At 64.9% G+C, this 224,245-nt stretch carries 216 protein-coding genes, 2 tRNA genes and 1 pseudogene (2 of these 219 only partly in view); 134 read left to right on the plus strand and 85 right to left on the minus strand.

What is annotated here, in order from left to right:
- From WKW80_RS00505 to WKW80_RS00550, 10 genes are all read right to left on the minus strand, one after another.
- Positions 1 to 520: the 5' portion of an alpha/beta fold hydrolase gene (locus tag WKW80_RS00505; RefSeq protein ID WP_340361574.1), read on the minus strand. It extends 350 nt beyond the left edge of the window; the window shows 520 of its 870 coding nt (coding positions 1-520); it begins with the start codon at positions 518 to 520; its stop codon lies off the left edge, out of view.
- Between the two features lie 79 nt (positions 521 to 599).
- Complete coding sequence (locus tag WKW80_RS00510) at positions 600 to 1,403, minus strand: serine aminopeptidase domain-containing protein (protein WP_340361575.1); 804 nt, start codon at positions 1,401 to 1,403, stop codon at positions 600 to 602.
- Positions 1,400 to 2,104 (minus strand): 4'-phosphopantetheinyl transferase family protein, encoded by a 705-nt coding sequence (locus tag WKW80_RS00515; RefSeq protein WP_340361576.1) that lies wholly within the window; start codon positions 2,102 to 2,104, stop codon positions 1,400 to 1,402. Before WKW80_RS00515 ends, WKW80_RS00510 begins: the two co-directional genes overlap by 4 nt.
- A 6-nt stretch (positions 2,105 to 2,110) precedes the next feature.
- Positions 2,111 to 5,512: a non-ribosomal peptide synthetase gene (locus tag WKW80_RS00520; RefSeq protein WP_340361577.1), complete on the minus strand. Its 3,402-nt coding sequence runs from the start codon at positions 5,510 to 5,512 to the stop codon at positions 2,111 to 2,113.
- Entirely contained in the window at positions 5,457 to 5,915 is a 459-nt protein-coding gene (locus tag WKW80_RS00525; protein WP_340361578.1) for an acyl carrier protein, read from the minus strand. The genes WKW80_RS00520 and WKW80_RS00525 overlap by 56 nt, the downstream gene beginning before the upstream one ends.
- A 212-nt stretch (positions 5,916 to 6,127) precedes the next feature.
- Positions 6,128 to 6,766: a histidine phosphatase family protein gene (locus WKW80_RS00530; protein WP_340361579.1), complete on the minus strand. Its 639-nt coding sequence runs from the start codon at positions 6,764 to 6,766 to the stop codon at positions 6,128 to 6,130.
- A 23-nt stretch (positions 6,767 to 6,789) separates the two neighbouring features.
- Positions 6,790 to 7,452 carry a DUF4136 domain-containing protein gene (locus WKW80_RS00535; RefSeq protein WP_340361580.1) on the minus strand — a complete coding sequence of 221 codons (663 nt, stop codon included), beginning with the start codon at positions 7,450 to 7,452 and terminating at the stop codon, positions 6,790 to 6,792.
- 15 nt (positions 7,453 to 7,467) lie between these two features.
- On the minus strand, positions 7,468 to 8,373 hold the full coding sequence (ttcA, locus tag WKW80_RS00540) for a tRNA 2-thiocytidine(32) synthetase TtcA (protein ID WP_340361581.1): 906 nt from the start codon (positions 8,371 to 8,373) through the stop codon (positions 7,468 to 7,470).
- Position 8,374: 1 nt separating this feature from the next.
- Complete coding sequence (locus tag WKW80_RS00545) at positions 8,375 to 8,764, minus strand: dihydroneopterin aldolase (RefSeq protein WP_340361582.1); 390 nt, start codon at positions 8,762 to 8,764, stop codon at positions 8,375 to 8,377.
- Positions 8,761 to 9,543 carry an SDR family oxidoreductase gene (locus tag WKW80_RS00550; protein WP_340361583.1) on the minus strand — a complete coding sequence of 261 codons (783 nt, stop codon included), beginning with the start codon at positions 9,541 to 9,543 and terminating at the stop codon, positions 8,761 to 8,763. The genes WKW80_RS00545 and WKW80_RS00550 overlap by 4 nt, the downstream gene beginning before the upstream one ends.
- 19 nt (positions 9,544 to 9,562) lie before the next feature.
- Between WKW80_RS00550 and WKW80_RS00555 the strand changes: the two genes are divergently transcribed.
- Positions 9,563 to 10,669, plus strand: a complete 1,107-nt coding sequence (locus WKW80_RS00555) for a class I SAM-dependent methyltransferase (protein ID WP_340361584.1) — start codon at positions 9,563 to 9,565, stop codon at positions 10,667 to 10,669.
- 185 nt (positions 10,670 to 10,854) lie between these two features.
- On the opposite strand, the gene WKW80_RS00560 is transcribed toward WKW80_RS00555, so the two are convergent.
- On the minus strand, positions 10,855 to 11,241 hold the full coding sequence (locus tag WKW80_RS00560) for a DUF5329 family protein (protein ID WP_340361585.1): 387 nt from the start codon (positions 11,239 to 11,241) through the stop codon (positions 10,855 to 10,857).
- Between the two features lie 128 nt (positions 11,242 to 11,369).
- Here WKW80_RS00560 and WKW80_RS00565 point away from each other — a divergent pair, with 128 nt between their 5' ends.
- The 5 genes from WKW80_RS00565 (at position 11,370) to WKW80_RS00585 (ending at position 20,652) form a co-directional block, all read left to right on the plus strand.
- Positions 11,370 to 12,149, plus strand: a complete 780-nt coding sequence (locus WKW80_RS00565; protein WP_340361586.1) for an inositol monophosphatase family protein — start codon at positions 11,370 to 11,372, stop codon at positions 12,147 to 12,149.
- Positions 12,146 to 12,340 (plus strand): DUF2905 domain-containing protein, encoded by a 195-nt coding sequence (locus WKW80_RS00570; RefSeq protein WP_340361587.1) that lies wholly within the window; start codon positions 12,146 to 12,148, stop codon positions 12,338 to 12,340. Before WKW80_RS00565 ends, WKW80_RS00570 begins: the two co-directional genes overlap by 4 nt.
- A 19-nt stretch (positions 12,341 to 12,359) precedes the next feature.
- Positions 12,360 to 13,304: an ROK family protein gene (locus tag WKW80_RS00575; protein ID WP_340361588.1), complete on the plus strand. Its 945-nt coding sequence runs from the start codon at positions 12,360 to 12,362 to the stop codon at positions 13,302 to 13,304.
- Positions 13,305 to 13,566: 262 nt separating this feature from the next.
- A complete protein-coding gene (locus tag WKW80_RS00580) occupies positions 13,567 to 19,722 on the plus strand; it encodes a non-ribosomal peptide synthetase/type I polyketide synthase (protein ID WP_340361589.1) in 6,156 nt (2,051 codons plus the stop codon).
- A 24-nt stretch (positions 19,723 to 19,746) separates the two neighbouring features.
- Positions 19,747 to 20,652 carry a hypothetical protein gene (locus tag WKW80_RS00585; RefSeq protein ID WP_340361590.1) on the plus strand — a complete coding sequence of 302 codons (906 nt, stop codon included), beginning with the start codon at positions 19,747 to 19,749 and terminating at the stop codon, positions 20,650 to 20,652.
- A 175-nt stretch (positions 20,653 to 20,827) separates the two neighbouring features.
- On the opposite strand, the gene WKW80_RS00590 is transcribed toward WKW80_RS00585, so the two are convergent.
- The 5 genes from WKW80_RS00590 to WKW80_RS00610 form a co-directional block, all read right to left on the minus strand.
- A complete protein-coding gene (locus tag WKW80_RS00590; RefSeq protein ID WP_340361591.1) occupies positions 20,828 to 22,213 on the minus strand; it encodes an alpha,alpha-trehalose-phosphate synthase (UDP-forming) in 1,386 nt (461 codons plus the stop codon).
- Complete coding sequence (gene otsB / locus WKW80_RS00595; RefSeq protein ID WP_340361592.1) at positions 22,210 to 22,983, minus strand: trehalose-phosphatase; 774 nt, start codon at positions 22,981 to 22,983, stop codon at positions 22,210 to 22,212. The genes WKW80_RS00590 and otsB overlap by 4 nt, the downstream gene beginning before the upstream one ends.
- A 228-nt stretch (positions 22,984 to 23,211) precedes the next feature.
- A complete protein-coding gene (locus WKW80_RS00600) occupies positions 23,212 to 24,336 on the minus strand; it encodes a tRNA nucleotidyltransferase/poly(A) polymerase-related protein (protein WP_340362174.1) in 1,125 nt (374 codons plus the stop codon).
- Positions 24,337 to 24,411: 75 nt separating this feature from the next.
- Positions 24,412 to 25,107 carry a glutathione S-transferase family protein gene (locus tag WKW80_RS00605; RefSeq protein WP_340361593.1) on the minus strand — a complete coding sequence of 232 codons (696 nt, stop codon included), beginning with the start codon at positions 25,105 to 25,107 and terminating at the stop codon, positions 24,412 to 24,414.
- Positions 25,108 to 25,200: 93 nt separating this feature from the next.
- Positions 25,201 to 27,201 (minus strand): lytic transglycosylase domain-containing protein, encoded by a 2,001-nt coding sequence (locus WKW80_RS00610; RefSeq protein WP_340361594.1) that lies wholly within the window; start codon positions 27,199 to 27,201, stop codon positions 25,201 to 25,203.
- Positions 27,202 to 27,210: 9 nt separating this feature from the next.
- Between WKW80_RS00610 and WKW80_RS00615 the strand changes: the two genes are divergently transcribed.
- Positions 27,211 to 27,828: a 5-formyltetrahydrofolate cyclo-ligase gene (locus tag WKW80_RS00615; RefSeq protein ID WP_340361595.1), complete on the plus strand. Its 618-nt coding sequence runs from the start codon at positions 27,211 to 27,213 to the stop codon at positions 27,826 to 27,828.
- Positions 27,829 to 27,853: 25 nt separating this feature from the next.
- Here WKW80_RS00615 and WKW80_RS00620 read toward each other — a convergent pair whose 3' ends face one another.
- A complete protein-coding gene (locus WKW80_RS00620) occupies positions 27,854 to 28,837 on the minus strand; it encodes a LysR substrate-binding domain-containing protein (RefSeq protein ID WP_340361596.1) in 984 nt (327 codons plus the stop codon).
- Positions 28,838 to 28,963: 126 nt separating this feature from the next.
- On the opposite strand from WKW80_RS00620, the gene WKW80_RS00625 reads away from it, so the two are divergent.
- Complete coding sequence (locus WKW80_RS00625) at positions 28,964 to 29,275, plus strand: DUF2917 domain-containing protein (protein WP_340361597.1); 312 nt, start codon at positions 28,964 to 28,966, stop codon at positions 29,273 to 29,275.
- Between the two features lie 10 nt (positions 29,276 to 29,285).
- On the opposite strand, the gene WKW80_RS00630 is transcribed toward WKW80_RS00625, so the two are convergent.
- Entirely contained in the window at positions 29,286 to 29,684 is a 399-nt protein-coding gene (locus WKW80_RS00630) for a BLUF domain-containing protein (RefSeq protein WP_340361598.1), read from the minus strand.
- Positions 29,685 to 29,829: 145 nt separating this feature from the next.
- Between WKW80_RS00630 and WKW80_RS00635 the strand changes: the two genes are divergently transcribed.
- A complete protein-coding gene (locus WKW80_RS00635) occupies positions 29,830 to 30,600 on the plus strand; it encodes a Crp/Fnr family transcriptional regulator (protein ID WP_340361599.1) in 771 nt (256 codons plus the stop codon).
- Positions 30,601 to 30,796: 196 nt separating this feature from the next.
- Positions 30,797 to 32,209 carry a bifunctional UDP-N-acetylglucosamine diphosphorylase/glucosamine-1-phosphate N-acetyltransferase GlmU gene (gene glmU / locus WKW80_RS00640; protein WP_340361600.1) on the plus strand — a complete coding sequence of 471 codons (1,413 nt, stop codon included), beginning with the start codon at positions 30,797 to 30,799 and terminating at the stop codon, positions 32,207 to 32,209.
- 32 nt (positions 32,210 to 32,241) lie between these two features.
- Here glmU and WKW80_RS00645 read toward each other — a convergent pair whose 3' ends face one another.
- Positions 32,242 to 33,240: an exostosin domain-containing protein gene (locus WKW80_RS00645; RefSeq protein WP_340361601.1), complete on the minus strand. Its 999-nt coding sequence runs from the start codon at positions 33,238 to 33,240 to the stop codon at positions 32,242 to 32,244.
- Positions 33,241 to 33,302: 62 nt separating this feature from the next.
- Entirely contained in the window at positions 33,303 to 33,791 is a 489-nt protein-coding gene (locus tag WKW80_RS00650; protein WP_340361602.1) for an Lrp/AsnC family transcriptional regulator, read from the minus strand.
- Positions 33,792 to 33,958: 167 nt separating this feature from the next.
- Here WKW80_RS00650 and glmS point away from each other — a divergent pair, with 167 nt between their 5' ends.
- Both glmS and WKW80_RS00660 read left to right on the plus strand, forming a co-directional pair.
- Positions 33,959 to 35,839, plus strand: a complete 1,881-nt coding sequence (gene glmS / locus WKW80_RS00655) for a glutamine--fructose-6-phosphate transaminase (isomerizing) (RefSeq protein ID WP_340361603.1) — start codon at positions 33,959 to 33,961, stop codon at positions 35,837 to 35,839.
- 441 nt (positions 35,840 to 36,280) lie between these two features.
- A complete protein-coding gene (locus WKW80_RS00660) occupies positions 36,281 to 36,625 on the plus strand; it encodes a hypothetical protein (RefSeq protein WP_340361604.1) in 345 nt (114 codons plus the stop codon).
- Here WKW80_RS00660 and WKW80_RS00665 read toward each other — a convergent pair.
- The gene (locus tag WKW80_RS00665) at positions 36,545 to 37,777 is read right to left on the minus strand and encodes a helix-turn-helix transcriptional regulator (protein WP_340361605.1); all 1,233 of its coding nucleotides are present in this window, start codon (positions 37,775 to 37,777) and stop codon (positions 36,545 to 36,547) included. The genes WKW80_RS00660 and WKW80_RS00665 overlap by 81 nt on opposite strands.
- A gap of 336 nt (positions 37,778 to 38,113) precedes the next feature.
- Between WKW80_RS00665 and WKW80_RS00670 the strand changes: the two genes are divergently transcribed.
- The 15 genes from WKW80_RS00670 (at position 38,114) to WKW80_RS00740 (ending at position 53,895) form a co-directional block, all read left to right on the plus strand.
- Positions 38,114 to 40,279, plus strand: coding sequence for a glycoside hydrolase family 19 protein (locus tag WKW80_RS00670; RefSeq protein WP_340361606.1), 2,166 nt, complete (start codon positions 38,114 to 38,116; stop codon positions 40,277 to 40,279).
- Positions 40,280 to 40,407: 128 nt separating this feature from the next.
- Positions 40,408 to 42,384, plus strand: coding sequence for a glycosyl hydrolase family 18 protein (locus WKW80_RS00675; protein ID WP_340361607.1), 1,977 nt, complete (start codon positions 40,408 to 40,410; stop codon positions 42,382 to 42,384).
- A gap of 372 nt (positions 42,385 to 42,756) precedes the next feature.
- Positions 42,757 to 43,176 (plus strand): type II secretion system major pseudopilin GspG, encoded by a 420-nt coding sequence (gene gspG / locus WKW80_RS00680; RefSeq protein ID WP_340361608.1) that lies wholly within the window; start codon positions 42,757 to 42,759, stop codon positions 43,174 to 43,176.
- Positions 43,177 to 43,190: 14 nt separating this feature from the next.
- Positions 43,191 to 44,360: a type II secretion system F family protein gene (locus WKW80_RS00685; protein WP_340361609.1), complete on the plus strand. Its 1,170-nt coding sequence runs from the start codon at positions 43,191 to 43,193 to the stop codon at positions 44,358 to 44,360.
- A gap of 2 nt (positions 44,361 to 44,362) precedes the next feature.
- On the plus strand, positions 44,363 to 46,036 hold the full coding sequence (locus WKW80_RS00690; protein ID WP_340361610.1) for a GspE/PulE family protein: 1,674 nt from the start codon (positions 44,363 to 44,365) through the stop codon (positions 46,034 to 46,036).
- Entirely contained in the window at positions 46,017 to 46,829 is an 813-nt protein-coding gene (locus WKW80_RS00695) for a hypothetical protein (protein ID WP_340361611.1), read from the plus strand. Before WKW80_RS00690 ends, WKW80_RS00695 begins: the two co-directional genes overlap by 20 nt.
- Positions 46,826 to 47,359, plus strand: a complete 534-nt coding sequence (locus WKW80_RS00700) for a hypothetical protein (RefSeq protein ID WP_340361612.1) — start codon at positions 46,826 to 46,828, stop codon at positions 47,357 to 47,359. The genes WKW80_RS00695 and WKW80_RS00700 overlap by 4 nt, the downstream gene beginning before the upstream one ends.
- Positions 47,356 to 47,916, plus strand: coding sequence for a hypothetical protein (locus WKW80_RS00705; protein WP_340361613.1), 561 nt, complete (start codon positions 47,356 to 47,358; stop codon positions 47,914 to 47,916). The genes WKW80_RS00700 and WKW80_RS00705 overlap by 4 nt, the downstream gene beginning before the upstream one ends.
- Positions 47,913 to 48,446, plus strand: a complete 534-nt coding sequence (locus tag WKW80_RS00710; protein WP_340361614.1) for a hypothetical protein — start codon at positions 47,913 to 47,915, stop codon at positions 48,444 to 48,446. The genes WKW80_RS00705 and WKW80_RS00710 overlap by 4 nt, the downstream gene beginning before the upstream one ends.
- The gene (locus tag WKW80_RS00715; RefSeq protein WP_340361615.1) at positions 48,443 to 50,320 is read left to right on the plus strand and encodes a secretin N-terminal domain-containing protein; all 1,878 of its coding nucleotides are present in this window, start codon (positions 48,443 to 48,445) and stop codon (positions 50,318 to 50,320) included. The genes WKW80_RS00710 and WKW80_RS00715 overlap by 4 nt, the downstream gene beginning before the upstream one ends.
- Before the next feature lie 2 nt (positions 50,321 to 50,322).
- On the plus strand, positions 50,323 to 50,838 hold the full coding sequence (locus WKW80_RS00720; RefSeq protein WP_340361616.1) for a type II secretion system protein: 516 nt from the start codon (positions 50,323 to 50,325) through the stop codon (positions 50,836 to 50,838).
- A gap of 6 nt (positions 50,839 to 50,844) precedes the next feature.
- The gene (locus WKW80_RS00725) at positions 50,845 to 51,222 is read left to right on the plus strand and encodes a type II secretion system protein (protein ID WP_340361617.1); all 378 of its coding nucleotides are present in this window, start codon (positions 50,845 to 50,847) and stop codon (positions 51,220 to 51,222) included.
- Positions 51,194 to 51,697: a type II secretion system protein gene (locus WKW80_RS00730; RefSeq protein ID WP_340361618.1), complete on the plus strand. Its 504-nt coding sequence runs from the start codon at positions 51,194 to 51,196 to the stop codon at positions 51,695 to 51,697. Before WKW80_RS00725 ends, WKW80_RS00730 begins: the two co-directional genes overlap by 29 nt.
- 49 nt (positions 51,698 to 51,746) lie before the next feature.
- Positions 51,747 to 52,625: a 2OG-Fe(II) oxygenase gene (locus WKW80_RS00735; protein WP_340361619.1), complete on the plus strand. Its 879-nt coding sequence runs from the start codon at positions 51,747 to 51,749 to the stop codon at positions 52,623 to 52,625.
- A 262-nt stretch (positions 52,626 to 52,887) separates the two neighbouring features.
- Positions 52,888 to 53,895, plus strand: coding sequence for a chitinase N-terminal domain-containing protein (locus tag WKW80_RS00740; protein ID WP_340361620.1), 1,008 nt, complete (start codon positions 52,888 to 52,890; stop codon positions 53,893 to 53,895).
- A 136-nt stretch (positions 53,896 to 54,031) separates the two neighbouring features.
- Here WKW80_RS00740 and WKW80_RS00745 read toward each other — a convergent pair whose 3' ends face one another.
- The 4 genes from WKW80_RS00745 to WKW80_RS00760 form a co-directional block, all read right to left on the minus strand.
- Positions 54,032 to 55,027 carry a tripartite tricarboxylate transporter substrate binding protein gene (locus WKW80_RS00745; RefSeq protein ID WP_340361621.1) on the minus strand — a complete coding sequence of 332 codons (996 nt, stop codon included), beginning with the start codon at positions 55,025 to 55,027 and terminating at the stop codon, positions 54,032 to 54,034.
- A gap of 48 nt (positions 55,028 to 55,075) precedes the next feature.
- Positions 55,076 to 56,269: a M20 aminoacylase family protein gene (locus WKW80_RS00750; RefSeq protein WP_340361622.1), complete on the minus strand. Its 1,194-nt coding sequence runs from the start codon at positions 56,267 to 56,269 to the stop codon at positions 55,076 to 55,078.
- A gap of 99 nt (positions 56,270 to 56,368) precedes the next feature.
- The gene (locus tag WKW80_RS00755; RefSeq protein WP_422822833.1) at positions 56,369 to 57,325 is read right to left on the minus strand and encodes a LysR family transcriptional regulator; all 957 of its coding nucleotides are present in this window, start codon (positions 57,323 to 57,325) and stop codon (positions 56,369 to 56,371) included.
- A gap of 145 nt (positions 57,326 to 57,470) precedes the next feature.
- A complete protein-coding gene (locus tag WKW80_RS00760) occupies positions 57,471 to 57,623 on the minus strand; it encodes a hypothetical protein (RefSeq protein ID WP_340361623.1) in 153 nt (50 codons plus the stop codon).
- 309 nt (positions 57,624 to 57,932) lie between these two features.
- Between WKW80_RS00760 and WKW80_RS00765 the strand changes: the two genes are divergently transcribed.
- Complete coding sequence (locus WKW80_RS00765; protein ID WP_340361624.1) at positions 57,933 to 58,370, plus strand: acyl-CoA thioesterase; 438 nt, start codon at positions 57,933 to 57,935, stop codon at positions 58,368 to 58,370.
- Positions 58,371 to 58,400: 30 nt separating this feature from the next.
- Here the strand turns inward: WKW80_RS00765 and WKW80_RS00770 are convergent, their stop codons facing one another.
- The 4 genes from WKW80_RS00770 to WKW80_RS00785 all read right to left on the minus strand — a co-directional run bounded on the left by WKW80_RS00770 (position 58,401) and on the right by WKW80_RS00785 (position 60,996).
- Positions 58,401 to 59,462, minus strand: a complete 1,062-nt coding sequence (locus WKW80_RS00770) for an MBL fold metallo-hydrolase (RefSeq protein WP_340361625.1) — start codon at positions 59,460 to 59,462, stop codon at positions 58,401 to 58,403.
- 129 nt (positions 59,463 to 59,591) lie between these two features.
- A complete protein-coding gene (locus WKW80_RS00775; protein ID WP_340361626.1) occupies positions 59,592 to 59,972 on the minus strand; it encodes a hypothetical protein in 381 nt (126 codons plus the stop codon).
- Between the two features lie 93 nt (positions 59,973 to 60,065).
- Positions 60,066 to 60,353 (minus strand): acylphosphatase, encoded by a 288-nt coding sequence (locus WKW80_RS00780; RefSeq protein ID WP_340361627.1) that lies wholly within the window; start codon positions 60,351 to 60,353, stop codon positions 60,066 to 60,068.
- A 187-nt stretch (positions 60,354 to 60,540) separates the two neighbouring features.
- Positions 60,541 to 60,996, minus strand: coding sequence for a hypothetical protein (locus tag WKW80_RS00785; protein WP_340361628.1), 456 nt, complete (start codon positions 60,994 to 60,996; stop codon positions 60,541 to 60,543).
- A 501-nt stretch (positions 60,997 to 61,497) separates the two neighbouring features.
- Between WKW80_RS00785 and WKW80_RS00790 the strand changes: the two genes are divergently transcribed.
- The 4 genes from WKW80_RS00790 to greB all read left to right on the plus strand — a co-directional run bounded on the left by WKW80_RS00790 (position 61,498) and on the right by greB (position 65,980).
- Positions 61,498 to 63,489: a hybrid sensor histidine kinase/response regulator gene (locus tag WKW80_RS00790; protein ID WP_340361629.1), complete on the plus strand. Its 1,992-nt coding sequence runs from the start codon at positions 61,498 to 61,500 to the stop codon at positions 63,487 to 63,489.
- A 167-nt stretch (positions 63,490 to 63,656) separates the two neighbouring features.
- The gene (locus tag WKW80_RS00795) at positions 63,657 to 65,159 is read left to right on the plus strand and encodes a patatin-like phospholipase family protein (protein ID WP_340361630.1); all 1,503 of its coding nucleotides are present in this window, start codon (positions 63,657 to 63,659) and stop codon (positions 65,157 to 65,159) included.
- Between the two features lie 103 nt (positions 65,160 to 65,262).
- Positions 65,263 to 65,339: transfer RNA gene (locus WKW80_RS00800), tRNA-Arg, on the plus strand.
- 59 nt (positions 65,340 to 65,398) lie between these two features.
- A complete protein-coding gene (greB, locus tag WKW80_RS00805; RefSeq protein WP_340361631.1) occupies positions 65,399 to 65,980 on the plus strand; it encodes a transcription elongation factor GreB in 582 nt (193 codons plus the stop codon).
- Here greB and WKW80_RS00810 read toward each other — a convergent pair.
- The 4 genes from WKW80_RS00810 to WKW80_RS00825 all read right to left on the minus strand — a co-directional run bounded on the left by WKW80_RS00810 (position 65,944) and on the right by WKW80_RS00825 (position 70,104).
- The gene (locus WKW80_RS00810; RefSeq protein WP_340361632.1) at positions 65,944 to 68,232 is read right to left on the minus strand and encodes a RelA/SpoT family protein; all 2,289 of its coding nucleotides are present in this window, start codon (positions 68,230 to 68,232) and stop codon (positions 65,944 to 65,946) included. The genes greB and WKW80_RS00810 overlap by 37 nt on opposite strands.
- A gap of 93 nt (positions 68,233 to 68,325) precedes the next feature.
- Positions 68,326 to 68,529 carry a DNA-directed RNA polymerase subunit omega gene (rpoZ, locus tag WKW80_RS00815; RefSeq protein ID WP_213955086.1) on the minus strand — a complete coding sequence of 68 codons (204 nt, stop codon included), beginning with the start codon at positions 68,527 to 68,529 and terminating at the stop codon, positions 68,326 to 68,328.
- Between the two features lie 22 nt (positions 68,530 to 68,551).
- Complete coding sequence (gene gmk / locus WKW80_RS00820; RefSeq protein ID WP_340361633.1) at positions 68,552 to 69,172, minus strand: guanylate kinase; 621 nt, start codon at positions 69,170 to 69,172, stop codon at positions 68,552 to 68,554.
- A gap of 17 nt (positions 69,173 to 69,189) precedes the next feature.
- On the minus strand, positions 69,190 to 70,104 hold the full coding sequence (locus tag WKW80_RS00825; RefSeq protein WP_340361634.1) for a YicC/YloC family endoribonuclease: 915 nt from the start codon (positions 70,102 to 70,104) through the stop codon (positions 69,190 to 69,192).
- Positions 70,105 to 70,195: 91 nt separating this feature from the next.
- On the opposite strand from WKW80_RS00825, the gene WKW80_RS00830 reads away from it, so the two are divergent.
- The 7 genes from WKW80_RS00830 (at position 70,196) to WKW80_RS00860 (ending at position 75,619) form a co-directional block, all read left to right on the plus strand.
- Positions 70,196 to 71,203 carry a serine/threonine protein kinase gene (locus tag WKW80_RS00830; RefSeq protein ID WP_340361635.1) on the plus strand — a complete coding sequence of 336 codons (1,008 nt, stop codon included), beginning with the start codon at positions 70,196 to 70,198 and terminating at the stop codon, positions 71,201 to 71,203.
- Positions 71,200 to 72,102 carry a PP2C family protein-serine/threonine phosphatase gene (locus tag WKW80_RS00835; protein WP_340361636.1) on the plus strand — a complete coding sequence of 301 codons (903 nt, stop codon included), beginning with the start codon at positions 71,200 to 71,202 and terminating at the stop codon, positions 72,100 to 72,102. Before WKW80_RS00830 ends, WKW80_RS00835 begins: the two co-directional genes overlap by 4 nt.
- A gap of 51 nt (positions 72,103 to 72,153) precedes the next feature.
- Positions 72,154 to 72,882, plus strand: a complete 729-nt coding sequence (rph, locus tag WKW80_RS00840; protein ID WP_340361637.1) for a ribonuclease PH — start codon at positions 72,154 to 72,156, stop codon at positions 72,880 to 72,882.
- A gap of 22 nt (positions 72,883 to 72,904) precedes the next feature.
- Positions 72,905 to 73,507, plus strand: a complete 603-nt coding sequence (rdgB, locus tag WKW80_RS00845) for an RdgB/HAM1 family non-canonical purine NTP pyrophosphatase (protein WP_340361638.1) — start codon at positions 72,905 to 72,907, stop codon at positions 73,505 to 73,507.
- Positions 73,504 to 74,754 carry a radical SAM family heme chaperone HemW gene (gene hemW / locus WKW80_RS00850; protein WP_340361639.1) on the plus strand — a complete coding sequence of 417 codons (1,251 nt, stop codon included), beginning with the start codon at positions 73,504 to 73,506 and terminating at the stop codon, positions 74,752 to 74,754. The genes rdgB and hemW overlap by 4 nt, the downstream gene beginning before the upstream one ends.
- The gene (locus WKW80_RS00855) at positions 74,751 to 75,482 is read left to right on the plus strand and encodes a TetR/AcrR family transcriptional regulator (RefSeq protein WP_340361640.1); all 732 of its coding nucleotides are present in this window, start codon (positions 74,751 to 74,753) and stop codon (positions 75,480 to 75,482) included. The genes hemW and WKW80_RS00855 overlap by 4 nt, the downstream gene beginning before the upstream one ends.
- A gap of 52 nt (positions 75,483 to 75,534) precedes the next feature.
- Positions 75,535 to 75,619 (plus strand) — tRNA-Ser (locus WKW80_RS00860).
- 1,312 nt (positions 75,620 to 76,931) lie between these two features.
- Here the strand turns inward: WKW80_RS00860 and WKW80_RS00865 are convergent.
- Positions 76,932 to 77,249 carry a hypothetical protein gene (locus WKW80_RS00865; protein ID WP_340361641.1) on the minus strand — a complete coding sequence of 106 codons (318 nt, stop codon included), beginning with the start codon at positions 77,247 to 77,249 and terminating at the stop codon, positions 76,932 to 76,934.
- Positions 77,250 to 77,559: 310 nt separating this feature from the next.
- Positions 77,560 to 77,904 carry an XRE family transcriptional regulator gene (locus WKW80_RS00870; RefSeq protein ID WP_340361642.1) on the minus strand — a complete coding sequence of 115 codons (345 nt, stop codon included), beginning with the start codon at positions 77,902 to 77,904 and terminating at the stop codon, positions 77,560 to 77,562.
- 371 nt (positions 77,905 to 78,275) lie between these two features.
- On the opposite strand from WKW80_RS00870, the gene WKW80_RS00875 reads away from it, so the two are divergent.
- From WKW80_RS00875 to WKW80_RS00885, 3 genes are all read left to right on the plus strand, one after another.
- A complete protein-coding gene (locus WKW80_RS00875) occupies positions 78,276 to 79,208 on the plus strand; it encodes a phytanoyl-CoA dioxygenase family protein (RefSeq protein ID WP_340361643.1) in 933 nt (310 codons plus the stop codon).
- A 1,048-nt stretch (positions 79,209 to 80,256) separates the two neighbouring features.
- The gene (locus WKW80_RS00880) at positions 80,257 to 80,640 is read left to right on the plus strand and encodes a lysozyme inhibitor LprI family protein (RefSeq protein WP_340361644.1); all 384 of its coding nucleotides are present in this window, start codon (positions 80,257 to 80,259) and stop codon (positions 80,638 to 80,640) included.
- 13 nt (positions 80,641 to 80,653) lie between these two features.
- Positions 80,654 to 81,196: a DUF1643 domain-containing protein gene (locus WKW80_RS00885; RefSeq protein WP_340361645.1), complete on the plus strand. Its 543-nt coding sequence runs from the start codon at positions 80,654 to 80,656 to the stop codon at positions 81,194 to 81,196.
- 59 nt (positions 81,197 to 81,255) lie between these two features.
- Here the strand turns inward: WKW80_RS00885 and WKW80_RS00890 are convergent, their stop codons facing one another.
- Complete coding sequence (locus WKW80_RS00890; protein WP_340361646.1) at positions 81,256 to 81,675, minus strand: hypothetical protein; 420 nt, start codon at positions 81,673 to 81,675, stop codon at positions 81,256 to 81,258.
- A 128-nt stretch (positions 81,676 to 81,803) separates the two neighbouring features.
- Between WKW80_RS00890 and WKW80_RS00895 the strand changes: the two genes are divergently transcribed.
- Positions 81,804 to 81,947 (plus strand): hypothetical protein, encoded by a 144-nt coding sequence (locus WKW80_RS00895; RefSeq protein WP_340361647.1) that lies wholly within the window; start codon positions 81,804 to 81,806, stop codon positions 81,945 to 81,947.
- Positions 81,948 to 82,018: 71 nt separating this feature from the next.
- Positions 82,019 to 82,270, plus strand: a complete 252-nt coding sequence (locus WKW80_RS00900; RefSeq protein ID WP_340361648.1) for a hypothetical protein — start codon at positions 82,019 to 82,021, stop codon at positions 82,268 to 82,270.
- Positions 82,271 to 82,303: 33 nt separating this feature from the next.
- Here WKW80_RS00900 and WKW80_RS00905 read toward each other — a convergent pair whose 3' ends face one another.
- Complete coding sequence (locus WKW80_RS00905) at positions 82,304 to 83,098, minus strand: helix-turn-helix transcriptional regulator (RefSeq protein WP_340361649.1); 795 nt, start codon at positions 83,096 to 83,098, stop codon at positions 82,304 to 82,306.
- A 163-nt stretch (positions 83,099 to 83,261) separates the two neighbouring features.
- Between WKW80_RS00905 and iaaH the strand changes: the two genes are divergently transcribed.
- The 3 genes and pseudogenes from iaaH to WKW80_RS00920 form a co-directional block, all read left to right on the plus strand.
- On the plus strand, positions 83,262 to 84,665 hold the full coding sequence (iaaH, locus tag WKW80_RS00910; RefSeq protein WP_340361650.1) for an indoleacetamide hydrolase: 1,404 nt from the start codon (positions 83,262 to 83,264) through the stop codon (positions 84,663 to 84,665).
- 167 nt (positions 84,666 to 84,832) lie between these two features.
- Positions 84,833 to 85,162 carry an NIPSNAP family protein gene (locus WKW80_RS00915; RefSeq protein WP_340361651.1) on the plus strand — a complete coding sequence of 110 codons (330 nt, stop codon included), beginning with the start codon at positions 84,833 to 84,835 and terminating at the stop codon, positions 85,160 to 85,162.
- A 121-nt stretch (positions 85,163 to 85,283) separates the two neighbouring features.
- A pseudogene (locus WKW80_RS00920) lies at positions 85,284 to 86,009 on the plus strand (serine/threonine-protein kinase); the annotation flags it as partial.
- A gap of 23 nt (positions 86,010 to 86,032) precedes the next feature.
- On the opposite strand, the gene WKW80_RS00925 reads toward WKW80_RS00920, so the two are convergent.
- Entirely contained in the window at positions 86,033 to 86,365 is a 333-nt protein-coding gene (locus tag WKW80_RS00925) for a hypothetical protein (RefSeq protein ID WP_340362212.1), read from the minus strand.
- Positions 86,366 to 86,406: 41 nt separating this feature from the next.
- On the minus strand, positions 86,407 to 86,964 hold the full coding sequence (locus tag WKW80_RS00930) for a hypothetical protein (protein WP_340362213.1): 558 nt from the start codon (positions 86,962 to 86,964) through the stop codon (positions 86,407 to 86,409).
- 178 nt (positions 86,965 to 87,142) lie between these two features.
- On the opposite strand from WKW80_RS00930, the gene WKW80_RS00935 reads away from it, so the two are divergent.
- The gene (locus WKW80_RS00935) at positions 87,143 to 88,342 is read left to right on the plus strand and encodes an OmpA family protein (RefSeq protein WP_340361652.1); all 1,200 of its coding nucleotides are present in this window, start codon (positions 87,143 to 87,145) and stop codon (positions 88,340 to 88,342) included.
- A gap of 22 nt (positions 88,343 to 88,364) precedes the next feature.
- Here WKW80_RS00935 and WKW80_RS00940 read toward each other — a convergent pair whose 3' ends face one another.
- Complete coding sequence (locus tag WKW80_RS00940; protein WP_340361653.1) at positions 88,365 to 88,847, minus strand: MarR family winged helix-turn-helix transcriptional regulator; 483 nt, start codon at positions 88,845 to 88,847, stop codon at positions 88,365 to 88,367.
- Positions 88,848 to 88,960: 113 nt separating this feature from the next.
- Between WKW80_RS00940 and WKW80_RS00945 the strand changes: the two genes are divergently transcribed.
- Genes WKW80_RS00945 through WKW80_RS00960 form a run of 4 tightly spaced genes read left to right on the plus strand, consistent with a single transcriptional unit; the run spans position 88,961 to position 93,340 of the window.
- Positions 88,961 to 90,160, plus strand: a complete 1,200-nt coding sequence (locus WKW80_RS00945; RefSeq protein WP_340361654.1) for a 3-hydroxybenzoate 6-monooxygenase — start codon at positions 88,961 to 88,963, stop codon at positions 90,158 to 90,160.
- Positions 90,161 to 90,178: 18 nt separating this feature from the next.
- Positions 90,179 to 91,219: a cupin domain-containing protein gene (locus WKW80_RS00950; RefSeq protein ID WP_340361655.1), complete on the plus strand. Its 1,041-nt coding sequence runs from the start codon at positions 90,179 to 90,181 to the stop codon at positions 91,217 to 91,219.
- 33 nt (positions 91,220 to 91,252) lie between these two features.
- Positions 91,253 to 91,954: a fumarylacetoacetate hydrolase family protein gene (locus tag WKW80_RS00955; protein WP_340361656.1), complete on the plus strand. Its 702-nt coding sequence runs from the start codon at positions 91,253 to 91,255 to the stop codon at positions 91,952 to 91,954.
- Between the two features lie 24 nt (positions 91,955 to 91,978).
- Positions 91,979 to 93,340: an MFS transporter gene (locus tag WKW80_RS00960; RefSeq protein WP_340361657.1), complete on the plus strand. Its 1,362-nt coding sequence runs from the start codon at positions 91,979 to 91,981 to the stop codon at positions 93,338 to 93,340.
- 22 nt (positions 93,341 to 93,362) lie between these two features.
- Here the strand turns inward: WKW80_RS00960 and WKW80_RS00965 are convergent, their stop codons facing one another.
- From WKW80_RS00965 to WKW80_RS00980, 4 genes are all read right to left on the minus strand, one after another.
- The gene (locus WKW80_RS00965) at positions 93,363 to 93,875 is read right to left on the minus strand and encodes a hypothetical protein (protein WP_340361658.1); all 513 of its coding nucleotides are present in this window, start codon (positions 93,873 to 93,875) and stop codon (positions 93,363 to 93,365) included.
- Positions 93,876 to 94,060: 185 nt separating this feature from the next.
- Positions 94,061 to 94,456, minus strand: a complete 396-nt coding sequence (locus tag WKW80_RS00970; RefSeq protein ID WP_340361659.1) for a hypothetical protein — start codon at positions 94,454 to 94,456, stop codon at positions 94,061 to 94,063.
- Positions 94,457 to 94,724: 268 nt separating this feature from the next.
- A complete protein-coding gene (cphA, locus tag WKW80_RS00975; RefSeq protein WP_340361660.1) occupies positions 94,725 to 97,292 on the minus strand; it encodes a cyanophycin synthetase in 2,568 nt (855 codons plus the stop codon).
- Between the two features lie 3 nt (positions 97,293 to 97,295).
- Complete coding sequence (locus WKW80_RS00980; protein ID WP_340361661.1) at positions 97,296 to 99,536, minus strand: cyanophycin synthetase; 2,241 nt, start codon at positions 99,534 to 99,536, stop codon at positions 97,296 to 97,298.
- Positions 99,537 to 99,662: 126 nt separating this feature from the next.
- On the opposite strand from WKW80_RS00980, the gene WKW80_RS00985 reads away from it, so the two are divergent.
- Both WKW80_RS00985 and WKW80_RS00990 read left to right on the plus strand, forming a co-directional pair.
- Complete coding sequence (locus tag WKW80_RS00985; protein ID WP_340361662.1) at positions 99,663 to 101,936, plus strand: cyanophycin metabolism-associated ABC transporter; 2,274 nt, start codon at positions 99,663 to 99,665, stop codon at positions 101,934 to 101,936.
- A 2-nt stretch (positions 101,937 to 101,938) separates the two neighbouring features.
- Complete coding sequence (locus tag WKW80_RS00990) at positions 101,939 to 102,400, plus strand: cyanophycin metabolism-associated DUF1854 family protein (RefSeq protein ID WP_340361663.1); 462 nt, start codon at positions 101,939 to 101,941, stop codon at positions 102,398 to 102,400.
- A 24-nt stretch (positions 102,401 to 102,424) separates the two neighbouring features.
- On the opposite strand, the gene WKW80_RS00995 is transcribed toward WKW80_RS00990, so the two are convergent.
- Positions 102,425 to 103,633: an AGE family epimerase/isomerase gene (locus WKW80_RS00995; RefSeq protein ID WP_340361664.1), complete on the minus strand. Its 1,209-nt coding sequence runs from the start codon at positions 103,631 to 103,633 to the stop codon at positions 102,425 to 102,427.
- A 93-nt stretch (positions 103,634 to 103,726) separates the two neighbouring features.
- Between WKW80_RS00995 and queC the strand changes: the two genes are divergently transcribed.
- Positions 103,727 to 104,446: a 7-cyano-7-deazaguanine synthase QueC gene (queC, locus tag WKW80_RS01000; protein WP_340361665.1), complete on the plus strand. Its 720-nt coding sequence runs from the start codon at positions 103,727 to 103,729 to the stop codon at positions 104,444 to 104,446.
- Positions 104,447 to 104,468: 22 nt separating this feature from the next.
- Here queC and WKW80_RS01005 read toward each other — a convergent pair whose 3' ends face one another.
- Positions 104,469 to 106,256: an ABC transporter ATP-binding protein/permease gene (locus WKW80_RS01005; RefSeq protein WP_340361666.1), complete on the minus strand. Its 1,788-nt coding sequence runs from the start codon at positions 106,254 to 106,256 to the stop codon at positions 104,469 to 104,471.
- A 615-nt stretch (positions 106,257 to 106,871) separates the two neighbouring features.
- Here WKW80_RS01005 and WKW80_RS01010 point away from each other — a divergent pair.
- A complete protein-coding gene (locus WKW80_RS01010; RefSeq protein ID WP_422822834.1) occupies positions 106,872 to 107,147 on the plus strand; it encodes a M35 family metalloendopeptidase in 276 nt (91 codons plus the stop codon).
- Positions 107,148 to 107,220: 73 nt separating this feature from the next.
- Positions 107,221 to 107,574: a hypothetical protein gene (locus tag WKW80_RS01015; protein ID WP_340361667.1), complete on the plus strand. Its 354-nt coding sequence runs from the start codon at positions 107,221 to 107,223 to the stop codon at positions 107,572 to 107,574.
- Positions 107,575 to 107,609: 35 nt separating this feature from the next.
- Here the strand turns inward: WKW80_RS01015 and argG are convergent, their stop codons facing one another.
- From argG to gspF, 3 genes are all read right to left on the minus strand, one after another.
- Positions 107,610 to 108,950 (minus strand): argininosuccinate synthase, encoded by a 1,341-nt coding sequence (gene argG / locus WKW80_RS01020; RefSeq protein ID WP_340361668.1) that lies wholly within the window; start codon positions 108,948 to 108,950, stop codon positions 107,610 to 107,612.
- A gap of 133 nt (positions 108,951 to 109,083) precedes the next feature.
- Complete coding sequence (locus WKW80_RS01025) at positions 109,084 to 109,983, minus strand: 5'-nucleotidase (RefSeq protein ID WP_340361669.1); 900 nt, start codon at positions 109,981 to 109,983, stop codon at positions 109,084 to 109,086.
- Positions 109,984 to 110,121: 138 nt separating this feature from the next.
- The gene (gene gspF / locus WKW80_RS01030) at positions 110,122 to 111,354 is read right to left on the minus strand and encodes a type II secretion system inner membrane protein GspF (RefSeq protein ID WP_340361670.1); all 1,233 of its coding nucleotides are present in this window, start codon (positions 111,352 to 111,354) and stop codon (positions 110,122 to 110,124) included.
- A gap of 101 nt (positions 111,355 to 111,455) precedes the next feature.
- On the opposite strand from gspF, the gene WKW80_RS01035 reads away from it, so the two are divergent.
- The gene (locus tag WKW80_RS01035; protein ID WP_340361671.1) at positions 111,456 to 112,022 is read left to right on the plus strand and encodes a hypothetical protein; all 567 of its coding nucleotides are present in this window, start codon (positions 111,456 to 111,458) and stop codon (positions 112,020 to 112,022) included.
- Positions 112,023 to 112,039: 17 nt separating this feature from the next.
- Here WKW80_RS01035 and WKW80_RS01040 read toward each other — a convergent pair whose 3' ends face one another.
- The 10 genes from WKW80_RS01040 to gspG (WKW80_RS01085) all read right to left on the minus strand — a co-directional run bounded on the left by WKW80_RS01040 (position 112,040) and on the right by gspG (WKW80_RS01085) (position 121,607).
- On the minus strand, positions 112,040 to 113,434 hold the full coding sequence (locus WKW80_RS01040; protein WP_340361672.1) for a GspE/PulE family protein: 1,395 nt from the start codon (positions 113,432 to 113,434) through the stop codon (positions 112,040 to 112,042).
- A 9-nt stretch (positions 113,435 to 113,443) separates the two neighbouring features.
- Complete coding sequence (gene gspD / locus WKW80_RS01045) at positions 113,444 to 115,750, minus strand: type II secretion system secretin GspD (protein WP_340361673.1); 2,307 nt, start codon at positions 115,748 to 115,750, stop codon at positions 113,444 to 113,446.
- Between the two features lie 7 nt (positions 115,751 to 115,757).
- Entirely contained in the window at positions 115,758 to 116,558 is an 801-nt protein-coding gene (gene gspN / locus WKW80_RS01050) for a type II secretion system protein N (protein WP_340362177.1), read from the minus strand.
- Between the two features lie 8 nt (positions 116,559 to 116,566).
- On the minus strand, positions 116,567 to 117,181 hold the full coding sequence (gspM, locus tag WKW80_RS01055; protein WP_340361674.1) for a type II secretion system protein GspM: 615 nt from the start codon (positions 117,179 to 117,181) through the stop codon (positions 116,567 to 116,569).
- On the minus strand, positions 117,178 to 118,389 hold the full coding sequence (gene gspL, locus WKW80_RS01060; protein WP_340361675.1) for a type II secretion system protein GspL: 1,212 nt from the start codon (positions 118,387 to 118,389) through the stop codon (positions 117,178 to 117,180). The genes gspM and gspL overlap by 4 nt, the downstream gene beginning before the upstream one ends.
- A 100-nt stretch (positions 118,390 to 118,489) precedes the next feature.
- Positions 118,490 to 119,608, minus strand: a complete 1,119-nt coding sequence (gene gspK, locus WKW80_RS01065; RefSeq protein WP_340361676.1) for a type II secretion system minor pseudopilin GspK — start codon at positions 119,606 to 119,608, stop codon at positions 118,490 to 118,492.
- Positions 119,605 to 120,255 (minus strand): PulJ/GspJ family protein, encoded by a 651-nt coding sequence (locus WKW80_RS01070; protein ID WP_340361677.1) that lies wholly within the window; start codon positions 120,253 to 120,255, stop codon positions 119,605 to 119,607. The genes gspK and WKW80_RS01070 overlap by 4 nt, the downstream gene beginning before the upstream one ends.
- A 2-nt stretch (positions 120,256 to 120,257) precedes the next feature.
- On the minus strand, positions 120,258 to 120,623 hold the full coding sequence (gspI, locus tag WKW80_RS01075) for a type II secretion system minor pseudopilin GspI (protein WP_340362178.1): 366 nt from the start codon (positions 120,621 to 120,623) through the stop codon (positions 120,258 to 120,260).
- A gap of 80 nt (positions 120,624 to 120,703) precedes the next feature.
- Entirely contained in the window at positions 120,704 to 121,192 is a 489-nt protein-coding gene (locus tag WKW80_RS01080; RefSeq protein ID WP_340361678.1) for a prepilin-type N-terminal cleavage/methylation domain-containing protein, read from the minus strand.
- Positions 121,167 to 121,607 (minus strand): type II secretion system major pseudopilin GspG, encoded by a 441-nt coding sequence (gspG, locus tag WKW80_RS01085; RefSeq protein ID WP_340361679.1) that lies wholly within the window; start codon positions 121,605 to 121,607, stop codon positions 121,167 to 121,169. The genes WKW80_RS01080 and gspG (WKW80_RS01085) overlap by 26 nt, the downstream gene beginning before the upstream one ends.
- Positions 121,608 to 121,654: 47 nt before the next feature.
- Here gspG (WKW80_RS01085) and WKW80_RS01090 point away from each other — a divergent pair, with 47 nt between their 5' ends.
- Positions 121,655 to 122,161 carry a type II secretion system protein N gene (locus WKW80_RS01090; protein ID WP_340361680.1) on the plus strand — a complete coding sequence of 169 codons (507 nt, stop codon included), beginning with the start codon at positions 121,655 to 121,657 and terminating at the stop codon, positions 122,159 to 122,161.
- 7 nt (positions 122,162 to 122,168) lie between these two features.
- On the opposite strand, the gene ilvA is transcribed toward WKW80_RS01090, so the two are convergent.
- Positions 122,169 to 123,713: a threonine ammonia-lyase, biosynthetic gene (ilvA, locus tag WKW80_RS01095; RefSeq protein ID WP_340361681.1), complete on the minus strand. Its 1,545-nt coding sequence runs from the start codon at positions 123,711 to 123,713 to the stop codon at positions 122,169 to 122,171.
- Between the two features lie 252 nt (positions 123,714 to 123,965).
- Between ilvA and WKW80_RS01100 the strand changes: the two genes are divergently transcribed.
- The gene (locus WKW80_RS01100; RefSeq protein WP_340361682.1) at positions 123,966 to 124,415 is read left to right on the plus strand and encodes an OsmC family protein; all 450 of its coding nucleotides are present in this window, start codon (positions 123,966 to 123,968) and stop codon (positions 124,413 to 124,415) included.
- 8 nt (positions 124,416 to 124,423) lie between these two features.
- Here the strand turns inward: WKW80_RS01100 and coq7 are convergent, their stop codons facing one another.
- On the minus strand, positions 124,424 to 125,053 hold the full coding sequence (coq7, locus tag WKW80_RS01105; RefSeq protein ID WP_340361683.1) for a 2-polyprenyl-3-methyl-6-methoxy-1,4-benzoquinone monooxygenase: 630 nt from the start codon (positions 125,051 to 125,053) through the stop codon (positions 124,424 to 124,426).
- A gap of 295 nt (positions 125,054 to 125,348) precedes the next feature.
- On the opposite strand from coq7, the gene WKW80_RS01110 reads away from it, so the two are divergent.
- The 7 genes from WKW80_RS01110 to WKW80_RS01140 all read left to right on the plus strand — a co-directional run bounded on the left by WKW80_RS01110 (position 125,349) and on the right by WKW80_RS01140 (position 133,876).
- On the plus strand, positions 125,349 to 126,656 hold the full coding sequence (locus WKW80_RS01110) for a porin (RefSeq protein ID WP_340361684.1): 1,308 nt from the start codon (positions 125,349 to 125,351) through the stop codon (positions 126,654 to 126,656).
- A 137-nt stretch (positions 126,657 to 126,793) separates the two neighbouring features.
- Positions 126,794 to 127,774 carry an ABC transporter permease gene (locus WKW80_RS01115; RefSeq protein ID WP_340361685.1) on the plus strand — a complete coding sequence of 327 codons (981 nt, stop codon included), beginning with the start codon at positions 126,794 to 126,796 and terminating at the stop codon, positions 127,772 to 127,774.
- Positions 127,774 to 129,027 (plus strand): M20 aminoacylase family protein, encoded by a 1,254-nt coding sequence (locus WKW80_RS01120; RefSeq protein WP_340361686.1) that lies wholly within the window; start codon positions 127,774 to 127,776, stop codon positions 129,025 to 129,027. The genes WKW80_RS01115 and WKW80_RS01120 overlap by 1 nt, the downstream gene beginning before the upstream one ends.
- 92 nt (positions 129,028 to 129,119) lie before the next feature.
- A complete protein-coding gene (locus WKW80_RS01125) occupies positions 129,120 to 130,703 on the plus strand; it encodes an ABC transporter substrate-binding protein (protein WP_340361687.1) in 1,584 nt (527 codons plus the stop codon).
- 166 nt (positions 130,704 to 130,869) lie between these two features.
- Positions 130,870 to 131,781, plus strand: a complete 912-nt coding sequence (locus WKW80_RS01130) for an ABC transporter permease (protein WP_340361688.1) — start codon at positions 130,870 to 130,872, stop codon at positions 131,779 to 131,781.
- Positions 131,778 to 132,773, plus strand: coding sequence for an ABC transporter ATP-binding protein (locus tag WKW80_RS01135; protein WP_340361689.1), 996 nt, complete (start codon positions 131,778 to 131,780; stop codon positions 132,771 to 132,773). Before WKW80_RS01130 ends, WKW80_RS01135 begins: the two co-directional genes overlap by 4 nt.
- Entirely contained in the window at positions 132,770 to 133,876 is a 1,107-nt protein-coding gene (locus tag WKW80_RS01140) for an ABC transporter ATP-binding protein (protein WP_340361690.1), read from the plus strand. The genes WKW80_RS01135 and WKW80_RS01140 overlap by 4 nt, the downstream gene beginning before the upstream one ends.
- Positions 133,877 to 133,902: 26 nt before the next feature.
- Here the strand turns inward: WKW80_RS01140 and zwf are convergent, their stop codons facing one another.
- The gene (gene zwf, locus WKW80_RS01145) at positions 133,903 to 135,378 is read right to left on the minus strand and encodes a glucose-6-phosphate dehydrogenase (protein ID WP_340361691.1); all 1,476 of its coding nucleotides are present in this window, start codon (positions 135,376 to 135,378) and stop codon (positions 133,903 to 133,905) included.
- 137 nt (positions 135,379 to 135,515) lie between these two features.
- Here zwf and WKW80_RS01150 point away from each other — a divergent pair, with 137 nt between their 5' ends.
- Genes WKW80_RS01150 through WKW80_RS01160 form a run of 3 tightly spaced genes read left to right on the plus strand, consistent with a single transcriptional unit; the run spans position 135,516 to position 139,806 of the window.
- Positions 135,516 to 136,526 (plus strand): ABC transporter substrate-binding protein, encoded by a 1,011-nt coding sequence (locus WKW80_RS01150; protein WP_340361692.1) that lies wholly within the window; start codon positions 135,516 to 135,518, stop codon positions 136,524 to 136,526.
- Complete coding sequence (locus tag WKW80_RS01155) at positions 136,527 to 138,746, plus strand: ABC transporter permease (RefSeq protein WP_340361693.1); 2,220 nt, start codon at positions 136,527 to 136,529, stop codon at positions 138,744 to 138,746. It begins immediately after the preceding gene.
- 13 nt (positions 138,747 to 138,759) lie between these two features.
- Entirely contained in the window at positions 138,760 to 139,806 is a 1,047-nt protein-coding gene (locus tag WKW80_RS01160) for an ABC transporter ATP-binding protein (RefSeq protein ID WP_340361694.1), read from the plus strand.
- 16 nt (positions 139,807 to 139,822) lie between these two features.
- On the opposite strand, the gene WKW80_RS01165 is transcribed toward WKW80_RS01160, so the two are convergent.
- On the minus strand, positions 139,823 to 140,527 hold the full coding sequence (locus WKW80_RS01165; protein WP_340361695.1) for a lipocalin family protein: 705 nt from the start codon (positions 140,525 to 140,527) through the stop codon (positions 139,823 to 139,825).
- Positions 140,528 to 140,727: 200 nt separating this feature from the next.
- Here WKW80_RS01165 and tal point away from each other — a divergent pair, with 200 nt between their 5' ends.
- The 10 genes from tal (at position 140,728) to xylB (ending at position 152,595) form a co-directional block, all read left to right on the plus strand.
- Positions 140,728 to 141,678 carry a transaldolase gene (gene tal, locus WKW80_RS01170; protein WP_340361696.1) on the plus strand — a complete coding sequence of 317 codons (951 nt, stop codon included), beginning with the start codon at positions 140,728 to 140,730 and terminating at the stop codon, positions 141,676 to 141,678.
- On the plus strand, positions 141,675 to 143,222 hold the full coding sequence (gene pgi / locus WKW80_RS01175) for a glucose-6-phosphate isomerase (protein ID WP_340361697.1): 1,548 nt from the start codon (positions 141,675 to 141,677) through the stop codon (positions 143,220 to 143,222). The genes tal and pgi overlap by 4 nt, the downstream gene beginning before the upstream one ends.
- A 237-nt stretch (positions 143,223 to 143,459) precedes the next feature.
- Positions 143,460 to 144,767 carry an ABC transporter substrate-binding protein gene (locus tag WKW80_RS01180; RefSeq protein ID WP_340361698.1) on the plus strand — a complete coding sequence of 436 codons (1,308 nt, stop codon included), beginning with the start codon at positions 143,460 to 143,462 and terminating at the stop codon, positions 144,765 to 144,767.
- A 136-nt stretch (positions 144,768 to 144,903) separates the two neighbouring features.
- The gene (locus WKW80_RS01185) at positions 144,904 to 145,761 is read left to right on the plus strand and encodes a carbohydrate ABC transporter permease (RefSeq protein ID WP_340361699.1); all 858 of its coding nucleotides are present in this window, start codon (positions 144,904 to 144,906) and stop codon (positions 145,759 to 145,761) included.
- Positions 145,762 to 145,776: 15 nt separating this feature from the next.
- Positions 145,777 to 146,598, plus strand: a complete 822-nt coding sequence (locus WKW80_RS01190; RefSeq protein ID WP_340361700.1) for a carbohydrate ABC transporter permease — start codon at positions 145,777 to 145,779, stop codon at positions 146,596 to 146,598.
- Between the two features lie 21 nt (positions 146,599 to 146,619).
- The gene (locus WKW80_RS01195; protein WP_340361701.1) at positions 146,620 to 147,651 is read left to right on the plus strand and encodes an ABC transporter ATP-binding protein; all 1,032 of its coding nucleotides are present in this window, start codon (positions 146,620 to 146,622) and stop codon (positions 147,649 to 147,651) included.
- Entirely contained in the window at positions 147,651 to 149,075 is a 1,425-nt protein-coding gene (dalD, locus tag WKW80_RS01200) for a D-arabinitol 4-dehydrogenase (RefSeq protein ID WP_340361702.1), read from the plus strand. The genes WKW80_RS01195 and dalD overlap by 1 nt, the downstream gene beginning before the upstream one ends.
- Positions 149,076 to 149,081: 6 nt before the next feature.
- The gene (locus WKW80_RS01205) at positions 149,082 to 150,035 is read left to right on the plus strand and encodes a carbohydrate kinase family protein (protein WP_340361703.1); all 954 of its coding nucleotides are present in this window, start codon (positions 149,082 to 149,084) and stop codon (positions 150,033 to 150,035) included.
- Positions 150,036 to 150,144: 109 nt separating this feature from the next.
- Entirely contained in the window at positions 150,145 to 151,083 is a 939-nt protein-coding gene (locus WKW80_RS01210; protein WP_340361704.1) for an AraC family transcriptional regulator, read from the plus strand.
- A 57-nt stretch (positions 151,084 to 151,140) separates the two neighbouring features.
- Positions 151,141 to 152,595: a xylulokinase gene (gene xylB, locus WKW80_RS01215; RefSeq protein WP_340361705.1), complete on the plus strand. Its 1,455-nt coding sequence runs from the start codon at positions 151,141 to 151,143 to the stop codon at positions 152,593 to 152,595.
- A gap of 155 nt (positions 152,596 to 152,750) precedes the next feature.
- Here the strand turns inward: xylB and msrA are convergent, their stop codons facing one another.
- The 11 genes from msrA to WKW80_RS01270 all read right to left on the minus strand — a co-directional run bounded on the left by msrA (position 152,751) and on the right by WKW80_RS01270 (position 163,819).
- Entirely contained in the window at positions 152,751 to 153,473 is a 723-nt protein-coding gene (msrA, locus tag WKW80_RS01220) for a peptide-methionine (S)-S-oxide reductase MsrA (RefSeq protein ID WP_422822835.1), read from the minus strand.
- A 173-nt stretch (positions 153,474 to 153,646) separates the two neighbouring features.
- On the minus strand, positions 153,647 to 155,299 hold the full coding sequence (gene groL, locus WKW80_RS01225; RefSeq protein WP_340361706.1) for a chaperonin GroEL: 1,653 nt from the start codon (positions 155,297 to 155,299) through the stop codon (positions 153,647 to 153,649).
- Positions 155,300 to 155,328: 29 nt separating this feature from the next.
- Complete coding sequence (gene groES / locus WKW80_RS01230) at positions 155,329 to 155,619, minus strand: co-chaperone GroES (RefSeq protein WP_093109638.1); 291 nt, start codon at positions 155,617 to 155,619, stop codon at positions 155,329 to 155,331.
- Between the two features lie 454 nt (positions 155,620 to 156,073).
- Positions 156,074 to 156,976, minus strand: coding sequence for a polysaccharide deacetylase family protein (locus tag WKW80_RS01235; RefSeq protein ID WP_340361707.1), 903 nt, complete (start codon positions 156,974 to 156,976; stop codon positions 156,074 to 156,076).
- Positions 156,977 to 156,984: 8 nt separating this feature from the next.
- Positions 156,985 to 158,028 (minus strand): bifunctional UDP-4-keto-pentose/UDP-xylose synthase, encoded by a 1,044-nt coding sequence (locus WKW80_RS01240; protein ID WP_340361708.1) that lies wholly within the window; start codon positions 158,026 to 158,028, stop codon positions 156,985 to 156,987.
- A 26-nt stretch (positions 158,029 to 158,054) separates the two neighbouring features.
- Complete coding sequence (locus WKW80_RS01245) at positions 158,055 to 159,002, minus strand: formyltransferase (RefSeq protein WP_422822836.1); 948 nt, start codon at positions 159,000 to 159,002, stop codon at positions 158,055 to 158,057.
- Positions 158,999 to 159,973, minus strand: coding sequence for a glycosyltransferase (locus WKW80_RS01250; RefSeq protein WP_340362181.1), 975 nt, complete (start codon positions 159,971 to 159,973; stop codon positions 158,999 to 159,001). The genes WKW80_RS01245 and WKW80_RS01250 overlap by 4 nt, the downstream gene beginning before the upstream one ends.
- Before the next feature lie 14 nt (positions 159,974 to 159,987).
- On the minus strand, positions 159,988 to 161,145 hold the full coding sequence (locus WKW80_RS01255) for a DegT/DnrJ/EryC1/StrS family aminotransferase (protein ID WP_340361709.1): 1,158 nt from the start codon (positions 161,143 to 161,145) through the stop codon (positions 159,988 to 159,990).
- A gap of 166 nt (positions 161,146 to 161,311) precedes the next feature.
- Entirely contained in the window at positions 161,312 to 161,701 is a 390-nt protein-coding gene (locus WKW80_RS01260) for an SMR family transporter (RefSeq protein ID WP_340361710.1), read from the minus strand.
- Entirely contained in the window at positions 161,698 to 163,347 is a 1,650-nt protein-coding gene (locus WKW80_RS01265) for a glycosyltransferase family 39 protein (RefSeq protein WP_340361711.1), read from the minus strand. The genes WKW80_RS01260 and WKW80_RS01265 overlap by 4 nt, the downstream gene beginning before the upstream one ends.
- An 88-nt stretch (positions 163,348 to 163,435) precedes the next feature.
- Positions 163,436 to 163,819 (minus strand): hypothetical protein, encoded by a 384-nt coding sequence (locus WKW80_RS01270; protein WP_340361712.1) that lies wholly within the window; start codon positions 163,817 to 163,819, stop codon positions 163,436 to 163,438.
- Positions 163,820 to 164,045: 226 nt separating this feature from the next.
- On the opposite strand from WKW80_RS01270, the gene WKW80_RS01275 reads away from it, so the two are divergent.
- Positions 164,046 to 164,441 carry a hypothetical protein gene (locus WKW80_RS01275; protein WP_340361713.1) on the plus strand — a complete coding sequence of 132 codons (396 nt, stop codon included), beginning with the start codon at positions 164,046 to 164,048 and terminating at the stop codon, positions 164,439 to 164,441.
- A gap of 32 nt (positions 164,442 to 164,473) precedes the next feature.
- Here the strand turns inward: WKW80_RS01275 and WKW80_RS01280 are convergent, their stop codons facing one another.
- Both WKW80_RS01280 and metK read right to left on the minus strand, forming a co-directional pair.
- Entirely contained in the window at positions 164,474 to 164,950 is a 477-nt protein-coding gene (locus WKW80_RS01280; protein ID WP_340361714.1) for a hypothetical protein, read from the minus strand.
- 107 nt (positions 164,951 to 165,057) lie between these two features.
- Positions 165,058 to 166,284 (minus strand): methionine adenosyltransferase, encoded by a 1,227-nt coding sequence (gene metK / locus WKW80_RS01285; RefSeq protein WP_340361715.1) that lies wholly within the window; start codon positions 166,282 to 166,284, stop codon positions 165,058 to 165,060.
- 179 nt (positions 166,285 to 166,463) lie between these two features.
- Between metK and WKW80_RS01290 the strand changes: the two genes are divergently transcribed.
- Together WKW80_RS01290 and WKW80_RS01295 are read left to right on the plus strand one after the other, a co-directional pair.
- Complete coding sequence (locus tag WKW80_RS01290) at positions 166,464 to 167,339, plus strand: lysophospholipid acyltransferase family protein (protein WP_340361716.1); 876 nt, start codon at positions 166,464 to 166,466, stop codon at positions 167,337 to 167,339.
- Positions 167,336 to 168,220 carry a lysophospholipid acyltransferase family protein gene (locus WKW80_RS01295; protein WP_340361717.1) on the plus strand — a complete coding sequence of 295 codons (885 nt, stop codon included), beginning with the start codon at positions 167,336 to 167,338 and terminating at the stop codon, positions 168,218 to 168,220. Before WKW80_RS01290 ends, WKW80_RS01295 begins: the two co-directional genes overlap by 4 nt.
- Before the next feature lie 10 nt (positions 168,221 to 168,230).
- Here the strand turns inward: WKW80_RS01295 and WKW80_RS01300 are convergent, their stop codons facing one another.
- Together WKW80_RS01300 and yihA are read right to left on the minus strand one after the other, a co-directional pair.
- Entirely contained in the window at positions 168,231 to 169,142 is a 912-nt protein-coding gene (locus WKW80_RS01300) for an alpha/beta fold hydrolase (RefSeq protein ID WP_340361718.1), read from the minus strand.
- Positions 169,143 to 169,208: 66 nt separating this feature from the next.
- Complete coding sequence (yihA, locus tag WKW80_RS01305) at positions 169,209 to 169,922, minus strand: ribosome biogenesis GTP-binding protein YihA/YsxC (RefSeq protein WP_340362182.1); 714 nt, start codon at positions 169,920 to 169,922, stop codon at positions 169,209 to 169,211.
- 77 nt (positions 169,923 to 169,999) lie between these two features.
- On the opposite strand from yihA, the gene WKW80_RS01310 reads away from it, so the two are divergent.
- The 5 genes from WKW80_RS01310 (at position 170,000) to WKW80_RS01330 (ending at position 176,022) form a co-directional block, all read left to right on the plus strand.
- Entirely contained in the window at positions 170,000 to 170,671 is a 672-nt protein-coding gene (locus tag WKW80_RS01310; RefSeq protein WP_340361719.1) for a c-type cytochrome, read from the plus strand.
- 109 nt (positions 170,672 to 170,780) lie between these two features.
- Positions 170,781 to 172,937 (plus strand): cytochrome c biogenesis protein ResB, encoded by a 2,157-nt coding sequence (locus WKW80_RS01315; RefSeq protein ID WP_340361720.1) that lies wholly within the window; start codon positions 170,781 to 170,783, stop codon positions 172,935 to 172,937.
- Positions 172,934 to 174,250 (plus strand): c-type cytochrome biogenesis protein CcsB, encoded by a 1,317-nt coding sequence (gene ccsB, locus WKW80_RS01320; RefSeq protein WP_340361721.1) that lies wholly within the window; start codon positions 172,934 to 172,936, stop codon positions 174,248 to 174,250. Before WKW80_RS01315 ends, ccsB begins: the two co-directional genes overlap by 4 nt.
- Before the next feature lie 123 nt (positions 174,251 to 174,373).
- Positions 174,374 to 175,372, plus strand: a complete 999-nt coding sequence (msrP, locus tag WKW80_RS01325) for a protein-methionine-sulfoxide reductase catalytic subunit MsrP (protein ID WP_340361722.1) — start codon at positions 174,374 to 174,376, stop codon at positions 175,370 to 175,372.
- Positions 175,373 to 175,380: 8 nt separating this feature from the next.
- Positions 175,381 to 176,022, plus strand: coding sequence for a protein-methionine-sulfoxide reductase heme-binding subunit MsrQ (locus WKW80_RS01330; RefSeq protein WP_340361723.1), 642 nt, complete (start codon positions 175,381 to 175,383; stop codon positions 176,020 to 176,022).
- Positions 176,023 to 176,040: 18 nt separating this feature from the next.
- On the opposite strand, the gene lysA is transcribed toward WKW80_RS01330, so the two are convergent.
- Both lysA and lptM read right to left on the minus strand, forming a co-directional pair.
- A complete protein-coding gene (lysA, locus tag WKW80_RS01335; protein ID WP_340362183.1) occupies positions 176,041 to 177,297 on the minus strand; it encodes a diaminopimelate decarboxylase in 1,257 nt (418 codons plus the stop codon).
- Positions 177,298 to 177,308: 11 nt separating this feature from the next.
- Entirely contained in the window at positions 177,309 to 177,584 is a 276-nt protein-coding gene (gene lptM / locus WKW80_RS01340; protein ID WP_340361724.1) for an LPS translocon maturation chaperone LptM, read from the minus strand.
- A 12-nt stretch (positions 177,585 to 177,596) separates the two neighbouring features.
- Here lptM and cyaY point away from each other — a divergent pair, with 12 nt between their 5' ends.
- Positions 177,597 to 177,929 carry an iron donor protein CyaY gene (gene cyaY / locus WKW80_RS01345; protein WP_340361725.1) on the plus strand — a complete coding sequence of 111 codons (333 nt, stop codon included), beginning with the start codon at positions 177,597 to 177,599 and terminating at the stop codon, positions 177,927 to 177,929.
- Positions 177,930 to 177,940: 11 nt separating this feature from the next.
- Here cyaY and WKW80_RS01350 read toward each other — a convergent pair whose 3' ends face one another.
- Positions 177,941 to 180,355 carry a penicillin-binding protein 1A gene (locus WKW80_RS01350; RefSeq protein ID WP_340361726.1) on the minus strand — a complete coding sequence of 805 codons (2,415 nt, stop codon included), beginning with the start codon at positions 180,353 to 180,355 and terminating at the stop codon, positions 177,941 to 177,943.
- Positions 180,356 to 180,596: 241 nt separating this feature from the next.
- Here WKW80_RS01350 and WKW80_RS01355 point away from each other — a divergent pair, with 241 nt between their 5' ends.
- The 32 genes from WKW80_RS01355 (at position 180,597) to hisA (ending at position 212,214) form a co-directional block, all read left to right on the plus strand.
- Complete coding sequence (locus WKW80_RS01355; RefSeq protein WP_340362184.1) at positions 180,597 to 181,676, plus strand: pilus assembly protein PilM; 1,080 nt, start codon at positions 180,597 to 180,599, stop codon at positions 181,674 to 181,676.
- A complete protein-coding gene (locus tag WKW80_RS01360) occupies positions 181,673 to 182,305 on the plus strand; it encodes a PilN domain-containing protein (protein WP_340361727.1) in 633 nt (210 codons plus the stop codon). The genes WKW80_RS01355 and WKW80_RS01360 overlap by 4 nt, the downstream gene beginning before the upstream one ends.
- A 5-nt stretch (positions 182,306 to 182,310) precedes the next feature.
- A complete protein-coding gene (locus tag WKW80_RS01365) occupies positions 182,311 to 182,991 on the plus strand; it encodes a type IV pilus inner membrane component PilO (RefSeq protein WP_340361728.1) in 681 nt (226 codons plus the stop codon).
- Positions 182,988 to 183,530 (plus strand): pilus assembly protein PilP, encoded by a 543-nt coding sequence (locus tag WKW80_RS01370; RefSeq protein WP_340361729.1) that lies wholly within the window; start codon positions 182,988 to 182,990, stop codon positions 183,528 to 183,530. The genes WKW80_RS01365 and WKW80_RS01370 overlap by 4 nt, the downstream gene beginning before the upstream one ends.
- Positions 183,527 to 185,740, plus strand: a complete 2,214-nt coding sequence (locus WKW80_RS01375; protein ID WP_340361730.1) for a type IV pilus secretin PilQ — start codon at positions 183,527 to 183,529, stop codon at positions 185,738 to 185,740. The genes WKW80_RS01370 and WKW80_RS01375 overlap by 4 nt, the downstream gene beginning before the upstream one ends.
- Positions 185,741 to 185,764: 24 nt before the next feature.
- A complete protein-coding gene (locus tag WKW80_RS01380) occupies positions 185,765 to 186,325 on the plus strand; it encodes a shikimate kinase (RefSeq protein ID WP_340362185.1) in 561 nt (186 codons plus the stop codon).
- A 31-nt stretch (positions 186,326 to 186,356) separates the two neighbouring features.
- The gene (gene aroB / locus WKW80_RS01385; protein ID WP_340361731.1) at positions 186,357 to 187,457 is read left to right on the plus strand and encodes a 3-dehydroquinate synthase; all 1,101 of its coding nucleotides are present in this window, start codon (positions 186,357 to 186,359) and stop codon (positions 187,455 to 187,457) included.
- A 33-nt stretch (positions 187,458 to 187,490) separates the two neighbouring features.
- Positions 187,491 to 188,627 carry a deoxyguanosinetriphosphate triphosphohydrolase gene (locus WKW80_RS01390; protein ID WP_340361732.1) on the plus strand — a complete coding sequence of 379 codons (1,137 nt, stop codon included), beginning with the start codon at positions 187,491 to 187,493 and terminating at the stop codon, positions 188,625 to 188,627.
- A gap of 204 nt (positions 188,628 to 188,831) precedes the next feature.
- Positions 188,832 to 190,061: an MFS transporter gene (locus tag WKW80_RS01395; RefSeq protein WP_340361733.1), complete on the plus strand. Its 1,230-nt coding sequence runs from the start codon at positions 188,832 to 188,834 to the stop codon at positions 190,059 to 190,061.
- A gap of 84 nt (positions 190,062 to 190,145) precedes the next feature.
- Positions 190,146 to 190,706 (plus strand): DUF1415 domain-containing protein, encoded by a 561-nt coding sequence (locus WKW80_RS01400; protein WP_340361734.1) that lies wholly within the window; start codon positions 190,146 to 190,148, stop codon positions 190,704 to 190,706.
- Complete coding sequence (locus tag WKW80_RS01405) at positions 190,703 to 191,602, plus strand: class I SAM-dependent methyltransferase (protein ID WP_340361735.1); 900 nt, start codon at positions 190,703 to 190,705, stop codon at positions 191,600 to 191,602. Before WKW80_RS01400 ends, WKW80_RS01405 begins: the two co-directional genes overlap by 4 nt.
- An 11-nt stretch (positions 191,603 to 191,613) precedes the next feature.
- Entirely contained in the window at positions 191,614 to 192,315 is a 702-nt protein-coding gene (locus WKW80_RS01410) for a transposase (RefSeq protein WP_340361736.1), read from the plus strand.
- A gap of 185 nt (positions 192,316 to 192,500) precedes the next feature.
- Positions 192,501 to 197,240 carry a glutamate synthase-related protein gene (locus WKW80_RS01415; protein WP_340361737.1) on the plus strand — a complete coding sequence of 1,580 codons (4,740 nt, stop codon included), beginning with the start codon at positions 192,501 to 192,503 and terminating at the stop codon, positions 197,238 to 197,240.
- Between the two features lie 35 nt (positions 197,241 to 197,275).
- Entirely contained in the window at positions 197,276 to 198,754 is a 1,479-nt protein-coding gene (locus WKW80_RS01420; protein ID WP_340361738.1) for a glutamate synthase subunit beta, read from the plus strand.
- 89 nt (positions 198,755 to 198,843) lie between these two features.
- Positions 198,844 to 199,665 carry an ABC transporter ATP-binding protein gene (locus WKW80_RS01425; RefSeq protein ID WP_340361739.1) on the plus strand — a complete coding sequence of 274 codons (822 nt, stop codon included), beginning with the start codon at positions 198,844 to 198,846 and terminating at the stop codon, positions 199,663 to 199,665.
- On the plus strand, positions 199,662 to 199,979 hold the full coding sequence (locus WKW80_RS01430; protein WP_340361740.1) for a hypothetical protein: 318 nt from the start codon (positions 199,662 to 199,664) through the stop codon (positions 199,977 to 199,979). Before WKW80_RS01425 ends, WKW80_RS01430 begins: the two co-directional genes overlap by 4 nt.
- Positions 199,976 to 200,758 carry a lipid asymmetry maintenance ABC transporter permease subunit MlaE gene (gene mlaE, locus WKW80_RS01435; RefSeq protein ID WP_340361741.1) on the plus strand — a complete coding sequence of 261 codons (783 nt, stop codon included), beginning with the start codon at positions 199,976 to 199,978 and terminating at the stop codon, positions 200,756 to 200,758. Before WKW80_RS01430 ends, mlaE begins: the two co-directional genes overlap by 4 nt.
- 143 nt (positions 200,759 to 200,901) lie before the next feature.
- Complete coding sequence (mlaD, locus tag WKW80_RS01440; protein WP_340361742.1) at positions 200,902 to 201,390, plus strand: outer membrane lipid asymmetry maintenance protein MlaD; 489 nt, start codon at positions 200,902 to 200,904, stop codon at positions 201,388 to 201,390.
- The gene (locus WKW80_RS01445) at positions 201,387 to 202,142 is read left to right on the plus strand and encodes an MlaA family lipoprotein (protein ID WP_340361743.1); all 756 of its coding nucleotides are present in this window, start codon (positions 201,387 to 201,389) and stop codon (positions 202,140 to 202,142) included. Before mlaD ends, WKW80_RS01445 begins: the two co-directional genes overlap by 4 nt.
- Positions 202,143 to 202,264: 122 nt before the next feature.
- Positions 202,265 to 202,924, plus strand: a complete 660-nt coding sequence (locus WKW80_RS01450; protein ID WP_340361744.1) for an MlaC/ttg2D family ABC transporter substrate-binding protein — start codon at positions 202,265 to 202,267, stop codon at positions 202,922 to 202,924.
- Positions 202,925 to 202,929: 5 nt separating this feature from the next.
- The gene (locus tag WKW80_RS01455; RefSeq protein WP_340361745.1) at positions 202,930 to 203,202 is read left to right on the plus strand and encodes an STAS domain-containing protein; all 273 of its coding nucleotides are present in this window, start codon (positions 202,930 to 202,932) and stop codon (positions 203,200 to 203,202) included.
- Between the two features lie 34 nt (positions 203,203 to 203,236).
- The gene (locus WKW80_RS01460) at positions 203,237 to 204,184 is read left to right on the plus strand and encodes an ABC transporter ATP-binding protein (RefSeq protein ID WP_340361746.1); all 948 of its coding nucleotides are present in this window, start codon (positions 203,237 to 203,239) and stop codon (positions 204,182 to 204,184) included.
- Between the two features lie 22 nt (positions 204,185 to 204,206).
- Positions 204,207 to 204,971, plus strand: a complete 765-nt coding sequence (locus tag WKW80_RS01465) for an ABC transporter permease (protein WP_340361747.1) — start codon at positions 204,207 to 204,209, stop codon at positions 204,969 to 204,971.
- 118 nt (positions 204,972 to 205,089) lie between these two features.
- Entirely contained in the window at positions 205,090 to 205,329 is a 240-nt protein-coding gene (locus tag WKW80_RS01470; protein ID WP_340361748.1) for a BolA family protein, read from the plus strand.
- Positions 205,330 to 205,368: 39 nt separating this feature from the next.
- On the plus strand, positions 205,369 to 206,649 hold the full coding sequence (murA, locus tag WKW80_RS01475; protein ID WP_340361749.1) for a UDP-N-acetylglucosamine 1-carboxyvinyltransferase: 1,281 nt from the start codon (positions 205,369 to 205,371) through the stop codon (positions 206,647 to 206,649).
- Entirely contained in the window at positions 206,646 to 207,290 is a 645-nt protein-coding gene (gene hisG / locus WKW80_RS01480) for an ATP phosphoribosyltransferase (protein WP_340361750.1), read from the plus strand. The genes murA and hisG overlap by 4 nt, the downstream gene beginning before the upstream one ends.
- A gap of 4 nt (positions 207,291 to 207,294) precedes the next feature.
- Positions 207,295 to 208,665, plus strand: a complete 1,371-nt coding sequence (gene hisD / locus WKW80_RS01485) for a histidinol dehydrogenase (RefSeq protein ID WP_340361751.1) — start codon at positions 207,295 to 207,297, stop codon at positions 208,663 to 208,665.
- The gene (locus tag WKW80_RS01490; protein ID WP_340361752.1) at positions 208,662 to 209,012 is read left to right on the plus strand and encodes a hypothetical protein; all 351 of its coding nucleotides are present in this window, start codon (positions 208,662 to 208,664) and stop codon (positions 209,010 to 209,012) included. Before hisD ends, WKW80_RS01490 begins: the two co-directional genes overlap by 4 nt.
- 5 nt (positions 209,013 to 209,017) lie before the next feature.
- A complete protein-coding gene (gene hisC, locus WKW80_RS01495; protein ID WP_340361753.1) occupies positions 209,018 to 210,109 on the plus strand; it encodes a histidinol-phosphate transaminase in 1,092 nt (363 codons plus the stop codon).
- Complete coding sequence (gene hisB / locus WKW80_RS01500; RefSeq protein WP_340361754.1) at positions 210,106 to 210,735, plus strand: imidazoleglycerol-phosphate dehydratase HisB; 630 nt, start codon at positions 210,106 to 210,108, stop codon at positions 210,733 to 210,735. Before hisC ends, hisB begins: the two co-directional genes overlap by 4 nt.
- 52 nt (positions 210,736 to 210,787) lie before the next feature.
- A complete protein-coding gene (gene hisH / locus WKW80_RS01505; RefSeq protein WP_340361755.1) occupies positions 210,788 to 211,444 on the plus strand; it encodes an imidazole glycerol phosphate synthase subunit HisH in 657 nt (218 codons plus the stop codon).
- Positions 211,445 to 211,467: 23 nt separating this feature from the next.
- The gene (gene hisA, locus WKW80_RS01510; RefSeq protein WP_340361756.1) at positions 211,468 to 212,214 is read left to right on the plus strand and encodes a 1-(5-phosphoribosyl)-5-[(5-phosphoribosylamino)methylideneamino]imidazole-4-carboxamide isomerase; all 747 of its coding nucleotides are present in this window, start codon (positions 211,468 to 211,470) and stop codon (positions 212,212 to 212,214) included.
- Positions 212,215 to 212,298: 84 nt separating this feature from the next.
- Here hisA and WKW80_RS01515 read toward each other — a convergent pair whose 3' ends face one another.
- Positions 212,299 to 213,216: an amino acid ABC transporter substrate-binding protein gene (locus WKW80_RS01515; RefSeq protein ID WP_422822837.1), complete on the minus strand. Its 918-nt coding sequence runs from the start codon at positions 213,214 to 213,216 to the stop codon at positions 212,299 to 212,301.
- Positions 213,217 to 213,222: 6 nt separating this feature from the next.
- Complete coding sequence (locus WKW80_RS01520) at positions 213,223 to 214,530, minus strand: dicarboxylate/amino acid:cation symporter (RefSeq protein WP_340361757.1); 1,308 nt, start codon at positions 214,528 to 214,530, stop codon at positions 213,223 to 213,225.
- Here WKW80_RS01520 and WKW80_RS01525 point away from each other — a divergent pair.
- From WKW80_RS01525 to tatC, 9 genes are all read left to right on the plus strand, one after another.
- Positions 214,475 to 215,518, plus strand: coding sequence for a D-hexose-6-phosphate mutarotase (locus WKW80_RS01525; RefSeq protein WP_340361758.1), 1,044 nt, complete (start codon positions 214,475 to 214,477; stop codon positions 215,516 to 215,518). The two genes, WKW80_RS01520 and WKW80_RS01525, sit on opposite strands and share 56 nt — an antisense overlap.
- A gap of 14 nt (positions 215,519 to 215,532) precedes the next feature.
- Positions 215,533 to 216,333: an imidazole glycerol phosphate synthase subunit HisF gene (gene hisF, locus WKW80_RS01530; protein ID WP_340361759.1), complete on the plus strand. Its 801-nt coding sequence runs from the start codon at positions 215,533 to 215,535 to the stop codon at positions 216,331 to 216,333.
- 95 nt (positions 216,334 to 216,428) lie between these two features.
- Positions 216,429 to 216,818, plus strand: coding sequence for a phosphoribosyl-AMP cyclohydrolase (hisI, locus tag WKW80_RS01535; protein WP_340361760.1), 390 nt, complete (start codon positions 216,429 to 216,431; stop codon positions 216,816 to 216,818).
- Entirely contained in the window at positions 216,818 to 217,192 is a 375-nt protein-coding gene (locus tag WKW80_RS01540) for a phosphoribosyl-ATP diphosphatase (protein WP_340362187.1), read from the plus strand. The genes hisI and WKW80_RS01540 overlap by 1 nt, the downstream gene beginning before the upstream one ends.
- Before the next feature lie 14 nt (positions 217,193 to 217,206).
- Complete coding sequence (locus WKW80_RS01545; RefSeq protein WP_340361761.1) at positions 217,207 to 217,596, plus strand: DUF4870 family protein; 390 nt, start codon at positions 217,207 to 217,209, stop codon at positions 217,594 to 217,596.
- Entirely contained in the window at positions 217,586 to 217,945 is a 360-nt protein-coding gene (locus WKW80_RS01550) for a histidine triad nucleotide-binding protein (RefSeq protein ID WP_340361762.1), read from the plus strand. The genes WKW80_RS01545 and WKW80_RS01550 overlap by 11 nt, the downstream gene beginning before the upstream one ends.
- 45 nt (positions 217,946 to 217,990) lie before the next feature.
- A complete protein-coding gene (gene tatA / locus WKW80_RS01555) occupies positions 217,991 to 218,227 on the plus strand; it encodes a Sec-independent protein translocase subunit TatA (RefSeq protein ID WP_340361763.1) in 237 nt (78 codons plus the stop codon).
- Between the two features lie 6 nt (positions 218,228 to 218,233).
- Positions 218,234 to 218,689: a Sec-independent protein translocase protein TatB gene (gene tatB / locus WKW80_RS01560; protein ID WP_340361764.1), complete on the plus strand. Its 456-nt coding sequence runs from the start codon at positions 218,234 to 218,236 to the stop codon at positions 218,687 to 218,689.
- A 55-nt stretch (positions 218,690 to 218,744) separates the two neighbouring features.
- A complete protein-coding gene (gene tatC / locus WKW80_RS01565; protein ID WP_340361765.1) occupies positions 218,745 to 219,545 on the plus strand; it encodes a twin-arginine translocase subunit TatC in 801 nt (266 codons plus the stop codon).
- 1 nt (position 219,546) lies between these two features.
- Here tatC and WKW80_RS01570 read toward each other — a convergent pair whose 3' ends face one another.
- Positions 219,547 to 220,710: a Do family serine endopeptidase gene (locus tag WKW80_RS01570; RefSeq protein WP_340361766.1), complete on the minus strand. Its 1,164-nt coding sequence runs from the start codon at positions 220,708 to 220,710 to the stop codon at positions 219,547 to 219,549.
- Between the two features lie 140 nt (positions 220,711 to 220,850).
- Here WKW80_RS01570 and WKW80_RS01575 point away from each other — a divergent pair, with 140 nt between their 5' ends.
- Positions 220,851 to 221,624, plus strand: a complete 774-nt coding sequence (locus WKW80_RS01575) for a Nif3-like dinuclear metal center hexameric protein (protein ID WP_340361767.1) — start codon at positions 220,851 to 220,853, stop codon at positions 221,622 to 221,624.
- Positions 221,621 to 222,637 (plus strand): 4-hydroxythreonine-4-phosphate dehydrogenase PdxA, encoded by a 1,017-nt coding sequence (gene pdxA / locus WKW80_RS01580; protein WP_340361768.1) that lies wholly within the window; start codon positions 221,621 to 221,623, stop codon positions 222,635 to 222,637. The genes WKW80_RS01575 and pdxA overlap by 4 nt, the downstream gene beginning before the upstream one ends.
- On the opposite strand, the gene mscL is transcribed toward pdxA, so the two are convergent.
- Positions 222,638 to 223,060: a large conductance mechanosensitive channel protein MscL gene (mscL, locus tag WKW80_RS01585; protein ID WP_340361769.1), complete on the minus strand. Its 423-nt coding sequence runs from the start codon at positions 223,058 to 223,060 to the stop codon at positions 222,638 to 222,640.
- 161 nt (positions 223,061 to 223,221) lie between these two features.
- Between mscL and petA the strand changes: the two genes are divergently transcribed.
- The gene (gene petA, locus WKW80_RS01590; RefSeq protein ID WP_340361770.1) at positions 223,222 to 223,836 is read left to right on the plus strand and encodes a ubiquinol-cytochrome c reductase iron-sulfur subunit; all 615 of its coding nucleotides are present in this window, start codon (positions 223,222 to 223,224) and stop codon (positions 223,834 to 223,836) included.
- Positions 223,837 to 223,847: 11 nt separating this feature from the next.
- A protein-coding gene (locus WKW80_RS01595; protein ID WP_340361771.1) for a cytochrome b crosses the window boundary here: on the plus strand, positions 223,848 to 224,245 show its 5' end (the start). Its footprint extends 1,039 nt past the window's final position; the window shows 398 of its 1,437 coding nt (coding positions 1-398); its start codon is at positions 223,848 to 223,850; its stop codon lies beyond the right edge, outside the window.

Raw genomic sequence — 224,245 nt, forward strand, 5'->3', positions numbered from 1 at the left:
TTTTCTCCGCCACCTCGACAGGCACTGGCTCGAACAGATTGGCCGGTGCAGCCGCGGCGGCCGCGCTGGCGGAGAACTTGCGATGCAGCCAACGCACCGTCTTGCCGATGACCGCGGGATTGGTGGGTACGGCGAGCGCGCGGCGCAGGCTCAGTTCCCAGCGAGCGCGCCACCCAGGAAATGCGTAGCCGTCGAAGAGCAGGATTCCGACGATGCGGTGGTCCACCATCGCCGCCGCCATTCCGTTGGCTGCGCCTGAACAGAGGCCGATCACCACGAAGCGCCGAATGCCGAGCATCGTTTCGACGAGATTCATTGCGGCCTGGATGTCGAGCACGGCCTGGGTGGTGAAATGATTGCCGCCGCTAGGCGAGCCGCTGTCGCCAAGACCCGCAAGGTCGAACCGGATACCGCTGACGCCCTGATCCGCCAGTTGCCGCGCCAGTTTGACATTGACGCGATGCGGTCCGACCCGGTAATTGGCGCCCATATTGAGCATCAGGCAGGCGACCGGCGCCAATTTGCCTTCCTCGCTGGGCGTGCTGACGACGCCGACGAGTGAGTTGTTGCTGCCGAATGAGACCGGGATTTCTTTCATCTCAGTTTCCTATTTCTGCCAATAGGCGTTGCAATGCCTCGGCGGGAACCATTGCATTGTTCGGGTGGGGATCCGAGGTCCAGACCATCGGGTGCTTGAACGGTAGCAGTTGCAGCGGCAGTTGGCGAGCCAACTGTGCGCTGGTCCACTGCTTGAGCGCGAGGTCGTCCGCATCCGCCAGCACCGTCGTCTCGTAGCGCGCCGTGAGCGGCAGGGATTCCGCGTTGAGCGCGCGCAACTGGCTGTAGAGCTTGGGCGAAATCTCGTAGCCGAGCAATTCGTTCGTGGTCTCGGACTCCCGCGCGAGCCGACGTCGCAGGCCGGGGTCGGGTACCGCAAACGAGCGTTCCAGCGCGTCGACATGGCGCTCGCGCAAGTGGGCCAGGTAGCGCGCGCCGTCGATGACCGGATCCCACAGCAGCAGCCTTGCCGGGTCGCAGACGCCGGAAGCGGCGGCCATTATTGCCAGGCTGGCACCCAGTCGCGCGCCCAGCCACACGATGTGCGACGCATTGCTCAGGCGCTCCAGTTCTTCATGGGCCACGCACACGTCGCGGCGCCAGCCGTCGAATTCGCCCTCGACATCGTCGCCGGGAGAATCTCCACTGCCGTAGTAGTCGAAGCGCAGCACCGCGACGCCGGAACGCGCGAGCCGGTCGGCCAGCACCCGCAGGAAGCGGTGCGCACGGATTTCCTCGCGTCCCAGGGGCGGGCAGATCAGGACCGCCATTCCGCCGGCGCGCTCGGCCTGATGGAACAGGCCAAACAACTGGCGCCGCGGCGGACCGAACAGCAGCGGCGTCATGCGCAAACCTCGGCTTCCAGTCGGGCGTCAGGATGCATCGCCATGACCTTGGCGATCGCCGCCACTTCGCCCGGCCCGATCTCGATGGGCGCGAGCGCCACCCGCACGGCGCCTTCCTCGAGCGCCAGCGTCACTTCGCACGGCGTGGCGTCGATGCCCACGTGAAAGCGGCGCGTGTCGAAACCGAGGCCTGTGCCCACCGCCTTCAGGCAGGCTTCCTTGCGCGTCCAGCAGCGCAGGAAGGCCAGGTCGCGCGCCGGGCCAGGTTCCAACGCCGCGAGCGCCGCGCGTTCCGCCGCGTCGAACTGCTGCTCGGCCAGCAGGATGGCGTCATTCATTGGGCGCACGATCTCGACATCCACGCCGATTGCCGCGTCTTCGCCAAGCCCGATCAGGCCGACACCGAGACTGTGGCTCAGGTTGAAATGCAGCTTCGGTGACGCTGACAACGCAGGCTTCCCGAAGCGGCCGGTCGTGAAGGCCAGCTCGGCGGCATGCCGGTGCGCGGGCCCGGCCAAGGTCTGGCGCAAGGCCGCGTGCGCGGCGATGTAGCGGGCGCGATCACGGGCGAATACGAAGCGTTGCGCGCGCGCGGTTTCTTCGGCCGACAAGGCGGCGACTGCATGGGCACCCGGTGCGCTGTCGAGGTCAACCCGCCAGAGCGCGCTGTGCAGTACGGCAGGGAGGGCGGTGATCGACATACGCGCTCAAGCCCTTCTGCCCCAGTTCAGCACGCGGCCCAACAGCCCCCGCTTGGCCGGCTGCTCGGCTTGCGTACGCTGAATCGCATCGGCACTGGCGCCGGGTCGGGGCGTGGCGAGTTGGCCAAGGTTTTCGAACACATAGCGGCGGGGCTCGACCCTGAAGCCGAACATCGACTCGGCCTGCTGGATGATGCGCATGGCCTGCATCGAATCGCCACCCAGGTCGAACAAGTTGTCGGTGGCGCGGATGTCGTTCACGTCGATGCCGAGGGTACTGGCCCAGATCTGGGCCAACTGCGCCTGCTCGGGCAAGAGCAGCATCGGCTGCGGCGCCGTCGCCGCCTCGGCGGAACCGGCCTTTGCGATGGCGGCGTCTTCGGGCTCGACCTTCGCGGCTTTCGCGCGTGGTGCCGGGAGTGCCTTGCGGTCGACCTTGCCGTTGGGCAGCAGCGGCAGCGCATCCAGCTCGACGACGTGCTGCGGCACCATGTACTGCGGCAGGCTGGCGCGCAAGTGGCCACCAAGCACTGTGCGATCGAAGGTGGCGCCGGGAGTCATCGCTACATAGGCCACCAGGCGAACGTCACCGGGGCGATCCTCGCGGGTGACGACGACGCTGCGCGCAACGCCCGGTGTTTCGTTGCAGCGTGCCTCGATCTCGCCGAGCTCGATGCGGTAGCCGCGGACCTTGACCTGGAAGTCCATGCGACCCAAGTGTTCGAGCAAGCCGTCGCCCCGCCAGCGGCCGAGATCGCCGGTCCGGTAGAGCCGCGTGCGCTGGCCCTCGACATCCGCCATGACAAAACGTTCGGCGGTCAGCTCCGGCCGGTTCAGGTAGCCGAGGGCGACGCCCTTGCCGCCGATGCAGATTTCGCCCCGGACACCCACCGGCACGGGCTGGAGGCGCTCGTCGAGAATCCACACCGTCGTGTTGTCGATCGGCTTGCCGATGGAGACGCCACCGCTGTCGATACGGGAAGCATCTACATGGTGGAGCGTTGACCAGATCGTGGTCTCGGTCGGCCCATACATGTTCCAGACTTCGCCGGTCAGACGGCACATGTCGCGCGCCAGGTCCGGCGGCAGGCTTTCGCCGCCGACCAAGGCCTTGAATCCAGCCTGGCCGACCCATCCCGCGTCGATCAGCAGGCGCCAGGTGCCGGGGGTCGCCTGCATGACGTTGGCGCCGCTTTCGCGCAGCAAATCGATCAGGTCGCTGCCGATGAGCGACACCTCGCGCGGCGCAATGATCACTTCGGCGCCGACCGTGAGCGGCAGCATGAGTTCGAGTACGGCGATGTCGAACGACAGGGTGGTGACGGCCAGCAGCTTGTCATCCGGTGTCATGCCGGGTTCACGCCGCATGCTTTGCAGGAAGTTGGCTACGGCGCCATGCGGCACGGCGACGCCTTTGGGCTTGCCCGTGGAGCCGGAGGTGTAGATCACGTACGCCGCGTCTTCGCCCTGGGCATCCATGTCCGAGGCCCCCAGAGACGCATCCGACGCACGCTGCCAGCCGGGGTCCGTGTCGAGCTCGATCACGCGCGCAGCCGCATCGGCCCGCCAGCGGCGGGGTGCCGCGTCGACGTCGGATCGCGTGAGCAGTGCCGAGAGTGCCGCGTCTTGGGCGTAGTAGTCGAGCCTCGCCTGTGGGAAGTCCGGGTCAAGCGGGACATAGGCGGCGCCCGCCTTGAGGACGGCCAGCAGCGCTATCACCATCTCTGTGCCGCGCGACAGGCACAGACCCACGAGTTGCCCGCGTCCCACGCCGCGCGCGCGCAGCGTGCGCGCCAGGCGATTGGACTGCGCATCGAGTTCGGCGTAGCTCAGATGCGTACTGCCCAGGCGCAACGCGGCCCGCGCCGGCTGCGCTGCCGCCTGCGCCGCGAAGCCCGCGTGCATGAGTGGCGCGCCCTGCAGCGGCGTTGCGGCAGGTTGCCGCGCGCGCAGAAGGCCGAGTTCTGCCTCGGACATCATGCCAAGGTGCCCAACCGCAACGTCCGGCGTCTGGACGGCATTGCGAAGCAGGAGTTCGAGCATGCCGAGCCAGCGGCGGACAGTGCCGCCGTCGAACAAGGCGGTGCTGTACTGGCATTCGAGCACCAGCGACTTGCCCATCTGCGTGACATTGCAGAACAGCTCGAAATTCTCGAACTGCCGCGGGTTCAGCGCCATGTGAACCTTCAGCGCCGGGTCGGACAGTTCCTTGTCGTCGACGTTCGTGCTCATGTTGAACACCACCGAAACGAAAGGCAGGCGGCCGGCCTCTCGCTGGATCCGCAGCGGTTTCAACAGGCTGCCGAACGAACACAGCGGATGCTCGCACGCGTCCAGGATAGTCGAGCCGACTGCCCGCGCGAATTCGTTCGCCGGTTGCGCCGGGTCGATCTTGACGCGAACCGGAAGCATGTTGGCGCAATGCCCGACGACCCCGGCAAAATCTTCGACCGACTGTGCAGCCAAAGGGACGCCGACCACGAGATCCTGGGCGCCGCTGAGGCGCGACATCAGCGTCGCAAAGCCAGAGAACAGCACCGAAAAGAGGCTGACACCCTGTTCGGCCGAGAATTGGCGCAGGGTCGCCGACAAGGTTTCTCCGAGGGCGAGATCCTCGCGTCTCGATGCGTAGTCGCGAGGGCCTGCGCCGCGCGGATGATCCAGCGGCAGTTCGAGCGCTGGCACCGTGTCTGCGTACATTCCGAGCCAGAATTTCTCGTCGGCGTGGCGGCGAGCAACCGCCTCGGGCTCGTTCAGCCAGATGGCGAAGTCGCCGTAACGCGCCACCGGCAGGGGCGTTACGGAGCGCCCTTGAACGCGGGCACGGTAGAGCCTGAGGACATCGCGCACGAGGAGGCTGATCGACCAACCGTCGCAGATCGTGTGGTGCGCCGACATGATCAGTTCGCTGCGCACCGCGTCCAGGGTGACCAGCTCGGCCCGAATCAACGGACCCTTCTCCAGGTCGAATGGCTGATTGACGGCGGCGCCTCTTCGCTCTTGCAGCGCTCCCAGCGCCTCATTCGCCGGCAGCGCAGAAAGATCGGTTCGCGCCAGCGTGAAAGGTTGTGCAGTTGCCACCCACAGATCAGTGCCCTCCGGCCCAATGGTGGAACGCAGGGCCTCGTGTCGTACGAGCAAGTCCGAGAGTGCGGCTTCCAGCACGGAGGCGTCGAACAGGCCCTCGGCCCGGAGCGACCAGGACAAGTTATAGGCAAGAGATGCCTGCGCCTCGATCTTGCTGGCCAGCCAGATCTCGCGCTGGCCTTCGGTCGTCGCCACCACGCGCTCGATCTCGACAGTGCCGAATGGATCGTAGTCCGTCATGTTTGCTAAGGCATGCATTCCGCGGCTACCCGGCGGGCTGAAGCAACACGTACTTGCCGGGCACTTCGGGGTTGGGAACAAACCACGCCGGCCTTCCGTCGGTGCCTCGCCCCAGACGGGCATCCGGGCGGGGTGGATGGCTCATGTCGAGCGCCGGCGCAGCGGCGGGGCGGCGTTCGGCGGCAGTGGTCGCCTGCGCGGCCATATCCGCCGCCGGCATGGCGTCGTTCAAAAAGGTGGCCAGCGCATCGAAATTCCGGTGCGTTTCCATGAGTTGGCGGAAGGTTGGCGCGACACCGAAGGCGCGCTTGATTTGCGTGGCCGCCAGCGTTAGCGTCAGCGAGTCCAGTCCGAGCGCGATGAAGCTGGAATGAGCATCGACGGTGCCCAGGTCCAGCCCGGCGATCTCGCCGAGCATGCTGCGCAGACGGGTCTCGATCTCGATACGGCGTTGCGCACTCGACGGGGCGGAAGTGGTAGACATGGGACTCGGAGAACCTAAGGGCGATTCGACAATAACATCCGACTGCGCTCCAACGTCGTTCACCAAGTTTCACTCATCAAGCATGCTAGTGAAACCAACAGCTCCAGGACGCGTAATGCACTCGTTCTGTAAATATTAATACCAAAGGTGACAAGAAACTCGCTATTTATTTGGCATACGCCCATCGGTGTAAAGGCTCGTGCGTTCGCCTGTCAGAAGCCCGACTCTTCGCGGGAAGGATCTCCCAAGTGGGCGATATCGCTCCAGCCGACCAGCGACAGTCCCTGCGGCGTCCAGAGCAGGCGGTTGATGGCCGCGTTGCCCAGCTGCCATGTGCGCGGCGCTTGCAGCTCCTGGCGGGTCGCTGCGCGGTAGAGGACGTCCATCACCCCGCCATGGGCCACCAGCACCACCAGTTCGCCGAGATGGCTCGCCGCGATGGCCGAGGCGGTGGCAATGACACGGTCGCGAAAGACGATCAGCGATTCGCCGCCTGTGGGCGCGAACGTCGTATCCCGGGTGCGCCACAAGCGTGCCTGCTCTGGCAGCTCGGCTTCGATGTGGGCGAAGGTCTTGCCCTCGAAATGGCCGAAGTTGCGCTCCCGCAGGCCGACGTCCGCCACGATCTCGATCCGATGCGGAGCGGCAATCGCTTGCGCCGTCTGCCAGGCGCGGCTGAGGTCGCTGGCATATACCGCGGCGATGGGTTCGTCGGCCAGGGCCTCGCCAAGTCGTTCAGCCTGCCAGGTTCCGGTCGCGTTCAGCGGGATGTCGAGTTGGCCTTGCAGCCGCGTATCGACGTTCCAGGCGGTTTCGCCGTGGCGTACGGCAATAAGGCGGGTGACATCCATTCGGGGAGCTCAGGCGAGGCGCGTCAAGGCTGCGGCTGGACAGGAAGATTGACTTGCCGCTCGCCCGGCGGCGGATTCGGGAAGCCTTGCAAGGCGGCGTCGAACATGACGGCCAGCACCACACCGCTCGATGCGTAGGGGCCGTCGTTTCGGGCCCTCGTTTCGTAGACCACCTGGCCCGACTTGAGATCGCGCAGCACGACGCCGACCTCGCGCTCGTACCACGGGTTGGCAGCCGGTGGGAAAAACGGTGAGCCATACCATCCCCCGCCATACCACCCGGCGCCATACCACCCGCCGCCGTACCACCCGCGGCCGTAGCGCATGCCATAGCCGTAGCCGTAGCCCGGCCCCCAGCCTGGGCCCCAGCCCGGCGGATAGAGCCACGGATCGGCCCAGGGCGAGAGCGTTGCCGCCACCCGGGCCGTGATCTGCGCGCTGTAGACCGCACGCGCGTCGTCGCGTTGCAGTCCGACGCGTGCCAGCGCCGCGCCGGCCATGCTCTCGAGTTGCTCCTGCCGCGGTTCGGTCGCCTGCTGCGACGGCAGGCGCTCGAAACGGTAGGTGGTGCCCGCAGGCACGGCATCCAGTCTGGAGAAGCTCATCACGTTGCTGTCGACCACCCACGTGGATGCACAGCCGGTCAGGCTTGCAATCAGGAAGATCGCTGCCAGCGCGCGTCGCATGAGGCCTCCAGGTGCTCAAGCCATCCTCAGGACTCCGATGCCGGGGGACGGGAACTCGGGCGGGTCGAACGCCTTGTCGCCGTCCTCGTCCGCCATGCCCGTGGCCTTGAGACCCTTGAAGTCGTGCAGCGTTCCGTCGAGCAGGTGCGACGGCACCGCGTTTTGCAGCGAGGTGAACATGTTCTGGACGCGGCCGGGGTATTTCTTGTCCCATTCGCGAAGCATTTCGGCCACCTGCTTGCGCTGCAGGTTCTCCTGGCTGCCGCAGAGCGTGCACGGGATGATCGGGAATTCGCGGTGCTGGGCCCAGCGGACGAGGTCTTTTTCGGCCACGTAGGCCAGCGGGCGAATGACGATGTGCTTGCCGTCGTCGCTCACCAGCTTGGGCGGCATGCTTTTCAGCTTGCCGGCGAAGAACATGTTGAGGAAGAAGGTCTGCAGCATGTCGTCGCGGTGATGGCCCAGTGCCAACTTGGTCGCGCCCAGTTCGTCCGCCACGCGGTACAGGATGCCGCGGCGCAGGCGGCTGCACAGGCCGCAGGTGGTCTTGCCCTCGGGAATGACGCGCTTGACGATGCTGTAGGTGTCCTGGTTCTCGATGTGGAACTCCACGCCGAGTTCGCCCAGGTACTTGGGCAGCACTTCCTCGGGGAAGCCCGGCTGCTTCTGGTCGAGGTTGACCGCGACGATGTCGAAGCGGATCGGTGCGCGGGCCTTCAGCTTGAGCAGGATGTCGAGCATCGCGTAGCTGTCCTTCCCGCCCGAGACGCAGACCATGACCTTGTCGCCGTCCTCGATCATGTTGTAGTCGACGATGGCTTGGCCGACCTGGCGGCACAGGCGCTTTTCGAGCTTGTGGGTTTCTCGTTCGATCTTCAAGGCGGTCGACGGTGCGACTTCTTCGATCCAGATGGCGCTCATTTCATTTGCTCCGGAAGACTTCGACGCCGACCGCATCGCAGTCGGGATACACATCGGGTTTGGCGGTCGACACCCGCGCGGCCTGCACCTTCGGGTGGGCCAGCACCTGCGTCAGGATGTCGTCGCACAGCGTTTCCTGCAAGTGGATGTGGCCCTTGCCCACGCGCGCGGCGACGGTGCGGCGGATGAAGTCGTAGTCGACCACTTCATCGAGTTCGTCGGCTTGCGGCGTCGACACGGCCAGCGGCACATACAGGTCGACGTTGATGATCACGCGCTGCTCGGCCTTCTTCTCGAATTCGTGCACGCCGATGTTGATCCACACCTCGTAGTCGCGCAGGAACACGCGCCGGCACGACAGCAACAGGGGGTCGAGGGCGGCAAGCGTCATGGGGTGGCTTTCAGGAGATCGTCGACCACGAACATGATGTCGCGCTCGGTCGGCACCAGATGCTGCCCGTTGTCGACACTCAGGGTGGTGCCGGTCACGCTGGGCGTGCCGGCCAGGAAGACGCAGCTCTTGGCCACGTCGGCGGGGTCGATCGGGCGGCGCAGGAGGTTGGCGCGCGCGGCCCTGTCGAAGTTGGACTGGTTCTGCGGGCCGCTGGTGAACAGGATGCCGGGCGCCACGCCGCACACCCGCACGGCCGGCGCGAGCGCCTGCGCCTGCAAGGCGACGGCGCGCTCCAGCGCAAGCTTGGACACGGTGTAGGAGAAGTAGTCGGGATTCAGGTTGTAGACCTTCTGGTCGAGGATGTGGATGGCACAGCGGTCCGAACCGTCGCCCGGCTGCCGGGCCAGCAAGCGCGCCAGCGACAGAGGCGCGATCAGGTTCACGCCGAGCTGCTTCATCGCCGCATCGGGCTCGAAGTCGAGTGCCGTGTCGGGGTCGAAGGCCGAGGCGTTGTTGACGATGCAGTGCAGTGGCGCCGCCGCGGTGATGCGCGCGATGAGCGCCTCGCGCGCCGCTTCGCCCGTGATGTCGGCCTCCACGGCATCGGCCTGGTGGCCCGCCTGCCGCAGTCCTGCGCACAGCGCTTCGGCTGCGTCGCGCGAGGACTTGTACTGGCACCACACCCGCCAGCCGGCGCGCGCAAAGGCCGTGCAGACGGCGGCGCCGAGCCGCTGTCCGCCCCCCGTCACGAGCACGCCCGGAGTCGTGTTTGCCATGCTGATAGATTTCCGTTCCATGAAATTGGAGCCAGGCGCAGAACGCGCCCATCCGCTGACCCGGATTATCGACGCCACGCTTTCCCGCTCGGGCGGCTGGCTGCCCTTCGACCGGTTCATGGCGCTCGCCCTGTATGCGCCGGGCCTCGGCTATTACGCCAACGACAGCCGCAAGTTCGGCCAGATGCCGTCGTCCGGCAGCGACTTCGTCACCGCGCCGGAACTGACGCCGCTGTTCGGCCAGGCGCTGGCCGTGCAGATCGCCGAGGCGCTGGAGAAAACCGGCACCGACACGGTGTGGGAGTTCGGCGCCGGCTCGGGCGCGCTGGCGGCCCAACTGCTCGATGCGCTCGACGCCCTGGGCCCGCGCGTCAAGCGCTACCGAATCGTCGACCTCTCCGGCAGCCTCCGCGCGCGCCAGCGCCTCACCCTGGACCGATTCGGCGACCGGATCGAATGGCTCAGCGCCTTGCCCGACACCATGCAGGGCGTCGTGGTAGGCAACGAGGTGCTCGACGCGATGCCGGTGCAGCTGCTGGCGCGCGTGAAGGGCCGGTGGTTCGAGCGCGGCGTGGTGGCGCAGGGCGACGGCTGGTCTTGGCAAGACCGTCCTACCGAGCTGCGGCCGCCCGTCGAGCCCGAAGGCCCGCAGGACTACCTGACCGAGATCCACCCGCAGGCCGAGGCCTTCGTCGCCACCTTGGCGGACCGGCTCACGCAAGGCGCGGCTTTCTTCCTCGACTACGGTTTTCCCGAAGCCGAGTACTACCACCCGCAGCGCCACATGGGAACGTTGATGTGCCACAAGGCGCACCAGGCCGATGGCGACCCGCTGGTGGACGTGGGCGCCAAGGACATCACCGCGCACGTCAACTTCACCGGCATCGCGCTCGCCGGGCAGAACGCGGGTTTGCAAGTGCTCGGCTACAGCAGCCAGGCGCGCTTTCTGATCAATTGCGGCCTGGTTTCGAAGATGGAACAGGCCACGTTGGCGCAGCGCGCACTCGCGGCCCGACTCATCAACGAGCATGAGATGGGAGAGCTGTTCAAGGTAATCGGCCTTGCGGTCGGCGAGCCGTGGGAGGCGATCGGATTCGCGCAGGGAGATCGCTCGCACGCCTTGTGAGCGGCAGCCAGCGCCTGCTTCTGTGAGGACCTCAAATCAGTTTTCCACCACGCGACCGCGTGACCCGCAACGCATGAAACCCAGGACGAGCACGGCGAAGTCTGTTCGTGGGCACCCGCGGAACCGGCTTTGCCGGGCCGCTAGGTGCGCCCCCTCGCCCGCAGGCGCATCGGGGGTGTTTCATACTAGTGCTGGCGCAGCGCACGCAATTCCTCGCGCAAGAAATCGCCGGCGTCGCGTACGCCGCTGCCGTCCGCAGCCTTGACCTTGTAGGCGATCCGGGTGAGTTCCGAGCGCGAGCCGCAGCGCTCGATGAAGTCTTCCGCGTCGATGAGCTCGACCTTGAAGTACTTGTATTTGGTGCGCAGGTGGGTCGCGGCTTCCGCGGCATTGTGGTCGCTGCCGTTGCGCACGAACACCAGGTCGGTCCGCGCTTCCACGCGCTGGATCAGGGCCAGGATGATCTTGTCTTCGCTCGGCGGCGGCGTGGCTCCGGCAAGGCCGGCGACCCCGCCCAGCAGCACCAGCGCGCAAAGCACGTTGCGCAGGAAGGTGCGAACAATCAGTCTCATGCCGACTCCGTGCCGCGGGCCGTGTTTCGGCGCTGGGCGAGTGCGTCTGCATGCTAGGGGCCGCCTGCAAACCCTGTCAATTCGGGTCGGCTCGGTTCTAATCTCGTCTTGTCCACTTTCGAGAAAACATGAGTTCCAGATCCCCCGAGGAATCGCTGCGCATTGCGCAGGCGCTGGCCGACGCGGCAGCGGTCGAGTCGATGCGCTGGTTTCGCACGCCGCTCGACATCATCACCAAGGCCGACGAGAGCCCGGTGACGCTGGCCGACCGCGCGGCCGAAACCGCCATGCGCGAGATCCTCGGCACACTGCGCGCGGGCGATGGCATCTATGGCGAGGAGCACGGGCTCGAGCGGCTGGACGCCGAAAGCATCTGGGTGCTCGACCCCATCGACGGCACGCGCAGCTTCATCACAGGCTCGCCGTTGTGGGGCACGCTGATCGGCTTGCTCGAAGGTGGGCGCATCGCCCTGGGCATGGTCGACATGCCGGTGCTGGGCGAGCGATGGGTCGGGCAGGCCGGTATCGGCGCCGAGCGCAACGGGCAGCCAGTGCGCGTCAGTACCGTCGTCGAGGTCGCCAAGGCCCGGATCGTCACCACCTCGCCGGACATCTTCGGGCCGGCCGACTGGCAGGCTTTCGACCGGCTCAGCCGCGCGTGCGCGATGCGGCGTTTCGGTGGCGACTGCTACGGCTATGCGCAGCTTGCCGGCGGCACCATCGACCTGGTGGTCGAGGCCGGGTTGCAACCCTACGACTACCTCGGTCCCGCAGGCCTGATCGAGGCTGCGGGCGGCGTCATCACCGACTGGCAAGGGCGGCGGCTCGGCTTGAAGTCCGATGGCCGCGTGATCGCCGCCGCAACGCCGGCATTGCATGGTGCGGCACTGGCGCTGTTGAACGCATGATCCGCTGGCTCATCGTCGTGGTGCTCGCATTGCTGCTGATGAGCGGACTGACCGACTGGTTGCGCCGACATGGCTTCGGGCGCCTGCCCGGCGATTTTGAATTCAGGATTTTCGGGCGAAACTGGCAACTGCCGATCGCGAGCACCGTGGTGCTCAGCATGATTGCCGCGCTGATCGCACGCTGGATATGACCACAAGGACAGAGACTTCATGAGAGCCTGTGTAGATATCGGCGGCACCAAGCTCGCCGTGAGCATCGCCGCCGATGGTGAATCGCTGAACGGCAGCCCGAGACCCTTGCTTGGCCGTCGCAGCGAACCCACCGTCAAGACCGGCGACAACCTTGCCGTCTCGCGCCAGATCCTGCGCATGGTGGACGAGGTGTGCGCCGAGCAGGGCATCGCACCCGAAGCGGTGCGGCGTGCCGGCGTGTCGGCAGCTGGGCCGTTCGTGATCGACGCGGGCGGCATCGCGCTGTCCACCCCCAACATCTGCGGCGGCATGGCCGGCCCCGCGCGCGGTTTGCCCAACGACTGGAAGACGGCGCCCGTCGAGGGCCCGCTGCGGCATCGCTTCGACGTGGTGCGCGTGGAAAACGACGCTGTCGGCGCACTCGAGGCGGAACGGCGCTGGGGCGCGCTCAAGGGCGCCCACCACTGCGCCTATGTCACATGGAGTACGGGCATCGGCGTCGGTCTCTGTGTCGATGGGCGCGTACTGCGCGGCAAGAACGGCAACGCCGGCCATTCCGGCCACGGCTTCGTGGTCGACGACGACACCAACGCGTTGTGCGGCTGCGGCAACGTTGGCGACGTCGAAGGGCTCGTCGCGGGCAATTCGATCGCACGCCGCTACGGCCAGCCGGCAAAGGAACTGTTCGCCGCGGCGGCGGGTGGCGATGCCGCGGCGCTGGCCCGTGTCGAATCCCTGTGCCGCGTGATGGGTCGCATGCTCTTCAACCTGATCGCCACGCTCGATCTGGAGCGAATCAGCCTGGGCGGCAGCGTGTTCTGGAACAACCGGGCATTTCTGCTGCCACGCCTCCAGGCCGAGATCGCGGGCAAGTTGCCAGCGTTGACGGAAGGTGTCACGCTATTGACCGCGGGCCTGGCCGACAAGGTTGGTGACTATGCGGCGCTGGCGCTGCTGGACTGAAGCGAATCGATCGCAGGCGCTGACGGCTCGAGTTTGCCGACATTCCGGCCCCGGCACAGGACCGGAATCGGGGGCTTCCTCCGTCAATGGAACTATGCCGAAATGCCGCTTTTTGTGTCACCTTTTGTTTTAATATTTACAGAAGTCGCGCACTATGTGGAAACGGTTGTTTCCTGATTTTCGGACTTAGTGGGCAACCATCTGCTTCAGCGGAGAGACGTGACTCGCCGAGGCATCCCTATTTGGTCTCGAGTAAATCCACATGAATTCCAGCACCTACCAACGATTCACGCGTCTCTTCGAAGCTCGTGCAGCGGCGCATCCGGACCGGGTGGCGGTCATGTTCCGGGGCACTCCCATGACGTACGGCGAGCTGGACGCTCGCGCAGAAGGCATCGCTCGCCAGTTGCGTAGCCTTGGAGTGGTACGCAACGACTTGGTGGGCCTGCATGTGGAGCGATCTGTCGGCATGCTCGCCGCGATGCTCGGCATTCACAAGGCGGGCGGCGCCTATGTGCCGCTGGACACCGCGTTTCCGAGGGAACGGCTCGACCACATCGTGGAAGACGCGCAGCTACGCTACCTGATTCACCATGGGGCGATCAAGCTGTCGGTGCCGCCAGTGCATTGCATTGACCTGGCGATCGAACCGGCCACCGCCGCAGTCGCGGCGGCAGTGGTCGAAGCGGGCGAGGACGACCCCCGCGACCTGGCCTATGTCATGTACACCTCGGGCTCCACGGGCAAGCCCAAGGGCGTGAAGGTACACCACGGGGCGGTACTCAATTTCCTGCGCAGCATGCAGCAGACGCCGGGCCTGGACGAGTCGGACGTGCTGGTCGCGGTGACCACGCCATCCTTCGACATTTCCGTGCTCGAGCTGTTCCTGCCGCTGGTCACTGGGGCGCGTATCGCGCTCGCCTCGAAGGAAGAAACGATGGATGGCCAGCAACTCGCGGAGCTGATCCGTGCCAGCGGCGCCACTGTCATGCAGGCAACGCCAGCGACCTGGCGCATGCTGTTCCTGGCCGACTGGAAAGGTGCGCCCAAGCTCAAGGTGCTGTGCGGCGGGGAGATGCTGGACAACCCGCTGGCGCAGAAGATCTGCGGCGTGACGGCCAGCCTCTGGAACATGTACGGACCGACCGAGACCACGGTCTGGTCGACCTGCTGCCAGATCAAGGACCCGGCGGCTCCGATTTCGGTGGGCTACCCGATCCTCAACACGACTGTCCACGTCCTCGACGAGGCCATGCGACCGCTGCCAGCCGGCAGTTCCGGCGAGCTCTACATCGGCGGCGACGGCGTGACCTTGGGCTACACGCAAGAGGCGCTGACCACGGCGCGATTCGTGCGCGATGTGTTCTCGGACGATCCGCAGGCGCGGCTCTACCGCACCGGAGACGTCGCAAGCTTCAATACCGACGGTTCGCTGCAGATCGTTGGCCGCATGGACGAGCAGGTGAAGGTGCGTGGCTTCCGCATCGAGCTCAACGACGTGCAGAAGCACATGCTGGAATGCCCTGGCGTCGAGCAGGGCGCCGTCGTATGCCGCAGGGACCCGCTCGGCGAGAACCAACTGGTGGCGTTCATCGTGACGCAGGCCCCCGGCAGCGCCGACCAGCGCAGCATCAAGGCGTTCCTGACCACGCGCTTGCCCGAGTACATGGTGCCGTCGAGCGTGTTCACGCTCGATTCGCTGCCGCTTACGCCGAACGGCAAGGTCGACAAGAAGGTACTTGCCACCGCGGCCTTCGAGGACGACGGCGACAGTGGGGACGTTTCGCAGACCGAGGCGGACGCGACCGACCTGCGCGCGATGCTGACGGCGATCGTGGCGCGGCTGGTCAAGCTGCACGACGTCGATCCCGATGCCAACCTGTTCGACCTCGGCATAGATTCGCTGCAGGCCAACTACATCGCCGCGACCTTGTCCAAGCGCGCGCGCTGCCGCGTCAGCGTCGGCGACCTTTTCGAACATCCGACCGTCAATTCCTTCCTCGCCCACCAGGACGACAAGCTCTACCTCGAGAAAGTACGCGAGAGTGCCCGTGCCCGCATGGCGCTGCGCCAGCGCAAGGGGGCAGCCGGCGCCGACGGCGAGGCGATCGCGATCATCGGCATGGCCGGCCGGTTCCCCGGTGCCAACACGATCGATGAGTTCTGGACGGTGCTGTCCGAAGGCCTCGACACGGTCACGCGCTTCACGCCCGAGGAAGACGATCCCGCGGTGGACGTGCAAGACCGCGAGAACCCGAACTACATACGCGCGCGGGGGATGATCAAGAACCCGGAGATGTTCGACGCGTCCTTCTTCGGCGTGAGCCCGAACGAAGCGGCCGTGATGGATCCGCAGCAGCGCGTGTTCCTCGAGATCGCGTGGGAGGCGATGGAAAACGCCGGCTACGACCCGGACCGCTTCGAGGGCCTGTTCGGCGTGTACGCCGGCATGGGCAACAACTTCTACTACTACCACAACGTTTCCACCCGACCGAACCTGATCCGCATGGTCGGCGAGGTGCAGGTCGAGATCGGCCGCGAGAAGGACCACATTGCCACGCTGGTATCGCACAAGCTCAACCTGACCGGACCCAGCGTGAGCGTGCACACGGCCTGCTCGACCGGCCTGGTCTGCATCGACAACGCCTGCCAGAGCCTGCTCAGCTACCAGTGCGACGCCGCCGTGGCCGGCGCGATCGAGTTGCGCACGCCGCAGATGAGCGGCCAGATGCACGAGCCGTCGGGCATCTTCACCGGCGACGGGCGTTGCCGGCCGTTCTCCGACAACGCCAGCGGCACCATGTTCTCGGACAGCGCCGGCGTGGTGGTGCTCAAGCGCCTGAGCGATGCGATCGCCGACCACGACAACATCCTCGCGGTGATCCGCGGCTCCGCCGTGAACCACGACGGACTGGGCAAGAAGAGCTATCTCGCGCCCAGCGTGAAGGGCCAGATGGAAGTGATTGCCACCGCGCAGGCGCGGGCACGCATCCTGCCGTCCTCGGTGACCTACATGGAAGCGCACGGCACGGCGACGCCGGTGGGCGACCCGATCGAGTTCCAGGCGCTGCGAAACGTGTTCGAGCTGGACAGCAAGCAGAAGAACTACTGCGCGCTCGGCTCGGTCAAGGGCAATCTCGGCCATCCGACCACCGCCGCCGGCGCGATCGGCGTGATCAAGACCGCGCTGGCGCTGCAACACAAGAAGATCCCGCCGCTGGTCAACTTCAATGCGATCAACCCGAACATCGACATCGAGAACAGCCCGTTCTACATCAACACCCAGTTGATCGACTGGGCGCCGGGCAACAACGCGCGGCGCGCGGGCATCAGCTCCTTCGGCTTCTGCGGCACCAACGCACACGTCGTGATCGAGGAGAGCCCCGAGGTGCCGCGAGCCGCTGGCAGGCCTGCCCGGCCGTGGCTGCCGGTGCTGTTGTCGGCAGCGACCGAGACGGCCCTGAAGGAACTGACCGAACGCGTCGGCGCAGCCTTTGCGGCCGACGCGGCGCCGCGCCCGGTCGACGCTGCGTTCACGCTGGCAGTCGGCCGCAAGCGCCTGAAGCAGCGCCGCTTCGCCTTGTGCGACATCACGCGCCCAGGGCAGTTCGAGGAGATCTCGGCGCCACGCAAGGCCGCGAGCAATGCCACGCCCGAACTCAGCTTCCTGTTCCCGGGCCAGGGCGCGCAGTACCTCGGCATGGGGCATGACCTGTACCAGACCGAGCCAGCCTTCAAGGCCGCATTCGACCGCTGTGCCGACCTGCTGCTGCCGCATCTGGGAGAAGACCTGCGGCGCCTCGTCATGGGCATTGGCGCGGAGGCCGACGACAAGGCCGAGCGTGAGGCCAAGCTCAACAGCACCCACATCACGCAGCCGGCGATGTTCTGTATCGAGTATTCGCTCGCGACGCTCTGGATGAGCTGGGGCGTGCAGCCGGCGGTGTTGTGCGGCCACAGCATCGGCGAGTACGTCTGCGCCGTGCTGGCGGGCGTGTTCTCGCTCGAGGACGGTATTCGGATCATTGCCGCGCGCGGCCGCCTCATGGGCGCATTGCCGCGCGGCGTGATGTTGTCGGTACGGCTGGCGCAACAGGATCTCGCGGCCGATCTCGAAGGCACGCGGCTCTCGGTCGCGGCCATCAACAGTCCCAGCCTCTGCGTCGTCGCCGGCCCGGCCGAGGAGATCGACGCGCTCATGGCCAAGCTCGATGCCCGGGCGGTGCGCTGCCAGAAACTGCATACGTCGCATGCGTTCCACTCCTGGATGATGGAACCCGCGGTGCAGCCGTTCCTGGACATCGTGCGCGAGGTGCGCCTGAGCGCGCCGCGAATCCAGATCGTCTCGACGGTGACCGGCCTGGAACTCACTGCCGCGCAGGCGCAGGACCCGAACTACTGGGCCTCGCACATCACGCGCCCGGTGAACTTCTCCGCTGCGATCAAGACGTTGTGGGATCAGGAGAACCGGGTGATCCTGGAGATCGGCCCGCGTGGCTCGATGTCGTCGCTCGCGATGACGCAGGCAGTGCACAAGGGCAAGCAGGTCGCGATTCCCTCGCTGGCCGATTCGAGCGAGGACCATGCGGAATGCCGCGCGCTCGCACGCGCCATCGGGCAGTTGTGGGTGAACCGGGTCGAGGTCGATTGGAACGCGTATTTCCAGGACGACGTGGCGTATCGCGTGCCGCTGCCGACTTATCCGTTTGAACGCAAGCGCTACTGGGTCGAGCCGGCCAACGTGCGCACCGCCACGCCCACGGCCACCGACACGACCAGCCAGCCGATGGGCGACACGGAGGAAGCGGCCGCCGCCGACCCGGACACTGCGAGCCAGCGCATAGTCAAGGAGCTGCGCACCATCCTCGAAGAGGTGTCTGGCGAGAACATGCAGGAAGCCGACCTCAGTGCGACGTTCTTCGAACTCGGGCTCGATTCTCTGCTCCTGACGCCGATCACCTACATGGTGAAGGAACGCTTCGCGGTGACCATCACGTTCCGCCAACTGCTGAGGGACCTGTCCTCGCTTGGCGCGTTGTCAGCGCACCTGCTGGCGCAGATGCCGGCACGCTCGGGCGCGGCCGCATCGCCTGCAGCGACCGCCGCGCAAACCGAAGCGCCTGCCTCGCCGGTCGCGACGCTGCGCGCAATCCCGACCACGGTCGCGCAGCGCGCCATGCTGGCGGCCGAAGCGGCCGATGCGCAAGCCGGTCTGGCGCATCTGGAGTCCGTCGCCATCGAGTTCGCCGGCGTGCCGCGCAAGGAATCGCTGGAAGCCGCGATCGAGAGTCTTTGCGATGCGCACGACATGTTGCGCGCTTCATTCGTCGCGGACGGCAGCGCGGCGCATGCCGAGGCCCGGAGCCGTCCCGAGATCCGATGGGTCGACACCGATGCCAACGGCGTGCAGGCCACGATCGACGCGGAGATGCGGCGTCCCTTCGACCTTGCGTCGGCGCCGTTGGTGCGCTTCTCGGTGCTGCGCATCGACGCGCAGCGGCAGATGCTTGTCATGACCGCGCATTCAGCCGTGTGCGACCGCTGGTCGATCGACGTGCTTATCGAGGAACTGGCGCACGCGTATAGCCAGCATGTGGAGACGGGCAGTGTCGCGCCGCCGGTGGCCGAGCAGTTCGTGGACTATGCAGCGCGGGAGGCGGCGTTCCTCGCAAGCCCGCGCGCACAGGCCCAGCAAGCCCATTGGGCGCTGGAGCTCGCAGGTGCGCCGCGCGCCCCGGAATTCAAGGGCGCGGCCGCGTCGTCGCAAGACGCCGGAGGCGAACTGGCCCATGCGGCGTTCGTCGTCGACGCACCGACATTGGCGGCGCTCAAGGACGCGAGCGCGAACTGGCGCTGCAGCCTCTTCAACACCTTGTTCGGAGCGCTGCACGTCGTATTGCACCGGCACGTGGCCGGCGGCTCCGTGGTCGTGGCCACGCCCTTTGCGGGCCAGTCCGCGGCCAACATGCCGAGGCTGATCGGTGCCTGCACCAATTTGCTGCCGATCCGCACCGCCAATGCGGGTGCTCGCCCGTTCACCGAATTGCTGCAGGAGGTTCAGGGCAAGCTGATCGCCGCCTACGAAAACCAGGACACGCTGGTCGAGCCGGTCGCGATGGCGTTCGTCCACACCCAGCGGCTGCGGGCCATCACCCACATCTTCAAGGGGCTGGAGGCGGACTACCGGTTCAACGCGCGCGCCGACCAGGACTCCGGCGTGGTGTTCGACGTGCTCGAATACGACGACAAGCTCATGGTCGACTGCACCTGGAAGGCCGGACTGTTCAGCAGCGTCCAGATGGCGCAGGTCTTTGCGGACTACCGCGATCAACTTTTCGAGCTGGCGGCGACGGCGCGCATCGCGGCCCCGGTCGCGGTGCCGTCACCTGCCCTTGTTTCCGAACTCAGCGACGGCTGAAATAGGCGTTCATCGCTGCCATACATGCAAGTTTCCAAGAACAACATCCTCCACGGTCTCGCATACGCTCTTGGTGAAGACGCCCTCGAATACGGCAGCGCGAACGGCTTCGAAGCACTCAAGCTTCCCAACCGTCCGGCCCTTTGGGGCTGGGGACAGTATCGGCGCGCAACCAGCCTCGTCCTCGATCTGCAGCTGGCGGCGGCGCGCGGCGCGCTGGCGAACGCGGGACTGGACCCGCTGGAGATCGACGGCGTGCTGTTCTGCCATGCGATCTCGCCGGTGCACGAACGTGACGCAACGGCATCGGCGTGCCGCTTCCTGGTCGAGCTGGGCCTGGACAACGCGTTCCCGATCACGCTCGGCTTCAATGGTTGCGCCGCGATGCTGTCGGGCGTGACCACGGCTGACGGCCTGCTGCGAAGCGGCCGCTTTCGCAATCTGCTGGTGGTGGCGGGCGATGTGCATCCTGAGGCCGAGGCACGCTTCCTGCGCTACGCGATCTTCAGCGACGCGGCATGCGCCTGCGTGATGTCTGCCAATTCGGCGAGCGGCTATGAATTGATCGGATCAGCGATGGCCGCCGATAACAAGACCATGAGCGCGGACGCGACCTTCAGCTCCGAGCTCGCGATGCAGACCAACCAGGCGTTGCTCGGCATGGGCCAACTTCAGGCCCCCGGCGTGGCAAGGGTCTTCTGCAACAACGTGTTCTTGCCGATCACGATGCTGAAGGAGACCGAGGGCGGGTTCGAGCCCGACCAGATCTATACCGGGAATGTCAATCGCATCGCGCATTGCTATTCCGCCGATGCCTTGATCAACCTCTGCGACTACGCCGCAGCAGGTGCCGTGGAGCCCGGCGATTACTTCGTCGCGGCCTCGGACTCGCCGGGGCTGCGCGCCTCGCTGCTGCTCCGCGCGATATAGCGATATCGCTTCGGCTCGCCTCACGCCATCGCGTGACCCCTGACGCATGAAACCAGGACGAGCACTGCGAGGTCTGTTCGTGGGCACCCGCGGAATCGGCTTTGCCGGGCCGCCGGGTGCGCCGCCCCGTGGAGGCCCTGGAGGAGGGCGGCGCCGCAGGCGCTTCGGAGGTGTTTCATCCTACTGGAATCGCCTCGCTGAGCGCCTTCAGGAATGTGCTGCGCCACCAGTGCACGTCCCGTTCCCGGATGCCCTGCAGCAGCTTCTGGTGCCGGTGCCGCCGTTCTTCCAGCGGCATGTGCAGCGCCTGCTGCATGACCTCGGCCGTGCCGTGCGTGTCGTAGGGGTTCACCAGCAACGCTTCCTTCATCTGTTCGGCTGCGCCCGCGAAGCGCGATAGCACCAGCACGCCGGGATCGGCCGGGTCTTGCGCCGCGACGAACTCCTTGGCGACCAGGTTCATGCCATCGCGCAAAGGCGTGACCAGCCCCACGGCCGCCGCGCGGCACAGCCCGGGCACGCGCTTGCGCGCCACCATGCGGTGGATGTAGCGCACCGGCATCCAGTCGAGTTCGCCGTAGTCGCCGTTGATGGCCCCGCACAGCGACTCCAGTTCGCGCCGGATGTCGCCATAGGCGTCGACCGTCTCGCGCGTGGGCGAGGCAATCTGTATCAGGGTGGCGCTGCGGCGGTTCTCGGGGTAGTGCGCCAACAACTCGCGAAATGCGCGTACGCGGTGCGGGATGCCCTTGGAATAATCGAGCCGGTCGATGCCGAGCATCAGTCGCCGCTTCGAATACTCGCCTTTCATGGTCATGTACATGTCCTGCGCCTCTTTCGCATGCGTGAGCACCATGAATTCGTCGACGTCGATGCCGATCGGAAACGCGCTGCTGCGCACCGTTTGTCCGTACGCCTGGTACGTATCTCCGCCCAGCGCATTCCCGCGTGCCTCGTTCAGGACGTAGCGCTCGAAGTGCTCCTGGTCCTGGTGCGATTGCAGGCCGATCAGGTCATAGGCGAACAGCGAGCGCATGAGCCACTCGTGCTGCGGTATCGCGGCCATGATGATCTGCGGCGGCAGCGGAATGTGCAGGAAGAAGCCGATGCGCTGCCGGCAACCCATCGCGCGCAGTTCGGCTGCCAGCGGGATCAGGTGGTAGTCGTGCACCCAGAGGATGTCGTCGCGTTGCAGCAGCGGCAGCAGCTTGCGCGCGAACAACTGGTTCACGCGCCGGTAGCCGCCGATGAAGCCAGCGTCGAAATGGGCAAGGTCGAGCCTGTTATGGAATACCGGCCACAGCACGTCGTTGCTGTAGCCCAGGTAGTAGCTGTCATGGTCTTCGCGGCTCAGGTCGATGGTGGCCAGCGTGACCTTGCCGGCCTGCTGGCGATGCAACTCGCCTTCACCCGAAGGGCCGCCTTCGACGACCGTTCCGCTCCAGCCGAACCACAGGCCACCGCTCTGCTGAAGCGATTCGCCGATCGCCACGGCCAGCCCGCCGGCGGCCGGCTTGCGCGGGTCGGCCACGCGATTGGAGATGACGACGAGCCGGCTCATGTGTTCCGGTCTGCGTTCGTGGCAGCTGGCTGTTGCGGCGTTGCCGCGAAAAGGTTGCGCGCGTCGACCAGCCACTCGAACACCGCGCGCGTGGACTCGAGCCGGTGCGTCGCCAGACTCGGTCCGCCGCCCACCTTGATCGCAATGCCCCCGTGTGGCTGGACGACGGCGAAGCCGCTCTCGTCGGTGGTGTCGTCGCCGGCGAACACCGGCACGCGACCGGCAAAGGGAGGCTCGTGCATGAAGGCATCGATTGCGACTCCCTTGTTGATGCCGGCCGGCTTCACCTCGAACACGAACTTGCCGTGCAGCATCTCCAATTGGGGCTGGTGGGCGATGATGGCCCACATGGCTTCGCGGCAAACGGCTTCGAGGTCCGGCGCCATCCGGTAGTGCAGGGCGACGGCTGCATGCTTGCGCTCGACCAGCAGGCCGGGGTGGGCGCCGGCCAGCTTGTTGGCCACGTCGAGCACGGCTTCGAGGTCCGGCGGGCGCTGCTCCTGCATGTTGCCCCTGGCATCGCGCCGCTGGACACCATGTTCGCCGGCCGCCGGCAATCGAAGCGGCGCCAGGAAACGGTCGATGACGTCGATCTGCCGCCCCGACACCACTGCCAGCGCACCGCCGAGCAGGTCGTGCAAATCACCGAGAAGCCCGATGAGTGCGGGCGGTACTTCAATGGCTTCGGGCGTTTCGGCGAGCGCCACCAGCGTGCCGTCGAAGTCCAGGAACAACGCGGCGTCGGGGGTCAGGCGGGGAGGTTGGTGCATGAGCGGGCCACCTTAGCAGCGCGGCGCCGCCTTGCGCGTCGGTCAATGTCTCAAAATGAACGACAGTCCGTTCATATCGGTTCTCCACCGCGCTTCGCGCGACCCGCGACGCATGAAAAACCAGGACGAGCACCGCGAAGTCTGTTCGTCGGCACCCGCGGAACCGGCTTGTATCGTCAGGGTCGCAGGGTCGCAGGGTGTCGGGGTGGAGGGCCTGACGAGCGGTCCTCACGCCAGCGCCTGCGCAACCGCCGCAATGCGCGCGCGCCGAATCGCATCACCGATCCTGGGCCCCGCCTCCCCCGCCAACTGCGCGTGGCGCGCAATGGCATCCGTGGCGACAGCCTGGACGGCCGAGAGTGCAGCCTCCAGGCGTTTGCCGGCCGCCGCCGCATCGCCGACCCCACAGCACTCGCATGCCAGCAAGAGCTGCGCAAAACGCGCCGGCTTGCGAATGGCATCGCAGCGCTCGAGCAGCGCAACGATGTCGGCGGCGCACAGCGCGGCGCTCGCCCCGATGGCCTGGCCCTCGCGCTCGAACACCACCGCCAGGTCACGTTCGTCCGTGGGCGCCCGCAAACGATCGCAGACGCCGGGCACCGACGGTCCGATACCCCACGTGAGGCAACTGAAGCGAACCGGCAATGGCGCAAGCCTCCGCGCCGCGCGGTCGATGGACTGAAGCCGATCGGCGCGGGCCTCGATCTCCGGCAGCAGCCTTTGCATCGCACCGCATTCCTGCAACACGGCGAACATGCGCGACGGCATGGTTTCCATCAAGCCGCGCGCCAACTCCTGCCATACACGCTCGGGCACCAGCGCATCGACCTCGCCCGCCTCGACCATGCCGCGCATCAGCGCCATGGTTTCGGGCGCGACGCTGAAGTCATGAAAACGTGCGGCAAAGCGCGCCACGCGAAGGATGCGCACCGGGTCTTCGCGGAAGGCGTCGGTCACATGGCGCAGCACCTTGTCCTGCAGGTCGCGCTGGCCGTGGAAAGGGTCGACCAATGCAGCCGCATCGGTCACCGCGGCGTCAGCCAGTTCGGACGGCAGCGCGATCGCATTGATGGTGAGGTCGCGCCGGGCCAGGTCTTCCTCGATGGTGACGTCAGGCGAGGCGTAGATCGTGAAGCCACGGTAGCCCGGCGCGCTCTTGCGCTCGGTGCGGGCCAGCGCATGTTCCTCGCGCGTCTTCGGATGCAGAAACACCGGGAAGTCGCGGCCCACCGGAAGGTAGCCGCGCGCCGTCATCTCCTCGGGCGTGGCGCCGACCACCAGCCAGTCGCGATCGGAAACGGGCAGGCCGAGCAGGCGGTCGCGCAGCGCGCCGCCCACGAGATAAGTCTTGATGCCAGTGGCCATCGGGCGAGTGTAGGGGCGGGCCCGCCTGGTCTTGACCGGGGCCGCTTCGACGCGGCAGAAGACTCAGCGCTTGAGCCGGTACGGCTCGTCGAATGCGACGAAGTCGTGCTCTGCCAGCGCTCCCTCCACCCAGGCCTTGACGCCCGGCAACGCTTCCACGCGCCGCATGTAGCCGGCCACGTCGACCGGCACCGGCAAGGCGTAGCGCGTCAGCCGCATGACCACCGGCGCGTAGTACGCGTCGGCAATGCTGAAGCGGCCGAACAACATGCCATCGGCGTGGCTCGGAGCATGGTCCGCGAGCAACTCGCTCCACATGGAAATGATGCGCGCCACGTCGCCGCGCGCGGCCGCGTTGTCGCGCCAGATCAAGGCGCCCTGTTGCGCCAGGTCGGCCTCGATGTTCATGACGCAGGCCGAACGCAGCGCCTGGAAACCGCCGTGCATCTCGGCGCAGATGCTCCGGGCGCGGGCGCGTTGCGCCTTGTCGGCCGGCCAGAGTTGCGCCTCGGGGCAGGTCTCGGCCAGGTACTCGGCGATGGCCAGCGTGTCCCATACGGCCAGCCCGTCTTCGACGAGCACCGGCACCAGGCCGGTCGGATTCAGCGGGCCGATGATGCGCTTGAACTCGGAGTCGGGACCGAACGAATCGAAGCGCACGAAGATCTCGTCGAACGGGATGCCGGCCTGCTTCATCAGCACCCACGGCCGCATCGACCACGACGAATAGTTCTTGTTGCCCACGTACAGCTGGCGCATGACTAGTCCCCTTCTTTGTAGAGCCGTCGATGCTAGCGTTCCGCGCGCCTGCCGTGATGCTGAAAACGCGCCGGATTGATGCGCGGCCCTGCGCTACGGAAGGTCCTTGTTGATTTCAGGCACGGCCGCATCGCGCGGGCCGATCAAGCCCAGCCGCGCCTTCAGCGACTGCGGCTTGCCGGTGATGATGGCGGCGTAGTTGGTGGTGTTGGCCAGCACCTTCTTCACGTAGTCGCGGGTTTCGGCAAAGGGCACGTTCTCGGCCCAGATCGCGGCTTCGACGACCGGGCCGTTGCGCCAGTTGCGCGGCCGGCCCGGCCCGGCGTTGTAGGCGGCAGCCGCCATCGGCATCGAGCCATCGAAATCGTCGAGGGCGAGCTTCAGGTAGCTGGTGCCGATGACGATGTTGGTCTCGCGGTCGTTGATCTGATTCGGCGTGAAGCCGGCCAGGCCGATCTTGTTGGCGGTCCACTTGGCCGTGGCTGGCATCACCTGCATCAGGCCCGAGGCGCCAACGCCCGAACGCGCATCCATGATGAAGCGGCTCTCCTGGCGGATCAGGCCATAGACGTAGGCCGGGTCGAGGCCTATGTCGGCGCTCTTGCGGAGCACCGTGTCGTGGAAGGGCATCGGAAAGCGTTGCTCGGGATCGATCACGCTCTTGGTGCGCTCGCTGGTGTTGATGCAGCGGTCCCACACCTCGCGCTGGCAGGCGAAGTCGGCGGCGGCCAGCAGCGCGCGGTCGTTCATGCCGCCCTTGTCGTGCAGGTTTGTGGCGTAGTTCCATTCGCGTGTGCCTTCGGCGCGCAGGCCCATCGAGATGGCATAGAGCGCACGGTTCAGCGCGGGATTGCTCGTGGCGGCGCGCTTTTCCTCGGCGGTGAGCGGCGCGGGCCGGGTCGGCATGGTGGTGCGCTGGCCGAGTTCCTCCAGTGCCAGCATTTCGTAGAAGCCGCGCGTGCCGGCGATGCTTTCATAGAGGCGGCGCGCTTCGGCGCGGCGATCGTCGCCGCCGAAGGCCTGCAGCGAGCGGGCCCGCCAATAGATCCATGTCGGGTCTTGCAGCGCGTCGGGGCTCATGGCCGCGGTCGCCGCCTGGACCTCTTTCCAGTTGCCCATGCGCAGTGCGGCGCGGGTCTTCCAGCCGAGCATGTCGTCGCTCAGGTCGCCGTTTTTCGTGACATTGCCAAAGTAGCCCATGGCCTGCGGCGACAGCTTGAGCGCAGCCTGCTTGCCGATCGTGCCCCAGAGCCAGTTGCGCTCTTCGGGCGAGAGCAACGCGCTCCACCTGTCGTCGAGTTGCGCAGCCGCCTGGTCGGGATCGGCCACCGCGATCCGGATCAACGCCAGCACCACGATTTCCCTGCGCGCCTTGCCAGCGACCGGGCCGCTTTTGGCCAGGTACCTGGCCGCGCCTGCGTTCATTTCGTCGAACTGGGGCACGGCATCCGGTGACGCGATGAGTACGGCGCCACGCGCGGCTCCCGGCCGGTTGGCATCGACAGAGAGCCGGGCCTTCTTCCAGACGTCGTTCGGCGAGAGCATGCGGGCCGAGACGAGGCGGTCGGCCGCCGTCATGCAGCCGTCGTCGGATTCGCGTTGCGCAAACCAGGTGCGCCGGACTTCGTCGGCCTGTGCCGCGGTCGGATTGCCGTTGCGCAGCATGTCGACCAGCACGGCGTAGCAGCGCACCTGTGCATCGTCACGCATGCGGTAGCCGTCATGCATCGTGGCAAAACCGTCCCAGTCCCGGCGCTGGCCGAGCAACAAGAGCCAGTCGTTGCGCAGGCGGTCTTCCTGATAAGTGCCGGCGTAGCGCGTCAAGAAGTCCTGCACTTCCTGCGGGCTGGCTTCCTGCAACCGCGCCTTGAGCTCCCAGTAGGCGGCCCAAGGCTCCAGGATGTGGCCGCGTGCCTGCGGCAGCAGCGCGGCCAGCCGGGCCCTGTCGCTGCGCTGGGAGGCCTGCTTCATCTGCAGCAGGACGTCGTCGTTCTGGTTGCCTTGCGCGCGGGCCGGCAGCGACAGGGCCACTGCAGCCAGAACAAGAATGGAGAGGAGGGTGCTCTTGGGTGCCAAAATGCTTCGAAACTGCATCGGGGGATTATGGACAAGTCAAAGGGCGCCGACACCTCGGCCACTGCCAGTTTTCTCAAGACTCAGCTGCGCAATGCACTGATCGAGCAGCGCCTTGCGTTGCCCGACCGGCAGGAGCGCGCCGACCTGCTCCAGCGTGTGATGCGAATATGGCTGGTCGGTCGTCCCGACACCGTGATCGGCGCGTACTGGCCGATCAAGGGCGAATTCGACCCGTTGCCGGCGCTGCACCGCTGGAAGGAGGACGGCGAATTGCAGGGCGCGCCGCAGCCGCGGCAGATCGGCTTGCCGGTGATGAACCGCCAGCACAAGACCCTGACCTTTCATTCCTGGTATCCCGGCTGCCCGATGGAGCACGATGCCTTCGACATCCCCAAGCCCAAGGACACGATGCTGATCGTGCCGACGCTGCTGTTCGTGCCTTGCCTGGGCTACAGCGCGGGCGGCTACCGGCTCGGCTACGGCGGCGGCTTCTACGACCGTACGCTGGCGACGCTGCAGCCCAGGCCGTTCACGGTAGGTCTAGGCTTCACGCAGGGATTTCTGGACGACTTCGAGCCGGAGGCGCACGACGTGCCGCTCGACGCAATCCTCAACGACAACGGCGTGGTCTGGCCGATCGGGTGATCGATCGGCCAACGGCCGCGGAGGGTCAATCGATGAAGTCCACGGTGTCCGGGTCGGGCACCTCGCCGATCGTGTCGCGCGTGGTCGCGGCCTGGTCCTGCAGCCACTCGCAGAACGCCTTGATCTCTGGGCGCTGCTCGCTGCGTGGTCCGATCAACAACCAGTAGGCCATCGGCGAATCCATGCGGTGCTGCGGCAGTACCTCCACCAAATCGCCGTTCGCCAGGCTTTCGGCAATGAGCGAACTGCGTGCCAACACCAGGCCTTGGCCCGTCAGGGCCGCCTGCACCATCTGGTAGGCGTAGTTGAAGTAGATCCAGCGCCGCGGCTGCACGCGCGTCTGGCCGGTGGTTTCGAACCATCGCCGCCAGGTGAGCCATTCGAGGTGCGTACGGTGCGCATCGCCGGCTTCGATGAGCGTGAACTGCACGATATCGGCGGGCGTCTTGATTGGCGGGCTGCTCTTGATGAGCCAGGGGCTGGCCACCGGCGTCAGGGTTTCGCCGAAGAGTCGCAGCGCGCCCGCCGGCATCCCGCCTGCAGGGCCGTAGCGCAGCGCAACGTCGACGTCGGCCATGTCGAGGTCGACCGCCACGTCGCTGGCATCGATGCGGATGTCGATGTCGGGGTTCTCGCGCTGGAAGGCCTCCAGCCGCGGAATGAGCCACATCGATGCGAACGACGCAAAGGTCGTGAGCGACACGCTCTTGCGCCCCGCGCTTTGGCGAATCTGCCGGACTGCGCCATCGATACGTGGCAGCGACTGCTGCACTGCCAGCAACAGTTGCGCGCCCGCGCTGGTGAGCTCCACGGCGCGCGTGTGCCGCAGGAACAGGCCCACGCCAACCTCTTCCTCGAGCGACTGGATCTGGCGGCTCACGGCCGATTGCGTGAGCGCCATTTCCTCCGCTGCCGCACGAAAGTTGAGATGGCGGGCCACCGCCTCGAAAGCGCGCAAGTGGCCGGCCGAGATCGGCCGGGAACGCAAGTGGGTCTGGGAATGCTGCACGTTGATTGATGCGAGAACGGAATCAGTAGCCTACCTCGTATTCATTGGACTGCCAATGGCGGCAGGTAGATCATTCATTCCCGAATCGCGATTTTGCGATATCTGGAACTTACTCAGGAGTCCGTCATGTCTACCGCCGTTTGCGTCTCGTCGTCGTCCGTTTCGTTGCCCGCACGCCCGGCTACCGTTCCGGCCGCGACGCGTCGCGGCGCCTGGCAGATATCTGCTGGCCAGGCCATCAGCCTGAAGGCGTCGTCCGACAGCATCATGCGCGTCAAGCAAGGCCGTGTCTGGGTCACGCTCGACGCGAACCGCGCGCATGCCAGCGAAGACCTCGTCTTGGCGCCCGGCGAATCGCTTCGCGTTGGCGCTGGCGAGCGCCTCGTGATGGAGCCGTGGGACGGCTACGGCGCCAGCTATACCTGGGACGCCGCCTGAGCCGCCGGCCTCAGGAAATGTCGTAGCGAGGGCGCAGTTGCAGGAAGCGCGCGAGCGCTTCGCTGCCGTCGAGTCGGTCCAGATCAGGGAATCCGTCCTCGGCGTCGGCCAGGCCCATGTCAAAGCGGGGATAGCGCCGCTTGTCGAGCGGGCCTTCGTAGACCACGCGAATGTCCGTGTGGCGCGGGTCTTCGGCGATGCGGTCCATGAGCCTTACCGTCGCGTCGCGTGGCCCCTCGAAGTGCTGGCAGAAACGGTAGCCGTCGAAGACCAGCAATCCCGTGATTCCGCGTTGCGCATTCCGCGCACGTGCGTGAGCAACGATGGCGCCGACCAAGGCTGGCGAAAGTCCGTCGGCGAGGTTGCTGCAATAAAGTATCTCGTGAAGATCCGCGTTCTGGGGGTTCATGCGGTCACGGAGTCTAGGGAGCAATTCACGATTCGAAAATGTGAAAAGACACAGCGTGGCGCCCGGGCCCCACTTCGGTTGCATGTGCCCAGAGCCGGCTTCGGGCCGATACGCCCGGACCCGACTTCCGACCTATAGTCCCAAGGTGAAACTCGAGGACTACTCAGCACCTGTCTATCCGCCGCATTGCCCCCACCCGTGCGAGTCGTGCGAGTTGCGTGGCAGCCCTGCCTTCAATCCGGTGTCTCTGGATGAACTGCGGGCGATTCAATCATTCCGCGACGGTTCGCGCGTGGTGGAGGCAGGACGGCCTGTCATCGAGGAACACAGGGCGAGCTCGCAACTGTTCACGTTGTATTCAGGTTGGGCATTCCGCTTCAAGACACTGAGTGACGGCCGGCGACAGATCCTCAGCTTCCTGTTGCCGGGCGATTTCATCGGTGTGCAGGACGAATTTTCCGACGGCCGGACGCACGGCGTGGAAGCGGCAACGCTTGTGACGCTGTGCGTGTTTCCGCGGGACAAGCTCTGGCCCTTGTTTCGCAGCCAGCCACGGCTTGGCTATGACATCACCTGGCTTGCCGCCCGCGAAGAAAAGATGGTCGACGACAACCTGGTGACCACCGGCCGGCGCAACGCCATGGAGCGCGTCGCGATGTTGCTCATGCACCTGTATCGTCGCGCCCAGCGTGCGGGCCTGGAGCGCGACGGCTGGGTCGAGTTTCCGTTCAACCAGCAGCACATTGCCGACGCAATCGGCCTGTCCCTCGTTCACACCAACAAGACGTTGAGGCGTCTGCAGCGACTCGGCCTGCACAAGCTCGATGGCGGCTGGCTGCGTATCCTCGAACCGAAAGCGCTCGAGACCCTGGGTGATTATTTCGAACGGCCCTTCCGGCCCACTCCACTCATCTGAAGGCGATCCCGCCGTCTTTCGCATTTGCGGTTGGATCAGGAAGCTGCAAGCTGACGCGCGCCGCTCTCGTGTTCGCACGCTCGCCAGTTCGTTGCAGGCCAGCTTGACCGCGCTCCAGGCGCCGAACAGCGCGCACGCGAGGGCGACGACGATAATTCGCGCCAATTCCACGCATTGAATTCGAGAGCACGCACGCATGACAGATTTACCAAGAAATGACGAGGATCCCGTCGATATCGTCGTCATGGCGGCCGGCAAGGGCACACGCATGAAGAGCAGTTGGCCCAAGGTCTTGCATCGTCTGGCCGGCCGCGCGCTGGCACTGCACGTGCTGGACACTGCCTCGCGCCTGCATGCCCGACGCGTGGTGGTGGTGACCGGCCACGGCGCCAACGAAGTCGAGGCCGCGCTGGCGGACGCACCATGCGCGCCAGTCTTTGCACGCCAGATGCCGCAACTCGGCACCGGACACGCTGTGCAGCAGGCGGCGCCGCTGCTGCCCGACGACGGCATCGTCGTGATTCTGTCGGGCGACGTGCCGCTGATTCGCGAGGACACGTTGCGCGCGCTCATCGCGGCCTGCGCCGGACGCCGGCTGGCACTGTTGACCATCGACTTCGAAGACCCCACAGGCTATGGCCGCATCCTTCGCGATGGCGATTTGGTGCAAGCCATCGTCGAGCAGAAAGACGCGAGCGAGGCGCAGCGCGCCATCAAGGAGGTCTATAGCGGCGTGATGGCGGTGCCCGCGCGGCTGCTCAAGCCCTGGCTTGCGCGGCTCGACAACCGCAACGCGCAAGGCGAGTTCTACCTGACCGACATCGTGCGCATGGCCACGCTCGACGGCGTGCCGGTGGTTGCGCATCGCACCGATGATCGCTTGCAGGTCACGGGCATCAACGATCCGGCCCAGCTCGCGGGACTGGAACGCGCGTGGCAGCGCCGCCTGGCCGATGCGCTGATGGCGCAAGGGGTGCGGCTGGCCGACCCGGCGCGATTCGACGTGCGCGGCTCGCTGGTGTGCGAGTCGGATGTCGAGATCGACGTCAACTGCGTGTTCGAAGGCGCGGTGTCATTGGGGGCCGGCGTCACGATCGGTGCCAATTGCGTGATTGCCAATGCGCGCATCGAGACTGGCGCAGTGATCCATCCATTCACTCACATCGATGGGGAGAAGGCCGGTGTGACGGTCGGCGAGGGATCGCGCATCGGCCCGTTCGCCCGCCTGCGGCCGGGCGCGCGGCTGGGCGCCGAAGTGCACATCGGCAACTTCGTCGAGGTCAAGAATTCGACGCTGGATGCGGGTGCAAAGGCCAACCATCTCGCCTACCTTGGCGATGCCACCGTGGGTGCGCGCGTGAACTATGGCGCGGGCAGCATCACCGCCAACTACGACGGCGCCAACAAGCACCGCACCATCATCGGCGACGACGTGCATGTGGGGAGCAACTGCGTGCTCGTGGCGCCGGTGACCATCGGCGCGGGTGGCACGGTGGGTGGTGGTTCGACCGTAAGCAAGTCGACCGAGCCCGGTGCGCTGACCATCGGGCGCAGCAAGCAGGTGAGCTTCGCGGGCTGGAAGCGTCCGGTGAAGCAGCCGAAGTCCTGAGGTCGGTGGCGGCAGTCGAAGAATCCGCGCCTTCAAGGCACGGGGCGCGCAAAGAAGAGATTGCGCACCTTGACCTTCACGCGTTGAGGCAAGGTCCAGCGGTTGGTCCAGTACATCTGCCAGGAACGCCAGCGCGCGACTTCCTTCTCGGCCGAGTCGGACGCCGAACGGGCCTGGATACATGAGAGCAGCGCGTCGGCGTAGTACGACATCATGTGTTCAGGGCTGAAGTACCGGAGCCAGGCCTTGCGGGCCTCGCCCCCCAGGTCGGCCGCTTTCGGCAAATGCGCCTGCAGCGTCTGTTCCAGGCGGGGCAGGTCTTTTTCGGCGACCCGCACTGAACACCTGTCCCAATCCGGGCCTTGCGGTGGCACAAATTCATCGGCGATGAGTACCGGCGGAACGCCGAGCGCCATGCTTTCATAGATTCTGAAAGTTGCCGGAGCCCATCCCGCCGGGCAGAGCGAGAAATGTCCCGCCAGCAGCAAGTCGACATAGTGCCGCTTTTCGCCGGGGGCATGGTTGAGCCAACTGTCGGTTGTTTCCATCTTCGTCAGTGGCGAGTCGGCATACAAGGACAGGAGGCCGTACCTGAGCGCGTGATTCGACTTCGGATTGCCGCGCCACGTCGCGAGATAGCTCGGCGCCGGGCGCAGGCCCTCCGGGCCGGCCAGCACGAACTCGTTCGGTGGTTTCGGGAACGGTACGGTTCTGTGCAGCGCGCGCTGCATGCGGCTGTGCGGCAGGCACGCATAGATGCCGCGCAGGAGCCCCGTGGCCGCGTCGTCCAGGTTGATCGTGTAGACCTTGTGCGGATACTTGCTCGCGACCGGGTCGGCCAACAGGGTCTCGATGTACCGCCATTCCTTGAACGACCAGAGTTCGTTCAGCACGATAGCGTCGGCATCCCCCGGCGTCGCGCTTTCTTCGATGCCACTGCGGGCCAGCAAGCTCTTGCGGATGTCGTTGATCAGCGTCGGGTCGCGGTCGGCCAGCGTGCATCTGTCCGGGGTCAGGAAGTAGATACGCATTCCGATTCCCTCTTGTCTATTCTTGCGATGGACTTCCTTGTCGACATTCTTGCCGCACGTTATCAGGGCGTGCTCAGCGGCACCATGGGTGCGAACTTGGCGCGCTTCAGGCTGAAGTACGCCTTCACGTTGCGCACATTCGCGTCGGTCGTGAAGAGGCGCTGCTGGAGCGCGAGGTAGTCGGGCATGTCGCGCGCCGCGACGATGAGCACGAAGTCGGGGCCGGGTGACACGCGGTAGCACTGCTGCACCGCGTCGTCGGGGGCGACGCGCGCTTCGAACAAATCCAGCGCTTCGCTGTCTTGACGGTCCAGTGAAATCTCCACCACCGCCTGCAGGCCGTGGCCCAGCAAGGGCGCGAGCTTGTCGGGTGAGAGCAGGGCGACTTCGCGCTCGATCAGCCCGGCCGCGCGAAGCCGCTGCACGCGGCGCAGGCAGGTTGGCGGCGAGACATGGGTATCGGCAGCCAATCGCTGATTGGTCCGCGACGCGTCGCGTTGCAAAGCGTCGAGCAGGCGCAGGTCGGTGCTGTCGAGCAGGATCGGTTCCATCGGTTCGTTGATCGATTATTTCATAAACATTTGATATTCGGAACAAATAACCATTTTGACCGAATCAAGAAATAATAAACCAATAATAAAAGAGTATTGGAAGCAATATTCAATTCTGCTCGCCTACCATTCGCCCCTGACAACACACTCATCAAGGCAGGTCTCTCATGTGCGGCATCGTCGGCGCGGCATCCCATCGCAACATCGTTCCGGTCCTGGTCCAGGGCCTCCAGCGGCTCGAATACCGCGGCTATGACTCCTGCGGCGTGGCTGTGCACGCAGGCGGCCTGACGCGCGCCCGCACCACGTCGCGCGTGGCCGAGCTGCTGACCCAGGTTCACGACGACCGCGTCGTGGGCCTCACCGGCATTGCGCATACGCGCTGGGCCACGCACGGTGCCCCGGCCGTGCACAACGCGCACCCGCATTTCAGCCACGGCGCAGGCGAGGACGCGGAAACGACGCGCCCCGCGCGCATTGCGCTGGTGCACAACGGCATCATCGAGAACCACGAGCCCCTTCGCGCTGCGTTGCAGGCCAGGGGCTACGTGTTCCACAGCCAGACCGACACCGAAGTCATCGCGCACTTGATCGACAGTCTCTACGACGGCGACCTGTTCGAAGCCGTCAAGGCCGCGGTGCTTCAACTGCACGGCGCCTATGCGATTGCCGTGATCTGCCGTGACGAGCCGCATCGCGTGATCGGCGCGCGGCAGGGCTCGCCGCTGATCCTCGGCGTGGGCAAGGACGGCACCGAAAACTTCCTGGCCAGCGACGCGATGGCGCTTGCTGGCGTGACCGACCAGATCGTGTACCTCGACGAAGGCGATGTGATCGACCTGCAGCCGGGCAAGTACTGGATCGTCGATCGCGCCCACAAGCCGGTGGCGCGCACCGTGCGGACCGTGCAGGCGCACAGCGGCGCGGCCGAACTCGGCCCATACCGCCACTACATGCAAAAGGAAATCTTCGAGCAGCCGCGCGCCATTGCGGACACGCTCGAAGGCGTGGTCGGCGTCGCGCCGGAACTGTTCGACGGCGTGACGCACGATGGAGCCACCGGCGCCAGCGCCCATCGGGTGTTCAAGGAAATCGACACGATCCTGATCCTGGCTTGCGGCACCAGTTTCTACAGCGGCCTCGCGGCCAAGTACTGGCTCGAAAGCATCGCGAAGATCCCGACGCAGGTCGAGATCGCGAGCGAATACCGCTACCGCGACTCCGTACCCGACCCGAAGACGCTGGTCGTGACGATCACGCAGTCCGGCGAAACCGCGGACACGCTGGCGGCGCTGAAGCATGCCCGCAGCCTTGGAATGACGCAGACGCTGACCATCTGCAACGTGGCGACCAGCGCGATGGTGCGCGAGTGCAAGCTGGCCTACATCACGCGAGCAGGCGTCGAGATCGGCGTGGCCTCGACCAAGGCGTTCACGACGCAGTTGGCGGGCCTGTTCCTGCTGACGCTGGCGCTGGCGCAAGCCAAGGGCCGGCTCAGCGACGCGGACGAAGCCCGCTATCTGCATGAGATGCGGCACCTGCCTGTTGCGCTGCAATCGGTGCTGGCGCTGGAGCCGCAGATCATCAGCTGGTCGGAGGACTTCGCGCGCAAGGAGAACGCGCTGTTCCTTGGCCGCGGGCTGCACTATCCGATCGCGCTGGAAGGCGCGCTCAAGCTCAAGGAAGTGACCTACATCCATGCCGAGGCCTACGCGGCGGGCGAGTTGAAGCATGGTCCGCTCGCGCTCGTGACCAGCGAGATGCCGGTCGTGACCGTCGCGCCGAACGACGCGCTGCTCGAAAAGCTCAAGAGCAACCTGCAGGAAGTGCGCGCGCGCGGCGGTGTGTTGTATGTGCTGGCGGACGGCGACACGAAGATCGAAAGCAGCGAAGGCCTGCACGTCATCCGCATGCCCGAGCACTACGGCGCGCTGTCGCCGCTGCTGCACGTGGTGCCGTTGCAATTGCTGGCGTATCACACGGCATGCGCGCGGGGCACGGACGTGGACAAGCCGCGCAATCTGGCCAAGAGCGTAACGGTGGAGTGAGGGGCGCGGCGGCGGGCTCTCTTCTTCTCCTGGAGTATCTTGCGCGCGCTGCATCCCGGCATCGACGTCGGCCCGAACCATGTTCTCGATCGGCACGCTCGCCTGTTTGAGCCCGATCACCGCGACCACGCGCCGGTCACCACCGGGGGCATCCACCGGTCGAGCCGGTTCACTGCCAGATCGGCGCGGATGGCAGACGCCGGGGGCTTTCAATCCGTCCCGCGAGGGGGCACTGACGCTGTCAAGCGCCGATCGTCAAGCGGGGAGAAGACCTCCCAGCAGACTGGTGACGGCAAGCTTCCCCGCAAACCAGGTGGCTGCCGCAGCGACAACGGTGGCGGCTAGCCCATCTTTCTCCAATGTCCAATATGGATTTGGCATCGAGCGATTGGCTGCGAATATCGTCGAGAAGCCAGAAGTGTTTCGCAAATCGCCGAGATCATGAAGTACATCAATGTGCTCGGCGGCCCGGACATCCATGAGCACTTCCCCGCCGGATGGACGGCCGCGCTCTCCACGCTGTTCCAGATGTTCAAGCACTATGCGGAGTATTCGGGCGGCACCTCCGATCCGCTCGTGGTCTCATGGCCCAAGGGCATCAAGGCACGCAGCGAGATCTGCAACCAGTCCCCTACTCGACTGACATCTGCCGACGATTCCTCGATGCGGCCGACAACGGTGCATCCGACAAACCCGTTGGCACCGTCAGCGTCCGGCGCTGCGAGCCAGCGTCATGGACGGCGTCTCCCCGAAGAGTTGCCGGTATCGCTGGGAGAAGCGGCCTAGTTCGAAGAAGCCGAGCGACATGGCGATCGTGGTGACGGAGGCGGTTTCGCCCGCGCCCTGCAGCATCTGCCTTGCGATCCCCAGTCGCCGGCCCATGATGAACGCTTGCGGCGTGCAGCCGCGCACTCGCTTGAAGCTCTTCTCGAGCGATCGGATGCCTACCTCGATCGCCGATGCCACCTCTTCCACGCCGATGGGCTCGCCCAGGTTGGCAGTGATCCACTCCTCGGCTCTGCGTACCTGCGCGAGGCTGATGTCCTCGACTGCTTCGCTGGCCTCCGGGGCGCTCTCCGCGAGGCATTCCGCGAACAGGGTGAGCAGCAGGCGTTTGGCATGCCCGCGCGCCGGCCCGGCCATGCAAAGAGGCGAGTTCGGGTTGTCGAGCTCGAGGACCAGCCAGGCGGTGTACGAACGCAGCGACCTCAGATCCGCGGTCGGGGGCAGCACGCCAAGCCAGTCCTGGTATCGGGAGATGGTGTGGAAGCGCTGTTCCATCGCGTCGCGGACGCACTTTCCGTCGAAGCTGACGAGGAGGAACTTGGACGGGCCCAGAATCGACTTCAGCTCCATGCCCGGGCTGTGGACGACGACGTTGTGCGGATCGGAGACAAAAGGGTGCTTGCCGGTCCGGTGCTCCATCGCACCGCTCTGGTGGAGAAAGAGCCTGAACCGGTCGGACAGCGGTCCCTGGGCCCTCAGGTCGACCGTGCATTCGTGCTGGACGTACGAGAAAGCCACCTTGCCCGCGTCCAGATGGTTCCAGCGAAGGCCGTAGTCGCCGTGGAGGATGGTCGTGCGATTTCGTTCCCAGATCCGGCTTGCGAACTGTGAGGATTCGTCGACGTCCATGCTGGAAAAAATGCGGTAGCTAGACAGCGGTTCCAAAGCTCGTCCCGGATGCTTGTTGTGAGTCGATGCTAGCGCACTGGCGCGCGTTCCTTGCCTCCGCCAGCATCGACGGGAGAACAGGGGAGTGGCCCGGAAGGGAAAGGACGGGTCCGGACACACCCAGTCGACCACAGCCGTCGCGCCCCTCGCGGTGATCGCCTGCAGGACGGGTGCGGAGCACTCGGCGACCGCCGTCCGCGCGAGTTCGATGGCTTCGTCGCACGCCGCATCGTCGGCGAAATCCGCCGGCACGCAGAGCGCCAAGTCGCGCCCCTCTACACCCCAGCCCGCTGGCCGATCTCATGAAGCAAGCAGCCTGGTCCACGGCGGGGATTTGTCTTCAGCGCACACGCTCGCCTCTTGGCAAGCCAGAGCGCTACTCGACCTGGGAGCGTCCCACCTGGCCTCGTCGAGCAGCACCCGGAAATCTCGATCGACCATTCGATCCTTCAAGCAGCCAAGCCGGATTCCGGGTGCCGCGGCGCGTTGGGCGCCATGCAGATTGCGACGCGCGTCTACGGTCGCTCTTTGCATAGCTGCGGGCTCCTACTGGCACAAAGATGCGCCCTACGCTTTCGCCGGGAAAGCGGAGGGAACACGATGAAAAGATTCTCCAGGATGGTGGCGCCGCGGCTGCCGCTCGAGTCGGTTGCTTCCGCTCACGACATCCTTCCAAGGCCGGAGGCCGCCTTCCAAGGGAAGCTTGTGCCCACGATGAAGGATTCCAAATCCGGCTTCTCGACGGCGGTCCGGGCGGCCTCCAAAGGTGCGCCCAACGCGCCATTAGTTCACATGCTGGCCCTTGCCAGACGCAGCGCTTCTCTACGTCATGACTCAAGTCAGGAGCCGTATGCGTTAGCTCTGCACGAGCGCTTCGGTGCCCTGCTCTCATTCCATGTGAGATCGGTAAGTGCGGTGGCGTTGATACTCACTGCAGCTTCAGCGTGGGCCGCGACTGCCTGGCACGAAGGCGCTAGTTATCGGGTCGGAGATGTCGTGACTTATGACGGTCGCGACTACGCGGCACTCCAGGCACACACGGCATACGTCGGCGCGAACTGGACGCCTGCAAGTACGCCGACATTGTGGCGGGAGGTGAGTGGGGCACCTCAACCCGTGCCTGCGCCGGTACCTGCTCCAGCGCCTGCACCTGCACCTGCACCAACGCCAACGCCGACGCCGACGCCGACGCCGACGCCGACGCCGAGTGGCTGCCATTCGCAATGGTCCGCATCGCAGACCTACGCGCAACCTGGTGCGCGCGTGACCTATCAGGGTCGCAACTACCAGAACAAGTGGTGGACCGCGAACGACATTCCTTCACAAAGTGGGCCTTATGGCGTATGGGCCGATCTAGGGATCTGCAGCGCAGGCACGCCGACCCCAACTCCAACCCCGGTCCCGGCGCCGACACCCGTTCCGGCACCACCGCCGGTGCCAGCACCGACACCGACACCGACACCGACACCAAGCTCATCGAACAAGCCCCAGGTCACATTCATCGCTGCATCTGCGGGGTATCCGACCTCGGGTCAATTCGCGGCGGCCGAAAAGGAACTCGGCAAGAACGTGTCTGCCACGGATCCCGCGGTGCTGGACCGGAGCCGGGCGGCGTTGAAGACCTTGCCTGATGAACAGACGGATGCGATTGCGACTGGCGCCGCGACCAATCCGGAGAACGTCAAGCGTGTCGAGCGAATCATGACCGCGGCGAAATTCGATGAAATGTTTCCCGTCAGGCATATCAAATACAGCTATATCAATCTGTTGAAGGGCGCGGGCAAATTTCCCGCTTATTGCGCGACCTATACAGACGGGCGCGATTCGGATGCCATTTGCCGCAAGCTGCTAGCAACCTCTTTCGCGCATTTTGTTCAGGAGACCGGCGCCAATTGGCCTTCTCTGACACCGGCCACTGCCCGTGGCTACGCTGAGCACAACAACTTCGTCTTGGCGGCAATGCCACAGGGCACCGCCATACCGACCTATCACCAGGGGCTCTGGTACTTGCGTGAATCGGGCTACGAGGAGGGCTCGGCGGTCGGGGCGTATCAGGACTGCTTCCGTGGCGCAGGCAGCACGATATTTTCAATATTCTATGCGTGCGGTAGAAACTCCAAGGGCGAGATGCTCGATTATTTCGGCCGTGGTTCCAAGCAACTCTCCTGGAATTACAACTTCGGCCCCTTCAGCAAGGCTGTTTATGGAGATGGCAACGTATTGCTCGACGACCCGGGGAGGGTCGCAGATACGTGGCTGAATTTCGCATCGGCTGTATGGTTTGCTGTCACACCTCAATCCCCCAAGCCATCGATGATATGGGTCGTGGATGGAACATGGAAACCCAATGCAGTGGATCTGGCCAATGGTATGACACCCGGATTCGGCGCGACGGTCCATATCATTAATGGTGGAATTGAATGCGGTGGCGGTTCCGAGAAGCCGCAGGTGCTTAATCGCATCGATGCCTATCGCCACATTGCGGCCGATCTGGGCGTGTCGATTCCCGTCGACGAACAATTGGGTTGCGCCAATATGAAGGGTTTTCAACCGGGTTCGTCGGCGGTCACCAAGGTCTATCTGGACAAGGCATGGAACTACAACGCTGCCAATCCGGGTGGTGTCAGTTGGGCTTGCCAGTTGGTCGACTATCAAATGCCGTTTTCGCTGCTGAATGCAGGCGACTATGAGATTTGTGTCAATTATTTTTTTCGAGGTCAGGTGTACTGGCAAGGCACCAAGGTCATCGACAACACCGTGCAGTAGCCTGAGACCCGGGGTGAGGGCAGTTAAACAATTACTGTTTTGTTTGCGGCCCAAAGAGACGTACAGAGAGATCGGCACTATTTTGAATAACGCAGCAATGCGATCCTAATTAACAAAAGGGACAAATCATGCATTCGTTCACACTCAGATCGACATCGGTGGTTGCATTGATAGCGGCTGCCGCTTCTTCGTGGGCTGCAACTCCCTGGCAGGAGGGAGCGACTTACCGGGTTGGAGATGTCGTAACCTACAGCGGCCGCGACTACGCCGCAATCCAGGCACACACCGCGTATGTTGGCGCGGGCTGGAACCCGGCGAGTACGCCGACACTGTGGCGCGAGGTGAGTGGGGCACCTGCACCCGCACCTGCACCTGCGCCGGTCCCGGCGCCAGCACCTACACCCACACCGACACCTACCCCCACGCCAACACCGGCTGGATGCTATTCCCCATGGTCATCTACGCAGATCTATTCACAATCTGGTTCCCGCGTGACGTATCAGGGCCGCAACTACCAGAGCAAGTGGTGGACGCAGGGTGACGATCCGTCAAAGAGTGGTGTGTATGGCGCATGGCAGGATATGGGGGCATGCACGGGCGGCACGCCGTCACCCACGCCGACTCCAGCGCCTGTTCCAGCCCCAGCGCCAGCACCAGCACCAGCACCAGCACCAGCACCTACGCCTGTTCCGGCACCTGCGCCTGTACCAGCGCCTGCGCCGGTTCCAGCCCCAGTTCCAACGCCCGCTCCTGCGCCAGCCCCCGCGCCGACGCCATCGGGCGGCAGACAAGTAGGCGCCTATTTCGCCCAATGGGGAATTTATGGGCGCGGCTACCAGGTCAAAAACATCGACACCAGCGGGTCGGCCGCCAAGATGACTTTCCTCAATTACGCCTTCGGCAATATCTACAAGGATGCCGATGGATCCTATCGCTGCAAGGCGGGCGTCAATCAGCTTGAGGCTGGAGCAACGGATGCCAACGCGCCAAACGCGGGCAATGGTGGCGATGCCTGGGCGGATTATCAAAAGGGCTTTACTGGCGCGGAATCTGTAGACGGCACCGCGGATGCATGGGGATGGCCGGCTTGGGACGACCCGCGCAGTGGCAAGTCTGGTCCGCTCAAAGGCAATTTCAATCAGCTGAAAAAACTGAAAGCCAAGCATCCAAATATCAAGATGATCATTTCCCTCGGAGGATGGACATGGTCCAAGTATTTCGGCGCCGTAGCGACAACGGACGCACTACGCAAGACGCTGGTGTCTTCCTGCATAGACATTTATATTGACGGTAACCTTCCATTTGACACCGGATCCAATGCCGGTGGTCCGGGAGTTGCGGCCGGGGTGTTCGATGGCATTGATATCGATTGGGAATTCCCTGGCGGGGGCGGCCAGCCCTACAATATCGTCAATCCGAACGATAAGCAGAACTACACGCTCTTGCTACAGGAATTTCGTAGGCAACTGGATACCAAGGGTGTCCAAACCGGCAAGAAGTATCTGCTGACTGTCGCGATCGGCAGCGGTAAAGACAAGATTGACCATACCGATCCGGGCGAATACAGCAAGCCGCTCGACTGGATCAACGTCATGTCCTACGATTTCCACGGCGGCTGGGAATCCGCCGGTCCGACAAACTTTCAGGCCAATCTGTTTGGAGACCCCGCCAGTCCGAACTTCAAGGACCCGGTTGTGGGCACGTACAACACTGACTCCGCCGTAAACGCGCTCAAGGCGGCCGGCGTGCCACCGCAAAAGCTTTTAGTTGGAATCCCGTTCTACGGGCGAGGCTGGACTGGCGTCACCAACGCCAACGGTGGCCTGTACCAAAAAGCTACCGGACCCGCGCCCGGCACCAACGAAGCCGGTATTGAAGACTACAGGGTGCTCAAGAATATTTCGGGTACCGTGTACACGAACCAGGTTTCCAAGCAGACCTGGAAATTCGACGGCAAGACTTTCTGGAGCTATGACACGCCCACCGATGTTCAAACCAAGGTGGACTACGTCAAATCCAATGGATTGGGAGGCGTGTTCTCCTGGTCACTGGACGGCGACCTGGATGGTGAACTCATGAACGTAATGGACAACGTCAAAAAGTAGCCAGCCATCGCCCTCGGCACCCGGTGGATTCCAGCAGGAAGCCAGTGCATTGGCCAGACGGACTGCCGTGTGCCGCTCCGGATCTTCCTCCGGTTCTGATCGACGAGAGTTTGCCGATGGTTTCACGGAGTTGGCACGCGAGGCCGATGACAGCTTGTTCGCAATCGGACCTGGATTGACGACATCTGAAGCGACCATCGGGGCACTTCGGTGGATGGATCAGCTTTGGCAACTCCGTATTGCGGTGTGCCATTGGCGCCGCTTCCGACCGTGTTCCCTACCCGGTGGCTCGCAAGCCGGTGTGCAATTTCTTATGCGCCGTCATAGCGTGCTTTTCGGCAAGAGCCGTCACTATTTCATTGGGGTGCAGCGATGATCTATCGTCAATACAGGTCCGGATTTACACTTCTCGAATTACTGGTCGTACTCCTGATCATTGCCTTGCTTGCAGGCTATGTCGGTCCCAAGCTGTTCGGGGAAGTCGACAAGGCAAAAATCAAATCAGCCGCAGCCCAAATGAAAACGCTGGGCGACGCGCTGGACCATTACCGGCTGGATTTGGGCAACTATCCCACAACCGATCAGGGACTGAGGGGGCTGGTCATCAAGCCTGATGGTGCCAGCAGTAAGTGGCAAGGTCCCTATCTGGCCAAGGAAATCCCCCGCGATCCCTGGGACCATGCTTATGTCTACCGCAAGCCCGGTACCGGCGGCAAAGACTACGACCTCCTCAGCTACGGCGCCGATGGCAAGGAAGGCGGCAGCGGCATTGACGCGGACATTGCGTTCTGAAATTGACGCCTGCCATGCGCTACAAAGTCAAGATTCTTGTTCAAGGGCAATTGCAGGAGCGTGATATTGACGCCCCGGATGAAAACGAACTACGACGCGCCATTCGGGTCCAGGGTGTGCAACTGGTTGGCTGGAAGGCACAAAAAAATCTTCCATTCAAAAAATCGGGATTTGGAATTTCTCTTTTCACACAGGAACTGATCGCGTTGCTGGACGCCGGATTGACCCTGGTGGAGGCCGTGGAAACGCTCAAGGAAAAAAGCGCGCACGACACCAATCGAATTGTCTTGGGCCGTATCGAAGAGGGACTCTATCAGGGCCTGACTTTATCGAAGGTATTGTCGCAAATGCCGGAGTATTTCCCTCCGCTCTACGTGGCGACCGTCAATTCTGCCGAACAGACGGGACATCTGGCTGACGCGCTGCGCCGGTATCACGCCTATGACAGCCGCTTGGATATCGTTAGGAAGAAAATAGCGTCGGCCATGATTTATCCCGTGGTCATTATTTCGACGGGACTGGGCATTGTGCTGTTTCTGCTGTTTTACGTCATTCCAAAGTTCAGCCAGATCTATGCCACGATGAAGAACATTCCTTTCTCCGCGCAGGTCATGCTGTGGTGGGGGGAGTTGGTCAAGGCACATGGCCTGGTTATCTTCATTGGAATTGTTTCAGCCTTCGTCGGCGCCATCGCGCTGCTTCGCACGACTGGCGTGCGGGAAAAAATCAGGGAAGCGTTCTGGCGTCTGCCGCGTCTAGGCGAATACCAGCGGCTGTTTGCGCTGACGCGCTTTTACCGCACCGTAGGCCTGCTGCTGGCAGGAGGGGTGCCCGTGGTGGGGTCGATGGAAATGGCCGAGCAATTGCTCCCGTCGGCCATGCGCACCGCAGTTGGAAACGCCCTGAACGACATCAAGTCCGGTCAATCCGTTTCGGCGACGTTGCCCCGTTACGGCATGACCACCTCTGTGTCAGAGCGCCTGTTGCGCGTGGGCGAAGAAGGCGGCGACCTGGCCGCCATGTTCGAACGCTCTGCGCAGTTTTGCGATGAAGAAGTCGACCGGGCCATCGAAATGCTGACCAAGCTGATCGAACCGGTGCTGATGCTGGTTGTCGGCGTTCTGGTCGGCGTCATTGTGTTTCTGCTCTACATGCCGATCTTTGAATTGGCCGGGAATATCTGACGATGGAAGAAACGACCACGGTGCCGCTGACGTTGGACCTGATCCAGCGACTGCGAGAAGGCAAGCTCGCAGGTGACTCCCTGTCCGAGCGCCTGCAGCAAAGCCTCGGCCTGGATGACGCGGAGTACGTCGATTCGGTGGGCCGCTTTCTTGGACTGCCGGTCATCGATCGCGGCCAACTGGACATCGGCAAGCCGCGCTATGACGTGCTCCCCTATGCGGACTCCATGTCGCGCCAATGCGTGCTGCTCGAATACAGCGAAGGCGACCGGGTGCTGGTGTATGGCGAGCCCTTCGATGTATTGACTCGCAAATGGGTCACGCAGCGCATCGGCATCGAATACAGCCGTGCAATTGCGCACCACAACGACGTCAAAGGCTATCTGCAGCAGTTCGAGTCCTCGCACCGCACGATGGAGCAGATCTCCGTGACGGGCGACTCGGAGGCTGGCGAAATCAATGCCATTGAGATTTCGCTGGCCAGCATCTCGCAGGATGCGAATCCCGTGGTCAAGCTCATCAACTCGACGCTGTACGACGCGCTCAAGTACAAGGCCTCCGACATACACATGGAGAGCACGCCCACCGGAATGGACATCAAGTACCGCATCGATGGCGTGCTGATGCATGTCGGCGGGGCCACCGGCACCGACATGGCAGAGCAGGCCATCTCGCGCATCAAGGTGCTGTCGGATCTGGACATTTCCGAACGGCGCATCCCGCAGGACGGCCGTTTCAGGGTGCTGATGAATCAGCGCGAGATCGACTTTCGCATCTCGATCATGCCCTCCATCCATGGCGAGGACGCCGTGCTGCGCGTGCTGGACAAGCAGGCCGGTGGCTCTTCGTCGCAGTTGCGGCTCGACGGCTTGGGGCTCGAGGGCGACACGGTCGAAGCCATTCGCCGGCTCGCCACCGAACCCTACGGTTTGCTGCTGGTCACCGGACCCACGGGCTCTGGAAAGTCCACCACCCTCTATGCCACCTTGTCCGAGATCAACACAGGCGAAGAGAAGATCATCACCATCGAAGATCCAGTCGAATACCAGTTGGGTGGCGTTCTGCAGATCCCGGTCAATGACAAGAAGGGCCTGACTTTCGCGCGCGGGTTGCGGTCGATTCTCCGGCACGACCCCGACAAGATTCTGGTCGGCGAGATACGCGACGGCGAGACCGCCGGCATTGCGGTGCAAGCCGCGCAGACAGGTCACCTGGTGCTCACCAGCGTGCACGCCAACGACAGCTTTTCGGTGCTCGACCGCTTCCTGCACATGGGCGTGGAGCCCCACAGCTTCGTGGACGCACTGATCGGCGTGGTGGCGCAGCGTCTCATCCGGAAGATATGCACTCGCTGCATCGTCGCGGACGATCCGGACGATGCACTGCTCAAGGCTTCCGGCCTGACGCGAGACAACGTTGCGGCCTGGATATTTCGCAGAGGCGCGGGCTGCAACGCGTGCCGAAACACCGGCTACCTGGGACGTCGCGCCATCGCTGAGGTGCTTCGCCTGAACGACGAATTGAAACAGGGCCTGATACGGCGCGCGCCCTCCAGTGAAATGAAGATGCTGGCGAGGTCCAGTGGCTATGTGTCCATGCGCCAGATGGCATTGCGTCAGGTTGCCCGCGGCGAGACCACATTGCAGGAGGTCAACCGTGCCACCTTTGTGGATTGATCACTCGCTCTGGATACTCAATGGCAGCCTTCGCCTGCTCAGCAAGGAGCGCAGCCTTTCGCCCCGCAATGGCGGTGCCGAAGGTCAGGAGCAGTCCATCGTCGTCAGCAACACGGTCGACGATATTTTTCTGAGGTTGCAGGAGGCACTGGCCCTGGCGCCGCATGGAAACCTGCGCATGGACGGCCTGCACATTCACGTCGGCTCTCCATGGGTCCGCTACGGCATCGTGCCCTGGCAGGACGGCCTCAAGAACAATGCGGACTGGTCCGCGTACGCCAGGATCGTCCTGGGCCAGCAGTTCGATACCGATGCCCAAGGGTGGCATGTCTGCGTTGCGGCCGGTGGCTATGGCGCACCGCGAGTGGCCGCTTCGATCGACGAAGTGCTCTACCAGACCACGGTGTCTTTCGCAAAGTCACAGCGCCTTCAGATCCGCCAGTTCGACACGGCGCTGGCCTCGACGGTCGATATGTTTTCGGGCCGCCTCAGTGCTGCCGAATTTGCCCTGCTGGTGCTGGAGTCGAAATACGCCAGCTACGCCATCTACCGTGACGCCGAGTGGCAAGGGGTGGGCTCCTTCCCCATTGCGCATGAGCGCCCAAATGGAGTGCAACTCGCGGCGGTGCTGCGCGATGCCGCCATGCTCAGCAGCAGCGCGTTGCCATCGCAGGTCTATCTGAGCAGCTATGGCCAGTTGCCCGTCGATCTCCAGGGCATGACCGGTTTCACACTCCACTGGCTGGGACTGAGTTTTCCAATGAACAAGGTCCCCGGGCAGGCCGCATCATGAAAGCGAAACCGCTGCAGCTCGATTTTCACAAGCAGGCCAGGGCCTTTCCGTGGCTTGGCATTGTGTTGCTGCTGAGCGGTGGATTGGCACTGGTCTGGCAGGCCGACATGCAGGAAGGTATCGACCTTCGCAAGGACCAAGTCGAGAGGCGCGCGGAAAACGTTTCGGAACGCGGCAGAGCGCTGGACGCCAAGGACAGCCGCGTCACTTCAACAGAACCGGCATCGGCCGAGTTCGCTGCCATCGTGTCCCAGCAGATGAAGGCGCCCACGGAAGGTCTGCGTTTGCTCGAAAAAACCTGGATCAAGGACATTGCGTATCTACGCATCGACGTGGAGACCATCGAGCGGCTGGTCAAGATCGACTTCGAAGCGCGTGATCGCGAAACGGTCCTTGCGTTGGTCGACGGGATCTCGAAGGAATCATTGGTGGAGCGCGTCACGCTGCTCCGACAGACCGCCAAGCAGGGCGATCCATTCCAGCCCACGCAGGCCCAGGTGGAGTTCTGGTGGAAGGACGCGCCCCGATGAAGCTTCTCCCCACCACGCCGATGCTGACCTGGTGGCTGTCGCGACTGCCCGCTCAGGTTGGGCTCTACGGTGCGGTGGGCATGGTCATGTTGGCACTGGCACTGGTGTCGCTTTTTCAAAGGCAAATGCCTCTCGAGCGCGATCTCGATGACCGCGAAGTCGAACTGGATGAAAAAGAAAGGGTGCTGGAAATGCGGGCCGAAGAACTGGCCGCACCGGCAGAGGGCGGCGTGCCGGTTGTCGGCAATGCGGTACGCGCGGATGAAACCTACACGACCTTCGTGCGTGAAGGGATTCGCCTGGCAACGGCGAACAAGCTGCGGGGCTCGCAGATCGAATACCGAACGCTGTCAGAGGCCGGTGGGCGCCTGGTTCGCTATGGCTTGCAGTTCCCGCTGACTGGCACCTACCCCGACATGCGGAATTTCATCATCCAGATCAGCGGGATTCCTGGCGTAAGGGTGGAAAGCACCGTCTTCAGCCGTTCACAGATCAATGAAACGGAAGTCTCCGCGCAGGTGCAGTTGAGTTACCTGACCGAGGTCAAGCGGCCATGAAGATGTCCCGGCCAATTCTCATCCTGGCTGTGTTGACCGTGCTGGCGGTGCTCTACCTTTTCTGGCGCGACCACAACGCAGAGAAGCCTGCCCGGGTCTCGGCTCGCCGCCAGGTGGCGACTTCAATCGTGCCGGTCATGGGGCCGGCCATCGCGGAGGCTGTCGAAGGTGCCGCGCAGGCCCCAGCCGCGACGAATCTCTTTGGTGCGCAGACCTGGGCGCCGCCACCTCCGCCACCGCCTACACCGGAGCAATTGGCTGAGGAGGCTCGAAAGAATCCCCCTCGCGCGCCTCCGCTGCCCTTTGCGATCGTGTCGACCTGGCGCGAATCCGGAACCACGTACATCGGAATGTCAGCCAACGGACAGGACGTGATCGTCTGTCGAAGCTGTTCGCTGCCTGGCAGCATTCGGCAAGGCCAAACCCTGCTCGGCATATATCGGCTCGACAGTGTCACGGACCGGACCCTGGTGTTTACTTTCTTACCGTTGAAGCAAAAGCAGGAACTGCCACTAGGGGAAATTCCGTGAACCAGAAATTGCAGGCGGCGGTGTGGATCTCCATCCTGTTGGCGGGTTGTTCCAACTATGGCATGAAGACGACCAGCGACTGGGCCCAGGCGCAGGTCAGCCCGCAGGAGGCGCTCGTCAAGTTGCGCGATGACCTGAGCATCCACCCCCTGGATGTGGACAAGCGCACGGCCTACAACATGCTGCTGCGCAACTACATGGGCCAACTGCTGGACGAGGCTGCGGCATTCTTGCAGTCGGGAGACGTCGCCAACGCAACACTGCGCTACGAGCAGGTCCTGTATTGGGATTCCGGCAATGCCCGTGCGCTGGAGGGACTTCGCCTGGCAAGCATGGACCGGCGTCATGAAATGATGAACCGCTTTGCGGAGAGTGTTCAGAATCCCCGGCCGGAAGATGCGCTCAAGGTCTTGCGCGACCTGCTCAACGAGAACCCGCGCAACGTCGTAGCCATTCAACTCAAGACGACCATCGAAGGCAGGTTGACCCGCGAAATCAATCTACGGCCATCGCTCGGTACGGAAATGAAAAGGACGGTCGCCCTTCAGTTCCGGGACATGCCCCTCGTTGGAATGGTCGATCTGATTTCCCAGATCACCGGCGTCAACTTCATCTTTGACCGCGATGTGCAGAAGCAGGCGCCCACGACCATCTTTGCGCGCGGCACGACGGCGGAAGATGCGTTGAATCTCATCTTGCTGACGAACCAGCTGGACAAGAAAGTACTGAATGAAAACACGATCCTGATCTACCCGAGGCGCCCCGACAAGGACCGCGACTACAAGGACCTGGTCATGCGCACGTTCTACCTGAACAACGCCGACCCCAAGCAGGTTCTGGCAATGCTCAAGCAAATGGTCAAGACCAAGGACGTGTACATCGACGAGCGCCTGGGCATGCTGGTCATGCGCGATTCGCCTGACGTGATCGCAGTGGCGGAACGCCTCATCCTGGCGCAGGACCTGCCTCAGTCCGAAGTTCAGTTCGACGCCCAGATTCTCGAAGTCAATGGCTCCGACATTTTCAACCTCGGCGTCCGCTATCCGGGCAACGTCGGGTTCACTGTCGCGGGTAGTTCGGCCAACGGATTGCTGACGCCGGGCGTCATCACGCTGAGCCAATTGAACCAGATCAACAAGGGCAACGTCCTGGTCAACCTGGGCGACCCGACCATCTCGTTGAATGCCCTGCACAGCACGACCGTCGGGAACATTCTGGCGAGCCCCAACATTCGTGTGAAGAACCGGGAAAAAGCCAAGATCATGATTGGCGACCGCCTGCCGGTGGTCACGACGACCAATGCCAATGGCGTGGTCAGCGAGACCATCAACTACCAGGACGTGGGCTTGACGCTGAATGTGGAGCCTTCCATCGGGCAAGACGGAAACGTCGGCATCAAGGTGCAGTTGGAGGTGTCCAACGTAACCAGCACGTTGAGAACCCAGACGGGCCTGATCGCCTATCAGATTGGCACGCGCCGTGCCGAGACCAACATGAACGTCAATGACGGGCAGACCCAGGTTCTGGCAGGCCTGCTGACTCGCACGACCCAGCGCAACAGCGATGCGATTCCAGGGTTCGGCGATCTGCCTGTGCTCGATCGCATCTTCGGCACCAAGGGCGAAACGGCCAAGAAGACGGAACTGGTGCTGCTGATCACGCCCCGCATCTTGCGCAACACGCCAATTCCCGGGTCCGACATCACCAATTTCGCAAGCGGCACGGAAGGCAGCGTGACGATCACACCCACGGTTCTGCGCACCACGGGCCGCCTGGCCGTGAGCGGGCCGGCAGGCGCGCCGGGCCAGCCCCCTCCGCCCCCGCTCCCTCCAACGGCCCCATCGCTTCCCGAGCCGCTTTCACGCACAAGGTGACCATGCGCAGCACGGGTACATCGCTGAAGCCAGGCAAGCGCGCCATGCGCAAGGCCGCCGGGTTTACGCTGATCGAACTGATCGTCACGTTGACGATCCTGGCGCTGCTGGCGACCGTCGCATTGCCCATGACGCAGATCGCTGCCGTTCGCAGCGACGAGCAGGATCTGCGCCGCGCTGTCTTCCAGATTCGCGCGGGCATCGATGCCTACAAGAAGGCGTATGACGATGGCAAGTTGCAAAAAGCAGTCGATGCGACTGGCTATCCGCCGTCGCTGAGCGTTCTGGTCGATGGTGTTCGCGACGTCACGGACCAGACGGGGCGACGAATGTTTTTTCTGCGTCGCATTCCTCGCGATCCATTTTGCGACTGCCCCAGTCGCAGCAACGAACAGACCTGGGGGCTGCGCAGCTACGCAAGTCCGCCCGATGCGCCGCAGGAAGGCCGCGATGTCTATGACGTCTACTCTTTGTCCAAGAGAACGGCGGTGGACGGTACCCACTATGCGGACTGGTAGTTGCCCATGAAATCCAGCCGGCGCCAGCGCGCCTTTACCTTGATCGAGTTGCTGGTCGTTCTGGCGATCATGGCGACCCTGCTGACGTTGGTCGTTCCGCGGTATTTCCAGCATACCGATCGCGCCGCTGAAACCGTGCTCAAACACAACCTCGTGGCGATGCGCGATTCGATCGACAAGTTCTATGCCGACAACAAGCGGTATCCGGCCAAGCTGGATGAACTGGTGTCAAAGCGATATTTGCGCGACGTGCCGACGGATCCGGTCGTGGGCACGCGCGATTGGGTCATCAGCGCGCCACCCGAAGGTGGAACGGGCGTGTTTGATGTCAAGAGCTCCTCCAAGGACAAAGACCATGATGGCAAGCCGTTCGCGGACTATTAGGGCAAGCGCCCAACGCGGCTTTGCCTACATGTGGGTGCTGCTGGCCATCGCGGCGATGGGCGTCTATCTGACGCAGGTGGGAAAGCTGTGGGGAACGGAAGTTGCGCGCGCCAACGAAGAAATTCTTTTGCAGCAAGGCGACGAGATCCGCAATGCCATCAAAGGCTACGTCGAAGCCGGTGGTGCTGGATCCATGCAGTTTCCACGCACCCTCAACGATCTGGTGCGCGATCCGCGCGTGCCTTATGAGCGCCGATTCTTGCGCAAACCCTACAGAGACCCGATGTCCGGGCGAGACTGGGCATTCATCGGTGCGCCAGGCGGCGGGTTCATGGGTGTGTACAGCAACGCCAGAGGCGCGCCATTCAAGGTCGACAATTTCCCCCAAATCTATAGCTCCTTCATGGGACAGACGAGCTACGAGGGATGGAGGTTTGCGCACTACCCCACCATGGGAGGCGGCTGGCGCCGGTGATTCAGCCGTGTAGCGCCAAGCTGCGAGTTTTTATCTGGAGCGGACGTCAATGGACATCACGAGAGATTTGTTGCCGACCTGGCGCGACTGGATTGTGGAGAACCTTCAGCGTGGTTGCGCGCCCGACTCGTTGATCGAGGCGATGCGCGAATCAGACTTCGATGCGCCCCATGCTTCGGCGCTCGTGCATGAGTTTCGGCAAAGGCTCGAGTCGGGCGAAATCAGCAAGCGACATGGCGTGCAATCCTTGGTGCCTGCACGTACCGCATTCGAATATGGAGTGCCGCGCCTTCCTGGCGGAAACACCATTGAAACCGAGGATGGCGGCGTCTGTGTGGCCATGCGAATCGCCCGTCCGGTGGTTGCCGTGCTCAACGGCGTTCTGTCCGCGGCTGAATGTGATGCATTGATCAACCTTTCTCGTGCGCGCCTCGAGCGTTCGACGATCGTGGATCCTGGGACTGGTGAACATGGCGTCATCAAGGAGCGCACCAGCGAAGGCACTTTCTTCATGCCTGCGGAGAATGAGCTCGTCTCGGCGCTGGACCGGCGCATCGCGCAGATCATGAACTGCCCACTCGAAAACGGAGAGGGATTGCAGATCCTGCATTACGGCGTCGGCGCCCAGTACACCCCTCATTTCGACTACTTTCCGCCGGATCAGACGGGGAGCACAGTTCATCTGGCACGTGGCGGCCAGAGGGTGTCCACATTGATCATCTACCTGAACGAGGTCACACAGGGCGGGGGCACCATTTTTCCGGAGCTGAACCTCACCGTCGTGCCGAAGAAGGGATCGGCGGTCTATTTCGAGTACTTGAACGATCGGGGGCAGGTCGATCCGATGACTCTTCATGGTGGTGCTCCGGTGATTCAAGGGGAGAAGTGGATTGCAACCAAGTGGATGCGGGTTGGCCGGTTCGAATGAATCCACGGTTGCGCAAACCAAGCGCGACGTCCCCCTTGTGAAAGCAGCTATTTGCGCCGCGCTGATGGCCACGTCGTTCTGCCTGAATGCGCAGACACGCCTGACTCACGATGACGCCGAGCAGGCAAGCGATGTCTCGTGCCTGCCTGAAAAGGACGGATTGCTCGCATGCACGGTCCTGCCGCAACCGCCACTTCCCATTCGCAATGACCCGTCTATCCAGCCACTCTTGGGTGCCCCGCCGGCCGGAGAGCGTTATTCGATGGTCACCATCGATCGGCCCAATGTGCCGTCCTTTGACGCGATTCCGCCGACCCTGCCGGGGGACTCCCTCGAGATCGGCTGGGACTTGAACTACGGACTTCCGGTGACGGACTGGGAAGTCTGGGACAACGGCCAGCTGCGCTACCGGGGGCGTCAGTTCACGGTGCGCCCGATCGCGCCGCCACCCAGTGCGCTGGAAGGCCCAGCATTCAGTGCGGCCGTGATGTCGATGCAAAGCGGCCAATACCAGCTCAGGGCGCTGTCGCCGGGCAGGCATGAGTTGGACATCAACCTGTGCATCGTCAGTGATCGGAGCGAGCGGCTGTGTGTCAAGCACGAAGCGGTGACCTGGGTGGGCGGGCAGCAGGACGTGGCCACGCCCGGCAAGCCGCAGGTGGACTGGTTGCCTTCGGTCATCACGGGCGAGCCGCTGGAATTGAGATGGAACCTGTGGTGGGGTGGCCTGGGGCAGTACTGGCGATTGCTGGACAACGACCGCGCAATTTTCGAATCGCGCAAATTCGCGGCTTCCGACCGTGCAATCCAGGCCGGGAGCGTGCGCATCGACTCACCCAGCCTGAATGCGCACAGCCTGCGCGTCGAACTGTGCAATGCGATCTCATGTTCGCAAAGCGCTCCCACCGTGGTGAATGTGGTGGCAGCTGCGGCGCAGGCGCCGGCTGTCACGCTGCACGCCAGCATGACGGCGCAAAGCGAATGGCTCATTCGGTGGCGCCTGCCCCATGTCGCTGGAACAAGTCCACCAGACAGGTGGCGACTGCGCAATCCTGCGTCCGGACAGGCTCTCCTGGAGAAGCAGGGTGTCAGTCAATGCCCGGCGGTCAGCAGCGACGATCAGGCGGAGGTGTTCTCCGGCTACTGCGGCAGCGCGCTTTTGCCCTTGAGCAACGCGCCGTTGTCCGCGACAGTTCAGGTCTGTGCGGGCGCGCAATGCCTTGAAAGTGCTGCGCTTGTCCTGCACGCTTCAACGTCGAAAGGACGCTGAAACGGGTGATGGTCCTTCGGTGTCCGAGAACCGGTGCCGAGATTGGGACGCCTTCGGCCGGCGCAACTTGCATGAGTCCGGCATGCGTCCGGCCGGCAGATTGCGCGGGTTGAGTCTTGCAGGTCCAGTGTGTGGTCTAACGTGCGGCCTGGCGGCCGGCTTCCTTCAAGAGCTTCGTGTAGTGCGTCAGCTCGGCCACCTGGTACTCGTCCGCGGCTGCCTGCGTGGCAAAGGGCTGGAGTACGGTCCGCCCTTCATTCTCGAGCCTGGAACGCACCTCCGGCTGGCGCAGCGCGTGGCCCACCGCGGCACGCAGGCGATCGACCATTTCCACTGGTACATCCTTTCGCACCAGGTAGCCGGCGCCGATCGAATACTCGAAGTCCGGCAGCAGCTTGCTCGCGTCGATCTTCGGAACGTTCTTGAGCGTGGGCGACAGGTTGCGCGAGAAGCTGGTCAGGATCTTCAGGCGACCCTGCCGGGCCATGCCTTCCATGATGACCTGGAAGGGCAGGATGGCGAAGTCCACCTGGCCGCCGGCCACGTCCTGAACTGCCGGGGCCGAGCCTTTGTAGGGCACGTGCAGCAAGTCCGCGCCGGTGCGCTTGGCCATCGCATCGCCCATGAGGTGATAGAGCGAATCGATGCCCACGGTCGCGTAACTGAGCGGGGCCTTGTTCTTGCGCGAAAGCTCGATGAGTTCGTCCAGGTTCTTCGCCTCGAGGCCGTTGCGTGCCAGGAGGACGATCGTGGCCTCGGTGGTCGGCTGCACGTACTTGAAGTCGGTCGGCTTGTACCTGGCCGACGGGTTGAGCAGGGGCGCCAGGATCACTTCGTTGGGCGAGCCGTGCAGGAACGTGTAGCCGTCCGCGGGCGCCGAGAGCACCTTGTTGGCGCCCAGCAGGCCGGTGCCGCCGCTGATGTTGTCGACGATGACTGGCTGCGTCACGTCCTTGCCGATCGCCTCGGCGAAGATGCGCGCAGCCGCGTCGCTCGGGCCGCCGGCGGGGTACGGCACCACCAGCGACAAGGGCCTGTTCGGATAAGGCCCCGACTGCGCCCTGCCGGTCGACGTGACGGCTGCGGCCGCGGCAGCCGTGATGAGAGAACGCCTCGAAAGCAACATGGACATGTGTCTCCTTTTTGAAATGAATGCGGATTCGCCGCCTGAAGCGGCGGTTCAGGCCAGGACGGCTTGCGCCAAACGGATCCAGTAGGCGGCGCCCAGGGGCAGGGCCTCGTCGTTGAAGTCGTAGCCGGGGTTGTGGACCATGCAACCGCCGTCCTTGCCCACGCCGTTGCCCAGGCGCACGTAAGCGCCGGGCACCACCTGCAGCATGTAGGCGAAGTCCTCGCTGCCCATGGTGGGCTCGCGCTCCAGGACCTGTTCCGTGCCCAGCAGGCCGATCGCGACCTGGCGCGCCAGCTCGGTGTTGTCGGGCCGATTGACCAAGACCGGATAGCGTTGGTCGTACTCGACGCTGCTGCTCAGGCCGTAGCTCTGGGCTTGCGCCTCCACGAAGACCCGGATGCGGCGCTCGAGTTGCGTCCGCACCGAAGGCTCCAGGCAGCGCACCCCGAGCTTGAGAATGGCGCGCTCCGGCACGATGTTGAAGACCTCGCCGCATTGCACGGAGCCCACCGTGACGACGGCGGCGCGCTGCGCATCGACTTCCCGCGAGACCAGGCTCTGCAGGCCCAGCACGATGCTGGCCGCGCATTGCATCGGATCGACACCGTGATGCGGCATGGCACCGTGCGCGCCCACGCCCTGCAACTCGATCGTGACGCGGTCGAAGGAGGCCATGATCGCGCCGGCGCTCATCGCCATCTGGCCGACCGGCAGGCCCGGCGTGTTGTGCAGCGCGTAGATGCCGTCGCAGGGGTACTTGTCGAAGAGACCGTCTTCGATCATGCGCAGGGCGCCGCCTTCGTTCTCTTCGGCGGGCTGGAACACGAGGTTGAGCGTGCCGTTGAAGCGGCCGTGCTCGGCCAGGTACTTCGCCGCGCACAGCAGGATCGCGGTATGTCCGTCGTGGCCGCAGGCATGCATCTTTCCGTGCACGGTGCTGGCGTAGGGCAGGCCGGTGCGCTCGACGATGGGCAATGCGTCCATGTCGGCGCGGATGCCCAGGCGCGCCGGCCCGTCACCGCGGCGCAACTGTCCGACCACGCCGGTCCCGCCGATGCCGCGCTCGACCTTGTAGCCCCATTCGGCCAGCTTGCGCGCGACCAGTTCGCTGGTGCGCGTTTCCTCGAAGGCGAGTTCCGGATGGGCATGGATCTGCCGGCGGATCTCCACCATCTCCGGCGCGATGCGCCGGATGTCGGCGAGCAGTTCTTCCGAGTTCATGGTGGGCAAGGTGATCGACATGCGCCGGAATTCTCGTCAGCCATGCGGGCGCGAACAATGCCGCGCGCTGGGGAGAATCGTTGCCCAAATCGCAACACTCCCGCAGCGTTCGCCGTGCGGCTACAGCGCGCCGGGAATGCCCTGCAGCAGGTGCGCCAGCAAGGCGTTGGCCGCCGGCGAAAGATGGCGGCCGGCATGGGTCATCACATGCATGTGGCCGCGGTTGAGGATGGGATTGGCCATCGGCAGCGCGACCACGTCCGGCATGTGGATGCGCGCGGCGAACGGCGCGCTGGCGGTGGTCAGCGCGTAGCCCAGGCCTGCATTCGCGAATTGCCACAGCACCTTGAACGAGGAGGCAATGAGCACGTTGTGCAGTTGCACCTGCTCGCTGATCTCCGCGGCGCGCACATGCTGGCGCACGCCGAAGGACTCCAGCATGGCGGCGCCCGGATACGCCAGCAGGTCACTGAGCAGCAGCGGCCGGTCGATGTGCGTGAGCGGATGGGAGCGGTGGACGATGGCCTGGATCGGCGTCGATGCGGTGAGATGGTGCGAGCGCAGCCGCACGTCCGGCGGCGGCTGGAAGACCACGCCGATCTGCACCTTGTCCTCCAGCAGCAGTGCGACGCTCTCGGCCGTGCTGGCAACGTTCAGCGTCAGGGTGACCTGCGGATGCGCGCGCAAGTAGTCGGCGACCAGCGGATCGAAGAAAAGATCCAACATGCCTTCGCCCAGCACCAGGTCGACATGGCCGCGACTGGCATTGCGCAGGTTGTCGATCTCGGCGAAGAAGGTGGCCTGCACGTCGAGCTGCCGCCGTGCGTAGGTGGCCAGCAGCAGGCCGGCATCGGTCGGCACCACGCCGCGGCCGCGGCGCTCGAGCAGGACCATGCCGCATTCCTTCTCCAGCTGCGACGCCGCCCGGCTCACGGCCGATGCCTCCACCCCCAGTTGTTCCGCAGCCGCGCGCACCGAGCCGCTGGCGACCACCTGCCGGAAGTAGTGCACGCGGCGCCAGTCGAGCGGCTCCGGCACACCGCGTGGCGCGGGAGAGGGCGGGCCCTTGATGCTCACCTCCACGGGCCTCGCCCTGGTTCGAGACTTGTTCGAGATCGGGCAGCGCGCAGCTGCGGCTGAAGTCGCCCTCGGTTGGCCCGTAGAAGGGGAAGTAGGCGAACCAGGCCTTGCCCGCCAGAAACTCGATCTTGCTGCCGTCGAATCAGCGGTCGTTCCCGTCCTTGTAGGCGCCCAGGCAGGCGGAGCCCACGCCGGGCGTGGTGCGCATCACCATGCCCGCGATATTGCCCACCGGCATCTCGATGACCACTGGCGACGGCGGCTGCCTGCACTGCAGCCGCCGGTCGGGTCGCAAGGTGGAGGGGATGGTTCATGGCGCGTCTCTTCGTCGAACGAGTATCGCAGCCGTGGCCCGTGTTGCGGCTTGGTCGGCCGGCGCTGGCCAGGTCAGCGAAATGCGCCGTCCGACTCGGGGCACGGGCGTCTCGAAGGTATCCCCCTCTTTCTGCGTGGTGCGAACGCGGGCACAGTCGTGTTCTCATTGCCAGAATCGCAAATCCGCCGCCGCCCTCCTGGCTGCGCCGAACCCGCATGACAAACGACCTGCTTCTCTCCCGACCCCACCTCGACTTCCCGCTCTTCGACACGGGGGAGGCCTGATCAGATGGACACGCCCTTGCGCCACCGCCGCGCCGCCTATCGGCACTTCCACGACATCACGACGCGCTGGATGGACAACGACGCCTATGCCCACGTCAACAACGTCGTCTACTACAGCTGGTTCGACACGGTGGTCAACGCCTACCTGCTGGAGCGGCGGGTGCTCGATTTCAAGGCCAGCCCCGCTGTCGGGCTCGTGGTCGAAAGCGGCTGCAAGTACTTCGCTTCGATCGCCTTCCCGGACATCGTGCGCGCCGGGCTGCGCGTTGCGCACATCGGGCGATCCAGCGTGCGCTACGAGGTGGGAGTGTTCGCGAACGACGATGACGAAGCGGCCGCGCAAGGCCATTTCGTGCATGTCTACGTCGATCGCCTCACGCGCCGACCGATGGCCCTGCCAACCGATCTGCATGAAGCGGTCGCGGCCATCGCCGTGCAGTGACCGTGCCGCGGCGGTCGACGCAACCGTGGTTCACGCCCGCCGATACCACGCCCGCCCGTCGGCATCCAGTTCCTTGAAAGCGCGTCCTGCGTGCACGAGGTAGTTGAGGCAAGCGATGCCTTCGCCCGTCGCCATGCCGAACACGGGCATCTGGCTTTCGTCGATAGGTCGGCCGAAGAGCGTGGTGAAGACGTCCACCGCGCGCTGGGGCGACACGAGGGTCGCCTCGAGCTTGTCGAGCGCACGGTGTTGCGACGACGCCAGGTAGTCGAGGCGCGCATGCAGCCCGTGGAAGCATTCGTTGTGCGCGGGCAGCACAAGGACGTCGTCGGGCACTTCCCGGCGGATCTTCGCGAGCGACGCAAGCCAGTCGGCCATCGGATTGGCGTTGGGTTCCGTCGGAATGACGGACACGTTGGACGAGATGCGCGGCAGCACCTGGTCGCCCGAGATGAACAACTTGAGCGCCGGGCAATAGAGGCATGCGTGCTCGGGCGAATGCCCATTGCCGGTGACGACACGCCAGACGTTGCCGTTGATGCGCAATTCCATCCCGTCGCTCAGGCGTTCGAACGCGTCGGGCAGCGTGTGGATCTGGTGGCCGAACCTGCCGAACCGCGCACGATACGACTCGATGGCGTGCTCGCTCCAGCCCGCCTCGCGGTAGAACGCCAGCGCTTCGGGTGGCGCCTCGCGTCCGCTGTCCGATGACATCACGCGGCAGGTGAGGTATTCGAGCCGCGTCATCCACAGGCGCGCACCGAGCTTGCGCGTGAGCCAGCCCGCCATGCCGATGTGGTCAGGGTGCATGTGCGTGACGACGATCCGCTTCAGCGCGCCGCGCTCCGGATGGTTGGCAAACAGCTCGCGCCAGACGGCGGCTGTCTCATCGTCGCGGATGCCCGTGTCCACCAGCGTCCAGCCGTCGCCGTCGTCCAGCGCCCACAGGTTGATGTGGTCCAGTTTGAAGGGCAGCGGCATGCGGATCCAGCGCACGCCCGGCGCCACTTCGATCACGCTGCCGCGTTCGGGCGCGGACTTGAAGGGATATTTCAGGACGGGCTTTTCATCGCTTGAGACGGTCGCGTTCATGGGTTCTCCGTGGGATCGGGATCGAGTTTCTCAAAACAATCCCGATGCGGGTGACCCATGGCCCAAAAGGGCGATCGGTGCTTCGATGCGCCGTCGCGACGCCGCCTCACCGGCGTCGCGTGTCTTCCATCAGCGGCTCGGCGCCGGCGCCGGGACCGGCGTCACGGTCTCCCTGACAACACCGCCGCCCATCACGCTGCCACTGGTCGTCGTGGTGCCGCTGGCGCCACTGCCGGTGCCGCGCACGCGTGCCTCGCAGTCGGCACGCTCATCGGCAGGCAGCGCCTGGCATCGTGCCGACGCATTCACGTCGGCGGTTGCGCCGGGTTGCGTCAGGCCGCCACGGGCCGCCTCCTGGCGTGCTGCACCGGCCTCCCGGCGACAGGCCGCCGGGTCCTGGCGTGGATCGCAACCCGCGCCCGTGGTCGACTGCGACCACGCGGCGCCGCAAGTCGCGAGGCCCGCAACCGCCAACAACAGGGAACCGGCCGATGCGCGAAAAGTTTTCACCTGAATCTCCTTGTGTGCGGATGCAGCATGCCTCCGTCCTCATGACGGGCTGTAGGCACAAGCCGCTTCTTCGGCGAAGGGTTCGGCATGTCGCTACAGCGTCTCGCGCGGCTCGAATCCTTCCAACATCTTCGCCGGCCCAGGCGCCTCCATCACTTCCACGCGGTCGACGCGTGCGTCCGGCGGACCGCGCCGAGCCCAGGCAATCAGTGCATTCACGGCAGCAGCGTCGCCAGAGGCGAAGGCCTCCACCGTGCCGTCGCGCCGATTGCGCACCCACCCGCGCACGCCCAGTTGCTCGGCGGCCTGGACCATGGACCAGCGATAACCCACGCCCTGAACCTGGCCGTGGACGCTGAGTTGCTTGTGAATGGCTGCCATGCGCCGCTCCTATGAAAGCGCAGCGTCTATCGTACGCGTCAAGTCCGGCGATGGCTTCGAACCGATAACGCCGGCCAGCGCCGCCGATCAGGACGCGGCGCGATCGACAGATCTTGATCATGGGATTGACTCCCAACGCGGCCAACCAGCGAACGGCTCGGCGGCAACGCCCGCAGACAAGTCGGGCTCAGTCGTCGTAGCCTCGATAACGGGTGCCGCTGCGCGCTGCTGTGATCACGAGTGCGGTCAGCAGTGAACTCGCAATCGACGCGATCCAGACGGCCTTGACAGGTTCGTCGGCGATGAGCTTCGAGCAGTACTCGCCGGTGCGACTGAACTGCGTTCTCCAGTCGATGATCTTCCTGCCGGTTGCGTTGACGGCGTCCTTCGCATACGCGCGTCCCGTCTCGGCCGCATCGTCCGACACCTTCCTGGCCTGGTGCGCGATGCCTGCGGCCTTGGCCAGGGCATCGCGTCCCAGCGCCTTTGCGTCGTGCCCCGCTGCCTCCAACGAGGTGAATGCTTCGCGCCCGATCGCCGCGGCGTCGCTCGTGACTCCCTGCGCTGCGTCAACGGCATCTCGGCCGGTTTGCCTTGCATCCTCTGCAAGCTGTTCGGGGGATTTGGTGTAGTCGTGTTCCATGTCGATTCCTTTTGAGGTTGCCAATCGGGGTCGCCTATCGCCGCCAAACCCGTAATCTCGCGCCCCCGCAAACATGGGGCGTGTGAGACTGCAGCAGCGACCGGCGTAGGCGGGGACCGGACCTGGTTGCACATCTTGCCGGCTTGCGGCGAACTCGGCGAGCCCAGACTCGCTTTTTCCCTCTCGACATTGGGCCATGTAGGAGAAACGCCTGTTTCGGCGTCTCTGGTTCAATCCCGGCATGCGGATTGCGTGCGGTGCGGCAATGAACGTGTCCGCGGTTGCGGTCGCCCGGATACGTGCACCGTTGTCTCCTCCACCTTCTTGGTGGCCTTGTCCCCGGGGCCTTGTGCCTCGGGGACTTCTTTTTTGCCAAGTGGGAATGCAGGCCGCGCCCGTGTCGGACAACCCCGATAGTGAAAAGCTCCTTCATCACGCAGAATCAAGCATCCAGGAACAGCCTGACGCCCCCTTCCCGCGCATCGGCAATAACGAGTCACCATGGACGCCCCATCGAAGCCAGACGGCGAGGAATCGAGCGTGGCGCTTCCCAGCGAACATCGCTTCCAACTGCTGGTCAATGCGATCAAGGACTATGCGATCTACCTGCTGGATGCGCAGGGACGCGTCAGCAGCTGGAACACAGGTGCGGAGCGCCTCAAGGGCTATACAGCCGAGGAGATCGTCGGCGAGCACTTCTCTCGTTTCTATACGCCCGAGGACATCGAAACCGGACTTCCCGCGCGCGCCTTGAGGCTTGCCCGCGAGCAGGGAAAGTTCGAGGCAGAGGGTTGGCGGGTCCGCAAGGATGGCACGCGGTTCTGGACCAGCGTGCATATCGAGCCTGTCCTGGGGGAAGGCGGCGAGTTGATCGGATATGCAAAGATCACGCGCGATCTGTCGCAGGCAAGGTATTCCGAACAGGCGCTCTATGCGAGCGAGCAAAGGTTTCGCCTTCTCGTCGAAGGTGTGCGCGACTACGCCATCTACCTGCTCGATCCCGCTGGTCGGGTGACCAACTGGAACGCCGGCGCGCAATTGATCAAGGGCTATACCGCGCACGAAATCCTGGGCCAGCATTTTTCACGCTTCTACACGCAGGAGGACCAGCGCAACGGCGTACCCGCCCGGGCATTGCAAACGGCGCTGGCCGAAAAGCGTTATGAAGCCGAGGCCTGGCGCGTGCGCAAGGATGGATCGCGTTTCTGGGCCAACGTCGTGATCGACGCCATATTCGACGAGGCAGGCCAGCATGTCGGCTTTGCCAAGATCACGCGGGACTTCACCGAGCGCAAGAAGGTGCAAGAGGAGATTGACCGTGCGCGCGAGGCACTCGCACATGCGCAGAAGCTCGAAGCCGTCGGCAGGCTTACCGGAGGCGTTGCGCATGACTTCAACAACTTTCTGACGATCATCCGTTCCTCTGTGGAACTGCTTCGAAGAAGTGGCGCCGATGAAGAACGCCGCGAGCGATACATCCGTGCGATCGCGGAAACGGCGGATCGCGCCGCGCTCTTGACGAAGCAGCTTCTTGCTTTCGCACGGCAGCAGCCGCTGCGACCGGAGGCTTTCGGAATTGCCCAGCGCGTGCGCGCGATGGAGCAGGTCGTCGAGACGATGTTGGGATCTGCGGTGAAAGTGGAGTTCGACGTGGGCGCGCCGCTCGACGCTGCCCTGGCCGACCCCACCCAGTTCGACACGGCCCTGTTGAACATCGTCATCAATGCGAAAGACGCCATGCCCACGGGCGGAAGACTGAAGATCACCGTGCGCAGCGTGGAAGAAGTGCCCGCGGTCCGGCGCCATGCACCTGTCAAGGGCGCCTTCGTGGCCATTTCGATAGAGGACAGCGGCTCCGGGATCGAGCCGCTCACGCTCAGCCGGATCTTCGAGCCCTTTTTCACGACCAAGCCCGCGACCAAGGGCACGGGGCTTGGCTTGAGCCAGGTCTACGGATTCGCCAAACAGTCCGGAGGCGAGATCGACGTGCGCAGCCGCGTGGGTGAGGGCACGTGCTTCACCCTCTACCTTCCTCGGGCGGCCGGCTTTGGCGATCCCGCGGTGCAGAGCAGCACACCGGATGCGCCTCGGCAAACGCTCAAGCTCACCGTCCTCCTGGTCGAGGACAACGATGACGTCGGCCAGTTCGCCTCAGGGCTCCTGTCCGCCGTGGGCCATGCAGTCGCGCGCGCGTCGAGCGCGAAGGACGCCTTGAAGATCCTTGAGGAAGACTGCCAGAAATTCGATCTGGTGTTCTCCGACGTCGTGATGCCGGGGATGGATGGCGTCGATCTCGCAAAGGAAATACGCTCTCGATGGCCCGACCTTCCTGTCGTCTTGACGAGTGGCTACAGCCACGTCCTCGCCCTCGAGGGCAACCACGACTTCGCCCTGTTGCAAAAGCCGTACTCCATCCAGGAGCTCGAGGCGTTCCTGGATCGCGCCGTTCCGAACTCCAATCGGCGCTCAAGCCCACATGGGCACGTTGGGTGAGAAAGCGGGAAGCGGTCCGATCAAGATGCCCGTCGATGTCATTGCGCTACGGGGTGTCGCCGTTCACCCGCGGCGGTGCAATGTTGCATAGACGCGTTTGTCCGTAAGCTCGCGCGGGGGCTGCCGTGAGCACGGCAGCGCAACGGCAGCTTCTTGAGGTATTTTTCATGAACTCGTTTGCAGCACGGTCCTGGCGTCGTAGGGGTGGGTTGGGATGTGGGTGGGCGGCGGCTTGCGCCGTTGTGCTGCTGGCCGGCTGCAACTCGATGGCGCCGATCAATCCGCCGATCGAGCACGTGGACAAGGCCCGGGGCTACCGCGTCAGCAACCTGCTCAAGCACAGGAAGGCGAGGTCCAATGACATCCCGACGCTCTTCGTCCTGACTTTCTCCGGAGGTGGAACGCGCGCCGCCGCTTTCTCCTATGGCGTGCTGGAAGAACTGCGGCGGACGAATGTGCTGGTCCATGGCACGCCGCGCAATCTGCTCTCGGAGGTGGACCTGATGACGGGTGTATCGGGTGGCAGCTTCACTGCGCTGGCCTATGCCCTCTACGGCGACCGGCTCTTCTCGGAGTACGAGTCGCGCTTCCTCAAGCGCGATGTGCAAGGAGCGCTCACCTCCCGCACACTGAACCCCGCCAACTGGTTCAAGCTGGCCAGCGCGGACTACGGCCGGTCCGAGCTGGCGGCCGACTACTACGACGAGATCCTCTTTGGGGGCGCCACCTTCGACGACTTGCTCACCAAGCCGACGCCAGTGGCAGCCGTCACCGGCACCGATCTTTCGACCGGCGCGCGCTTCCAGTTCTCGCAGGACCACTTTGACCTGCTGTGCTCGGATCTCGGCAAGGTGCGGCTGGCGCGAGCGGCCGCCACCTCGTCGGCGGTGCCCGTGGTGCTTTCGCCAGTGACCTATCGAAACTATGGCGGCCACTGCGGTGCCGTCATGCCGGCGTGGGTCAGGGATGTCACCGATCCGGTCAGCCGGGCTCGCCCGTCGGGTCGGGCATTGCTGCGCTACCAGGATATGCAGGCCTTCGAGGACAGCGCGAATCGGCCGTACCTTCACGTCGTGGATGGTGGCGTCGCGGACAACCTCGGCCTGCGCGGCGTGATCGAGGCGCTCGAAGAGGTCGAGGCGAGCCAGGCCTACCAGAAGGAAATCGACTTCAGGATCATCCGGCGCATCGTCGTGATAGTCGTGAATTCCCGATCGGCGCCGGCCACCAACTGGGATCGCAGCCCCCGGGCCCCGGGCATCATCTCCCAGGCGTTGCAATCGTCGAGCGTCCCGATCGACCACTTCTCCTACGAGTCGGTAGAACTGCTGAACGACATCGCCCAGCGCTGGGCCGACGCGAGGCGCTTGGAGATTGCCGAAAAGCGCTTGGCCGGCATGTCCAGGGCGCAGGCCGAAGCCGAAGTGCCCGACCTTCGCTTCGACGCGATCGACGTGAGCTTCGATTCCATCTCCGACGCGCAGGAGCGCCGCTACTTCATGGAGCTGCCGACCAGCTTCGTGCTGTCCGAAGAAGCGGTCGACAAGCTTCGCGCGCTCGCAGGGCGGCTGCTGCGCGAGTCACCTGGATATCGTGACCTGATCGACACTGTGGAGCGCTCAACCGCACCTGCATCCGCACCTGCGCAGCGCGCGGCACGGGAGCGATAGCCCCGGAGTCGGGCGGCAGACATTCGCGATTCTTCTGGCCCAATCTTTTTCCAGATCACGAATCGGGAAAGCACAAAAAGTGCATGCTATAATCGCAAGCTGTGCGGCTGTAGCTCAGTTGGATAGAGTACTTGGCTACGAACCAAGGGGTCGTGGGTTCAATTCCTGCCAGCCGCACCACTCTTCAAAGGCCCGCAACGAAAGTTGCGGGCCTTTTCCTTTTGGAGCAGCGTTGCATCATGAGCAAAGCATTCACCAAAGAATCCGACGCCGATGAAGATGACGACGGCGCAGACGGTGGTCTACCGGCGCTTCCACCGGGCAGCAAGAACTACATCACGCCGCAGGGCTATGCACGGCTGCGCGATGAACTTCTCAACCTGATGGACGATGAGCGGCCGAAGGTGGTCGAGGCGGTGCACTGGGCAGCGAAGAACGGCGACCGCTCCGAGAACGGCGACTACCTCTATGGCAAGAAGCGGCTGCGTGAAATCGACCGGCGCATCCGCTTCCTGACCAAGCGGCTCGAGGTGGCCGAGGTAACGGATCCCTCTGTTCATCATGGCAACGATCAGGTTTTCTTTGGTGCGACGGTGGAGTACGTCGACAACTCGGGCGAAGAGCGCTGCGTCACCATCCTCGGCATCGATGAGGCCCAGAGCCAGCACGCGCAGGTGAGCTGGATTTCGCCGATCGCCCGAGCACTGCTCAAGGCGCGTGAAGGCGACGTGGTCAAACTCGTCACGCCGCGCGGCGCGCAGGAAATCGAAGTGAGGTCGGTGCGTTACCCGGCGCCTGGCGTCGTCGGGTCGACCGAATAGGGCGCCGGCACCACGCGGTTCGCGGCCAGCACCGAGGGCGTGCGCTTCACGGCGCGCAGCACCGCGTCGAGATGCGCGCGGTCTCGCACCGCGATAACGAAGCGCAGGTCGGTCGAGTCCTGCGGCGTTTCATCTGCCATCTCGACGTGCGTGATGTCGGCTTCGGCTTCGGCAAGCGTGGCGGCAACGCGCGCGAGAACGCCCTTGTCGTTGCGTACCGTGATGACCACGCCAGTCTCGAAGGTGCGGACGGGCTCCTCGGCCCATTCGACCGCGAAGAAGCGTTCGCTGTCGCGATGTCGAAGGCGCTGCCCGACGCCGCATTCATCGGTGTGCACGACCAGACCTTCGCCGTGGCCCAGGTAGCCGACGATGGAGTCGCCCGGAATGGGTCGGCAACACAACGCAAATCGCACCGACGAGTTCTCGCTGCCGTCGAGCGTGACGCCGCCTTGCGAGAGAGTCTCGTGCGCCGTGAAGCGTTCGCGCGTGAGCAGCAAGGCGTCGGGCTTCTCGCCGCCCTCGACCAGCAGGAACATGAGGCGCTTGGCAACGATGCTCGCGATGCGGCGGCCCAGGCCGATGTCGGTCATCAACTCGGAGCGTGATCGGTTGGCGGTGAAGCGCAGCAGCTTTTCCCAGATGGCCTGGTATTCGCCATCTTCCGGCGGCACCTTGTTGCGGCCTTCGGCCCGCAGCGCCTGCGCCAGCAACTTCTCGCCGAGTCCTTCGGATTCGGCGTGGGCCAATGTCTTGAGATAGTGGCGGATCTTCGAACGCGCGCGGCCGGTGCGAACGAAGCCAAGCCATGCCGGGTTCGGCGTCGACACGGGCGCCGTGATGACTTCCACCACGTCGCCGTTCTTGAGTTCGGTGCGCAGCGGCACCTGGTCGCCGTTGATGCGGGCGGCCGACGTGTGGTCGCCGATGTTGCTGTGGATGGCATAGGCAAAGTCCACCACCGTGGCACCGCGCGGCAAGGCGAGGATCTGGCTCTTGGGCGTGAACACATAGACCGCGTCGGGGAACAGGTCGACCTTGACGTGGTCCCAGAACTCGGCGGCGTCGCGCGTCTCGTCCTGGATGTCGAGCAGCGACTGCAGCCACTTGGCGCCCAACCGCTCGCGCGAGGGCGAGGAGTTGTCGGTCGCCTTGTAGAGCCAGTGTGCGGCCACGCCCGATTCGGCGACCACGTGCATGGCCTCCGTGCGCAACTGGAACTCGACGTTGACGCCCGACGGACCGACCAGCGTGGTGTGCAGCGACTGGTAGCCATTGAGCTTGGCAATCGCGATGTGATCCTTGAACTTGCCCGGCAGCGGCTTGTACAACTGGTGCAGGATACCCAGGCCGGTGTAGCAGGCGATGACGTTGGGCACGATCAGGCGAAAGCCGTAGATGTCGGTGACCTGGGCAAAGCTCAGGTGCTTCTCATCCATCTTGCGATAGATCGAATAGAGCGTCTTCTCGCGGCCGGCAATGCGCACGCCAATGCCGGCGGCGGCGAACGCGGTTTCAAGCTCGCGCTGGACCTTCTGGATCAAATCGCGGCGGCGGCCGCGGGCCTTGGCAACGGCCTTCGACAGGATGGCGTAGCGCCATGGCCGCAGGTGCCGGAACGAGAGCTCCTGCAGTTCGCGATATGTCTGGTTCAAGCCCAGCCGATGCGCGATCGGCGCGTAGATTTCGAGCGTCTCTCCCGCAATGCGCGCCCATTTTTCGCGCGGCGCGTCGTCCAGCGTGCGCATGTTGTGGGTGCGGTCGGCCAGCTTGATGAGGATCACGCGCACGTCGCGCGCCATCGCCAGCAGCATCTTGCGAAAGGACTCGGCCTGGTTCTCCTCGCGGGTGTTGAACTGCAGCTTGTCGAGCTTGGTGAGGCCGTCGACCAGTTCGGCCACCGGTGCGCCGAAGCGCTCGATCAACTCGGGCTTGGTGACGCCGCAGTCTTCGATCGCGTCGTGCAGCAGCGCCGCCATGAGGGCTTGCGCATCGAGCTTCCACTCGGCGCATTGCGCGGCGACCGCAATCGGATGGGTGATGTAGGGCTCGCCGCTGTTGCGCAACTGTCCGAGGTGGGCCTCGTCGGCGAAGCGGTAGGCGCGGCGGACCAGTTCGGTGTCTTCCGCACCGAGGTAGTCGAGCCGGGCGGTCAGGGCGGCGAAGCTCGCCGCGGCGGCGTTGAGGGCAGCCGGGCTCGGCCGAGCGGTACCCGGCGGGGTGTTTGGCTCGGGTTTGGCGACTGCGCTCATAGCCCTAACTTTAGCGTGCCATTCGAGGGCGGGTCACTGCCCACAAAAAAGGCACCGCAAGCGGTGCCTCTATGCGAGAGCGGGGCAAGAAGATCAGCCCGGCACCTTCTTCAGCATCTCGAGGCCGATCTTGCCTTCGGCGATCTCGCGCAGTGCGGTCACGCCCGGCTTGTTCTTGCTCTCGATCTTGGGTGCGTGGCCCTGGCTCAGCATGCGGGCGCGATACGTTGCGGCCAGCACGAGCTGGAAGCGGTTCGGGATCTGAAGCAGGCAGTCTTCGACGGTAATGCGGGCCATGATGAACTTTCGGTGGTCGGTGTCAGGGGATGTTCAGTGCGGCGAAGGTATCGGCCCGCGCGCGGCGCTGGGCGGAATAACGCAGCCGCTGGGCGTGAACAATGGCTTTCAGGTCGAAAAGCGCACGCTCGAATAACTCGTTGATTATAACGAAATCGAATTCCCCGGCGCGGGCCATTTCGGTTGCGGCGTTTCGCAGGCGCAATTCGATGACGTCGGGCCGGTCTTCGCCGCGGCGCTCCAGCCGTGAGCGCAGTTCCTCCCAGCTCGGGGGCAGGATGAAGATGAGCACGGCATTGGCGAAGGTCTTGCGGATCTGGATGGCGCCCTGAAAGTCGATCTCCAGGACGACATCCGCGCCTTGTGCCACGCGGTCTTCAATGGCCTTTTTCGACGTGCCATAGCGGCATCCGTGTACATGCGCCCACTCGACGAAGGCCTCGCCGGAGACCATCGCGTCGAACTCGCCGTCGGACGTGAAGAAATACTCGCGACCGTGTTTTTCCTGGCCGCGCGGGGGGCGGGTGGTGTGCGACACCGAAGGCTGCACCGCTGAATCCAACTCCATTAGCGCTTTCACGAGGCTCGACTTGCCGGCGCCGCTGGGCGCGGCCACCACAAAAATATTGCCGGGGTAATCCATCAGGCGTCGTCTTCTCTCTATTCGATGTTCTGCACTTGTTCGCGCATCTGCTCGATCAGCACCTTCATGTCGACCCCGATGCGCGTAAGTTCGAGCGCGGCAGACTTGGAGCCCAGCGTGTTGGCCTCGCGGTGGAGTTCCTGGATAAGGAAATCAAGGCGCTTGCCGATTTCGCCGCCCTTGGCGATCAGGCGCTCGATTTCGTCCAGGTGGGAGGTAAGGCGCGTGAGTTCCTCGGCCACGTCGATCCGGATGGCGAAGGCCGTGGCCTCGGTCAGTGCACGGTCCTGCGCGGCTTCAGGCAGCGTGCCGCCGACCAGGCCCATGGCGTCCTGCCAGCGTTCGAGGAAGCGGAGCCGTTGTTGCTCGACCAATTGAGGGACCAGCGGGCCGGCCTGGTTCGCGAGCTTGCGCAACTCGCCGAGATTGTCGCTGAGCATCGTGGCGAGGCGGGCGCCTTCGCGGGCACGGGCCTCCATCATGGCGGCGAGCGTCTTGCCGCTGACCTCCAGCAGGTCCGGGCCCCAGTCGCCGCGCTGGCTGCCGTCGCCGCCCGCCAACCGCAGCACATCGGCCACGCTCAGTTCACGTGCGCCGGGCAGCCAGGCCTTGATGCTGTCCTGCACGCCGTTCAGGCGCTGGAGCAGCTTGGTGGAAGGCTCGACCACGCCCGTTGCGGCACTGTTTTCGAAGTTGGCCCGCAACTCGACCTTGCCGCGCTTGAGGCTGTGGGTGAGCAGCTCGCGCAGGGCGGGTTCATGCTGGCGAAGCTCTTCCGGCAGCTTGAAGGTCAGGTCGAGAAAGCGGCTGTTGACGGAGCGGATTTCGACGCCCAGACGCCCCGCGGCTGCAGGGCGCGACTCCGCATCGGCGTGGCCTCCACCGGGGGTGTTTTGGCCACTGGCATAGCCGGTCATGCTGTAAACTGGCATTGCGCCTCACTGTGAATTTGTTTGCTCGCACCGAGGCAACGGCACAGCGTTCGCTTGTCGCACACTCGCCTTCGGGTGAAACTCCCGGATTATGTCAAAGGTCAAACCTTCGCCCCTGCTGCCCGATACGGTGATCGGCGGATACCGCGTTATTCGCCGGATCTCTGCTGGCGGCTTCGGTGTCGTCTATCTTGCGGTCGACCCTTCTGGCCAGCAGGTCGCGATCAAGGAATACCTGCCTTCCTCATTGGCGACGCGAGGGGTCGGGGAGCTGGCGCCGCAGGTGGCGCCGGAGAAGCTTTCGCTGTATCGACTCGGCCTCAAGAGCTTTTTCGAAGAGGGGCGCTCGCTCGCGCAGATCTCGCACGCTTCCGTGGTGAGCGTGCTCAATTTCTTCCGCGAGAACGAAACCGTCTACATGGTGATGAACAACCTGGAGGGTGCGACCCTGCAGGATTTCATCGTCACCGCCCGCGATCTCAAGAAGCAGAAAGTATTCAGGGAGTCGACGATCCGGTCGCTCTTCGACGAGATCCTGCGCGGCCTGCGCATCGTGCACCAGCACAAGATGCTGCACCTGGACATCAAGCCGGCCAACATCTTCGTGACCGATGACGACCGCGCGGTGATGATCGACTTCGGCGCGGCCCGGGAGGTCTTGTCGAAGGAAGGCAACTTCATTCGTCCGATGTACACGCCGGGGTTTGCGGCCCCCGAGATGTACCGGCGCGATTCGTCGATGGGCCCCTGGACCGACATCTACGCCATCGGCGCGTGCATCTACGCCTGCATGCAGGGCTATCCGCCCAACGACGCGCCACAGCGCATCGAGAAAGACCGGCTCAGCCTCTCGCTGTCGCGCCTGCGTGGCATCTACTCCGATAACCTGATCGAAGTGGTCGAGTGGTGCATGTCGCTCGACCCGTTGTCGCGGCCGCAGTCGGTGTTCGCGCTGCAGAAGGAGCTCAGCCGTGAGGGCGAGCGGCGCTACACGAAGCTCAGCGTCGGCGAGAAGGTGCGCTTGTCCATCGACAACATGCGCTCGCCCGAAAAAAAGGGGTTGCCTAAAGCCGCAGCCCCCACTACCAGACCGGCATGAAGTTCTCCGTATTCCAGGTCAGCCGCAAAGGCGGGCGTCTCAAGAACGAAGACCGCATGGGCTACTGCTATACGCGGGAGTCCGGTCTTTTCGTGTTGGCCGACGGCATGGGTGGCCACCCAGAGGGCGAGGTCGCGGCGCAGATGGCGCTGCAGACCATCGCTGCGCTCTACCAGCGCGAAGCCCGCCCGGTCGTGAAGGACGTGCGCGCGTTTCTCACTTCGTCGGCGCTGTCGGCCCATCAGCAGATCATGCGATACGCGGGCAACAAGGCGATGCTCGACACCCCCCGCACCACGCTGGTGGCGGCCGTGTTGCAAGGCACCACCGCGACCTGGGTGCATTGCGGCGACTCGCGCTTGTACGTGGTGCGCGGCGGCCAGATGCTGATGCGCACGCGCGATCATTCGCATGCCGAGCGCCCCCGCCTCGACGGGGGCACCGAGCCCGTCAATCGCAACCTGCTGCTGACCTGCCTGGGCTCGCCGTCGACACCCACGCTGGACATCTCGGCGCCGCTCACCTTGCAGCAGGGCGATCGCATCATGCTGTGTTCCGATGGCCTGTGGGGTGTGCTCGACGACGAGCAGATCGTGCGAACGCTCTCCAATCGCCCGGTGTCCGATGCGGCGCCGGAGTTGGCCGAGGCGGCCCTGCGCAACGGCGGCGCCCACAGCGACAACGTCACGCTGATCGCGCTCGAATGGGAAACTCCCGATGCGCCGGGCAAGGATCGCGGCGTGTCGACGGAAACCATCAGCGAAGGCGTATTCGCCTCGACCATCCAGGCGGGCATGCCGTCGGACGGCGAGGCCGACGACCTGGACGAAGACGCGATCGAACGGTCGATCGCCGAAATCAACGAAGCCATCCGCCGCTCGGCCGCGCGCAAGGGCTGAGCGCCACGGCGCTGCGGCGCCGCAGGTATTTTTTCAATTGCCAACCAATCAATGACTGCATTCACACGAAGCGGCGGCCGTGCCGCCGATCAATTGCGCCCGGTGCGCGTCACGCGAGGTTTCACCATCCATGCCGAGGGCTCGGTACTGATCGAGTTCGGCGACACGCGCGTGTTGTGCACCGCATCGGTCGAAGAGAAGGTGCCACCGCACAAGCGCGGCAGCGGCGAAGGCTGGGTCACGGCCGAATACGGGATGCTGCCGCGCGCCACCCACACCCGCAGCGACCGCGAAGCCGCACGCGGCAAGCAGAGCGGCCGCACGCAGGAAATCCAGCGTCTCATCGGGCGCTCGATGCGCGCCGTCTTCGACCTGAAGGCTTTGGGCGAGCGCACCATCCACCTCGACTGCGACGTGCTGCAGGCCGACGGCGGCACCCGCACCGCTGCCATCACCGGCGCTTTTGTCGCGGCGCAGGATGCGGTCAGCAAACTGCTGGCCGCGGGCACCATCCCCGCCTCGCCGATCCTCGGCCCGGTGGCCGCGATTTCGGTGGGCATCGTCCAGGGCACGCCGTTGCTGGACCTGGAATACATCGAAGACTCGGCCTGCGATACCGACATGAATGTCGTGATGACCGGCGCTGGCCATTTCGTCGAAGTGCAGGGCACGGCCGAAGGGGCAGCCTTCACCCGCGCCGAGATGGACTTGTTGCTCGGCCTGGCCGACAAGGGCATTCAGGAACTGGTCGTGCTGCAGCAGCAGGCCCTCTCCAAATAAGCTCTGCCGGCGCTCATCGCTTATGAAGCTGGTCCTTGCTTCCAACAACGCCGGCAAGCTGGCCGAACTGCAACTGTTGCTCGCGCCGCTCGACGTGGCGCTCGTGCGCCAGTCGGAACTGGGCGTGGGCGAGGCCGACGAGCCGTATCGCACCTTCGTGGAAAACGCGCTGGCCAAGGCCCGGCATGCGGCTGCTGCCACGGGGCTGCCGGCCATCGCCGACGACGCGGGCCTTTGCGTCGAGGCCTTCGGTGGGCTGCCCGGCGTGGACACCGCCTTTTACGCGACCCGGTTCGGCTACGAGAAGGGCGACGCGAACAATGTGCGCGCGCTGCTCGAACAGATGGCCGGCATCGAGGACCGCCGTGCCGCACTGGTCAGCACGCTGGTGGCGTTGCGCAGTGCCGAAGACCCGGAGCCGCTGATTGCGGTCGGGCGAGCGGCCGGGCAGATCGCGCGCGTGCCTGTCGGCGACAACGGGTTCGGATTCGATCCCGTGATGTTCCTGCCCGCGTTCGGCAAGACGTTTGCCCAACTTCCGTCCGAGATGAAGAACGCGAACAGCCACCGCGGCCAGGCCGCGCGCGCCATGCTGGCGCTGATGCGCGAGCGCTGGTTTCCATGACCAAGACGATCGTCCCCATCGCGGCTGCGCTGCAAGCCGGCGCGCCGGACGCCAACAACGTGCTGCACATGATGCGGGCCGGGCCATTGCAACTGGCCGCGCTGCCGCCGCTGTCGCTGTACGTTCACCTGCCGTGGTGCCTGCGCAAGTGCCCGTATTGCGACTTCAATTCGCACGAATGGTCTGGGGGAGGGGGCGAGTTGCCTGAGCAGCGCTACCTCGATGCGCTGATTGCCGATCTGGATGCCGCCCTACCCTTGATCTGGGGGCGGACGATCCACTCGGTGTTCATCGGCGGCGGCACGCCCAGTTTGTTCTCTCCCGAGGCAATCGACCGCCTGATCAGCGATGTGCGCGCGCGACTCAAGCTCACGCCCGACTGCGAGATCACGCTCGAGGCCAATCCGGGCACCTTCGAGCGAGACCGTTTCCGGGCCTACAGGCGCGCCGGCGTGACGCGTTTGTCTGTCGGCGTGCAAAGCTTCAATGACGAGCACCTGAAGGCGCTGGGGCGCGTTCACGACCGGGCGCAAGCCATTGCCGCGGTCGAGGAAGCGGCCAGTGCCTTCGACACCTTCAACCTCGACCTGATGTATGCGCTACCAGGGCAATCGCCCGCGCAGTTGGAGACGGACCTCGATCAGGCGCTTGCGCTGGCGCCGCCGCATCTGTCGGTGTACCACCTCACCATCGAGCCCAATACGTACTTCGCAAAGTTCCCACCCAAGATACCGGAGGACGACGAGGCCTATGCCATGCTCGACCGCATCGTCGAGCGCACGGCGGCCGCAGGGCTGGCGCGCTACGAGATATCGGCCTTTGCGCGGGAGGGCCGTCAATGTGAACACAACCTGAACTACTGGCAGTTCGGCGACTACCTGGGCATTGGCGCCGGCGCGCACAGCAAGTTGAGTTTTGCCCACCGTATCGTGCGGCAAGTGCGCTTCAGGGAGCCGCAGCGCTACATGGACCAGGCGCTGGCAGGCGTAGCGGTATCACAGAGCGACGACGTGGCGCTGGCAGAACTTCCCTTCGAGTACATGCTGAACGTCTTGCGACTGAAGGAAGGGTTCACTTTGGCGCAATATGGCGAACGGACAGGTCTCCCAATAACCGCAATTCAGCGCGGAATGGCCCAAGCAGAGCAAAATGGATTGCTTGTGCGTGATTTTCGGCGCGTTTGGCCTACAGCAAGGGGACTCGATTTCTTGAGTGACCTGCAGACCTTGTTCTTACCAGATACATGACCCACACACTGCTCGATCCCTCGACCGATCTGCCGCCGTCTGCGGAATCCATGGAACCGAAGCGGCGCGCCCGGGGACGTCCCAGCGTCGTGCAGGCCGCCGAATTGCGCGAGGCATTCCTGGATGCCGCGACGCAATCGTTCCTGGAAAAGGGCTATGCCGGCACCAGCATCGAAGCCGTCGCGCGTGATGCGGGTGTCGCCAAGATCACGATCTATCGTCAGTTCGAAAACAAGCAGGCCCTGTTCCATGAGGTGATCCACCGGGCTGTCGAGAAGGCCCGTACCGACATGCACGCGGCCTTGAAGTGCGACAAGACCAACACCGAAGAACGCTTGCTCGAGTTGATCGAAGGCATGTACCTGGGGGCGACCGAACCACGTACCTTGGGGCTGCTGCGCCTGGTGATTGCCGAGGCCACGCGTTTCCCGGAACTCGCCAAGCTGGTCTATACGGAGAACAGTTGGGTGCTCGGCCCGGTGGTCGAATATCTGGAAGAGGCGCACCGCACCGGCCAGCTGCACGTGCCCAATGCTGAACTCACGGCCGTGCAGATTTCCAACCTGGCGTTCGGCGGCGTGCGTTTTTTCATCTCCAAGCCGCTCGCCGGCCCTGCCGAGCGCCGCGAATGGGCGCAGGGCGTGCTGGACCTCGTGCTGGGTGGGTTGGCGCCGCGCCAGCCCCAAGCGGCCGGGAGTGCGCAGCCGGCGGAAGACAGCACAGTCTAGAATCCCGCCTCGCGCCCGCCAACCTGAGGCGGTGGGCGCATCTGGATCCATTGGAGAGTTGGGTGAGTGGTTTAAACCAGCAGTCTTGAAAACTGCCGACGGGCAACCGTCCGTGAGTTCGAATCTCACACTCTCCGCCGGAAAGCTAGCGTTCATGCGGGGTTGCGAAGCACTCAGGTTGAATTCCCACGATCCTTCCCATGAACGAGAGCGCATTGCATCGCTTCCCGACAGGATGCTAGTTCACTTCGGGTGGAACCGTCTTCTGGTCGTACCTCGGTTCGTATCTGCCGAGTGGAGCGCCGAGCCACGCAGGCAACTTCAGGCCACTGCCCCCTTGCCACACCCAGTAGTCGCAGCGCCTGGCGCGTCTTGGTGGGTGGCCGCCTGGCCCCCTCGCGCCACGCTCCCGCCCCTACGGGTGTCCGCCACGACACCGAAAATTTTTATCGGGCGCGCTTGAGAAATTGGAACGTTAGGGCTTTTTGCGCCGCGATGTCCGTGGACGATGCCGGCGTGCAACGCAACAATCGCGCGTGAACCCTTCAGGAGCGCAGCCCCATGACCCTTCACGAAGTCATCGACGCCCAGACATGGCGCGTCATCGGTTGGATGGCGGGACTCTGCACCACGTTGACGGTGGCAACCTACCTCATCGCTCGGAGCGTGCCCTGACGGACCCCCGGCAAGCCGCAGCCGCTCTATGACCGCGCCCGTCGCGCCGTTCGTCAATCGACCCTGCGAAAGGCCGAGCGGCGCCGCCGTGAGCGTGCTGCGCTCGATCAGGTCCAGGCCATCGCCAGCGAGCCCCAGGCAACGCCTGCAACGCGCCTGAGAACGGCCAAGGCGTTGCTCGAAACGTTCAGGCCGTCGCGAATCGTCGTGCCGCGCAAGGGGTGGCAAGGGAGCGCGCTCGGCGCTGCCGGCGCGCACACCCCACGAGCGACAGGAGGCTTTGGCCGATGTGCAGGCGCGAAAGGCGCGGCTCCCGCAGGGCTGCGCTGGAGCCGACGAGCCTCGGCTCAATCGTCGGCACCCCGGGTGCAATTCTGGAGCGCCGTGTCTCCGCTTGCGGCACCTTGGTGCGATCAAGAACGCCTTCAAGCCAATCTTTGCCGCCAAGGCGCTGAACTTTTCTAGTCGCGCAGGCGGCAGGCGAAAGCCGACGAGTTGCTGCTTCAATTCTGGGGCAATGGGCTTGCGTCCCTGACCGCGATCACCCATCGGTCGGATGACCTTGGCGGACGTTGCAGGAAGGCTGCGTTCTTTGGCTATGGTTTCGCTTGTCATTTCTTTGAGATACTTAATAATTGGATAGCGGGTTCTGCTTGCGACCAAAGCTTCGCATGTGCACGCCCAAGGCAACTCCAGCGTCCGCCAAGGGTGTGGGTCAGTTTCATGTGAGGACGCTTCGGGTTCCGACCCTCAAGCGACGTGGATCGCCTCTGCTCAGAGAGAGGTGCCGGTATAGGCGCGGCAAGCTGTGCGCACGGTGCGGTATGCGTCGGCTTGCGAATCCAGCTTCATGCCGTAGACGACCTCAACCGCGCTGAGAGCCAGCGTGACGGCTAGCTTGTTGTTAGTCTTCCCCTCTGCCACGGTAGTCACTTTGGCCTTCGAGTTGCCGGCCTGTTTCGCCTTGAAAATGTCCCTGCTCATCTCCGCCAGAGCTTGGCAGTGCCCGGCATTGACCGTCTCTGCGCTGGCGTTGAAAGAGGTCGTTGCCGACGCGCCGATCAGGGCGGCGATGATGAATTTGTTGATCATGATTTGTTCGTTTCAGTGGGGTTTGGGGAAGCTTGCGAACTACACGCGGCGAGCAGGACCGAGGCGGGCACGGATTGGCGACCCGAGTTGGTGCATGGGCAAGATCACCGGGTCTGCGCGCGGCGCGCAGGCACGGAACTCTCAGTTGTGTGTCCCGCACGCTCGATCACGGCCAGGACGAAAGTGCCGCGGAAAGCGGTTCGTTGCGCAAGGACACCCGCACCTTCGCGGCGCGATGTCGTTGCGAAACGCTTCGGTCAATCAGATGCGACGAGGCGCTCGACGGCTGTCGATGAGCCCCTGGGCGGGCTCAAGCCTCAGGAGGCTTCGTTGCGCTGGCGGTAGCGCGGCTCGGGGCGCGGTGGTAGCTCCGCGTCCATGTTCCGGCGCGCGCCGACGCTCGCCATGTACGCCACCAAGCGCTCGATCTCTCGATCTCTTCATCGCTGAGCACCTGGAATGCCGCCATGAAAAACGCTCGCGTCGCGCTGATCTCGCGCGGACTCTGACCACCCGTATGCTTTCGCCACTGTTCGGGCTGCGCCGCAAACATGCGCGCCATCTCGTATGCCGTTAGACCAAAGTGCTCCTTGAGCTCCTGGAGGTCTTTCGGCGTCGGCGCACGGTAATCAGTGACCGGGGGCGTGATCAGCATTCGATGCACCCGGTCGTTGCTGGGGGCCGTCACTTGCATCTAGCAGCGGGATATGGTTTCATCCGTGCCGTCCTCGAAGGGTTGAGGGCGCTGCGTTATCGCTGCGCCACGACACTGATTTGACCGACCGTTCGGGTCGCACACAGTAATAGTTGACTGTAGAGGTCCGTGAACCAATGCGCGGTCTGAGCAGTTTCACGCGGCAGCTCAAATCGAGCTGGCCGCGTTATGGACCTCAGTCTTGATCCGGCGAGAATTGAATCGGTTGTGGAAACGACCAGCAGTTCGAGTTGTTGTGCATCACGAAATGTTCGATGAATTCAACCCCCAGACTCTGTCTCCGAATTTAGAACCTCGTGGGGCAGCGGACCTTGGACACCGAACTTCTTAAAAAAGGGCCAGTAATGAGTCGTGAAACGTTTAGCCGGTTTGGCGGGTTGTGGATCGATCGGATGGACTGCGACGCAGAATTAGCACGGCGCACAGTTGCCGGTACGTTTCCGGAAGAAGTCTCCAGACTTATTCAAAGCTTTATGCGGGACGGCTTCGTCGTTATTAAGAGTGCGGTGTCCAAGGACCTGACGGTCGCAATCAAGTCCGAGCTGGAGCAGCACTGGCGATCATCTCCGCCGGGCGCAATGATCGAGCATTGGACTCCTCAAGGAGAGCAAATTTTCGTGCCGCCCGCCCTACAGTATCGCGATGGCCCGACAAAACTTTTGGACTTTCATGCATTCTCTGAAACGGCACGGCAGGCAATTGCTGCTCCGAAAGTGGTTGCCTTTCTAAGCGCGATTTTTGATGCGAAGCCGAAAGCTTTTCAAAGTCTGACGTTCTGGCGCGGATCTCAGCAAGCCATACATAAGGATACGGCTTATGTTCAGGTGGACGGTGCCCCGATGAAGCTTGCCGCTTCATGGCTCGCGCTTGAGGACATTCATGCCGGAACCGGCGAACTTGAATATTATGTCGGTAGTCATCGCGCGCCCGATTTTCTGTTCGCCGGCGAGCATAAATGGCTTGAAGCAGCGCCGCATGAACACGACCGATTTCTAGCGAGCCATCATGAAGACGCCGCGAAATACGGTTTCAAAAGATCATCTTTCCTCGCGAGCGAGGGAGACGTTCTTATCTGGCACGCCGACTTAGCGCACGGCGGCAGCGTCATCACTGAGTCGAACACCCGTCAAAGCTTGGTGACGCACTTTACACCTGAAAAGGAGAATCCACCGTACGCGCTGAAAGGGCCTATTAATAGGATGGAAGTCGGCGGGTGCCAATTTATCTCTGTGGCGAGACAATAGAACTTTCGGCCTTCGCAGTTGCTCAATTTGATGTAGGCACGGGTCCCCGCCGTAATGTGCGGATGCCGCGAAGTGGATCGCAATGATCGCCGAGGAGTGGCGACGACATCGTAGTAATCCACAAAGAGGGAAAGCAGGTTGCTAGTGCCGATCTGAGCAGTCGATGCGGTGCAGCGCCGCTTCGCTTTATCGCAAGTGATTGGGTGTTTGAAGGGGAAATGCCTGCTTGTCGTTTTCAATTGTCCACAGTGCCATTTACGATCGCATAGCCGTCTTTGCCCCACACAGTTTTAGTCGGCAGACATGGTGCACAAATCGATCGAGCACCAGGTCGCGGACCGCGGGTCGAGTGCCTAGTCGGGTCGACTGCCTGCTTGCCTGCCTCCCTGCCTAGCGCCCGGGTCGGCTGGCTGGCGCAGCGCAGATCGGCGCGTTTCTTCCGACGGCATCGGAGCGAGTCATTCCAATCGGCGGCTAGCACCAGCGCCGCCCGCTGTAACGGATAGCTCTACGGAATGCCGTCAGGGTTTCCGGCGCATATCCGTTACAGCGCGATCAGACCCGCATTGCCTGTCTCAAATCGCCCGCGAGGTCGTGGACAAAGCGACGATGAGCTTTTCTCAGGTACCGCCAATGCGGCGGCCGCTTCAGCTGCTCGCGCCGGAGTTTTTGGCGGGGAAGATTTCACGGCAGATGAATTTGAAGGGCCCACTGCTGTCGGCGACGCCGAAAGTTATCAATGCTCCCGGCTATCTTTCCGACATAGTCGGCGTGACGTTGACTTGGCCCGAGCAGATCGGCGCGCCGACCCGCGTCGTGTTGAAGGTCTCGAATGCCGGATTTGGACAGGCCGGAGTTGCCGTTTTACGAGAACATCGCGAACCGCCTGACTGCTCCGTCGTTCCCGAGTTCTACGCCGGTGGAGTGGACGAGGCCGCAGGGCGGACGTGGCTCCTGATGGAGGATCTCTCGGGCTCACACGAGCGGCCCAGCGATGCACCATTGCCGCCAACGTTTGCGATGAGCGCGAGAGTTCAGCAACAACGAGTTGCTCGCCAAGCGCGAGGCCGAGAGGGTCGGCGGTGCACCGGTACCGACCTCCGCACCTTCCCCTACTTCGGCAGAGTCGCCTGCGGGCACCCCCGCCCCCGAGCAGCAGGCGAGCGCAGGGTCGGACTATGAGGCCGCAGACAAGGCGTTGAACGCGGCCTACGCGGCGGCAGGGGCTTGCCTCGATGACGCCGGCAAGGCGGCCCTGCGCGACGAACGGCGGGCGTGGATCAAGGCTCGCGATGCGACCTGCAGCGAGGCAAAGATCACAGCCGACAGCAAGGGCGAAGTCGCCGGGGTTTCTGCCATGGTGTTGGAGGTGACCGGCTGCAAGACCAAGCTCATCAAAGAACTCGCGAAGCAACTGGCGGCCAAGGGCTGACCAGGGCGCCCCCATGCTGTACGACATCTACTCGAACGACGAAAACGACCAGTGGCGGTACCTGCTGGGTCGCGCTGGCCGATGCACACTGGTGACGGTGGGCCTGAACCCCTCGACCGCGACGCAGGAGCGCACCGACCCGACGATGGCCCGCGTGAACGAGGCCGCGAAGCGCAACGGTTTCGACGGATTCCTGATGACGAACCTCTACCCGTTGCGGGCCACCGACTATCGGACGCTGCCGACCAAGGTCAACAGAGTTGCGTTCGAGCGGAACCTCGATGCCATCGAGGAGGCGGTGGCGCAGCACGAGCGCGAGACGATCTGGGCCGCGTGGGGCTCGCCGGTCGTGCACCATTCGTACTTCCTGCGCGCCCGGAACCAGCTTGTCGATCGGCTGGAGCGCCACCAGCCCCAGAGGGTGCGCTTCGGTGAACTGACCTCCCTGGCCATCCCCGGCATGCGAGCCGGCTGGACTATGGCTGGTCCTTCGCGCCCTGCGACCCTGCTGGGTGATGGTGCCACTCCCTCCCGTTCCCTCCCCCTAGGATGGTGAACCGGGATCGGGAAGCGGGATGCCTGCCGCTGGCACCTGTGCAAGTCGAGTCGTGGTCCTCACCCTGCGCTCGGTGATCCGTGGTGGGTCATGCGCCGCGTCAGCCACAGAGCCGAAGCGAACATCAGCACAAGTCCGCTGACGGCCTCCGACCAGATGGTGACGTTCGCCGCGAGGGTGTGCGCGGAACAGAGGGCGAGCGTGTAGTGCGCGAGACCATCGAGGCCCAAGGCCCCGTAGGCGGCGACAAGCAACACGCCCAGCGCATGGAGACCGAGTCGGGCCATCAGGAGGCCGGCAACGCCCAGCGCGGTGATGGCCAACCAGACGAGGTAGACGTCTTCCCGCGTCAGCCCACGCGGCATGTTGGGGTAGAAGGCGATGAACTCGGCGTTGTGAGCGAAGTGCGCCAGACTGGCGACGAAGTACACCGCGATGAGCACCCACATGTGCGTGGGCAGGAGTGATCTCTTGTGCATGGCTGCATTGTGTGCCACTGCTGCGCGTCACCGGACTCCCAGACCCGTTGGCGACCTCACGGCGACGGGTCATCTCGGGCACGCGAGCAGGCTGGACTACGGGTGGACCTTCGCGCCATGCGAGTCAATTGCACGCGCTCCATGCCGACACGTTCTCGTCTGCCGGCGTGCATGCGCTGCTGTTCCCGACCACGCCTTTGACGGCCGCGCCCATCGGGCAGGACGAGACGGTGCTGTTCCATGTACCCATCAGCGTGAATGCTATTGGGTGAGCCGCCAAGACAGTCCATGAGACGCTGACCTCCGTGCGACGCATCGAGGGAGGTGCATGTTGTGACGCCCGGTGATACTGTTTGCCGGTATCCGCCTAGTGGTCACACTTTCCGCCAGGAAAGCCCAAAACGCGCCGCAGCAGCTTGTTGGCTGCGCGGCGATCCAGGCATCTTCAAAGCATTGCTGGCGCTGGTTCAGTTCCATCGACTTCCACATGCCGGGAAGTCTCTTTGATCTCGCAGTGAATGTTGAGATGCTTGTGGACGGCTGCCATGCGGACACCTTTGCAGATCAGCAGTGCAACGTCACCCTACGTCGATGATGGCAAGCATGGCGCTGCGACCGCGCAGGACGGTCATTGAGGGGCGCAAGCCGTCGGTGCGTCGCTGACCAGTGCCTGGACTCGCGCGGCAAGCTGCGTCCGGTTCTCCACCCGCAACTTGCGAAATGCATTCGCCAGATGGAAGCGAACGGTCGGCAAGCCTACCGCCATGCGCTTGGCGATGAGCTTGTCGGGCCAGCCCGAGAGGACGAGCGATGCAGCCTCCGCCTCGCGCGTGCTAAGTGCGGACTTGCGTTGCAGCAGTTCGGTCACGCTCTCGCAGGCCACCGGCGACAACGGGGGATCGGCTTCCCAGCGTAGTCGTGCCAGCGCAGACGCGAAGGCGGGCTCCACCAGGCGCAGGGCCTCGATCTCGTTCGCGTCGAAGTTGCCGCGTTGCCGCTGGCGCCAGATGCGCATGTCGCCGGTGCAGGCGCCTTGCGAGAACACATACAAGTTGACGCCCCAGTGCATGCGGTCGCGCGCCAGGAAGTCGTTGAAAAACTCGGTGCGCGCCAGGTCGCTCTGGCACAGGATCTGGGTTGCCAGCGTGGGATGGCGGCGCTCCATCATCGGGAAGGTGAGCGGGTCGACGAAGCGGTAGTACTCGTCCCAGGTGCGCAGGTTGTCCAGCGACATGTTCACCGCTTTTACCCGGTCGAAGTGGTGGGCGGCTGTATTCCAGGTGAAGGAGACATAGGTGTCGGCCTGCAACAGGTCGAGCATGGGCAATGCGAGGTCGCCGCGCAGCGCATCGGCGTCTGTTGCTCCGGCCAGAAGGCGCATGACGTCACCGAGCGCGCGGGTCTGTGACGTGTTGAGGTGCATGGCGGGGGTGAAGCAGGACCGTGCAGGGGGCGTTTGTGCGGCCATGCTAGTCCCCGTCGCAGGCTGGGGAATCGGGGCCGACCCGTACGACCCCTATCTATCGTGATAGGTGTGCGCCCCACGGCCGATTTCTACGATGCGCTGGATCGAATCGGAGAAAACCATGAACCTCACCCAATCGGGCGTCGTCGAACTGCGACGCCAACTCCACGCGCGTTCCGTCACCAGCACGGAGGTCGTCGAGGCGTTGATTTCACGAACCCAGGCGCACGGCGCGCTCAACGGCTACGTGGCCTTCGATGCCGATGCGCTGCGCGCGCAGGCCCGCGCCGCCGATGCGCGCATCGCGGCAGGTGAGAAGCTTCCGCTGCTGGGCGTGCCGATCGCGCTCAAGGACAACATCGACGCCGTCGGGCTGCCCAGCGCGGCCGGCACCGGGGCGCTGAGGGGCAAGCGGCCCGGCGCAGACGCCGAGGTGGTGAGCCGCCTGCGCGCAGCGGGGGCGCTCGTCGCGGGCAAGACGAACATGCACGAGTTGGCCCTCGGCATCACCAACAACAACGCCGTGACCGGCGCGGCGCACAACCCGTGGGACGCGACGCGCATTCCCGGTGGCAGCAGCGGCGGCTCCGGCGTGGTGGTTGCGGCCGGACTCGTGCCTGCGGCGATCGGCACCGACACGGGTGGCTCGGTGCGCGTGCCGGCTGCGCTGTGCGGCCTGGTGGGTCTGCGGCCGACGGTGGGCCGTGTCTCGGGCCGGGGCATTGCGCCGATCTCCACGACGCGCGACACGGCCGGTCCGATCGCCCGCAGTGTCGCGGATTGCGCGTTGCTCGACACCGTGCTCACCGGTGCCGGCGAGCCGCTCGCCGCCGTGTCGCTCAAGGGCCTTCGGCTGGGGCTGCCGAGCCCGTACTGGGACCCGCTCGAAAGCGGTGTGCGTGTCGTCGTGAACGCGGCCGTCGATCGCCTGCGCGCCTCGGGCGTCGAGTTCGTCGAGGTGCCGATGCCCGGGTTGTTCGAGCTTGCCGGCGCCGTCGGTTTTCCGGTCGCCTTGTTCGAGTTCGTGCGCGACATGACCGACTACCTCGGCTATGCGAATCGCGGGATCGACTTGAAGCAACTGGTCGACGGCGTCGGCAGCCCGGATGTCGCGGGACTCGCTCGGTCGCTGCTCGGCGAGGGCGCGGTGCCGGAGTCCGTCTACCTGGAGGCGCTGAAGGTACGTGGCCAATTGCAAGCGCTCCATGCCGACACGTTCTCGTCTGCCGGCGTGCATGCGCTGCTGTTTCCGACCACGCCTTTGACGGCCGCGCCCATCGGGCAGGACGAGACGGTGCTGTTCAACGGCCAGCAGTGCCCGACCTTCCTGACCTTCATCCGCAACACCGATCCGGGAAGCAACGCCGGCATTCCCGGCATCACCTTGCCGGCCGGCTTGTCTGCCGGCTTGCCGGTGGGCCTGGCGCTCGACGGGCCCACCGGTAGCGACCGCAGACTGCTCGCGCTCGCCGCGGCGATCGAAGCGGTGCTACCGCCGCTGCAAGCCGCACCCTGGCAACGCTGAGCGCCGCGCCGCTCTGGCACGGCATGCAAGTCGAAGAAGCGGTACATGATGCTGGCCGGCGAGGCCGCTGGCTTTTCGCGGGAAACCCTGGAGGCGCGCCTGATGGTGTGCGTACGCCGATTCGCGGATGATGCCTGCCGCCCCCATCACCACCCATGGAGTCAAGGATGATCTATGAATTGCGGATCTATCGCACGCTGCCGGGCCGCATGCCCAATCTGCTGGCGCGGTTCAACGATCACACGACCCACATCTGGGACCGGCTCGGCATCCGGCATGTCGGCTTCTGGACCACGCTGGTCGGCGATTCGGAGTTGAACGTGCTGACCTACCTTGTCGCCTGGGAATCGCTGGCCGATCGGGAAGCGAAATGGCCTGTGTTCCTGGCTGACCCCGAATGGCTCCGCGCCAAGGCCGAGAGCGAAACGGACGGGCCGATCGTGGCCGAGATCAGGAACGAACTGCTGACGCCAACAGTGTTCTCGAAGCTGCAGTAGCCCTTCTCAGGCAGCCGGCGCGCCAGCTCGGCGCCAGGCAAGGCGAAGGACACCGATGGCTTGTCAGCCGATGAACCAAAGGGGCATCGCCATGGGCTCCGGCCTGTGCAATGCTTCGCGCATGACTTCGGGCCCGCCGCCAGACGACGATGAGCGCACCGCGATACCAGGCGCGCCGCGCCTCGCAGGCTCGGCCGAACTCTCCGACCATGCCTTGCCCAATGGGACGCTGATAGAGGGTTACCGGATCACCCGCGCGCTGGGGGAGGGCGGTTTCGGCATCGTCTACCTGGCGTGGGACATGGCGCTGGAGCGCGATGTCGCCATCAAGGAATACATGCCGTCCTCGCTGGCGGTGCGGGCCCAAACCTCGCACGGCGTGTCGGCGCGCTCCGAGAAATACCGGGACACCTTCGCGGCCGGGCTGAAAAGTTTTCTCAACGAAGCCCGGCTGCTCGCGCGCTTCGACCATCCCGCGCTGGTGAAGGTGTTTCGCTTCTGGGAGGCCAATCGCACGGCGTACATGGCGATGCCCTACTACGAAGGACCGACGCTCAAGGCTGCATTGGCGTCGTTCGACGGACCCGTGACCGAGGCGGAATTGCGCGAGTGGCTGGCTCCGTTGCTCGACGCGCTGGCGGTGCTCCATCGCGCGCAGTGCTATCACCGTGACGTTTCGCCGGACAACATCCTGCTCACTGCCACCGGCCCGCTGCTGCTCGACTTCGGGGCGGCCCGGCGCGTGATCAGCGACATGACGCAGGCGCTGACTGCCGTGCTCAAGCCGGGGTACGCGCCGATCGAGCAATACGGCGGCGCCACGGCGCAGGGGCCGTGGACCGACCTTTACGCACTGGCGGGCGTGGTGCACTACGCCATCACAGGGCGGCCGCCCTTGCCGTCGGTGGAACGCGTCGTCCACGATACGCAGCCGCGGTTGGCGACGACCCATGCCGGCCGGTACGCAGACGGCTTCCTGCGCGCGATCGACGCCGCACTGTCGGTGCGGTCGGAGGACAGGCCGCAGGACGTGGCGCAATTCATCTCGATGCTCGATGCGGGTCCTGCACCGGCCGGCCCGATGCCGATACAGGGTTCAGGCTCACGGTATTCAGTCGAAGCCGACACGGGGCGCATGCCGCTGACAACGAGGCGGACGAGTAGTCGGCCGGTGAAATCCAGTGCCGGGACACAACCGACCATGGTGGCACGCGAAGCTGCATCGACGCGCGTAGCGAGCAAGGCTATCGCTGTACTGGCCTCCGCGGCCTTGCTGCTGGCGGGCGGGGCCGCGTGGTGGTGGATGACGCGAGGTTCGAACGCTCCGCCGGTGACATCGGTGCCGGCGACGCCGCGATCCCCGGCGCCGACAACTGAGGCTGCCGATTCGCCGGCAACGCCAACGCCAGCGCCAACGCCAACGCCAACGCCAACGCCTGCACCAACTCCAGCACCAACTCCGGCACCAGCACCAGCACCAGCACCAGCACCAGCACCAGCACCAGCACCAGCACCAGCGCCAGCGCCAGCGCCAGCGCCAGCGCCAGCACCAGCGCCAGCGCCAACGCCAACGCCAACGCCAACGCCTGCACCAACTCCAGCACCAACTCCAGCACCAGCACCAGCACCAGCACCAGCACCAGCACCAGCGCCAGCGCCAGCGCCAGCGCCAGCGCCAGCGCCAGCGGCGGATTCGTTGCCGGCGGCAGAACCGCCCGTTGCCGGGGCGGCGCCGGCCGCGGCCCCCGCGCCAAAGCCACGCCCCACGGCCCGCCCGCCGGCACCCGCAGTGGAGCGATCAAGACCCGTCCCCGGTGGCCGCGCGGTGGCCGAATCCAGGCGCGCAGCGGAGCCTGAAAGCGAGCACACACCTCCACACAACGTGGGACGCAAGCCCTCGAGGTGCGGTGATATCGTTCTGAAATCGTCGATGGAATCGCTCAGCGCGGAGGAAATCGCTTTTTTGAAGAGGGAATGCAGATGAAATGCACCAGGACCTTTTTCATGGCCGGATTCCTGCTGGGCGCGGCGGCGTTGCTCCTGCAGGGCTGCGGGACGCCGTCCGCCACGGTCAGCAACACCGCGCTGCCCTTTGAAGAAGCCATCGCCGTGGCCACCGACGGCCTGGTGCAGCAGACCCGCAAGATCCCTGGCATGCCCGCCATGCTCGCCAAGGTCGAAGCCAAGGTGAACAAGCACGCCGTCGTGCTCGACCCGACGCTCGATGCCGGCAGCGGCCAGCAAACTGCCGGCACGCAACAACTCGACCGCGCGGTCACCGAGCGCATGACGAAGAACTTCGAGCAGATCGAAGTACTGCCGTTCCGGGCTGGCAACCTGGCCAAGGCCGAGTACCTGCTGACGGGTACGCTGGTGCACGTGCAGTCGGCCTACCGCCTGAACCTGGCGCTGGTCGACATCAAGGGTGGCATGGTGGTGGCCCAATCCTCTGCGCTGGCGCGGCAGGACACGGTCGACATGAAGCCGCTGCCGTACTACCGGGACAGCCCCGTGCTGGTCAAGGACGCGGTCATCGACGGCTATGTGCGCACCAGCGCCACGACGCCGGGCCAGAAGGCCGACCCCACCTACCTCGACCGCATTGCCACCGCGACCGTCATCAACGACGCCACCAACCTCTACAACGCCGCGCAATACCAGGAGGCGCTGGGCCAGTACCGAAGTGCGCTGGCCACGCCTGCAGGGGAGCAGATGCGGGTGCTCAACGGCATCTACCTCAGCTACATCAAGCTGGGCAGGTTGCCCGAGGCGGAAGCGGCCTTCGGGCGCGTGGTGGCGTTCGGCATCGCCTACAACCAGTTGGGCGTGAAGTTCCTGTTCAATCCCGGCAGCACCGAGTTCTGGTCCGACCCGAACATCAGCAGCGCGTACGGCATGTGGTTGCGGCAGATCGCCCGTGAAGGCGGCGCCGCCAAGGTCTGCATGAACATCGTCGGCCACACCAGCAAGACCGGCAGCGAGCAGATGAACGACGCCTTGTCGCTCAAGCGCGCCATCTACATCAAGCAGCGCCTCAGCGCCGAGTCGCCGGAAGTCGGTAGCCGCACGCGCCCGCAGGGCATGGGGTTCAAGGAAAACATCGTCGGCAGCGGCACCGACGACCTGGTCGACGCGCCCGATCGGCGGGTGGAATTCAAGATCAGGGACTGCCGGGCGTAGGTGCGCACGGCAGCCAGCGGCGTCACTGCTCGCGCGCCTCGCCGGGCGCGCGACTCAGTTCATTGTTGGCTTGCACCAGCGTGCGCAGCATGCGCATGAACTCGGCGCGGTCGGTGCTGCTGAGCGGATCGAGCATGCGCTCTTGCGCCCGCCGCATCGACGGCACCACGTCGGCCAGCAGCGTGCGCCCTTCGTCGGTGAGCGTGAGCAGGCGCACCCGCTTGTCCGTTGGCGATGCATTGCGCTGCACCAGGCCGCGTGCCTCGAGCCGGTCGATCACGCTGGCCGTCGTCGAGGTGTCGAACCCGATCGTGCGGGCCAGCGTTCGCTGATCCACGCCGGGGCTGTTCTCTATGCCCTGCAACGCCGAGTACTGCACCGGCGTGAGGCCGTGAGCCTCGGTCTCCTGCAGGAACACCGCCACCGCAATCTGCTGCAGCCGGCGGATGTAGTGGCCCGGCAAAGTCTCCAGGTCGATGATGGATTTGCGCGCTTTCGCTTTCATGGCTTCCTTGAATTCGACTAAGGGCTAACCCTGATAGTCCGCAGTCAGTTTATCACTACACTTATACTCAGTGTACTGATGATCAGTATGCGGTCATTCAAAAGGAAGCTCTCATGAACGCAAGTTCCTCCTCCCTCCCGGTGCTGGTTGCCGGCGGCGGCATTGGCGGCATCGCGGCGGCGCTGGCGCTGGTGCGGCGCGGTTTTCCGGTCAAGGTACTGGAGCAGGCCTCGCAGCTCGGCGAGATCGGCGCCGGGCTCCAGTGCGGCCCCAACGGTTTCGCCGCGTTCGACGCGCTCGGCATCGGCGAATTCGCCCGGGCCCGCGCCGTCTACACCGACGATATGGTCATGCACGACGCGCTCGACGAATCGCTGGTCGGCCGCATCCCGACGGGCAAGGCGTTCATCGAACGCTTCGGCAATCCGTATGCGGTGATCCACCGGGCCGACGTCCATACCTCGCTGCTGGAAGGCGCGAAGGCGGCGGGCAACATCGAAATCGCCACTTCGGTGCAGGTGCAGCGCATCGAGCAGGACGAGCAAAGCGTGACCGTGTTCGACGCCAAGGGCGGACAGCATCGTGGCATCGCGCTGATCGGCGCGGACGGCGTGAAGTCCGCAGTGCGCCGGCAATACGTGGCCGACGAGGCACGGGTGTCCGGCCACGTCGTCTACCGTGCCGTGATCGACAAGAAGGACTTCCCGGCCAACCTGCAGTGGAACGCGGCCAGCATCTGGGTCGGCCCCCACTGCCACCTCGTGCACTACCCGCTGCGCGGCGGCGAGCAGTACAACGTGGTCGTCACCTTCCACAGCCGTGACCAGGAGGAGTGGAGCGTGCGCAAGGGCAGCCGCGAGGAGGTGCAGGGCTACTTCGAAGGCATCTGCGCGAAGGCACGCCAACTGATCGACCTGCCGAAGGACTGGACCCGCTGGGCCACCGCCGACCGCGAGCCGATCGGCCAATGGAACTTCGGCCGCGTCACGCTGCTCGGCGACGCGGCGCACCCGACGCTGCAGTACCTCGCGCAAGGCGCCTGCATGGCGATGGAAGACGCGGTGACGCTGGGCGAAGCGCTGCGCGTGAAGGACAACGACCTGGGCCGTGCCTTCGAGCTCTACCAACGCTCGCGCGTGGCGCGCACCGCACGCATCGTGCTGTCGGCGCGCGAGATGGGGCGCATCTTCCACGCGAAGGGTGTCGAGCGCCTGATCCGCAACGAGCTGTGGAAGGACCGCTCGCCCGAGCGCTACTTCGACGCCATGGAATGGCTCTACAGCTGGAAGGCAGACAACTGCCTTGCCGCCTGAAAACTTCCGGAGAAACAGATGACCCAACAACTTGGCCGCCTCGAAGACCTGCCCGTCGACTACGTCGCCGCATTGAAGGCGCAGAACCTGGTGCCGCTGTGGCCCAACCTGCGCGCCGTGCTGCCGCCGGAGAAGCCCATCCCCAATACCCGGGCGACCCACTGGTCGTACGAGGCGTTGCGCCCCCTGCTGCTGAAGGCCGGCGAACTGACGCCCATCGAAAAGGCCGAGCGCCGCGTGCTGGTGCTCGCCAATCCGGGCCATGGCCTGGAGAAGATGCAGGCCAGCGCCGCGATGTACCTCGGCATGCAGTTGTTGATGCCCGGCGAATGGGCACCCGCACATCGCCACACGCCCAATGCCGTGCGCATGGTCGTGGAAGGCGAGGGCGCATGGACTACCGTCAGCGGCGAGAAGTGCCCCATGCAACGCGGCGACCTGATCCTCACGCCAAGCGGCCTGTGGCACGAGCATGGCCATGACGGCACCGAGCCCGTTGTCTGGCTCGACGTGCTGGACCTCCCGCTGGTCTACTACATGGAAGCGTCTTATCACGTCGACGGCCCGGCGCAGGCCGTGTTGTCCGGTCGCGGCGATCGGGTCTACGCACGCGGCGGCGTGGTGCCGACGCAGGTCTTCGGTGCGACGCGCAATGGCTATCCGATGCTGCGCTATCCGTGGGCCGAGGCACGCGCGGCGCTTGAAACGCTGGCGCTCGAGGAGCCGTCGCTCGACGCCGTGCAAGTGACCTACACCAACCCGGAGACCGGCGGCGACGCGCAGAACATCCTCGGCTTCCATGCGCTGATGCTGCGGCCGGGCCAAATCTTGCGACTACCGGCGCGGTCGCCGGCCTCGGTTTTCCACCTGATCGAAGGCGCCGCCGATGTCCGGGTCAACGAACAGGCCTTCGATCTGGCCGAGGCCGACACCTGCTGCGCGCCAGGCTACACGCCGGTCACCCTGAGCAATCGCTCGGCGACCAGCCCGGCCTTTCTCTTCATCGCCGACGAGGCACCCCTGCACCGCAAGCTCGGCGTGTACGAGAACCGCGGCTGATTCCCTTCTTCAAGAACCAAGGACACACACTTCATGACCACCTATCTCTGGAACCCGCCGCCCGTCCAATCCCTGCCGGTGCGCGGCAAGGCGGAACGCCTGCCGATCAACCGCCTGTTCTTCGTCGGGCGCAACTACCACGCGCATGCGGTCGAGATGGGCAAGCCCGTCGACAAGAGCGTCGAGCGGCCGTTCTATTTCACCAAGTCGCCGCAGACGCTGGTGGAGTCCGGCGCGACCGTGGCCTACCCGCCCGAGACGAAGAACTATCACCACGAAATGGAACTGGTGCTGGCCATCGGTGCGCCGGGCTTTCGCGTGGCGCAGGAGGATGCGCACGAACTTGTCTACGGCTATGCCTGCGGCCTCGACATGACGCGGCGTGACCTGCAACTCGTGGCGCGCGACAAGGGCCGTCCCTGGGACCTGGGCAAGGACGTGGAAGCGTCTTCGGTGGTGTCCGAGGTCGTGCCCATGCAAGGCCGGGTACTCGACAAGGGCGAACTCGCGATGACGGTCAACGGCCAGCCGCGCCAGAAGTCGGACCTCGACAAGCTCATCTGGAACATCCGCGAAATCATCGCGGACCTCTCCTTGTTCTATCACCTGCAACCCGGCGACCTGATCTTCACCGGCACGCCCGAAGGCGTTGGCGCCCTGGCGGAAGGCGACCGCATCGACGGCCACATCGCAGGCGTGGGCGAAATCTCGCTGCACGTCGGCGCCGCCGAATAAGCACGCGCCCCAAGGAGACAAGACATGACACCGACAACCGACCCCGCGCTCGACGCCCGCCGCCTGCGCACCGTGATCTGGGTCGTGGCGCTGGCCACCGTGGGACTCATCTTCGACGGCTACGACCTCGTCGTCTACGGCACCGTGGTGTCGACCTTCCTGCGCGACCCGTCGCACATCGGCACCGTGACGCCGGCCATCGCCGGTGCGCTCGGCAGCTACGCATTGGTCGGCGTGCTCGTCGGTGCATTGATGGCGGGCAGCGTCGGCGACATCCTGGGGCGACGCAAGGTGATGCTGTTCGCGTATGCCTGGTTCTCCATCGGGATGGCGCTCACGGCCATGGCGACGACCGCGACGGCATTCGGCTGGCTGCGCTTCTGCACCGGCCTCGGCGTCGGCGCACTGGTCGCGACGACGGGCGCGCTGGTGTCGGAATATGCGCCCAAAGGCAAGAAGAACCTGTGCAACGCCATCACCTACGGCGGCGTGCCGCTGGGCAGCTTGATGGCGGCCTTGCTCGCCATCCTGCTGATGCAGCACATCGGCTGGCGCGGCATGTTCAACATCGGCGCGCTGCCGCTGTTCACGCTGCTGCCGCTCGCGTACTTCAAGATGCCCGAATCGGTGGCTTGGCTGGCTGCGCGCGGCCGCATGGATGAGGCGCGTGCCATCTCGGAGAAAACGGGGGTCGAGATTCCCCGGACGACGGTCCAAGCGGTCGACCAACCCGCGTTCGCAGGCGGAGGCAAGGCCGGTTTCGCGGGCCTGTTCAGTGGCCACTACATCTTCCCGACCATCGTCCTCGGCCTGATGAGCGCCACCGGCCTGGTGCTGGTCTATTCGCTCAACACCTGGCTGCCCGAACTGATGCTGCGCGCCGGCTTCAATGCCAAGGGGTCGCTGTCGTTCCTGCTGGTGCTCAACGGCGGCGCGCTGTTCGGCGCGCTGGCAGCCTCGGGTGCGGCCGACCGGTTCGGTCCGAAGCCGGTGGTGGCCAGTTGCTTCGGCATCGGTGCCATCGCGCTGCTCCTGCTCACGCTGGGATTCCCGCTGGCTGCGTTGCTGTTGATCGTGGCCGTCGTCGGACTGGGCACCAGCGGCACGCAGACACTGATCTACGGGTTCGTCGCCAACTACTACCGCACCAACGTGCGCGGTGCGGGCGTCGCCTGGTGCGCGGGGTTCGGCAGGCTCGGTGGCGTGGGCGGTCCCGTGCTGGGCGGCTTGCTGATCAGCGCGGGCCTTGCGCTGGATTCGATCTTCTACGTGCTCGCGGCCCTGGGCGTGCTCGGCATGCTGCTCACGCTGCTGGTGCCGCTCGCGCGGGACGCCCGGGAAGACAAGCGCGTGAACCGCGTTGCCTTGACGCCGCGGCCGCGCTGAGCACCACTACCCATGCGTGCCGCTACGACCCTTTCACCGTCGCGCGGCCGGTGACCCATTGGCGGATGGTGCTCAGCACTTTCGACTTCTCGGGCGCGCTGGAGCCGATCGGCCGCCGTCGATATTGCGCCCGCTCCTCTTCCAGCACTTGCATCAACGCGGCGAAGTTCTGCTCGCTGTAGGCCCAGACGCCCGACACCACGAAATGACCCGGCAAGGCGTTGGGCTTCGGGCGCATCCGCACGTTGATGGCGCCGATGCGGTCCATGGTCTCGGCGCGTTCCGATGCTTGCTGCTCCCCGGCGCCCAGCACATCGACCCGGCGCGACAAGGCGAAATTGATCGCCTGGATCTGTGGGAACTTCTCGGAGATGAAAACGCAGATTTCGAGAAAGATGAGCCGGCCGACGTGCCGGTAGTCCTGGCGCACGAGGCGCGTCGGGTTGAAGGCTTCGATGTGGATCTCGGTGCCGCTCTTCGACAGCGGAACAGGCTCCAGCGTGGCCAGCAGCGTGTCCCGGTCGTAGACAAACATCGGCTGGTCCAAAACATAGGGTTGCGCCCCGGGGCCGGTGATCCGGAGTTGTCTGAAATGCATGAACGACGAGTGCGGGCACCGCGGCCGGGGCTATGGAGCGACCTCGGCACGCTTCGAAAACTCCCTGCTACGGGCAATTATTGCTCGGACTGTCGTGTGCTTGCGGATCGAAGGCGCCTTGCTCAGGGGCCGGGCGAGACGGGCGTCACGGTTTCGCGCAGAACGCCGCCACCCATCACGCTGCCGTCGACGCTGCTCACGCCAGTGCCTGTCACGCGCTGCTCGCAGGCGGCGCGATCGTCGGCGGGCTGTAATTGGCAGCGGGCCAGCGCGTTTTGCTGGTACCTGATCGGTGATTCACTGGTCAGGCCGTTGCGACGCGCTTCCTCCCGCGCCGCGCCGGCTTCGCGAATGCAGGCGGCACGGTCTTGCTGATTGTTGTTGCAAGCGGCAATTTCGTTTTGATAGCGGGTGTCGGAACCCGGGCCTCTCGCAGGCTGTGCGGCGAGGGCGGCGCCGGCCAGTGTCGTGGTCATCGCCAGTGCCAACAAACGGGAACGTATAACGGTTGCGGTCATGAGAGCACTCCTGTTGGACGGGCTCGATCGAAAGAACGAGCCGGTGCGCCAGCATGGTCCGCGGATGGCCGAAACACTGTCGGACGAGGCGCCCTGCGGCCGGCCCCTGCGCGGTAAAGACTGTGGGACAAGTCCTTCAAACTGCACAGGGCTGCGCACGCCAAGTGCGCCGGCCTCTCGACGTCCTTTCGATCGGCCTTTCAACCGGCCCTCGACTGGCCTGTCGATCGGCCACTCAACGTCCTCTCGACGTCCTCTCGACGTCCCCTCAACCGGCCGCGATGCGGTTGGCCAGATGGCTCAGCGCTTCTTCCACCTGATCGACCAGGATCAGCGACAAATCGCCCGGCTGCAGTCGCTCGAGCGCTGCGTCGATGGCGATGAACTCGCCGCGGATTTCCTCGATGTGGCGGGTGCGGCCCGCGCCGACCAGGCCCTGTCGCAACAAGGCCATCACCTCGCCGTCGGCGCGGCCACGCTGGGCTGCATCCTGGTAGAGGATCACGTCGTCGAAGGCTTCGCCGAGGATGGCCGTCTGGTCGCGGATGTCGCTGTCGCGCCGGTCGCCGGCGCCGCTGATGACCACCGAGCGCTTCCTGGAAGGCATAGTGTCGACGGCGGCAACCAGCGCCTTCATGGCGTCGGTGTTGTGGCCGTAGTCGGCGATCACGGTCGCGCCGCGGAACTCCATGACGTTGAAGCGCCCGGGCACGCCGGCCGCATCGTTCTTGAAGCTGGCCAGGCCGCCGCGGATGGTGTCCCAATCCATGCCGATCGACCAGGCCGCGGCCACCGCCGCCATCACGTTTTCGACCTGGAACATCAGCGTGCCGTTGCGGGTGATCGGCACGTCGCGCAGCAGCACGCGCTCGCGCCACGATCCCTCGGCCGCGACCAGCGTGTCGTTGTCGACATACACGGTGCGCTTGCCCTGCGCGCGGTGCGTGGCCATCACCGGATGCTGCCGGTCGGCCGTGAAGAACACGACGCTGCCGGGGCAACCGGCGGCCATGGCCGCCACGTTCGGGTCGGCCGCATTCAGCACCGCATAGCCCTGGTTCGCCACGTTGCGCACAATCACGCGCTTCAGTACGGCCAGGTCTTCCACCGTGGTGATGTAGTTGAGTCCGAGGTGGTCGCCGCTGCCGACGTTCGTCACCACGGCCACCTGGCAGCGGTCGAAGCCGAGGCCCTCGCGCAGCACGCCGCCGCGCGCAACCTCGAACACGGCGGCATCCACGTCGGGGTGCAGCAGCACGTTGCGCGCGCTCTTGGGTCCGCTGCAGTCGCCGCTGTCGGTCTGGCGCCCGTCGACGTACACGCCGTCGGTGTTGGTCATGCCGGTGCGCAGGCCGCTCGATGCGAGCAGGTGGTTGATGAGGCGCGCGGTGGTGGTCTTGCCGTTGGTGCCGGTGACCGCGATCACCGGGATGCGGCCGTCGTCGCCGGGCGCGAACATGGTGTCGATGATCGCCTCGCCGACCGCTCGGCCGCGGCCGAACGACGGCGAGATGTGCATGCGCAAGCCGGGTGCGGCATTGACCTCGACCACACCGCCGTGTTGTTCTTCGAGCGGGCTCAGCACGTTCTCGCAGACCATGTCGACGCCGCAGATGTGCAGACCGACCATCTGTGCCGCGTCGACGGCGCGCGCGGCGATTTCAGGGTGCACGGTGTCGGTCACGTCGGTGGCGCTGCCGCCGGTCGACAGGTTCGCGTTATTGCGCAGCACCACGCGCTGGCCGCGCGTCGGCACGCTGTCGGGCGTCAAGCCCTGTGCCTCGAGACGGCCGACCGCGATGTCGTCGAGCCGGATCTTGGTCAGCGACGTGGCATGGCCCTCGCCGCGGCGCGGGTCGAGGTTCACGGCCTCGACCAGTTGGCGCACCGTGGACGCGCCGTCGCCGATCACCTGCGGCGGATCGCGGCGCGCGGCGGCCACGAGCTTGTCGCCGACCACGAGCAGGCGGAAGTCGAAGCCGGGAAGGAACTTCTCGACCATCACCTCGCCGTACTCGGCGGCCGATGCGAAGGCCGCATCGAGTTGCTCGCGCGACGTGATGTTGACCGTGACGCCCTTGCCCTGGTTGCCATCCTGCGGCTTCACCACCACCGGCAGGCCGACGTCCTGCGCGGCGGCCCAGGCGTCGTCCGGGTCGGCCACCGGGCGGCCCAGCGGCACCGGCACGCCGGCCGCGTTGAGCAGTTGCTTGGTGAGCTCCTTGTCTTGCGCGATCGACTCCGCCACGCCGCTGGTGCTGTCGACCTCGGCGGCCTGGATTCGGCGCTGCTTGGAGCCCCAGCCGAATTGCACCAGGCTGCCTGCGGTGAGGCGGCGATACGGAATGCCGCGCGCCACCGCCGCATCGACGATGGAGCCGGTGCTGGGCCCGAGGCGTTCCGACTCGTCGAGGTCGCGCAGTTCGGCCACTGCGGCATTGGCGTCGAAGCCGGTGCCATCGAGCGCGGCCTGGATCAGTTGCACAGCCTGCGTGAAGGCCAGTCGGCCGACGGCCTCTTCGGTGTATTGCACCGTGACCTGGTAGACGCCGGGTTCGGTGGTCGGCGCGGTGTGGCCGAAGCTCACCTGGCAGCCGGCCTGCGTCTGCAACGCCATGGCCGCGTTCTCCAGCACGTGGGCCAATGCCAGCGGATGGCCGAGCACGATCGGGTGCAGTTCGCCGATGGTCGGGAACAGCGCACGCAGGCGTGCTTCGAAGCCTGGGAGTTTTTCGATCGCGTTTTCGTCGCTGGGGCAGGCCACGATGGCTTCGATGGTGGTGTGGCGGCTCCAGAGATTCGGGCCGCGCAATGCGCGGATGCGTGTGACTTCCATGGCTCAGGCGTGTTGTTTTTCTTGAAAGGGAGCGGACTGGGAAAGTTGCAGCGACGCGAGCGCTGCCTGCAGGTCGGATTCGAAGGCTTCGACGCCGGCGCCGATCAGGTTGAGCGGAATGCCCAGCGCCCATGCCGCCGCCACCGCCGCCAGCAGGCTGTCGATGCTCACGCCCGCATGGCTCGCGCGCCAGACGGTCAGGCGGCCCAGGCCGGGCAGGAAGGATTCGCTGCTGCCATTGGCCAGCACCACGCGGTCTTGCCGCACCAGCACCGACTTGCCGCCCGCGTCGCGATGCGCGGCCAGCGGCTCGGCGCCCGGGTCGGCCGCATAGAGGATCACGGCGCCATCGCACAGCGGCGCGAGCCCGGCCACGCGCGTATCGGCTGCATTCAGCACCGCAGTGCCTTCCGGCAGCACCACGTCGACCTGGGTACGCAACACCTTGACCATCTGGTCGCTCTCGGTGATGTCGTAGTCGCCCAGCGCCTCGGCCCCTTCGAGATCGGTCACGATGCCGACCTGGCAGCGGTCATAGGCCAGGCCGTCGCGCAGGATGGTTTCGGCGCCGCTTTCGATCACCACGGCCTGCACCGCGCGGTTCACCAGCAGGCGGTGGCCGGCTTCCCAATTGGCGCTGTCGCGCGCATCGACGCGGCGCCGCGCAAGGAACAGGCCGTCGCGGCAGGCGAGCCCGGTGTGACGGCCACCCAGGTCGATCAGCCAGGCGACCAGGCGAGCCAGCACCGCCGTGTCTTTCGAGCCGGTGACGCCGACGACCGGAATGCGGCCCGGCGCGTCGTCGGGAAAAAGGTGGTCGCATATCGCGCGGCCGACCGGGCGGGGCGAGCCGACCGCCGGCTTCAGGTGCATCAGCAGCCCGGGTCCGGCATTGACTTCGACGATCGCGCCGCCTTGCGCCGCGAGCGGTCGCGAGATGTCCTGGGCGACCAGGTCGATGCCCGCAATGTCGAGCCCGACGACACGCGCGGCCAGCGAGGCCGCATGCGCCACTTCCGGATGCACCTGGTCGGTGCAATCGACGCCGAGGTTGCCGTTGCGCTGGATGACGACCACGCGGCCGGCCTCGGGCACCGACTTCACGTCGAGCTTCTGCCGCTGCATTTCGAGCAGCAGCTTCGAGTCACTGTTCACGTCGATGAAGTCGAGCGGATATTCCTCCTCGACGCCCCGGCGCGGATCGCTGTTGAGCTGGCTGTCGACCAGCGCCGCCACGTTCGACTGGCCATCTCCCGTCACCGTGATGATCTCGCCGCGCGCCGCCGCCACGACCTGTCCGCCGACCACCAGCAACCGGTGCTCCGAGCCGCGGATGAAGCGTTCGACCATCACGTCGCTGCCTTCGGGCTCGGCCACCGCGAACGCAGCCTCGACTTCCTCGCGCGTGGTCAGTTCGAGCGACACGCCGCGGCCATGGTTGGCATCGGAGGGCTTCACGACCACCGGCAGGCCGATGTCTTCAGCCGCCTCCCAGGCCTGCGCCGCATCGGCCACGACCTGGCCTTCGGGTACCGGCACGCCGCAGCTCGCGAGCAGCGACTTGGTCAGTTCCTTGTCGCTGGCAATCGATTCGCCGATGGCGCTGGTGTAGTCGGTCTCGGCCGTCCAGATGCGTTGCTGCTTCGCGCCGTAGCCCAGCTGGACCAGGTTGCCGTTGTTCAGCCGCATGTGCGGGATGCCGCGGTCGGTGGCGGCGCCGACGATGCAGGCGGTGCTCGGGCCGAGGTAGCAGTCCTCTACCTTGCCCTTGACCACGCCGACGCAGGCCTGCACATCCGCGGGGCCGAACGGGTCGTCGTTGATGGCGGCCATCAGCAGGCGATGGCCCTCGGCCAGCGCGGCCCGGGCCACCTCTTCGTCACGCGCCCGGAACACCATGCGGTAGACGCCGGTCTTCGAGGTGCTGCGGGTCTGGCCGAAGCCGGTCGGCATGCCGGCCAGGTTCAACAGCTCGATCACCACATGCTCCAGCACGTGGCCGGCCCATGTGCCTTCGACGAGGCGCTGGATGAAGCCGCCACGTTCGCCGACACCGCAATGGTGCTCGATGAGGGCAGGCAACAATGCGGTCAGGCGGTCGGTGAAGCCCGGGACCAGATTGGACGGAAAGTCTTCCAATCGGCCCAGATCAAGCCACACTTCGAGCACGGGGCGGTAGGTCCAGAGATTGGGCCCGCGCAAATATCGGATGCGAGGCAGCTGGATGTCGTCGAAACGGGTCATGAAAGCGTTCGATGTGTTTTGTCTGGTGCGGAGGCGCCTTCAGGCGCGTCCCCCGCGATGGGTCAGAATCGGCGCCCATCGGGCGCCATGATGCGGCCCGAGGCGGGCCAGAGATACGAAACCACAATGCAACATCACGATCCAGTCGGCACCCCGGAGGGCGAAGCAGGAGCTGCCCTGAAAAGTCGGCTCACAGCCGCGGAAAACGTTCTGGCCACTCTGATGGTTGACCTCGACGGCGAACTCCGTTTTGGCAACGGCCTGCTTGCGCTGACCGATTCCCGCGTGCTCGCGCGCGACCCCGATGGTAGCTGGCGCGAGTGGCCTTTGTCGGACACCGGCCAGGCACTCCATTTGACCGACCATGCCGGCATCGGCACGCTCGACTTCCTCGACGACCAGCGGCTGCTGGCACGCTGGCGCTACACCTTGGCGCACCAGGCCGCAGCGCTGCGCCTGCTCAAGTTGTTCGACCAACGCGTTGCCAGCGTCGCGCAGGTTGCTGCCGCCGCGGCCGAAGCGGCCGAACTGGACGACATTGCCGCCGGGGAGACCGAAGCCCAGAAGACGCCGTCGACGTGGGTCCTGTTGCGGCTCGGCCGCTTCGCCAAGCCGTATCGCCGCCAGCTCATCATCGGATTTCTGCTCACGCTGGCCTCGACGGCAGCGACGCTGGTGCCGCCCTACCTGACCATCCCGCTGATGGACGACATCCTGATCCCGTTTCAGAACGGGCAGCAGATCGCGGTGGCCAAGGTCGTGATATTTCTCGGCGCGCTGCTGCTGTCGGCACTGGCCGGCTGGGCACTGGGATGGGCGCGCACCTACCTGCTGGCGCTGGTGTCCGAGCGCATCGGCGCCGACCTTCGCACCACCACCTACGAGCACCTGCTGACGCTGCCGCTCGACTACTTCGGTGGCAAGCGCACCGGCGACCTGATGTCGCGCATCGGCTCCGAAACCGACCGCATCAACGTTTTCCTCTCGTTGCACGCGCTCGACTTTCTGACCGACGTGCTGATGATCGCGATGACCGCCGTCATCCTGGTGTCGATCAACCCGTTGCTGGCCGTGGTCACGCTGGTGCCGCTGCCTTTCATCGCCTGGATGATCCATGTCGTGCGCGACCGCCTGCGCACCGGCTTCGAGAAGATCGACCGCGTGTGGAGCGAGGTCACCAACGTACTGGCCGACACCATTCCCGGCATCCGCGTGGTCAAGGCCTTCGCTCAGGAAAAGCGCGAGGCCGACCGCTTTCGCGAAGCCAACAAGTACAACCTCCAGGTCAACGACAAGCTCAACAAGACCTGGTCGCTGTTCACGCCCAGCGTGTCATTGTTGACCGAGATCGGGCTGCTCGTGGTGTGGGGCTTCGGCATCTTGCAGGTGGCGCGCGGGCACATCACGGTGGGCGTGCTCACCGCATTCATCGCCTACATCGGCCGCTTCTACACGCGGCTGGACTCGATGAGCCGCATCGTCTCGGTCACGCAGAAGGCGGCCGCCGGCGCCAAGCGGATCTTCGACATCCTCGACCATGTGAGCAACGTACCCGAGCCGGCCAACCCGGTGAAGGTCGACAAGATCAAGGGCCGGATCGAGATGAAGGGCCTGGGCTTCCGCTACGGCTCGCGCGCGGTCATCCGCGACCTCGACTTGGTGATCCAGCCCGGCGAGATGATCGGCCTGGTCGGCCACAGCGGTTCGGGCAAGAGCACGCTGGTCAACCTGATCTGCCGCTTCTACGACGTCACCGATGGCGCCATCAAGGTCGACGGCACCGACATCCGCCGCTTCGCCGTGGCCGACTACCGGCGCCATGTCGGGCTGGTGCTGCAGGAGCCGTTCCTGTTCTTCGGCACCATCGCGCAGAACATCGCCTACGGCAAGCCCGATGCAACGCGCGAAGAGATCGTCGCGGCGGCGCGCGCGGCACATGCGCATGACTTCATCCTGCGGCTGGCGCACGGCTACGATTCGCTGGTGGGCGAGCGCGGGCAGGGCCTGTCGGGCGGCGAGCGCCAGCGCATCAGCATTGCACGGGCGCTCTTGATCGACCCGCGCATCCTGATCCTCGACGAAGCCACGTCGGCGGTCGACACCGAGACCGAGAAGGAAATACAGAAGGCGCTCGACAACCTCGTGAAGGGACGCACGACCATCGCCATCGCCCACCGCTTGTCCACGCTGCGCAAGGCCGATCGGCTGGTCGTGATGGACCGCGGCGAGGTCGTCGAGGTCGGGCCGCACGACGCGCTGATGGAAAAGCAGGGCGCCTACTGGCGGCTGTACCAGGCGCAACTCCGGCACGCCGATGACGACGAGGAAGCGGCCGAGCAACGCAGCGAGGTCTCCGCCGTGCTGCACACGCACGCGGCTCATCCGGCGGGGCAAGCATGATCATGAACATTCGAATCGAACGCGATGCCTTCGGCCGGCTTGTGCTGACCGATGCGGATGGCGAGCAGCACGTCGGCATCGTGCCGGTGCGCGCCTTTCCGCTGACGGCGCCGGACCATGGCATCTCGCTGGTGGGCAGCGACGGCCGCGAGCAGGTGTGGGTCGACCGCATCGACGACCTGCCGGCAGGCACGCGAACCCTGCTGCAGGAAGACCTCGCCGCGCGTGACTTCGCGCCGACGCTGCTGAAACTGCACCGCGTGTCGAGCTTCGGCGTGCCGAGCAACTGGTACATCGCCACCGATCGCGGCGAAACCAGCTTCGTGCTGAAGGCCGAGGAAGACATTCGCCGGCTCGAAGGCGGCGCGCTGCTGATTGGCAGTGCGCAAGGCGTGCAGTTCCGCATCGCCGATGTAAAGGCGCTGGACCGCGCTTCGCGGAAGTTGCTCGAGCGGTTCCTGTAGGGCGGATCCGGGCCGATCGCAACCCTATCGCAATCCAAGTCCGCGCAACACGTCGTAGCAAGCGCCCATGGTGTGATAGTCGGTCTTGCCGGCCGGACTCTTGTGATCGGACAGCGCGCGGTTGTCGTTGCCGCGCTTGAAGTACCAGGCACCATGCCGATGGTCGATCATGTGGGCCCAGCTGTAGGTCCAGATGCGGTCGTACCAATCCCAGTAGGCCGACTCTCCGGTGCGCACGGCCAGCAGCGCCGCGGCGGCGAGGCTTTCCGCCTGCACCCAGAAATACTTCTCGCCGTCGCACACCTGGCCGTCGGGTGCACTGCCGTAGACCAGGCCGCCGTGCGCGTGGTCCCAGCCGCGTTGCACGGCGGTGTCGAAGAAGTGGCGCGCGGTCGGCAGCAGCCAGGCGGGGCGCCGGCCCTCGGGCAGACGGGCCTCCAGTTGCAGCAGCAACTTGGTCCATTCGGTGAGGTGGCCGATCTGGTAGCCCCAGGGGCGGAAGATGTTGGTGTTGTCGTGGCGGTTGTAGTCCCAGTCGACCGACCAGTCGCTGCGGTAGTGCTCCCACACCAGGCCGCCGGCCAACGTCGCCTGGCGCTGCGCGATGTTCTCGGCCAGGGTTACCGCTCGCGCAAGAAACGCTTCGTCGCCGGTCGCTTCGTGCGCCGCCAGCATGGCCTCGCAGCCGTGCATGTTGGCGTTCTGGCCGCGATAGCTGCTGACTTGCCAGTCGGTCGTGGCATCGTCGGCATAAAGGCCGTGGGCTGGTTCCCAGAAGCGCTGTTCCATCAGCGCGAATGTCGCGTCCAGACCCGCACGCGCTTCGCTCGCACCTGCCATCAGCGCATGCGCATGCGCCAGCAGCACGAAGGCGAGTCCGTAGCAATGCTGGGTGCCGTCCTTCACGCTGGCGCGTTGGCCGTCCCAATCGATCATCCAGGCATAGCCGCCTTGTGGCTGGGCATGCGCCTGCGCCAGAAAGCGCAGGCCATGACGCACGATGTCCAGATCGCGCGGACGTTCCGCGGCGCCGAACTGCCGCAGCGCCGTCGCATGGTTGAACACGAAGCGCGTGCTGCTGACCAGATGCCGCTGGCGCGTGTCGAACACCACGCCGTCGTCGCGGAAGTAATGAAAGAACCCGCCGGTCGGGTCCACGTCGCGGCCGTCGTAGAAGGCCAGCGTGTGGCGGACGTGGTCCAGCAGGAATTCGGGTGATCGGAAGTCGGGCATGGCGCTGTCGGTTTGGATCGGACCTCCCCAGTGTCGGCGATTCGGCGAAACTTGCCCGCTCGGCCTACTGCGTTTCATGGGGAGATTTTCAAGATGCACACCACCGCGCTCGTCCTGTTCTCCGGCGGGCAGGATTCGACCACATGCCTGGCGCAGGCGCTTTCCAGATACGAGCGCGTCGAGACGCTGGGCTTCGACTACGGCCAGCGCCACCATATCGAAATGGATGCCCGCCGCGTGGTGCTCGCCAACCTCCGCGATCGCTTTGCGCAATGGGCGCCGCGCATGGGCGAGGACCACGTGCTCACGCTGGCGGCCCTGCAGCAACTCGGCGGCTCGTCGCTCACCGACGAGGTCGCGTTCGCCATGCAGGCGGACGGTTTGCCCAACACCTTCGTGCCCGGGCGCAACCTGCTGTTCCTCACGCTGGCCGGTGCGCTGGCCTATCGGCGTGGCCTGCAGGTGATCGTCACGGGCGTTTGCGAGACCGACTTCTCCGGCTACCCCGACTGTCGCGACGACACGATGAAGGCCATGCAGATCGCGTTGTCGCTGGGCCTGGAGCGGCGCCTGCTGATCGAGACGCCGCTGATGTGGATCGACAAGGCCGACACCTGGAAGCTGGCCCATTCGCTCGGAGGGCAAGCGTTGATCGACTTGATCGTCGAAGACACCCACACCTGCTACCTCGGCGACCGCGTGCACCGCAACGCATGGGGCTACGGCTGCGGCACTTGCCCGGCCTGCGACTTGCGCCAGCGGGGCTGGGCGGGCTACCTGGAGCGCGAAGCGAACTCGCCGTCCAGGCCGTAGTCGCGAGACGCTCTGCGGATCGTCATGCAATCGCTGCCGCGGTGTTGAGGCGGTAGCGGGCCGGCCCGTCATCGGCCTGTGGCACCAGCGTCCACCGCTGGTGGTGATGATCGCCGACGCCCGCCCGGTGCGCGATGGAGATCATGGCGCCGCCCGCCGCGTGAACCGTCGCCGCGAGGCGCTTGTAGAGAATGTTCTCGGCTTCCTTGTCGAGTGCGCTGGTGGCCTCGTCGGCAAACAGCCAGGCCGGCTTCTTGAGCAGCACACGCGCAATCGCGAGGCGCTGCTGCTCGCCGCCCGAGAGCTTCTGGCTCCAGGCGTCGCTGTCGTCCAGCCGGCTCGCCAACTGCGGCAGCAGGGCGCTGTCGAGGGCCGCGCGCAGCGCTTCTTCGCTGTAGTCGGCGGCGGCATTCGGATAGGCGAGCGCGTCGCGCAGCGTGCCGTCGGGCACGTACGGCCGCTGCGGAATGAACATCGCGTTGTCGGGCACGCTCACATGCCCCCGCGCGAACGGCCAGATGCCGGCAAACGCGCGGAACAAGGTCGACTTGCCGCTGCCCGAGGGACCCTGCAGCAACACCGTGTCGCCGGCCTGCACCTGGAGCGCCGCGTTGGCGAGCAGTTGCGTGCCATTCGGCAAGGCAATGCTCAGGTCGTCGGTGTGCAAGGCGGCCCCGCCGCTGTCGCGTGCCAGCGCATCGTTCGATGTCGCGTGGGCCCGCATCGCGTCGTCGAAGGACGTAAGACGGTCGGCCGTGGCGCGCCAGACGGCCACGCGGTCGTAGTTGTCGACGAACCACGAGAGCGCGTCCTGCACCGTATTGAAGGTGCGCGAGACCTGCATCAGCTCGCCGAACTGGATCGCCCCACTGAAGAAGCGCGGCGCCGCCAGGAAGAACGGAAACACCACCGACAACTGCGCGAACGAAGAAGTGAACGCGACCAGGTTCTTCTGCTGCGTGATGAGCGACAGGTAGTTGCGCAGCACGCTGCGGAAGCGCAGGTCGAGTTGCCCGTGCTCGACCTTTTCGCCGCGGTCGAGCGCAATGGCCTCGCTGTTCTCGCGAACGCGGATCAGGTGGTGCCGGAAGTCGGCCTCGAAGCGCTGCTGGTTGAAGTTGATGCCGATCAGCGGACGCCCGATCAGGTGTGTAAGGCCCGTGCCGATCACGCAGTACAGGACAGCCACCCAGACCATGTAGCCGGGAATGGTGAAGTCGTGGCCACCGAGCGCGAACGAGAGCGGGCCGGACAAACTCCACAGGATGCCGATGAAAGTCACCAGCGTCACGACCGAATTCAGGATGCCCATCGACAGCGTCACCGTGTAGTCGGTGAACATCTGCATGTCTTCCTGGATGCGCTGGTCGGGGTTGTCGGCGGTGGCCTCGCCCGCTCCGGCGGCATAGCGCGCCAGCTCGAGCCGGTAGAAAGTGCGATTCGCCAGCCATCGGTCCAAGTAGGTGCGCGTCATCCAGGCACGCCAGCGCACCTGCAGCAACTGGGTCAGATAGAACTTGAACACGGCCACCAGGATCCCGGCCATCGCGAGGTAGGTGAAGCGCAGCAGCTGCGTCCAGAACACCGGTTGGTCCTTGGCCTGCAACGCGTCGTAGAAGACGCGGCTCCAGTCGTTGATCAGCACGGTCACGTACACCGTGCCGAGATTCAGCGCGACAACCGCGAAGAGCAGTCCTCGCGCCTTCCATCTTTCTTCGGAGCGAAAGTAGGGTGCCGACAACTGGCCGATGCGGCGCAGCGTGGCGAGCATCGATGGGCTGCGGGTGGGAGGAGAAGCAGAAGAAGTCATGAACAACGATCGTGAGTCGCGCCAGCGGCGCATTGGCGACCATCCTAGCTTTGGTAACGCCGCTCGGCTTAGGCGAAGTTGAAGCGGGGTGGCGTCCCAAGGCGGCAGGTGAGACGGGCAACCGCGTCCACACGAAGGCGGACCTCATCGCCTGGGGAGTGACGCGTGTCCTTCGGTATGCTCGGAAAACAAATATCTGACTTCAGGGAGATGAAATGTTCAGGCGAAATATCGTTGTGGGCGATCCCCCGGCAACTGGTGGCAGCGTGCTGCCATACGACGGTCCATCGTTCACCGTGCACGGCCACCAGATCGCTCTTGCCCCAACATGACAAACAAGGAGTTCAGCTCCACGGTATTGGCGTTGCGTGACAAAGCCGTGTCGCTCATCGCGAGAAAGCGCCTCCCGGAATTGGAGCGGTGTTACAAGGCTGGACAAGCCCGCGTGAAAGACTGGTTCGGAGTTGCAGACCAGGCAATGCGTGAATTTCTTCAGGATGGCTTGACTTGCTTTGCGCGCGAGTGTTGCGCAACCTTGACAGCAAGAACTTCGTCCGACTCACAGCGAGTGGGAAGCTTGTGGGCTGCACAATTCCTAACCACGGCGATACCACCGTGGCCATGGTCTGCGGGCCTGACGTGTCAACGCACACAATTGCGTTCAACACCTCGTTCTGCCATCTGCGGGACACTTCGGCTGAGGCCGATTCGAAGCTGTCGACGCTCATTCATGAGGTGACGCATTTCGATGACACTTTTGGCAGCTTCGATTCGATCTATTACCTGCGAGAGTCCCGCAAGGCAGTGGGAACGGAGCGGAGCAAAGTGAAAACAAATGCGGACAGTCTTGCAGGCTATGTCGTTTGGGGGGAAGTCTTTTATGCGAGCTAAGGCACTCGCCGCGTTCGCGATGCTTACTAGCTTTGGATTGGCATCTGCGTGCCAAATCATCGTGCAGACTACGTTGACTTTTCCCGATGGTTCGGCAGATTTGGAGCGCGCGCAGATCCTCAAGCTGAGGGAATGGCTGGATCACGCAAATGCGCAGTTCGGAAAATACAAGGGTGTCTATGTAGAGACCGGGGCTTCGGCGAAAACCGCCAGCGAAGCAAAGGAATTGGCACAACGGCGCGCTGGCAACACAGTGCGCGCACTTCATATGCTGCTTCCATACAGCGTGCCAATAGAAACTAGCTCGCACGGCTACCGTGAGAAACGAGTCGCGCTCGATGGTGGCAACGACTACGCCACGATCCAGATCAATCCAGATTTCAAGGCGATCGTTGTTCCGGATTGCAATCCGATCCCGATCCGCTGAGCGGCGGTTCCGTCAAAGGGCCGCCGCCTTTGCGCTCAGCCCTTCTTGCCGTCGCCGCCGATCCCCGGTACCAGCGGGCTCGAGCCTGGCAGCAGCAGGCCCGAGCGGGCATACGACTGCAGCTTGTCGCGCGTGTCGACGATGTCGAGATTACGCATCGTGAGCTGCCCGATGCGGTCTTGCGGCGAGAACGCGCCGGCCACCTTTTCCATGCTCAGCCGCTCGGGCTTGTAGGTGAGGTTCGGCGAGTCGGTGTCGAGCAGCGAATAGTCGTTGCCGCGGCGCAGCTCGACCGTCACTTCGCCGGTGATGGCGCTCGCCACCCAGCGCTGCGCCGTCTCGCGCAGCATGATCGCCTGCGGGTCGAACCAGCGGCCCTGGTACAGCAGCCGGCCGAGCTTCAGGCCGTTCATGCGGTATTGCTCGATGGTGTCTTCGTTGTGGATGCCGGTCACCAGGCGCTCGTAGGCGACGTGCAGCAGCGCAAGGCCCGGCGCCTCATAGATGCCGCGGCTCTTGGCTTCGATGATGCGGTTCTCGATCTGGTCGCTCATGCCCAGGCCGTGGCGGCCGCCGATGCGGTTGGCTTCCATCAGCAGGTCGACCGAATTGGCGAAGGTCCTGCCGTTCAGCGCGACCGGCATGCCTTCTTCGAAGCGCACCGTCACCTCTTCGGCCTTGACGACCACGTCGTCCTTCCAGAAGGCCACGCCCATGATCGGGTTGACGATCTTGATGCCGCTGTTCAGGTGCTCGAGGTCCTTGGCTTCGTGCGTGGCGCCAAGCATGTTGGAGTCGGTCGAGTAGGCCTTCTCGGCCGACATCTTGTAGCCGAAGCCATGCTGCGTCATGAAGGCCGACATCTCGGCGCGGCCACCCAGTTCGTCGATGAACAACTGGTCGAGCCAGGGTTTGTAGATGCGCAGCGACGGGTTGGTCAGCAGGCCGTAGCGGTAGAAGCGCTCGATGTCGTTGCCCTTGTAGGTGCTGCCGTCGCCCCAGATGTTGACGTCGTCTTCCTTCATCGCCGCCACCAGCATGGTGCCCGTGACTGCGCGGCCGATCGGCGTGGTGTTGAAGTACGTGATGCCGGCCGTCGAGATGTGGAAGGCGCCGCTTTGCAGCGCGGCAATGCCCTCGGCCACGAGCTGGCTGCGGCAGTCGATCAGGCGCGCCTTTTCGGCACCGTACTGCATCGCCTTGCGCGGGATCTCGTCATAGTCCGGCTCGTCGGGCTGGCCCAGGTTGGCGGTGTAGGCGTAGGGAACGGCACCCTTGAGCTTCATCCAGTGCAGCGCCGCGCTGGTGTCGAGGCCGCCGGAAAACGCGATGCCGACTTTCTGGCCGACGGGAATGGATTGGAGGATGGTGGACATGGGCGAATGGGGTAGGCCAGTGAGCCGTTGATGGCCGTGCGGCCACGGCGCTGTGGGAATTTCGGGAACCGCGTATTTTCAGCGCTTTTTGGGACGCAGCCCAAAGGACCCCGAAGGCGGCCCGGCCGCCGCGTCAGGGTGGGTTGCTAATCCCGCTGGCGACGTGGCCCGAGGGCACATGCCGCGCCGCCGCGTCGACGTGCCCGGTCTGGTCGTCGAAGAAGAAGTCCGGCTCGAACTCGCGCAGGAACTCGCCCTTGGGCAGCCCGCCGAGGAACATCGCCTCGTCGACCTTGATGTTCCAGTCCATCAGCGTGCGAATCGCGCGTTCGTGCGCCGGCGCGCTGCGGGCGGTGACCAGCGCGGTGCGTATGCGCATGTTCGAGTTGCCCGCTTTCTGCAGGCGATGCAGTGCCGCCAGCAGCGGCTTGAAGGGCCCGCCGGGCAAGGGCATCGTGGCCTTGCTCTTTTCGTGCGCCTGGAAGGCGTCGAGCCCGTGGCTCTGGAACACGCGCTCGGCCTCGTCGCTGAACAGCACCGCGTCGCCGTCGAAGGCAATGCGAACTTCATTGGGCCAAGCGTCGCTGGCCTTCACCGATTCGACCAGCACTCGCGCCGCAGGAAAGCCCGCATTCAAGGCCTCGCGCACGTCTTGCGCGTTGACCGACAAGAAAAGATGCGCTCCCAGCGGCCGCAGGTAGCCGTACGGCGCCCGTCCCTGCGTGAACACGCCGCGCTGCAGCTTGATGCCGGCTGCGCCGCCGGAGCGGAACACGCGCATGCCCGACACCGGATCGTTGCGCGAAAGGATCACGACTTCGACTCGCTCGGTGCCGTCATCGTTGAAACGCAGCAGCTTCTGCACCAGCTGGTACGCGATGCCGGGTTGTGCCGGCACGTCGAGCCGCTCGAACTGCAGCCGCATGTAGCCCTCGGAATCGCCCGATTCGAACAGCCGGTTCTCTTCCTCGAGGTTGAACAGTGCGCGCGATGAAATCGCTACAACCAGTTTGTCGGTCAAGCTAGCTGGCACATGGCCTCCGATCAAGTTCCGGCCCCTGGTGGATGGTTCGCGCGAACACGACGGAGCCGGCGTTGCCCGGCCATTGGTGTTGCCCCCGGTGAGGGGTTGGGCGGCCTGCACCAAGCGGGGCCAACCTGGGGGAGAGCGTCATTTCACGAATTGGTTGAGCTGGATGATCGGCATCAGCACCGCCAGCACGATCAGCATCACCACCGCGCCCATCGCCACGATCAGCAGCGGCTCAAGGATCGTTGCCAGATGCATCGCGCGGCGCTGCACGTCGGCGCCCAGCTGGTTGGCCGCGCGCTGCAGCATCTGCGGCAGTTGGCCGGTCTGTTCGCCGAGCCGCGCGAACATCGGCACGATGCCGGGAAAGCGCTTTTTCTGCGCCAGCGCCGAGGCCAGCGGCGCGCCTTCGCGCACCAGCACCAGGGCATCCAGCGCATCGGCGCGCATCGCGTGGTTGCCGAGCGTTTCGGCCGCAGCCTGTAGTGCACGCAGGATCGGAACGCCCGCCATGGCCAGCATCGCCAGCGTGCTGGCAAAGCGCGCCGCGTTGTAGCCGCGCGAGAGCTTGCCGACCAGCGGCAGCTTGAGCCAGGTGGCGTCGAATTTCAGGCGCAGGTCGGGCTGGGCCAGCGCGATGCGGGCGCCCACGCCGATCAGGACGAGTGCGATCAGCATCAGCCAGCCGTAGTCGCGCACGAAGCCGCTGATGGCCAGCATGGCCGAGGTCAAGACGGGCAGCGCACGCTTTGTGCCGGCGAACACATTGGCCACTTGCGGCACCACGTAGGTGACCAGGAAGATCACGATCGCGACGGCCACCAGCGTCACGATGGCTGGATAGAGCGCGGCGCCCACCAGCTTTTGTTGCAATGCCTGCCGCTGCTCCAGGTCGTCGGCCAGGCGTTCGAGCACCATGCCGAGGTTGCCGGTCTGCTCGCCGGCGCTGATCACGGACGAGTAGATCAACGAGAACTCGCGCGGATGGCGGGCCAATGCGCGCCCGAACGACGAACCCGCGTTCACCTCTGCTCGCAGCGACGCATTGAGGTTGCGCTCGGGTTCGGTTTCCGACTCTTCGGTCAATGCCGTCAGTGCACGTTCGAGCGTGAGCCCGGACGACACCAGCCCTGCGAGTTGCCGCGTCCACACGGCCAGGCCGCTGGCGCGGAAAACCCGGGCACCGCCGAACCAGCGTTGCCAGCCGGCGGGGCCGGGCGAACCGGCGCCCTGGCTGGCGACAGACGTGACCTCGATCGGAATCAGCTTCTGCGCGCGAAGGAGCCCACGGGCAGCGCGCGCGGTGTCGGCCTCCAGGACGCCCTTGCGGGAGTGTCCCTCTGGGTCTATGGCTTCGAAGGAATAGGCGGGCATGGTTGTAATCGGCAAAATGCGCGAAGCCGCATTGTCGATGCTCGGCAAGCCCCAACGCTTGCGCAATGCGCCCTGAAACCGCGACTCAAGGAGTATTTGCCATGTTGCTTCGTGTCATCGCCGGCGCAGCCATGCTCGGTGCACTCTCGCTGGCGGCGCACGCCCAGGAGATGTTCGACGGATACCTCTGTTGCAATTTGAGAACCGACGGCAGTTGGATGAGCGATTCCAACTATGCAGAAAGCGGCAAGCGCATCGTCCCCGTCGGCACGCCGATCCGCGTGTCGGGCTATGGGCGCCAGCGGGTGCTGGTGGATGTCAACGGCGGCAAGCAGGCCATCGGCAACGACTACAGCCGCGACCTTGACCTGGTCACTTTTGCGAAGCGCTGGGTAGTCGCTGAAGATCCGTCCCGCAAGATCGCCGGCTATCCGCCGAAAATCCGTGAAGCGATCAAGTCGGCACGCATCACCAAGGGCATGACGCGCGAGCAGGTGGCGATGGCCGTGGGCTATCCGATCAGCAGCGAAAACCCGAATCTCGACGTGCCGGTCTGGCGCATGTGGATCAGCAGCTTCGCCGGCTACACGGTGAACTTCGACAAGGCCGGCCGGGTCTCCAGCGTGGAGACCGACCCGCAGACCCGCGTCCTCGTCTACGTGGATTGACTTCGGCGCCTGGGGGGTCAGTCCCGGGTCACGCGCAGCAACTCGGCACGCGTGGTGATGCCGGCCTGGATCAGTCGCTCCCCGTCCTCCCGCATCGAGCGCAGCCCGCCGCGTTCGGCCGCGACGAACAACTGGCTTTCCGGCGCGCGGTTGTGGATCAGGGATTGCACGGTCTCGTCCGCCACCAGCAATTCGAAGATGCCGGTGCGGCCCTGGTAGCCGGTCTGGCCACAGGCGTCGCAGCCGGTGCCGCTGCATACCGGGCAAACCTTGCGCACCAGCCGCTGGGCCAGTACGCCAAGCAGCGATGAACTCAGCAGGAATGGCTCGACGCCCATGTCGGTGAGCCGCGTGACCGCGCTCACCGAATCGTTGGTGTGAAGCGTGGCCAGCACCAGGTGACCGGTGAGCGACGCCTGGATGGCGATCTGCGCCGTTTCGAAATCGCGGATCTCGCCGATCATGATCACGTCCGGGTCTTGCCGCAGGATCGCGCGCAAGGCCTTGGCAAATGTCAGATCGATCTTGGCATTGACCTGCGTCTGGCCCACGCCCGCCAGCTCGTATTCGATCGGGTCTTCCACCGTCATGATGTTGCTGTGCGCCGCGTCGAGCCGGCCCAGCGCGGCATAGAGCGTGGTCGTCTTGCCCGAGCCCGTTGGCCCGGTCACGAGGATGATGCCGTGCGGCTGGCCGATCAGGCTTTCGAAACGCGCCAGCGTGTCGCCCAGCATGCCCACCGCTTCGAGCGTGAGCTTGCTTTCGCTCTTGTCGAGCAGGCGCAGCACCGCGCGTTCGCCGTGCGCCGAAGGCAGCGTCGACACCCGCACGTCGACCGCGCGCGTGCCGATGCGCAGGCTGATGCGCCCGTCCTGCGGCAGACGCTTCTCGGCAATGTCGAGGTCGGCCATGATCTTCAGCCGCGAGATCAGCGCCGCATGCAGCGCGCGATTCGGCTGCACCACTTCGCGCAGCGTACCGTCGATGCGGAAGCGCACCGATGACGTGCGCTCGTAGGGCTCGATGTGGATGTCGCTGGCACCGTCGCGCGCGGCCTGCGTCAGCAGCGCGTTCAGCATGCGGATGATGGGCGCGTCGCCGGCGTTTTCCAGCAGGTCTTCCACGGCCGGAAGCTCCTGCATCATGCGTGTCAGGTCGGCGTCGCCCTGCACCTCGCTGACCACCGAGGCCGCGCTGGATTCGCCCTGCGCATAGGCCGCGCTGATGCGCTGCGCCAGTTCCAACGGTGCCAGCGGCTCGAAGGTCGTGACCGCGTATTTGCGCAGCACCTCGCCGAGCGCGCTGCGCGGCGGGTTCTGCGGCATCCACAGCGTCGCGCTGCCGCCGTCATCGGCCTGCTCCAGCAAGAGTTGTTGGGTGCGGGCGAAGGCATAGGGCAAGGGATAGCGCACGGCGGCACCTCAGGGCAATTCGCGCGCCGTGGCCGGATCGGCCGTGGGTGGCAATGCGCCCCTGAGCGGGCCGCCGTCGAGACGCCTGCCGTTGTCGTAGGGCATCAGGGGTTGCGGCACGAGCCGCGTGCCTTCGATGCGGCGGTCAGGGGGGAGCTCGGGTGTCGGCGTCGTCGCACCTATGGGCGGCAAGATGGCCGACTGGCTCACAGAATCCAGTGGGAAGCTGCGTTCCGGCTGGTTGTTCTGTTGCAGCGATCGGATCGTGTTGTAGCGGTCGGCCGAAAAGGCGTCGACGGCGGCCCCGTCGCGCATGACGACGGGGCGCAGAAAGACCATCAGGTTGGTCTTGTTGCGGCTGCGCTTTTCACTCTTGAAAAGGCTGCCGAGGATGGGAATGTCGCCAGCCAGAGGAACTTTATCGGTGTTGGTCGAATAGTCGTCCTGCAGCATGCCGCCGAGCATCACGATGCTGCCGTCCTCGATCAGCACGTTGGATTCGATACTGCGCTTGTTGGTCGTAGGGCCATTCGGGGCGGCTTCCGTCCCGGGGGCAACGCTCGAGACTTCCTGGAAGACCGCGAGCTTGATCGTTCCGTTCTCGTTGATCGTCGGCCGTACGCGCATCGTCAGGCCCACGTCCTTGCGCTCGACGGTGGTGAACGGATTGACGGTCGACGTATTGCCGTTGGTGCTGGCGTACGAACCGGTGGGAAACGGCACGTTCTGGCCGACCACGATCTTCGCCTCCTCGTTGTCGAGCGTCAGCAGATTGGGCGTCGACAGCACATTCCCCGCCCCATCGCTCGCCAGGAAGCTTGCGATGAAGCCCAGTATGTATTGGCCGGCGGTCATGTGCGCTACGCCAAAATTGAGCCCCGCGCTCAGCGTGTTCAATGCGGCGGGTGTCTTGTTTGCGATGGCGGTGGTGAGTGCCAGGATATTGGCGCCCGCGAGGCTGGAGTTGGTCCCGATCACGCCGACGTTGGTGTCGCCCTTCTGGCCGAGCGCGCTTTGCCATTGCACGCCGAACTGGGCCGCCCGGGTTGCGTTGACCTCGACGATCAGGGCTTCGATCATCACCTGCGCGCGCCGGCCATCGAGCCGGTCGATCACTGCGCGCATTTGTCGGTATTGCGGTTCGGAGGCAGTGATGATCAGCGAGTTGGTGGCCGGGTCGGCCTGGATCTGGCCGCCCGTAGATGGCTGGTTGGCATTGTTCAGCGGCGAGGTGGCCGGCGTTGCGCCCTGCTGCGGGCTGGCGGCCGTGCTGGTGCCGGCATTGAGCGCGGCGGCGCCCGCGCCGGTGAGGCCGCCAGGACCCCCGCGCGCCTCGGTGGCGATGGCCGCGCGCAGCGTGACCGCCAGCTTCACCGCATCCGCATTCTTCAGGTAGACCACGTAGATGTTGCCGGCAGCGCCGTTGCCGCTGTCGATCGGCTCGCGGTCCAGCCGATCGACCAGCGTGCGCACCAATTGCGCGCGCGCCGGGTTGGCCGCGCGCAGGATCAGCGAATTGCTGCGCGGCTCCGCAATCAGGGCCGTGCGAAACGATGGGTCGGTCCCGCCAGGCGTGCCGACAGCGCCGGCCACGCCGCCAGCGGCGGTGGAGCCACCCTCGATCAGCCGCGTGACCAGCGGCGCCAGGTCGGTCGCGACCGAGTGCTTGAGCGGAATCACCTCGATGTCGGATGCGTTCGGAACGTCCAGTGCCGCGATGATGCGGGCGATCCGCCGCATGTTGTCGGCATAGTCGGTGATCACCAGCGAGTTGTTGCCGGCATTCACGTTGATCGTGTTGTTCGGCGGGATCAAGGGCCGCAGCACCGGCAGCAGGTTGTTCGGCGATTCGTAGTTGAGGCGAAACACCTGCGTGATGATCGCGCTTCCACCGGCGCGGGCCGTGGCACCGGTCGACGTGGTCACATTGGTCGACAGCAGCTTGGCGTCCGCCTCCGGCACCACCTTGTAGAGGCCCTCGGTCTCGACCACCGCGAAACCCTGCAGCCGCAGTGCGGCGGCGAACTGGTTGAACGCGGTCGCGGGCGCAATGGCGCGATCGGTCTGCAGCGTGATGGTGCCCTTCACACGCGGGTCGACCACCACGTCGCGTCCGGTCACGACGGCCATCGTGCGGGCCACCGATTCGATTTCGGCATTGGTGAAGTTCAGCGTGATCGGCTCGCCGCGGCGGGGTGCGTCGGGGTTCTGCGGCGATGGCTGCGCGAACGCGGTCGGTATGCAGCCAGCGAACAGCAGGTGCGCCGCGAGTGCGACGATGCCGATGCGAGCGCCGTGTCGGAGCGGATGCTTCATGGTTGGATCAACCCAGTGTAATGAGCGAGCGTGCGCCGTCGCGCCGCCCGATGATGTTCAGGAGATTCGAGAGTGCGTCTTCGCGTCCGGGCGCGGCTCGGGCCTCGCCGTCGAAACGCAACGCGCTTCCGTTCCAGCGGCCGCTGCCGCTCAGTTGCAGGCTGCCTTCCTTCGTGGCGAGCAGCAGGGTGGGCTGCGCGCCGCCTTCCATCGTGAGGCGGTAGCTGCCCATCGGCTTGAGCGTCGACAGGCTCGATGAAATATCGGTGGCGTTGAGCGTGGCGCGTCCGGACAGCGCGAGTTGCCGACCAGTCCAGCGCATCGAGAAGGCTTGCGTCGAGATGTCGAGCATGCCCTCGGGCTTGAGCGTATTCCACGGCGCGCCGAAGCCGGTCAGCATCGCGGCAGGCCAGCGTGACTGTCCGTCCTGCCATTCGAGTTCCAGGCCGGCCGCATGCGGCAGCGCGTTGAATTCAAGTGGCTTGGACGCGCAGCAGGGCACCGCGAGTGCGGCCCGCACGCCATTCCACAAGGGACGCAGCCGCCAGTCGAGCGTGCCCGGCAGCGACACCGGCTGGGCGCCGCCCTGGCCGCTGGCGAGTACCACGCCGGCGGTGCCGTTCCACACGGTGCCGCGCGGGTTCACCAGCAGCAACCGGCCATTGGTGGCTTCGCGCAGCGCTTGCGCCAGCCAGCGCGCCGGCGCAAACACAGCCAGCGCCGCCAGTCCGCCGAGCAGCGCGCCGAGCACTGCCCAGCGCCAGCCGGAGGCCGGGCGTGCAGGGAGGGCATTGGCGCGGGCGATCATCGGCAGCATCAGCGGGCCGCGGCCGGCAGGGTCATGACCAGCGTGCCATCCCAGCGCGGGCGGCCCTCGTCAGGCGCGCCGCCGGCTGCCGACGTGGCGCCCGCCGCAGGCTTGGCGCCAGGCAGCAGCGCAGCGCCAGGCATCATCGGCAGGGCGGGCGTCACCAATGCCGCAGGAGCGCCTGTGCCGGCGGCACGCGTCAGGTGCGCCTCGCGCGGCACGGCGCGCGCGTTGCTGCGCGCCTGCGCCAGCCACTGAGCGAGCGCATCTGCCGGGGCGGCGCGCATCATCACGTTGGCGGCGTCGCCGGCGTTGGAGATCTGGGCGCTCGCGCCAAGCGACTGGCGCACCGAATTTTCCAGCGCCCGCAGCGACTCGTCACGGTTGGCGCGCGGCTGTGCCTGCAACGCCTTGGCCTGCGCCTGGAGTGTGCTCATTTGCTGCAATTGGGCGTCCAGGCGCGCGTGCTCTTCGCGTGCGGCCGACAGCGTGCGCAGCGCCGGTGCCAGCGCAATCCACCATACGAATGCCAGCAGCACCAAAGTCGCGGCGCCCGTCACCAGTTGGCGTTCGCGTGGCGCCATCTCGGCCCAGCGCGCTCGAATGACTTCGCGGAACGTCATTTCCCGGCCTCCGCCTGTACCAGTAGAAAGTCGCCCTCGCCGCGCACCGTGTAGGCGCGCGCAGCCATCGTGCTCGTCAAAGAGGCGATTTCCGTGGCCGAAAGGTTGAGCCCGCGCAGCCGCAACTGGCCGGCGCTGTAGTCGAGCGCGGTCGGCACCCGGCCGGGCGGCAGGCTCGCGCCGAGGACGGCCAGCATCGGTTCGAGGTCGAGCGCGGCCACGCCGCCCGTCGATTGCTGCAGCGCGGCCACTTCGCGCGCCATCTGCAACGGCGCATCGACCACCAGTTTCACCGAGGGAAAGGTCTGCGTCAGCATGGTGTTGATGGTGCTGCGCTTGCTGTCGAGTGCGTTGCGTTCCTTCCAGGCCCAGGCATTGAGGCCGACCAGTTGCGCCAGCACCAGCACCACGGCTCCCCAGCGCGCGGCGCGCCATTGCGGTGCATGGCGCAGTGCCTGCAGCCATGCGCTGAACTTCTTGCCGGCGCGTGCGCGGCCGCTGCTGGCCAGGTCGAACTGCGCCAGATCCCAGGGCGCACGCGCCGCCTGCAGCCATCGCTCGGCCTGCTGGGCGATCGGCAGGCGCTGGCCCAGCAACGCTTCAGCCTGGGCCGCGACGGCGGGCTCCGCGCTGGCCACCGCAGTGTCGAGCGGGGCGCTGCCGATCAGCGCCAGGCTGGCGGCGTTCAGCGGGAGCGTTGCCACGCCGCTGGCATCGCACACGGTGAGTTGTGCGGAATCGGATTCGCCGGTGACGAACAGCATCGCCGGCGCGTCTGTTGGCTGGGGTGCGAACTCGGGGACGATGCGGGTCACGCGTCGCCCGGCGGATTCGAGCGCCTGCACCGCCGCGCGCAGGGCAATGCGCTGGCTGGCCGCGACCCAAACCGTTGCGCCGGGCTTGGCACCCGGTTCCAGCGCAAAGTGCAAAGACTCGGGCTCGTCCAGCAAGCGCTCTTCGAGCAGGCCGTCGAGCACGGAGCGCAAGCGCGCCGCCCCGCCCAGGTTGCCCGGCGGCAGGCTCACGGCGTGCCACGACAGCGCCGTGCCCGGCATCAGCAGGGTGACTTCGCTGCTGGCGGGCAGCAGGGCGAGCGGCGCACTGCCGTGGGATAGCAGCGTCCGCCCGTCGTCGGCCGCCAGCGCCCAGCCGTGTTCGGCGGCGCCCTGGAGGCGCGACAGCGGTGGACAAACGATCAGTTCAGGCATGGGCGATCTGGAAAAGGGTGGTCATTGTAGAAGGCGCACTGCCTGCCGCTACTCTTTTGATAGCGCCTGTCGTAAGCAGGGCGGGCGCTCACTAACAAATTCAGGGAGTGGTGGCGCGCAATGTCGCGCCGGCGCCACGCTCGCGCCACAGCACTGTAAGGAGGATGCCGTCCCGCTTGAGCAGCGAATGTTCTTCGACGAAGGTGTTGTCGAGGCGTAGCTTGCCTTCCACTTCGAAGTAGCGGGTGCTGATGCTGTGGCGTTGTCCGTTGAACGCGTCGGCCTGGTCGCGAAGGCCATCGTTGGCATCCGAGACCTGGCTGAAAAACCTGAGCGTACGCCGTGCCACCAACTGCCTGGCGGCGGCCAGGTCCAGCCCGGGCACGCTGGCATAGATGGCCTCGGCGCTGGCGGTGTTGATATTGAGCGGCGTGCTGACCGGTAGCACCGTGACGTAGGGCGCCAGCGTGGCCACCGTCTGTGGCGACAGGCCGAACCAGACCAGTTGCGCCGTGCGCACCGGCATCAGTGGCGCATTGGGAGCTTGCGAGTTGTCGCTGTCCGTTCCTGCTGTGGTCGCGGGGGGCGTTGCCGGCGTCGCGGCCACCGCGGCCGGCGCATTTACCGCGGTCCCGGCCGGAGCGGGCGTGGCGGGCGTGGGGGGTGCGGTGGTTGGCGTCGAGATGCCGGCCATCGCGCGCTGCACGCCGTTGGCGAGCAGTGCTACGTCGCTGGCCGGCAAGCCGAGCAGGGCGAACAGCTTGGTGAAGGCTGCAACCGAAGAAGGATCCGGCTTGTTGCCGACCACCAGGTTCATGACGTTGAGCTTCGATTGCGCATCCACGATGCTGCCCGAAAGCAGGGCATCCGGCAGCCCTTCGAGCGACTGGCTGGCCACGTTCTTCTCGGCCGACAGGAAGCTCGACAGCCGCGCCTCCTCGAGCGGCACGGCCCAGGGCTCGGCCAGGTGGTCGGGTCCGCCGGTGCGGCCATCTTCTCGCAGGATCAGGCGTGCCCAGTCGAGCGCACCGACCAGTATCCAGGCCGACTGCACGCGCCCACGCTCGGCCGCCTCCACCTCGACCGCGCGCCACTGCTGCCACAGCGCTGCGGTGGCGAAGGTGGCCACCAGCGTCACGGTCAGCATCGCGGCCAGTAGCGCCGCGCCGGCCTGGCGTGCCGACGGTGCGGATCGCGGGGAAGGACGACTCGGTTTCATGTCTTCGGAATGATGGCGTTCGGCCGGACCCAGTCGCGCGACAGCAGGCCGGTCAGCGCCGGTCCGGGCGGCAGGTTCAGCACCAGCCTCACGCCGTCCGGCAATGCGTTGGCGCTGGCAAGGACATCGGCGCCCACGGCCGGGCTCCATATGTTGTTGCGAAAGTAGTAAAGCTGCCAGCTGTCGACCGGCATCAACGTGACTTCGGCGCCGAGCACGTCGTCCGCAGCGCCGTCGCCTTGCGCCCAGCCCGCGGCGCGCGTCCAGGCTGCCTGCCATTCGTCGCGCCGCGTCAGCGCGGCCGATTGCCAGCGGCTCCAGTGCGCACCGTCAGCGCCGGTGCGCAGCGTCCACGCCACCACGTAGACGACCGGGCGCAAGTCGTCGGCGCCCCGACGCGTGATGCGCAGCAGGCGGCCGTCCCAATCGATGGTGCGGGTTCCGGCCAGCGTGGTCATCGCATCGAGGTCGGCGCTCCATTGCGAGAGTGTGGTCTGCAGCGTCAGCACCGCATCGCCGCGTGCGCGGTTGTGCTCCTGCGCGCGCGCCATGCCCTCGATGCCGCGCCAGCTCATCAGGGCCAGCATCGCCATGACGACGATCGCCACCATGACCTCGATCAGCGTGAAGCCGCGTTGCCGTTGCATGGTCAGTAGCGGCCGACGATGGTCGACACGCGCAATACCGGCGCGTCCTCGGCGTCGCGCACCTGCACGTCGACGCGGCGGAAGTTGGGGTTCAGCGTGGCCGTGGCCGTCACGCCGACGTTGAAGTTGTTGCCGGCCTGCGTGCATACCGATGCGCTCTCGCCCACCGCCGGCATGGCGCGTGCAAGCCGCGCCTTGGCCAATTCGTTCTCTGCGCAGATCTGCGCGAGCATCACATCGGACTGCCGCTGCGCATTGCGGGTCAGCGCGCCGGTGGCCTGCGAGCCCGCCATGAGCGCGATTGCGACAATGCCCAGCGCGACCAGCACCTCGATCAGCGTGAATCCGCGAACGTCGGGGCGGATCATTGGAAAACCCGTGTTGCGCTCATCGGGCAGTTTCAGTGCTGCGCACTGCGGTGCGAGCGCCTTCGGGCGGCAGGTGGCGTTCACGGCGTGACCACGGCGAAAGGACGCAACCCGTCGGTGGCGATTCGAAGACTGCGCGCAGGAGGGCCTTCGGCCGTCAACACGACCTGTTGCGCCGCGATGATCGGATCGGGCCCGAGCAGCAGCACGTTGCTGGTACGTCCGTCGGCGGTCGATGGTTGCGCGCTGATGCCTTCCCCGAGCCACGTCCCCGGCAGGGTATCGGCTGGAAGACCATCGAACACGAAGCCTTCGGGAGTGACGCGCCAGCGCACCGTGGCGCCGCTGGCGCGCGACTGGGCGCGTGCCGCGTCAAGCAGCACGGCAAGGCGTTCGGCCTCGCGTTCGAGCGCGGATTGCCCGCTGTCGCGCATCGCAAAGCCGAGGCCGGCCGTGGCGATCGCGATGATGGTGATGACCACTATCAACTCGAGCAGCGTGAAGCCGCTCGCGCGGCGGAAGCTACCGATGCAGCGGCAAGGGCTACTGCCAGCTGCCGATGTCGGCATTGTTGCCTTCCCCGCCCGGCTGGCCGTCGGCCCCGAACGAGAACACGTCGATCTCGCCCTTGATGCCTGGGTTCAGGTACTGGTAGGGCTTGCCCCAGGGGTCGTTGGGAAGCTTGTCGATGTTCGGTTTCCAGTTGGGGGCCGCGGGGCCGGTGGTGGGTTGCACCACCAGCGCTTGCAGGCCTTGTTCGGCGGTTGGATAGCGCTGGTTGTCGAGCCGGTAGCGCTTGAGCGCCTGCATCAGGTTGGCGATGTCGGTCCGGGCGCTCTGCACGCGGGCTTCGTCGACGCGGCCGATGACGTTCGGCACGATCAGCGCGGCCAGCACGCCGATGATGACCAGCACCACCATCAGCTCGATCAGTGTGAAGCCGCGTTGCAGGGAGGCACGCATTGGGCGGGGCGAGAGTGTCATGGAAAGTCAGGCTTGGTTCGTGCGGCGCTGCATGATAATCCGCCGACATGTCGGCCCCGTCCACTCTCCAAGCCCCCTTTGCAACTTCTTTACGTTGGCCAGTCGCCATTGCCACGTTGCTCGTGTGGGCGTTGGCTGCGGCGAGCGTCGTGTTCTGGGGCCTGCGGCTCACCGCCCCCGCCGATGCAACAGCACCGCCCGCAGTGACGAATGCGCCGGTGGCGGTCGATCCGGCCGCGGTCGGACGGTTCCTGGGTGCCGTCGATGCGCCCTCGGCTGCTGCGGCTGCGCCCGACGCGGCGAGCCGGTTCGTGTTGCAAGGTGTCATCGCGGACACCGACGGCCAGGGCGCCGCGCTGATCGCCGTCGACGGCAAGCCGGCGCGCCCGTTCCGCGTGGGCGCCAGCATTGGTGACAGCTATGTGCTGCAGTCTGTCGGCACGCGCGCCGCAACCTTGGGTTCCGGCGCGCGCGGGCCGGTCGCTTTCACGCTGAAGCTGCCGGAGCGACCGATGGCCATCCCCGGTCCTCCCGGCCCCGTCCGCGCGCCCTGAGCCTGGTTCAGGCCTTCAGGAACAACTGGTAGGCCGGGTTCGCTGTCTCTTCGACGTACGGATAGCCAAGCGTCCGCAGAAAGCCGTCGAAAGCCGCATGGTCGGCCGTCGGCACCTGCACGCCGACCAGGATGCGGCCGTAGTCGGCGCCCTGGTTGCGGTAGTGGAACAGGCTGATGTTCCAGTTCGGCCGCAACAGGTTCAGGAACTTCAGCAGCGCGCCCGGCCGCTCCGGAAACACGAAGCGCAGCAACCGCTCGTCATGCGCCAGGCCGGTACGCCCACCCACCATATGGCGGATGTGTTCCTTGGCCAACTCGTCGTGCGTCAGGTCGAGCGCCCCGAAACCGTGTTCGACGAAGGTGTTGGCGATCGTCGTGGACTCGCCGCGCGTCGAAGTCGTGAGACCCACGAAGACGTGGGCTTCGGCCGCGTCGCTGATGCGGTAGTTGAACTCGGTCACGTTGCGCGATGCGCCTGGCAATTCGCCGACCAGTTCACAGAAGCGGCGGAAGCTGCCGCGCTCCTCGGGAATCGTCACGGCAAACAGCGCCTCGCGCTCCTCGCCGACTTCGGCGCGTTCGGCGACGAAGCGAAGCCGGTCGAAGTTCATGTTGGCGCCGCAGAGGATCGCCGCATAGGTTTCGCCCCGCGTGCCGTGTTGCTCGACGTACTGCTTGATCGCGGCCACGGCAAGCGCACCGGCCGGCTCGACGATGCTGCGGGTGTCGACGAAGATGTCCTTGATGCCGGCGCACACCGCATCGGTGTCGACGGTGATGAACTCGTCGACCAGCTCGCGCGCGATGCGGAAGGTTTCCTCGCCGACCAGCTTGACGGCGGTGCCGTCGGAGAACAGGCCCACATCGGGCAGCGTGACCCGTTCCTTCGCGCTCACCGACTGCATCATGGCGTCGGAGTCGTTCATCTGCACGCCGATCACCTTGATCTCGGGGCGCACCGCCTTGATGTAGTTGGCCACGCCGGAGATCAATCCCCCGCCGCCGATGGCGACGAAGACCGCGTCGAGCCGGCCCTGGTGCTGCCGCAGGATTTCCATGGCAATCGTGCCCTGGCCGGCAATCACGTCGGGGTCATCGAAAGGGTGCACGAAGGTCAGGCCTTGCGCAGCCTGCAGTTCGAGCGCGTGGCCGTAGGCGTCGGAATAGCTTTCGCCGAAGAGGGCGACCTCGCCACCCAGTGCACGCACCGCGTCGACCTTGAGTTGTGGCGTGGTCACTGGCATCACGATCACGGCGCGCGTGCCGAGCGTGCGCGCGCTCAGGGCGACGCCCTGCGCATGGTTGCCGGCCGAGGCACAGATCACGCCCTTGCCCAACTGTTCGGCGCTCAGGTGGGCCATCTTGTTGTACGCACCGCGCAGCTTGAAGCTGAACACCGCCTGCTGGTCCTCTCGCTTGAGCAGCACCGTGTTGCCAAGTCGTATGCCCAGCGCGCGCGCGGGTTCCAGTGCGGACTCGACCGCCACGTCATAGACGCGGGCGGTGAGGATTTTCTTGAGATAGTCGGCGGGAGTGAGCGGGCTGGGCATAGGGCCGCGATCATAGGGCCCGGCGGCCGCCGGTCGCCGACAAGAAAAAAGCCCCGAGCCTTGCGACTCGGGGCTAAATCCACCAATTGGGAGGGTGGAGGAGACAACCGGTGCACAACCTTTAGTTGCGCGATGAAATAAAGTATATCGACAGTTTGTTGCGACGCAACACGCAATAGTGTTTTTTCCCCACACAACCGGCGATCGCGTGACTTTTCGCGCGATCGCTCACATGACGGAGTCGGCAAATCGATGGAATGCACAGTGAGTTGGACCGGCGCGGCCGGAACCCGGTCGCCAATGGGCTTTGTCGCGGAGACCGGCAGCGGCCATGTACTGACCATGGACGGTGCACCGGACGAGGCCAAACCCGAAAACGGCGGCCTTAACCAGGCGCCGCGGCCCATGGAGACCGTCTTGGCCGGAACCGGCGGCTGCACGGCTTATGACGTGGTGCTGATCCTCAAGCGCGGCCGGCACAAGGTCGACCGCTGCAGCGTCAAGCTCACCAGCGAGCGGGCCGAAAAAGACCCGAAGGTCTTCACGAAGATCCATATGCACTTCACCGTGGCCGGCAAGGCCATCCCGGAGGCAGCCGTCGCACGCGCCATCGCGCTGAGCCACGACACCTACTGCTCCGCCACGATCATGCTCGGCAAGACCGCCGAAATCACAACCAGCTTCGAACTGATCGAAAGCTGACCGCCAGATCAGATGCGGTGCGCGACGGTCGTCATGACCCGGCCGGCAAACCGCATCGCTGCGCGAGCCGGCGCCGGCAACCCGCGCGCGCCTGCGCTGTGTGCCTGCGCTGCATGGCGCGCTTCGTCGTCCTTCATCTGTGCCACGACTGCAAGCGATGCGGTGTCGGCGGCGGGAATGCGGCCCAGGTGGCTCTCGAGATGCGCCTCGACCTGGCGCTCCGTTTCGGCGACGAACCCCAGGCTCAAGGCATCGCCGAGCCGCCCGGCCACCAGGCCGAATCCAAATGCGCCGGCATACCAGAGCGGGTTCAGCAGCGAAGCCCTGGCGCCCAAATCGTCCATTCGCTGCTGAGTCCAGGCAAGGTGGTCGGTTTCCTCGTGCGCCGCCTCCAGCAACTGGTCGCGCAACGCGGGGTCGCGCGCCACGGCCGCCTGTGCGGTGTAGAGCGCCTGCGCACAGATCTCGCCGACATGATTGACGCGCATCAGCGCGCCGACCTCGCGGCGCTCGGCCTGCGTGAGTTGTCCGGGCGGGGTCGCGGGCGCCGGCGCCGGCCGCGTCGCGCGCGGTCGGGTGAACAAGGTGCGCAATGCCGCATCCGCAGCAGTCAGGAGAGGGTCGAGTGAGCGGGTCATGGCGCAATTGGAACGCAAGTGGAACGCAAGTTGCCAGGGGAGGAGGGCGATCCGCATCGTTTCACATCGTGAACTTGACGGCGCCCCCTCGCCTTTGTTGCACAGGTGCAACGAAACGCCGGACCCTTCCGCGATTTCGGCCGAATTCTTTTGCCCTGATGCGGCGCGTCTGGTGCAATAGCGACAACTTCCCAAAAGGAGGTTGGCCCGGGGTCCGGTGGGAGCACAGAAAAGTGCCCAGTCACGGTGAGCCCTCTGCACCGGAGCCCTATGTTTAACCTTGGAGAAACTTGCAATGAAAAAATCCCTAGTTGCTCTGGCTGCCCTGGCTGTTGCTGGTGTTGCCTCGGCTCAGTCGTCTGTCACGTTGTTCGGCGTGGTTGACGCGGCAGTCAGCTATTACCAAACGACCAGCAAATTCGTCGGTTTCAACGGCACCCCCGTACTCAACTTCATCGGCACCGGCGACCTGAAGCAGAGCCAATGGGCTCTGACCAACTCGGGCTACAACTCGAGCCGTGTCGGCTTCCGTGGTACGGAAGACCTCGGCGGCGGTCTGGCGGCAAGCTTCTGGCTCGAAGCAGGAACGGTCTCAAATGATGACGGTGTTGTCGGCCTCGCGAGTTTCGCGCGTCGTTCGACCGTGAGCCTGTCGGGTGGTTTCGGTGAACTGCGTCTCGGCCGTGACTACACGCCGACGTTCTGGAACGACACCGTGTTCGATCCGTTCGGCACCAATGGCGTTGGCAGCAACCTGATCTTCACGATGAACCAAGGTCCGCGCACGCTGGCCGTCGGCCCCGGCGGCGTGTCCGTCGACCGCGGCCTGTTCGGCAACGCCAATTACGTTCGCGCCAGCAACTCGGTCGGCTACTTCCTGCCGCCGAACCTGGGTGGTTTCTACGGCCAGGTGATGTACGCCTTCCCGGAAAAAGTCAAATACACCCCGGGCGCCACCACCCCGAACGTCCCGAACAGCCAGTACACCGGCCAGTACGTCGGTGGCCGCTTCGGTTACGCCAATGGCGGCCTGGACGTTGCTGCTTCCTACGGCGAAAGCACGACCGGCGACGACTACTACGCTGGGCAGAAGACCACGGTCGAGTCCATGAACCTCGGCGCGTCGTATGACTTCGGCGTTGTCAAGCTGTTCGGTGAACTCTCGCGCACCAAGAACAACATCGATTTCAGTTCCGCCCTCACGGCTCCGTTGTTTGGCACGGGTTCGTTCAAGGGCGATGGCTACCTGGTCGGCGCAACCGTGCCGGTCGGTCCTGGCCTGATCCGCGTGTCCTACTCGGCAGTCAAGCTGAACTACACCTCGACGCCGACGCTGCCTACGATTGCATTGGCCACGCTGACGCCCGACCCGAAGGCTGACAAGTTCGCCATTGGCTACGTGCACAACCTGTCGAAGCGTACGGCCCTGTATGCAACGGCAGCGTTCGTCAAGAACAAGAACGGCCTGAACCTGAACGCGAACAGCTCGTACCCAGGCGCCACCAGCCCGCAGTTCACGAACACGTTCCTGCTGACCCCGAACGGTGGCTACCAAGCTGACAAGGCTTACGGCTACGACTTCGGTATCCGTCACGCTTTCTGATCTGACGCTGGCTTCCGCCAGTTGAAGTTGAAAGACTCAAAAAGCCACTCGATGAAAGTCGAGTGGCTTTTTTCATGGTTAGTCCCCTCGCGGGCAGGTGCATAGCTCTGCTATCGTCCGTAACCAATAGTTTCTCGATGCTCGTTTTCGTACTGCGCCGTCTCATTCAAGCCGTGATCGTGATGGTCGCAGTGGCTTTCATTGCGTTCCTGCTGTTCCAGTACGTCGGCGACCCCGTGGTCTTCCTGCTGGGGCAGGACGCCAAGCCCGAGCAGATCCGGCAACTGCGGGTCGACTTGGGACTCGACCAACCCTTCTTCGTGCAGTTCTGGCACTTCCTCGTCAACGCGGCGCAGGGTGAATTCGGCTTGAGCCTGCGCCAGGGCGCAAAGGTGTCGCGGTTGATCGGCGAGCGGCTGCCGGCGACGCTGGAGTTGTCGGTGGTGGCGGCCGTGCTTGCGCTTGCCGTGGGCCTGCCCATGGGCGTGTATTCGGCTTTGCGGCGCGGGTCCGTGGGCAGCCAGACGGTGATGGCGCTGTCGCTGCTGGGCGTGTCGTTGCCGACCTTCCTGATCGGCATCCTGTTGATCCTGGTGTTCTCGGTCTGGCTCGGCTGGCTGCCGAGCTTTGGGCGTGGCGAGGTGGTCAAGCTCGGCTGGTGGAGCAGCGGCTTGTTCACGCGCGACGGCTGGAGTCATCTGGTGCTGCCGACCGTGACGCTGGCCATCTTCCAGCTCACGCTGATCATGCGCCTGGTTCGCGCCGAGATGCTCGAGGTACTGCGCACCGACTACATCAAGTTCGCGCGCGCACGTGGCTTGTCCGATCGCGCCATCCACTTCGGGCATGCGCTGCGCAACACGATGGTGCCCGTCATCACCATCACGGGCCTTCAACTGGGTTCGCTGATTGCGTTTGCAATCATCACCGAGAAGGTGTTCCAGTGGCCCGGCATGGGCCTGTTGTTCATCGAGGCCGTGACGTTCGCGGACATCCCGATCATGTCGGCCTACCTCTGCCTCATCGCGTTGATTTTCGTGACGATCAATCTCGCGGTCGACCTGCTGTACTTTGCAGTCGATCCGAGGCTGCGCGTTTCCACCACCGGAGGGCATTGATGGGTTCGCCACGTTGGCAAGTCGCAGGTCGGGCGTTTGCGCACATCGCGCGGTTTCATCCGGAGATCACGGCGTTCCGCCGCGACCTGCATGCGCATCCCGAGTTGGGGTTCGAAGAGGTCTACACCGCCGCGCGCGTTCAGGAATCGTTGCGGGCCTGTGGTGTCGACGAGATTCACACGGGCATCGGAAAGACCGGTGTGGTGGGGGTGATTCGCGGCCGTTCGACGGCCAGTCGCCGCATGATCGGCCTGCGCGCCGACATGGATGCACTGCCGATGTGCGAGGACAACGGCTTTGCCTGGCGTTCGGCGAAGAAGGGCTTGATGCATGGCTGCGGCCATGACGGACACACGGCCATGCTGGTCGGCGCGGCGCGCTATCTCGCGGAGACGCGCAACTTCGACGGTACGGCCATTCTCATCTTCCAGCCCGGCGAAGAAGGTTTTGCCGGGGCCCGCGTGATGATCGAAGACGGCTTGTTCGATCGCTTTCCGGTGCAGTCGGTCTTTGCGATGCACAACTGGCCCGGCATGCCGGCCGGCACGGTCGGCCTGAATAGCGGGGCGATGATGGCGGCCGCCGACCGCATCACCATCGAGGTCACCGGCCGGGGCGGCCATGGAGCGCACGCCTACCAGACGGTCGACCCGGTGCTGGTCTCGGCGCACATCATCACCGCGGTGCAAAGCATCGTCTCGCGCAATGTCCGGCCGATCGACGCGGCGGTGATCAGCATTTGTGCGGTGCAGGCCGGCGACCTCGGCGCGATGAGCGTGGTGCCCGGCAAGGCGACGCTGGTCGGCACGGTGCGCACGTTCTGCGACAAGGTGCAGCGGCAGGTCGAGCAGCGCCTGGCGGAGATGTGCGGCGCCGTCGCGTCGGGGTTCGGCGCCACCGCGGCGGTGCGCTTCGAGCGCATCTATCCCGCGACCATCAACACCGCCACGGAGGCGCTGTTTGCCGGCGACGTGGCACAGGGGCTGGTGGGTGCACGCCACGTCGAGCGCAACATGGAGCCGAGCATGGGCGCCGAGGACTTCTCGTTCATGCTGCAGAAGAAGCCGGGCGCGTATTTGCGCATCGGCCAGGGTATCAAGGACGGCGCCTACCTGCACAACAGCCGCTACGACTTCAACGACGAGATCCTGCCGCTCGGTGCCGCCATGCACGCGGGCCTGGTCGAGCAGGGCATGCCGCTGAAAGCCTCGGCCGCGCCCAAGGAAAACGCCAAGGCCGGCGTGATGCAATAGCCCGCATCATCGAGCTTGCCGCGCATCGGCCACGAGCTTGCACGGCGTTCCACGCGAGTACCTGTTTCAAACCCCATGAGGAGTCTCTTTACATGAGTTTCAAGTCCAAAGTGCTGACGGCCACTGTCCTGGCGACGCTGGGCGCGACGAGTCTGCTGGCCAATGCACAGACGATCCGCATCGCCAACCAGGGCGATGCGCTCTCGCTCGACCCGCATTCGCTGAACGAGTCGCTGCAACTCAGCACCGATGCCAACGTGTACGAAACGCTGGTCGGGCGAAACAAGGACTTGAGCGTGGCGCCGCTGCTGGCCACGAGCTGGAAGCAGAGCACGCCCACCGTCTGGACTTTCGAACTGCGCAAGAACGTCAAGTTCCACGACGGCACGCCGTTCACTGCCGACGATGTGCTCTTCAGCTTTGCGCGTGCGGCCGGCGACGGCTCGGACGTGAAGACCAACACCTCCGACATCAAGGAAGTGCGCAAGGTCAACGACTTCGTCATCGAGATCGAGACCAAGGGCCCGTTCCCGATCCTGCCGGACGTGATCACGCAATTGATGATCATGAGCAAGAAGTGGTGCGAGGAGAACAAGGCGACGATGCCGGTGGACCGCCGCAAGGGCATCGAGAACACGGCCTCCTTCAAGGCCAATGGCACCGGGCCGTTCCGCGTGCGCGAGCGCCAGCCGAACGTGCGCACGGTGTTCACGCGCAACCCGACCTACTGGGGCAAGATCGAAGGCAATGTGCAGGAAGTGATCTTCACGCCGATCTCCAACCCGGCGACCCGCGTGGCAGCGCTGCTGTCGGGCGAGATCGACGTGATGGAGCCGGTGCCGGTCCAGGACATCGAGCGCATCAACAAGAGCCCGAATGCGCGCGTGATCACCGGCCCTGAGCTGCGCACCATGTTCCTCGGCATGGACCAGAAGCGCGACGAGTTGCTGTATTCCAGCGTGAAGGGCAAGAACCCATTCAAGGACAAGCGCGTGCGCCAGGCGTTCTACCAGGCAATCGACATCGTGGGCATCCAGAAGACCGTGATGCGCGGCGCGTCGCGCCCGACGGGGCTGATGGTGGGTCCCGGCATCAATGGCTGGACGGAGGGGCAGGACAAGCGCTTGCCGTATGACGTCGAAGCCGCGAAGAAGCTGCTGGCCGAAGCGGGCTACCCGAACGGCTTCGAAGTGACGATGAACTGCCCGAACGACCGCTACGTAAACGACAGCCAGATCTGCCAGAGCGTCGCGGCCAACCTGGCGAAGATCGGCGTGAAGATCAACCTGGCCGCAGAGACCAAGGGCACCTACTTCCCGAAGGTGCTGCGTCGCGACACCAGCTTCTACATGCTCGGGTGGACACCGACCACTTATGACTCGCACAACGCGCTGAGCGCGTTGATGGCCTGCCCCGACGACAAGACCGGCACGGGGCAGTTCAACCTGGGTGCGTATTGCAATCCGAAGGTGGACGAGTTGACCAAGAAGATCCAGTCGGAGACCGACAAGGCCAAGCGTGACGCGATGATCAAGGAAGCCTTCACCCTGCACGCGGACGATGTCGGCCACTTGCCGCTGCATCAGCAGACGCTGGCATGGGGCGTCAGCAAGAAGGTGGAGTTGACGCAGATGGCCGACAACTACATGCCGTTCAAGTGGATGACCGTGAAATAGGCTCGCCCCCAGGCTCCGCGATACTTCGTGTCGCTCCTCCTACCCCCTGCCGGGGGCGACACCAGCGGCCCGGCAGAGCCGGTTCCGCGGTGTCTCCGGGATTGGGCTGTGACGGTCTTGAGCGGTGGACGGGCGCAATCCTTGCAGTGAGTGGCCCTTACCTACGATGAAAAAAATTCTGTTCCGCTGGTTCGACGGCGACGTGGGCTACAGCTTTCGGCATTCGCCGATGGCGATTGCCGCGGCTGTGGTCGCGTTCATCTGCATCTTCTGCGCAGTGTTTGCGGGCTGGGTTGCGCCGCATGATCCGAACGACCTTGCCACGCTCGAACTTGGCGATGCGAGGTTGCCGCCGGTCTGGATGGAAGAGGGCACGCGCAAGTACCTGCTGGGCACGGATGAGCAAGGTCGCGACATCTTGTCGGCGTTGATGTATGGCTCGCGCGTGTCGCTGGTGGTCGGCTTCGTGTCGGTGTTGCTCTCGATGCTGATCGGCGTCACGCTCGGGTTGCTCGCCGGCTTTCGCGGCGGATGGCTGGATGCGTTCCTGATGCGGCTTTGCGATGTCGTGCTTTCCTTCCCCGCCATCCTGGTGGCGCTGTTGATTGCGGGTGTCGGTCGGGCGCTGTTTCCGAATGCGCCCAACACGGTGGCTTTCGGCGTGCTGATCCTGGCGATCTCGCTGACGAAATGGGTCGACTACGCGCGCACGGTGCGCGGCTCGACGCTGGTCGAGCGGAACAAGGAATACGTGCAGGCGGCGCGCGTCACCGGCGTCTCGCCGCTGCGCATCATGCGCAAGCACGTGTTGCCCAATGTGCTGGGGCCGGTGTTCGTGATCGGGACGGTGCAGGTCGCGACCGCCATCATCACCGAGGCCACGCTGTCCTTCCTGGGCGTTGGCGTGCCGCCCACTTCGCCTTCACTGGGCACGCTGATCAGCAACGGCAACCAGTTCCTGTTCAGCGGCGAATGGTGGGGCGTCGTGTTCCCCGGCATCATGCTGGTGCTGATCGCGCTGAGCGTGAACCTGCTGGGCGACTGGCTGCGCGACGCGCTGAATCCGAGGCTTGGATGAAGACCGCTCATCCGCTCCTGCAAGTCCAGAACCTGGTCGTCGAGTTTCCGGGCCGGCGCGGCACGCTGCGGGCGCTGGACGACATTTCCTTTTCGATTGCGCCCGGAGAAATCCTTGGCGTGGTGGGCGAGTCGGGTGCGGGCAAATCGCTCACCGGCGCGGCGATCATCGGCCTGCTCGAGCCGCCGGGCCGCATCGCGGGCGGGCAGATCCTGCTGCAGGGCGAGCGCATCGACCAGCTCGACCATGCGCGCATGCGCCACATTCGCGGCCGGCGCATCGGCGCCATCTTCCAGGATCCGCTGACCTCGCTGAACCCGCTCTACACAATCGGGCGGCAGCTCACCGAGACCATCCGGACCCACTTGCCGGTGACCGAGGCCGAGGCCCGCAGGCGCGCGATCGGCCTGCTCGAAGACACCGGAATTCCGGGCGCGGCGCAACGCATCGACCACTACCCGCACCAGTTCTCCGGCGGCATGCGGCAACGTGTGGTGATTGCGCTCGCGCTCGCGGCCGAACCCATGCTGATCGTGGCGGACGAGCCGACCACGGCGCTCGACGTGTCGATCCAGGCGCAGATCATCACGCTGCTCAAGCGCCTGTGCCATGAGCGCGGCGCGGCCGTCATGCTGATCACGCACGACATGGGCGTGATTGCCGAGACCTGTGATCGGGTGGCGGTGCTGTACGCGGGGCGTGTCGCGGAGATCGGCCCGGTGCATGAGGTGATCCATGCGCCGGCGCATCCCTACACCGGCGGGCTGATGGCGGCGATTCCCGACATGACGATCGAGCGCGAGCGACTGAACCAGATCGACGGTGCGATGCCGCGCCTGAATGCCATTCCCGCAGGATGCGCCTACAACCCGCGTTGCCCTCGCGCATTCGACCGTTGCGCGCGCGAGCGGCCTGATCTCATCGACGCAGGTGCGACGCGGGCGGCTTGCTGGCTGCATGACGCGACACAGGGCGCTGGAGCCGTGGCATGAGCGCCGCCCGGCCGCCCGAAGGCGCTCGTACCGCAGTGCGAAGCACGGAGGTTGTCCAATGCGCAGCGGATGTCTTTCAGGAATCGCCAAACGAGGTGCCGGCTGACGACGCCTCGCCGCTCGTCGTCGCCCACGACATCGCCAGGACTTTCGATGTTTCCGCACCGTGGCTCAACCGCGTGATCGAGCGTCAGCCGCGGCTGCTGCTGCACGCGGTCGATGGCGTGAGCTTCACCATTCCACGCGGGCAGACGCTGGCGCTGGTCGGTGAATCCGGCTGTGGCAAGAGCACGGTGGCGCGCTTGCTGGTGGGGCTCTACAACCCGAGCCGGGGCCATGTCCGGTTTGCCGGCAAGGATGTGCACGCGACCTTTGCGTCGGCGCAGGGCCGGGCGTTGCGCCAGCACATCCAGATGATTTTCCAGGATCCGTACGCGAGCCTGAATCCGCGCTGGAAGGTCGAGGGCATCGTCGGCGAGCCGCTGGTCGAGCATGGCCTGGTGGTGGAGAAGGGCGCGCTGCGCGATCGCGTGGGCGAGTTGCTGCGATCGGTGGGACTGAGCCCGCACGACATGGCGAAGTACCCGCACCAGTTCTCGGGCGGGCAGCGCCAGCGCATCTCGATCGCGCGTGCGCTGGCCACTGCGCCGGAGTTCCTGGTGTGCGACGAGCCGACGTCCGCGCTCGACGTGAGCGTGCAGGCGCAGGTGCTCAACATCATGAAGGACCTGCAGCGCGAGCGCGGCCTGACCTACCTCTTCATCTCGCACAACCTCGCGGTGGTGCGCCATGTGAGTGACCAGGTCGGCGTGATGTACCTGGGCCGCCTGGTTGAAATTGCCGACAAGCGCACCCTGTTCGCGACACCGCGGCATCCGTACACGCGCATGTTGCTCGACGCGATCCCGCAGCTGCACGCGACCGGCCGCGCCCGCACGCCGGTGCAGGGCGAGGTGCCGAACCCGCTGTCACCGCCGACCGGCTGTGCCTTCCATCCGCGCTGTCCGCATGCGAATGCGCGGTGCTCGGCGGAGCGGCCGAAGCTGCAGTCCTTCGAGGGAATCCAGGTCGCTTGCCACGCGGTGGAAGAAAACCGGATCTGAGCGTTGTGCGACGGGGCTGGAGCGCGCTATTGCTCTTCGCCCCAGGCAAACCCATCGCGCGCAATCATCGCGCTCGAGGCACTCGGCCCCCACGTGCCCGCAGCATACGGCCGTGGCCCGCCGTCGGTGCCCCAGCTGTCGATCAGCGGTTCGACCCAGCGCCAGGCTTCTTCCTGCTCGTCGCTGCGCACGAACAGGTTGAGCCGGCCATCGATCACGTCGAGCAGCAGGCGTTCGTAGGCACCCACGCGTTCGGTGCCGAAGCGCATGTCGAAGTCGAGGTCGAGTTGAACCGGGGCCAGCGGCATCATGCCCGCGCGCACGCCGGCCTTGGTGTTGACGCGCTGGTCCTGCGGCTGGGCCAGCAGGTGCAGTTCGAGGCCGTCCTTCGGCTGCAGGTTGATGACCAGCTTGTTCGCCGCGCCCGTCGGCGTGCGGAAGATCGCATGCGGCGTGGAACGGAAGTTGATCTCGATGCGGGCGTCGCGGGAGGCGAGCCGCTTGCCGGTGCGGATATAGATTGGCACGCCGGCCCATCGCCAGTTCTCGATCTCGGTGCGCAGCGCGACGAAGGTCTCGGTGCGGGTTTGGGGATCGACGCCGGGCTCGTCCTTGTAGCCGGGCACGCGCTCGCCGTACGCGGTGCCCGCCGTGTATTGGCCGCGCACGGCATGCAGGCCCAGCGCTTCCGGCGTCCAGCGCCTCAAGGATCGCAGCACCTTCAGCTTTTCATCGCGGATCGCGTCGGCGTGCGCGTTGATCGGCGGTTCCATTGCGATCGCGCAGACCAGTTGCAAGGCGTGGTTCTGCACCATGTCGCGCAATGCGCCGGTCTGGTCGTAGAAGGCACCGCGCTTCTCGACGCCGAGGTCTTCGGCGATCGTGATCTGGATGTTGGCGATGTGTTCGCGGCGCCAGATCGGCTCGAACAGCGCATTGCCGAAGCGCAGCGCGAAAAGGTTTTGCACCGAAGGCTTGCCGAGGTAGTGGTCGATGCGAAAGACCTGTCTCTCGTGCAGCACCTTGCCGACCGCTTCATTGATGGCGCGATTGGATGCGAGGTCATGGCCAAGCGGCTTTTCGAGCACCACGCGTGTCTTCGGGCCATTGAGGCCGGCGACGGCGATCTGCTCGACGGTCTGCGTGAAAAGTGCCGGTGCCGTTGCAACGTACATGATGATGCTGTCGGCGTTGCGCGCGTTCAGCATGTCGGCAAGGCGGGCATAGTCGGCCGGCTTCGACAGGTCGAGCCGCAGGAAGTAAAGCATCGAGGCGAAGGCCTTGAACTCTTCTTCGGTCGGGCGCTTGGCGCCTTCGACCGCCTTGAAGCGGGACTGGATCAGCTCGCGGTATTGGTCGTCCGACAAGTCGTCGCGCGCGACGCCGATGATGCGGCCGTTGGCGGGCAGGCTGCCATGGCGGAAGGCCTGGAAGAGCGCGGGCATCAGCTTGCGCCATGCGAGGTCGCCAGTGCCGCCAAACAGAACGAGATCGAAACTCATGGAAGTTATCCGTGTGATGGGGAAGCGGTATCTGAGTCCGACTTTAATGGTAGTTGTACGGATGACTGATACGTAATGCCGCAACTAAGCTGGTTTTGACTCTGGAGCACCACTTCTGTTCGAAGGTGATTCGTCATATGAAAAAACTTCTGTGCCTGGCCGCGATCTGGGGCATGTCGTCGATGGCATCGGCCCAGCAGGTCAACGTCATTTGCTCCGTGCAGGCCGACTGGTGCAACATGATCGCGACCGTCTATGCGCGCACCACCGGAGTCAAGATCAACCTTGCGCTCAAGGGCTCGGGCGAAGCGCTTGCGCAACTCATCGCCGAGAAGGAGAACCCCAAGACCGACGTGTGGTTCGGTGGCACCGGCGACCCGCATCTGCAGGCGGCCGAGCAGGGCCTCACGCTCGAATACAAGTCGCCTTCGTTGCCGCAGCTCTACCCGTGGGCGCAACAGCAGGCGCAGCAGTCGGGCTACAAGACGGTGGGCATCTATTCGGGGCCGCTCGGCTTTGGCTACAACACCGAGTTGCTCCAGAAGAAAAAGCTCGCCGTCCCGCGCAGCTGGGCCGACCTTCTCAAGCCGGAATACAAGGGCGACATCCAGGTGGCGAACCCCGCATCGAGCGGCACGGCCTATACGATGATCGCGACGCTGGTGCAGCTCATGGGGGAAGACAAGGCCTTCGATTACCTGAAGGGATTGCACAAGAACGTGGGCCAGTACACGCGCACGGGCGTCGGGCCGATCAAGGCGGTCGCGCGCGGCGAAACCGCAGTGTCCATCAGCTTCGTGCATGACGCCCCGCAAGAGCGGATGCAGGGCTTTCCGGTGGAGACGGTGACGCCTTCGGAGGGCACCGGCGCGGAGATCGGCTCCATGAGCATCGTCAAGGGCGCGCGCAACCTGGCGGAGGCGAAGAAGTTCTATGAATGGGCATTGACGCCGCAGGCGCAGACATTCGGCGCGAACGCGAAGCAGTACCAGTTGCCTTCGAACAAGGCCACGCCGGTGGATGCCAACGTGCCGGACTTCAAGAAGATCAAGTTGATCGACTACGACTATGCCAAGTACGGCTCCAGCACGGAACGCCGACGCCTGCTCGCGCGCTGGGAGAAGGACGTCAACTCCATTCCGCGCTAGATGATTCGCAAGCCCAACGCTCCGATCGTCTTCTGCGTTGCGGCGGGCCTGGTCGGCTACGTGCTGCTGCCCTGGTATGCGATCCAGGACACGAGTTGGCATGAAGCCCTGCCGCGCATCTTCAGCGAAGGCGACGCCGCCAACGGCTTGCGGCAGGCGCTGTTGCAGGAGCGCGGCTGGCTGCTGGCCGGTGTGCTCGGATTGGCGCTGTGCGCAGTCGGCGCGCTGTTGACGCCGGGTCGCGCGCAAGGTCGGTGGCTGTTGGCCGGCGGGTCGGTTGGCGCCCTCGGGCTCGGAATCACCGGCTTCACCATTGGCGCGCGCGGCTGGAGTTTCGCGGTACTGAACACCGCGTTTGGCGAACTCGCCGTCAACCAGTTCGGCATCGGCGCGGGCGGCTTCATCGCTGTGTCGGCACTCGTGCTGCTGCTCGCTTTCGGCCTGGCGCGCATCGGCTTCTTCAAGGGTGACTTGTTCGTTTCGGGCGCGGTGATTGCATGCGGCGTGCTGATGGCGCTGTTCATCGCCTATCCGGTCCTCAAGGCGCTGGCGGGGGCCTTTTTGGACGAAGACGGGCACTGGTCGATAGCGGCGTTCGTCGCGCGCGTGTTCACCGAGCGTATCTGGGGCGTGGGTTGCCTGGCAGGGGGTGTGCGCTGCGGCGTGGCATGGAACACGCTGGTGCTCGCGTTGCTCACAGCCGCCGGCACGACCTTGCTCGGCACGTTGATGGCGCTGATGGCCGAACGCGGCGGCAAGCGCTGGCAAATGCCGTTGCGGGTGCTGGCGCTGCTGCCGATCATCACGCCGCCGTTCGTGGTCGGGCTCGGGCTCATCCTGCTGTTCGGGCGTGCGGGTGTGTTCAACCAGATGCTGGAGTCGGTCTTCGGTGTGGAACCCACGCGCTGGTTCTATGGCATGCAGGGCGTGCTGGTGGCGCAGTTGTTCGCCTTCACGCCCATTGCCTTCATGATCATGCGCGGCGTGGTGCAGGGCATTGCGCCGAGCATGGAAGAGGCGGCGCAGATGCTGCGCGCAAACCGGCGCCGCACTTTCTTCACGATCACGCTGCCGTTGATGAAGCCGGGGCTGGCGAATGCGTTTCTGGTGGGCTTCATCGAAAGCATCGCGGACTTCGGCAATCCAGTGGTGGTGGGCGGCCAGTTCTCGGTGCTTTCGACCGACATCTTCTTTGCGATCGTCGGCGCGCAGTACGACCAGGGGCGTGCCGCGTCGCTGGCCTGGGTGCTCACGATCTTCGCGCTGGGCGTATTCGCGTTGCAGCGCGGTGTGCTCGGCAAGAAGAACTACACGACGGTCAGCGGCAAGGGCGATGCGGGCATTGCCATGGCGCTCCCGGATTCGGTTCGGCGCACTGTCTACGTGATTGCGCTGCCGTGGATTGCGTTCACGATGGTCGTCTACCTGTTCGCCTCTGCCGGCGGCTTCGTGCAGACCTGGGGCCGCGACTACACCGTCACGCTGAACCATTTCAGGACGGCGTTCTCGCTGGAGTGGGGGCAGTTCGGGCTGGTGTGGGCCGGCACGGCATGGAACTCGCTGTTCACCACGCTCAAGCTCGCCGGCATTTCGGCGCCGATCACCGCGGCACTGGGCTTGTTGATTGCGTGGCTGCTGGCGCGCAACGAGTTCAAGGGGCAAGGTGCATTCGAGTTTGGCGCGCTGCTGGCCTTTGCGATTCCGGGCACGGTGCTGGGGGTGAGCTACATCCTGGCCTTCAACGTGCCCCCGTTCGAGCTGACGGGAACGGGGCTGATCATCGTGTTGTGCTTCATGTTCCGCAATCTGCCGGTGGGTGTCCGGGCTGGCACGGCCGCGTTCAAGCAACTGGATCGGTCGCTGGATGAGGCGTCGCTGATGTTGCGGGCGTCGACTTCGCAAACGCTGTTCCGCGTGGTGCTGCCGTTGCTGAAGCCGGCGCTCGTGGCTGCGCTGGTCTACAGCTTCGTGCGCGCGATGACCACGGTGAGCGCGGTGATCTTTCTCGTGACGGCGGAGAACGAACTGGCGACGACCTACATCATCGGCCGGGTCGGCAACGGCGACTACGGCGTGGCGCTGGCGTACTGCACGGTGCTGATCGTGCTCATGTCGGTGGCGATTGCGCTGATCCAGCTCGTCGTGGGCGAACGCAAACTGGGGCGTCGCAAGACGACGTCCGGGCATCAGGGGCACCACAAGATGGAACCGCTGGCGTGAGCGGAAAAAACTTATGAGCAACGGCATCGAATTTCGCAACGTCACCAAGCGCTACGGCACCGATCCGGCGGCGCCGCTGGCGGTGAAGGGCATCAGCTTCGAAGTGCCGGTGGGCACGCTGACCACCATCCTCGGCCCGTCGGGCTGCGGCAAGACGACCACGCTGCGCATGATCGCGGGGCTGGAATCGCCGACCTCGGGCGAAATCATCATGGGCGGGCGCGACGTCACCACGCTCGGGCCGGCCGAACGCAACGTGAGCATGATGTTCCAGAGCTATGCGCTGTTCCCGCACATGAACGTGATCGAGAACGTCGGCTACGGACTGAAGATGAGCGGCGTGAAGAAGGACGAGATCGCGCGGCGCGCACGCGAAACGCTCAAGGGCGTGGGCCTGGTCGACTTCGACGAGCGCCTGCCCAGCGAACTCTCAGGTGGCCAGCAGCAGCGCGTGGCGTTGGCGCGCGCATTGGTGCTGGAGCCCGCGGTGCTGCTGTTCGACGAGCCGCTGTCGAACCTCGACGCCCGCCTGCGCCGCGAGATGCGCGAGGAGATTCGCGGCCTCCAGCAGCGGCTGAAACTCACGGTGGCGTATGTGACGCACGACCAGAGCGAAGCACTCGCGGTCAGTGACCAGATCATCGTGATGGACCACGGCGTCATCGCGCAGGCGGGCACGCCGCAACAGCTCTACAGCCGGCCCCAGAGCGAGTTCGTCGCGGGCTTCATGGGCGAGGCCATGGTGTACACCGCGATCGTGCAGTTCGATGGCCGGGTCACGCTCGGGCCGCTCATCCTGAAGACGGCGCACCCGCTCGCCCCCGGACTGGTCAAGGTGGCAGTGCGGCCGGAGTCCTGGCAGATCGGCGCCGCGGTTGGCCTTGAAGGAACGCTGCGCAAGATCTCGTACCTTGGGAACGCCTACGAATACAGCTTCGATACCGCCATCGGGCCGGTGTTCGTGCTATCGAACGATCTGGCGCGTCCGCTCGCAGCCGGTGCGGAAACCACGCTGTCGCTCGGCCTGCACGGTGTGTCGGTGGTGCCCGGCAGCGCTTGAGGGCGCGGTGATTCGCTCAATACTTCAGCGGGTTCGCCGCCGGCGTCGCGCCCGCGCGGATCACCTTGTCGACGTCGAAGCCGAGCGTGCGTGCGTATTCGAGCTCGGCGTCCAGCGTGGCCGCGTCGAGTTGCGGCACGCGTGACAGCACCCAGAGGTATTCGCGGTTGGGCGTGCCGACCAGCGCCACCTGGTAGTCGCGGTCGAGCTTGAGGATCCAGTAGTCGCCCCAGACGATCGGCAGCCATGAGAGCCATTCCGGCGCAAACCGCACCTCGAGCCGACCCGCGCCGGGCTGGCCCGCCACGGGCAAGACGCGTGCGGTCCCGATGGATTCGTCGAAGGTGCCGTCGGCCAATGCGCAGCGGTTCCTGACCTCCACGGTGCCGTCGTCGCGCAGCGTGTATTGGGCAGTCACCGACCCTTCGCAGTTCTTCTCGAAGCGGTTCGGCAGGCGGGCCTGCTCGTGCCACAGGCCGCCGTACCGCACGAGGTCGACGGGTGCCACCACCTGCAGAGGTGCACGCATCAGTGGCGCGCCATCCGCTGGCCCGGCGGGTGCGGGCAGGCGGGCATTGCGCGCCGTGTTGAAGGCCATCAGCGTCAGCGCACCGCCGACACAGAAGGCTACAGCCATCGCACCGATGGATGCGCTGGTGGCCTGGTCGTCGAAAGGCGGGGCGGGCTGTGGCGCCGCGCGGCGCCCGGAACGGAATGTCATGGGTCGCTCCTCTGTTGTGCAAATAGCGATGTTCCGCATGCACTGCCCAGCGGCCCGTCAGCCGTGGACCACAGCGGTTGTCGGCGCGCGGGCCGCGATTTCGTGCCCCGCTGCCGGGCGGGGTCGCAATTTACCGGAAAGGATGAGGGACTGGCAATAGCGTATGCGCGGCTGTCAAATCGAGGTTCCATAATCGCCTGATGAACCAACTCGATGCCCTTCGCCAATGGACCACCGTTGTCGCCGACTCCGGTGATTTCAAGCAACTCAGCGCCTCCAAGCCGCAGGACGCGACGACCAATCCGTCGCTGATCCTCAAGGCGGTTCAAAAGGCGGAATACCGGCCGCTGCTCGACGAGACCGTCAAGAAACACGCCGGCAAACCGATCGACGAAGTCATCGACCGCCTGCTGGTGCGCTTCGGCACCGAGATCCTGACGCTAATCCCGGGCCGGGTCTCCACCGAAGTCGATGCGCGCATCTCATTCGACACCGCCGCGAGCATTGCCCGCGCCGAGCGCATCGTCGCGATGTACCGCGCCGAAGGCATCGACACCAGCAAGCGCTTGCTCATCAAGGTGGCCTCGACCTGGGAAGGCATCCAGGCCGCGAAAGCGCTGGAGCAGAAGGGCATTCACACCAACCTGACGCTGTTGTTCTCGTTCGCGCAGGCGGTGGCTTGCGGCGAGGCGGGCGTGAAGCTGATCTCGCCCTTTGTCGGGCGCATCTACGACTGGTACAAGAAATCGGCTGGCGCCAAGTGGGACGAGGCCGCCAACGCCGGCGCCAACGACCCTGGCGTGAAGTCGGTGACCGAGATATTCAACTACTACAAGCACTTCGGCATCCCGACCGAAGTCATGGGCGCGAGCTTCCGCAATACCGGCCAGATCGCTGCGCTGGCGGGTTGCGACCTGCTCACGATCAGCCCGGAACTGCTGGCGGAACTGGCAGCGAGCGAAGCGCCGCTGGCCCATGCGCTCGACGCCAACGCAGCAAAGTCGCTGGACATTCCGAAGAAGAGCTACGACGAGGCTGGTTTCCGCTTCGCGCTGAACGAGGACGCGATGGCCACCGAGAAGCTGGCCGAGGGCATCCGCGCATTTGCCGCGGATGCGATCAAGCTGGAAAAACTCATGGAGTCGGCATGAGCACCCGGCTGCGTTGCGACAAGGCGCCTTCCTGGGCGCAACTGCAGTCGCATTACGACAGCAAGGGCCGCAGCCTGGATCTGCTCCAGGCATTTGCCAGCGACGCCGGCCGCTTCGCCGCACTGAGCCAGGAGGCGCCGTACGTTTTCGGCGACCTGTCCAAGAACCTCATCGACACGTCCACCGAGGCATTGCTGATGTCGCTGGCCCGCGAGTGCGGGCTCGAGGCGCACCGCGATGCGATGTTCGCGGGCGAGCACATCAACAACACCGAAGACCGCGCCGTGCTCCACACGTTGTTGCGCAGCCCGTCCGATGCGTCCGGCAACGACGAGAAGCTGCGCGACGTGCACGCCACGCTCGACGCTATGCTGAAGTACGCGGACCAGATGCGCGCCGACCACACGATCACCGACGTGGTCAACATCGGCATCGGCGGCTCCGACCTCGGCCCGCAAATGGCGGTGCTGGCGCTGGAGGAATTCGTGGCGCGCGGCAAGCGCTTCCATTTCGTCTCCAACGTCGACGGCCATGAACTGGCGGGCGTGCTCCGGGGCCTGGCGCCGGAACACACGCTGTTCCTCATTGCATCGAAGACCTTTACCACGACCGAGACGATGACCAACGCGCTCTCGGCCAAGCGCTGGTTCGAGCAGTCCAGCGGACTGGAGGTTGCACGGCACTTCGCGGCGCTCACCACGAATGTCGATGCGGCCAAGGCCTTCGGTATCGAAACCACCTTCGGCTTCTGGGACTGGGTGGGCGGGCGCTATTCGCTGTGGTCGGCCATCGGCCTGCCGATCGCGCTGGCGATCGGCTCCGACGGGTTTCGCCGCATGCTCGCCGGCGCGCATGCGATGGACGAGCACTTCCGCACCGCGCCGCTGGAGCGGAACCTGCCGGTGCGGCTCGGCCTGCTCGACGTCTGGTATCGCAACTTCCACCGCTTCACCAGCCGCAGCATCGCGCCGTATCACAGTGCCCTCAAGCGCGTGCCGGCCTACCTGCAGCAGCTTGAAATGGAGAGCAACGGCAAGCAGGTCGATGCGGGCGGGCAACCGCTGCCTTTCGGCACTTCGCCCGTGTTGTGGGGCGAGCCCGGCACCAACGGCCAGCATGCCTACTTCCAGATGCTGCACCAGGGCACCGACGCAACGCCGCTCGAGTTCGTGGCCGTGCGCGATGCCTCGCACGACCTCGAAGGCCATCACAACAAGCTGCTGGCCAACGCGCTGGCGCAAGCGCAGGCGTTGATGCAGGGCAAGGCCGATGCGGGCGGCCACAAGAACTTTCCAGGCAACCGGCCAAGCACCTTCTTCGTGTTCGAGAAGCTCACGCCGGAAGCGCTCGGCGCCTTTCTCGCGATGTATGAGCACCGCGTGTTCACCAGTGGCGCGCTGTGGGGCATCAACAGCTTCGATCAGTGGGGCGTTGAGCTTGGCAAGGTGCTCGCGAAAGACATCGAACCACGCCTGACTTCAGGCGATGCCACGGGTCTGGACGCGTCCACGGCCGGACTGATGGCACGCCTGCGGCCGCTCTGACTTGCGCGCCTCGGCGCCCAGCAAGGCCGCTCTTTCAGCGGCCTTTTTTGTGCCTTGAGCCAACGGTTCGGCACAATTTTGTTACATCCTGTATTGCCAGTGCTAGGGAATCTACTAGTCAATTGGTGCATCAGGGTATCAATCAGCACGAATCAAGTACCAAACATGCATGAGCGGCTCTCCAGAATTCGTGTCAGGCGCCGTGAGGGCCTGCCCAACCCAAGAAGGAGACACACCATGCAGCGTTTCATCAAGACCGGCCTCGTCGTAGCGCTCGCCAGCGCCGGCATGGCCCAGGCCGCCACCGAGCTCGTCATCGCCACCGTGAACAACGGCCACATGATCGAGATGCAGAAACTCACGCCCTTCTTCGAGAAGGCGAATCCTGACATCAAGCTCAAGTGGGTCACGCTGGAAGAGGGCACGCTGCGCCAGCGCGTGACCACCGACATCGCCACCAAGGGCGGCCAGTTCGACGTGATGACCATCGGCATGTACGAAGCGCCGATTTGGTCGAAGAAGGGCTGGCTGTTGCCAATCGCCACCGACGCTGCGTACGACGTCGACGATCTGTTGCCGGCCATCCGCGCTGGACTGTCGCTTGACGGCAAGCTTTACGCTTCGCCCTTCTATGGCGAGAGTTCAATGCTGATGTATCGCAAGGATCTGGCCGACAAGGTGGGCTTCAAGATGCCTGACCAGCCGACCTGGACCCAGGTCAAGGAGTTTGCCGACAAGGCCAACGATCCGAAGGGCGGCGTCTATGGCATGTGCCTGCGCGGCAAGCCGGGCTGGGGCGACAACATGGCTTTCTTGAGCACGCTGGTCAACACCTATGGCGGCCAATGGTTCGACATGAAGTGGCAGCCGCAGATCGACACCAAGCCGTGGAAAGACGCGATCAACTTCTACGTCGACATCATGAAGAAGGACGGTCCGCCCGGCGCCTCCGCCAACAGCTTCAACGAGAACCTGGCGCTCTTCAACGAAGGCAAGTGCGCGATGTGGGTGGACGCGACCATCGCCGCCTCCTTCATCTCCGACCCCAAACAGTCGAAGGTCGCCGACAAGGTGGCATTTGCGCAGGCACCCACCGCTGTTACGCCCAAAGGCGCCAACTGGCTGTGGGCTTGGTCGCTGGCTATTCCCGCCAGTTCGACCAAAGTCGACGCCGCGCAGACCTTCATCAAGTGGGCCACCTCCAAGGACTACATCAAGCTGGTCGCGAAGGAAACCGGCTGGAACACGGTGCCGACTGGCACGCGCAAGTCGACTTATCAAACGCCGGAATTCCTGAAGGCCTCCAAGTTTGCCGAAGCGGAAAAGAAGGCCATCGACACTGCCAACCCGAACGACAGCACGCTGCCGAAGTCACCGTACGTAGGCGTGCAGTACGCGGCGATTCCCGAGTTCCAGGCGATCGGCGTGGCCGTGGGCCAGCAGATGAGCGCGGCGCTCTCGGGCAAGGTCACGGTGGACGAGGCCCTGAAGACCTCGCAGACGGCCGCCGAGCGTGAGATGAAGAAGGGCGGCTACTACAAGTAGCGTCTTTCCCTCTCCCCAGCGGGGAGAGTGCCAGGGTGAGGGGCGCCGCGTCCATGGCGGGCGCGGCTTGCCCTCACCCCAACCCTCTCCCGCAGGCGGGAGAGGGAGCCAAAGCCAGAGCCAGAGGGAACGAAAAATGAACAGACTCCTGCCCCGGACGCTGATGGCGCCAGCCGTGCTCACGCTCCTCCTGTGGATGATCGTGCCGCTCGTGATGACGTTGTACTTCTCGTTCGTGAACTACAACCTCATGCAGCCGGGCGAACACCCGTTCGCCGGCTTCGAGAACTTCCACTACTTCATCACCGACCCGGACTTCTGGCCGGCGGTGGGCAACACCTTGCTGCTGATCGGCAGCGTGATCGTGATCACGGTGATCTTCGGCGTGCTGCTGGCGCTGTTGGTCAACGAGCCCTTCCCGGGGCGCGGCATCGTCCGGGTGCTCCTGATCTCGCCCTTCTTCGTCATGCCCACGGTCAATGCGCTGCTCTGGAAGCACATGATGATGAATCCGATCTACGGCGTGCTGGCCGACGTGTGGCGCTCCTTCGGGGCCGAGCCGATCGACTGGCTCACCGACCTGCCGCTGCTGTCCGTGATCATCATGGTGGCCTGGCAATGGCTGCCCTTTGCCTGCCTGATCTTCATCACCTCGCTGCAGTCGCTCGACCGCGAGCAGATGGAGGCGGCGCGCATGGACGGCGCGAATTCGTTCCAGCGGTTTTTCTACCTCACCGTGCCGCACCTGGGCCGGCCGATGGCGGTCGTGATCATGATCGAGATGATCTTCTTGCTCAGCGTGTTCGCGGAGATCGCCATCACCACCAACGGCGGCCCGGGCAACGCGAGCACCAATCTCACCTACATGATCTTCAAGCAGTCGCTGATGAATTTCGATGTGGGCGTGGCGTCGGCGGGCGCACTGTTCGCGGTGATCCTGGCCAATATCGTGGCGGCCTTCCTGATCCGCATCATCGGCAAGAACCTCGACTGAGGGAGAACAACGATCATGCAACCCAATCCGATGTTCACCGTCCTGCGCACAGTCGGCGCATGGGCCCTGGCCTTGCTGCTGTTCTTCCCGCTGGGCTGGCTGTTCCTCACCTCGTTCAAGACCGAGTTGCAGGCCATCCACGTGCCGCCGCTCTTCATCTTCGAGCCGACGATGGAGAACTTCAGCGAAGTGCAACGCCGCAGCGACTACCTGCTGTATGCGCGCAATTCGCTCATCACCAGCGTGGGCTCGACCATCCTCGGCTTGCTGATCGCGGCGCCCGCGGCGTATTCGATGGCCTTCTTCCGCACGAAGAAGACGCGCGACATCCTCATGTGGATGCTCTCCACCAAGATGATGCCGGCCGTCGGCGCGCTGGTGCCGATCTACGTGCTGGCGCAGACCGCGGGCATGCTCGACTCGCTGCCGGCGCTGATCATCGTGTTCACGCTGTCGAACCTGCCGATCATGGTGTGGATGCTCTACACGAGCTACAAGGACATCCCCAACGAGATCCTCGAAGCCGCACGCATGGACGGCGCCAGCATCTGGACGGAGTTCCGGCACGTGGTGATGCCGCTGTCTGTCGGCGGGCTGGCATCTTGCGGATTGCTGTGCCTGGTGCTGAGCTGGAACGAAGCCTTCTGGGCCTTGAACCTCGTGTCGGCCAAGGCGGGCACGCTGGCCACGCTGATCTCGCAGTACTCGAGCCCTGAAGGCTTGTTCTGGGCCAAGTTGTCCGCCGCCTCGCTGATGGCCATCGCGCCCATCGTGGTCTTCGGCTGGTTCAGTCAAAAGCAACTCGTCCAGGGCCTGACCTTCGGCGCCGTCAAGTAAGTAATCAAGGAGAGACACGACATGGCTTACCTCGAACTCCGCAACATCAAGAAGAGCTTTGGTGACGCGCACATCATCAAGGGCGTCAACCTCGAGATCGACAAGGGCGAGTTCATCGTCTTCGTCGGCCCGTCGGGCTGCGGCAAGTCGACGCTGCTGCGCCTGATCGCCGGGCTGGAGCCGACGACCAGCGGCCAGCTCATGCTCGACGGCAAGGACATCACCAACCTCGCTTCCGGCAAGCGCGACCTGGCGATGGTGTTCCAGAGCTACGCGCTCTATCCGCACATGAGCGTGGCAGACAACATGTCGTTCGCGCTCAAGCTGGCCAACGTGCCCAAGGACGAGATCCGGAAGAAAGTCGACTACGCCGCGAAGCAACTGAACCTCACGCAGTACCTCGACCGCACGCCGAAGGAACTGTCGGGCGGCCAGCGCCAGCGCGTTGCCATCGGCCGCGCCATCGTGCGTGCGCCCAAGGTCTTCCTGTTCGACGAGCCGCTGTCGAACCTCGACGCGGCCCTGCGCGGCAACACCCGCGTCGAGATCCACAAGCTGCACGTGTCGCTGGGCGCCACCAGCATCTACGTGACGCACGACCAGGTCGAGGCCATGACGCTGGCCGACCGCGTGGTGGTGCTGAAGGACGGATTGATCGAACAGGTCGGCACGCCGATGGAGCTGTATGACCATCCGGTGAACCGCTTCGTCGCGCAGTTCATCGGCATGCCGTCGATGAACATGGTGCCGGCTTCGGCCATCCCCAGCTTCTCGTCGCAGACCGGCGGCAAGCTGCCGAGCGATGGCTTCCTCGGTGTGCGCCCCGAGGGCCTGCACGTGCATCCTGGCAGCGGCGTCGGGGTGCCGGGCACGGTCGACTTGATCGAGGCGCTGGGCTCCGACACGCTGATCCACGTCGACGTGCAAGGCATTCCGCTCATCGCCCGGCAGAACGAGCGCACGCCGCTGCGCGTGGGCGACGACGTAGGCGTGGAGCTCGATCCGTCGGTGCTGCACTTGTTCAATCGCGAAGGCCAGACGGTCGCCGCGTGATGACACTCGCAGCCGTTCCGGACGCCACGTCCGTGATCCTCCACCTGGGACTCGGGTCTTTTCACCGTGCACACCAGGCGGTCTATGTGCAGGCGTTGCGCGACACGGGCGACACGGCCTGGGCGCTTTCAGGCGCCAACCTGCGGCCTGACATGGCCGACGTGCTGGCCGCGCTTCGTGCGCAGGGCGGCGCCTATACGCTCGAAACCGTGTCGCCGGCGGGCGAGTACCGCTACCAGCGCATCGAGTCGATCCACGAGGTGCTTCCGTACGAAGCGACGCTGGCGCCGGTGATCGAGCGCGGCGCCGATGCGGCCACGCGCATCGTCTCGTTCACCGTCACGGAGGCCGGCTACTACCTCGACGCGAAGGACAAGCTGGACCTGTCGTTCGCCGACCTGTCATCGGACATCGAGCGCGCGCGCAAGGGCGAGCCGGGCAGCACCGTCTACGGCGCGGTCTGCGCCATCCTGCGGGCGCGCAAGGCGGCGGGCGCGGGGCCGGTCACGCTGCTCAATTGCGACAACTTGCGCCACAACGGCGAGCGTTTTCGCAAGGGCTTGCTCGAATTCATCGAGCGCATTGGCGATGTGGACCTGCTGGCGTGGGTGAATTCCAACACGAGGTGTCCCAATGCCATGGTCGACCGCATCACGCCGCGCCCGCCGCCGGAGTTGCGCGAGCGTGTGTTGAAGCAGACGGGCTGGGACGACGCAGCGCCCATCACCGGCGAGAGCTTCATCCAATGGGTCATCGAGGACAACTTTATCGCCGGGCGGCCTGCGTGGGAGCGCGTCGGCGTGCAGATGGTGGAGTCGGTGCAGCCGTATGAAGAGGCCAAGATCCGGCTGCTCAACGCGACCCACAGCTGCATCGCCTGGGCCGGCACGCTGATCGGCCTGCAGTTCATCCACGAAGGCACGCACACGCCGGCCATTCGCAAGATGGCTTTCGACTACGTCACCGACGACGTGATTCCCTGCCTGAGCCGACCCGGCACGCCGAGCCCGGTCGACCTGCCGGCCTACCGCGACGTGGTGCTCGACCGCTTCGGCAATCCGTCGATCCGCGACACCAACCAGCGCGTGGCGATGGACGGTTTCTCGAAGATCCCCGGCTTTATCGCGCCGACCGTGCGCGAGCGCCTGGCGCGCAACGAAAGCATCGACAGCGTGGCCATGCTGCCCGCGCTGTTCCTCGCCTTCCTGCAGCGCTGGCACCGCGGCGAAATCCCTTACACCTACCAGGACCAGGGCATGGACCCGGCGGTTGCGCATGCCATGTGCGAGGCAGCCGACCCGGTCGCGGCCTTCTGCGCCGACAAGACGTTGTGGGGGCCGCTGGCCGGTGATACTCGGCTGGTGGACGCCGTGCGCAGCGCCGGTGTTCGTGTCCAGGCTTTTGTGGCGGCGACACCGCCCTGAAAAAAAATGCGAATTGCACTGACGGGCGAAGCTCTCATCGATTTCACCTGCACCTCGGGCCTGAGCTTCGAAGGCCACGAAGGCGGCGCGCTGACCAACAGTGCCATTGCGGCGGCCCGGCTCGGCCAGGCGACCGGTTTCATCACACAGCTCTCGACCGACATGTTCGGCGAGCGGCTGCTCCAACACCTGGAGGGCAACGGCGTCGACACGCGCTTCGTGCTTCGCAGCGAGGCGCCGTCGACGCTGGCCTTCGTGGCGCGCACGCCCACCACGAACCACTACGCCTTCTATACAAAGGGCACAGCCGATACGCTGTGGGCACCGCAGGAGTTGCCGGCGCTGCCCGACAGTTGTCGCTTCCTGCACTTCGGCGGCATTTCGGTGCTGACCGATCCTGCGGCCACGCGCATCACCGAGTTGGTCGAGGCGCAGAGCGGCAAGCGCATCGTCCTGTTCGACCCGAACGTGCGGCCCAGCCTGATCCCCGACATGGATGACTACCGAGCGAAGCAGCCGCGCTGGATGGCGGCTTGCGATTTGCTCAAGTTCAGCGACGAAGACGCGGCGTACCTTGCGCCGGGAAAGAGCTTGGCCGAAGCGGCCGCGGTGTTCCTGGCACCGCGCGCTTCAGGCGGGCGGGGGCCGCGTGCGGTGGTGATCACGCGGGGCGGCGAGAGCGCCGGTCTATACCGTGCGGGCCGCGCACCGGTCGAGGTCAAGCCGCCGAAGATCACGGTGGTCGACACCATCGGCGCGGGCGACACCTTCGCTGCCGGCATCTCGGTCGCGCTGCTGGAGCAGGGCGTCGAGCAAGCGCTGCAACTCGACGAACTGTCCGACGACGCATGGCGCGAGGTGCTGCGCTTCGCAGCCACGGCCGCCGCGCTCAACTGCCTGCGTGAGGGTTGCGACCCACCCACGCGTGCGGAATTGCAGTCCGCGCTGTCCGCGCCATGACGACGGAGGCCGAAGTGACAGGCACGACTTCCGGCAGGCTGTGCCTGCCATATCACCGCGCAGACATCGAATGTCGACGGCGGTGGTAGTGTGATGAGTTGAGACGATCATGGCGACAACACGCTCCCGTCAAACCCCGCGCCAGCGCCAGCCGGAGCTGGAACATGACTTCGCCCGCTCGCCCGCGCTGGGCTATGAAAAGCCCGAGGAAGTGGGCTGGGTCCGCTGCCTCGATCACGGCTACCCAAGTCCCTTGGCGCGCTGGCATTGCCACGACGAATACGAACTCCACCTGATCACCTCCACCTCTGGCAAGGCCTTCGTCGGCGACTGGATCGGCCCGTTCCAGCCCGGCCACCTGGTGCTGTGCGGCCCGCGCCTGCCGCACAACTGGATCTCGCTCGACGCGCCTCCCGAGGGCGTCGGCACGCGCGACCTGGTGATCCAGTTCCGGCACGAGCCGTTTGCGCAGGCGGCATCTGAAATCCCGGAGATCGCGGAGGTCATGCAACTGCTGGAGCGCGCACGGCGCGGCATCGAATTCTTCGGCCTTTCGGAACGCGCCGAGCGCCACTGGCGTGCGGTCAAGGCCTCGCACGGCCTGCGCCGGCTGGGCGCCTTCTGCGATTACCTGGCCGATCTCGCCGAGTGCACCGACTATCGCTTGCTGTCGAGCGTGCAGATCAAGGGCGCAGAGGGCGACGCCGAAGGCGACCAGATCAACGCCATCGTCAACCGCATCACGGACAACGTCGCCGAGCCCATCGCGATGGCCGATGTTGCGGCCGAACTCGGCATGAGCGAAAGCCGCTTCAGCCGCTTCTTCCGCCGCTCCACCGGCAACAGCTTCACCGACTTCGTGAACCAGGTTCGCATCAACAACGCCTGCCATCTGCTGATGCAAACCGACTACTACGTGACGGACATCTGCTACCAGGTCGGCTTCAACAACGTCGCCAATTTCAACCGCCGCTTTCTTGAGATCAAGGGCATGACCCCGAGCGAATTCCGGCGCCAGTCGGACAGCCGGTTCGGCGGAGCCCACTAGGGCCCCTTGCCGGGACAACGCGATCCCCTCGAATAGCGTCAACAGGCCCCAACCGCCATGTACCTCGGACTGGACCTCGGCACGTCCGAGCTGAAAGCGCTGCTGCTCGCCGATGATCACCGCATCGTCGGCGTCGCGCGGTGCGCATTGACCGTGAGCCGGCCGCAACCGCTGTGGTCGGAGCAGGCGCCGTCGCAATGGTGGGATGCGCTCGAATCGGTGATGCAACAACTGCGAGCCGAGCATGCCGATGCGTTGTCGGCTGTGCGCTCTATCGGGCTCTCCGGACAGATGCACGGTGCCGTGCTGCTCGACGACAAGGACGAGGTCTTGCGCCCCGCGATCCTGTGGAACGACGGACGCAGCGCTGCCCAGTGCGAGCAACTCCTCAGGGCCGTTCCGCGACTCGGCGAGATCACTGGCAACCTCGCCATGCCCGGCTTTACTGCGCCGAAATTGCTGTGGGTTCGCGCGCACGAACCCGAACTGTTCGCGCGCACGCGGCGTGTGCTTCTGCCCAAGGACTGGCTGCGCCTGAAGCTGGGCGGCGAAGCCGTGAGCGACATGTCGGACGCCTCGGGCACGCTGTGGCTCGATGTCGGCAGGCGCGACTGGTCCGACGACATGCTCGCCGCCACCGGTCTCGCACGCGCCCAAATGCCGCGCCTGGTCGAAGGCAGCGAAGTCTCCTCGACGCTCAAGCCCGAACTGGCCGTGCGTTGGGGCATGAGGCGCGGAGTGCGCATCGCCGGCGGCGCCGGAGACAACGCCGCCAGCGCGGTCGGCATGGGCCTGGTCGCGCCGGGCGAGGGATTCGTTTCGCTCGGCACGTCCGGCGTGATCTTCGTGTCGGGTGCGGCATTCGCGCCAAACCCCGCGCAGGCCGTGCATGCGTTCTGCCATGCGCTGCCGGGGCGCTGGCACCAGATGTCGGTGATGCTGTCGGCCGCCAGCGCCGTGAGTTGGGCTGCGCGCACCTTCGGGTTTGCGGACGAGGCGAGCCTGCTTGCCGCGGCAGCGACCCTCTCGTCCGACGCACGCCAACGCGCGCCGTTGTTCCTGCCCTACCTCTCGGGCGAGCGCTCGCCGCACAACAACCCGCAGGCACAGGGCGCACTGTTCGGCTTCACCCATGCGCATGCACCGGAGGACATTGCCTACGCGGTCGCCGAGGGTGTGAGCCTTGGGCTGCGCGATGGGCTCGATACGCTGGAGCGCCCGTCAGGCGATCTCTCGCTGGTCGGCGGCGGCGCGCGCAGCATGTGGTGGGCCCAGTTGCTGGCCGACATTCTTGAAGTGCCGCTGGCGCTGGGCGAAGGCGGCGAGGCCGGTGGCGCGCTGGGCGCGGCGCGGCTGGGCTGGCTGGCCGATGGCGGCGCCGTTGATGAGGTTTGCCGACGACCCGCGTTGAAGCAGGGCTTCGAACCCCGCTCCGAACAAGCCGCTGGGCACGAGGCGCGGCACGGGCGGTTTCGCGCGCTGTACCTCGCACTCAAGCCCTGCTTCCAGTAAGAGACTGAAAAGAATCACCCCCGAAGCGCCTGCGGCGCCTCCCCCTCGAGCGGGCGATACCAGCGGCCCGGCAAAGCGGTTCCCTGGCATCTGGCGGCGCCGGTTTCATGCGTCGCGGGTGACGAGATAGCGTGCTGGAAAACCGATATGAGTCCTCAAGCGCCGTTCTTCACCAGTACCGGCCGCGGCGAGTACCGGTCCGCAAACAGCTTCTTCAGGTTCTCGACTTTCGGCAGGTCGTTGTAGGCGATGTAGGGCTGGTCCGGATGCAGCGTCAGGTAATCCTGGTGATACGCCTCCGCCGGGTAGAAGCGCTTCTGCAATTCAATGGTCGTCACGATCGGCCTGTTGCCGAAGGTCTTGGCTTGCGTCAGTTGCGCGATGTAGGCCTGCGCGATGCGGGCCTGTTCGACATTCTGCGCAAAGATGGTCGAACGGTATTGCGTACCGGTATCGGGGCCTTGCCGGTTCAGTTGCGTCGGGTCGTGCGCGACCGAGAAATAGATCTGCAGCAAGCGCGCGTAGCTGATCTGGCGCGGGTCGTAGCTGATGCGCACCGATTCCGCATGGCCGGTGCGGCCCGAGCCCACGGTTTCGTAGTGCGCCGTGCTTTCGTCGCCGCCCGCATATCCCGAAACGGCGGAGGTCACGCCCTTGACATGCTGGAACACGCCTTGCACGCCCCAGAAGCACCCACCCGCAATAACAGCGGTCGCGCTCGTGTCGTTGGTGGCCGGGTCGGTCGTCGGCGCCGGAATGACGACGGCCGCTTCGGCCGCAAACGAGTGTTTGCCGAACCAGACTGCGCAGCCCGCCACCAATGCAAGCGAGGCGAGCATCGATCGGCGCGTGGCGAAGGAAGTAGCTTGGGTTTTCATGGATACATGGCTGATGAGGAGGAATCGCGCCAGTGTCCTCCAACGCGCCGCCATTGCCCCGGTCAGGGTCATCAGCCCATTCGGCCGCCAAAAAAAACGGCCGCCGAAGCGACCGTTTCCTTTTGAGCGAGATGCCACGGAACCGGCTTTGCCGGTCCGCAGGCGTCGGGCAACTACATGCCCATGCCGCCCATGCCGCCCATGCCGCCCATGTCAGGCATGCCGCCGCCAGCGCCGGCTTCGTCCTTCGGTGCGTCAGCGACCATGGCTTCGGTCGTCAGCAGCAGCGAAGCAACCGATGCAGCGTTCTGCAGCGCGGTGCGGGTGACCTTCGTCGGGTCCAGGATGCCCAGTTCGAGCATGTCGCCGTACGAATCGTTCGCAGCGTTGAAGCCGAAGTTGCCCTTGCCGGCCAACACGGCGTTCACCACCACCGAGGCTTCGCCGCCGGCGTTGTTCACGATTTCGCGCAGGGGCGCTTCGATGGCCTTCAGCACCAGCTTGATGCCGGCGTCCTGGTCGGCGTTCTCGCCCTTGATCGAGGCGCCAACGGCTTGCTTGGCACGCAGCAGCGCCACGCCGCCGCCAGCCACGACGCCTTCTTCCACTGCAGCGCGGGTGGCGTGCAGGGCGTCTTCGACGCGAGCCTTCTTTTCCTTCATTTCGACTTCGGTGGCAGCGCCAACCTTGATCACGGCAACACCGCCAGCCAGCTTGGCCACGCGCTCTTGCAGCTTTTCACGGTCGTAGTCGCTGGTTGCTTCTTCGATCTGGACGCGCACTTGCTTGACGCGGGCTTCGATGTCGCCAGCAGCGCCGGAGCCGTCGATGATGATCGTGTTTTCCTTGCCCACTTCGATGCGTGCAGCCTGGCCCAGGTCGGCCAGCGTGACCTTCTCGAGCGTCAGGCCGACTTCTTCGGCGATGACCTTGCCGCCCGTCAGGATGGCGATGTCTTCCAGCATGGCCTTGCGGCGATCGCCGAAGCCAGGTGCCTTCACAGCGACGACCTTCAGGATGCCGCGGATCGTGTTCACGACCAGAGTAGCGAGGGCTTCGCCTTCGACTTCTTCGGCAATGATCAGCAGCGGACGGCCGGCCTTGGCGACTTGTTCCAGCGTCGGGAGCAGGTCACGGATGTTGCTGATCTTCTTGTCGAAGAGCAGGACAAACGGGTTTTCCAGGATCGCCGATTGCTTTTCCGGATTGTTGATGAAGTAGGGCGACAGGTAGCCGCGGTCGAACTGCATGCCTTCGACGACGTCGAGTTCGCTGTCCAGCGACTTGCCGTCTTCGACGGTGATCACGCCTTCCTTGCCGACCTTGTCCATCGCGTCAGCGATCAGTTGGCCGATGGTGTCGTCGCTGTTGGCCGAGATCGAGCCGACTTGAGCGATTTCCTTCGACGTGGTCGTGGCCTTCGAAGCCTTCTTCAGCTCGGCGACCAAGGCCGTGACAGCCTTGTCGATGCCGCGCTTCAGGTCCATCGGGTTCATGCCGGCTGCGACCAGCTTGAAGCCTTCGCGAACGATGGCTTGTGCCAGGACCGTGGCGGTCGTGGTGCCGTCACCAGCGTTGTCGCTGGTCTTGGAGGCCACTTCCTTCACGAGCTGGGCGCCCATGTTCTGGAGCTTGTCCTTGAGTTCGATTTCCTTGGCGACGGACACGCCGTCCTTGGTCACCGTGGGGGCACCGAACGAACGCTCGAGCACCACGTTGCGGCCCTTGGGGCCCAGGGTCACTTTGACTGCGTTGGCGAGGATGTTGACACCCTCGACCATGCGCGCGCGGGCTTCGCCGCCGAAGACTACGTCTTTTGCTGCCATGTTGATTTACTCCGAGTGGGATGGGTTGATTACTTCTCGACGACCGCGAACAGGTCGTCTTCCTTCATGACGAGCAACTCGTCGCCATCGACCTTGACAGTCTGGCCGCTGTACTTGCCGAACAGGACGCGGTCGCCGACCTTGACGCTCATCGCGCCCAGTTCGCCCTTGTCGTTCTTCTTGCCAGGACCGACGGCCAGCACTTCGCCTTGATCAGGCTTTTCGGCGGCGTTGTCGGGGATCACGATGCCCGAGGCGGTCTTGGTTTCGCTTTCAATGCGCTTGACGATCACGCGATCGTGCAAAGGACGAAGTTTCAATTGCATCTCCTGAATGGATAGAAACGGGGTTTAAGCCGGGCGCCAGCGAGGTTGCCGGCTGCCGATCGACTCAAAGCGGGTGTTGTTAGCACTCAACTTGAGCGAGTGCTAATGATAGTGGCATTTTCGGGGGTTTCAAGGGCCGGAACCTGGTTTGAAGCCAAGTCCGTCTCCGACGGCGATGCGAATCAGTAGCCGACGGCCAGCGCCGGCCGCCGGCTCCGCTCTCTCGCGCGGCGGCAGGCAGATCGGACAACCGCGCTTGCGGTCACGATGGCGGTTGCAACAGCCGCAAACGCCAGCGCACCGGCAAGGCAAACAAGGAGCGGTGCCCGCAAAGGAGCTGGAACGTGAAGAGGCGGGCTGGACAACATCGGGGCACGTGAATCAATGGAGCCCCGAGCATCGCCTGCAGCGACTGACGGGAGCCTTGATACGCTCAAATTCAGCGGGCTTATGCGGGTTCCTGCACCGCCAGCAGGCCCGAACGGCCTTCCACGGTGCCTTGCACGATCCGGCGCCGCGGGAGCGCCGCGACATTCGTCGCCGCATGAAGATCGCCCATCGACACCAGGGCGTGCCCCTGGGCCTGCCAGCCGGCGATGAGGCGCTCGAACACGGGTTGCAGCTTTTGCCCCTCGAGTTCGGCATGCAGCGTGTAGACCTGGTCCTGGTCGGTCGCGGCGGTCATCTCGAGCAGGTGCTCCGCCACGTTGCCGACGGCGATGTCGCCGATGCCGATGAGCTCGTCGAGCGTCGGCAGCGTGGTCGGATATTGGGGCGGCCCGATCACCTTGCCGGCCGCATCGACCGGCAGGAACGGCCGTCCACCGCGGGTGTCCGAGGCATAGGCAATGCCCAGTTTCATCTCCGCCTGCGCGGCGGCATCGTTGAACTGCCAGCCGGCCGCACCGTGCAGTCGCGGCGGCGTGCCGAACACTTCGGCGAAACGTTGTGTCGCCCGGCGCATTTCGCGCTCGGCCCATGCAGCGTCGTGCTTGAGGAGTTGGTCTTGCCAGCGCACGTGGTCCCAGCAATGCACGCCGACTTCGAAGCCCGCGTCCCGCACGCTGCGCAGCGTGCCGGCTTCGCGCTTGCCGATGTCCGGGCCGGGCAGGGCGACGCCGTACATCAGCGTTTTCACGCCGTAGTGTTCGACCACCGAGGTGCGCGATACCTTCTTCAGGAAGCCCGGGCGCAGCGCGCGGAAGATGGCGCGGCCGGTGTGATCCGGCCCGAGGCTGAACAGGAAGGTGCCGCCGGCCCCCGCCTTCGCCATCGTGCGCACCAGCGCGGGCACGCCTTCGCGCGTGCCGCGCCAAGTGTCGACGTCGACCTTCAGTGCAATGCGTGCCATCGTCTCGTTCAGAGTTCCAGGTCGGCGGCCGCGGCGGCGTGGTCCTGGTAGTAATCGAACAGCCTGGCCAGTGCGTCGGGCATGTCGACGGTCGGCTTCCAGTCGAGGTCCTTCATGGTGGCCTTGATGTCGGGCACGCGGCGGGTCACGTCCTGGTAGCCGCCGCCGTAGTACTCGGCGGAAGCGACGTCGACGAGCGTCACGCGCGCCGCGGCGTCCTTGTAGTCGGGCAGCTTTGCGGCCAGCGCCAGCATCATCTCGGCGAGCGCGCGGATCGAATGGTTGTTGGCCGGGTTGCCGATGTTGTAGATCTTGCCGTCGGCCACGCCGTCCTTGTTGGCGATGATCTTCACGAGCGCCTCGATGCCGTCTTCCACATAGGTGAAGGCGCGCTGCTGGCTTCCGCCGTCGACCAGCTTGATCGACTCGCCGCGCACGATGTGGCCGAGGAACTGCGTGATCACGCGGCTTGAACCTTCCTTCGGGGCATGGAGGCTGTCGAGGCCGGGGCCGATCCAGTTGAACGGGCGGAACAGCGTGTAGCGCAAGCCTTCCTGCTGGCCGTAGGCGGCGATCACGCGGTCCATCAGCTGCTTGGAGCAGGCGTAGATCCAGCGCGGCTTGTTGATGGGGCCGTAGACCAGGTTCGAGGTCTCGGGGTCGAAGCCTTCGTCCGTGCACATGCCGTAGACCTCGCTGGTCGACGGGAACACGACGCGCTTGTTGTACTTCAGGCACTGGCGAACGATCGGCAGGTTGGCTTCGAAGTCGAGTTCGAACACGCGCAGCGGCTCGCGCACATAGGTCGACGGCGTGGCAATGGCGACCAGCGGCAGCACCACGTCGCACTTCTTCACGTGGTACTCGATCCATTCCTTGTTGATGGTGATATCGCCCTCGAAGAAATGGAAGCGCGGATGGTCCAGCCAGGGCGCGACGCGGTCGGTCTGCATGTCCATGCCGTAGACCACCCAGTCGGTGTTGTCGATGATGTGACGCGTCAGGTGGTGGCCGATGAAACCGTTGACGCCGAGGATGAGGACTTTGAGCATGGGAGGGCGATCTCAGTTGGAGGGAGTCAGATTTCGACGGAAACGCTGCGGCCGGCAAAGCGGCGCTCGAATCCGGCGGGGTCGATGGGGCCGTCGCTGTCGTGCGCGGCGAGGACGTTGAGCATGCTGCCGTCTGCGGCATGCAGCCACATGGCGTTGTCCTGGCAGAGCAGGCGCAACGAGCCGTCGGCATTGGCTTGCGACAGTCCGACGAGCCGCGTGCGGTCGATGACGATCGCGCGACCCCCGATGCGGCAGAACGCGCCGGGGTAAGGCGCCGCCAAGGCGCGAACCAGGTTGTGGATCTGCGGCGCGCTGGCCTGTGCTGGAATCCGTCCGTCTTCCGGCTTGCGGCCACCGTAGTAGCGGCCTTGCGAAAGGTCTTGCACGCGCTCCGCGGCCGTTCCGTCGAGCATGCGCGGCAGGCTGCGCGCGAGCACGATCTCCGCTGCGGTCACGACCTTGCCGAACACTTCCGAAGCGGTGTCGTCCTGGAGGATCGGCACGGCGCACTGGTCGACGATGGCGCCGTTGTCGGGCTTTTCGTTCATGCGATGCAGGGTGGCGCCGGTCTGGCGCGCGCCTTCGATGATGGCCCAGTTGACTGGAACCCGGCCGCGGTACTGGGGCAGCAGGGAGCCGTGCATGTTGAACGCGCCGCAGCGCGGAACGTTCAACCATGCGGCCTTGAGCATGTGGCGGTAGTAGAACGAGAACAAGAAGTCCGGATTCGACGCGGCCGCCTCGGCCAGCAGTTCCGGCAGGTGCGCATCGGCCGGTGCGACGCAGCGCAGCCCGTGCTCCGCAGCCACTTGCGCGACGCTCGCAAACCAGATGTTCTCGCCCGGCGAGTCTTCATGCGTGACAACCAGCGGCACTTCGACGCCAGCATCCAGCAGTACGCGCAGGCAGCGCACACCCACGTCGTGGTACGCGAACACGATGGCCCGCGCGGGAAGATGGGGCTTCATCATCGGCGCTCGCGCTCCAGCACGGCGGTGATGACGTAGCGCGGACGGGCGCGCACTTCCTGGTAGATGCGCCCGATGTATTCGCCCAGCAAGCCGATGCCGAACAGCGCCAGGCCCATCAGCAGGAACAGCAGCGCAAACAGCGTGAACACGCCGCCTTCTTCCGGCCCGAAGATGAGCCTTCGGCCCGCCAGGATCACGAAGAGCAGGCCCGACATCAGCGACACCACGATGCCAAGCATCGAGAACGCCTGCAACGGCACCAGCGAGAAGCCTGTCACCAGGTCGAAGTTGAGGCGCACGAGGCTGTAGAACGAATATTTCGACACACCCGCATGCCGTTCCTCATGGCTCGTGACCACTTCGGCAGGATTGCGCGCGAACTGCAGCGCCAGCGCCGGGATGAAGGTGTTCATCTCGTTGCACTGGTTGATCAGCTGGATCACGTTGCGGCTGTAGGCCCGCAGCATCGAGCCGTGGTCGGTCATCTCGATGCCGGTCAGTCGGTGGCGCAGTCGGTTCATCGCGCGAGACGCCCAGCGCCGCCATGCCGAATCCTGTCGGTTGCGGCGGATCGAGCCGACGCAGTCGTGCCCCTTGTCCATTGCTTCGAGCAGCAGGTGGATGTCCTCGGGCGGGTTCTGCAGGTCTGCATCCAGCGTGACGATGCGCTCGCCGCGGCAATGCTCGAAGCCCGCAAGGATCGCCCGATGCTGGCCGAAGTTGCCGTTGAACAGGATCACGCGCGTCACGTCGGGCCGGCGTTCGAACTGCTCGGCGAGTACGGCCGCCGAGCGGTCGCGGCTGCCGTCGTTGATGAAGATGATCTCGTAGTCGACTCCCAGAGCGTCGAGCGCTGGATAGAGGCGCTCGAACAGCGCAACGAGGCCTTGCTCCTCGTTGTAGACCGGGATGACGACGCTCAGCGCACGTTCCGCGACGCGTTCTGTGGTGTGGAAATCGGTGAGAGGAATTTCGTTCGCAGCGCTCAAGATCTCGCTCCCCGCAAATCCGCCACCACCTCCGTCACGGCCGTGCAGACCCGTTGGACATCGGCATCGTCCATCGCGGGGAACAGCGGCAGCGTGACGGTGCGCCGGCCGATGTCCTCGGCCACCGGAAAGTCGCCCGAACCATGGCCCATGGCGCGGAACATCGAGAACAGATGCATCGCCGGATAGTGCACGCCCACGCCGATGCCGCGCACCTTCATGCCTTCCAGGAAGTCAGCGCGCCGATGGGCCAGGCTCCGCGGCAGCAACGGCTGGAACATGTGCCAGTTGCCGTGCCCTTGCAGGTCTTCCGGCGGCATGTCGAAGCCGAGCGCTGCATCCCACAGCCTGAAGTAGCGCTGCACCAGCGCTCGGCGCCGCGCCGTGGATTCGTCGATGGTTCGCAACTGGCCCAGGCCGATCGCAGCGGCGATGTCGGTCATGTTGGCCTTGGCCCCCCATGCCTCGACTTCCAGTTCGCCGCCGGGCAGCCGCGCGACGCCCTGCAGGCGCAGCAACTCGAAGCGGTGCGCTTCCTCGGCGTTGTTCAACACGAGGCATCCGCCTTCGCCCGTGGTCAGGTTCTTGTTGGGATGAAAACTGAACGACACCAGGTCGCCGAAGCTCCCGATGGGGCGTCCGTTCCACTGCGAGCCGAAGGATTGCGCCGCGTCTTCCACCACGCGCAGGCGATGCTTCGCGGCCAGCGCGTTGAGACGATCCCGGTCGACAGGCAGGCCCGCCAGGTCCACCGGAATCAACGCGCGCGTGCGCGGCGTGATGGCTTTTTCGATGAGGTTGAGGTCGATGTTGCGCGTCACCGGATCGGCATCGACGAACACCGGCTTGGCCCCGACCGCGAGCACCACGTTCGCCGTGGCAACCCAGCTGAGCGGCGTTGTGATGACCTCGTCGCCCGGGCCGACGCCGCAGATGCGCAATGCCAATTCCAGCGTCGCGGTGCCGGAGTTCGCCAGACGCACGGGGCGGCCGCCCCATCGGTCGGACAGTGCGGCTTCGAGGGCCTGGCATTTCGGGCCGGTGGTCAGCCAGCCGGAGCGCAGCACGTCGCCGACTTCGGCAATCGTGCGCTCGTCGACAGAGGGACGTGTGAACGGCAGGAACGGTGGCGTGCTCGTCGAGACCGCGCTCATAGTGACCCCCACGCTCGGCACTGCGTGTCCTCGCTGCCCCTCGAGGGGGTGCGAGCTTGCTTGGGGCGGCCCGGCGCGCAATCATGGAGCCCCCACGCTCGGCACTGCGTGTCCTCGCTGCCCCCCGAGGGGGTGCGAGCTTGCTTGGGGCGGCCCGGCGCTGAGTTCATTGCGTGCTCCCGCTGCGCGCCACAAGGACCACGCCGATGATGATGACGCCGATGCCCAGCCAGCGCTGGGCAGTGACCTGCTCGCCGAAGAGCCACCACGCGAGGGCCGCATTGACCACGTAGCCGATGGACAGCATCGGATAGGCAACGCTGACCTCCACGCGCGACAGCGCGACGATCCAGACGACCACGCTGATCGCGTAGCAGGCCAGCCCGCCGACGATGCCCGGTTGCAGCGCAAGGCCCGTGGCCGTACGCCAAAGGGCCGCCGGGCCGGCCGACATCGAGATCTCGCCGGCGGTGCTTGCGCCCGCCTTGAGCAGCAACTGCGCCGCCGCGTTGAGAAGGACGCCGGTCAGCACCCATAAAAAATCAAGAGCTTTCATTGCCTGGATACCACTATTCGACGTTGGTCCTGATAGAGGACACGCATTGGAAGGCCGCGTTGATGCATGCCAACGTAGCTCGCGACATCCATGTAGGCCGCAGCCTGGGGAAGCGATTGCCACCGTTGTGCGAACTCGTCGAGCGACTCGATCGAACGCCCCGGTTCCATCAACTGACCCATGGCGAATTCGTCGTTGTAGTCCACGAGGATGACCTCATGACGAAGGTAGAAGGGCAGCGTCTGGTCATAGCCTCCCACCGAGAACACGGGCGCTCCGGATTGTATGACCGGCTCCAGCACGGCCACATACGGGGTCGCGCTCTTGAGTCGCCCGAAGGGCTCGTGCGCCGCAAGCACGACCGCGACGCCAATGACATGCGCGAGGGCCAGCGTCAGGATCGCCAGCGTATTGCGATTCCGGCGCAACCACCACCATGCCAATGCCGCGCCGCCAAGGAAGAGAAGGGCGCCCATGCGCAGGCCCTCGGCCAGTTGCCCGAACACCTCGGCCGGCGTCGAGTTGGAAGTCACGCGTCCACTTTGCGTCGACGCGGCCAGGGCAATCGCCCAGAGCAGCGCCGGCACCAGCAAGTGCACGCGCAACGTCTTCGCCGGAACCGCCACAAGGCGAAGACCGAGCAACAGTGCCAGGGCCGGGAACATCGGCAGGATGTACGACGGCAGCTTCGACCCACTGGCGCTGAAGAAGAGCAATACGAAAGTCGAATAGGCGATGAGCACGTCCGTCGCCGCAATCGCTCCCCTCGGCCCAGACGTGTTCCGCTTCACGAGCCAAGGCAGTCCGCCGATCCACGGAAGCATCCCTCCGAGCAGGAAGGGCAGGTAATACCACCAGGCGCCTTCGCGCTGGTGCACTTTGGTCAAGTAGCGCGCGAAGTGTTCATGGATGAAGAAGAACTCGGCAAAGCCGGGATTGCGCATGGACACCAGCACGAACCACGGCGCGGCCAGCGCCAGGAAGATCAACAGGCCCGAGAACCAGTGCATGCCGCGCCATAGCGACAGATCGCGGCGCCAGATCGCGGTGACGACCAGCGTGGCCCCCGGTATCACGATGCCGATCAAGCCCTTGCTAAGCACTGCGCCGGCCATGGCGGCCCACGCGAGCCAGATCCAGCGGCGTCGCTCGGCCGGCGTGGCCGCGGCGTACCGGGCGATCAGCACGGCGCACAGCGAGATCGTCAGGAAAAACGTCAGTCCGGCATCCAGCGTCAGGAAGTGCGCGTTGCCGAACACCCAGGTCATCGACGCGGCAATGGCCAGGCTTCGAATGCCCGCTTCCTTGCCCCACAGGCGATTGGCCGTGGCGCCGACCACCAGCGCCGTCAGGAAGCCGGACAGCGCGGGCCACAGCCGCGCCGCGAACTCGTTGAGCCCGAACAACTTCATGAAGATCGCGCCCAGCCAGTACTGCAGCGGCGGCTTCTCGAAGTAGAGGATGCCGTTCAGGCGCGGCGTGACCCAGTCGCCGGTGTGCAGCATCCCCCACGACAGCGTGGCATATCGGCCCTCGTCGGGGCTGATCAGCGACCGGGTTGCCAACGACCCGAACCAGACGATGGCCAGCAGGGCAAGGAACAGGGGAAAAGCCGCGCGCAGCTGCGGGTCTTTGCTTTGATTCATGGGGGGTGATTCTTCAACACATTGAGACATGCCTGCGAAGCGGCGCGTCGCAGGACGTTCGGCGCCCTGGGCGCCGCGATTCAAATACTCAACGTGGAGGGGCTGTTTCCGGCGGCCGGTTGCGCCAGGGCAGGGTTGGCGGCGGTGCGCCCCCTGTATTCGGCACCTTCGCCAGAAGCACGCAGTGACGCGACGCAGGAAGGCCGGCAAGCGGCACCCGCAGCGCAGGCACGAGGACGATCAGGGACAGGAAGGCGGCGATCCCGCTCAGAAAGGCCAACGGCACATCGATGCTTGCCGCGGAGGGTACGAACAATCGGACCTCGACTGCCGAGGGCGTGACGGCATCTTCGTCAGGCTCGAACTGCGCGGCCTGCCCGAAGGCGCGTATGCCGAGTTCCTGCCGCTCCACCAGGCCGTCCTCGTCGAAGTGCACGGAGAGAAACGGCTGCAAGGCGCTGAGCAGGGCCAACAATGCACACCACCATGCCCATCGCCTGGCAATGGAGCTAAAAAACCGCCGAGTCAGCATCGCGGCATCCTATGTGCCTTTCCTTTCGGCAACCTGAACGTCCAGTGACTGCAAAATCGCTGTGAGTGACCCTGCTACAGGTAATACATCACAAGGCGGATGCCGGTGTTGTGCGGGACGGGCTTACGATCAAACAAGCGCACGGAGGCGCAACTTACGGAGGCAAATGAATACGCGTTACGCAGTCGGGTCGATTCTGTCGATGGCCGCATTCGCCGCACTCGGCATGGGGATGGCGTGGCCATCGGTGAGCCGGGCGGCGGGAGCCGCGGCGCCATCGATCAGTGGAGAACAACAGGAAGCGGATTACCGCGTCATCGCTGCGCGCTGCGGCACGCCGGGCTTCGAACGGCGTTTCTCTCACCAGTCGAGGGCGGCAGTTGCCGCTGGCCTGGTATCCAGCAACCGCGATACGGCCGCGGTTGAAAAGACGATCACTTCGCTGCGGCGCAGTCCGTTCGTGCTGGTCGCCAGTTCAACCGATTGCAAGGCGCAGATGGCTCAACTCGAAGCGCTGCAGAAACAGCGCAGCGGCATGGTGCGAATCTCCAAGAGCAAGTAATCGAGCGGGGCGGCGGATGGCCCTGTTCGTGTCTACGCGCGATGCGTCTGGCGCCAAGTGCGCGAAAAGCCGGCGGAAAGTTGCTGCAGCACCTGTAGCTGGCGTGCTTCTTCGGCATCCCGCAAGCTCTTGGCGGTCCGCGCTGCAGCGTAAGTGACGAAAACCATGTTCACCATGTTCGCCCATGCTTCGGCGGCTTCGCCCTTGGTCGATGCGGACGGGTCCTCTTGCGGTTCATGCGGGACGGGAATGCCCGCCTTGCGCAGGATGTTGGCTTTCTGGGCGACCGTCAGCATGTGAATCTCGAATGTCTTTGCCAAAGCGTATCCCTCGCCCTGTTTCAAAGCCATCGGCAGTAAGTCGTATGTATGCGTAGGCGAATTGCCAACTGCTTCCGTTCTTTGAGTGCTCAGGCCGATGCCGTGCTCGCTCGTCGGTCCGAACCTGCAGGCCGAAGGCGTCAGGCGGCGGCGCGCCAGGATGCGCGCGCTGGGATACGCCCAGGCCAACGGACTTGGCTGGCAGGGGCAGGAGCGACCTATCGATTCTGATCAGGGGAGCAGGGCCCCGCAGAGCGCCAGGCTACCGCCGCCCTGGCGCCCTTCTCGTGCATTGGCTACGCCGAAGCGTCAGCGAGTTGCTTCACAGCGGCCGGCAGGCCCTTCAGGCCCGCGGCAGCCCGCAGTTGCGCCGCGGCCTTCGTCGATTCCCAGGTGAACTCCGGTTCTTCGCGGCCGAAGTGGCCATAGGCAGCGGTCTTCTGGTAGATCGGGCGCAGCAGGTCGAGCATCTGGATGATGCCCTTCGGGCGCAGGTCGAAATGCTCGCGCACCAGCGCCGCGATCTGGTCGTCGGGAATCACGCCGGTGCCTTCGGTGTAGACCGTGATGTTCATCGGCTGCGCCACGCCGATCGCGTAGGCCACCTGGATCTGGCATTGACGCGCCAGACCGGCCGCGACGATGTTCTTGGCCACATAGCGTGCGGCATATGCGGCCGAGCGGTCGACCTTCGAAGGGTCCTTGCCCGAGAACGCACCGCCGCCGTGCGGGCAGGCGCCGCCATAGGTGTCGACGATGATCTTGCGGCCGGTCAGGCCGCAGTCGCCCTGCGGGCCGCCGATGACGAAGCGGCCGGTCGGGTTGATCAGGTAGCGCGTGTTCTTCAGCCACTCCTTGGGCAGCACGGGCTTGATGATTTCCTCGATGATGGCCTCGTTGAACGAAGCCTTCATCCTGGTCGGCGTTTCGCTCTGGTCGGGGTGGTGCTGGGTGGAGAGCACCACGGTATCGATGCTGTGCGGCTTGCCATCGACATAGCGCATCGTGACCTGGCTCTTCGCGTCCGGACGCAGGAAGGGCAGGCGGCCGTCCTTGCGCAGTTGCGCCTGGCGCTCGACCAGCCGGTGCGCGTAGTAGATCGGCGCGGGCATCAACTCGGGCGTTTCGTCGCAGGCATAGCCGAACATCAGGCCCTGGTCTCCGGCGCCGGTGTTCAGGTGGTCGTCGCTGGCATGGTCCACGCCTTGCGCGATGTCGTTGGACTGCTTGTCGTAGCAGACCATCACGGCGCAACCCTTGTAGTCGATGCCGTATTCGGTGTTGTCGTAGCCGATGCGCTTGATGGTGTCGCGCGCGACCTGGATGTAATCGACGTGCGCGTTGGTGGTGACTTCGCCCGCGAGCACCACGAGGCCGGTGTTGGTCAGCGTCTCTGCGGCCACGCGGCTGCGTGGGTCCTGCGCGAAGATCGCATCGAGGATCGCGTCCGAAATCTGGTCGGCCACCTTGTCGGGATGACCTTCGGATACCGATTCTGAAGTGAAGAGAAAATCGTTCGCCATGTCGAGTAACTCCAGTTGTGTCAATTGGCGCGTTGCCAACCCGGGAGTTCTGGCGAACGCTTTAGCAGTAGTGTTTAACGTCGCCCTGCAAGTAGTTCTTTAACTCAGCGACAATTTGTATTCTATTCGAGCCGCGCCCAAACCTGCGCGCGCGTCAGGTATTACTCCCTTTGTCCCGGATGACCTTCTTGTTCCGATTGCTTGCCCGTGTGCCGCTTCCGCTGATGCATGCGCTCGGCATTGCGTTGGGCTGGTTGGTGTGGTGGTGCGCGCCCGATTACCGGCGCCGATTCAAGGCCAATGCACAGAACGCCGGATTCACGCCCACGCAATATCGCCCGGCTATCGGGGCGGCCGGCGCCATGGCGGCCGAATTGCCTTGGCTCTGGTGCAGGCCGAAGGGAGAGAGCGTGCTGCCGAAGGTTGTCCGCTGGGACGGCATCGAGGCCTTCGAAGCCGCGCTCGACGAGCGCAAGGGTGTGATCCTGCTGACGCCGCACATCGGCAGTTGGGAACTGTTCGGCCAGGCCGTCGGGGAGCGTTTCATGTCGTCGCACGGTCCGATAACGGCGCTTTTCAGGCCGCCGCGCAAGGAGTTCATGGCGGGGCTGATGGATGGTTCACGCGACCGGCCCGGCTTGCAGACCCTGCCGACCACGGTCGCCGGCGTGCGCGGCCTGATGCGCGCGCTGCGCGCTGGCGGCTACACCGGCATCCTGCCGGACCAGGTGCCGCCGGAGGGGCAGGGCGCCTGGGCGCCGTTCTTCGGCAAGCCCGCGTACACGATCACCTTGCCGGGACGGCTGGCGCAACAAACCGGCGCGCATGTGTTCCTGGGCGTCTGCGAGCGCCTTCCGCGCGGCAAGGGCTATGCGATTCGCTTCGAAGCCTTCGATGGCACCGCCTTCAGCGACCGCAAGGCCACGCCGGAGGCCGCGGCGGCGGCACTCAACGTGGGAATCGAGGGGCTGATCCGCAGCTTGCCCGGCCAGTACGTGTGGGACTACGCACGCTATAAGCAGCCGCGTGCAGAGCCGCATGAGGTGGCTGCATGAGTGTGACCGCCCGGATAGGCATCGGTTTCATGAAGGGGCTGGCGCACGTCCCGCTGCCAGTGCTGCGCGGTTTCGGCTACGTGCTCGGCCGCATCCTGCACAGTGCCGCGGTGCCGCGCCGGCGGGTGGTCGACAAGAACCTGGCGATCTGCTTTCCGGGCAAGCCGCCTGAACAGCGAAAGCGCATCTCGGTCGAGACCTTCATCTATGTGGCGCAGTCCTGGCTCGACCGCGCGTGGCTCTGGCACGCGCCCCGAGAGGTCGTGGAGCGCCGCACCAAGATGGTCGGTGCGCCGGGGGACATCGATGAAGTGCTTCACGGTACGACCCCGCTGATCCTCTTTGCGCCCCACTTCTACGGCTTGGACGCGGCCGCCACCGGCCTGACGATGCGCTCACCGCGCGAGTCGACCACGATCTACACGACGCAGCGCGATCCGATGATCGACGAGTGGGTTCGCGTCGGTCGCGCGCGCTTCGGCAATGTGAAGCCGCTGAATCGCGTCGACGGCATCAAGCCGATCGTCGCGGCGTTGCGCAACGGAGGCTTGCTCTACTTGCTGCCGGACATGGACTTCGGGCGCGACCAGTCTGTGTTCGTGCCGTTCTTCGGTGTGCCGGTCGCGACGGTGCCCTCGCTCTCCCGCTTCTCCCGGCTGGGTCGGGCCAAGGTCATTCCGATCTTGTCGCGCGTCACAAAGGAGGGGTACGAGATCGAAGTGCTCCCCGAATGGAAAGACTTCCCGACCGACGATGCCGTCGCAGACACGGCATTGATGAACGAGCGCCTGGCCGGCTACATCGAGGCGATGCCCTCGCAGTACTACTGGGTGCACCGCCGTTTCAAGACGCGGCCCGAGGGCGCGCCTTCGCTGTACTGAACCGCCTCGCTCAGTTGCGCCGCATGAACGCCTCGATCTCGCTGGCCACGTTCTGCGGCTGCTCGTGCACGATCCAGTGCGTGGCGTTCGGCACCCTCTTGATCTCGAGCTTCGGCACGTAGTCCTCGAGCCCTTCGAGCAGGCCGGGCAGCAGCGCGGCGTCGTCGAGCGCCCAGAAAACGAAGGTCGGCACGTTGATCACGAGCCGTTCGCGCGGCAGCATTGGAATCGGCTGGGCGGGCTGGCCCGGCACGGCAGGCTTCATCGGTGTGACGCGGTAGAGGTTGCAGGCACCCGTCAGGCCGGCATTCCAGACTTCGCGGTACTGGTCCTTCACCGCGTCGGTGAGCCAGCCGAAGCCATCGGGGCCGGCCTTCATGTTCAGGAAGAAAGGCCACATGCGCCGGTAGTCGTCTTCCGAGAGCATTTGCTCGGCATTCGGATGCGCCAGGAAATTCATGTAGGCGCTGGCCTTTTGTTGCGCCGGGTTGTGGATCAATTCGCGCGCGAAGGTGCCGGGGTGCGGCGAATTGATGATCACCAGCTTGCCGACCTGCGCTGGAAACGCATTGGCATACCCCCAGCCGAACGCGCCGCCCCAGTCGTGCGCGACCAGGGTGTCGATCTTGCCGCTGGCGCTTTCGGTGGCGACGAGTTGCTGGATGTCGTGGATCAGCAGTGGCGCCTTGTAGGCTTCCACCTCGGTCGGTGAACTGGATTTCTCGAAGCCGCGCAGGTTGGGCGCCACGCAACGGTACCCGCCGTGTTCGGGCTGCGCAAAGTATTCGAGCAACGCGTCCCAGATGAACGCGCCTTCAGGAAAACCGTGCAGGAAAACCATCAGCGGCCGACCGGGCTCGCCGGTGGCGCGGCAACTCAGGGTGATGCCGTGGGGCAGCGTGCGCTGAAAGGTCTGGACCATGCATTCGTCTCCTGTTGCAATCGATTCGAGAGCGCCTGCTGCAGGCTTGGCGGGTGCGGCCGGAGCCTATTCGGATGCCGGCTGCGTCTCCGGGTGCACCCAGCGCCAGAGAAGTTCTGCCGCCTCGTCCACGCCTTGCTTCTTCAGCGCCGAGAACAGTTTCACCTCGCCGCCGCCGGCCTGCAGTCGCGTAATCGACAGGACCTTGGCGCCTTCGGAGCGGGTGAGCTTGTCGGACTTGGTCAGCAGCACCAGGAACTTGAGCCCTTCCGCCACGCGCGGGCGAATGACGTCCAGCAGGATCTCGTCGAGTTCGGTCATGCCGTGGCGCGGGTCGCACATCAGGACCACGCCGCGCAGCGTCTCGCGCGTCATGAGGTAGTTGCCCATCACGCGCTGCCAGCGCAGCTTGGCTTCCTTGGGCACGGCCGCGTAGCCGTAGCCAGGCAGGTCGGCCAGCACGGCGTCGTCGACCTTCTGCTTGCCGACGCCGAACAAGTTGATGTGCTGCGTGCGGCCCGGCGTCTTGGACGCGAACGCGAGCCGCGTCTGCTGTGTGAGCGTATTGATGGCGGTGGACTTGCCGGCGTTGGAGCGGCCCACGAAGGCGATCTCGGGCAAGTCGAGTGTCGGCAAATGTTCGAGCTGCGGTGCGCTCGTGAGGAAGTGCGCGGTGTGCAGCCAGCCCATGGCAACGCGGGCGCGTTCAGCCTTGGCGGGGTCCGCCACGGCAGGCGGACGCGAGAAAACGGGGGCCAGCTTGCGCGGCGGGGAGGTCATCAACGGGCTTTCGTAGCGGGGGGCCATTGTAGAATTACCGGGTTTTGCGCCAACGAATCGAATAAACCCCCCCCGATATGAAGTTGTTCGTCCCTTTCCTGATCGCTGCCCTGCTGGGCGCCACCGGCACTGCCAGCTTCGCCGCCGACGAGCACGCCGCCGCGCCGGCCGCCGCAGCGCCGGCCAAACCCAAGCCGGATCCGGCCAAGGGCGACACGCTCTTCAGCGCAAGCACGCCGACCATTCAGGCCTGCGCCTCGTGCCACAACGCCGACGGCAACTCCTCGATTCCCGCCAACCCTAAACTGGCGCAACAGCACCCCGAGTACATCCTCAAGCAACTGGAAGAGTTCAAGTCGGGCAAGCGCAAGAATTCCGTCATGACTTCGATGGTGTCGCACCTGAGCGAACAGGACATGCGCGACATCGCCTGGTTCGTCGGTTCGAAGCAGATCAAGACCGGCTTTTCCAAGAGCAAGGACACCGTCGACCTGGGCGAACGCATCTATCGCGGCGGTATTGCCGACCGCCAGGTTCCGGCCTGCGCCGGCTGCCACAGCCCGAACGGCGCCGGTATCCCGGCCCAGTACCCTCGCCTGGGCGGCCAGCATGCCGACTACGTGGTCACGCAACTCACCAGTTTCCGCGACGGCGGCCGTACCAACGGACCGGTGATGAATGGCGTGGCCGCCAAACTGAACGACCGCGAAATCAAGGCGGTTGCCGACTACATTGCCGGTTTGCGCTGATTTCACGCATTCGGGCTGAACCAAACGCAGAAAGAGAACCCCAACGAAGGCGGGCCCGTCCATCCGGATGGCCCGCCTTTGCCTTTGGCACCAGCGCTTTCCATCCTTCATGTCCGTTTCAGTCTCCACCCACGGCCTTCGCCTGAAACGCGGCTCGCATGCCCTGCGCGCCGCGGTGGAACTGCTGTCGTCGATGCGCTTTGCGATCGCATTGCTCACGGTCATCTGCATTGCCTCGATCATCGGCACCGTGCTCAAGCAGCACGAGCCCTATGGCAACTACGTCAACCAGTTCGGCCCGTTCTGGGCCCAGGTGTTTCGTGCAGCGCTGCTCGACTCCGTCTATAGCGCCTGGTGGTTCCTGCTGATCCTGCTGTTCCTGGTGATCAGCACTTCGCTCTGCGTCGCGCGCAACACGCCGCGCATCCTGGCGGACTTCAAGGTCTATAGGGAAGACATCCGCGCCCAGAGCCTGAAGGCCTTCGGCCAACGGGCCGAGACGGTGCTGGGCGAAACGCCCGACATGGCGGCCAACCGAATCGGACAGTTGCTGTCGGGCGGCGGTTGGAAGGTCAAGCTGCAGCGGCGCGAACTGCCCGGCAAGGAAGGCGGCTGGATGGTGGCGGCCCGCGCCGGCGGCGCCCACAAGCTCGGCTATATCGCCGCGCACAGCGCCATCGTGCTGGTGTGCATCGGTGGGCTGCTCGACGGCGACTTGATCGTGAAGGCGCAAACCTGGCTCAACGGCAAGAGCGTCTACACCGGCGGCGGCATGATTTCCGACGTGGCGCCAGAGCATCGGCTGTCGCCCAACAACCCGACCTTCCGAGGCAACATCCTGGTGCCCGAGGGCGGGCAGGCGGGCGTGGCCATCCTGAACCAGTCGACCGGCGTGCTGCTGCAGGAGTTGCCGTTCTCGATCGAGCTGAAGAAGTTCATCGTCGACTACTACTCGACCGGCATGCCCAAGCTGTTCGCCAGCGAAGTGGTGCTGCGCGACCGCGAGACCGGCGAGACGAAGCCCGCCCGCATCGAGGTGAACCACCCAGCCAGCTGGAAGGGCATCGAGATCTACCAGTCGAGCTTTGACGATGGCGGCTCGACCGTGAAGCTCAAGTCGGTGCCGATGGCCGCGGCGGCAAAGCAGTTCGAAGTCGAAGGCACGATCGGCAGCAGCTCCGAACTCACCAACGGCACCGAGAAGCTCACCCTCGAATACACCGCGCTTCGGCTCATCAACGTCGAGAACTTCGGCGATCCGCAAGGTGGCAGCGGCGCCGACGTGCGCAAGGTCGATCTGGCGCACGACCTGCAGTCGCGCCTCGGGGCGGCCAACAAGATCGACAAGCCGAAGACGCTGCGCAACATCGGCCCGAGCATCGGCTACAAGCTGCGCGACGCTTCAGGGCAGGCGCGCGAATTCCAGAACTACATGGTGCCGGTCGATGCCGGCGACGGCCAGCCGGTGTTCCTGCTCGGCGTTCGCGAGAAGCCCGAGGAGCCCTTCCGCTATCTGCGCGTACCGGCCGACGACAAGGGCACGATGGACGGCTTCACCAACATGCGCGCCGCCCTGGCCGACCCCGTACTGCGCGAAAAGGCGATCGACCGCTATATCGCCCGCGTGGGCGATCCGAAGCGACCCGAGCTGGCGGAGCAATTGCGCATATCGGCCGCACGCGCACTGGGCCTGTTTGCGGGCGTGGAGCGCGTCAAGCCAGACAGCCCGCGCACCGGCGGCTGGCAGGCGATTGCCGACTTCATGGAAGTCAACGTGCCGCAACCCGAGCGCGAACGCGCCGGCACGGTGCTGGTTCGCATCCTGAACGACGTGCTGTTCGAGGTGCTCAACCTCAGCCGTGAAAAGGCCGGGCTGCCCGCCTTGCCACCGGACGAGAAGGCCCAGACCTTCCTGACGCAGTCGGTGCTGGCCATCAGCGACGCGGCCTTCTATCCGGCGCCCATGGCCCTGATGCTCGTCGACTTCAAGCAGGTGCAGGCCAGCGTGTTCCAGGTCGCGCGTGCACCCGGCAAGAACGTCGTCTACCTGGGTTGCCTGTTGCTCATCGTCGGCATTTTTGCGATGCTGTACGTGCGTGAGCGCAGACTCTGGGTCTGGCTGACGCCTGACGGCGTGCGAGCCGGCGACACAGCGGCCAGCATGGCGTTCTCGGTTAATCGCAAGACCATGGACAGCGACCGCGAATTCGAGCACCTCAAGGCCAGGCTGCTCGCCATCGACATAGGCAAGGAGACGGTGTCATGACGACCACCACACTCACACTCAACGACAGCTGGCTGTCACGCCGCAACGCCTTCGACTGGCTCTTCGCGGTGCTGGTGCTGGCCGGCGGCGCATTCGTGTTCTCGCGCTACTCGGCCTCGATGGATTACTACGAGAAGCCGATCCTGGTCGCCGCAATGGCGGCCGGCATTTCGCTCGGCTGGTTCTGGCGGCCGCTGCGCGTGCTGGCGCTCGTCGTGGCAGCCGCTTCATTGTTGGCGATCTTGTCGTACCAGGGCGACCTGGCGCGCGCCGACACGGTGTTCCAGCTCAAGTACTTCCTGTCGAGCCAGTCGGCCATCCTCTGGATGAGCGTGCTGTTCTTCATGAGCACGGTGTTCTACTGGCTGGGCCTGTTCGGTGGCAAGCAGGGCGACACGATGGAGCTCATCGGCTCGCGCATCGCCTGGACGGCGGTGACGATGGCGCTGATCGGCACCATGGTGCGCTGGTACGAAAGCCATCAGCTCGGCCCGGACATCGGCCACATCCCGGTCAGCAATCTGTACGAAGTGTTCGTATTGTTCTGCTGGATCACGACCGCGTTCTACCTGTTCTTCGAGTCGCGCTACAAGACGCGCTCGCTCGGCGCTTTCGTGATGCTGGTGGTCAGTGCTGCCGTGGGCTTCCTGCTCTGGTACACGCTGGTGCGCCAGGCGCATGAGATCCAACCGCTGGTGCCTGCGCTGCAAAGCTGGTGGATGAAGCTGCACGTGCCGGCCAACTTCATCGGCTACGGCACCTTTGCGCTGGCGGCGATGGTTTCGTTCGCGTACCTCATCAAGCAGCAGGCGAATGAAACCCGCCTGTACAAGCTGACGCCGATCTGGCTCTTCGGCATTGCGCTGTGCTTCGTGCCGGTGGCGTTCCGTCAGCGCGTGCAGGAGGCGGGCGGAAGTTACTGGCTGGCCTATGCGGGCATCTCGGCCGTGATTGCGGCGGGCATCATGATGGGGCGCAGGCGCATCGCTTCGCGGCTTCCCGCTCTCGAAGTGCTCGACGACGTGATGTACAAGTCGATCACCGTCGGCTTTGCCTTCTTCACGATCGCGACAGTGCTCGGCGCGCTCTGGGCGGCCGACGCCTGGGGCGGCTACTGGAGCTGGGACCCGAAGGAAACCTGGGCGCTGATCGTCTGGCTCAACTACGCGGCCTGGCTTCACATGCGGCTGGTCAAGGGGCTGCGCGGCACGGTGGCGGCCTGGTGGGCGCTGGGTGGGCTGGCCGTGACCACGTTCGCCTTCCTGGGCGTGAACATGTTCCTGAGCGGCCTGCACAGCTACGGCACGCTGTAGCAACCCCGTTGCCGGCCTGCGGCATTCGATGACGCTTGAAACCGATCGGGTCGTCAGCGCGTAACCTGATCGTGCTTTTGTACGAACTACTGGCGAGTACAACGATTCAAGCGAAAGGCCAACATGCTGCTCAAGACCCGTGACAACGGCTTCAACCATCCGGCGCCGAGCGAAATCACGCCGCGCGGCGTCTATGAGGGCCGGCGCGACATGCTCAGGCTGCTGGCCGGCGGTGCAGCCGGTGCGGTGATTTCTTCCTGGGCCGCGCGCAACGCCATGGCCGAGACCTCCGCCCCTGGGAAATTGCCTGCGCTGGTCGGTGCCAGGTCTTCGGTTCCGGGCGCCCAGACGACCGAGAAGGTGAGCGACTACAAAGACGCCACCAGCTACAACAACTACTACGAATTCGGCACCGACAAGGCCGATCCGGCGAAGAACGCGGGCACGCTCAAGACCCGGCCGTGGACAGTCGAGATCGAGGGGCTGGTCAAGAAGCCGGGCAAGTACGGCATCGAGGACCTCATCAGGCTGAGCGCGCAGGAAGAGCGCATCTACCGCTTGCGCTGCGTCGAAGGCTGGTCGATGGTGATTCCGTGGGTGGGCTACTCGCTGGCCGAGCTCATCAAGAAAGTGGAGCCTCAAGGCAACGCTAAGTACGTCGAGTTCGTGACGCTGGCCGACCCGAAGACCATGCCCTTCGTCGGCTCACGCGTGCTTGACTGGCCTTACACAGAGGGGCTGCGCATGGACGAAGCCATGCATCCGCTTGCGCTGCTGACCTTCGGCATGTATGGCGAAGTGCTTCCGAACCAGAATGGTGCGCCGGTTCGCATCGTGGTGCCGTGGAAGTACGGATTCAAGAGCGCGAAGTCAATCGTCAAGATCCGCTTCGTCGAGAAGGAACCAGGCACCGCCTGGAACAAGGCCGCGGCCAACGAGTACGGCTTCTATTCCAACGTGAACCCGAACGTCGATCATCCGCGCTGGAGCCAGGCAACCGAGCGCCGCATCGGCGACGGCGCCGGATTGTTCGCCAAGCGCAGCAAGACGCTGATGTTCAACGGCTATGAAGCCCAGGTCGGCCAGCTCTATGCGGGCATGGACCTGAAGAAAAATTACTGAGCGCCATCATGAACAAGCTGCTGATGCACCCGGCGGTGAAGCCCGTGCTGTTCGTGCTGTGCCTGCTGCCGTTCGCATGGATGGTCTATGGCGCGTTCACCGACGGCCTTGGCGCCAATCCCGCCGAGTACCTGATCCGCAAGAACGGCGATTGGACGCTGCGCTTCATCTGCATCGTGCTGGCGGTGACGCCGTTGCGCGTGGCGACCCAATGGAATGCGCTGGCACGGTTTCGCCGGATGCTCGGGCTCTTCGCGTATTTCTATGTCGTGCTGCACCTGCTGAGCTATAGCTGGTTCGACATGGGATTCGAAATCGGCGACATCGCGAAGGACATTGCGAAGCGGCCTTTCATCCTGGTCGGTTTCGCGGGCTTCGTGCTGCTCACGCCGTTGGCCGCGACATCGTTCAATCGCGCCATCAAGGCCCTCGGCGCCAGGCGCTGGCAGTTGCTGCACAAGCTCGTGTATGTGATTTCCGGCTTGGGCCTGCTGCACTTCTTCTGGATGCGCGCGGGCAAGAACAATTTCAACGAAGTGTTCGTCTACGCCGCGATCATCGGCGTCTTGCTCGCGTGGCGCGTCTGGAATCTTGCGAGCAGGAAACTCAAGCCGGCGCTGGTCGTGGGGGCGCGACTTTCCAATCGATAGTCGCGAGCGCCCGTTTGCTCAAACCTGTTCGCTGAGCAACTGGTCCTGCACGGTCTCGCGTCGGCGAATCAGCCTCGCGCTGTCGCCGCTGACAAGCATTTCCGCCGCCCGGCCCCGCGTGTTGTAGTTGCTGGCCATGCTCATGCAATAGGCGCCTGCCGACAACACTGCAAGGAGGTCGCCAGCCTCGACGGCGAGCGCCCGGTCGCGGCCGATCCAGTCTCCGCTTTCGCAAACGGGGCCGACCACGTCGTAGATCGTCGCGTCCGTCGCGCGCTCGCTGACTGGCACGATCGCGTGGAACGCCTGGTACATCGCGGGACGCGGCAAGTCATTCATGGCGGCATCGATGATGCAGAAGTTCTTGTCTTCGCCGGGCTTGGTATGGATTACCTCGGTGACGCAGACGCCGGCGTTACCGACCATCGAGCGGCCGGGTTCGATCATCAATTGCCGATCGCCAAAGCCGCGCGCATCAACGCGGGCGAGCAGCTGCTTCCACAGCGCATCCGCCGCCGGCGGCTTGTCGCCGTTGTAGTCGATGCCGAGGCCGCCACCAAAGTCGATGTGATGCAGGCGGATGCCAGCGGCTTCGATGGCCTCCACCAGGTCCAGGACCTTGTCCATCGCATCGAGGTAGGGCCCGGCATCGGTGATCTGCGAGCCGATGTGGCAATCGATGCCGACCACCTCAAGCCCCGGCAGCCGGGCCGCGTGTTTGTACGCCGCGACCGCGCGGTCGTGTGCGACGCCGAACTTGTTGCCCTTCAGGCCGGTCGAGATGTAGGGGTGCGTCTTCGGATCGACGTTGGGATTGATCCGAATGCTGATGCGGGCGCGTTGGCCGGCGGCAAGCGCCACCTCATTCAGCACGTCGAGTTCGGCCTCGCTCTCGACGTTGAAGCAGCCGATGCCTGCCGCCAGCGCCTGCTTCATTTCAGCGGGCGTCTTGCCGACACCGGAGAAGATGATCCTCGCAGGATCGGCGCCGACGGCCAGCGCACGCGAGAGTTCGCCGCCCGACACGATGTCGAACCCACAACCCGCCTCGGCAAAAACGCGCAACACGCCCAGCGATGAATTGGCCTTCATCGCATAGCAGATGAGCGCATTGCGGCCGGCAAAGCCGCGCTGGTACGCAGCCAGTGCGTCGAGCATCCATTGCCTCGAATAGACGAAAAGGGGCGTTCCATGTTCGCGAGCCAGCGCATCGAGCGAAACGCCCTCGACGTACAGATTGCCATCGCGTCGCGCGACATGAGGATGGCCTGGCATGGGGGAAATGTTCACTTGGTGGATTCCGTGGGCTTTGCTTCGGGAGAGCCGGCGGCGGGGGCTGGTGCCGGTGCCGCGTTGGAAGGGGCCGTGTTGGGAGGGGTATTGGAAGGCGTGCTGGAGGGGGTGCGGGAGCCCGGAACCAGCAGGTCCGGCAGGGTTGCGCGGTTCGCCGCGGCGGGCTCTGTCGGCAAGTAGAGGCTGCCGCGCTGGCCGCAGCCGGTGATGCCGACCCCGGCCAAAAGAAGGCCAAGCGCGATCACTAGAATTTGAGAGACTTTCAACATCGCGAAATTGTAATGACCGACCCCGACTACCTCGACCGCGCAGAAGCGGCGCTGGCCGCCATCGAAAAGGGCTGCGACCGCATCAACGATGCGACCGATGCGGACATCGACAACCAGCGGGTGGGCGGGATGATCACCATCACCTTCCCGAACAAGAGCCAGTTGATCGTGAACCTGCAGCCACCACTGCAGGAGATCTGGCTGGCAGCGCGTTCAGGCGGTTATCACTACCGGCAAATTGACGGTTCGTGGCGCGACACCAAGACCGGCGAGGAGTTGTTCGCCAATCTATCGCGCGAGGCCTCGGCGCAATCGGGCCAGCCGCTGCAATTCACCGCGACGTAGCCGAGGGCTGTTCAGTTCCTGAACAGGTCGAGGATGCGGTTGCGCTCCTCGGGTGGCGCCGGTGGCGCGACGGGTGCGCCGGTCAGCGATTCGGCGGCCGGTGCGGGCGAAGAGCCGGAATCCACACCCAGGCTGGACACGCCACGACCCGGTGCGTAGTCGTCGAAGTACCATTCGCCTCCGACGTTGACCACGCCGGCCGGTGCCGGCAACTCGGCGACCGGAACACCCTTGAGCGCAGACTCCATGAACGATATCCAGATCGGCAGGCTCAGGCCCCCGCCGGTCTCCTTGTCGCCCAGCTTGCGCGGCGTGTCGTAGCCCATCCAGGCGATGGCGGCGATGGTGGGCTGGAAGCCGGCGAACCAGGCATCGAGCGAGTCGTTGGTGGTGCCGGTCTTGCCGAAGAGGTCGGTGCGCTTGAGCGTCGCCTGCGCCTTGGCAGCGGTACCGCCGCTGGCGACGGACTGCAAGAGGCTGTCCATGATCCAGGCGTTGCGCTGCGGGATGGCGCGCATGGCTTCGGTCAGCAGCGGCGGTTGCTTGTCCACCAAGGGCTTGTCCTTGTGGTCGGTCACGCGCGTCACCAGGTACGGGGCGATCCGGTAGCCGCCGTTGGCGAACACCGAGTACGCGGTCGCCATCTGCATCGGCGTGACCGAGCCGGCGCCGAGCGCCATCGGCAGGTAGGCTGGGTGCTTGTCGCGATCGAAGCCGAAGTTGGTGATCCAGTCTTGCGCGTAGTGCGTGCCGATCGACTGCAGGATGCGGATCGACACCATGTTCTTCGATTTCATCAGCGCGCGCCGCAATGGCATGGGGCCTTCGAAAGTTCCGTCGTAGTTCTTGGGTTCCCACGGCTGGCCGCCGGTGGTGCCCGCATCGAAGAACAGCGGCGCGTCGTTGACGACCGTGGCCGGCGAGAAGCCCTTTTCCAGTGCCGCTGAGTAAATGAACGGCTTGAAGCTCGAGCCGGGCTGGCGCCAGGCTTGCGTCACATGGTTGAACTTGTTCTTGTCGAAGTCGAAGCCGCCGATCAGGGCCTTGACGGCACCGTCGCGCGGGTCCATCGCGACGAAGGCTCCTTCGACTTCGGGCAACTGGGTGATTTCCCAGGCGTTCTTCGGCGTCTTGGCCACCCGGATCACCGCACCACGGCGAATCTTGATGTTGGGCGCCGCCTTGTCGGCCAGGCCGGACTGGGCGGGCCGCAGCCCTTCGCCGCTGATGGTCAGCGTTTCGCCGTTGCCGCGCACGGCCGTCACCTCCTTGGGGGACGCCTTGAGCACGACGGCCGACATCACGTCGCCGTTGTCCGGATGATCGGAGAGGGCATCGTCGACCGCGTCGTCCAGCTCATTCGGATTCAGGGGCAGGTCGACGAACTTCTCGGGGCCGCGGTAGATCTGGCGCCGCTCGTAGTCCATGATGCCCTTGCGCAGGGCCTTGTAGGCGGCGGCCTGGTCGGACGCCACCAGCGTGGTGTAGACCTTGAGCCCGCGCGTGTAGGTGGTGTCGCCGTATTGGGCGTACATGAGCTGCCGCACGGTTTCGGCCACGTACTCCGCATGCAGGCGGTTCGGATCCTGGGCATCGCGCAACTGGGGCTCCTCCTTGCGCGCTTCGTCGGCCTGTTGTGCCGTGATGAAGCCGGCTTCCTGCATGCGATCGATCACGTACAGCTGCCGGCCGCGGGCGCGCGCCGGGTTGTTGACCGGGTTGTTGGCGCCAGGTGCCTTGGGCAGGCCGGCGAGCATGGCGGCCTGGGCGATGGTGATGTCTTTCAGCGGCTTGCCAAAATAGGCTTCCGACGCTGCCGCAAAGCCGTAGGCGCGGTTGCCCAGGTAGATCTGGTTCAGGTAGATCTCGAGGATCTGGTCCTTGGTGAGCATGTGCTCGAGCTTGAAGGTCAGCAGGATCTCGTAGATCTTTCGCGTCAGCGTCTTCTCGGAACTCAGGTAGACGTTGCGCGCTACCTGCATCGTGATCGTCGAGGCACCCTGGCTCTTGACCTTGTTGACGTTGGCCAGGCCCGCGCGGAGCATGCCCTTGTAGTCGACGCCGCCGTGGCTGTAGAAGCGGGCGTCCTCCGCGGCCAGCACCGCGTCCTTCATGATCCTGGGAATGGTGTCGATTGGTGTCAGATTGCGACGCTCTTCACCGAATTCGCCAATCTGGATGCCTTCCGATGAAAATACTCGCAGCGGGAGCTTCGGCCTGTAGTCGGCCAGTTCGGAAATGTCCGGGAGATTGGGATAGGCAACCGCCAGCGCGACGGCAAGGACGAACAGAAGCGACAGCATCCCAGCCACGGCGATGCCGGTCGTCCAGAAGAAGAACTTCAACAGCCAGGTAATCCAGACGGGACGCCTGGGGTGGGCAGGAGCGGATTTGGCAGGCCCGGAGGCTTTTGTTTTTTCGGGCATGGAAGGTGGCGAAGTCAGTAGGTCATTATAAAAAGGCGCTGCTCCGCTGACGGGCCAAGTACGGGCTGAATACAGACGGATTCGATCCGTGATGTAAGTTGCAGAAGTTCAAAATAGCGTCAACTTTTGGCAACGAACTGTTTTCTGATGAGGGTTCGCTGCTTGGTTGGCTGCGGTGCTTGCTGCTAGCATGCAACCACTCGCAAATATTTCCAATCGTTACAAGCGGATGGGATTCAACTTGACTGCACTGGGATCGTTGTTTCGTCGTCAGCCCGCTCCCCTGCTTGGGTTGGACGTCAGTTCGTCCAGCGTGAAGCTGGTTGAACTTGGTCGCGATGCGCTAGGAAAACTGGTGCTGGAACGCTGCGCCATCGAGCCGCTGGAGCGTGGTTGGATCACCGATGGCAACGTCGAAAAATTCGACGAGGTCGCCGAGGCCGTGCGCCGTGTGGTTCGCAAGAGTGGCACGCGCACTAAGAATGCGGCCTTGGCCTTGCCGCCGTCGGCCGTGATCACCAAGAAAATCGTGCTGCCAGGTGGCATGAGCGAGCAGGAGCTCGAGGTTCAGGTCGAGTCCGAAGCCAACCAGTACATTCCCTTTTCATTGGACGAAGTGAGTCTGGACTTCTGCGTCATCGGCCAAAACGCGAGTTCGGCCGGTGATGTCGAGGTCTTGATTGCGGCGTCGCGCAAGGAAAAGGTCCAGGATCGGCAAGGCTTGGCCGAAGCAGCCGGGCTGAAGGCCTTGATTCTCGATGTGGAGTCCTACGCCTCCCGCCTGGCGACGTCGCGCCTCATCGAACAATTGCCGGGGCAGGGGCGTGATGCAGTGGTGGCGCTGTTCGAAGTGGGTGCGTACACCACCAGCATGCAGGTGTTGCGCAACCAGGAAGTGCTCTACGACCGCGATCAGGCTTTCGGCGGCGCGCAACTGACGCAACTGATCGTGCGCCAGTACGGCTTTTCCGCGGAAGAAGCGGAAACAAAGAAGCGCAGCGGCGACCTGCCGGACGACTATGGCGCGGGTGTGCTCAAGCCTTTCGTGGCAAGCATTGCGCAGGAAATCGCCCGCGCCCTGCAGTTTTTCTTCACCAGCACGCCGCACAACCGCGTCGACTATGTGTTGCTGGCCGGTGGGTCCGCCGCATTGCCTGGGCTGACCAGCGCAGTCACGCGCCAGACGTCATTCGCCTGTTCGCTATTGAACCCGTTCGACGGCATGGAGATGGGTCCCGGAATCCGTGAAAAGAAGGTTCGACGCGAAGCATCGTCCTACCTGACGTCCTGCGGCCTGGCCATGCGGAGGTTCGTGCAGTGATCCTGATCAATTTGCTCCCTCACCGGGAGGCGGCGCGAAAGCGGCGTCGCGAGACCTTCTATGCGTCGCTGGGCGCCGCCGCGCTGGCGGGCGGCTTGATTGCCGGTGCGGCCTACGTCTGGTTCGAGGCGCAAATCTCGGCGCAGCAGGCCAAGAATGCCTACCTGCAATCCGAGATCACCAAGCTCGAGGCCGAGATCAAGGAAATCTCCACGCTGCAGGCCGAAATTGCCGCGTTGCGCGCCCGGCAACAAGCCGTGGAAGACCTGCAGGGCGACCGCAATCTGCCCGTGCACTTGATGAATGAACTGGTGCGGCAACTGCCTGACGGCGTCTACCTCATCAACATGAAGCAGGACAACCAGGCTGTGACGTTGCAAGGCGTGGCGCAGTCCAACGAGCGCGTGTCCGAACTGCTGCGCAACCTGGGCAACAACAGTCCCTGGCTGGTCAAGCCGGAGCTGGTTGAAATCACTGCCGGGACGGTGGCGTTGAGTCCACGCGATACGCGCCGCGTTTCCAATTTCACGATGAAGATCGGCCTCAAGCGGCCGACCGACGCGCAAAAGCCGGCAGCCGGTGCGATACCCGCTGCACCCGCTGCGCCCGCGGCAGCGGCGAAAGGATAAGCGCCATGGCTACACGACGCTCTGCTCCGAACATCGATGTTGCCGCATCGCTGCGCCGCTTCGGCAACCAGTTCCGCGGCCTGAATCCCAACGACCCTTCCGTCTGGCCGGCCGTGCCGCGCTACGCGCTGTGCGTGCTGGTGACGGTCGTGGTGCTGGTGGCACTCTGGTTCGTATGGCTCACCAATTCGAACGACACGCTCGAGGCCGAGCGCGCAAAGGAAGTGACGCTGCGTGCCGACTACCAGAAGAAGGTGGTGCTGGCGGCGAACCTGGACGCGCTCAAGAAGCAGCGCGAACAAGTCCAGCAGTATGTGACGCTGCTTGAGAAGCAACTGCCGAGCAAGGCCGAGATGGACGCATTGCTGTCGGACATCAACCAGGCCGGCCTGGGCCGAAGCCTGCAGTTCGAACTGTTCCGACCCGGCACCGTGGTGGTCAAGGACTACTACGCCGAGTTGCCCATCGCGGTCCGCGTGACCGGCCGCTATCACGACATGGGCGCGTTTGCGGCAGACATTGCCAACCTCTCGCGAATCGTGACCTTGAACAACATCGCGCTGGCGCCAGCGAAAGATGGTTCACTGACCATGGATGCCACGGCGCGCACCTTCCGCTACCTGGATGCGGAAGAGCAGAACATGCAGAAGAAGGCAGCCGCGGCGGCAGCGGGGGCGAAGAAATGAAGTTCCTGCACATATTGTTGATGACGGCGACGGTCGTCGGTCTCGCCGGCTGCGGCGACTCCGGCCGCGAGGAATTGCAACAATGGATGATCGAGCAGCGCGCCCAGGTGAAGCCCACGGTGACGCCCATCTCCGAGCCGAAGAGGTTCACGCCGCAAGGCTACACCGAGGTCGGCGCGACGGAGCCGTTCGACATCCAGAAGCTCACCCAGGCGCTCCGGCGCGACTCGGCCCAGCCCACCAATTCGGGACTGATCGGGCCTGAGCTGGCGCGGCGCAAGGAGGCACTCGAGGCTTTCCCGCTGGATTCGATGGCGATGGTTGGAAGCCTGAACCGAAACGGCAAGCCCGTTGCGCTGATCGCTGTCGACAAGTTGCTCTACCAGGTGCGCGTCGGCGAGCACCTGGGACTTAACTACGGGCTTATCACCCGCATCAGTGAAACCGAACTCGGCTTGCGTGAAATCGTGCAGGACGCCGCCGGTGAATGGATCGAACGCGTGGCGACGCTGCAACTGCAAGAGAGGCCGACCAAATGAAGCAAGTAAAAATCACCGCCGCCAAGTGGCTCCGTGCCGCCAGCGTGACGCTGCTGACGCTTGGCGTCGCCGCGGTCGTTCATGCGCAGAATGCCATCGAATCTGTGACCAGCTCGATGCAGTCCGGTGCGGAAGTGATCCGCGTTGACCTGACGCAGCCACTGACGGCACCGCCGACCGGCTTTGCGATCCAGACTCCCGCGCGTATCGCACTCGATTTCCCCGGCGTGACGAATGGCATCGGCCGCTCGGCCATCGACATCAACCAGGGCAACCTTCGCTCGGTCAACGTTGTGCAGGCCGGCGAGCGTACGCGGCTGGTTTTGAACCTCAAGCAGGCGACCGCGTACAAGACGGAAATCCAGGGCAAGTCGTTGCTCGTGCTGCTGGAGCCGGTCGCTGGTCCCGCGCTGGTTGCGTCGCAGCAAGGTGCGTTTGCGGAGAACCGCAATCGCGACATGCTGCCGATCAGGGATGTGGACTTCCGCCTGGGCCCTGACCGCACAGGTCGCGTGATCGTCGACCTGCCGAACAACCAGGTCGGCGTCGACATTCGCCAGCAAGGCAAGAACCTGGTGGTCGAATTCACCAAGTCCACGCTGCCTGAAGGCCTGCGCCGCCGCCTCGACGTGGCCGATTTCGGAACGCCGGTGCAATTGATCACCACGCAGCAGTCGGGCGACCGCGTGCGCATGGTCATCGAGCCCACCGGTGAATGGGAACACAGCGCCTATCAGAGCGAAAACCAGTTTGTGGTCGAAGTGCGCGCCCGCAAGATCGACCCGACCAAGCTCACACGCGGCCCGGGCTACAGCGGCGAGAAACTGTCGCTGAACTTCCAAAACATCGAGATCCGCTCGTTGCTGCAAGTCATCGCCGACTTCACGAACTTCAACATCGTGACCTCCGACTCCGTCACGGGTTCGCTGACGCTGCGCCTGAAGGATGTCCCCTGGGACCAGGCGCTCGACATCATCATGCAGGCCAAGAACCTCGGCATGCGCAAGAACGGCAGCGTGCTGTGGATCGCGCCGAAGGACGAAATCAACGCCAAGGAGAAGGTCGAGTTCGAAGCCGCGGCCGCGATCGAGACGCTGGAGCCGCTGCGCACGCAGTCCTACCAGCTCAACTACACCAAGGCTGCAATTGTCCAGCAGCAGCTGAGCGGTGGTGGCGTGTCGGGCGGAGGCGCAGGTACGACGACTCGTCTGCTGAGCGCACGCGGTTCGGTGATTGCCGAGACCCGAACCAACCAGCTCTTCGTCTCCGACATTCCTTCGCGGCTGGTGCAAGTGACGGAAATGATCCAGAAACTCGACGTGCCGGTTCGCCAGGTGCTGATCGAGGCCCGGATCGTCGAAGCATCGGACACCTTCGGCAAGTCGCTGGGTGTCAAGCTGGGCGGTGGCGTGCTGAATTCCACCAGCAGTTTCGGCACGCAGCCAGTGATCACGACCGGCGTGCGTACCGCGGGCATCAATACCTACGGCCCGGGCACTCTGACGCCGCCAACCTTGGCCAACAACATCATCAACAACGCGCTTCTCGGAGCCACGAGCACGACGTACACCAACTCGACGGCCAACTCGTCGACGGCCAGTTTTGCCAACAGCAACTTCATCAACTTGCCGGCGGCGCTGGCAAGCGGTGCGCAGCCAGGTGCGTTTGCACTGTCGTTGTTCAGTTCGAACCTGTCGCGAATCCTGAACCTCGAGATCTCCGCGCTGGAGGAAGACGGCAAGGGCAAGGTGGTGTCCAGCCCGCGTGTCGTGACGGCTGACCAGACCAAGGCACTGATCGAGCAAGGTACCGAACTGCCATACCAGGTTGCCACGTCGAGCGGCGCGACTTCCATCGCCTTCCGCAAGGCCAACCTGAAGCTCGAAGTGACGCCGCAGATCACGCCGGAAGGCAACATCATCCTGACGCTCGACGTCAACAAGGACACTGTCGGCCAGGCGACGACGGCCGGTTTTGCGATCAACACCAAGCACGTGCAGACCGAGGTGCTGGTGGAGAACGGCGGTACGGTGGTCATCGGTGGTATCTTCGAACTCACCGAAGCCACCGACGAGACGCGCGTTCCGGTGCTGGGCGAGGTGCCTTACCTTGGCGGCCTGTTCCGAACGCGCAATCGCACTGCCAACAAGACTGAAATGCTGATTTTCATCACCCCGAAAATGATCACTGACCGCAACGCCGCGCGCTGATATGCGCGGTCGTTGCTGAACCGCATGGCGGTCGCGCTCGTCGGGCTGCCCGGCGCCGGAAAATCTGCAGTGGGCAGGCGCTTGGGGCAGCGCCTGCAACTTCCCTTCATCGACAGTGACAACGTCATCGAGCAGCGAATCGGCTGCTCGATTCGCGACTACTTCGAACGTGAAGGTGAAGCCAGCTTTCGTGACATCGAACAGCAGGTCATTGCCGACCTCGCCGAGACCGCCACCGGCGTGGTGGCGACCGGCGGTGGCTCGGTGCTGCGCGAGGCGAACCGGAACAGGCTGCGCGCCAGTTTCCATGTGATCTACCTGCGTTCCTCGCCGGAAGATCTGTTTCGCCGACTTCGCCACGACGTCAAGCGACCGCTACTCCAGGTGGCCGATCCGCTCGGGCGTCTGCGTGAGCTGCACGCCGCGCGCGATCCGCTCTATCGGGAGACCGCGCATGACGTGGTCGAGACCGGACGTCCTTCCGTGGCCATGCTCGTCAATATCATCGTGATGCAGTTGGAGCTTGCGGGCATCGTCGTGCCTGCGGCGCAGCCCGATCTTCCGCCAGTTCAACCACACGACTGAGTGGCGGGCCGGCTGCCCCTAAACTCGCAGGATGCCTTTGACCGCGACCCTGGAACGTGTCGAGATAGAACTCGGCGACCGCAGCTACCCGATCCTGATTGGCGACGATTTGCTGGACGATGCGGCGCACTACGATGCCCTGCCGTCAGCCGCCGGTGCGCTGATCGTCAGCAACACGACGGTGGCGCCCCTGTACGCACAGCGCCTGCGCGCCGTCCTGCAGCAGCGTTATCGCACTGTCCATCTGCTGGAGCTGCCCGATGGGGAGGTCTACAAGGACTGGACTACCCTCAACTTGATCTTCGATGCACTGCTTGGGCATGGCTGCGATCGCAAGACCGTGTTGTTTGCGCTGGGCGGTGGCGTGGTGGGCGACATGACCGGATTCGCCGCGGCCAGCTACATGCGAGGCGTGCCATTTGTCCAGGTGCCCACGACGCTGCTGGCGCAGGTCGATTCCTCGGTCGGCGGCAAGACGGCCATCAACCATCCGCTTGGCAAGAACATGATCGGCGCGTTCTATCAGCCACAGTTGGTGCTGTGCGACCTTGGCACGCTGAAGACGCTGCCGCCGCGTGAGCTCAGCGCGGGCCTGTCCGAAGTAATCAAGTACGGGCCGATCTACGACATGGCGTTCTTCGACTGGATCGAGGCCCATATGGATGCGCTGGTGGCGCGCGACGGCGCCGCGCTCGCCCATGCGGTGAAGCGCAGTTGCGAAATCAAGGCCGAGGTGGTGGGTCAGGACGAGCGCGAAGCCGGGCTGCGCGCCATCCTCAACTTCGGCCACACCTTTGGCCATGCCATCGAATCGGGTCTCGGCTACGGAGAGTGGCTGCACGGCGAAGCGGTCGGTTGCGGCATGGTGATGGCGGCGCAGCTCTCGCAGCGCCTTGGAGGCGTGGATGCGGCTTTCGTAGCGCGGCTGACGCGGCTCATCGAACGCGCCGGCTTGCCCGTCGTCGGACCGGCACTGGGGACGGAGCGCTACCTTGAACTGATGCGCGTGGACAAGAAATCCGAGGGCGGGGAAATCCGCTTCGTGGTGCTGGACGGACCCGGATCGGCCGTGATGCGCGCCGCACCCGAGGCCTTGGTGCGAGAGGTGCTGTCGCGGTGCTGCCAAGCCTGATTCCGCAATTCACGCTCTCAACCTTGAATCGGAATGACGCCGTCGCTTGCCTGCTATGCCTGCGACCCCGCGCAGTCGCGCGGCCGGCGTTATCCGGAGCCGCCCGCGCCCACGCGCAACGCGTTCCAGCGTGACCGCGATCGCATCGTCCACTCCACGGCGTTTCGGCGACTGGTCTACAAGACGCAAGTCTTCCTGAATCACGAAGGCGACCTGTTCCGCACGCGGCTCACGCATTCGCTGGAGGTCGCGCAACTCGGGCGCTCAATTGCCCGTGCGCTGGCGCTCAATGAGGATCTGGTCGAGGCCATTGCGCTGGCCCATGACCTCGGCCACACGCCGTTCGGCCACGCGGGGCAGGATGCGCTCGATGCCTGCATGGCGGACCACGGAGGGTTCGAGCACAACCTGCAAAGCCTGCGCGTCGTCGACGAACTCGAGCACCGATATCCACAATATGACGGAATCAACCTGAGCTTCGAAACGCGGGAGGGCATCCTCAAGCACTGTTCGCGTGCCAACGCGGAGCGACTCGAAAAGCTGGAGCCCGACGGCGTTGCGCGCCGTTTCCTGGACCGCGTGCAACCCTCGCTGGAAGCGCAGCTCTGCAACCTGGCCGACGAGATCGCCTACAACGCACACGACATCGATGATGGCGTGCGCTCGGGTCTGATTTGCATCGAGGATCTTGCGGAGGTCGACCTGTTCGAGCGCCATCGGGCCCAGGCGCTCGCCGAGTACCCCGGCCTGCAGGGGCGCAGGGTGCTCTACGAGGCAATTCGGCGCATGCTGAGCGCGCAGGTCTACGACGTGATCGACACCACCCGCGCGGCCCTGGCGGTCGCCGCGCCTGGGGATGTGGACGCTGCGCGGCAAGGCGGGCCACTGGTGTTGTTCGGCGAGGCGATGCGCATCGAATCGGCCGCGCTGAAACGTTTTCTTTTGCGCAACCTGTACCGCCACCCGCAGGTCATGCAGACGACCGAGCAGGCCAGGGAGGCCGTTGCCGGCCTCTTCGCAGCCTACCTCGACAAGCCTACGGAGATGCCCGACTCCTTTGCTGGCCGACCCGACAGAGAGCGCGCCGTGGCCGACTACATTGCCGGCATGACCGATCGTTTCGCGATGCGCGAGCACGAACGGCTGACCGGCCGACGGTGGATTGCATGAGCGCCGCCCGGCCGCCCGAAGGCGCTCGCACCGCAGTGCGAAGCACGGAGGTTATCCAATGCGCCGCCCGGCCGCCCGAAGGCGCTCGCACCGCAGTGCGAAGCACGGAGGTTGCCAATTGACCGCAGCGCCGGGCCGCCCCAAGCAAGCACGCGCTCCCTTTTGGGGCGGCGAGGACACGATTTGCCGGGCGCGGGGGCTGCAATGACCGCGCGCGTACCGCTCGCCGCGCTGGCCGTGGTCGCGGCCGGCGTGAGCGTGGCATTGCACTTGGGCAAGCTCTCGCCGGCCATCCCTGCGCTGCAATCCACGCTTGGACTTTCATTGGTCGAGGCCGGCTTCATGCTGTCGCTGGTCCAACTGGCGAGCATGACGCTCGGCCTTGCGATCGGATTGGCAGCCGACGCGATCGGTTTGCGGCGCAGCATGATGATCGGACTGACGATTGCGACGGTGGCAAGCCTCCTGGGCGGTGCGGTCGGGCTGCTTGCACCGCCCCGCATCGTGGTCTGGCTACTCTTGTTGCGCGCATTCGAGGGCGTGGGATTCCTGCTGGTGGTGATGCCGGCGCCAGGACTCATCCGCGTGATGACGCCGCCCGGCGCAGAGAAGGCCGCCCTCGGCATCTGGGGTGCCTACATGCCGTTCGGTGTGGCGCTGGCGTTGCTGTGCGGCCCGGGCCTGATCGCGTGGGCGGGTTGGCCTGGATGGTGGTGGGTGCTGGCGCTGCTGTCGGCCGGCGCTGCCGTGTGGGTCGCTCGCGTGGTTCCCTCGGATGTCCGGCGCGGCACGGGCTCCCTTGCGACGGACTGGCGCAGTCGCCTGAAGATCACGCTGTGTTCCTCCGGGCCATGGTTCGTGTCGCTGGCCTTTGCCGTCTATTCGTCGCAGTGGATGGCGGTGATCGGGTTCCTTCCCGCGATCTATGCGGAGGCCGGAGTGCCCTCGGGTTGGAGCGCCGTGCTCACCGCGACGGCGGCGGCCATGAACATTGTCGGCAACGTCGTCGGCGGGCGATGGTTGCAGCGAGGCATGGCGCCGGCTCGCCTGCTGCGCATCGGCTACGGTGTCATGGCGCTCGGCAGCATTGCTGCGTTCGGGCAATGGGGGCAGGGGGTCGATGCCGTGGCCTTGCCGCCTGCCTTGCGGTATCTGGCGGCGTGTGTCTTCTCACTGCTTGGCGGCACGGTGCCTGCAACGCTGTTCATGCTCGCGGTGCGGCTGGCTCCGGGGCCTGCGACCGTCTCGACGACCGTGGGCATGATGCAGCAGGCCTCGGCACTCGGCCAATTCATCGCCCCGCCGCTCGTCGCATGGATCGCGCATCGCGTGGGTGGCTGGCAGTGGACTTGGACGGTGACATTGATGTGTTCGTTGGCTGGCATCATCCTGGCTTCGCGCCTGCCTGCCGCCTCACGGGGCGGGACGGCGTGAGCGTGCGCTGGCCTCCCGACGGCGCCTGCGCCGCAGCGCAAGGCGCGGAGCGTGTCTTATGAGCGCATCGGAGGAATGATCTCGATGACCAATGAGGCGCAAGCCATTGCCGATACCCGCCGCTGGCTCGAGCGTGCCGTGATCGGACTCAACCTCTGCCCGTTCGCCAAGGCGGTGCACGTCAAGGCGCAAATTCATTGGGCGGCCTACCTGCCCGCCGGTGAGGACGGGTTGGTCGACACGCTGCTGGCCGAGGCGGCGGCGCTCGTCGCATGCGAGGCTGCAGTGCGCGACACTACGCTTTTGATCGCGCCGAACACCTTGCCTGATTTTCTGGACTTCAACGATTTCGCCGTGCGTGCCGAGCGGCTGCTCGCGCGCGCCGGCTATGACGGCGTGCTGCAACTCGCTACCTTCCATCCGCAATTCCAGTTCGGAGGCACGGAGGTCGACGACATCGGAAACGCCACCAATCGCGCCCCATATCCCACATTGCATCTGTTGCGCGAGGAAAGCGTGAGCCGCGCGGTAGAGGCGTTCCCTGAAGCGGAAGAGATTTTCGAGCGCAACATCGAGACCCTGGAAAAGCTGGGCGCGAAAGGCTGGGCTGCGCTCGACACCGGCCCCGGGGCGGCGACGCCATGAAGACGACCGCGAAGGCCCTCAAGGCCGAGGCCGAACTGGCCGATGCCGTGCGGCCGGGCCAGTCGATCGAGTTGCTCAAGGAACTGCATATCCTCACGCGCGAGGGCCGGCTCAACCAGGACTCGCGTCGCAAGCTGAAGCAGGTCTATCACCTGTTCCAGTTCATCGAAAAACTGCTGCGCGAATTGCCCGGCGAAGGCGCGACCGCGACGCTGGCCGACCACGGCGCGGGCAAGTCGTACCTCGGGTTCATCATCTACGACCTGTTCTTCAAGGCGCTGGGTGGCGGGCATGTCTACGGCATCGAGACGCGCGGCGAACTGGTGGCGAAGTCGACGGCGCTGGCAAGGCAACTCGGCTTCGACCGGATGTCGTTTCTCAACCTGACCGTGGCCGAGTCCGCGCGTTCTGACGAACTGCCGGCGCAGATCGATGTGGTCACCGCGCTCCACGCTTGCGATACCGCCACCGACGACGCGATCGCGTTCGGACTCGCGAAGAATGCACGCTTCATGGTGCTCGTACCTTGCTGCCAGGCGGAACTCGCGGCGTGCCTGCGCGAGACCAAGGCGTTGGCGCTCTCGCGCACCCCGTTGGCCGAACTGTGGCGGCATCCGCTGCATACACGCGAAATCGGTAGCCAACTCACCAACGTGCTGCGCTGCCTGCTGCTCGAGGCGCACGGCTACCAGGTCACGGTGACCGAACTGGTCGGCTGGGAGCACAGCATGAAGAACGAGTTGATCATCGCGCGCCGGACCGGCCATCGCAAAGCCAGCGCCGCGCAGCGCTTGCGCGAATTGCTGGCGGAATTCGGGCTCGACGCACTGCAGCAGACGCGTTTCCCGTTGCCCGAAGCGCCGCGTTCGCCAGATCTCGCCGAATTGGCAACCTGAGTCCGGTCCTCATGGCCCGCCTGCCCCGCCTGACGCTCGCGGATCAGCCGCATCACGTGATCCAGCGTGGCAACAACCGGCAACCGATCTTCATCGACTCGCAAGACCATGAACGCATGCTCTCGCTACTCGGCGAGCATGCGCCGCGCTTTGCCGTCGCGCTGCATGCGTATGTCCTGATGGGCAATCACTTTCATCTGCTCGCCACGCCCGCTACAGTCGACGGATTGCCCAAGCTCATGCAGGCAGTCGGGCGAAGCTACGTGCGCTGGTTCAATGACCGGCACGACCGCAGCGGAACCCTGTGGGAAGGGCGCTATCGCTCCACGCTGATCCAGGCAGACAAGTACCTTCTCGCCTGCATGGCCTACATCGACCTCAATCCGGTTCGCGCAGGCATCGTTCGCGAGGCGCGCGACTATCCGTGGTCGAGCCACAACCACTATGCGGGCCTGCGCACCGATCGGCTGGTGACACCCCATCCGCTGTACTGGGCGCTCGGAAACACCCCGTTTGCGCGCGAAGCGGCCTATGCTGATTTGGTGCGCGCCGGCATTTCACCGCGAGACCAGATCTTGCTTACGGAATCGACGCTGCAGGGCTGGGCCGCGGGGGACGCGCGTTTCGTCGAAAAATTGCAAGCGGCCACGCCACGCCGGGTGGCGAAGGCTCAGGCGGGGCGCCGGCCGAAGACACGAGAAAAAGAAGGGTAAAAATTGCCTCCGGTGCATATTTCACCTCACACCAGTGCTATCAAATTTGATGTGTCCCCAAATAATGGATAAGCGACAGAATCGACAGATAATTGGAATCTGACCCCAATTAAAGTTCTTGGCACTATTTGTGCAATGCAATATTCTCCGTTTCCCCGCGAAAGAATTGAAGAAGGAGTACGCCCATGACCACGGACGCAGAGATCCAACACCTCGAAAAACACGGGCTGTATTCGTCCGCCAACGAACATGATGCCTGCGGCCTCGGTTTCGTAGCCCATATCAAAGGCGAGAAGCGCCACGACATCGTCACCCAGGCTCTCAAGATCCTCGAGAACATCGACCATCGGGGCGCAGTGGGCGCCGACAAGCTGATGGGCGATGGCGCCGGCATCCTGATCCAGATCCCCGATGCGCTCTATCGCGAGGAGATGAGCAAGCAGGGCGTGACGCTGCCGCCCTACGGCGAATACGGCGTCGGCATGATCTTCCTGCCCAAGGAACATGCCTCGCGCATGGCATGCGAGCAGGAGATGGAGCGCGCAATCAAGGCCGAGGGCCAGGTCCTGCTGGGCTGGCGCGACGTGCCGGTCAACCGTGAAATGCCCATGTCGCCGGCAGTCAAGAAGACCGAGCCGATCCTGCGCCAGGTCTTCATCGGCCGCGGCAACGACGTGATCGTGCAGGACGCGCTCGAACGCAAGCTCTACGTGATCCGCAAGACCGCCAGCGCCAACATCCAGAACCTCGAGCTCAAGCACAGCAAGGAATACTACGTTCCGAGCATGTCGAGCCGCACGGTGGTCTACAAGGGCCTGCTGCTGGCCGACCAGGTCGGCGTGTACTACAAGGATCTCGCCGACGAGCGCTGCGTCTCGGCCCTGGGCCTGGTGCACCAGCGCTTCTCGACCAACACCTTCCCCAAGTGGCCGCTGGCCCACCCGTACCGCTACGTTGCCCACAACGGCGAAATCAACACGGTGCGCGGCAACTACAACTGGATGCTGGCGCGTGAAGGCGTGATGTCCTCGCCCGTGCTCGCGGCCGACCTCAAGAAGCTCTACCCGATCAGCTTTGCCGGCCAGTCCGACACGGCCACTTTCGACAATTGCCTCGAACTCATGAGCATGGCCGGCTACCCGATCAGCCAGGCCGTGATGATGATGATTCCCGAGCCGTGGGAGCAGCACGGCAACATGGACGAGCGCCGCCGCGCCTTCTACGAATACCACGCCGCGATGATGGAACCGTGGGATGGCCCGGCTTCCATCGTGTTCACCGACGGCCGCCAGATCGGCGCCACGCTGGACCGTAATGGCCTGCGCCCCTCGCGCTACTGCGTGACCGACGACGACCTGGTCATCATGGCCTCGGAATCCGGCGTGCTGCCGGTGCCCGAGCACAAGATCGTGCGCAAGTGGCGCCTGCAGCCCGGCAAGATGTTCCTGATCGACCTGGAGCAGGGCCGCATGATCGACGACGACGAGCTCAAGGCCAACGTCGTCAACACCAAGCCCTACAAGCAGTGGATCGAGAACCTGCGTATCAAGCTCGACAGCGTGGAAGCGCCGCCGGCCAAGGTGCCTGCCAGCGACGTGTCGCTGCTCGACCGCCAGCAGGCCTTCGGCTACACGCAGGAGGACATCAAGTTCCTCATGAGCCCGATGGCGCAAGCCGGCGAAGAGGGCATCGGCTCGATGGGCAACGACAGCCCGCTGGCCGTGCTGTCGAGCAAGAACAAGCCGCTCTACAACTACTTCCGCCAGATGTTCGCGCAGGTGACGAACCCGCCGATCGACCCGATCCGCGAGGCGATCGTGATGTCGCTCAACAGCTTCATCGGCCCCAAGCCGAACCTGCTGGACATCAACCAGGTCAACCCGCCGATGCGGCTCGAAGTGACGCAGCCGATCCTCGACTTCACCGACATGGCGAAGCTGCGCGACATCGCGAAGTACACGCAGGGCAAATTCCGCAGCAGCACGCTCGACATCACCTATCCGGCCGACTGGGGGCGTGAAGGCATCGAGGCCAAGCTGGCCTCGCTGTGCGCCGAAGCGGTCGATGCGATCAAGGGCGGCAGCAACATCCTGATCGTGAGTGACCGTGCGCTGAGCGCGACGAAGGTGGCGATCCCGGCACTGCTCGCATCGAGCGCAATCCACCAGCACCTGGTGCGCGAAGGCCTGCGTACGACCGCCGGCCTCGTGGTCGAAACCGGCAGCGCGCGTGAAGTGCATCACTTCGGCGTGCTCGCCGGCTACGGCGCGGAGGCCGTGCACCCGTACCTGGCGATGGAAACGCTGGCATCCATGCACGCCGACCTGCCCGGCGACCTGTCGGCCGAGAAGGCGATCTACAACTACGTGAAGGCGATCGGCAAGGGCCTGTCGAAGATCATGTCCAAGATGGGCGTGAGCACCTACATGAGCTACTGCGGCGCCCAGTTGTTCGAAGCCATCGGCCTGAACAGCGACACCGTCGCCAAGTACTTCACCGGCACCGCGAGCCGCGTCGAGGGCATCGGCGTGTTCGAGATTGCCGAGGAAACCCTGCGCACGCACGCCGCCGCCTTCAGTGACGACCCGGTGCTGGCCAACATGCTCGACGCCGGCGGCGAGTACGCCTGGCGCGCGCGCGGCGAAGACCACATGTGGACGCCCGACGCGATCGCCAAGCTGCAGCACAGCACGCGCGCCAACAACTGGAGCACTTACAAGGAATACGCCCAGATCGTCAACGACCAGAGCCGCCGCCACATGACGCTGCGCGGCCTGTTCGAGTTCAAGATCGATCCGGCGAAGGCGATTCCCGTGGAAGAGGTCGAGACCGCTGTCGAGATCGTCAAGCGCTTTGCCACCGGCGCGATGTCGCTCGGCTCGATCAGCACCGAAGCGCACACCACGCTGGCCGTCGCAATGAACCGCATCGGCGGCAAGAGCAACACCGGCGAAGGCGGCGAAGACCCCTTGCGCTATCGCAACGAGCTCAAGGGCATCCCGATCAAGCTCGGCGATTCGCTCAAGAGCGTCGTCGGCGAAGCCAACGTCGAAGTCGACCTGCCGCTGAAGGCCGGCGACTCGCTGCGTTCGAAGATCAAGCAGGTGGCCTCGGGTCGCTTCGGCGTCACGGCCGAATACCTGACCTCCGCCGACCAGATCCAGATCAAGATGGCGCAGGGCGCCAAGCCCGGCGAGGGCGGCCAACTGCCCGGCGGCAAGGTGTCGAACTACATCGGCGCGCTGCGCTACTCGGTGCCGGGCGTGGGCCTGATCTCACCGCCACCGCACCACGACATCTACTCGATCGAAGACCTGGCGCAGCTCATCCACGACCTGAAGAACGTCGCGCCGCACGCCAGCATCAGCACCAAGCTGGTCAGCGAAGTGGGCGTGGGCACCGTGGCCGCAGGCGTGACCAAGTGCAAGAGCGACCACATCGTCATCGCGGGCCATGACGGCGGGACGGGCGCCTCGCCCTGGTCGTCGATCAAGCACGCGGGCGGTCCGTGGGAAATCGGCCTGGCCGAGACGCAGCAGACGCTGGTGCTGAACCGCCTGCGCGGCCGCGTCCGCGTGCAGGCCGACGGCCAGATGAAGACCGGCCGCGACGTCGCCATCGGCGCACTGCTGGGTGCCGACGAATTCGGCTTCGCCACCGCGCCGCTGATCGTCGAAGGCTGCATCATGATGCGCAAGTGCCACCTGAACACCTGCCCGGTGGGCGTGGCCACGCAGGACCCGGTGCTGCGCAAGAAGTTCTCGGGCAAGCCGGAGCACGTCGTCAACTACTTCTTCTTCATCGCGGAAGAAGTGCGCCAGATCATGGCGCAGCTGGGCATCCGCAAGTTCGACGACATGATCGGCCGCGCCGACCTGCTCGACATGAAGAAGGGCATCGCCCACTGGAAGGCCAGCGGCCTCGACTTCAGCCGCCTGTTCGCGCTGCCCGAGGTGCCGGCCGACGTGCCGCGCTACCACGTCGAGAACCAGGACCACGGCCTCGAGCACAACCTCGACACCAAGCTCATCGAGAAGTCGCGTGCGGCCATCGACAAGGGCGAGAAGGTGCAGTTCATCGAGGTGGCCCGCAACGTCAACCGCACGGTCGGCGCCAAGCTGTCGGGCGCGCTGACCCGCGTGCATCCCGAGGGCCTGCCGGACGATTCGATCCGCATCCAGCTCGAAGGGACGGGCGGCCAGTCGTTCGGCGCCTTCCTGGCGCGCGGCATCACGCTGTACCTGATCGGCGACGCGAACGACTACACCGGCAAGGGCCTGTCGGGCGGGCGCATCGTCGTGCGGCCGAGCCTGGACTTCCGCGGCGAGGCGGTGCGCAACACCATCGTGGGCAACACCGTCATGTACGGCGCGACCACGGGCGAGGCCTACTTCTGCGGCGTGGCCGGCGAACGCTTTGCCGTGCGACTGTCGGGCGCGACGGCCGTCGTCGAAGGCACCGGCGACCACGGTTGCGAATACATGACCGGCGGCACGGTCGCGGTGCTGGGCAAGACCGGCCGCAACTTCGCGGCCGGCATGAGCGGCGGCGTGGCCTTCGTCTACGACGAGGACGGTCAGTTCGCATCGCGCTGCAACCTCTCGATGGTCTCGCTCGACAAGGTGCTGACCAGCGCCGAGCAGACCGCGAGCATGCACCGCAAGATCTGGCACACCGGCCAGACCGACGAGGCGCAACTCAAGAAGCTGCTGGAGGACCACCACCGCTGGACCGGCAGCAAGCGCGCACGCGAGTTGCTCGACGACTGGCCGACCGCCCGCACGAAGTTCGTGAAGGTGTTCCCGAACGAATACAAGCGCGCGCTCGCCGAGATCCACGACCGCCAGGTTGAGCTCGCCAGCAGCGGCAACGATGCGCATGCCGGCCTGGAGCCACACGCGACGCGCAAGCCTGCGAAGGTTTGAGCCGGCGCACACAAGAACGAACAGAGGATTTCACGATGGGAAAAATCACCGGTTTCATGGAGCATGAGCGCATCGAAGAGGGCTACAAGCCCGTCGGGGAACGCGTCAAGCACTACAAGGAATTCGTCGTCGGCCTGACGCCTGCGCAAGCCAAGGTGCAGGGCGCGCGCTGCATGGACTGCGGCACGCCGTTCTGCAACAGCGGCTGCCCGGTCAACAACATCATTCCGGACTTCAACGACCTGGTGTACCGCGACGACTGGCAAAGCGCCTTCGCGGTGCTCGACTCGACCAACAACTTCCCCGAGTTCACCGGCCGCATCTGCCCCGCGCCCTGCGAGGCAGCCTGCGTGCTGAACGTGAATGACGACCCGATCGGCATCAAGTCGATCGAGCACGCGATCATCGACCGCGCCTGGGACGAAGGCTGGGTCGAGCCGCGCCCGGCACGGCACAAGACCGGCAAGAAGGTCGCGGTCGTCGGCTCTGGCCCAGCCGGCATGGCGGCGGCCCAGCAGCTGGCGCGTGTCGGCCACGACGTCACGCTGTTCGAGAAGAACGACCGTGTCGGCGGCCTGCTGCGCTACGGCATTCCTGACTTCAAGATGGAGAAGTCGCACATCGACCGCCGCGTCGAGCAGATGAAGGCCGAAGGCGTCACCTTCCGCCTGGGCGTGATGGTCGGTGCCGCGAAGGACCCGCTCGGCAAGGGCTCCAAGGTCATCAACTGGGCCAAGGAAATCGTCACGCCCGAAGAACTCGACAAGGAGTTCGATGCGGTGGTGCTGACCGGCGGCGCGGAGCAATCGCGCGACTTGCCGGTGCCGGGCCGCGACCTCGACGGCATCCATTTCGCGATGGAGTTCCTGCCGCTGCAGAACAAGGTCAATGCCGGCGACAAGGTCAAGGGCCAGATCCGCGCCGACGGCAAGCACGTCATCGTGATCGGCGGTGGCGACACCGGCTCCGACTGCGTGGGCACGAGCAATCGCCATGGCGCCGTCAGCGTGACCCAGTTCGAGGTGATGCCGCAGCCGCCCGAGGAAGAGAACCGACCGCTGACCTGGCCCTACTGGCCGATCAAGCTGCGCACCAGCTCGAGCCACGAGGAAGGCTGCGAGCGCGAGTTCGCCATCTCCACGAAGGAATTCATCGGCGAGAAGGGCAAGGTCACGGGCCTGAAGACCGTTCGCGTCGAGTGGAAGGACGGCAAGATGGTCGAGGTCGCCGGCAGCGAGAAGACGCTGAAGGCCGACCTGGTGCTGTTGGCGATGGGTTTCGTGAGCCCGGTCGCGGGCGTGCTCGATGCCTTCGGAGTCGAGAAGGACGCGCGCGGCAATGCCAAGGCCACGGTGGAATTCATCGGCGGCTACGCGACCAGCGTGCCGAAGGTGTTCGCGGCCGGTGACATCCGCCGCGGGCAATCGCTCGTGGTCTGGGCCATCCGCGAAGGCCGCCAGGCTGCGCGCGCGGTGGACGAGTTCCTCATGGGCTATAGCGACCTTCCGCGTTGACTGCTGCCGAAGGGAGGCCCCTCGGTTCATTTATCATGGGGGCTCCGCTGAGCCGGGATGCCTGAAGAGGGTCCCGGCTTTTCCATTTGATGAGTACTGCTTCCCCACCATTGGTTGAATTCAAGGACGTCAGGTTCGGCTATGGCGTGCGCGCCATCCTCGACGGCGTGTCCTTCAGCGTGCCTCGCGGCAAGGTCACGGCGCTCATGGGCGCCTCCGGCGGTGGCAAGACCACCGTGTTGCGCCTCATCGGCGGGCAGCAGCGCGCCCAGCGGGGCCAGGTGCTGTTCGACGGCCAGGACATCGGCAAGATAGCGCCGGCAGAGCTCTACAGGGCCCGGCGCCGCATGGGCATGCTGTTCCAGTTCGGTGCGCTGTTCACCGACATGAGCGTGCTCGACAACGTGGCGTTTCCATTGCGCGAGCACACCGATTTGCCCGAGGCGCTGGTGCGCGACATCGTCTTGATGAAGCTCGATGCGGTGGGACTGCGCGGCGCGCGCGACCTGATGCCCAGCGAGGTGTCGGGGGGCATGGCGCGGCGCGTCGCGTTGGCGCGTGCGATCGCGCTCGATCCCGACCTCGTGATGTACGACGAGCCCTTCGCCGGCCTCGACCCGATCTCCCTCGGCACCGCGGCGCGGCTCATCCGCCAACTGAACGACACGCTTGGCCTCACCAGCATCGTGGTGTCGCACGACCTCGAGGAAACCTTCCGAATTGCTGACCACGTGATCATCCTGGCCAACGGCGGCATCGCCGCGCAGGGCCGACCGGACGACGTGCGCAAGAGCGCCGACCCGCTGGTGCATCAGTTCGTGAATGCACTGCCGGATGGGCCCGTGCATTTTCACTATCCGGCCGTGAGCGTGGCGGACGACTTCGGAAACTCGGAAGGGGGGCGGGCATGAGCGCCGCCCGGCCGCCCGAAGGCGCTCGAACCGCAGTGCGCAGCACGGAGGTTTTCAAGATGAGCGCCGCCCGGCCGCCCGAAGGCGCTCGCACCGCAGTGCGCAGCACGGAGGTTTTCAAGATGAGCGCCGCCCGGCCGCCCGAAGGCGCTCGCACCGCAGTGCGCGGCACGGAGGTTTTCAAGATGAGCGCCGCCCGGCCGCCCGAAGGCGCTCGCACCGCAGTGCGCAGCACGGAGGTTTTCAAGATGAGCGCCGCCCGGCCGCCCGAAGGCACTCGCACCGCAGTGCGCAGCACGGAGGATTCGCAATGAGTTGGTGGAGGCCCTCCGACATCGGCTTCGCCGTGCGAAGCAAGCTCGCGAACATCGGCCATGCGGCCGGGTTGTTCGTGCGGCTCCTGGGTCCGGGTGCCAAGGCGCTGCGCCGCTTCGGCCTGGTGCGCGACCAGATTCACTTCCTCGGCAACTATTCGCTCGCGATCATTGCCGTGTCCGGCCTGTTCGTGGGTTTCGTGCTGGGCCTGCAGGGCTACTACACATTGCAGCGCTACGGTTCGGCCGAGGCCCTGGGCCTGCTGGTGGCGCTGGGCCTCGTCCGGGAACTCGGCCCGGTCGTTGCCGCGTTGCTTTTCGCCGGGCGTGCCGGTACGTCGCTCACGGCGGAGATCGGTCTCATGAAGGCGGGCGAACAACTCAGCGCCATGGAGATGATGGCGGTCGATCCGGTGCTGCGCATCCTTGCGCCGCGCTTCTGGGCGGGCGTCATCACCATGCCATTGCTTGCGGCGGTATTCAGCGCGGTTGGCGTGATCGGCGGCTATGTCGTCGGCGTGCTCATGCTCGGCGTCGATCCGGGCTCGTTCTGGGGCCAGATGCAGGGCGGCGTGGATGTGTGGCGCGATGTGGGCAATGGCGTAGTGAAGAGTGTCGTGTTCGGGTTCGCCGTCACATTCATCGCGCTGCTGCAGGGCTATGAAGCGCAAGCGACGCCCGAAGGCGTCTCGCGCGCCACCACGCGCACGGTGGTGATGGCTTCGCTTACCGTGCTCGGATTCGATTTCCTGCTGACCGCCATGATGTTCAGCATATGAACAGGTACACCCCAGGCTTGCCCACTTCGTGTGGCCTCCAACCCCCTTGTCGGGGGCAACACCAGCGGCCCGGCGAAGCCGGTTCCGCGGTGTCTCCCGAATGCAGTCACCAGGACATCAGGTAGAAATGTGGAAAGATTGAAATGCAACGCTCCAACAAAGACATCTGGGTCGGCCTGTTCGTACTGATCGGCGCGGCAGCATTGCTGTTTCTCGCATTGCAATCGGCTAACCTGCTGAGTCTGAATTTCCAGAAAACGTATTCCGTCACGGCGCGATTCGACAACATCGGCGGCCTCAAACCCCAGACTGCCATCAAGAGCGCGGGAGTGGTCGTGGGGCGTGTCGAATCCATCATGTTCGACGACAAGAATTACCAGGCCAGCGTCACGTTGGCATTGCAGAGTCGCTACAGTTTCCCCAAGGACAGTTCGCTCAAGATCCTGACCAGTGGCTTGCTCGGCGAGCAATACATCGGAATCGAAGCGGGCGCCGAAGAGAAAACACTGCAGGCTGGTGACACGATCACCGCCACGCAGTCCGCCGTCGTGCTGGAAAACCTGATCAGTCAGTTCCTCTACAGCAAGGCAGCCGAAGGCGGCAGCTCGCAGAACAACAACTCCAAGAAATGAAACGCAGTCCTGTACCACGCAGTGCCATCCGGAAGATGGCCAAGAGCGCACGATTGGCCGGTGCCGCAGCCGGCCTCGCCTTGATCGCTGGCCATGCCGGCGCTCAAACCACCAATCCCGCCGACCCGTTCGAGCCGTTCAACCGCGGCGTCTTTCGCCTCAACGAGGCGGTCGACGAAGCCGTGCTCGTGCCCGCGGCGAGGGCCTACCGCGCAGTGCTGCCTCAGCCCGTGCGCACCGGTGTGACCAATTTCTTCAATAACATCGGGGACGTCTGGAGCTTTGCCAACAGCGTGATGCAGTTGCGGGCGCAGAACAGCGCCCAGACCTTCATGCGCCTGAACGTCAATACGGTGTTCGGGCTTGGCGGGATTCTCGATGTGGCCACCGAACTCGGAATCGAGCGGCATCGCGAAGACTTCGGCCAGACGCTGGGTCGCTGGGGCGTTCCGTCGGGACCGTATATCCTGTTGCCGGTGCTGGGGCCGTCGACGGTGCGCGACACCGCGGCGCTTCTGGTTGACCTCAATGCAGACGGAGTGGCCGCCATCAAGCCGGTTGCGGCACGCGACGTGAGCTACGTCCTGCGCGTCGTGGATGCGCGCGCGCAGTTCCTGAGGGCCGGCCAAATCCTGGGGGATGCTGCTCTCGACAAGTACTCGTTCACGCGTGATATCTACCTGCAGCGCCGCCAGGCCGAAGTGGACGACGGCAAGCCGCGTGACGATGACGACAGCGGACGCGGTCGTTGATCACACTTTGCTTGCATTTGGTTGCGGGGGCGCCCTCGCCCTGCGGGAACCGTGTCCCTCGCGCGCCGCTCTGAAGCGTTGAGGGCCCTTGAGGCCCATTTTTGACAAAAAGGACTTTTCTGATGAACCAGATTCTGAAACGCCGCGCATTTGGTCGTTTTGCCCTGGCGAGTGCGCTGCTATTCAGTGCTGCTGCCGTTTACGTGAGCCCGGCTCGCGCCGCCGACGAGGCGCCAGACGCCCTGGTCAAGCGACTGACAACGGAGGTGCTCGACACGCTGCGCAATGACAAGTCGATCAAGGCGGGCGACATCAACAAGATCATGGCGCTGGTCGACGCCAAGGTCATGCCGAACCTGAATTTCCAGCGCATGACTGCGTCGGCTGTCGGCCAGGCATGGCGCACGGCGACGCCCGAGCAACAAAAACGCCTGCAGGAAGAATTCAAGATCCTGCTCGTGCGCACCTACTCCGGCGCGCTCGACCAGGTGACAGACCAGACCGTTACCGTGCGGCCGTTGCGCGGCTCGCCCGACGACAAGGACGTGCTGGTGCGCACCGAAGTCAGGGGCGCCAACGGCGGAGAGCCGATTCAACTCGACTACCGGCTCGAAAAGACGCCGGGCGAAGGCAGCGGTTGGAAGATCTACAACCTGAACGTGCTTGGCATCTGGCTCGTGGATACCTACCGCACACAGTTTGCGCAAGAAATCAACAGCAAGGGAATTGACGGCCTGATTGCCACGCTGGCCGCGCGCAACAAGGGCAGCGTCAAGAGCTGACCAACATGCTGGTGTTGCCCAACCGCCTGCTGCATGACGACGCCCCAGCCTGCCTGCGCATGCTGCAGCAAGGGCAGTCGGCCACCCATGACTCGGTGACGGTCGTGGACGCCAGCGCGTTGACGCATTTCGACTCGTCGGCCATTGCGGTGCTGCTCGAGTGCCGCCGCGAGGCCAGCGCGGCGGGTCGCGGGTTCGCGGTCAAGGGCTTGCCGCCAAGGCTGCGCGAGCTTGCCGCGTTGTACGGCGTGGCAGGGCTTTTGCCCGCCGCACCCTGATCAAACTGCACGCAGCATAAAATCGCCGGCTCCCATGCCCGCGATCTCGTTCCAGTCGGTCTCCAAGACCTATTCCCCCTCACGTCAGCAACGGGCCCAAGGTAAATCGGGCCTGCGTGCGGTCGACGAGGTCTCATTCCAGATCGAAGAGGGCGAATTCTTCGGCCTTCTCGGCCCCAATGGCGCCGGCAAGACCACACTCATCAGCATGCTCGCCGGCCTTTCGCGGCCCACCGCTGGCGCCATCAGCGTGCGCGGATTCGACGTCCAGCGCGACTACGGCGAAGCGCGCCGCCAGCTCGGCATCGTTCCGCAGGAACTGGTGTTCGACCCGTTCTTCAATGTGCGCGAGTCGCTGCGCATCCAGTCGGGCTATTTCGGCATCCGGAACAACGAGGCCTGGATTGACGAACTGCTGCACAGCCTCGGCCTGACCGACAAGGCCTCGGCCAACATGCGCCAGCTTTCAGGCGGCATGAAGCGGCGCGTGCTGGTGGCGCAGGCGCTGGTGCACAAGCCCCCGGTGATCGTGCTGGACGAGCCCACCGCCGGGGTCGACGTCGAGCTGCGGCAGACGCTGTGGCAGTTCGTTGCCAAACTCAACAAGCAGGGCAGCACAGTGCTGTTGACCACGCACTATCTCGAAGAAGCCGAGGCGCTCTGCAATCGCATTGCCATGTTGAAGCTGGGGCGCGTGATCGCACTCGACAGCACCAGCGCCTTGTTGAGTTCGGCCCATAGCAATGTGCTGCGATTCAAGACCGATGCCGATCTGCCGTGGGCCATCGCACAGCATGCCCGCATCACCGGCCGCATCGTGCAACTGCCCGCGCGCAATGCGCTCGAGGTGGAGCAATTGCTGGCCTCGATCCGCGAAGCCGGCGTTGCCGTGGAAGACGTCGAGATGCGCAAGGCGGATCTTGAAGACGTGTTCATCGATCTGATGGCGGGTGAGCAGACGCCGCTGGAGGTTTCGAGATGAGCGGCGCCGCGAAGGGGACCCTATGATCGCCGTCACCGGTTGGCGTGCGCTGCTCTACAAGGAGACGCTGCGCTTCTGGAAGGTCGGCTTCCAGACCGTCGGGGCCCCGGTGCTCACGGCGTTGCTGTACCTCATGGTGTTCGGCCATGTGCTCGAAGGCCGCGTGACGGTCTACGGCACCGTCGGCTACACCGCGTTCCTGGTGCCCGGCCTGGTAATGATGAGCGTGCTGCAGAACGCCTTTGCCAACAGTTCGTCCTCGATCATCCAGAGCAAGATCATGGGCAACCTCGTGTTCGTATTGCTCACGCCGCTGTCGCACTGGGGCTGGTTCATGGCCTATGTCGGGTCGTCGATCATCCGCGGGCTGGTCGTGGGCGCCGGCGTATTCGCCGTGACAATGTTCTTCGCACTGCCGGATTTCGTCGCACCGCTGTGGATCTTCATCTTCGCGTTCCTGGGCGCCGCGATACTCGGGACGTTGGGGCTCATCGCCGGTCTCTGGGCCGAGAAGTTCGATCAGATGGCGGTGTTCCAGAACTTCCTGATCATGCCGATGACCTTCCTGTCGGGCGTGTTCTATTCGATCGGCTCGCTGCCCCCGTTCTGGCAAAAGGTCAGCCACCTGAATCCGTTCTTCTACATGATCGACGGTTTCCGCTACGGTTTCTTCGGCGTGAGCGATGCGTCGCCCTGGTTGAGCTTTGGCATCGTGGGCACGGCCTGGCTCTTCGTCAGCGCCGTGGCAGTTCACCTGCTTCGCATCGGCTACAAGATTCGGGGGTGATGTTGCTCGCCCCAAGGCTCCGCACACTTCGTGCACTCCTCCCACCTACCGGGGGCAACACCAGCGGCCCGGCAATGCCGGTTCCACAGTGTTTCCCGAATGAATACGCATTCACGCCATGACCGCCGAAGAACTCAAATCCATCATCGCTGCCGGGCTACCGTGCGAACACCTCTCGCTCGAGGGTGATGGCCGGCATTGGTTCGCGACCATCGTGTCGGCCGAGTTCGAGGGGCAGCGCGCGATCAAGCGTCACCAGAAGGTCTACGCAACCCTCGGTGCGAAAATGCATACCGACGAGGTGCATGCACTCTCGATGAAGACCTACACGCCGGCCGAATGGGCGGCGCAGAAGTAGAAAAAAATACGGCCTCGCAGGCCACTCGCTGGATTCCTGATGGACAAATTGTTGATTCGCGGCGGGCGCAAGCTCAGCGGCGAGGTGCTGATTTCAGGCGCCAAGAACGCCGCGTTGCCCGAACTGTGCGCCGCGCTGCTGACCGACGAACCGGTCACGCTGCAAAACGTGCCGAGGCTGCAGGACGTGACGACCATGTTGAGGCTGCTGCACAACATGGGCGTGACGGCCGAGCGCGATAACAACGGCACGGTCAGCATCGACGCCGGCCCACTGCACAACCTGGAGGCGCCGTACGAACTGGTCAAGACCATGCGCGCCTCAGTGCTCGCCCTGGGCCCGCTGCTGGCGCGCTTCGGCAAGGCACGGGTCTCGTTGCCGGGCGGGTGTGCGATCGGGTCGCGTCCGGTGGACCAGCACATCAAGGGACTGCAGGCCATGGGCGCCGACATCGTGGTCGAGCATGGCTACATGGTGGCCGGCTTGCGCGACGGGCGGCAACGCCTGCATGGCGCACGCATCACGACCGACATGGTCACGGTTACCGGCACCGAGAATTTCCTCATGGCCGCCGCCTTGGCCGAGGGCGAAACCGTGCTCGAGAACGCGGCACAAGAGCCGGAGATCCCCGACCTGGCCGAGATGCTGATTTCGATGGGCGCGAAGATCGAAGGCCATGGCACCAGCCGCATCCACGTCCAGGGCGTGGAGCGCCTGCACGGCTGCACGCACAGCGTCGTGGCCGATCGCATCGAAGCCGGCACTTTTCTCTGCGCCGTGGCCGCGGCCGGCGGCGACGTGCTGCTGCGCCATGCGCGCGCCGACCACATGGATGCCGTGGTCGAGAAGCTGATCGAAGCCGGCGCGAAAGTGATGGCTGTCGAAGGCGGCGTGCGCGTGCAAGCCTCCGGCCGTCTCAAGGCGCAAAGCTTCCGCACCACCGAATATCCGGGCTTTCCGACGGACATGCAGGCCCAGTTCATGGCGCTCAACGCAATCTCGATCGGCACCTCGACGGTGACCGAGACGATCTTCGAGAACCGCTTCATGCATGTCGACGAAATGCTCCGCCTGGGCGCGCACATCCAGACCGACGGCAAGGTGGCGATCGTCGAAGGCGTGGAGCAACTGTCGGGCGCGACCGTGATGGCGACCGACCTCCGCGCCTCGGCCAGCCTGGTCATCTCCGGATTGGTGGCCGACGGCGAAACGCTGGTCGACCGCATCTACCACCTCGACCGCGGGTACGACCGCATGGAGGCCAAGCTGCGGGGCATCGGCGCCGATATCGAACGGGTCAGCGAGCGAGCCGGCCCATGACCATCACCATCGCCCTCTCCAAAGGCCGCATCTTCGACGAGACGCTGCCGCTGCTGGCCGCTGCCGGCATCGAGGTCACCGAAGACCCCGAGAAATCGCGCAAGCTGATCCTGCCGACCACGCAACCGGATGTGCGCGTGCTCCTGGTACGCGCTTCCGACGTGCCTACCTACGTGCAATGGGGCGGTGCCGACTTGGGCGTGACCGGCCTCGACACCATGATCGAGCACGGCACCGCTGGCCTGTACCTGCCGCTGGACCTCAAGATCGCCGCCTGCCGCATGAGCGTCGCCGCGCGGGAAGATTTCGACTATGCGCACGCCGTGCGCCAGGGAGCGCGCCTCAAGATCGCAACGAAGTTCGTCGCCATCGCGCGCGACCACTTCGCCACGAAGGGCGTGCATGTCGACCTGATCAAGCTCTACGGCAGCATGGAACTCGCGCCGCTCACGGGGCTCGCCGATGCCATCGTCGACATCGTCTCGACCGGCAACACGCTGCGGGCGAACCACCTGGTCGAGGTCGAGCGCATCATGGACATCAGCGCCCGCCTGGTCGTCAATCAGGCCGCCCTCAAGCTCAAGCGCGAGCCGATTCGCCGCATCATCGACGCCTTCGCGTCCGCCATTCCGCAATCCTGACGCCATGACCTTGACAGCCGCTCCTCTTCGCCTTTCGACGACTTCAGCCACTTTCGACGCTGAATTCAAGGCGCGGCTGCATTGGTCCGCCGACGCCGACGCGGCCATCGAAAAAGTGGTCGCCGATGTGCTGGCCGATGTGCGCCAGCGCGGTGATGCCGCGGTGCTGGAGTACACGCGCCGCTTCGATGGCCTTGGCCCGGCATCGATGCAAGACCTGGAACTGACGCAGGCCGATTTCAAGGAAGCCTTCGACTCGCTGCCGGTTGCGCAGCGCGATGCATTGCAGGCGGCAGCGGCGCGCGTGCGCAGCTATCACGAGGCACAGAAGAAGGCGAGCGGCGAAAGCTGGAGCTACCGCGATGCCGACGGCACCCTGCTCGGCCAGAAGGTGACGCCGCTCGATCGCGTCGGCATCTACGTGCCGGGCGGCAAGGCAGCCTATCCGTCGAGCCTGCTGATGAATGCGATCCCGGCGCACGTTGCCGGCGTCGGCGAGATCATCATGGTCGTGCCGACACCCGCAAGGGGCAGCGTGGCGACCGGCGGTTCCGGCGCCGCCGCGTCGTCGGAGGGCGAACGCAACGTGCTGGTGCTCGCCGCTGCCTTTGTGGCGGGCGTGACGCGCGCATTCACCATCGGCGGTGCGCAGGCCGTCGCGGCGCTGGCCTATGGCACGGAAACCATTCCGGCCGTCGACAAGATCACCGGCCCCGGGAACGCCTATGTGGCCGCGGCCAAGCGCCGGGTGTTCGGCACCGTGGGCATCGACATGATCGCCGGCCCGAGCGAGATCCTGGTGCTGGCCGACGGCAGCACGCCACCGGACTGGGTTGCGATGGACCTGTTCAGCCAGGCCGAGCACGACGAACTGGCGCAAAGTATTTTGCTGTGTCCCGATGCGGCCTACATCGACGCGGTACAGGCGTCCATCGACAAACTGCTGCCGCAAATGCCGCGGGCCCGGATCATCACCGCATCGCTGAACGGCCGCGGCGCGCTGATCCAGACGCGCGACATGGAAGAGGCCTGCGAGATCAGCAACCGCATCGCCCCCGAGCACCTGGAAGTCAGCAGCCACGAGCCGCATCGCTGGGAGCCGCTGCTGAAGCACGCCGGCGCGATCTTCCTCGGGGCATTCACGAGCGAGAGCCTGGGCGACTACTGCGCGGGGCCGAACCATGTGCTGCCAACCTCCGGAACGGCGCGCTTCTCGTCGCCGCTGGGCGTCTACGATTTTCAGAAGCGCTCCAGCCTCATCGAGGTCAGCGCGCAGGGGGCCCGGGTGCTGGGCCCGATCGCGGCGGAACTGGCCTACGGCGAAGGCTTGCAGGCGCACGCACGCGCGGCCGAAATGCGGCTTGAAAAGCCATGATGCGCACGGCCGCCCTGGGCGCTGTGCTGGCCTGCGCTGCCATCGGCGTCCAGGCCATGACGATCCGCGAAATGCGCACGCTCGAAGCCAACGAGAAAGACGGCAAGGCCTACGCCAGCTACTACCTGGTCGGCGTCCTGGAAGGGCTGCGCGAGGCCAGCGATGCCGAGAAACGGGCCGGGCGCAAGCCGCTGTTCTGCGTCGAGGGCCGCCGCCTCGAGCCGTCCATGGCCCGTTCGATCTACCAGGGCGAACTCACCCGCAACGCTGACAGCTACGAAGCCGACATGCCGGTGCAGTTCGTCATGTCGAATGCGCTGCAAACCAGCTATCGCTGTACCCACTGAAACAAATGAACGTTTCCCAAACCGCCGGCGGAGCGCTCGGCCGCATCCGGGCCGATGTCCAATCCATGCACGCCTACGCGGTGCAGGATGCACGCGGGCTGCTCAAGCTCGACGCGATGGAGAACCCCTTCAGCCTGCCGCCCGCGTTGCAGGCGGCGCTCGGCCAGCGCCTTGGCGCGCTCGCGCTGAATCGCTATCCCGGCGACCGCGGCAATGACCTCAAGCGTGCGCTTGCCGCCCACGCCGGCATGCCCGCCGGCTTCGACCTGATGCTGGGCAACGGTTCTGACGAACTGATTTCGTTGCTGGCCATCGCCTGCGACCTCCCGGGCGCCACCGTCATCGCGCCGGTGCCGGGCTTCGTCATGTACGCGATGAGTGCGCAACTGCAGGGCCTGAAGTTCGTCGGCGTGCCGCTCACCGCCGATTTCGAACTTGACGAGGCCGCCATGCTCGCCGCCATTGCGCAGGAGAAGCCGGCCATCGTCTATATCGCCTACCCGAACAATCCGACCGCCAACCTCTGGAGCGAAGCCGTCATCGACCGCGTCATCGCGGCGCAAGGGGAGCAGGGCGGCCTGGTCGTCATCGACGAGGCCTATCAGCCCTTCGCCGGCAAGAGCTACATCGGCAAGGCGGCGCAGCACAGCCACGTGCTGCTGATGCGCACGTTGAGCAAATTCGGGTTGGCGGGCGTGCGGCTCGGCTACCTGATGGGGCCGGCCGCGCTCATCGCGGAGATCGACAAGGTGCGCCCGCCCTACAACGTCAGCGTGCTCAACTGCGAGTGCGCGCTGTTCGCGCTGGAGCATGCCGATGTCTTCGATTCGCAGGCCGCCCAGATCCGTGCCGAGCGTGCGCGAATCTTCCTCGCGCTGGGCCGCATGAATGCCGTGAAGAGCTGGCCGAGCGACGCCAACATGGTGCTGATCCGTGTACCCGATGCCGCAAAGGCCTTCGACGGCCTGAAGGCACGCGGCGTACTCGTCAAGAACGTTTCTAAAATGCACCCATTGCTTGCCAACTGCCTGCGGCTGACTGTCGGGACTTCCGACGAGAATGTGCAGATGCTGGCAGCGCTCGAAGCATCCCTATGAACACCCCCACGGCACCCGAAGCAGTCGTCGCGGCCGGCGCGCGCACCGCAACCGTCACCCGCAACACCGCCGAAACCAAAATCACCGTCAGCGTCAATCTGGACGGCACCGGCAAGGCCAAGCTCTCGACCGGCATCGGCTTCTTCGACCACATGCTCGACCAGATCGCCCGCCACGGCCTGATCGACCTCGACATCGACTGCAAGGGCGACCTGCACATCGACGGACATCACACGGTGGAAGATGTCGGTATCACGCTGGGCCAGGCCGTGTTCAAGGCCGTGGGCGACAAGAAGGGCATCCGCCGCTACGGCCATGCCTACGTGCCGCTCGACGAGGCACTGAGCCGGGTGGTCATCGATTTCTCCGGCCGCCCGGGCCTCGAAATGCATGTGCCTTTCACCAGCGGAATGATCGGCACCTTCGACAGCCAGCTCACCTACGAATTCTTCCAGGGCTTCGCCAACCATGCCCTGGTCACGCTGCACATCGACAACCTCAAGGGCGTGAACGCGCACCATCAGTGCGAGACCGTGTTCAAGGCCTTTGCGCGTGCATTGCGCGGCGCGCTTGAACTCGATCCGCGTTCCGTCGGCGTCATTCCCTCCACAAAGGGTTCCCTCTGAAAATTTCAAGTTCGTTCGGTTTGCAGCGATCGCTCCGCGTGCGCGTCCAGCTATGAATTCGATAGCAAACACAGTCGCAGTGGTGGACTACGGCATGGGCAACCTGCGTTCGGTGTCGCAGGCCGTCCAGCATGCGGCCGATCAGGCCGGTGTGCAGGTCTTCGTCACATCAGACCCTGACGTGGTGCGCAAGGCCACCCGCGTCGTGTTGCCGGGGCAGGGCGCCATGCCCGACTGCATGCGCGAACTGCGCGACTCTGGCCTGCAGGAATCGGTGCTCGAGGCTGCCGCCAACAAGCCGCTGTTCGGCGTTTGCGTCGGCATGCAGATGCTGTTGTCGGCCAGCGACGAAGGTCCGACCGATGGCCTCGGCCTCATTCCGGGCCGCGTCGTCAAGTTCGATCTTGCCGGCCGTACCCAGCCCGACGGTAGCCGTTTCAAGGTGCCCCAGATGGGCTGGAACCAGGTCCAGCAGGTGCAGCCGCACCCGGTGTGGGCTGGTGTTCCCGACAACAGCTACTTCTATTTCGTGCACAGTTTCTACGCGCGGCCCGCCGACGCGAAGCACAGCGTCGGCGAAGCCGACTACGGTTCGCGCTTTACGGCCGCCATCGCACGCGATAATATTTTTGCGACCCAGTTCCACCCCGAAAAGAGTGCGGACCACGGGTTGCAGCTCTACCGCAACTTCCTCCACTGGAACCCTTAAAGCCTCCTCCGGGTTGCCTTGCCATGCTGCTGATTCCCGCCATCGATCTCAAGGACGGTCACTGTGTTCGCCTCAAACAGGGCGACATGGACCAGTCCACCATCTTCAGTGAAGACCCGGCCGCGATGGCGCGCAAGTGGCTCGAAGCCGGCGCGCGGCGACTGCACCTGGTCGACCTGAACGGCGCCTTTGCCGGCAAGCCGCAGAACCACGGTGCCATCCGCGCGATCCTTCGCGCCGTCGGTGACGAAATCCCGGTGCAGCTCGGTGGGGGCATCCGTGATCTCGATACCATCGAGCGCTATATCGACGACGGCCTGCGCTACGTGATCATCGGTACCGCCGCCGTCAAGAACCCCGGTTTCCTCAAAGATGCCTGCAGTGCGTTCGGCGGGCACATCATCGTCGGCCTCGACGCGAAGGACGGCAAGGTCGCCACCGACGGCTGGAGCAAGCTCACCGGTCATGAAGTCTCGGATCTCGGCAAGAAGTTCGAGGACTACGGCGTCGAATCGATCATCTACACCGACATCGGGCGCGACGGCATGCTGTCGGGCATCAACATCGAGGCCACGGTGCGGCTGGCGCAGGCGCTGACCATCCCGGTAATCGCATCGGGCGGGCTGTCGAACATGGATGACATCGAGAAGTTGTGCGCGGTCGAGCCCGATGGTGTCGAAGGCGTCATCTGCGGCCGTGCAATCTACTCGGGCGACCTGGACTTTGCGGCCGCCCAGGCGCGCGCCGACGAACTGGCCGACGCCGCCTGACCTCGGCAGCGCACGCTGCGTAAAAAAAGCCCGCAACCGTTGCCGGTGCGGGCCGCGTGTGACAGCTACAGGTTGCTTCGGCTTCTATTCCGTCTTGACCGCCATGGTCTGGAGGATGGTTTCGAGTTGCGGACTCATCGGCAGGTCGAGGCTGGTGCCAGATGGCAGCTTGCGCAGGAACCAGCGCTTGTATTGGCGCTCGATCTCGCCGTCCTGCGCCAGGATCTGGAACGATTCATTGACCAGCTTGGCCATCTGGGGATCGTCCTTGCGGTACATCACGCCGTAGGGGTCGTAAGAAAGGAAGTCGCCGACCACCTGGTAGTCGGTCTGGCCCTTGGATGCGGCCTTGTCTTCGGCAATGAAGCCGTAAAGCAGCACGTCATCCGTCGCGAATGCGTCGGCCTTCCCGCTCTTCACCAAGCCGAACGATTCGGCATGGTCCCTCGACACCACGATGTTCAAGTTGAGCTTGAAGCGCTCCGACAAGTCCTTCATGGTCTTCTCGTTCGTCGTGCCGGAAGTCACCGCCACCGTCTTGCCGGCCAGTTCGCGGTAGTCCTTCACCGGCGAACCTTTCCTGACCAGCAGCTTGGTGCCCGAGACAAACATCGTGGGCGAGAAAGCCACGCGCTTCTGCCGCTCCAGATTGCTCGTGGTCGAGCCGCATTCCATGTCCACCTGGCCATTGACCACGGCATCGATACGCGAGGCCGCCGTCACCGGCACCCACTTGATCGCGAGTGTCCTGTGGACCGCATCGCTCATGGCGTCGACCAGCTGCTTGCACAGCTCGATCGAATAACCGATGGGCTCCTTGCGGTCATTGAGGTAGGAGAACGGGATCGATGATTCGCGGTAGCCGATCGCCACTACACCGGCGCCGCGCACCTTTTCGAGCGTGCCGGCGAGCGCAGCGTCGGGCAGTGTCTGGGCGCTGGCAATGCCAAGCCCCAAGGCCATCAGTGTTGCGGCCGCCAGCCGCTTCCATGCGGAATTCATGGGGTTTCAGGCGTGCACCGGATGCGCCAGCGTGGCGGCGCTTTCGACATCCAGCTTGCGCGCATTGGCCTCGGCCTCGGCCACGGGCAACAACTCGCCTTCCCACTTGGCGACCACGGCCGTGGCGATCGAATTGCCGACCGCATTGGTGGCCGAGCGGCCCATGTCGAGGAAGGTGTCCACGCCGAGGATCAGTAACAGGCCGGCTTCGGGGATGTTGAACTGGTTCAGCGTCGCCGCAATCACCACCAGCGAGGCACGCGGCACGCCCGCCATGCCCTTCGACGTGAGCATCAGGATCAGCAGCATGGTGATCTGCGTGCCCAGCGCCAGGTGGATATCGTAGGCCTGCGCGATGAACAGCACGGCGAAGGTGCAGTACATCATCGAGCCGTCGAGGTTGAACGAGTAACCCATCGGCATCACGAAGCTGGAGATCTTCCGCTTGACGCCGAAACGGTCGAGTGCGTCGAGGATCTTCGGATAGGCCGCTTCGGAACTCGCGGTCGCAAACGACAGCAGGAACGCCTCCTTGATGAGCACCAGCAACCTGAAAACCCGGGGGCCAAGGAACAGGAAGCCAGCACCGACCAGCACGCCCCAGAGCACGAACAGCCCCAGGTAGAAGTCGCCCATGAACACGGCGAACTTCAGCAGGATCTCCAGCCCGTTCACCGCGACGGTAGCAGCCATGGCTGCCAATACGGCCAATGGGGCCAGCTTCATCACGTAGCCGGTGATCTTGAGCATGGCGTGCGACAACTCATCGATCGCGTTGACCAGCGTCCTGGCCTTGTCGCCCAGCGATGCCAGCGCCACGCCGAAGAACATCGAGAACACGACGATCTGCAGGATTTCGTTGTTGGCCATGGCCTCGGCGAACGACTTCGGCACCAGGTGGCTCACGAAGTCCTTCACAGTGAACTTGGAGGTGGCCAGGTTGGCCGAGGAGCCGATGTCAGGCAGCGGCAGCCCGAGGTTGATGCCAGGCTGCAGCAAGTTGGCCATGACGAGGCCGATGATCAGCGAGATCAGCGATGCCGTGATGAACCAGCCCAGCGCCTTGCCGAAAACCCTGCCGACCGAGGCTGCATCCCCCATATGCGCGATGCCCACCACCAGCGTGGAGAACACGAGCGGACCGATCAGCATCTTGATTAGCCGCAGGAATACGTCCGACATGATGGACACGTACCCCGCGATTTCCGCAGCAGTCTTCTTGTCGGGGAAGCTCTTGAAAATCATGTAGCCGATCAGGATGCCGATCACCATCGCTATCAGGATCGACAAGGCCGGGGGGAATTTCTTTTTCATGCTGCAAACCTCTCCAGGTGGAATTTTTTTGAATTTGATCTCCGACAGCGATTTCATGACAAATCCGCGTCGCCGCCAACTGGTTGGCATGCAAATCCGCCATGACGATATGCACTCTGCACCGAACGGCCTGCGTGTGCTACCTAGAATCGGAGGCATGCCGATCCAACCCCTTCAGTTCCGCGGCCAACCGGCGCTCGCGCTCACCCTGCCGGCCGGCGACCGCGCGGTCGTTGCGCTGCATGGCGCGCACCTGCTTTCGTGGACCACAGCAGACGGCACGGAGCGCATCTACCTGAGCCCTGAAGCGCTTTTCGACGGCAAGAGCGCCATCCGCGGCGGCATTCCGGTCTGCTGGCCACAATTCAACGTGCGGGGATCGCTGCCCAAGCATGGTTTCGCGCGCAACCTGCCCTGGCAAGCGACGCCCGCCGCCGATGGCCAACTGGCAATGACGCTGCGCGACGACGGCGCCACGCGCGCCATGTGGCCGCATGCCTTCGGCCTGCAACTCACGGTAGCCCTTGCGCCGCGGCAACTCCGTATCACGCTGGATGTGGCCAACACCGATGCGGCGCCGCTCAGCTTCGCCCTTGCGCTGCACAGCTATTTGCGAGTCGACGACATCGCGCACGCCAGGCTTGAGGGATTGCATGGCGCCCCATGCTGGGATTCCTTGCGCGACCTGCGTTACGCGGAGACGGCGGAAGCGCTGCGCTTCACCGCTGAGTTCGACAGCGTATACACCGCTCCCGCCGCGCCGCTGAAACTCGTGCAGCCATCAGGCACCTTGCAGATCGCCCAGAGCATCACCTGCACCGAAACCGTGGTCTGGAACCCCGGCGCCGCGCTCAGCGCCAAGTTGGCCGACATGCCTGACGACGGCTACCGCCACATGCTGTGCGTGGAAGCGGCCCGCATCGACGACAACGTCACGCTCCTGCCCGGCGCCCAATGGCAGGCGTGGCAAGAACTCACCGTCCTTTGATTCCCTGAACCCCCATGCTTGCCAAACGCATCATTCCCTGCCTTGACGTCACCGGTGGCCGCGTCGTGAAAGGCGTCAACTTCCTGGAACTGCGCGATGCCGGCGATCCGGTCGAGATCGCGGCGCGCTACAACGCGCAGGGCGCGGACGAGCTGACCTTCCTGGACATCACCGCCACCAGCGACGGCCGCGACCTGATCCTGCCGATCATCGAAGCCGTCGCCTCGCAGGTGTTCATTCCGCTGACAGTGGGCGGCGGCGTGCGCACCGTGGCCGACGTGCGCCGACTGCTCAATGCCGGTGCCGACAAGACCAGTTTCAACTCGGCCGCCATCGCCGACCCGGGCGTGATCGATGCTGCATCGCACAAATACGGCGCCCAGTGCATCGTGGTCGCCATCGATGCCAAGCGCCGCACGGCCGAGGAGGAGACCCGCATCGGCGCCGACGGCAAGGCAGCCGGACCCGGCTGGGACGTCTACAGCCACGGCGGCCGCAAGAACACCGGCCTCGACGCCGTTCGATGGGCCACCGAAATGGCCCGCCGCGGCGCCGGCGAGATTCTGCTCACCAGCATGGACCGCGACGGTACCAAGAGCGGCTTCGACCTGGCCCTGACCCGTGCCGTGAGCGACGCGGTCAGCGTGCCGGTGATCGCGTCCGGCGGTGTCGGCAACCTCGACCATCTCGCCGACGGCGTGCAGCAGGGCGGCGCCGACGCGGTGCTCGCTGCGAGCATCTTCCACTATGGCGAGCACACCGTAGGCGAGGCCAAGCAGCGCATGGCGGCGCGAGGCATACCCGTCAGGATTTGACGCACCACCGGGCATGCCCGCGGATGGGTACATGCCCTCGCGAGCGCGATGCCAGCGGCCCGGCGGCGCCTTTTCCAATCACCGACAATGCGCGGATGAATTGGCTCGATGAAGTGAAATGGGACGCGAACGGCCTGGTGCCGGTGATCGCGCAGGAGCAGGGCAGCAACGACGTGCTGATGTTCGCCTGGATGAATCGCGAGGCGCTCGGCAAGACGGCTGAACTGGGCCGTGCCGTGTACTTCAGCCGCTCCCGCAACAAGCTCTGGTTCAAGGGCGAAGAGTCCGGCCACGTGCAGACGGTGCACGAGATTCGGCTCGACTGCGACAACGACGTGGTGCTTCTGAAGGTCACGCAACTCGGCCACGAGCCGGGCATCGCCTGCCATACCGGACGCCACAGCTGCTTCTTCAGCAAGTTCGAGAACGGCCAGTGGACGGCGGTGGAGCCGGTATTGAAAGACCCGGAGTCGATCTACAAGTGATGAATGACATGAACATTGCCCCCCTGGACCGCCTCGCCGCCGTCATCGAAAGCCGACTGCCCGCGCATGGCGGCGATCCGGACAAGAGTTACGTGGCCCGCCTCCTGCACAGGGGCCCCGATGCCTTCCTGAAGAAGATCGGTGAGGAAGCCACCGAGGTTGTCATGGCCGCAAAAGACGCCGACCATGGCGGCGACCGCGCGAAAATAGTGAACGAAGTAGCCGATTTGTGGTTCCACAGCATGGTGGCGCTGGCGCACTATGGCCTGTCGCCGCGAGATGTGGTTGCCGAACTGATGCGCCGCGAAGGCACCAGCGGCATCGAGGAAAAGGCCCTGCGCAAGGCGCAGGATCGAGATGCGTCGAACGATTGAACAAAGGGCACATCATGGCGAACGACATCGTCCCGGCATCCCCGAGCGACTCGCTCAAGACGATCGGCTGGATCAGCTATTTCATGCATCTGATCGTGGCGGTGGCCGCAGTGCTGCCCAGCGCACAACCGTCCATCGCCCTGCTGCTGATCGCCCTGGTCATCGACCTGGTCAAGCGCGACGAAGCGGTCGGCACCTGGCAGGAATCGCACTTTGCCTGGCGAATTCGCTCGGTGCTGTGGGCCGGCTTGCTCTATGTGGTGACGGCGCCCTTGTGGCTGTTGCTTTTCGTGCCGGGCTGGATCGCCTGGGCACTGATTTCGTTGTGGTTTCTGTACCGAATCATCAAAGGCATGGTGCGCATGAACGCCGGCCAACCTGTGGAGTCAACGCGTGCCATCTGATCCAAACTGCATCTTCTGCAAAATCATCGAAGGCAAGATTCCGTCGAGGAAGATGTACGAGGACGACGAACTGTTCGGCTTCCATGACATCGCGCCGTGGGCGCCGGTCCATTTCATGCTGGTGCCGAAGCGCCACATCCCGTCGATGGCGCAGCTGACACCGGAAGATTCCGCGCTGATGGGCAAGATCATGACGCTCGCGCCCAGGCTCGCGGTCGAGGCGGGGTGCAATCCGTATCCGAAAGGCGGTTTCCGCGTGATGGTGAACACCGGCGCCGAGGGTGGGCAGGAGGTTCACCATCTCCATGTTCACGTCATGGGCGGCCCCCGCCCATGGCTAAGGGGCTAAAGCTGCGCCCCGCTTAAAATTGGCCACAAATTTCAGGAGTCATCCATGGGTTCATTTTCAATCTGGCACTGGCTGATCGTGCTGCTGATCGTGGTGATGGTGTTCGGCACCAAGAAGCTGCGCAACATGGGCAGCGACCTCGGTGGCGCGGTCAAGGGTTTCAAGGACGGCATGAAGGACGGCGCCGCCACTGACGCCACCGCTACGCCCCCCGCGCAAGTGACGGCCGCCACCACGACCGACAAGCCGACGATCGACGTCGAAGCCCGTCAAAAATCCTGATCGCGCGTGCTCGACCTCGGTATCGAAAAGATGGCGCTGATCGGCGTGGTGGCGCTGATCGTCATCGGGCCTGAAAAGCTGCCGCGCGTAGCACGCACCGTCGGCACCTTGCTCGGCAAGGCGCAGCGCTATGTCAATGACGTGAAGGCGGAGGTCAACCGCTCGATGGAGTTGGACGAACTCCGCAAGATGAAAAGCACCGTCGAAGACGCGGCGCGCGATGTTGAGCAAAGCATCCACAGCGAGGCGAATTCGATCGAGAAGAGCTTCAGGGAGATCGACGACAACACGGCTTTGTCCGAAGTCGCGCCGGTGTTCCCCGAATACAAACATCCACGCAAGAACTGGCGCCTGAAGCAGGGCGCTACGCCGCGGTGGTACAAATCGCGCAACGGCGTGCGCACCAAGGCGCTCTCCGGCGCGGCGCGCGTGGCCCGCTTCCGTCCGCACAAGATCAACTGAGTTCTCTCCGCGTCCGCGCGCTCCGGCCTTCGCACCGGTCAATGCACCTTCTCCAATGGCCGAACCCACGAACAACAAAGAAGACGAACTCGCAGGCACAGAACAGCCGTTCGTGCAGCATCTGGTCGAGCTTCGCGACCGCCTGCTCTATTGCTGCTATGGCCTGGCCGTGGCGGCGGCCGTGCTGGCCATCTGGCCCGGCCCGAGCGGGCTGATCGACTTCATCGCCATCCCGATCCGCGCCCACATGCCCGAGGGCGCCAAGCTCATTGCCATCGGGGTGTTCTCGCCGTTCTTCGTGCCGCTCAAGGTGTTGGGCATGACGGCGGTGCTGCTGGCGCTGCCGTGGCTCATGTACCAGATCTGGATGTTCGTGGCGCCCGGCCTCTACAGCCATGAAAAGCGCTTTGCATTGCCGCTGATCTTCTTCGGTAGCCTGCTGGCTTATGGGGGCATCGCGTTCGTGCAGTTCTTCGTGCTGGACAAGATGTTCACCTTCATCCAGCGCTTTGCGCCGCCCTCGGTGCAGGCCACGCCGGACATTGCGTCCTACGTCGAGGCCATCCTGTCGCTCTACATCGCTTTCGGCGTGGCGTTCCAGGTACCGATCGTGGTGATGCTGCTGGTGCGCTTCGAGATGGTCACGGTCGAGAAGCTGCGGTCGTTTCGCGGCTACTTCATCGTCATCGCGTTCGTCGTGGCGGCCGTCCTGACGCCGCCCGACGTGGTGTCGCAACTGGCGCTGGCCGTGCCGATGTGCCTGCTCTATGAAATCGGGATCATCGGGGCCCAGTACTTCGTGCGCCATACCAAGGCCAAGGCGCCCGACGAAAGCGCCGACTCGCCTGCGCCCTGACTTATTCAGGTTCCTGCTGCGGCACGCGGCGCGGCGAGGTCTTGGGTCGCAGGCCCGAGGTTACGTCCAGTTCCAGCTTGTCGCCCCCGCGTTGCAGCGCAAAGCGCGCGGCGCTGCCAGGCTTGAGGCCGGCCACGGCGGTCAGCAGTTCCTGCACGTTGTCGATCTTCTTTTCGCCCACACTGGTGATCACGTCGCCAGGACGAATACCCGCCTTGGCGGCCGGGCCGGCCTGCAGCACGCCCGTGATGATCACGCCCTTGCTGGCCTTGACGCCAAAGGTTTCCGCAAGTTCGGGCGAGAGCTCGTTCGGCTCCACGCCGATCCAGCCGCGCGTGACCTTGCCGTCGCGCACGATGTCTTCCAGCACCAGCTTGGCGGTCGACACCGGAATGGCGAATCCGATGCCCATGCTGCCGCCGGAGCGCGAATAGATCGCCGTATTGATGCCCTCCAGGTTGCCGACGACGTCCACCAGCGCGCCGCCCGAATTTCCGGGATTGATGGCGGCATCGGTCTGGATGAAGTTCTCGAAGGTGTTGATGCCGAGCTGGTTGCGGCCGAGCGCCGACACGATGCCGCTCGTCACGGTCTGGCCGACGCCGAACGGGTTGCCAATCGCCAGCACCTGGTCGCCGACCTGAAGCGTGTCGGAGTTGCCCAGGACGATGACGGGCAGCTTGTCGAGTTCGACTTTCAGCACGGCGAGGTCGGTATCGGGGTCGGTGCCGACCACCTTGGCGGGGACATGGCGGCTGTCGTTGAGGGTGACTTCGATTTCGTCGGCGCCTTCGACGACGTGGTTGTTGGTCAGGATGTAGCCGTCGGTGCTGACGATCACCCCACTGCCGAGGCCCATTTGTGGTTGCTCATCGCCCTGGTCGCCGAAGAAGAAGCGGAACCATGGGTCATTGCTGCGCGGATGGCGCTGGGCCGCCTTGCTGGTGTTGATGCTGACCACGGCCGGAGACGCTTTCTTTGCCGCGGCACTCAGGCTGCCGGGCGCCATTGGCGCTGGTCCCGGGACGGGCGCTTCGATCACGGAGACCAGTCCGCCGAGCGTGCCGCGCCGGTTGAGCCATTCGGGCTTGAGCGTGGCAACGACGAAGTAGGCCGCCAGCAGGACGGTCACGGTTTGGGCAAATAGCAGCCAGGTGCGTTTCATGGAAAAAGGGCACGAAAAGGGGTTGCGCAGCGGTGGCCGGGAGGCCCCCGCACACCAGAGTCGGCATTGTCCCCCAACGGCCTGCGCGGGAAGACAGCCCGCATATGCACTTGGAGGCAAGACGGAGCCACAATCGCGGCATGAGCACCACTCGCCACGAACTGTTGCACGCCTTCGATCTGCTGCTGGCTCCGAGCCGGTTCAAGGACTACGCCCCCAACGGCCTGCAGGTGGAAGGGCGCACCACGGTGCGCAAGATCGTCTCCGGCGTCACCGCGAGCCGGGCGCTGATCGAGGCGGCCATCCATGTCGATGCCGACGCGATCTTCGTGCACCACGGCCTGTTCTGGCGCGGTCAGGACGGCCGTGTGACCGGCTGGATGCGGCAGCGGCTCGGCTTGCTGCTGGGGGACGATGTCAACCTGTTCGCCTATCACCTCCCGCTCGATGCGCACCCGGAACTGGGCAACAACGCGCAATTCGGTCTTCAGCTCGGATTGATCGCGCAGCCCGGGTCGGCCGGGCGCTTCGGCGAGCAGGACCTCGGCTTCTTCGGCGGGCGTACCAACGGCGAAAGCTTCTCGAGTGCAACAGCGCTGGCGCTGCATGTCGAAAAGGTGCTCAAGCGGCCGGTCGCGCTGGTCGACCCGACGCACCGCCCCATCAAGAACATCGCCTGGTGCACCGGTGGCGCGCAGAGCTACTTTGAAGCCGCCATCGCCGCCGGCGCCGACGCCTTCATCACGGGCGAGATTTCCGAGCCGCAGGCGCATTACGCTCGTGAGATGGGCGTCGCGTTCCTGGCCTGCGGCCACCACGCGACCGAGCGCTTCGGCGCGCCCGCGGTCGCCGGACATGTGGCAGCGACGCTCGGCCTTAAACACGAGTTCATCGACATCGACAACCCCGCGTGAAGCCCATCGCCGTCACACAGGGCGACCCGGCCGGTATCGGGCCCGAGATCATTGCCAAGGCATTTCGCGACGAGTTGGAGATCACGCGTGGCTGCTTCGTCGTCGGAGACCTCGCGACCATGCGGCAGGCCAGCCAGTCGTTGGCGGCAACCGGTCGCCCGCCGGTGCCGGTGGCGCTCATCGAATTCGTGGAGCACGCTGGCAATGTGCCGCCGCACTGCGTTCCGGTGTTGCAGGCCATCGCATCGCCGCAGGGCGTTGTGCCGGGCCAGGTCAGCGCTGCCGCGGGCCGTGCAGCCGGCGATGCGGTCGTGTGGGCTGCACGCGCCGCATTGCGCGGCGATGTTGCCGCGATCGTTACGGCGCCACTGCACAAGGAATCGCTGCACGCGGCCGGCTTCGCCTTTCCCGGCCATACGGAATTGCTGCAGGCCGAGGCCGCCGCGCACCTGAATCGACCGTTGGGAGACGTGCCCGTACGCATGATGCTGGCCAACGATGAACTGCGTACCGTGCTGGTCAGCATCCACATGTCGCTGCGCGACGCGATCGAAGCCGTGCACTTCGACGGCGTGCTGCAGACCTTGCGCATCACGCACGCGGCGCTCAAGGCCGCATTGGGAAAAGCGCCCAGGATCGCGGTGGCCGGGCTCAATCCGCATGCGGGCGAGGGCGGCCTGTTCGGGTCCGAAGAGCGCGAGATCATCGCCCCCGCCATCGGGGCCGCATGCGCGGAGGGCATCGATGCCCATGGCCCCTACGCACCCGACACCGTGTTCATGCGTGCGCGTACCGGCGAGTTCGATGCGGTGATCGCGATGTACCACGACCAGGGCTTGATCCCGGTGAAGTACCTCGGTGTGGAGCAGGGCGTGAATGTGACGCTAGGGCTGCCACTGGTGCGCACCAGCCCCGATCACGGCACCGCGTTCGACATCGCCGGCAAAGGCGTTGCCGATCCCGCCAGCCTGCTCGCGGCCATTCGCATGGCGCGAGCGCTGGCCCAACCCTGATCAGCGGCGATTGAGGCTGTCGCGAATCTCGCGCAGCAACACGATGTCTTCGGCTGGCGCGGGCGGCGCGGCCGCCTCGGTGTTGCGCAGCCTGTTGATCTGCTTGACCATGAGGAAGATGACGAAGGCAAGGATGATGAAGTTCACCGCGATGGTGATGAAGTTCCCGTAGGCAAGAACCGGAACACCCGCCTTCTTCAAATCGGCCAGCGTATTGGCCACGCCCGCGGGCGGCGTGCCGAGCACGATATAGAGGTTCGAGAAATCCAGCTTGCCGAACACCATGCCCACGATCGGCATGATGATGTCCGCCACAAGGGAGTCGACGATCTTGCCGAACGCCCCGCCGATGATCACGCCGACGGCAAGATCGATGACATTTCCCTTGACCGCGAACTCGCGGAATTCCTTCATGAAACTCATCTGGACCGTCCTCTCTACGGGTTATTGAAACTGGCCGAATACTAGGCGTTATGCGGCGCGCGCACCACCCGCTCGACGCGTTTGCTTCGTTGAATCGGCCTGCAACGCTCCGCTACAATCCCGGGTTGACCGAAGCATCCCGCGAAGATTTGAGGACCCCCATGAGTGACATCCCCGTCGGCAGCCCCAGGGTCGACACCAGCAAGCGGACATGGTTGATCGCATCCGGCTGCGCAGGCGCCGTGGGCGGCGTGGCCACTGCAATTCCGTTCGTCAGCACCTTTGAACCCTCGGAAAAAGCCAAGGCCGCGGGTGCACCGGTTGAAGTCGACATCGGAGCCCTGAAGGTCGGCGAGAAGATGACGGTCGAATGGCGCGGCAAGCCGGTCTGGATCCTCAAGCGCACGCCTGCTCAAATCGCGGAGCTGCCAAAGCTCGACGGCCAGTTGGCCGACCCCGAGTCGAAGCGCCACCAAGACGAATTAACGCCCAAGTACGCGCTCAACGAGCACCGCTCGATCAAGCCTGACGTGCTTGTCGTCGTTGGCATCTGCACCCACCTCGGGTGCTCCCCGACCGACCGCTTCCAGGCCGGCCCGCAACCGTCCTTGCCCAATGACTGGGAAGGCGGCTTCCTGTGCCCCTGCCATGGCTCGACCTTCGACCTGGCCGGCCGTGTGTTCAAGAACAAGCCTGCGCCCGACAACCTTCCGGTGCCGCCGCACATGTACCTCTCGGACACGCGCCTGCTGATTGGCGAAGACAAGAAAGCCTGAGGCAGAAGAACATGGCCGAATTCAAGGAAATCTCCCCCAACGCACCGGGCGGCGCAAAGCTCCTCAACTGGGTCGACAACCGCTTCCCGCTGACCAAGCTCTGGAACGACCAGTGGGGCCAGTACTACGCGCCGAAGAACTTCAACATCTGGTACATCTTCGGCTCGCTCGCGATGCTGGTCCTCGTGATCCAGATCGTGACCGGCATCTTCCTCGTGATGCACTACAAGCCCGACGCCGCGCAGGCGTTCGCGTCGGTCGAATACATCATGCGCGACGTGCCGTGGGGCTGGCTGATCCGCTATATCCACTCGACGGGCGCGTCGGCGTTCTTCATCGTCGTGTACCTGCACATGTTCCGCGGGCTCATGTACGGCAGCTATCGCAAGCCGCGTGAACTGATCTGGGT

Source organism: Variovorax humicola (assembly GCF_037889915.1).
GTDB lineage: Bacteria > Pseudomonadota > Gammaproteobacteria > Burkholderiales > Burkholderiaceae_C > Variovorax > Variovorax humicola.

What these genes read in the sequence shown, in the direction of transcription:
- gspK (WP_340361676.1), bottom strand. Translation starts at nt 119,608, where the DNA reads ATGAAACCGAGTCGTCCTTCCCCGCGATCCGCACCGTCGGCACGCCAG.
- hisF (WP_340361759.1), top strand. Translation starts at nt 215,533, where the DNA reads ATGCTTGCCAAACGCATCATTCCCTGCCTTGACGTCACCGGTGGCCGC.
- WKW80_RS01450 (WP_340361744.1), top strand. Translation starts at nt 202,265, where the DNA reads ATGAACCAGATTCTGAAACGCCGCGCATTTGGTCGTTTTGCCCTGGCG.
- cphA (WP_340361660.1), bottom strand. Translation starts at nt 97,292, where the DNA reads ATGGAAGTCACACGCATCCGCGCATTGCGCGGCCCGAATCTCTGGAGC.
- gspF (WP_340361670.1), bottom strand. Translation starts at nt 111,354, where the DNA reads ATGCCCGCCTATTCCTTCGAAGCCATAGACCCAGAGGGACACTCCCGC.
- WKW80_RS01460 (WP_340361746.1), top strand. Translation starts at nt 203,237, where the DNA reads ATGCCCGCGATCTCGTTCCAGTCGGTCTCCAAGACCTATTCCCCCTCA.
- WKW80_RS01400 (WP_340361734.1), top strand. Translation starts at nt 190,146, where the DNA reads ATGACCAATGAGGCGCAAGCCATTGCCGATACCCGCCGCTGGCTCGAG.
- WKW80_RS01260 (WP_340361710.1), bottom strand. Translation starts at nt 161,701, where the DNA reads ATGAAAGCTCTTGATTTTTTATGGGTGCTGACCGGCGTCCTTCTCAAC.
- WKW80_RS00720 (WP_340361616.1), top strand. Translation starts at nt 50,323, where the DNA reads ATGCGCAGCACGGGTACATCGCTGAAGCCAGGCAAGCGCGCCATGCGC.
- WKW80_RS00835 (WP_340361636.1), top strand. Translation starts at nt 71,200, where the DNA reads ATGAAGTTCTCCGTATTCCAGGTCAGCCGCAAAGGCGGGCGTCTCAAG.
- queC (WP_340361665.1), top strand. Translation starts at nt 103,727, where the DNA reads ATGCACACCACCGCGCTCGTCCTGTTCTCCGGCGGGCAGGATTCGACC.
- hisG (WP_340361750.1), top strand. Translation starts at nt 206,646, where the DNA reads ATGACCATCACCATCGCCCTCTCCAAAGGCCGCATCTTCGACGAGACG.
- rdgB (WP_340361638.1), top strand. Translation starts at nt 72,905, where the DNA reads ATGAAGCTGGTCCTTGCTTCCAACAACGCCGGCAAGCTGGCCGAACTG.
- WKW80_RS01100 (WP_340361682.1), top strand. Translation starts at nt 123,966, where the DNA reads ATGGAATGCACAGTGAGTTGGACCGGCGCGGCCGGAACCCGGTCGCCA.
- WKW80_RS01455 (WP_340361745.1), top strand. Translation starts at nt 202,930, where the DNA reads ATGCTGGTGTTGCCCAACCGCCTGCTGCATGACGACGCCCCAGCCTGC.
- WKW80_RS00575 (WP_340361588.1), top strand. Translation starts at nt 12,360, where the DNA reads ATGAGAGCCTGTGTAGATATCGGCGGCACCAAGCTCGCCGTGAGCATC.
- WKW80_RS01315 (WP_340361720.1), top strand. Translation starts at nt 170,781, where the DNA reads ATGTCCGTTTCAGTCTCCACCCACGGCCTTCGCCTGAAACGCGGCTCG.
- ilvA (WP_340361681.1), bottom strand. Translation starts at nt 123,713, where the DNA reads ATGCCCAGCCCGCTCACTCCCGCCGACTATCTCAAGAAAATCCTCACC.
- WKW80_RS00530 (WP_340361579.1), bottom strand. Translation starts at nt 6,766, where the DNA reads ATGGATGTCACCCGCCTTATTGCCGTACGCCACGGCGAAACCGCCTGG.
- WKW80_RS01365 (WP_340361728.1), top strand. Translation starts at nt 182,311, where the DNA reads ATGGCTACACGACGCTCTGCTCCGAACATCGATGTTGCCGCATCGCTG.
- WKW80_RS01080 (WP_340361678.1), bottom strand. Translation starts at nt 121,192, where the DNA reads ATGCCGACATCGGCAGCTGGCAGTAGCCCTTGCCGCTGCATCGGTAGC.
- hisA (WP_340361756.1), top strand. Translation starts at nt 211,468, where the DNA reads ATGCTGCTGATTCCCGCCATCGATCTCAAGGACGGTCACTGTGTTCGC.
- xylB (WP_340361705.1), top strand. Translation starts at nt 151,141, where the DNA reads ATGTACCTCGGACTGGACCTCGGCACGTCCGAGCTGAAAGCGCTGCTG.
- WKW80_RS01005 (WP_340361666.1), bottom strand. Translation starts at nt 106,256, where the DNA reads ATGACTTCTTCTGCTTCTCCTCCCACCCGCAGCCCATCGATGCTCGCC.
- WKW80_RS01490 (WP_340361752.1), top strand. Translation starts at nt 208,662, where the DNA reads ATGATGCGCACGGCCGCCCTGGGCGCTGTGCTGGCCTGCGCTGCCATC.
- WKW80_RS01235 (WP_340361707.1), bottom strand. Translation starts at nt 156,976, where the DNA reads ATGGCACGCATTGCACTGAAGGTCGACGTCGACACTTGGCGCGGCACG.
- tatC (WP_340361765.1), top strand. Translation starts at nt 218,745, where the DNA reads ATGGCCGAACCCACGAACAACAAAGAAGACGAACTCGCAGGCACAGAA.
- WKW80_RS00660 (WP_340361604.1), top strand. Translation starts at nt 36,281, where the DNA reads ATGAAGTACATCAATGTGCTCGGCGGCCCGGACATCCATGAGCACTTC.
- WKW80_RS01445 (WP_340361743.1), top strand. Translation starts at nt 201,387, where the DNA reads ATGAAACGCAGTCCTGTACCACGCAGTGCCATCCGGAAGATGGCCAAG.
- mscL (WP_340361769.1), bottom strand. Translation starts at nt 223,060, where the DNA reads ATGAGTTTCATGAAGGAATTCCGCGAGTTCGCGGTCAAGGGAAATGTC.
- WKW80_RS00735 (WP_340361619.1), top strand. Translation starts at nt 51,747, where the DNA reads ATGGACATCACGAGAGATTTGTTGCCGACCTGGCGCGACTGGATTGTG.
- WKW80_RS00725 (WP_340361617.1), top strand. Translation starts at nt 50,845, where the DNA reads ATGAAATCCAGCCGGCGCCAGCGCGCCTTTACCTTGATCGAGTTGCTG.
- iaaH (WP_340361650.1), top strand. Translation starts at nt 83,262, where the DNA reads ATGAACCTCACCCAATCGGGCGTCGTCGAACTGCGACGCCAACTCCAC.
- WKW80_RS01395 (WP_340361733.1), top strand. Translation starts at nt 188,832, where the DNA reads ATGACCGCGCGCGTACCGCTCGCCGCGCTGGCCGTGGTCGCGGCCGGC.
- WKW80_RS00580 (WP_340361589.1), top strand. Translation starts at nt 13,567, where the DNA reads ATGAATTCCAGCACCTACCAACGATTCACGCGTCTCTTCGAAGCTCGT.
- WKW80_RS01275 (WP_340361713.1), top strand. Translation starts at nt 164,046, where the DNA reads ATGAATACGCGTTACGCAGTCGGGTCGATTCTGTCGATGGCCGCATTC.
- WKW80_RS01545 (WP_340361761.1), top strand. Translation starts at nt 217,207, where the DNA reads ATGGCGAACGACATCGTCCCGGCATCCCCGAGCGACTCGCTCAAGACG.
- WKW80_RS00605 (WP_340361593.1), bottom strand. Translation starts at nt 25,107, where the DNA reads ATGCGCCAGCTGTACGTGGGCAACAAGAACTATTCGTCGTGGTCGATG.
- WKW80_RS00610 (WP_340361594.1), bottom strand. Translation starts at nt 27,201, where the DNA reads ATGCAGTTTCGAAGCATTTTGGCACCCAAGAGCACCCTCCTCTCCATT.
- hisD (WP_340361751.1), top strand. Translation starts at nt 207,295, where the DNA reads ATGACCTTGACAGCCGCTCCTCTTCGCCTTTCGACGACTTCAGCCACT.
- WKW80_RS00745 (WP_340361621.1), bottom strand. Translation starts at nt 55,027, where the DNA reads ATGTCCATGTTGCTTTCGAGGCGTTCTCTCATCACGGCTGCCGCGGCC.
- ttcA (WP_340361581.1), bottom strand. Translation starts at nt 8,373, where the DNA reads ATGAGCGCCATCTGGATCGAAGAAGTCGCACCGTCGACCGCCTTGAAG.
- metK (WP_340361715.1), bottom strand. Translation starts at nt 166,284, where the DNA reads ATGGCGAACGATTTTCTCTTCACTTCAGAATCGGTATCCGAAGGTCAT.
- WKW80_RS01240 (WP_340361708.1), bottom strand. Translation starts at nt 158,028, where the DNA reads ATGCTCAAAGTCCTCATCCTCGGCGTCAACGGTTTCATCGGCCACCAC.
- WKW80_RS01465 (WP_340361747.1), top strand. Translation starts at nt 204,207, where the DNA reads ATGATCGCCGTCACCGGTTGGCGTGCGCTGCTCTACAAGGAGACGCTG.
- WKW80_RS01295 (WP_340361717.1), top strand. Translation starts at nt 167,336, where the DNA reads ATGAGTGTGACCGCCCGGATAGGCATCGGTTTCATGAAGGGGCTGGCG.
- WKW80_RS01190 (WP_340361700.1), top strand. Translation starts at nt 145,777, where the DNA reads ATGCAACCCAATCCGATGTTCACCGTCCTGCGCACAGTCGGCGCATGG.
- gspN (WP_340362177.1), bottom strand. Translation starts at nt 116,558, where the DNA reads ATGATCGCCCGCGCCAATGCCCTCCCTGCACGCCCGGCCTCCGGCTGG.
- WKW80_RS00740 (WP_340361620.1), top strand. Translation starts at nt 52,888, where the DNA reads ATGGTCACCATCGATCGGCCCAATGTGCCGTCCTTTGACGCGATTCCG.
- WKW80_RS01205 (WP_340361703.1), top strand. Translation starts at nt 149,082, where the DNA reads ATGCGAATTGCACTGACGGGCGAAGCTCTCATCGATTTCACCTGCACC.
- WKW80_RS00960 (WP_340361657.1), top strand. Translation starts at nt 91,979, where the DNA reads ATGACACCGACAACCGACCCCGCGCTCGACGCCCGCCGCCTGCGCACC.
- gspG (WP_340361608.1), top strand. Translation starts at nt 42,757, where the DNA reads ATGATCTATCGTCAATACAGGTCCGGATTTACACTTCTCGAATTACTG.
- WKW80_RS01515 (WP_422822837.1), bottom strand. Translation starts at nt 213,216, where the DNA reads ATGAATTCCGCATGGAAGCGGCTGGCGGCCGCAACACTGATGGCCTTG.
- WKW80_RS00985 (WP_340361662.1), top strand. Translation starts at nt 99,663, where the DNA reads ATGCAACATCACGATCCAGTCGGCACCCCGGAGGGCGAAGCAGGAGCT.
- WKW80_RS01520 (WP_340361757.1), bottom strand. Translation starts at nt 214,530, where the DNA reads ATGAAAAAGAAATTCCCCCCGGCCTTGTCGATCCTGATAGCGATGGTG.
- WKW80_RS01405 (WP_340361735.1), top strand. Translation starts at nt 190,703, where the DNA reads ATGAAGACGACCGCGAAGGCCCTCAAGGCCGAGGCCGAACTGGCCGAT.
- WKW80_RS00545 (WP_340361582.1), bottom strand. Translation starts at nt 8,764, where the DNA reads ATGACGCTTGCCGCCCTCGACCCCCTGTTGCTGTCGTGCCGGCGCGTG.
- WKW80_RS00925 (WP_340362212.1), bottom strand. Translation starts at nt 86,365, where the DNA reads ATGGTCGGTTGTGTCCCGGCACTGGATTTCACCGGCCGACTACTCGTC.
- WKW80_RS01310 (WP_340361719.1), top strand. Translation starts at nt 170,000, where the DNA reads ATGAAGTTGTTCGTCCCTTTCCTGATCGCTGCCCTGCTGGGCGCCACC.
- hisC (WP_340361753.1), top strand. Translation starts at nt 209,018, where the DNA reads ATGAACGTTTCCCAAACCGCCGGCGGAGCGCTCGGCCGCATCCGGGCC.
- greB (WP_340361631.1), top strand. Translation starts at nt 65,399, where the DNA reads ATGAGCAAAGCATTCACCAAAGAATCCGACGCCGATGAAGATGACGAC.
- WKW80_RS00525 (WP_340361578.1), bottom strand. Translation starts at nt 5,915, where the DNA reads ATGTCTACCACTTCCGCCCCGTCGAGTGCGCAACGCCGTATCGAGATC.
- WKW80_RS01410 (WP_340361736.1), top strand. Translation starts at nt 191,614, where the DNA reads ATGGCCCGCCTGCCCCGCCTGACGCTCGCGGATCAGCCGCATCACGTG.
- petA (WP_340361770.1), top strand. Translation starts at nt 223,222, where the DNA reads ATGAGTGACATCCCCGTCGGCAGCCCCAGGGTCGACACCAGCAAGCGG.
- WKW80_RS01195 (WP_340361701.1), top strand. Translation starts at nt 146,620, where the DNA reads ATGGCTTACCTCGAACTCCGCAACATCAAGAAGAGCTTTGGTGACGCG.
- dalD (WP_340361702.1), top strand. Translation starts at nt 147,651, where the DNA reads ATGACACTCGCAGCCGTTCCGGACGCCACGTCCGTGATCCTCCACCTG.
- rph (WP_340361637.1), top strand. Translation starts at nt 72,154, where the DNA reads ATGACTGCATTCACACGAAGCGGCGGCCGTGCCGCCGATCAATTGCGC.
- WKW80_RS01300 (WP_340361718.1), bottom strand. Translation starts at nt 169,142, where the DNA reads ATGGTCCAGACCTTTCAGCGCACGCTGCCCCACGGCATCACCCTGAGT.
- WKW80_RS00995 (WP_340361664.1), bottom strand. Translation starts at nt 103,633, where the DNA reads ATGCCCGACTTCCGATCACCCGAATTCCTGCTGGACCACGTCCGCCAC.
- WKW80_RS01090 (WP_340361680.1), top strand. Translation starts at nt 121,655, where the DNA reads ATGTCGGCCCCGTCCACTCTCCAAGCCCCCTTTGCAACTTCTTTACGT.
- WKW80_RS01330 (WP_340361723.1), top strand. Translation starts at nt 175,381, where the DNA reads ATGAACAAGCTGCTGATGCACCCGGCGGTGAAGCCCGTGCTGTTCGTG.
- WKW80_RS00905 (WP_340361649.1), bottom strand. Translation starts at nt 83,098, where the DNA reads ATGCACCTCAACACGTCACAGACCCGCGCGCTCGGTGACGTCATGCGC.
- WKW80_RS00645 (WP_340361601.1), bottom strand. Translation starts at nt 33,240, where the DNA reads ATGCGTATCTACTTCCTGACCCCGGACAGATGCACGCTGGCCGACCGC.
- WKW80_RS00585 (WP_340361590.1), top strand. Translation starts at nt 19,747, where the DNA reads ATGCAAGTTTCCAAGAACAACATCCTCCACGGTCTCGCATACGCTCTT.
- gspI (WP_340362178.1), bottom strand. Translation starts at nt 120,623, where the DNA reads ATGATCCGCCCCGACGTTCGCGGATTCACGCTGATCGAGGTGCTGGTC.
- zwf (WP_340361691.1), bottom strand. Translation starts at nt 135,378, where the DNA reads ATGAGTTTCGATCTCGTTCTGTTTGGCGGCACTGGCGACCTCGCATGG.
- ccsB (WP_340361721.1), top strand. Translation starts at nt 172,934, where the DNA reads ATGACGACCACCACACTCACACTCAACGACAGCTGGCTGTCACGCCGC.
- WKW80_RS01290 (WP_340361716.1), top strand. Translation starts at nt 166,464, where the DNA reads ATGACCTTCTTGTTCCGATTGCTTGCCCGTGTGCCGCTTCCGCTGATG.
- WKW80_RS00830 (WP_340361635.1), top strand. Translation starts at nt 70,196, where the DNA reads ATGTCAAAGGTCAAACCTTCGCCCCTGCTGCCCGATACGGTGATCGGC.
- tal (WP_340361696.1), top strand. Translation starts at nt 140,728, where the DNA reads ATGAACCAACTCGATGCCCTTCGCCAATGGACCACCGTTGTCGCCGAC.
- hisI (WP_340361760.1), top strand. Translation starts at nt 216,429, where the DNA reads ATGAATTGGCTCGATGAAGTGAAATGGGACGCGAACGGCCTGGTGCCG.
- WKW80_RS01035 (WP_340361671.1), top strand. Translation starts at nt 111,456, where the DNA reads ATGTTGCTTCGTGTCATCGCCGGCGCAGCCATGCTCGGTGCACTCTCG.
- WKW80_RS00810 (WP_340361632.1), bottom strand. Translation starts at nt 68,232, where the DNA reads ATGAGCGCAGTCGCCAAACCCGAGCCAAACACCCCGCCGGGTACCGCT.
- WKW80_RS00965 (WP_340361658.1), bottom strand. Translation starts at nt 93,875, where the DNA reads ATGTTTGTCTACGACCGGGACACGCTGCTGGCCACGCTGGAGCCTGTT.
- WKW80_RS01150 (WP_340361692.1), top strand. Translation starts at nt 135,516, where the DNA reads ATGAAAAAACTTCTGTGCCTGGCCGCGATCTGGGGCATGTCGTCGATG.
- WKW80_RS01110 (WP_340361684.1), top strand. Translation starts at nt 125,349, where the DNA reads ATGAAAAAATCCCTAGTTGCTCTGGCTGCCCTGGCTGTTGCTGGTGTT.
- cyaY (WP_340361725.1), top strand. Translation starts at nt 177,597, where the DNA reads ATGACCGACCCCGACTACCTCGACCGCGCAGAAGCGGCGCTGGCCGCC.
- yihA (WP_340362182.1), bottom strand. Translation starts at nt 169,922, where the DNA reads ATGACCTCCCCGCCGCGCAAGCTGGCCCCCGTTTTCTCGCGTCCGCCT.
- WKW80_RS01430 (WP_340361740.1), top strand. Translation starts at nt 199,662, where the DNA reads ATGAGCGCCGCCCGGCCGCCCGAAGGCGCTCGAACCGCAGTGCGCAGC.
- glmS (WP_340361603.1), top strand. Translation starts at nt 33,959, where the DNA reads ATGTGCGGCATCGTCGGCGCGGCATCCCATCGCAACATCGTTCCGGTC.
- WKW80_RS01255 (WP_340361709.1), bottom strand. Translation starts at nt 161,145, where the DNA reads ATGAGCGCGGTCTCGACGAGCACGCCACCGTTCCTGCCGTTCACACGT.
- WKW80_RS00625 (WP_340361597.1), top strand. Translation starts at nt 28,964, where the DNA reads ATGTCTACCGCCGTTTGCGTCTCGTCGTCGTCCGTTTCGTTGCCCGCA.
- WKW80_RS00515 (WP_340361576.1), bottom strand. Translation starts at nt 2,104, where the DNA reads ATGTCGATCACCGCCCTCCCTGCCGTACTGCACAGCGCGCTCTGGCGG.
- WKW80_RS00710 (WP_340361614.1), top strand. Translation starts at nt 47,913, where the DNA reads ATGAAGATGTCCCGGCCAATTCTCATCCTGGCTGTGTTGACCGTGCTG.
- WKW80_RS00940 (WP_340361653.1), bottom strand. Translation starts at nt 88,847, where the DNA reads ATGAAAGCGAAAGCGCGCAAATCCATCATCGACCTGGAGACTTTGCCG.
- murA (WP_340361749.1), top strand. Translation starts at nt 205,369, where the DNA reads ATGGACAAATTGTTGATTCGCGGCGGGCGCAAGCTCAGCGGCGAGGTG.
- WKW80_RS01135 (WP_340361689.1), top strand. Translation starts at nt 131,778, where the DNA reads ATGAAGACCGCTCATCCGCTCCTGCAAGTCCAGAACCTGGTCGTCGAG.
- WKW80_RS00790 (WP_340361629.1), top strand. Translation starts at nt 61,498, where the DNA reads ATGGACGCCCCATCGAAGCCAGACGGCGAGGAATCGAGCGTGGCGCTT.
- WKW80_RS01350 (WP_340361726.1), bottom strand. Translation starts at nt 180,355, where the DNA reads ATGCCCGAAAAAACAAAAGCCTCCGGGCCTGCCAAATCCGCTCCTGCC.
- WKW80_RS00550 (WP_340361583.1), bottom strand. Translation starts at nt 9,543, where the DNA reads ATGGCAAACACGACTCCGGGCGTGCTCGTGACGGGGGGCGGACAGCGG.
- WKW80_RS00780 (WP_340361627.1), bottom strand. Translation starts at nt 60,353, where the DNA reads ATGGCAGCCATTCACAAGCAACTCAGCGTCCACGGCCAGGTTCAGGGC.
- WKW80_RS01120 (WP_340361686.1), top strand. Translation starts at nt 127,774, where the DNA reads ATGGGTTCGCCACGTTGGCAAGTCGCAGGTCGGGCGTTTGCGCACATC.
- WKW80_RS01115 (WP_340361685.1), top strand. Translation starts at nt 126,794, where the DNA reads ATGCTCGTTTTCGTACTGCGCCGTCTCATTCAAGCCGTGATCGTGATG.
- WKW80_RS00730 (WP_340361618.1), top strand. Translation starts at nt 51,194, where the DNA reads ATGATGGCAAGCCGTTCGCGGACTATTAGGGCAAGCGCCCAACGCGGC.
- WKW80_RS00555 (WP_340361584.1), top strand. Translation starts at nt 9,563, where the DNA reads ATGAAATTGGAGCCAGGCGCAGAACGCGCCCATCCGCTGACCCGGATT.
- mlaD (WP_340361742.1), top strand. Translation starts at nt 200,902, where the DNA reads ATGCAACGCTCCAACAAAGACATCTGGGTCGGCCTGTTCGTACTGATC.
- aroB (WP_340361731.1), top strand. Translation starts at nt 186,357, where the DNA reads ATGCCTTTGACCGCGACCCTGGAACGTGTCGAGATAGAACTCGGCGAC.
- WKW80_RS01470 (WP_340361748.1), top strand. Translation starts at nt 205,090, where the DNA reads ATGACCGCCGAAGAACTCAAATCCATCATCGCTGCCGGGCTACCGTGC.
- WKW80_RS00700 (WP_340361612.1), top strand. Translation starts at nt 46,826, where the DNA reads ATGAAAGCGAAACCGCTGCAGCTCGATTTTCACAAGCAGGCCAGGGCC.
- glmU (WP_340361600.1), top strand. Translation starts at nt 30,797, where the DNA reads ATGACAGATTTACCAAGAAATGACGAGGATCCCGTCGATATCGTCGTC.
- WKW80_RS01380 (WP_340362185.1), top strand. Translation starts at nt 185,765, where the DNA reads ATGGCGGTCGCGCTCGTCGGGCTGCCCGGCGCCGGAAAATCTGCAGTG.
- WKW80_RS00885 (WP_340361645.1), top strand. Translation starts at nt 80,654, where the DNA reads ATGCTGTACGACATCTACTCGAACGACGAAAACGACCAGTGGCGGTAC.
- groL (WP_340361706.1), bottom strand. Translation starts at nt 155,299, where the DNA reads ATGGCAGCAAAAGACGTAGTCTTCGGCGGCGAAGCCCGCGCGCGCATG.
- WKW80_RS00510 (WP_340361575.1), bottom strand. Translation starts at nt 1,403, where the DNA reads ATGACGCCGCTGCTGTTCGGTCCGCCGCGGCGCCAGTTGTTTGGCCTG.
- WKW80_RS00560 (WP_340361585.1), bottom strand. Translation starts at nt 11,241, where the DNA reads ATGAGACTGATTGTTCGCACCTTCCTGCGCAACGTGCTTTGCGCGCTG.
- WKW80_RS00765 (WP_340361624.1), top strand. Translation starts at nt 57,933, where the DNA reads ATGGACACGCCCTTGCGCCACCGCCGCGCCGCCTATCGGCACTTCCAC.
- gspD (WP_340361673.1), bottom strand. Translation starts at nt 115,750, where the DNA reads ATGAAGCATCCGCTCCGACACGGCGCTCGCATCGGCATCGTCGCACTC.
- WKW80_RS00675 (WP_340361607.1), top strand. Translation starts at nt 40,408, where the DNA reads ATGCATTCGTTCACACTCAGATCGACATCGGTGGTTGCATTGATAGCG.
- WKW80_RS00535 (WP_340361580.1), bottom strand. Translation starts at nt 7,452, where the DNA reads ATGCGACGCGCGCTGGCAGCGATCTTCCTGATTGCAAGCCTGACCGGC.
- WKW80_RS00685 (WP_340361609.1), top strand. Translation starts at nt 43,191, where the DNA reads ATGCGCTACAAAGTCAAGATTCTTGTTCAAGGGCAATTGCAGGAGCGT.
- WKW80_RS00935 (WP_340361652.1), top strand. Translation starts at nt 87,143, where the DNA reads ATGAAATGCACCAGGACCTTTTTCATGGCCGGATTCCTGCTGGGCGCG.
- WKW80_RS00970 (WP_340361659.1), bottom strand. Translation starts at nt 94,456, where the DNA reads ATGACCGCAACCGTTATACGTTCCCGTTTGTTGGCACTGGCGATGACC.
- WKW80_RS01415 (WP_340361737.1), top strand. Translation starts at nt 192,501, where the DNA reads ATGACCACGGACGCAGAGATCCAACACCTCGAAAAACACGGGCTGTAT.
- WKW80_RS01575 (WP_340361767.1), top strand. Translation starts at nt 220,851, where the DNA reads ATGAGCACCACTCGCCACGAACTGTTGCACGCCTTCGATCTGCTGCTG.
- tatA (WP_340361763.1), top strand. Translation starts at nt 217,991, where the DNA reads ATGGGTTCATTTTCAATCTGGCACTGGCTGATCGTGCTGCTGATCGTG.
- WKW80_RS01540 (WP_340362187.1), top strand. Translation starts at nt 216,818, where the DNA reads ATGAATGACATGAACATTGCCCCCCTGGACCGCCTCGCCGCCGTCATC.
- WKW80_RS00980 (WP_340361661.1), bottom strand. Translation starts at nt 99,536, where the DNA reads ATGACCCGTTTCGACGACATCCAGCTGCCTCGCATCCGATATTTGCGC.
- coq7 (WP_340361683.1), bottom strand. Translation starts at nt 125,053, where the DNA reads ATGACCCGCTCACTCGACCCTCTCCTGACTGCTGCGGATGCGGCATTG.
- gspG (WP_340361679.1), bottom strand. Translation starts at nt 121,607, where the DNA reads ATGACACTCTCGCCCCGCCCAATGCGTGCCTCCCTGCAACGCGGCTTC.
- gspM (WP_340361674.1), bottom strand. Translation starts at nt 117,181, where the DNA reads ATGACGTTCCGCGAAGTCATTCGAGCGCGCTGGGCCGAGATGGCGCCA.
- WKW80_RS00750 (WP_340361622.1), bottom strand. Translation starts at nt 56,269, where the DNA reads ATGTCGATCACCTTGCCCACCATGAACTCGGAAGAACTGCTCGCCGAC.
- WKW80_RS01420 (WP_340361738.1), top strand. Translation starts at nt 197,276, where the DNA reads ATGGGAAAAATCACCGGTTTCATGGAGCATGAGCGCATCGAAGAGGGC.
- WKW80_RS01265 (WP_340361711.1), bottom strand. Translation starts at nt 163,347, where the DNA reads ATGAATCAAAGCAAAGACCCGCAGCTGCGCGCGGCTTTTCCCCTGTTC.
- WKW80_RS01130 (WP_340361688.1), top strand. Translation starts at nt 130,870, where the DNA reads ATGAAAAAAATTCTGTTCCGCTGGTTCGACGGCGACGTGGGCTACAGC.
- WKW80_RS00955 (WP_340361656.1), top strand. Translation starts at nt 91,253, where the DNA reads ATGACCACCTATCTCTGGAACCCGCCGCCCGTCCAATCCCTGCCGGTG.
- pgi (WP_340361697.1), top strand. Translation starts at nt 141,675, where the DNA reads ATGAGCACCCGGCTGCGTTGCGACAAGGCGCCTTCCTGGGCGCAACTG.
- WKW80_RS01570 (WP_340361766.1), bottom strand. Translation starts at nt 220,710, where the DNA reads ATGAAACGCACCTGGCTGCTATTTGCCCAAACCGTGACCGTCCTGCTG.
- WKW80_RS01185 (WP_340361699.1), top strand. Translation starts at nt 144,904, where the DNA reads ATGAACAGACTCCTGCCCCGGACGCTGATGGCGCCAGCCGTGCTCACG.
- WKW80_RS00670 (WP_340361606.1), top strand. Translation starts at nt 38,114, where the DNA reads ATGAAAAGATTCTCCAGGATGGTGGCGCCGCGGCTGCCGCTCGAGTCG.
- WKW80_RS01210 (WP_340361704.1), top strand. Translation starts at nt 150,145, where the DNA reads ATGGCGACAACACGCTCCCGTCAAACCCCGCGCCAGCGCCAGCCGGAG.
- WKW80_RS00770 (WP_340361625.1), bottom strand. Translation starts at nt 59,462, where the DNA reads ATGAACGCGACCGTCTCAAGCGATGAAAAGCCCGTCCTGAAATATCCC.
- WKW80_RS01140 (WP_340361690.1), top strand. Translation starts at nt 132,770, where the DNA reads ATGAGCGCCGCCCGGCCGCCCGAAGGCGCTCGTACCGCAGTGCGAAGC.
- WKW80_RS01125 (WP_340361687.1), top strand. Translation starts at nt 129,120, where the DNA reads ATGAGTTTCAAGTCCAAAGTGCTGACGGCCACTGTCCTGGCGACGCTG.
- WKW80_RS01070 (WP_340361677.1), bottom strand. Translation starts at nt 120,255, where the DNA reads ATGCAACGGCAACGCGGCTTCACGCTGATCGAGGTCATGGTGGCGATC.
- WKW80_RS00915 (WP_340361651.1), top strand. Translation starts at nt 84,833, where the DNA reads ATGATCTATGAATTGCGGATCTATCGCACGCTGCCGGGCCGCATGCCC.
- WKW80_RS00590 (WP_340361591.1), bottom strand. Translation starts at nt 22,213, where the DNA reads ATGAGCCGGCTCGTCGTCATCTCCAATCGCGTGGCCGACCCGCGCAAG.
- WKW80_RS01165 (WP_340361695.1), bottom strand. Translation starts at nt 140,527, where the DNA reads ATGACATTCCGTTCCGGGCGCCGCGCGGCGCCACAGCCCGCCCCGCCT.
- mlaE (WP_340361741.1), top strand. Translation starts at nt 199,976, where the DNA reads ATGAGTTGGTGGAGGCCCTCCGACATCGGCTTCGCCGTGCGAAGCAAG.
- WKW80_RS00945 (WP_340361654.1), top strand. Translation starts at nt 88,961, where the DNA reads ATGAACGCAAGTTCCTCCTCCCTCCCGGTGCTGGTTGCCGGCGGCGGC.
- WKW80_RS01375 (WP_340361730.1), top strand. Translation starts at nt 183,527, where the DNA reads ATGAAGCAAGTAAAAATCACCGCCGCCAAGTGGCTCCGTGCCGCCAGC.
- WKW80_RS00785 (WP_340361628.1), bottom strand. Translation starts at nt 60,996, where the DNA reads ATGGAACACGACTACACCAAATCCCCCGAACAGCTTGCAGAGGATGCA.
- WKW80_RS01155 (WP_340361693.1), top strand. Translation starts at nt 136,527, where the DNA reads ATGATTCGCAAGCCCAACGCTCCGATCGTCTTCTGCGTTGCGGCGGGC.
- WKW80_RS01390 (WP_340361732.1), top strand. Translation starts at nt 187,491, where the DNA reads ATGACGCCGTCGCTTGCCTGCTATGCCTGCGACCCCGCGCAGTCGCGC.
- WKW80_RS00990 (WP_340361663.1), top strand. Translation starts at nt 101,939, where the DNA reads ATGAACATTCGAATCGAACGCGATGCCTTCGGCCGGCTTGTGCTGACC.
- rpoZ (WP_213955086.1), bottom strand. Translation starts at nt 68,529, where the DNA reads ATGGCCCGCATTACCGTCGAAGACTGCCTGCTTCAGATCCCGAACCGC.
- WKW80_RS00865 (WP_340361641.1), bottom strand. Translation starts at nt 77,249, where the DNA reads ATGATCAACAAATTCATCATCGCCGCCCTGATCGGCGCGTCGGCAACG.
- gspL (WP_340361675.1), bottom strand. Translation starts at nt 118,389, where the DNA reads ATGCCTGAACTGATCGTTTGTCCACCGCTGTCGCGCCTCCAGGGCGCC.
- WKW80_RS00705 (WP_340361613.1), top strand. Translation starts at nt 47,356, where the DNA reads ATGAAGCTTCTCCCCACCACGCCGATGCTGACCTGGTGGCTGTCGCGA.
- hisH (WP_340361755.1), top strand. Translation starts at nt 210,788, where the DNA reads ATGAATTCGATAGCAAACACAGTCGCAGTGGTGGACTACGGCATGGGC.
- msrA (WP_422822835.1), bottom strand. Translation starts at nt 153,473, where the DNA reads ATGAAAACCCAAGCTACTTCCTTCGCCACGCGCCGATCGATGCTCGCC.
- WKW80_RS00690 (WP_340361610.1), top strand. Translation starts at nt 44,363, where the DNA reads ATGGAAGAAACGACCACGGTGCCGCTGACGTTGGACCTGATCCAGCGA.
- gmk (WP_340361633.1), bottom strand. Translation starts at nt 69,172, where the DNA reads ATGGATTACCCCGGCAATATTTTTGTGGTGGCCGCGCCCAGCGGCGCC.
- WKW80_RS00650 (WP_340361602.1), bottom strand. Translation starts at nt 33,791, where the DNA reads ATGGAACCGATCCTGCTCGACAGCACCGACCTGCGCCTGCTCGACGCT.
- lysA (WP_340362183.1), bottom strand. Translation starts at nt 177,297, where the DNA reads ATGCCAGGCCATCCTCATGTCGCGCGACGCGATGGCAATCTGTACGTC.
- WKW80_RS00825 (WP_340361634.1), bottom strand. Translation starts at nt 70,104, where the DNA reads ATGCCAGTTTACAGCATGACCGGCTATGCCAGTGGCCAAAACACCCCC.
- WKW80_RS01245 (WP_422822836.1), bottom strand. Translation starts at nt 159,002, where the DNA reads ATGATGAAGCCCCATCTTCCCGCGCGGGCCATCGTGTTCGCGTACCAC.
- otsB (WP_340361592.1), bottom strand. Translation starts at nt 22,983, where the DNA reads ATGCACCAACCTCCCCGCCTGACCCCCGACGCCGCGTTGTTCCTGGAC.
- WKW80_RS00630 (WP_340361598.1), bottom strand. Translation starts at nt 29,684, where the DNA reads ATGAACCCCCAGAACGCGGATCTTCACGAGATACTTTATTGCAGCAAC.
- msrP (WP_340361722.1), top strand. Translation starts at nt 174,374, where the DNA reads ATGCTGCTCAAGACCCGTGACAACGGCTTCAACCATCCGGCGCCGAGC.
- WKW80_RS01160 (WP_340361694.1), top strand. Translation starts at nt 138,760, where the DNA reads ATGAGCAACGGCATCGAATTTCGCAACGTCACCAAGCGCTACGGCACC.
- WKW80_RS01525 (WP_340361758.1), top strand. Translation starts at nt 214,475, where the DNA reads ATGCCGATCACCATCGCTATCAGGATCGACAAGGCCGGGGGGAATTTC.
- WKW80_RS00950 (WP_340361655.1), top strand. Translation starts at nt 90,179, where the DNA reads ATGACCCAACAACTTGGCCGCCTCGAAGACCTGCCCGTCGACTACGTC.
- WKW80_RS00565 (WP_340361586.1), top strand. Translation starts at nt 11,370, where the DNA reads ATGAGTTCCAGATCCCCCGAGGAATCGCTGCGCATTGCGCAGGCGCTG.
- WKW80_RS00615 (WP_340361595.1), top strand. Translation starts at nt 27,211, where the DNA reads ATGGACAAGTCAAAGGGCGCCGACACCTCGGCCACTGCCAGTTTTCTC.
- hemW (WP_340361639.1), top strand. Translation starts at nt 73,504, where the DNA reads ATGACCAAGACGATCGTCCCCATCGCGGCTGCGCTGCAAGCCGGCGCG.
- WKW80_RS01425 (WP_340361739.1), top strand. Translation starts at nt 198,844, where the DNA reads ATGAGTACTGCTTCCCCACCATTGGTTGAATTCAAGGACGTCAGGTTC.
- WKW80_RS00890 (WP_340361646.1), bottom strand. Translation starts at nt 81,675, where the DNA reads ATGCACAAGAGATCACTCCTGCCCACGCACATGTGGGTGCTCATCGCG.
- argG (WP_340361668.1), bottom strand. Translation starts at nt 108,950, where the DNA reads ATGTCCACCATCCTCCAATCCATTCCCGTCGGCCAGAAAGTCGGCATC.
- WKW80_RS00855 (WP_340361640.1), top strand. Translation starts at nt 74,751, where the DNA reads ATGACCCACACACTGCTCGATCCCTCGACCGATCTGCCGCCGTCTGCG.
- WKW80_RS00870 (WP_340361642.1), bottom strand. Translation starts at nt 77,904, where the DNA reads ATGCTGATCACGCCCCCGGTCACTGATTACCGTGCGCCGACGCCGAAA.
- hisB (WP_340361754.1), top strand. Translation starts at nt 210,106, where the DNA reads ATGAACACCCCCACGGCACCCGAAGCAGTCGTCGCGGCCGGCGCGCGC.
- WKW80_RS01180 (WP_340361698.1), top strand. Translation starts at nt 143,460, where the DNA reads ATGCAGCGTTTCATCAAGACCGGCCTCGTCGTAGCGCTCGCCAGCGCC.
- WKW80_RS00570 (WP_340361587.1), top strand. Translation starts at nt 12,146, where the DNA reads ATGATCCGCTGGCTCATCGTCGTGGTGCTCGCATTGCTGCTGATGAGC.
- WKW80_RS00795 (WP_340361630.1), top strand. Translation starts at nt 63,657, where the DNA reads ATGAACTCGTTTGCAGCACGGTCCTGGCGTCGTAGGGGTGGGTTGGGA.
- lptM (WP_340361724.1), bottom strand. Translation starts at nt 177,584, where the DNA reads ATGTTGAAAGTCTCTCAAATTCTAGTGATCGCGCTTGGCCTTCTTTTG.
- WKW80_RS01370 (WP_340361729.1), top strand. Translation starts at nt 182,988, where the DNA reads ATGAAGTTCCTGCACATATTGTTGATGACGGCGACGGTCGTCGGTCTC.